We start from the raw sequence: 230,686 nt of genomic DNA on the forward strand, positions 1-230,686 counted from the left end.
CAGTGGCTATCACACTGCCGGTTTTACTGAGGACGATCAGTATCATCTGGCCTCTATTCTTGAGCGCCGTGCATCAGAAGGCCATCCGGTCATCGTTTCGAACAGCGACACTTTCCTGACTCGTTCCCTGTATCGCAATTTCACTCATAACCGCATTAACGTAAAACGCAGCATTGGTATTGCTGCAGGCGAAGGGAAAACCGCAGACGAACTGATTGCTGTACTCAAACCGAAAGTATGGGCTGGCTTTGATCCAGCCGGCGGCCCTGATTACTCGGTCGTGCATGAGGTGCGCGCGTGAGTCATCACGAAGTTGAAAAGCACGGCGGTGCAGAAGATTCCGCCGCTGCTTTTGCCTGGAATGTACCTACAAAGGCGATTAACCCCTACATGGACCCGGCGGAAGAAGCGCCGGTTTCTGCGCTTTCAAACCTGATTACTCTCTATGTTGCGGATAACGAGCAGGAGCAGCTGCGCCGCGAGGCCCTGAGTAATGAGGTCTGGGAACGCTATTTCTACAATGAATCCCGTGATCCTGTTCAGCGAGAAATGGAGCAGGATCAGCTGATAAGCCGCGCCAAAATGGCCCGCGAGCAGCAGAAATTCAACCCCGATCTGGTCATCGTTGCTGACGTGAGCGCCCAACCGGCGCATATCAGTAAGCCGCTGCTTGAACGGATTAAATATTTCGAGGGCCTGGGCAAGCCGAAGGCATATTCCCGCTATCTGCGTGAAACCATCAGGCCGTGCCTTGAACGCCTGGAGCGCGTGCGTACCAGCCAGGTTTCTGCCTCGTTCCGTTTTATGGCAAGCCACGACGGGCTGGAGGGCCTGCTGGTCCTGCCGGAAATGAACCAGGAGCAGGTCAAGCGGTTATCTACCCTGGTGGCGGCACACATGAGCATGTGTCTGGATGCTGCCTGCGGTGAGCTGTTTACGGATGAAAACGTTACGCCGGAAGAGATCCGCCGGTCATGGGAAAGGGTGGCCGCTGAGGCCATGCGCCTTGATGTTATCCCGCCTGCTTTCGAACAGCTGCGCCGTAAAAAGCACCGCCGTAAGCCGGTCCCATACGAGCTTATTCCGGGCTCGCTTGCCCGTATGCTTTGCGCGGACTGGTGGTATCGCAAGCTGTGGCAGATGCGGTGTGAATGGCGGGAAGAACAGCTGCGCGCTGTCTGCCTGGTCAACAAAAAAGCGTCCCCGTATGTCAGCTATGAAGCCGTGATCCACAAACGCGAGCAGCGCCGCAAATCGCTGGAGTTCTTCCGCTCGCATGAGCTGATCAATGAAGACGGCGATACGCTGGACATGGAAGACGTGGTAAACGCCAGCAACAGCAACCCGGCACACCGCCGTAATGAAATGATGGCCTGTGTTAAGGGGCTGGAGCTGATCGCGGAAATGCGCGGAGACTGTGCGGTGTTTTATACCATCACCTGCCCGTCACGCTTCCACGCAACCCTTAACAACGGCAGACCTAATCCGAAGTGGACCAGTGCCACTGTCAGGCAAAGCAGTGACTATCTGGTTGATACATTCGCCGCTTTCCGCAAGGCCATGCACAAGGCCGGGCTGCGCTGGTATGGCGTCCGCGTGGCAGAGCCGCACCATGACGGCACCGTGCACTGGCATCTTCTGTGCTTCATGCGCAAAAAAGACCGCCGTTCCATCACTGCGATGCTGCGCAAGTTTGCCATCCGTGAAGACCGCGAGGAGCTGGGCACCAATACGGGGCCGCGCTTCAAGTCCGAGCTAATCAACCCGCGCAAGGGCACGCCGACCAGCTACATTGCCAAATACATCAGCAAGAACATTGACGGGCGGGGGCTGGCTAAAGAAATCAGCAAAGAAACCGGCAGATCACTGCGTGACAGCGCCGAGCATGTCAGCGCCTGGGCGTCACTGCATCGTGTCCAGCAGTTCCGTTTCTTTGGTATTCCGGGGCGTCAGGCATACCGAGAGCTGCGCTTGCTGGCTTGTCAGGCGGCGAGAGTGCAGGGTGAACGCAAAGCGGGCGCACCAGTACTGGATAACCCGCGTCTGGATGCGGTGCTGGCGGCAGCTGATGCGGGCTGCTTTGCCACCTACATCATGAAGCAGGGCGGTGTGCTGGTTCCCCGCAAACATCACCTTGTCCGCACAGCTTATGAGCTTAACGACGAACCGAGCGCCTACGGCGATCACGGTATCCGTATCTATGGTATCTGGTCCCCGATTGCAGAGGGCAAGATTTGCACGCACGCGGTGAAGTGGAAAAAGGTTCGCAAGGCCGTTGACGTTCAGGAGGCGGAAGCCGACCAGGGCGCTTGCGCCCCTTGGACTCGTGGCAATAACTGTCCCCCTGTTGAAAATTTGAACCAGACAGGGGGCGAAGTACCGGATATTACGTCCATGGATGAAAAGGTGCTGCAGAACTATCTGCACGGCATGGGCAAAAAGGAACGGCGTGAGCTGGTCGCCCGGCTCAGGCTGGTAAAACCGAAACGGAAAAAGGCTTACAGGCAGGATATTTCTGAGCAGCAGCGCCTGCAACTGGAGTATGAGCTGCAGTCCAGAGGGTTCGATAGCAGTGAGTACGAGGTGAGTTTACTTTTACACGGCGGCAGCCTTCCGTCAGGGGGAGGACTGCGGATATTTTACCAGAACGGGCGGCTGCGTGAGGATGACAAATGGCGCCAGTATTACTGACACATCGGATATTTTTTCTGTTTTTGACTCATATCAGGTCTTTCTTATTGAAGGACAAAAAAGCGTTTTACATTTAGAAATCGGTACTATACTGTATATATAAACAGTGTATATACATACAGTTATGTTGTGTAAGTGGTCGTAAAAGGAGGGAAAATGCAGGATTATCTTTTGGAGTCATTGAAACTTCAGCGCATTGATTTTTTCTTAAAGCTGGTAGCGGCAAGCGATTGCAGCGACGAAGAAAAGCGGCTGGCTATCCAGTGGGTTTCTGAGCTGACTGACGAGCTGATGGCCAAAATACGCAACCATGAATATAGCCGCACAATGGACGCTACCAGTTAGGGGGAATCTATGCGCATTGAAATAATGATCGATAAAGAGCAGAAGATAAGCCAGGCAACACTGGAAGCCCTTGAATCTGAGCTTTACCGAAATTTGCGCCCTCTCTATCCAAAAACGGCAATCCGCATACGTAAGGGAAGCGCTAACGGTCTGGAGCTGAGCGGTTTAAAACTGGACGAAGATAAAAAGCGGGTAATGGAGATTTTGCAGCAGGTCTGGGAGGACGACAGTTGGTTACACTGAAACATTGCCCTCGAAAGAACTCATTATGGGGGTAAGGTTGAACAACGAGCGCAACGAGATGTGAGATGTGGCGGTCATTTGGATGAGTGATCGCCCGCTTTGTATCAGGCATGGGTGTTTCTGGCTTTGCAAGGAATGGTATACGGTGAATAGGCAAAGGAGAACGGGTGTGTTGGACAAAATTGTATTGTAATTTTTATTGCTATCCGTACCCCTATAAGTTAACGTAAATAATGAAACATGGCAGGCTCGAAAGGTTTGTCTCTTGTGGTGATACACATAAATTTGAGGTTAAAATTATGACTATGCCTAGTTATTCCCCTTTTTTTAAAACTGTATATGATGAACAATCCCCAGTTGGACATCTTGGTCGTGGGACGCACTACTCTATTTTGAGTGCTGTCCAGTGGAAGTCTTCTCTTTATACAAATCATCCCAGCCCAAAAATCCATACATTCGCCATTTTATGGGATGAAGACCATGATGAAAGGGTTTTAAATGTCCTTGAAGTTGCTTACATGTCTAACCTTATGCCTGCCGTTAAATTTGTAGGTGAACGCAAAGGTTCGCTTTTTGTAGTCTTCGATAGCAACTTGAAAAGCTTAGGTAAAACCATTCTTGAACCTATGTTTAAAGAGTGGTATCGCATCTGCCAAGCTGGATATGCTGACGATGTGTGGAGTTTTGAGTACGGATTTGATGACGATCCTGCATTAACAGGAATTATCAATGATAGGAATGAGAAAGTTAATTTGTACTTAGCCAATATTGCTAATTTATGGCCTCTTGGCCAGAGTGATTATATTCCTGTTAATTTGTTGGATAGCAATAAACCAGTGTCGCCTCCTTTTTTGCCAAATAGTGGTAAATCACTGTTTAACAAATCTTAGTCTGAGATAAAAAGGAGCCCTTGGCTCCTTTTCACGTTTTGTCACAACATATTCTTCACTTCTCATATAAGAATTTGGGCAAAACAAGTCGTTTATTCTTGAGCACATTCTGAATGTAAGAGTTCAACTTAAACAAACTCCTACCTTTCGTTTACGGCTGACCTTCAACTTTCATTGCACGTCTGCTCCATTTTACAAACGGTCATTCGGATGCAGATTTAAACCTCCCTGGCAAGTGCATGTCTATGCTGCATGAGTGTGCATGAACGTTTGAGGATCGTTTTAGCTCAATCCCGCTAGTTCTGACAGGCTTTGGCTTATGTCATGCACCTGCATGAAAACCGCTACAAGAAGCGGCCAGGCGTGGCGGGGCTACGAGCGCGCGGTTTTGGGTGAGGCGATCAGAAATGAGCGGTTTTAACCTTAGTTCCAGAGTTGGCTTTGCTCTGAAAACCCCTAAGTTATATGATGAGCAAAAATCGACAAAAAAGGCTCGGCTAATGGGTTTAGGATTAAAAGACGCTATTGTTCACACAGCTGCATTTCATCAGAAAGATGAGAACAAGTTACTTTTGCCAAACAACCACTGGCACCCCGGATTTATTACCGTATTAGCCGCTTATGTGAACCATCATCGGATTGCTGAGGAAAACTGTCCCTTATCTAGCCCTGACTACATGAGAGCCATAAATTTGCAGGGAGCGTTATGGGGACAGGACCAGTATCAGCAAGAGCGTGTTAATGTTGGGAAAAATTACAGTTTAGTTACTGCTCTAACGAATGTTGAGGCTGTGGATATCGCAACCAGTAGCATTAACAGTTGCGTAAGGCAGTTAACTTTCCCTGACCGTGACCCGCGCGATTATCCAAAGGGGCTTACGGACCTGACCCATGTTATAGGTGAGCTTCATGATAACGTCTGGTCACATGGTAAATCGACGGGCTTCTCCTTTGCACAGCGCTCGGCAGTTCCTTACACGCAAAGACAAGAGCATTATTTAGAGTTTTCTTTAGCTGATTGCGGGTTGGGCTTTCTGAGAGAGCTACGGCGAGCAGGCATTCCGGGTATCGAAACTCATCGTGATGCTATCGCATGGTGTATCCAGGAAGGGCATTCCTCTAAACATGCCGATTTGCAGGATGATTGGGCACAACAACTTCCTCAGGATTTTATGGGAGGGAGTATGTTTGGTAATGGGGTTGCTGTAAAAGAAAAAGACAATAACCATCAAGGGCTTGGATTGTACCACTTGATGGAATTGGTAAAAACATACAATGGGGAATTGCAACTGGCTACAGGAAATGTATGCTTAGAGGCAATTGGTGATGAAGTGAGCTACACTGAGTTACGTAATGATTGGCCGGGTGTTGCAATTTCATGCCGCTTTAAGATTCATCAACTGGCAGTAGATAACGATAACGAAGAAAATGACCCTCAGCTTATGGAAATCATGCGGGCGTTAGGAGGAGAGTAATGAACAAAATCGCATACAAGTTACCCGAGGGTGACCTGGCTTCGCGCAATCAGGCTATCCCCCAGCGACACAAGATTGAAGTTTTTATTAAAGAGGGGAACTCAGTAGATTTGGATTTGAGCGGTGTTTATTCAATTTCCGAATCCTACTCTGATGAAATTTTTGGTGTGCTGGTTGTAAAATTCGGTGCTACCAAAGTCCTGAATCAGGTAAAGCTTAGAAACGCATCCCCTTCAATTCTAAAAAGTATTGCAAAGGTAATCCAACGTCGTAGTAATGAAGTTGCATCAAAGAAGGTGCATTCTGTTGGATTTGATGGCGCATATGCTGTTTGCTAACGCAAAGATGTAAAAAGGCGCTCTTAAGAGCGCCTTTTTTTGTTCTAATCCCGAGCATCTAAGATATATGGTTCGAAGCTAATCACTTCATCATCCAGCCAGTCGTTAACTTCCATCATCCGCTTCTGTAAAGACATCAGCTCATTACGTACGAACACCCGCGCAGCTTTTTCGACATCACCGAACCCGCCGGTATTCGTTGGAATAATCCCCATCAGTTGCGGCGGCACGCGATGAGCTGCCAGCATGTCATCACGGCTCACATTCTTGATGTTAAGAAACTCATCTTTCGCGGCGACTTCTGACAGCGGGATGATCTGAATGCCGTCTTTCTTGCCGTTCGGGCTGTACATAAACAGGTTGCGGAAGTTGCCTGGCCCTTTCGATTTTTTCAGCGCTTCGCGTATGTTGTCCACGTCTTTCTGATCGGCGGCGGGGTCGCTCATGTACATGATAAAACCAGCATGGCTACCGTTTAGGTAATACTTACGGCGAAACAGCGTGGCCGATTCATTCAGCAGGGCGGAGGGAATGGCGGAGAGGTATTCCGGCATCCCGTAAAGCTCCTGGTTAACGTCGGGTTCCATCAGATGAAACACGCTTCCCTCATCGAACTGATAGGGCTGCGAGTTGTAGCCATACTGTGCAAACCAGTAGGTGTCCTGGTCAATGCCACGACGGGTATATTTGGCAAGCGAGGCGCGCAGCTCCATGATCTGCCCTAACCGGTTCATGCGTTTTTCAAGGTAGGCATTACCGAATACCAGAAAGTCCTGGGCGAACCGGGAAAAGGCTTGTTTAGACAGCCAGCGATGAGGGATGAAGGTACTGGTAAGAATATTGCGTTTTACCTGAATAGCGCTGGAGTGATGCACGGCAGCGCGGTAAGTCCGCGCCAGGCCATCCATGCTGATCGGTGGTTCGTACCAGCGGTCTACCTGCACGCACTCCAGGTAATCAAATAACTCCCGGCGGTCCATCACGGGGATCGGATCGCCAAACGTAAACGCCTCCGCATGTGCATTACTGACCATGTTGGCCGTATCGGTGGCGGTCTGGCCGCGCGGTGCCTTGCTGCGGTTTTTGCGGTTAGCCATTAAAAAATCTCCACGATGTTGCTGGTACTGGCGGAAGCTCCTGCCAGTGGTTCGTTATAAAGTGCGTGCATGGTTGCCCAGGCTAAATCCGCATGGCTGGCTTCCTCTGTGCGGGCTGCTTCGTAGGTTGGCCGGTTGCCGCTGGCGGTGGTTGAGCGGCGAATGGACATAAAGGACTGCGCGATATCCAGCATCCCCGCGTCAAACTCCAGACGGCGCCCGCTGATGATGTCGTAGGCTTTAAGCACCAGGGCATTTTTTACGGTCGGGTTGTAGACAAACTCACGCGCGGCAGGGAAGAACTGCTTAACCGTTTTGTAAACGCCATCGCCAACGCCGGTCGAGTCAATGCCTATGTAGGTCACGTTGTAGCGTCTGGTGATTTCCTCAATCGCTGAGGCCTGGGCGCGAAAGTCCATTCCGCGCCACTGGTGACGCTCAAGGATGCGGAATTTACCGCCGGGGACGACGGGAGGCGCAATGACCACGCAACCGGCGCTGTCACCATTCTGCGTTCCTTTTGCCGGGTCATAGCCGATCCAGACAGGGTGGTATGCAAACGGACGCAGTAAAAGCGGTTCGAAATCGTCCCACACGTCCCAGCTGTCAACCATGCAGGACTGCAGCAACGCCAGCGGGAACACGGACGCCAGGTCGTCAACAAACTGACACATCAGCAGGTTGTTGTATTCGTCCGGGCTGTACTCCAGGCGCAGCTGGTCCAGGTCGAAAAGGTTACACCCACCGTTTACTGCATCTTCGATGGTGACTATCTGGCGGTACTGGCCGTCAGGACATAAAACGCCGTGCGCCAGGCTACTGTGAGAAAGGTCAAATTCTACCCTGTCGGCTTTCGGGCGCCCTTTATTGAACAGGGCACCAGACCAGAACGGGTAGGCGCTGTGCGTCAGGCTGGAAGGCGTTGAGAAATAGGTCTGGCGCCACTTTTTGTGCAGCGCCATACCGGAGGCCACCTTGCGCAGTTCCTGGAATTTCGGTATCCAGAAATACTCATCAAGATACAGATTGCCGTGATAGCTCTGCGCGGTACGGGCATTTGTACCGAGGAAGTAAAGACAGGCACCGTTAGGCAGCACCATCGGATCGCCTTTCAGCTCAACGTCCACCTCTTTTGCGAAGTCGATGATGTACTGTTTAAAAACGTGCGCCTGCGCCTTACTCGCTGACAGAAAGATTTGATTTCGGCCCGTGGTGAGCGCATCTATCAACGCTTCCCGGGCGAAATAGTAGGTTGCACCGATCTGGCGTGACTTTAAGAGGTTGCGAATACGGTGCTTAATGCCAGCGTCCCACCAGTGGCGCTGGTACTTGAACATACCGGCGCGGAAAATCTCTTCCAGCTTTTCGATCTGCTCGTCGGTAAACAGGTTTTTTTCCGGCGGCTTGCGCGGGCCTTTATTACGGTTCGCCACGTTCGGATTCAGGTCTGCTTCATTCCCGCCATTGTTAAATTTGCCGATCCTGGCCTGTCGTTCTGACTGACGCGCCAGCAGGTCAATTTCTTTAAAGTCCTTTCCTTCCTTCTGCTCCTTCATGACGAGCTGGCAGTAACGTGCGGCGGTGGTGAGCTGCATCTGATCCAGTGGGCCATATTCGCCCCACTTATCGCGTTTTTTCCAGCTGTGAACGGTTGCAACTTTCTCGCCCAGCATTTCAGCAATGCGGGCTACGCGGTATCCCTGAAAGTACATCAGCATTGCCTGACGACGGGGATCGAGGTCTGCGGGGGTCAGTGTTGTCATGGCACAAACATACGGCCTCAAATCAGCACTTTCCCCGGCTTCGCATTGTGTGGGAGTTCGCACAAGCCCAACGCGTTGTTTACACGCGCCCATCACCGCAAACATAAGGCTCTGAACGTGTTACGAACTAACTAACCGGAGCCGGACCGATGGCAAAAAAATCTAAGCGTTTTCGTATTGGGGTCGAAGGGGCCACTACTGACGGGCGCATTATTGAGCGTGAATGGCTCACCCAGATGGCAGCGAGCTATAACCCGCAGGTATACACCGCGCTGATCAATATGGAGCACATCAAGGGCTTTACTCCTGATGGGCCCTTCCGTCGTTTTGGCATGGTGGAAAAGCTGGAAGCGGAAGAAATCACCGAAGGGGCATTATCCGGGAAAATGGCGCTGTATGGCTGGATTGCCCCGACTGACGATCTGGTCACGATGACCAGCAACTGGCAGAAGCTTTTCACCTCAATGGAAGTTAACACCAGCTTTGCCGATACCGGCTCCGCTTATCTGGTTGGCCTGGCGATTACTGACGATCCGGCAAGCCTCGGCACTGAAATGCTGCAGTTCAGCGCCAGCGCAGAACATAACCCCCTGGCGCGCCGCAAGCTGGACAAAGACAACCTGTTTACCGCTGCTGTTGAAACGCTGATCGAGTTTGAGGACGTGCCGGAAAAAACCAGCCTGTTTACCCGCGTGAAAGAGCTGTTGTCCCGCAAAGGCGCCGATGATAACGCCCGCTTTGCTGATGTGAATCAGGCTGTTGAAACCATCGCGCGTGAGCATCAGACGCTGGCGGAGCAGGTCAGCACCCATCAATCCGATTTCAGCAACAAGCTGAGCAATATGCAAAAGGTTGTTGATGAGACAACCAGCGCACTCTCCACCCTGCGTGAGCAGCTTTCCACTCAGGACAGCCGCAGCGAGCGCCGCCCTAATGCGACCGGCAATAACGGCGCAGAACAAACCACCGATTGCTGACGGAGCAAATGCACAATGAAAAAAGAGACACGTTTTAAATTCAACGGCTATCTATCGCAGCTCGCCAAACTCAACGGCGTATCTGTGATCGATATCACTTCGAAATATACGGCTGAGCCGTCAGTAGCGCAGACGCTGGAAACGAAAATCCAGGAGTCTTCCTCGTTCCTGCAGAAAATCAACATTGTCCCGGTTGATGAGCAGTCCGGCGAGCGTCTGGGGCTGGGTATTGGTTCCAGTATTGCCGGAAATACTGATACCACCCAGAAAGACCGTGAACCCGTTGATCCGACTTACATCGACGGTGAAGGGTACAAGTGTACCCAGACCAACTCTGATACGGCGCTGCCCTATGCGAAGCTGGATTTATGGGCCAAATTCCAGGACTTCCAGACGCGTATCCGTGACGCCATCATTACCCGCCAGGCGCTTGACCGCATCATGATCGGCTTCAACGGCGTGAAGCGTGAGAAAACGTCAGACCGCGCGACCTATCCACTGCTGCAGGATGTGAATATCGGCTGGCTGGAAAAAATCCGCCAGGAGAAACCCGTTCAGGTGATGGATAAGATCGTGTCCGAAGGCGAGGTGATTTCTCAGACTATCCGTGTCGGTAAAGGCGGTGATTTCCTGAATCTGGACGCACTGGTTATGGGCGCCGTGAATGAGAAAATCGCGCCGTGGTATCAGGAAGATACGGAGCTTGTGGTTATCGTCGGGCGCCAGTTACTGGCGGATAAATATTTCCCGATCGTCAACCGTGACCAGCCAAACAGCGAAGCGCTGGCGGCAGATCTCATCGTCAGCCAGAAGCGTATCGGCAACCTCCCGGCCGTTCGTGCGCCGTTCTTCCCGGCGAATGCCATGCTGATCACCCGCCTGGATAACCTGTCTATTTACTGGCAATCAGGCTCCCGCCGCCGTTCGGTCATCGACAATCCTAAGCGTGACCGCGTGGAGAACTTCGAGTCCGTTAACGAGGCGTATGTTGTCGAAGATTACGACGGCGTTTGCCTGGTTGAGAACATCGAACTGTTGCCCGTGCAGGCAGATGGCAATGCCAGCCCAGCGCTGACAACTGAAACCATCCAGGAAATCGTCACGGCAGCGGTGAAAGGCGCGCTTGATGCGCAGGCAGCTGGCGGTGCTGGCGCCGGAGCGTGATAAATGAATCCGTTCCGTGCTCACACTCAGTATGTACAGGCACAGGATGCCGCCCGGCAGGGCGGCAGTAATGCCAGCCTGACGGGCTACAACCAGATGCTGTTACAGCTGACAGAACACCGCAGGCGCCTTAAAACCGTCCAGTCAAATGAGCGCAAGGCTCAGCTCAAACGTGAGTTTCTTCCCGCTTATGCCTCATGGATTGCCGGTTTACTGGATGCTGACGCGTCAGGCCAGGACGACGTGGCGATGTACGTCATGATCTGGCGCATTGATGCCGGAGACTATACCGGCGCGCTGGACATTGCCCGTCATGCCATTAAACACGGCTGGGTCCTGCCGCAGCGATTCAACCGGACCTGCGGGACCGCTGTTGCGGAAGAGTTTGCCGACGCGGCAATGCGCGCTTTTTCTGCCGGTGAATCATTCAGTGCCGCCATTCTTACCCAGGTGCTCGATATCGTTGAAGGTCAGGATATGCCGGATCAGTCCCGCGCCCGACTTCATAAGGCGATGGGCTACGCGCTGCGGGATAACGATCAGGCAGTGGCGGCACTTAACCATCTGAAGCGTGCCCTGCAGCTGGATAACAGTTCTGGCGTCAAAACCGAAATCAACAAGCTTGAAAGCCGATTGCGACAGGCAATGTCGGCTTAACGAATCGTGCCAACGCGCGGGGCGGCACGGGGTGGCGACAGGCTTTATGCCGCGTCAAAACCCCGTCCACCGCCCAACTATTTGGGAGTGCCAGAAATATGCAATTCGTTTCGCCGGAACAGGCCGGGGAAAGTACCCAGGACGTTATTAAAAACACCAGTTTCTGGCCTGATGTCAGGGTTTCAGAGTTCCGCCGTGATATGCGCATGGATGGGAGTGTCACCGATCCGCGCCTGCGTCTGGCGTTGCTGACAGCGATTGCTGAAGTTAACGCCGATCTTTATGAGTTCCGCGAGAAACAACGGGCGCAGGGGTATGCGCGCCTGGCCGACGTCCCTGCAGATGTGATCGACGGCGAAAGCCAGCGGCTCATGCTGTATCGCCGTGCGGTGTTTTGCTGGGCAAAAGCAAACCTGGTTGAGCGCTATCGCGATTTTGACGCAACCGGCGACGGAAGCAAGAAAGCTGAAGATATCGAAACAACCTTAGGCGAGCTGTGGCGCGATGTGCGCTGGGCTGAGTCCCGCCTGCGCGATATGCCGCATATGACGGTGGAGCTGATTTGATGAAAGTGCGTGCGCATCAGTATGACACGGTGGACGCACTCTGCTGGCGCTATTACGGGCGCACGCAGGGAGTCACTGAACAGGTGCTGCAGGCGAATCCGGGGCTGGCTGAATATGGCCCCTTTTTACCGCACGGGCTGCAGGTGGAGCTGCCGGACATTACGGCGTCAACCACTGCGCAGACTGTCCAGTTATGGGACTGAACTATGACGCTTGAACGAATCAGCGCCTTTATCACTTACTGCGTTGCCCTGCTTCTGGCATGGCTCGGCGATTTGTCTCTTAAAGATGTGTCGACCATCACCGGTCTTGCGCTGGGGATTATTACTGCAGCGGTGACCTGTTATTTACGCTGGAAAGCCTACCAGCTGCTGCGGGACGGCAGAATATCCAGGGGGGAATATGAGTCCTTCAATCGTTAAGCGTTGCCTGGTCGGCGCGGTGCTGGCGATTGCCGCCACGCTGCCGGGCTTTCAGTCGCTTCATACCTCCGTCGAGGGGCTGAAACTGATTGCTGATTTCGAAGGGTGTCGCCTCCAGCCATACCAGTGCAGCGCCGGGGTATGGACTGACGGGATTGGCAATACGTCCGGGGTAGTACCGGGCAAAACCATAACGGAGCGACAGGCCGCGCAGGGGCTGATTAATAACGTGTTGCTGACGGAAAAAAGGATTGAAGCCTGCCTGCAGGTTAAGCCACCTCAGCATGTTTACGATGCCCTGATCAGTATCGGTTTTAATGTCGGAACGGGGGCCATCTGCCGGTCAACAATGGTTTCTTACATCAATCGCCAGCAATGGTGGCAGGCGTGCAACCAGCTCCCCCGCTGGATTTATGTAAATGGTCAACGGAATAAAGGGCTGGAAAACAGGCGCGCCCGTGAGCTTGCCTGGTGTCTTAAAGGGGCAGGGGCATGACGCGCGCGCTGGCGGTGATCCTGGCTCTGGTGCTGGCATTGCTGGGCTGGCAGTCATGGCGGCTTAACAATGCCGGTCACACCATCGGGACGCAGGCTGAGGCGCTTAAAAAGAACAAGCAGGAGCTGGCGAAGAAAAACAGCCAGCTCATCAGCCTGTCCATTCTTACCGAAACCAACAGCCGGGCGCAGATGCAACTTTATGCTGCAGCGGAGGAGACTTCCTCGCTGTTGCGGAGTCGCCAGCGCCGGATCGAGGAGCTAAAACGTGAAAACGAGGATTTACGCCGCTGGGCTGACACTCCTTTGCCTGCTGACATTATCCGGCTGCGGGAGCGCCCGGCCCTCGCCGGAGGTGCAGCTTACCGTGAGTGGTTGTCCAAAAGTGACGCAATGCCGCCTGGACAGGTCAGCGCCGCGCAGTAATGGGGATTTGAACCAGGTGCTGGATGAGACTGAGGCCGCCTGGGCAGTATGTGCCGACAAAGTGGACACGATCATAGCGTGTCAGGAGCGAGACAGTGAACAAGCCGCAGTCCTTACGCAACGCCCTGAATAAATCGGTGGCGTATGTCCGTGACAATCCGGACAAACTGCACCTTTTTGTTGATAACGGTTCGCTGGTCGCAACCGGCGCCCGTTCAATGTCATGGGAATATCGCTACACCCTGAATGTGGTGATTGAAGACTTTAGCGGCAACCAGAATTTAGTGATGGCGCCCGTATTGCTCTGGTTAATGACCAATCAACCGGACGCTATCAACAACCCGGAGCTGCGCGAAAAACTTTTTACCTTTGACGTCGATATCCTGAGCAACGATCTGTGTGATATCAGCCTCAATCTGCAGCTCACGGAGCGCGTGATTGTCAGCACAGACGGCACCGTATCGAGCGTTGAAGCGGTGCCGGAACCCGACGTACCCGAAGAAATGTGGACGGTGAAACGTGGATGACCTGCAGAGGGTGGATGACTGGCTGGCGGCCCTGCTGGCGAATCTGGAACCGGCAGCCCGCAACCGTATGATGCGACAGCTGGCGCAGGAGCTGCGCCGGTCGCAACAGCAAAATATCAGGCTGCAGCGCAATCCAGACGGCACCACCTTTGAGCCGCGCCGGGTGACGGCCAGAAGTAAAAAGGGGCGCATCAAGCGCCAGATGTTCGCCAAATTGCGCACCACTAAATACCTGAAAACCGCAGCCACTGCGAACTCTGCCAGCGTGCAGTTTGATGGGAAAGTCCAGCGCATCGCCCGTGTTCACCATTATGGTCTGCGTGATCGAGTCAGACGCAACGGCCCGGAGGCCCGGTACCCGGCACGCCGTCTTTTGGGCGTGAATGATGAGGTAGAAACCATCACCCGTGACACGCTGTTGCGCTGGCTGTCGGAGTGAAATTTGTGTCACGGACGGCACAAAACCCAACGCTGCCTCCCTTTTCCCTCTGATGGCAACCTTTCGTTATGAACGCACAACTAACCGAAATCATGCGCCTTATCACCAACCTGATCCGCACCGGCACCGTAACTGAAGTGGACCGGGAAAACTGGCTATGCCGGGTGAAAGTGGGCGAGCTTGAAACCAACTGGATTAACTGGCTGACACTGCGCGCAGGTGGTGCCCGTACATGGTGGTGCCCGTCGCCGGATGAGCAGGTGGTGGTGCTGAGTATGGGCGGCAATCTGGAAACCGCTTTTGCCTTACCTGCGATCTATTCCAACCAGTTCGCCCCGCCGTCGGACTCTGTGGACGGCTGCGTAACGGAATACCCGGACGGTGGCTGGTTTGAATATGAACCCGCGACCGGCCGCTGGCATGTGCGGGGCATCAAATCCATGGTGATCGAAGCTGCAGATAACGTAACCCTGAAAACGGGGGAATTTGTGGTGGAAGCAAGCAACACGCGCATAAACAGCGAAGTGGTGATCAATGGTGGCGTCACCCAGGGCGGCGGCGCCATGAGTTCTAACGGGATCGTAGTCGATAAACACGGTCATACCGGCGTTAAATCCGGCGGTGATACATCGGGAGGTCCGGTATGACGCTGTATATCGGCATGAGTCAGGGCAACGGCAGGGCCATTACCGACACTGACCACCTGCGCCAGTCGGTCCGGGATATTCTGCTGACCCCGCAGGGGAGCCGCATTGCCCGGCGGGAATACGGCTCGCTTCTGTCTGAACTGATAGACCAGCCGCAGAACCCGGCGCTGCGCCTGCAGGTTATGTCTGCGGTCTATGTGGCTCTGAGTCGCTGGGAGCCACGGCTTACCCTGGATTCCATCACCATAAACAGCAGTTTTGATGGTTCGATGGTGGTTGAGCTTACCGGGCAGCGTGATAACGGCGCGCCTGTTTCTCTTTCGGTATCAACAGGAGCAGACAATGGCAGTCATTGACCTTTCCCAGCTGCCCGCCCCGCAGATAGTGGATGTGCCGGATTTTGAAATGCTGCTAAACGAACGGAAAGCCGCGTTTATGGCCCTTTATCCGGCAGACGAGCAGGACGCGGTAAGGCGCACGCTTGAGCTGGAGTCTGAACCCGTGACCAAGCTCCTGCAGGAAAATGCGTATCGTGAAATCCTTCTGCGCAAGCGCATTAACGAGGCGGCGCAGGCGGTCATGGTGGCTTATGCCATTGGCGGCGATCTCGATCAGATGGCAGCCAACTACAACGTGAAGCGGCTGACGGTTACACCTGCGGATAACGACGCGGTGCCGCCGGTCGCAGCGGTAATGGAAAGTGATGAGGCGCTGCGCCTGCGTGTTCCAGCAGCATTTGAGGGGCTGTCCGTGGCGGGGCCGACGGCGGCCTACGAGTTTCACGCTAAAAGCGCTGACGGGCGAGTGGCTGACGCCAGCGCAACCAGCCCGTCACCGGCGGAGGTGGTGCTTACCGTGCTGAGCCGTGAGGGCGACGGAACGGCAGCGGCGGATCTGCTGGCAGTGGTTGAACAGGCGCTTAACAGTGAGAACGTGCGGCCGGTTGCTGACCGTCTGACGGTGCGCAGCGCTGAAATTATTCCGTACAGCGTGGATGCGACGATCTTTCTTTACCCGGGGCCAGAAGCTGAGCCGGTGATGGAGGCGGCAAAAGCCAGCCTGCAGAAATATATCGCCAGCCAGACGAGGCTGGGGCGTGATATTCGCCGCAGTGCTATTTATGCCGCGCTGCATGTTGAAGGTGTGCAGCGTGTTGAGCTGGCCTCGCCGCTCGCTGATGTGGTGCTGGATAAGACACAAGCCGCTTCATGTACGGAATGGAGCGTAACCAACGGGGGAACGGATGAATAGCCTGCTTCCTCCTGGTTCATCGGCGCTGGAGCGCCGACTTGCTCAGACCTGCAGCGGAATTTCCGATCTGCAGGTGCCGCTGCGGGATTTATGGAACCCGGCAACATGCCCGGTCAAGTTTCTGCCGTATCTGGCGTGGGCCTTTTCGGTTGATCGCTGGGACGAAGGATGGGCGGAGAGCGTGAAGCGCCGTGTGGTGCAGGATGCGTTCTATATCCATCAGCACAAAGGCACAACCAGCGCTGTGCGGCGTGTGGTGGAGCCGTTCGGCTTTCTGATCCGCATCATTGAATGGTGGCAGACCGGCGAGGCGCCGGGCACGTTTCGCCTGGATATCGGGGTGCAGGACCAGGGCATAACAGAGGAAACCTATCTGGAGCTGGAGCGCCTGATTGGTGACGCCAAACCCTGCAGTCGGCATCTGATCGGCATGTCCATAAATCTGCAGACGAGCGGGCCATATTTTGTGGGAGCTGCCACTTACACCGGCGAAGAAATCACGATTTACCCGTATATCAACGAAACAATCATTTCCGGTGGCACTGCCTACGAGGGCGGCGCCGTCCATGTTATCGACACAATGAGAGTGAACCCATGAGCGCAAAATTTTATACCCTGCTGACGGATATTGGCGCGGCGAAACTGGCAAGCGCTGCCGCGCTCGGTGTGCCGCTGAAAATTACCCAGATGGCGGTGGGGGATGGCGGCGGCGTGCTTCCAACTCCCAGCGCACAACAGACGAAGCTGGTTTCCGAAAAGCGGCGCGCTGACCTGAACATGCTTTACATCGATCCGCAGAACAGCAGCCAGATTATTGCTGAGCAGGTGATTCCTGAAACTGAGGGCGGTTGGTGGATTCGTGAAGTTGGGCTGTTCGATGAAACGGGCGCGCTGATCGCAGTGGGGAACTGCCCGGAGAGCTACAAGCCGCAGCTGGCAGAGGGAAGCGGCCGCACGCAGACAGTGCGCATGGTACTGATTACCAGCAGCACCGATAACATTACGCTGAAAATTGATCCGTCCGTAGTGCTGGCTACCCGAAAATATGTGGATGACAAGGTGCTGGAACTGAAGGTGTATGTGGATGAGCTGATGGCGGCGCATCTTGCTGCAGCTGATCCGCATACGCAGTATGCGCCAAAAGCCAGCCCGACGTTTACCGGCACCCCAAAAGCCCCGACTGCAGCTGCAGGTAACAATACTACTCAGCTTGCCACAACTGCGTTTGTGCAGGCGGCTCTGATCGCCCTGGTAAATGGTGCCCCGGCTACGCTGGACACGCTGAAAGAAATTGCTGCGGCTATCAACAACGATCCTAATTTCAGCACCACCATTAATAACGCGCTTGCACTCAAAGCCCCACTGGCAAGCCCGGCCCTGACCGGAACGCCGACAGCCCCCACGGCTGCGCAGACTGTCAACAATACGCAAATTGCCACTACTGCTTTCGTAAAATCAGCTCTGGCTGCGCTTGTTGGCTCATCACCTGCGGCGCTTGATACCCTGAACGAGCTGGCGGCGGCGTTAGGAAACGATCCTAACTTTGCAACCACCATGACAAATGCGCTGGCAGGAAAGCAGCCGCTGGATAGCACGCTAACAACTTTGTCTGGAAAAACCGTTGATGGGATTATCGAATACCTTCGTTTAGGGGAAGCTGCTAAACGTGATGTTGGGGCTGGAGCAAATCAGATTCCTGATATGGCGGAATTTACTCTCGAAAATAATGTTCCAACAGGGAGCGCTACAGGTTATATAAAGGTCAGTATTGCGGGGATAAAAATAATTGCAGGAACTGTCAGTATACCGTTCACTAATCCAAATACCGCCCCAGCAGGAACGGCTGTAACAGGCGTTTTCACATTACCTTCGTCCTTCCCTAATCGTTTGCTCACAGTTGTGGGATGTGGCGGGGACATGGCAAGTCTGAATTCTGGATATTTCTCGTGTGCTACCAATGGAAATGGCGCTGATGGTCGCTCGAAATTCGCATGGACCTATAGAGCGATTGGTAACAATTTATCCAGCGGTGCTACTTTCGCAAATTTCCTCGCAATAGGTATTTAATCATGAAAATTTGGTTCAGCGCTGAATTAGACGCGTTCTTTCAAAGTGACTGGTTTACAGAACAGCCAGGCGGCACTATCGAAATTACACCGGAAAGATTTGAAGAATTGATGCAACTACAATCATCAGGATTGAAAATTTCTCACGATGAAAATGGTAATCCTATTGCAGTGGAGCCACCGCCACCGACTAAAGAAGAAGCTGTTGGTTACGCTGAACAACAAAAAGCTGCATTTCTGGCTGTGGCGCAGGAAACGATCAGCCTGTGGCAGACTGAATTGCAGTTAGACATCATCAGCGATGAAGATAAAGCCAGCTTGATAGAGTGGCTGGATTATATTAAGAAACTACAGGCTATCGATACATCTAAAGCCCCTGGTATTAACTGGCCGCCAGTTCCGGGTCATAAATAATCTCAGACCATGCGGGTAGACCGTCACTACCCGCGACCCTCATCATTCCTTCTGGTGGTTCGCCAGCGAACTCGTTAAAAACCGCTTCCGGTACATCTACTGCATCATCGGGTAATGTTCCAGCTTGCTCATATCCGCGCGGGCGTATTGTGTGATTAAGGGAACAATGCCGCGTAGCTGTCTGCGCGGCCCATTCAATTCACCATAGGGCGAAACCTAAACACCGGAGGGTTCGCCGTATGGCTCAGGATTATCATCACGGTGTGCGCGTCGTTGAGGTCAACGATGGCACCCGCCCCATTTCAACAGTAAGCACGGCAATTGTCGGTATGGTCTGTACCGGCGATGATGCAGATGCGTCCGTGTTTCCCCTCAATAAACCGGTCCTGCTCACCGACGTGCTGACAGCCAGCGGTAAAGCAGGCGAGTCCGGCACGCTGGCCCGCTCGCTGGATGCAATTGCCGACCAGGCTAAACCCGTGACCGTCGTTGTGCGCGTGGCTCAGGGTGAAACCGAAGCGGAGACAACCTCCAACATTATCGGCGGCGTGACAGCTGACGGTAAAAAAACGGGCATGAAAGCGCTGTTATCTGCGCAGTCTCAGCTCGGCGTTAAGCCGCGCATTCTGGGCGTGCCGGGGCATGACACGCAGGCGGTTGCCACTGAGCTGCTGAGCGTGGCGCAGAGTCTGCGCGGGTTCGCCTATCTGTCAGCCTACGGCTGCAAAACGGTAGAGGAGGCCATTGCCTACCGCGCTAATTTCAGCCAGCGCGAGGGAATGCTGATCTGGCCTGATTTCATCAGTTTTGACACCGTGCTGAATGCTGACGCAACGGCTTATGCCTCAGCCCGTGCGCTTGGCCTGCGTGCCAAAATTGACGAACAGACCGGCTGGCACAAATCCCTGTCCAACGTGGGCGTGAATGGCGTCACCGGCATTTCTGCTGATGTGTTCTGGGATTTGCAAGACCCGGCAACCGATGCGGGGCTGCTGAACCAGAACGATGTCACCACGCTGATCCGCAAAGACGGCTTCCGCTTCTGGGGTTCCCGTTGCCTCAGTGACGATCCACTGTTTGCCTTTGAAAATTACACCCGCACCGCGCAGGTACTGGCTGACACCATCGCCGAAGCGCACATGTGGGCGGTGGATGGCGTGCTTAACCCGTCGCTGGCCCGCGACATTATCGAAGGTATTCGCGCCAAACTGCGCAACCTGAAAACGCAGGGCTACATCATCGGCGCCGACTGCTGGCTGGATGAGTCCGTAAACGATAAAGATTCCCTGAAAGCCGGGAAGCTCACTATCGATTACGACTATACGCCGGTACCGCCTCTGGAAAACCTGATGCTGCGCCAGCGCATCACCGATCAGTATCTGCTGGATTTCTCCAGCCAGGTCAGCGCGTAAGGGGACAATATGGCTTTACCACGCAAGTTAAAACACCTGAACCTGTTTAACGACGGGAATAACTATCAGGGGATCGTTGAGTCCCTGACCCTGCCTAAATTCGGCCGCAAGTTTGAAAAGTATCGCGGCGGCGGTATGCCCGGTTCGGCTGATGTTGATCTGGGGCTGGATGATGGCGCGCTGGACACGGAATTTTCAATCGGTGGCACCGAACTGCTGTTATTCAAACAGATGGGTAAAGCCACCGTTGACGGTATCCAGCTGCGTTTCACCGGCTCCATTCAGCGTGACGATACCGGCGAAGTGCAGGCCGTTGAGCTGGTTGTGCGCGGGCGACATAAAGAAGTCGATTCCGGCGAATGGAAAACCGGGGAGAGCAACACCACAAAAGTCAGCAGCACCAACAGCTACGCGAAGCTGACCATTAACGGCGAGGTGCTCTATGAGGTTGATGTGATCAACATGATTGAAATCGTTGATGGCGTGGACCTGATGGAAGAACACCGCAACGCCCTGGGCCTCTGATCTACGTTGAAGGCGCGGGCAGCCGCGCCAGTACCTTATTAACAGGAAATGACAATGAGCGAACAACTGACTGAAAAAACCGTACAGCTGGACACCCCAATCAAACGCGGTAAAACCGAAATTGCCGAAATTGTGCTGCGCAAGCCGCAGTCCGGCGCGCTGCGTGGCACCCGTCTGCAGGCGATCATGGATATGGACGTCGGCGCGATGATGACGATTATTCCCCGCATCTCCACGCCCGCGCTGACCGCTCAGGAAATGGCTGAAATGGACCCCGCCGATCTCACCGCGCTGTCGGTTGAGGTGGTCACTTTTTTGTTGAAGAAATCGGTGCTTGCCGGTTTGCTGACAGCCTGACGGTAGAAGACCTGGTGGCTGATATCGCCACCATTTTTCACTGGCCGCCGTCCGTCACTGACGTTATGCCGCTGACCGAAGTGCTGGAGTGGCGGCATAAAGCGATTCAGAGAAGCGGGGCCAGCGATGAGTGACACTAACCTGCGTTTGCAGGTAATTCTAAATGCGGTTGATAAACTCACCCGCCCATTCCGATCAGCGCAGGCCAGTTCTAAAGAGCTGGCTACCGCCATTCAGCAAAGCCGCGCAAGATTAAAAGAACTGGACGCCCAGGCGGGCCGTATTGACGGTTTCCGCAAGGCAAGCGCGCAGCTGGCCGTCACCGGCAACAGTCTTAAAGCCGCACGCGAAGAAGCGGCGAAGCTTGCCACGCAGTTCTCGGCCACTAACCGGCCGACGGCGGCGCAGGCGCGTCTGCTGGAGCAGGCAAAAAACCGCGTTAACGAGCTGCAGAGCAAATATAACGGCCTGCGTCAGTCGGTGCAGCGTCAGCGTCTTGCGCTCAATGAGGCCGGGCTGGACACCAAAAAGCTGAGCAGTGCGCAGCGGGAGCTGCGGCAGAATGCCGACGAAACCCGGCAGGCGCTGGACCGACAGCAGAAATCCCTTAAGCGCCTGGGCGAGCAGCAGGCCCGTATGAACGCCGTCCGCGATCAGTATTCGCGGCGCCTTGAGGTGCGGGATCGTATTGCGGGCGCCGGAGCAACGACGACTGCCGCCGGGCTGGCGATGGGCGCGCCGGTGATGGCTGCCGTTAAAAGCTATGCCAGCATGGAAGATGCGATGAAAGGCGTGGCAAAGCAGGTTAACGGGCTGCGGGACGACAACGGCAACCGCACAAAACAGTTTTATGACATGCAGGATGCCATCAAGGCCGCCAGTGAACAGCTGCCGATGGAGAATGGCGCCATCGACTATGCCGCGCTGGTTGAAGGTGGCGCCCGCATGGGCGTGACAAACCAGAACGATTCTTACGAAGACCAGAAGCGTGACCTGCTGGCCTTTGCATCCACTGCTGCAAAGGCCGCAACGGCATTCGAGCTGCCCGCTGATGAGCTGGCGGAGGGGCTGGGGAAAATCGCGCAGCTCTATAAAGTGCCGACTCGAAATATTGAACAGCTTGGCGATGCCCTGAACTACCTGGACGATAACGCCATGTCTAAGGGCGGCGATATCATCAATGTGCTGCAGCGTATGGGCGGCGTGGCTGACCGGCTTGATTTCCGCAAGGCGGCCGCGCTGGGTTCCACCTTCCTGTCTCTGGGCGCCGCGCCTGAAATTGCCGCCAGCGCATCAAATGCGATGGTGCGCGAACTGTCGATTGCAACCATGCAGAGCAAGCGGTTCATGGAAGGTATGGATCTGCTGAAACTCAATCCAGAAGAGATTGAAAAGCAGATGACAAAGGACGCAATGGGGACCATTCAGCGTGTGCTGGAGAAGGTCAACAAACTGCCGCAGGACAAGCGCCTGTCCGCCATGACGATGATATTTGGCAAGGAGTTTGGCGACGATGCGGCGAAGCTGGCAAATAACCTGCCGGAGCTGCAGCGACAGCTGAAACTTACCTCAGGCACTGAGGCTAACGGCTCCATGCAGAAAGAATCCGATATCAATAAGGATTCACTTTCCGCGCAGTGGTTGCTTGTTAAAACGGGCGCGCAGAACGCTTTCAGTAGCCTGGGTGAAACCCTGCGCCAGCCGCTGATGGATATCATGGGGTACGTCAAAAGCGTTACCGGGGCAATGCGTCGATGGGTTGAGGCTAACCCGCAGCTGGCGGGCACGCTGATGAAAGTGGCGGCTGCCACTGCTGCGATAACCGTTGTACTCGGCACGCTGGCGGTGGCCGTGGCTGCCGTGCTGGGGCCGCTGGCGGTGATCCGTTTAGGCCTGTCCGTGCTGGGTGTAAAAACACTCCCCTCCGTTATGTCTGCAGTGACCCGCACCGGAGGTGCGCTGTCCTGGCTGGCAAATGCGCCGCTTTCCCTGTTGCGCCGTGGCCTGGCGGCATCCGGCAGCAGCGTCGGATTGCTGACGTCTCCCCTTAACTCCCTGCGCCGTTCTGCCGGGCTGGCTGGCAATGCGCTGAAAGCGCTGGCCGGTGCGCCGCTTGCTGTCCTTCGCGGCGGAATGTCTGGTATTCGCAACATTATCGGCATGGTAATGAATCCGCTGGCCGCGTTGCGCGGGGGATTATCCGCAGCCGGTGGCGTGCTGCGTTTTCTGGCGTCCGGCCCGCTGGCCCTCCTTCGCGTTGCGCTGTACGGGATTTCTGGATTGCTGGGCGCCCTGCTTAGTCCGATAGGTCTGGTCGTGGCGGCGCTGGCTGGCGTGGCGCTGGTTGTCTGGAAATACTGGCAGCCGATAAGCGCATTTTTAGGCGGAGTGGTTGAAGGATTCAAAGCTGCAGCTGCGCCTATCAGTGCGGCGTTTGAGCCACTGCAGCCTGTTTTCCAGTGGATAGGTGACAAGGTCCAGGCGTTATGGGGCTGGTTTACTGATCTGCTGACGCCGGTTAAATCCACCTCTGCAGAACTGCAAAGCGCGGCGTCGATGGGGCGGCAGTTTGGCGAAGCGCTGGCGGCAGGGCTGAACATGGTCATGCACCCGCTGGATTCGCTTAAATCGGGCGTGTCCTGGCTGCTTGAAAAACTCGGCATTGTCAGCAAGGAGGCGGCCAAAGCGAAGCTTCCTGAACAGGTCACGCGGCAGCAGCCAGCTACGGTCAACAGAGATGGTAAAGTGGTGCTGCCGCCTGGCGGATTCCCGACGATGGGTTTTGCTGGAATGTACGACAGCGGCGGTACCATTCCGCGCGGCCAGTTCGGCATCGTGGGCGAGAATGGCCCAGAGATTGTTAACGGACCCGCCAATGTCACCGGCAGGAAACGGACTGCTGATCTGGCGAGGGTGGCGGCAACGCTCAATCCTTCCCGGACGGAACCGGCCAGCGCTAAACAACGTCCTGAACGCGGGATAGTTTTCCCGCCTGATAGTGTGAACGGTCCGGCAAATATTCCGGTAATCAATCGCACTACTGAACTGGTGAAACTGGCGGCAACAGCAAGCCCCGTTCGTGATGTAACAGCCAGCCCGGAGCAACGGCCTGAAAGCAGGTTAATACTGCCTCCTGAGATTGTTAACGCCCCGGTAAAACTTCCTAGTCGGGATCGTGCTGCGGAGCTGGCAGATATCGCTGCTGCCGTCATGCCAGCACCGGCCATTATGGAAATCACGGATAACAGGGCTGACCCGATGGCTATGCGCCAGAAGGTGTTCGCTTCCGTGGTCGCTGGCGTAATGGGCCTGGCGGCTGCCCCGGCAGAAGCCGCACCACTTCATCCGTACAGTGTGCCTGTCAGGACGCAACCGGCGCCGTCGCCGAAGGAAGAGAGACAGCCGCAGGTCATTAAGTACGAGATAAGCGCGCCAATTCATATTGTCGCGCAGCCAGGGCAAAGCGCGCAGGATATCGCCCGCGAGGTGGCCCGGCAGCTTGATGAGCGTGAGCGCAGGGCCAGGGCAAAAACACGCAGTAATTTCAGTGATCGAGGGGGTTACGAATAATGATGATGGTGCTGGGGTTGTACGTATTCATGCTGCGAACAGTGCCCTATCAGGAGCTGCAGTATCAGCGCAGCTGGCGGCACGCAGCCAACAGCCGGGTTAACCGGCGCCCGTCAACGCAGTTTCTTGGACCGGATAACGATACGCTTACTCTGTCCGGTGTCCTGCTGCCGGAGATTACCGGCGGCAGGTTGTCTTTGCTGGCGCTGGAGCAGATGGCGGAGCTGGGAAAGGCCTGGCCTCTGATTGAGGGGAGCGGGACGATTTACGGCATGTTTGTGATCGAGAGTCTGAGCCAGACAAAAACAGAATTTTTTGAGAGTGGTATGCCCCGGCGCATCGAATTTTCGCTGAGCCTGAAAAGGGTGGATGAATCGCTGTCTGATATGTTTGGCAGCCTCAGCGATCAGCTCAGTAATTTGCAGGACTCCGCCACCTCTGCGATAGGCAGTATGAAAAATAAGGTTGGGGGGTTACTGCAGTGAATTTCAGCTCTGATCTCCTGAACCTGAACAGCAAAACCTCCGGTTTCAGCATCATCATTGAAGGTAAAGATGTGACTACCGTGCTGGATGCGCGCCTGATGAGTCTGACGCTGACCGATAACCGGGGTTTTGAAGCGGACCAGCTTGATCTGGAACTGGACGACTCGGACGGGCAAATCGTTCTGCCGCGTCGGGGGGCCATTATTCAGTTTGCGCTGGGGTGGAAAGGTCAGCCACTTTTTCCGAAAGGGGCCTTTACTGTCGATGAGATTGAGCACAGCGGCGCGCCTGACCGTCTCACAATTCGCGCGCGTAGTGCAGATTTCCGTGAAACCCTGAATACGCGGCGTGAAAAGTCCTGGCACCAGACAACGGTGGGCGAAGTCGTGAAGGAAATCGCGGGCAGGCATAAATTAAAGATGGCGCTGGGAAAGGACCTGTTGGACAAGCCTGTCGATCATCTTGACCAGACTAATGAAAGCGACGCCAGCTTTTTGATGAAGCTGGCGCGGCAGTATGGGGCGATAGCCTCAGTTAAGGACGGCAATCTGTTGTTTATCCGCCAGGGGCAGGGCAGAACGGCAAGCGGTAAGCCGCTGCCGGTTATCACCATCACCCGCCAGGCCGGTGACGGTCATCGTTTTACTCTGGCTGATCGCGATGCCTATACGGGGGTAATTGCCAGCTGGCTCCATACCCGTGAGCCAAAGAAAAAAGAGACGGCAAAGGTTAAGCGCCGTCGAAAAAAAACCACTGCGGCAAAGGAGCCGGAAGCAAAACAGGGAGATTACCTGGTTGGAACGGATGAAAACGTGCTGGTACTCAACAGAACTTATGCAAACCGCAGCAATGCAGAGCGAGCGGCAAAGATGCAGTGGGAGCGCCTGCAGCGCGGGGTGGCAACATTCTCCCTGCAACTCGCAGAGGGAAGGGCTGATCTGTATACCGAAATGCCGGTGAAGGTGAGCGGCTTTAAACAGCCCATTGATGATGCCGAATGGACCATTACCACCCTGACGCATAGTGTCAATGCAGATAATGGTTTCACTACGACTCTGGAGCTTGAGGTAAAGATAGATGATTTAGAAATGGAATGATAATGTTCACAAAATGGATGTTCGTGTATCATTATGGGGTTGCGGGTAATGACTTGGGGAGAAACGGATATGATGAATTGTCCGAAATGCGGACACGCGGCACATACTCGCAGTAGCTTTCGTGTATCAGATAATACGAAAGAGCGTTATTGCCAGTGCCAAAACATAAACTGTGGAACCACTTTTGTTACTCATGAAACCGTAGTGCGCTTTATCGTAACACCCGGACAGGTCGATCATGTGCCTCCGCACCCTTTAAACAGTGGTCAGGGACACATGAATTTTTGACAAACTAACCCGCTTCGGCGGGTTTTTTATTGGTGGCAGCTTATTTCCTGCTGCCATTTTGCTGCCAATGATGAAACTATAAACAAAAAAGCCACTCGCGAGAGTGGCTTAATTATATGATTCTAAAGCTAAAATTTGGTGGCCCCTGCTGGACTTGAACCAGCGACCAAGCGATTATGAGTCGCCTGCTCTAACCACTGAGCTAAGGGGCCGTGGCGCAGGATTATAATGTAACTCTGGGATGCAATCCAGCGATTGTGTGACATGTGCTGGTTTTATAATCAACGCCTAATCAATCCCTTATACTTACTCCAATATCTATAACGACAGGAAAGGTCATGATTAGCGATATTCTTCAACCAGGACTGCGAGTTGTGTTTTGCGGGATAAATCCAGGCAAGTCTTCGGCGCATACAGGCTTTCATTTTGCGCACCCTGGCAATCGTTTCTGGAAGGTCATTCACCTTGCCGGGTTTACAGAGCGCCAGCTAAAGCCTGAAGAGGAGCAGCATCTGCTTGATACCCGCTGCGGTATTACGATGCTGGTTGAGCGGCCTACGGTTCAGGCGAGCGAGGTAGCGCTACACGAACTGCGTGCCGGTGGGCGTGAGCTGATGACGAAGATGCAGGATTATCAGCCTATGGCGCTTGCTGTGCTCGGCAAACAGGCTTTTGAACAGGCATTTAACCAGCGAGGTGCAAAGTGGGGGAAGCAGGATATTACTCTTGGCGACACTGAAGTTTGGATTTTGCCAAATCCCAGCGGTTTGAACCGTGCTACGGTGGAGCAGCTTGCGGATTCTTATCGTGAGTTAGAGGTGTCTTTGACGGCACGTGGCCGATAGTATACGAACAGGCGGAAGAGAATGCCCTCACCCCGACCCTCTCCCTCAGGCGAGGGAGAAAGACGGAGGAGGGTGTGGACGAATTAATCGTCCAGGAAGCTACGCAGTACTTCAGAGCGGCTTGGGTGGCGCAGTTTGCGCAGAGCCTTCGCTTCGATCTGACGGATACGTTCGCGGGTAACGTCGAACTGTTTACCCACTTCTTCCAGCGTGTGGTCAGTATTCATGTCGATACCGAAACGCATACGCAGTACTTTCGCTTCACGAGCGGTCAGGCCTGCCAGCACGTCGTGCGTGGCATTACGCAGGCTCTCGGAAGTAGCAGAATCCAGCGGCAGCTCGAGGGTAGTATCCTCGATGAAATCACCCAGATGCGAATCTTCATCGTCGCCGATAGGCGTTTCCATGGAGATTGGCTCTTTGGCAATTTTCAACACCTTACGGATTTTGTCTTCCGGCATCAGCATGCGTTCAGCCAGCTCTTCCGGCGTTGGCTCACGGCCCATCTCTTGCAGCATCTGGCGCGAAATACGGTTGAGTTTGTTGATCGTCTCAATCATATGCACCGGAATACGGATGGTACGCGCCTGGTCGGCGATAGAGCGTGTGATAGCCTGACGGATCCACCATGTTGCATAAGTTGAGAACTTATAACCACGGCGGTATTCAAACTTATCAACTGCTTTCATCAGGCCGATGTTACCTTCCTGAATCAGGTCAAGGAATTGCAGACCACGGTTGGTGTATTTCTTAGCGATAGAAATAACCAGACGTAAGTTTGCTTCAACCATCTCTTTCTTCGCACGGCGCGCTTTCGCTTCACCGATCGACATACGACGGTTGATATCTTTAACCTGCTCGATGGTCAGGCCGGTCTCTTCTTCGATCTGCTGCAGTTTTTGCAGGCTGCGATGCACGTCGTCAGAAACGTCATGCAATTTTTCAGACCACGGTTTGTTCATAGCAATAGCTGCGTTGAACCAGGTTTCGCTGGTTTCATTGCCGGTGAACAGTGTGATGAAGTTTTTCTTCGGCATTTTGCACTGTTCAACACACAGCTTCATGATGATACGTTCTTGCGTACGAACGCGGTCCATCATGACGCGCATGCTGTTTACCAGGTAGTCGAATTGCTTCGGCACCAGGCGGAACTGTTTGAAAACTTCAGACAGTTGCAGGATTTCAGCTGCGGAATCAGCGTGAGAACGACCTTTCGCTTTGATGGTATCGCGAGTTCTTTCGTACTGCGTGCGCAGTTCGCTAAATTTCTCACGAGCAAGTTCAGGGTCGATGCTGTTGTCATCGTCCGCGTCGTCCTCATCTTCTTCCTCATCGTCATCATCACTATTTTCTTCGCTAGTCAGCTCAGAACCAATGTGAGTGGCGGTAGGTGCCAGATCTTCTTCAGCATTCGGGTCAACAAAGCCGGTGATCAAATCAGACAGACGGGCTTCTTCTGCTTCAACACGATCGTACTGTTCAAGCAGATAGGTGATGGCTTCCGGGTATTCAGCAACGGAGCATTGCACCTGGTTGATACCGTCTTCGATACGCTTCGCGATATCGATTTCACCCTCACGGGTTAACAGCTCGACGGTACCCATTTCACGCATGTACATGCGAACCGGGTCAGTGGTGCGTCCGATTTCAGATTCTACGCTGGACAGTACCTGAGCGGCTGCTTCTTCCGCATCTTCGTCTGTGTTGTTTGAGTTTTCAGCAAGCAACAGGTCATCGGCGTCAGGTGCTTCTTCCATCACCTGAATGCCCATGTCATTGATCATTTGGATGATGTCTTCGATCTGATCGGAGTCGACGATATCTTCCGGCAGATGGTCATTGACCTCAGCATAGGTCAGATAGCCTTGCTCCTTACCACGTTGGACAAGAAGTTTAAGCTGTGACTGCGGGTTTTGCTCCATAAGACGGTATCCACACTTCAGTATTAGGGTTGTGTCGGTAGGCGTTGCCGCCAACAATAACGTACGGGGGCTGATTTATTTTAATGCCGCTGCCCGTCCACGCGGCGTTCGGGTTTGACCCGATCAATGTTCGGCAGTTAAGCCGCGAATATTTACTTTTTCGCGCGTGATTGCGTAATCACACGGACTTCCTCGCGCTCCGCAGGCGTTAGCCCGGATGTTCTGGAACGCGCCATCAATTCTTCAAACCTCAACTCCAGCACGGAATCAAACATATGTTCCAGCGCATCGGTGAACGTTTTTTCTGCAATATCCTTATCTGCTATATCGTCCCACGAAGAGAGTTTTTCAAGGGTGGCGGCTTCATTTGTGCCGCGATATAGCTCTAAAAGCTGCCCGGTGGTTAAACCCGGTTGCGCCAGACAGGTATTTACCAGGTCGATAAAGAGTTTCAACCCTGGCAACTTCGCCTGCTCCAGGCCGTTAAGCGGTGGCACACTCGGTGCCAACTCTGGATTCTGGACCAGTAGTCCTATCAGTATACGCATGGTTGTGCGTTTTAGCTGTGGGGCCGGGCGCGGCGTATTGTTTTCCGCAAGCTTTGGCATCAGCTTTTCAAGCTGGCTATCGTCCAGAATACCCAGTTTATTACCCAGTTCCTGACGTAGATAAATACGTAGGGTTTCACCAGGTACCTGACTAATCAGGGGTAATGCAAGGGTACTCAGTCGCGCACGGCCATCAGGAGAACTCAAATCGACCTGTGGCATCAGGCTGTTAAAAAGAAACGTAGATAGCGGTTGAGCATGTTCCATACGCGCTTCAAATGCTTCTTTACCTTCTTTACGCACCAGCGTGTCGGGGTCTTCACCGTCAGGCAGGAACATAAAGCGCAACTGGCGCCCGTCTGTCATATAAGGTAGCGCAGTTTCCAGAGCTCGCCATGCAGCGTCTCGGCCTGCGCGATCCCCGTCATAACAACAGACCACGGTATCCGTTACCCGGAACAGCAGTTGGATATGGTCGGCGGTAGTTGAAGTGCCCAGTGAGGCAACGGCGTAAGAGATGCCGTACTGCGCCAATGCCACCACATCCATGTAGCCTTCTACGACCAACAAACGCGCCGGTTCTGGCTGACTTTGTTGGGCTTCATACAGGCCATACAGCTGGCGGCCTTTATGGAAAATATCGGTTTCCGGGGAGTTCAGGTACTTCGGCTGGCCATCGCCCAGCACACGGCCACCAAAACCAATTACCCGGCCTCGCTTATCGCGGATGGGGAACATCACCCGTTCGCGGAAGCGGTCGTAACTGCGTCCCTGATCGTTGGTTACTAACATGCCTGCATCCGTCAGCGCCTGACGGTTTTCGCTATTGCCACCAAAACGCTTTAAGACGTTATCCCAACCGGGAGGGGCGTAGCCGATGGCAAAGTGTTGAATAACCTCTGCACTCAAACCGCGCTTTGCCAGATACTGGCGAGCAGTTTCAGCGGATTGTTGAGCCAGGGATTGCTGATAAAAGGCGTTCAGGCCATCCATCAGTTGATAAAGACTTTGCCGTTGATGACGCTCAATCTGGCTTGGTCCGTTACCTGCTTCGTATGGCACCTCAAGGTTATGCATGGCCGCCATTTCTTCAACGCTTTCGACAAACTCAAGCTTGTCGTAGTTCATTAAAAAATCGAGCGCGTTGCCGTGCGCACCACAGCCGAAGCAATGGTAAAACTGTTTTTCACCGTTTACGGTGAAAGAAGGGGTTTTTTCGTTATGGAACGGACAGCACGCATGATAGTTCTTGCCCTGCTTTTTGAGCTTAACACGCGCATCGATCAGATCGATGATGTCGGTGCGAGCCAGCAAGTCATTGATGAAAACACGTGGAATTCGTCCAGCCATAGGCCCCGTTTGGTACTTGCTCGCTTTCTTTCAGTTATGCGCTAAAACAGCAGGTTGAAAGAGCAGAAGTATGTCAGTTCATGAACGAAAATAAGCCGCGCATTCCTTTCGGAAGCACGGCCTTTATAACTACTACAAGTCTGTTCCGGAGGTTAAAACCTCCAGGAAATTAGTACAGACGAGTGCGGCGTGCGTTTTCGCGAGCCAGTTTCTTCGCGTGACGTTTCACAGCAGAAGCTTTAGCGCGTTTACGTTCAGTAGTCGGTTTTTCATAGAACTCACGACGACGAACTTCCGCCAGAACACCTGCTTTCTCACAAGAACGCTTGAAGCGACGCAGTGCTACGTCGAATGGCTCGTTTTCACGTACTTTAATTACCGGCATTAACTCTCACCTTTGATAAATTCGGTTTGCCGCTGACTGATGCGTCAGCTATTTCAAAATGGTGCGGAATTTTACTGCAACTACTGCTGCTTTGTAAAGCACCGGACAACCAGAAACCTGGCTTTTAAGGCCGGAATCTTCCAGGGGTGCGGATTATACACCACCTGGGCTGAATAGTTGAGCATCATTTTACAATGATGGCCTGGGAGCTTAAACTTCGCCGCAAGACTGAGAGGTAGAGAAAGCCATGCGCGTATTGGGTATAGAGACATCCTGTGATGAAACCGGCATCGCCATTTATGACGATGAGAAGGGGTTGTTAGCCAACCAATTGTATAGTCAGGTGAAGTTGCACGCTGACTACGGCGGCGTGGTGCCGGAGCTTGCCTCTCGTGACCATGTGCGCAAAACCGTGCCATTGATTCAGGCGGCGCTTAAAGAAGCCGGGTTAACCGCAAAAGATATTGATGGCGTTGCTTATACCGCAGGGCCGGGCCTGGTTGGCGCGCTGTTGGTCGGCGCAACAATTGGTCGCTCATTGGCATTTGCCTGGGATGTTCCTGCCGTGCCGGTCCATCATATGGAAGGGCATTTATTAGCGCCGATGCTGGAAGATAATCCTCCAGCGTTTCCGTTTGTTGCGCTGCTGGTTTCTGGCGGTCATACGCAGCTAATCAGCGTAACGGGAATCGGGCAGTATGAGCTTCTCGGGGAATCCATTGATGACGCCGCAGGCGAAGCCTTTGATAAAACAGCCAAACTACTGGGGCTGGATTATCCAGGTGGGCCGATGCTGTCAAAAATGGCCGCAGAAGGCACCGAAGGGCGCTTTACTTTCCCACGCCCGATGACGGACCGCCCAGGTCTGGACTTCAGCTTCTCCGGCCTGAAAACTTTTGCTGCCAACACAATTCGCGGCAATGAAGACGATCCGCAAACGCGGGCAGACATCGCACGAGCTTTTGAAGATGCGGTCGTCGATACGCTTGCCATTAAGTGCAAACGCGCATTGGATCAAACCGGCTTTAAACGCCTGGTGATGGCGGGTGGCGTTAGCGCGAACCGCACGCTGCGCACGCGCATGGAAGAGATCATGACGAAACGTCGTGGAGAAGTGTTCTACGCGCGCCCAGAATTCTGTACAGATAACGGCGCGATGATAGCGTATGCGGGCATGATTCGTTTGAAAGCGGGTACGGCGGGCGAATTGAGCGTCACCGTGCGCCCACGCTGGCCTCTGGCGGAGTTGCCTGCGGCCTGATAGTTGTTTATTGCAGCCTGATATTCCTGTTGGGCTGCATTCTCCCTTCTGCTCTTAATTCTGAAAACTTCATTTTTTATCTAACCCAATATTTCACCTTCCAGATTCTATACTCAGAACGTTAGCTTTGTGAGCGCCTTCCAAACGGCCTTTATCAACGCATCACTGTAGTGAATTGTGGAGGTTTAATGTTTGCTTCAGATGAGAGCCACGCCTGGTCCAAAGCATTACTGATTCTTGCTATGTGCCTGAGTAATGAGGCTTTCGCCGCCACAACGATCCCTTCTTCGACAACCACCGTTAACCTGCAAACACTTTCATCCACCGATACATCCTTTGTGCTACCTGCCACGGGGACGATTAGAACCTTGCAGGGCGATGGAATTGATGCTGATGCCTCGCGTAGTTGGGAATTGCTTATTCAGGGGGTTGTTAATGCCGCGGATATTGGGGTGAATCTGGCGGGCAATAATAATTCGCTGGTGAACAGTGGAACGATAGGCAGCAATGGCGGAATTGCGATCTTACTGAATGGGGCCGGGAATTTAATTACGCTGAATTCCGGTTCAGTGATTAATGGCAGTATCTTCAGCTCCGGTTACAAAAATGCGTTGGTGCTCCAGGGCAAAGGGAGTATCGGCGGTAGTATTGGCGGCTCAAATGGTTTCGATACCATTGACGTAGTCAATGATAGCTGGGTGCTTGAGGATAGCGTGTTACTCAGCGATGCATCTGATGCTCTGCTGACAATTGGTAAGGGAAGTGCATTGACGCTTCCGGGGACGTTAAGCAGCAAAAATAACCAGACGGCGACGGCGCTGATTGAAAGTGGCGGCCTGCTACAGATAGGCAACGGGGGGACAAGTGGCGAGATTCACTTCCCTATTATTAACGAAGGCGTACTCGCCTTTTTCCGCTCCGATACCGTCTATGAATTATCTACCCCGATTTCAGGCAACGGAATCTTGTTACTTAAAGGTACTGAAGTCAGCGGAGAGTCCTCATACCTGTTGAACAGTGATAATCCCGCATTTACCGGCAATGTCATTATTGCTAAAGGTGCGCGTTTACACGTTAATAATACAAACCCGGCCCCCAAAGCGCATGTTCTGGTACTGAATGGCGGCACCCTCTGGTTAGGGAGTACCGCGAATTTTACTACACCCATTTTGCTTGAAGGTAATGGTTGGGATGAGAGCGGTGGCCCGTACGGCTCATTGCGACTTGATAGCAGCGCGATTCAGGCAGGCTCCGTGGAACTTACCGGAAACGCGCGAATTACGGCGATTTTCGACAACTACTCAGGAACCATTTCCGGCCAGATTAGCGATGGGGGAAAGGGTTATCAGATTGAAAAATACGGCAACGGTTTAATCACGCTTTCCGGAGATAACACCTGGAGCGGAGGAATGTTGCTCTCCCAGGGGCGTCTTTCCGTTTCCGCAGACAGCAACCTCGGGGCTTCTTCCGGCACATTAATATTCAACGGTGGCTTGCTGGAAATGACGGGCGATTTTGTTAGTCAGCGAGCGCTAGCGGTAAACGCACCGGGCGGCGCCATTTTTTCAACCGGAACAAACACTTTTGTCGGAGGGAGCAGTGGCAGCGGCCCACTAACGTTAGGTAGCGGCACGCTAGTCCTGGCGGGTAACGACACCCGAACCGGGAATACTATCGTCTACGCAGATTCTCACCTGCAAATTGGCTCAAATGATGTGAACAACGCCGTGCAAGGCACGTTAAGCGGAAATGTCCTCAATAACGGGACTTTAACGTTTAACCGCTCGGGGGAGTCATCTTATAGCGGTGTGCTGGAGGGAAGCGGAGCACTGATCAAACAAAACAGTGGGCTAGTTGACCTCACCGGCGCGGGCTCTTCGCAGGGTAGCGTGGCGGTGAATGGCGGTACGCTGAGGTTTTCTCCTGCGGGTCCGTTTAACGTTGCTGGAACGCTCATAACCGCTGCGGGGGCGCAAACCTCGGTATCGACGGGTTCTCAACTGAACATTCAGGGCGCGATGACGCAGCAGGCAGGCGCGGCGCTGGAAACCTCCGTGGATGCTTCGCAGCCCGCGGCTATCGCTCCCACTATTGCGCTTAATGGCGCGTTAAAGGTGAGTGGCGCACCCGTTTCAGCCAGCAGTATTACCGCTAAAACATTGACCATTTTGCACAGTACCAACGCTTCAGGAATAAGCGGTGACTTCTCTTCATTGGGATTCAGTAATCCTGCCGATTATCTCATTGTGAACGGCAGCAAAGTTAACAACGATCAGGACTACAACCTGGGATTTGGTTTGACGTGGTTTGCTGGCCCCGCGCAGGGTAACGGGAACTTTACCCTGATCAACCCCAGCGATACGTTTGATATGGATATAGCCCTGACCAACCAAACGCCGCCATTTTCCAGCGGGTGGGACGGGCAAACTCTCACGAAGGCAGGTGCCGGGACGCTGATTTTATCGCAACCCAATACTTATACCGGCAGCACTCTGGTTAACGGTGGGACGTTGCAAACGAATGTGCAAGACGCGTTTGCCAGTTCAGGGAACGTCGTTGTTAATTCAGGCGCGACGCTCAATCTGAACAATTTTAACCAGCAAGCCAATAATCTCAGCGGCGGAGGTGCCGTCAGTCTCGGCAACGCGGCACTGACGGTGACAAATAACAGTGACAGCCAGTTTGCCGGGAATATTTCTGGAAACGGCTCGCTGGTTAAAAACGGCGCTCAAACCCTGACTCTTGCGGGCAATAATACCTTTGCTGGTGGCCTGGCGATTAATGCCGGCACATTAATCGCCACGTCGGGAGCCGCTCTGGGGGCCGGTGCGGTGGTAAACAATACGGTTCTGACGCTGGCGTTTACGACCAGGAGCCTGGTGAAAAACTTGCTTTCTGGCAGCGGTACGCTCAACAAAGAGGGCAGCGGCTGGGCGCAATTACTGAAAACGGGATCTTCTGCCGGGCGGGTTAACGTCAACAGTGGAGTGCTGAATTTCGGCGAAGGCGTCACTTTCACCAGTAATGACGATTTCAATACTGCCGCTGGAGCGGTTACCCGCATTGATAATGGTGGTGCGCTAAATGTAGTGAATAGATTTGATCTCAAAGGTGAACTGGCCGTTGTACCTGGTGAAATGGAGCCAGTTGTCACGGCAAATACCGTGCTGCTTGATAGCCAGTCGATGCTAAACATTGCAGGTCTGACGACCGATGATGAATTGCCAGAAGCGCAGCGTTTTTTGCAATCCTTTAAAGTCATCAGCACAGCTGCACCCGGCGGGATTAGCGGGGATTTTTCGGAGCTACATATTGGCGGCTCGGCGTCTCCCGTCGATTATGCGACGCTCACCGGATATAAAGATCTTCTCAGCCAACACTACAATGTGGATATTCGCCTTAACTGGTATGCGCAACATTCCAGCACGCCAGAGATTGCGAATGGCGTATTTACGCTAGCCGATGCAGGTGAATCATTCCGCCTTGGAAGCCTGCTGATTGACCAAAAGCCTAACCCTGCCACCGCCTGGGATGGCAAAACACTCACCAAAGCTGGGCAGGGGACGCTCATCCTTGCAAAGCATAATCAGTTTACTGGCCCGACGCTGATTAACGGCGGCACTCTGCAGACAGCTATTGATAACGCGCTGGCGTTAAGTAGTGAAGTGAACATTGCCAGTGGCGCAACCTTTGCGCTGGACGGTTTCGATCAGAACGTGAATCGCATTTCTGGTAACGGCGATATCACGCTCGGAGATGCGCAACTCAGCGTGAATAACAACAGCGGTGCGGTGTTTGGCGGCACGATCAGCGGCAGCGGTGGGCTGATTAAAAACGGCGCGGGGGATTTGCAATTTCTGGCCAATCAGGCGTGGACAGGCTCCACCGCTATTAATAGCGGGAGCCTGACTCTGGGTGCCAGTCCCGCCGCTGAGGTAAATCTTTCCAGTTCCCAGGTAAACATTGCCTCAGGCTCAATGCTCGGCGGCTATGGCAGCATCGCCGGAAATGTTTCAAACCAGGGAACCATCGCTGTAGCGGATGCGGCACCGCAATTTTCTGAAGGTGCCGCCGGGAATCTGGTCATCGGCGGTGATTTGATTAACGCAGGCCAAATTATTATGGCAAGCCCCGTTCCGGCCAGCTCGCTTATTATTAACGGCAATTACCAAGGAAATGATGGGCTGTTAACGTTAAGCACGGTACTGGGCGATGACAATTCAGCCACGGATAAATTGATTATTCTCGGCAACAGCAGCGGCAGCACGCAGGTGAAAATTAATAACGCTGGTGGGGCGGGCGCGGCGACTGTTAACGGCATTGAAATTATTCACGTCGCGGGCCAGTCCAACGGCATTTTTACTCTGAACGGGCGCGTGGTGGCCGGGGCTTACGACTACTTTTTGCACCAGGGGTTACCAGGCACGCCAAACGGTAACTGGTACTTGCGCAGCCAGCTTCCCGAGCCTCCACCAAATCCTCCCGTTCCTCCGGCGCCACAGCCTGAAATTGTTCGCCCTGAAGCCGGGAGCTATCTGGCGAACAAATCCGCGGCGAGTAACATGTTTACGCAGCGGCTGGAAGACAGAGCTGGCCGGGCAGAAAACTCAACCCTGTGGCTGCGTCAAATTGGCACGCATACCGGCGCCTACGATGGCAGCGGTCAGCTAAAAACCACCGCTAATAGCTATATGATTCAGGGCGGCGGTGAACTGGCGCAAGGGAGTTTCTTCCAGGACGACAGGCTTGGCGTGGGCGTTATGTTTGGCTACGGCAACGCACATAGTCATACAGACTCGAATCGTAGCGGCTATAGCTCAAAAGGTTCTGTGGATGGCTACAGCAGCGGGGTTTATGGAACCTGGTATCAGAACGCTAAAAGTCTGGAAGGAACGTACGTCGATAGCTGGCTGCAATACAGTTGGTTTAAAGCGCAAGTGAAAGGCGACGATCTGGAAACGGAAAACTATCACCTCAACGGCTTTAGCGGCTCGCTGGAAACAGGGTACCGAATGGGGATTTATCAGGGCGAGAACAGTCGCGTTTTCCTGACGCCGCAGGCACAGATCATCTGGGACGGATTACAGGCTGATTCTCATACGGAAAACAATGGCACCCATGTGACGTACCCGGATGGCAACAACCTGCAAAGTCGGCTTGGGCTGAAACTTTCCCGCGACGGTGTATCCACCAAAGATAAGCCCAGCGGCAAGCTCTTCACCACTTATGTGGAAGCCAACTGGCTACACAACAGTGACCCGGCTACGGTGGCGCTCGATAATGAAAAAGTGGGGCTTTCCGGAACGCGTAATGTTGGGGAACTGAAATTGGGCATTGAAGGGAAATTATCCGCGCGCCTGAACGTGTGGGGCAATGTGGCGCAGCAAATGGGAGGCAGCGGCTACAGTGCAACCTCCGGCGTAATCGGTGTGGATTATCGCTTTTAAACGCCCCCTACAAATGCAGAAAATAACGGTTTTCGTAGGTCGGATTAGCGTCGCGACATCCGACATTCAACCGGATACGTTCACCTACCTTTGTCGGTGAACTTACTGCTCAGTTTTCTTTTTTCTGCGCAGCTTCTTCCAGATCTTGGTTTCCTGGCCGCGCCACAAACGCTGAATATTATCGTGATGGCGCATCAAAATGAGGCAGGAAAGCATCGCTACCGGAAAGGTGAATTGCGGTTTGAACCACCAGACATAGAAAGGGGCAATCAGCGCGCTGATAATCGCACCTAATGACGAATAACCGCTCAGGAGTACGCTCAGCAGCCAGGTTCCCGCCATTACGCCGGTTAAGTCCCAGCCAATGGGGGCGATGGCACCAAAGGCCGTTGCAACACCTTTACCGCCGTGGAATTTAAAGAAAACCGGCCATATATGGCCCACACAGGCTGCGATGGCGATAAGCCCCAGCCAGAAAGGTGTCACGCCGAGCGCGTAAGCCGCCCAAACGGGCAACATCCCTTTGAGAATGTCAAAAATCAGTACCGCTACGGCTGCCCCTTTCCCGCCAAGTCTCAAGACGTTGGTAGCACCTGGATTACCAGAGCCGTTCTCTCGTGGATCAGGAAGACCGGCAACGCGGCAGACCAGAATGGCGCTAGAGATTGAGCCGCAAAGATACGCAAGCAGGATCATGCCTGGCGCGATTACACTCATAACGCTGTTCCATTTTGAAAGTGTCGTTGTATTCTCTGCATCTGTGGATAATACGCATATTTCGCCAGAAGTGGTATCTGGCGTGACTAAAAACCGGGCAGGGCGTGATGGACATTGTATTTATAGAGCAACTGACTGTAATCACCACTATTGGTGTTTATGACTGGGAACAGACTATCTCCCAGAAACTGATATTCGATATCGAAATGGCGTGGGACAACCGCCAGGCCGCCAGCAGCGACGATGTAAACGACTGTTTAAGTTATGCTGATGTCAGCGAAGCGGTAATCGGCCATGTCGCTGGTGGCCGTTTTGCTCTGGTGGAACGCGTGGCTGAAGAGGTCGCACAGCTCTTGTTGACTCGCTTTAACTCGCCGTGGGTGCGTTTAAAAGTCAGCAAACCGGGTGCTGTTGCTCAGGCCGCAAATGTAGGGGTTATTATCGAGCGTGGCAGTAATCTGAAAAGCTAAAAAATAAATTCATATTTGTTAAACCAAAGGCGCGTAACCTGGTCATAACTGTCATCTTTTCGCGGCAGCCGCCGCTTTTTTTATGTTTGTTTTAGGGGTATGAGGGTTAAAAATGGGCGATTTACACTCGTTAGTGATTGCTGCGATTCTTGGCGTTGTAGAAGGGCTAACAGAGTTTTTACCTGTTTCGTCTACCGGCCATATGATTATTGTCGGCCACCTGCTTGGATTCGAAGGTGATACGGCGAAAACGTTTGAAGTGGTTATCCAGCTAGGTTCTATTCTCGCGGTAGTCGTCATGTTCTGGCGTCGCCTGTTCGGGCTTATTGGTATTCACTTCGGCCGCCAGCCGCATGAAGGCGAAGGGAAAGGGCGCTTGACGCTGATCCACATCCTGCTGGGTATGGTGCCGGCAGTGGTGCTTGGGCTAATTTTTCACGATGCCATCAAATCGTTGTTTAACCCGATAAACGTCATGTATGCGCTGGTGGTTGGTGGTGTGCTGCTGATCGCGGCTGAACTGTTGAAGCCAAAAGAGCCGCGTGCGGTTGGCATTGATGACATGACCTATCGCCAGGCCTTTGTCATCGGTTGCTTCCAGTGTTTAGCGTTATGGCCGGGCTTTTCGCGCTCTGGAGCGACGATTTCAGGCGGGATGTTAATGGGCGTTAGCCGTTACGCGGCCTCTGAGTTCTCATTCCTGCTGGCGGTTCCGATGATGATGGGCGCCACGGTGCTGGATGTTTATAAGAGCATTGGCTTCCTGACCCTCGCAGATCTTCCTATGTTTGCCGTTGGCTTTATTACCGCATTTATTGTTGCGTTAATTGCCATTAAAACATTCCTGCAAATCATCAAACGCATCTCCTTTATTCCGTTTGCCATTTATCGTTTTGCGGTTGCGGCAGTGGTTTATTTCGTCTTCTTTTAACAGTAACGTTTATTAATAAAAGCCACTCATATTGAGTGGCTTTTTTATTGTCTGATTGTTGATGCGTGCAAAGTAATAAATTGTGGCGATAATCACATTCCTGCTTTTCATTCCTGACTATTATCATCTGCTCGTTTCTGGAGGAAATATGTCAGCCATCGTCCATCGATTTATCAGTTATTGCTTTTATTGCCTGCTGGGGAAATTCAGCAGCGTGAAGACATTGCTGTGCGGACTTTGCTGTTTCAATTCCATTCAGTCATTGAGCGCTGCGGAAGAGTCTGCCCAGGAAAATAATGAAGATGAATTTTCTGGCGGCTGGTCGCGTTTATGGGGCTGTGCCAGCCAAAGTTTGTTTGCATCAACAAAACATCTCCCCATTCCGCAATCTTCTGGCCGCGTAAATACCACTATTCAGGCTCGTCTGGTGGCGCAGCATCGCCATGAACTGGGGTTTAGCTTCACTACCCGCAGTGTTCACCAATTACTGGTTTGCCATCGTTTGAGCGGCGAGTCAGACGGCCCTTTAGATTCCCATAACATGCTGTTTTATTGCTTAAAAAGCACAATGCGCCACGCGGCCATTGTGCTTTTTTTATTGTCCAAATCCGACCTGAGAGAGAAATCATTATGTATATCGTTTGTGTAGCTGCATGTCCGACCGGCGTTGCCCACACCTTTATGGCCGCCGAAGCGCTGGAAATCACAGGCAAAAATCGCGGGCATGAAATTAAAGTCGAAACCCAGGGCAGCATGGGGGCGGAAAACGAAATAACCGCTGAAGACCTGGCGCGAGCAGATGGTGTGATCATCGCCGCCGACGTCGCTATCAACAACAAAGAGCGTTTCGATGGCATGCTAAAGCTGGAATGCAGCGTGGCAGACCCGATCAAATTCGCTGATGCGGTGTTTGAAGCCATTGAGCAGGAGATAAATCATGGCTAAATTTCAGGGCGGCGGGGTGAAATCCTCCGCGGGTACGGAAGTGAAAAACGCCATTATGACCGGCGTGTCATACATGCTGCCGTTTGTCATTGCCGGAGCGGTGATTATGGGTATCGCCCGTATCGGCGCTTCGATGTATGGCATTGATAACATTTGGGATGCCAGCCACGAACAGGCCGCAAGCGTGGTCGTGCAGATGCTGCATAAATTCGACGGCTTTGGCGGGCTCGCACTCTCTTTGATGCTGCCGATTGTCGCGGGCTACATCAGTTTTGCCATTGCCAATAAGCCTGGGATTGCGCCGGGAATGGTGGGCGGCCTGCTGGCAAGTAACCTGGGAACCGGCTTTCTGGGCGCGCTGGCTGCGGGTTTTGTGGCAGGTTACATCGTCCGTCTACTGACGGCAAAAGTAAAACTGCCGCGCTCGCTGGCCTCCGCAGGGCCGATTTTCATCCTGCCCGTTGGCGGTACGTTGCTGACCTGCATCATCATGGCGTTTGTGATTGGTACGCCGCTGGCGGCGCTAAATCGCGGTATGGAAGCGTGGCTGCTGGCGATGTCCGGCACCAACAAAATCATTCTGGCGGCGGTGGTTGGCGGTATGGTCGGCTTTGACCTTGGCGGCCCGGTCAACAAAGCGGCAGTCACGACGGCGATGGCGCTGCTGGCGTCCGGCATTTATGACCCGAACACGGCGGCACAGGTCGCGATTATCATCCCGCCAATTGGCCTCGGCGTCGCTTCGCTTATCTGGAAACATCGTTTCCCTGAATCGCTGCAAGAAGCGGGTAAGGCCTCAACGTTGATGGGCCTGATTGGGGTTTCAGAAGGGGCCATTCCTTTTGCGCTGGCAAATCCAAAAATCATTATTATTAACGTCATCGGTACCGCGACCGGGTCTGCAATGGCGGTCGGTTTAGGTGCGGTAAACCATGCCCCTATTTCTGGTTTTTACGGCTGGTTAGCCGTTGATGGCTGGCCGGTATATATCCTGTCTATCGCCGTTGGCTCCGCGATTGTCGCAGTGGGTTCTCTGCTGGTTTTCCGCCAGTCTACGCCCTCTGGCAATAAAGAAGAAAAAGTGGCAGCGCCTGCGCCTAAATTTAAAGTGAGCCGCTAACGGTTTATTTTATGATGCGGTGATTGGAAAGCGATAAATATCTATGGGGCTTGTTAGCTTCAGGGGTTTTCACATTTTAAATAAATCCATGATGACGTGATAAATATTATCTGGATCGTCGTGGTAAGGCTGAAAAATGAAAACGGTTCATCTGATACAACATACTCATTGGGATCGTGAATGGTATTTTACCGAGAATGATTCTAAAGCAGTGCTTTATTATTTTATGGAAGATTTATTGCAGCGTCTGGAAGATGACCCCACTCTTGGGCCATTTGTTCTTGATGGGCAAACGGTGGTCATTGAAGATTATTTAAGTGTGGCCCCGCATCAGGAAAATCGGCTACGAAAATTAATTGCACAAGGGCGAATCACGATTGGCCCGTGGTACACACAAAGCGATTTTCTGGTGGTCGGCGCGGAGTCGATTACGCGTAATTTGCTGCTGGGCCACGCGGATTGCCAGCGTTTTGGTGACGCAATGCCGATTGGTTATGTCCCTGATTCCTTTGGTCAAAGCGCCCAGCTTCCGATGTTTCTGCAACAGTTTGCTATCGACCATGCCGTTATCTGGCGCGGCTGGAGTGAGCACAACGTCCCGCACAGCGAGTTTAGCTGGCAGAGCGCTGACGGTAGCAAAGTGACCACCGCCGTGCTGCCGTGGGGGTATGGCTGCGCGAAATGGCTGCCGGATGATCCTCAACACGCCCAAAAAACGCTGGAACCGATTCTGGCGAAACAGACGCGATTTTCACTGACCGACCAGGTTTTGCTGCCCAACGGCAACGACCAGTCGCCGTTTGAATATCGGGTTCCGGCCATGCTCGACCAGCTAAATCAGCAACAAGATCAGTATCACTTTGTGCGCAGCAGTTTCAGCCAGTTTTTCCAGGCGCTGGAAAACAGCAACGTGGCGCTGCCGGAATATCAGGGTGAGCTGATTAGCCCGAAATACATGCGTATCCATCGCGGGATTTTCTCAACGCGCGTTGATATTAAGCAACTGAATGCCCGTCTCGAACAGACATTAAGCCAACACCTGGAACCATTGCTGGCGCTGAACTGGCGTCTTGGCTTGCCGTATCCGCAGTATGCGGTTGATAGCATCTGGCGCGAAGCGATGAAATCCCACGCCCATGACAGTATCGGCGGGTGCAACTCCGACCGCGTGAATGCGATGGTCAAAAACCGCCTCGAATCAGGCCTGGAAATGGCGCACCAGCTTATCGACCTGAACATGAAAATGCTGGCGGAAGGCATTTCAGCCCGACAGGACGGCAAGAAAATCATTATTTTTAATGCCCGCCCGCAGGCCAGTACCGGCCTGGTCGAGCTGACGATTTTTACCCCGGAGCAAGATTTCCGCGTCATCGACGGCGAGGGCAACGAATGCCGCTGGCAGATCGTCGAGGAAGGTCGCCAGGACATGTCGATCATCGTCCAGGAGCTTTCAAACAGCACCGAAACTACCTGGTATCGCAAATGTAAATTACTGCTGGAAGTACGTGATATTCCGGCGTGCGGCTATCAAACGTTATATCTGCAAGAGGGCGTCAGCGCGGGCTTTAATTCTGAGACGGAACTCGCCGTGAAACTGGAAAACGAATGGCTGCGCCTGGAAACGGATGAACGGGGCGTTCTGACGTTAACCGACAAACGCAATCAGCAGATTTATCACAACATCTTGCAACTGGTGGACGGCGGAGATGCGGGTGATAACTACAACTATTCGCCGCCGTTTGATGACTGGCTGGTCAGTAATGAGGGCTTTCTGGTGTCGGTCAGCGGGACACAGGGCTCGTTGCAAAGCAGCCTGACGCTGAACTGGAAGATGGCTGTTCCGCAGGATTTAGCGGCACGCAACGAGCGCCGCGCCGATGCCCAACTTGATGTTTCCATGACCATCACGCTTGCGCACAGCAACGCCTGGCTTGATGTAAACATCAGCGTCAATAACACGGTTCGCGATCACCGTTTGCAGGTTCTGCTGCCGACGAATGTTCAACAACATATTCACTTTGCCGACCAGCCGTTTGGCCTGATTGAGCGTCACAACCAGCCGCCGGAAATGGCCCTCTGGCAGGACGAACAATGGACGGAAGCGCCGGTTGCGCTCTATCCGATGCAAAGCCAGGTGATGATGTTTGATACGCAACGCGGGCTGTGCGCGGTGACCGAAGGGCTGCGCGAATACCAAATAAATGAAAACAGCCAGGACACCCTCGCGGTGACGTTACTGCGTAGCGTCGGCTGGCTCGGCCAGGCAAACATGCCTTACCGCCCAGGGCGTGCATCCGGCATGGTTCTGCCATCGCCGGATTCGCAAATTCAGGGGATGCACCATTTCAAACTCAGCGTGCTGCCGATGAATAACGGCGCGGATAAATCCTTCTGGCGTGACGTCGAACGCGCTCGCGGGCACCTGCATGCCTGGCTTGCTACCGGCTGGTCGCGCTTTCGCACCAATCCTCATGGTCGCGTTTTCCCGCCGCATTACAGCGTTTTAAGCTGGGACAGCGAGCTTCACTTCAGCGTGCTGAAAAAAGCCCAACACAGCGACGCCCTGGTCGTGCGTGGCTGGAACCCAACGGCACAGCCTTTGCCGTACGGAACCGTCAAGGCGAACGGGAAAATCACGCCGGTGACGCTTGCTGAAACTGCGTTGCAAACTCATCACGAAGCGGTGCCAACGTGTGCGCCAGCGACGTTTGCTATCACTTTTTAAGGGCGAGAGAACCATGTTAACACTCGACTTTATCTGTACCTTGCCCAACGGCATTCATGCGCGTCCGGCAAGTGAAATTGAACAGCGCACGCAGGTTTTCACTTCTTCTGTCACGCTGATCAATATCAGCAAGAAAACGCAGGCCGATGCTAAAAGCGTGCTGGGAATGATCGGCGCGGATATTACCCATGGCGATAAGTGCCAGTTCCTGATTGAAGGTGACGATCGGCAGGCGGCGTATGAATATCTCCTGGCGTTTATGCGCGATGAATTTGAAGAGTGCGATGAGCCGCTGCCACAAACGCCGGACAATCACGCGCAACCGCTGCCGGTATTTATTGAACATGCAGAGGCAAAATATCTGCGCGGCAACGGCGTCAGTAAGGGGATCGGGCGTGGCGTTCCGGTTCATATCGATTCCGTCGATCTTTATGAGTTATCGCGCCAGGAACCTGCGGCTGAGGCTGCCCGCCAGCGGCAGCAATTAAGTGACGCCTGGGCTTTAACCCAAAAAACACTGGCGGAAGGGGATGCGGGGGCCGCGCAAGTGCTGGCGGCACAGCTTAAATTATTGAGCGATCCGGCCTTTAAAACGTGTTTGCTCTCACACCCGACTGCACGAAATGCGTTGCAGGCCATTGCGCTGACGGCGCAGCAACTCAGCCAGCCATTACTTAACAGCAGCAGCCAGTATCTGCGTGAGCGGGTGATCGACATCCGCGATCTTTGCCAGGCAATTGCAGCAAACTTACTGGGCAGGCCGCTTGAGACACAACTGACGCTCACCCAGGACAGCATCGTTATCTGTAGCGGTACGCTCACGCCCGGCCAGTTTTTGCGCCTGCGTAACGCACATTTGAAAGGCATCGTGATGGGCGACGGCGGGGAAACCTCACACACCGTGATTCTTGCACGATCATTTGGCATTCCGTTGCTGTGTGGCGTGACGCAAAGTGAGGGGCTGACCCGCGAGGCCAGCATGTTGCTGCTCGACAGTCGCTACGGTTTGCTGGTGGCAAATCCCGATACCACCATGGAAAGCTGGTATCGGCTGGAAACCGAAAAGCAGCGGGCAATTGCTGCCCGCAGTGCCCCGCTGCGCGGGCAACAGGTTGCAACAAGGGATGGCACCAGGGTTAGCGTACTGGCGAATATCGCGCTTGCGGTGGAAGCGCAGGGCGCATTTGCCCAGGGCGCTGATGGTTTCGGGTTGTTCCGCACCGAAATGCTGTTTTGCGAACGCAGAGAGGCACCGGGCGAAGAGGAACAATATCAGGCGTATAGCGAGGTGTTAAGAAGCGCCGCGGGTAAAAAAATCACTATCCGCACGCTGGATATTGGCGGCGATAAGCCCTGCGAGTTTCTTGATTTACCGAAAGAGGAAAACCCGTTCCTTGGTTATCGGGCAGTGCGTATGTACCCGCAATTCCAGGAGATTTTCACCACTCAGGCGCGTGCTTTGCTGCGGGCAAGCGTTGTGGGGCCGATAAATATTATGGTGCCGATGGTGGCAACGCTTCAGGAAATTCAGTGGCTGCACGGCCAGTTCCATCACATCGCACAAACTCTGCAACAAGAAGGTATCGCCGTGGGTGAATGGCATTTGGGCATTATGGTCGAAGTGCCTTCGACGCTTTATCTTCTGGAAAAAGCGGCAAACTATCTCGATTTTGTTTCGATCGGCAGTAATGACCTGGCGCAGTACTTCCTGGCGTGCGATCGCGGTAACCCTTACGTGCGTCATCTTTACAACTACCGTAATCCGACGTTTTTAGCGCTGATGCGTGATATTACCCATCGTGCGCAGGCGGCAGGGCTCAAGATCAGCCTGTGTGGAGAAATGGCCGCTGATAAACAGATGCTGCCGTTGTTAGTGGGCATGGGATTAACGCAGCTAAGCATGGCGGCGGGAATGATCACGGCCTGTAAGGACGCTCTCACCACTCTGAATACCGCACATTGCCAGGCGCTTCTTGAGTCAGCTATTGCCTGCGAGAGCGGTGAACAGGTTCTGGAACTCGTTGAACAATTCTTGCGTGCGCAGTCGCAAAAACCGGTTCTGGCGCCGGAACTGTTGCTGCTGGATAAAACCGTTAGCAGCAAAGAAGAGGCCATTAAGTTGCTGACGGATAACCTGGAAGTGCAGCAGCGCGTGGTATCTGGGCCGCTGGCAGAAAGGGCGATTTGGGAGCGTGAAGCTGTGTTCTCCACCGCGCTGGGATTCTCCGTGGCTATTCCGCACTGTAAATCACCTCATGTTTTACACAGTAGTATTTCACTCTTGCGGCTGAATACGCCGCTTGCCTGGGGTGAAGATGTTGAAGTGCAACTGGTGATTATGCTGACGGTTAACGAGCAGGAGCAGGATAGCCATATGAAAATATTCTCACGCCTCGCCCGCAAGCTCATGCATAGCGATTTCCGCGAGCAGCTACTGACGCTGTCGGACGCGTCGGCGATTGCCGCTCTGTTGTCCACCGAACTGGCGCTTTAGCAAAATGACTTTAACGACGGCGTTACCGAATGATGCCAAAAGCATTCGCAAACCCCTGGCGGTGCTGACATGCGCCTTTTTCCTGTGGGGCTGCCTGACCAGCATCAACAGCGTGTTGATTCCTTTTTTCTATCACTATTTTTCGCTGACTTACCGGGATGCCATGCTGGTTAATGTCGCATTTTATCTGGCTCCTTTTGTCGCCTGCTTGCCCTGTTCGGCACTGATGGCACGCTTAGGGTACCGGACGACGCTGATGTTGGCGGTAGGGTTTGCGGTCATGGGCTGCCTGTTAATGGCGCTGGCGATGTGGCTGGTTGCGTTTTCGCTGGTGCTGGTGGCGATCTTTATTCTGGCAATTGGCGTTGCGGCGATGCAGGTGGTCGCCAATCCTTATGTCACGCGCCTGGGGCCAGAAGCCACGGCGGCGGGGCGGTTGAGTTTGGCTTCTGCAATAAACTCCACCGGCACCACCGCAGCGCCTTTGTTGGTTGCCGGGCTGCTGGTTCTCTTCCCGGTGAGCCTTGCAACTCATCAGGAGCCGATACGCTGGCTTTATGTGGTGCTTGCAGGTCTGGCGTGCGGGTTGATTGGCTTGTTGTCGCTTTGCCGGTTGCCCGACTTTCGCCAACAGCAGATGCAGCGTTTGACTCATAGCGCGAAAGCGCTGTTTCGTGAATCTCATTTTGTCATCGGGTTGCTGGCGATTTTTACCTATGTCGGCGTGGAAGTGGCGATTGGCACCACGGCACTGAGCTATCTCAGCGATGCTTCGCTGGGCAATTTGGATCTGCAGCAGGCGACCTCGCTGATTGCAATTTACTGGGGCGGTTCACTCGTAGGACGAATGCTCTACGGTGCAGTAGCGCATCGCGTTAACGCGGTAAGTGTATTTCGCATAGCCACCCTCAGCGCGGGGCTATTGGTGATCCTGGCGATTTTTTTGGGTAACCGCTGGGGCGGATTCTGTTTGCTGTTAATTGGCTTGATGAATTCGCTGATGTATCCGGTGATTTTCTCGCAAAGCGTACGTAATTTGGGGGATAAAACCAGCCTGGCTTCTGCTTTTTTGATTATGGCGGGGATTGGCGGGGCGGTGCTGCCCTTCCTGCAAGGGTGGATGATGGATGCGGTTGGTTTACGGCTGAGTTTTTTGCTGCCGTGTGCTGCGTATGGCGTGTTGATGTGGGTTGGCCTGAAAATGCGCCAACCCCTGTCCGTCAGACCGCAGGCGGCGTGATAAGTCCTGCCTCTTTTTTCCAGGCTTCAACGGCGGCAATCCGGCGGCGCGTGAGTTCTTCGCGAATCGCCGGGCCGCTAAATCCATCATCAATTACTTCTTTGTTGGTCACGCTTTGTGCCGCAACCCAGGCGGCGCGTAGCAGCCTGCCCTGAGGATAATCGCTGGCTTCAAAACCGGTGCGCCCACGGGCGTCAGCTTCGCTGGTTAAGGCGACTTGTTCAACGCGCTGCGGCTTGCGCCAGGCATCAATGGCATCGAATAATTTAATGATGGTTTTTGGCTGCAAGATTGGCAGCGTATGAATCAGGTCGTGATATTCAGCCACCAGTTTAGCAAGGTCGCGGATTTCGTTAGGCACGCGCATGCGCTGGCATAACTTCTCAACAAGTTTCACGCCTGCCGGGCCGTGCCCATGATGGCGCGGCCAGAACTCTTTAGGCGTCAAACCTTTGCCCAAATCGTGGCACAGCGTGGCGAAGCGTACATCCACCTCCGGGCTGAGCTGCGCGGCAATCGCCAGCGTCATCAGAACGTGAATACCGGTGTCGATTTCCGGGTGCCATTTCTCAGGCGCAGGGACGCCAAATAGCGCGTCGATCTCCGGGAATAACACGGCTAATGCACCGCATTTGCGCAGCACATCGAAATACACATGAGGATTTCGGCTGGTGAGCGCATTTTCTGTCTCTTTCCAGACGCGCTCGGGCGTCAGATGCTCAAGTTCACCGTTGGCGGCCATCGAGGCCATCAGCGCTAGTGTTTCAGGGGCAATCTGGAAATTGAGATGGGCATAACGTGCAGCAAAACGCGCTACGCGTAAAACACGTAACGGGTCTTCATTGAAAGCGGGGGAGACATGGCGTAGCAGACGTTTTTCTATATCGGCACGCCCGTTATAAGGGTCGATAAACTCGCCGTGTTCGTCCTGGGCAATGGCGTTGATCGTCAGATCGCGGCGCAGCAAATCCTGCTCAAGCGTGACATCAGGCGCGGCATAACAGGTAAAACCTGTATAACCATGGCCTGATTTACGCTCGGTACGCGCTAACGCGTACTCTTCACGCGATTTAGGATGCAGAAAAACGGGGAAGTCTTTCCCCACCTGCTGATAGCCTGCATCCAGCATCTCTTGTGGCGTTGCACCCACTACCACCCAATCTTTATCTTTGACCGGTATTCCCAACACGCCATCACGAACTGCACCACCGACCAGATAAATCTTCACGCTTTGCCCCAGATTTCGCTCAAATTAATTCAATACCATGCAATTTATTATGCAATTGTAGATGGTTTGAGACGAATCAGTTCATCCAGCGATCTTTCTTCTTACGGCTTGGGATCATGTGTGGCAGCAACAGGCCAAGCAGCAGGCCGAATCCGGCAACACCGCCGCCGTACATAAACCATTGCATAATAATGGCGCGTTGTTTGTCATCAAGCTGAACGTTCGCGGCGTCGACTTTCTTCTTCGCAACGATCAACTGGTTTTTAAGTTGTTGATTTTCTTCTTTCAGACCGGTAATCACGCTGTCGCTTTGCGACACTTTCTGCTGCATATCAGCGGTGCGCTGATTCCAGGTTGTGTCGATATTGGTGAGTTTGTCGGTCAGGGTTTTCACTTGGTTTTCAAGATCTGGCACACGAGTACGCAGGCTTGGCGTGGCGCTCAATTGCGCAAGAGGAATCCATGAGGTACGGCCGTTGCTATCCCGCACCTGGCCATATTTTGTTTCTTCATTGCTTTGCAGCAGGGTGACTTCTTCGCCGGCGTTCACAGTGCCAAGCAGACGGTAATTATCCCCGGGACCACTACGCACCCAAGTATTCAATTCATCAGATACATAACGTTTTTCATCGGCATGAGCCACAACAGAAACGCTAAGAGAGAGCAAAGTAAGGCAAATTAGGCGGAATTTGTGCATGATTTCGTCGTTATTGTCATAAATAGTGGAACGATAGTAGTGGCATCAGTCTGACGGTGCAATCCGTAAACCTGAATGAGAATCATCCTGGTGTGAATTTGACCAAATGCACACGCTCAATGGCCCGTCAAAATGCGCGCCACTCATGGTAATTTAGTGAAAAATATTATCTACTGACCGCTATTAAACGATTAAGTTCGCCGAGTATACCCGGCGTAACACAACGAAAAGTAAAAATACGATGACTCAGGAAATCGAACTCAAATTTATTGTTAATCCAGCTGAACTGGATTCTTTGCGTAACACATTAAACGCGCTGGAAAGCCAGCACAGTGAACCTCGTCAACTGCTCAACATCTATTATGAGACGGCTGATAATCAGTTGCGTCGTCATGATATGGGGCTTCGCATCCGTGGCGATAACGGCCGCTATGAAATGACGATGAAAATTGCAGGGCGTGTGACGGGTGGGTTACACCAGCGCCCGGAATACAATGTGGAATTGAACGGGCCGGAATTGGATTTGTCCCTGTTCCCACAAGAAGTTTGGCCGGAAGGGCTTTCCCCAAATGAGTTGCAGGCGCAGCTTAACCCGCTTTTCAGCACCGATTTTGCGCGCGAGAAATGGGTGGTGACCCACGGCAAAAGCCGTATCGAACTGGCGCTGGATTTAGGCGAAGTCAAAGCGGGCGAGCTGGCTGAACCCCTGTGCGAGCTGGAGCTTGAACTGCTGGAAGGCGAAACGGCCGATATTCTTGCGTTTGCAAAACAACTGGTCGCTCAACCGGGGTTGCGTCAGGGAAGCCTGAGTAAAGCCGCGCGCGGTTACCATCTGGCGCAGGGAAATACGGAACGCGAAATTAAACCGTTAACCGTGCTGCGCGTTCCGCCGAAAGCCACGATTGAACAAGGCCTGGAAGGTTCGCTGGAACTGGCTTTATCCCACTGGCAATACCATGAAGAACTCTGGCTGCGCGGTAACGGCAAGGCGAAAGCTCAGGTTCTGGAAGCGGTTGGCCTGGTGCGCCATGCGCTGGCGCTGTTTGGCGGCATTATTCCGCGTAAGGCAAGCACACAATTACGTGAGCTGCTGGCAACCTATGAAACGATGCTGACCGAAGAGCTGAAAGCGCCTGAGCTGGCGTTCAGCACGCAAAGCAGCGCTGCCAAACTCGCACTTACCGAATGGCTGGTGGGGCGTCAATGGCAGAAATTCACCGACGAAAAAGCCAATGTCAAACTGGCGGGGTCGTTTAAGCGTTTTGCAGACACCCATCTTTCGCGCCATGCCGCAGAACTGAAAGAAACTTTCCAGCGCCCGTTAGGCGATAGCTATGCTGATCAACTCCCGCGTCTGGCGCGTGAAACCGGCTCTATCCGCCTGCTGGCGGGCGTTTATGACGATGCAAAAACGCAACCCTGGCTGGATAACTGGCAAGGGCTGCGCCACGCCATTGTGACGCGTCAACAGGTTGAAATTGAGCATTATCGTAATGAAGCTATTTCGCAGGCACCTTTCTGGCTGCATAGCGGGAAATAACCATCGTTTGTAAGGGATACGACCATGATGTCGCAAGCGCCACTTTTACAGCAGCATTTGCAGGCGGCGCTGGCGCGTCTGCCACAAGAGATTGACCGTCAGGCGCTAAGCCCAAAGGCTCAGGCAGTGCTGGCGTTTAGTGATTTTGTTTGTGACAGCATAGCGGCTCATCCCGCATGGCTTGCGGAACTGGAGCAATCTTCCCCGCAGGCAGACGAATGGCAACACTACGCGGGCTGGTTACAGCAGGAATTGCAGGGGATTGATAGTGAACCCGCGTTAATGACCGCTCTGCGTCTGTTCCGTCGCCGCATGATGGTGAGAATTGCCTGGGCGCAGGCTTTGCAGCAGGTGCCGACCGAAAGCACCCTCCAGCAACTTAGCGTGTTGGCGGAAACGCTGATTATTGCCGCCCGCGACTGGCTCTATGCCGCATGTTGCCGCGAGTGGGGAAAGCCGTGTAATCAAGCTGGCGTCGCGCAACCCCTGATGATTCTCGGCATGGGCAAACTTGGCGGCGGTGAGCTGAATTTCTCCTCTGATATCGATCTGATTTTTGCCTGGCCCGAAAACGGTTCAACCCAGGGAGGGCGGCGCGAACTGGATAACGCACAATTCTTTACCCGCCTCGGCCAGCGCTTAATTAAAGTCCTCGACCAGCCGACACAAGACGGCTTTGTTTATCGTGTCGACATGCGTCTGCGCCCGTTCGGCGACAGCGGCCCGCTGGTGTTAAGTTACGCTGCCCTGGAAGATTATTATCAGGAGCAAGGGCGCGACTGGGAACGTTACGCGATGGTCAAAGCCCGCGTCATGGGTGACACCGATGACGCCTGGAGCCAGGAGTTACGCAACATGCTGCGGCCTTTTGTTTTCCGCCGCTATATCGACTTCAGCGTGATTCAGTCACTACGTAATATGAAAGGGATGATTGCCCGGGAAGTGCGCCGCAGGGGACTGACGGATAACATTAAGCTCGGCGCAGGCGGCATCCGTGAAACCGAGTTTATCGTCCAGGTTTTCCAGTTGATTCGCGGGGGACGCGAACCGGCTTTGCAGTCTCGTTCTTTGCTGCCAACCCTTGCGTCTATCCAACAATTACACCTGTTGCCAGAAGATGATGCCGCAAAATTACACGCGGCTTACCTCTATCTGCGGCGCCTCGAAAACTTGCTGCAAAGCATCAATGATGAACAGACTCAAACCCTGCCTGGCGATGAGCTAAACCGCGCGCGTCTCGCGTGGGGTATGAATGCGCAAAGCTGGGAAGAGCTACAAGAAAGTCTGCAACAGCATATGAATGCGGTGCGGCAGGTCTTTAACGAATTAATTGGCGATGATGAACCGGAGCCAGGGGAAGATAAGCTCGCGGAAACCTGGCGTGAGCTGTGGCAGGACGCGCTGGACGCTGATGAAAACACCCCTGTCCTTGAGCATTTAACCTCGCAAGCACGCGCTGAAGTGTTACGTCTGGTGAGCGATTTCCGCCAGGATACCGACAAACGCACCATCGGCCCGCGCGGTCGCCAGGTGCTGGATCAACTGATGCCACGTTTGTTATGCGAAGCCTGTTCCCGCAACGACGCGCCATTGCCGTTATCGCGTTTAACGCCATTGTTGCTCGGCATTGTCACGCGCACCACTTATCTCGAACTGCTGACGGAATATCCTGGCGCATTGAAGCACCTGATTACGCTGTGCGCGGCATCGCCAATGATTGCCAGCCAGTTAGCGCGTTATCCGCTTTTGCTCGATGAACTGCTTGATCCGAATACGCTTTACCAGCCAACCGCTACCGATGCCTATCGGGACGAACTCCGCCAGTATCTGCTGCGTGTGCCGGACGACGACGAAGAGCAGCAGCTCGAAGCCTTGCGCCAGTTTAAGCAGGCCCAACTGTTGCGTGTTGCGGCGGCTGACATCACCGGAACGTTACCGGTGATGAAAGTGAGCGACCATTTGACCTGGCTTGCCGAAGCGATGATTGACGCGGTTGTCCAGCAGGCCTGGGCGCAGATGGTGCAGCGCTACGGCCAGCCAAAACATTTACAGAATCGGGAAGGGCGCGGTTTTGCTGTCGTCGGTTATGGGAAATTAGGCGGTTGGGAACTGGGCTACAGCTCAGATTTGGATCTTGTATTCCTGCATGATTGCCCGTCTGACGTGATGACTGATGGCGAGCGCGAAATCGACGGCCGTCAGTTTTACCTGCGCCTCGCGCAACGCATTATGCACTTGTTCAGCACCCGCACTTCGTCAGGTATTTTGTATGAAGTGGATGCGCGTTTGCGTCCATCCGGTGCGGCGGGAATGCTGGTGACTACCGCTGAAGCTTTTGCCGATTATCAACAAAATGAAGCCTGGACCTGGGAGCATCAAGCCTTGGTGCGCGCGCGTATCGTCTATGGCGATCCGCAGTTGAAGCAGGAATTTGATGCTATTCGGCGTCAGATTTTATGCATCCCTCGTGAAGGTGAAAAACTTCAGACTGAAGTGCGTGAAATGCGCGAAAAAATGCGCGCACACCTGGGCGGGAAAAAACGGGATCGCTTTGATATTAAAGCCGATGAAGGCGGTATCACCGATATTGAATTTATCACTCAATACCTGGTTTTACGTTATGCGGCACAGGCCCCAAAACTGACACGTTGGTCGGACAATGTGCGCATTCTGGAATTAATGGCGCAAAACGACATCATGAGTGATGACGAAGCAAAAGCCCTGACGCATGCTTATGTCACTTTGCGTGATGAACTTCATCATCTTGCCTTACAAGAGCTGCCCGGAAACGTGGCGCTTGATGCCTTTACGGCCGAACGTGAGCAAGTTAAACGTAGCTGGAAAGTGTGGTTGGGCGAGGCGCAAACGCGCATGGAGAATGAATTGTGATATTATCCGCGACAAAATTTTATCCCTCTCTGGAGAGTCAGGAATGAAAGTAACGCTGCCCGAATACAGCCGTGCAGGCGTCATGGTAGTTGGTGATGTGATGCTGGATCGCTACTGGTATGGCCCTACGAGCCGCATCTCCCCGGAAGCTCCGGTGCCAGTGGTGAAAGTTGATAACATTGAAGAGCGTCCTGGCGGTGCCGCGAACGTGGCAATGAACATCGCTTCGTTAGGTGCCAATTCACGCCTGGTGGGTCTGACGGGTATTGATGATGCTGCACGAGCACTCAGCCAGACGCTGGCTGGCGTTAACGTTAAGTGCGATTTCGTTTCGGTACCGACTCATCCGACAATCACCAAACTGCGTGTACTTTCCCGCAACCAGCAGCTGATCCGCCTCGACTTCGAAGAAGGTTTTGAAGGCGTAGACCCGGAACCGCTGCACGAACGAATTAGCCAGGCTCTGCCGCATATCGGCGCTCTGGTGCTTTCGGACTACGCGAAAGGTGCGTTGGCGAGCGTTCAGCACATGATTAGCCTTGCGCGTGCGGCTAAAGTGCCGGTGCTGATTGATCCAAAAGGAACCGACTTTAATCGCTATCGCGGTGCGACCTTGCTGACGCCAAATCTTTCTGAATTTGAAGCGGTCGTCGGCAAGTGTAAGAACGACGAAGAGCTGGTGGAACGCGGAATGAAGCTGATTGCTGAATATGAGCTTTCCGCTTTGCTGATCACCCGTTCAGAACACGGTATGACGCTGCTACAGCCTGGTATTGAGCCGTTCCATCTGCCGACGCAGGCGCAGGAAGTTTACGATGTGACCGGTGCGGGCGATACGGTGATTGGTGTGCTGGCGGCAACGCTTGCTGCGGGCAACAGCCTTGAAGAAGCGTGCTACTTTGCTAATGCAGCAGCGGGTGTTGTGGTCGGTAAACTGGGTACGTCCACCGTTTCTCCTATCGAGCTGGAAAATGCCGTTCGTGGCCGTGCCGACGCAGGTTTTGGTGTAATGACCGAAGCGGAGTTAAAAGTTGCGGTAGCGGCTGCGCGTAAGCGCGGTGAGAAAGTCGTTATGACTAACGGCGTGTTTGACATTCTGCACGCAGGCCACGTTTCGTATCTGGCGAATGCGCGCAAGCTGGGTGACCGCTTAATTGTGGCTGCAAACAGCGATGCCTCCACCAAACGCCTGAAAGGCGAAACTCGCCCGGTGAACCCGCAGGATCAACGCATGATCGTGCTGGCAGCGCTGGAAGCCGTGGACTGGGTGGTGCTGTTTGAAGAAGATACGCCGCAACGCTTGATCGGTGAAATCTTGCCTGATCTGCTGGTGAAAGGTGGCGATTACAAACCGGATGATATTGCCGGGAGTAAAGAAGTCTGGGCCAACGGCGGTGAAGTGATGGTTCTGAACTTTGAAGATGGTTGCTCCACCACCAATATCATTAAGAAGATTCAAAGCCAGGACGCATAAGTTATTGTGAATAATAAAGAACGCCCCACACTTGGGGCGTTTTTTTACATCTGTGGTTCAGTCGGTGGCGTCACTTCTGGCGCTTGAACACTACGATTCTCAAGCTCAGTCAAACGCTGTTCAAGCAAAGCGAGTTTCTCACGAGTGCGCAGCAGCACTTGAGTTTGTACATCAAACTCTTCACGGCTGACCAGATCCAAACGGGTTAACTGCGACTGTAAAACCTGGCGAACTTTCTTTTCAACATCATCCCCGAATTCACGAATCCCTTTCGGCATTGACTCGTGAACCTGGCGAGCGATCTGTTCAATTTTTTTCGGGTCAATCATAGCGGCTTCCATAATGTTACGGGATTGGTATGCCCTAATTGTAATGCCTGAGTGACGCCTTAGAAACCCGAAATGTTCTAAGGTTTGGCGTTGCCAGAGAAAATCATCGGCGTTATAGTAAGTCTGCTTATTCTCAGGGCGGGGTGTAACTCCCCACCGGCGGTAAATCAGCGAACGCTGAAAGCCCGCGAGCGCTCCAGAGCAATCTGGAGGTCAGCAGATCCGGTGTAATTCCGGGGCCGACGGTTATAGTCCGGATGGGAGAGAGTAACGACTAAGCTCAAGCTTTTATCAGCCTGCTCACGTTATTTTTATAGCTCCTAAGACTGCCCTGATTCTGGTAACCATAATTTTAATGAGGTTTTTTTACCATGAATCAGACGCTCCTTTCTGCATTTGGCACCCCTACACAGCGCGTAGAACTGGCTCTTGAAGCCCTACGTGAAGGACGCGGGGTTATGGTTCTTGACGATGAAGATCGCGAGAACGAAGGCGACATGATTTTCCCGGCCGAAACCATGACCGTTGAGCAAATGGCTCTGACCATTCGTCACGGTAGCGGTATTGTTTGCCTGTGCCTGACCGAAGAACGCCGTAAACAACTTGAATTGCCAATGATGGTTGAGAACAACACCAGTGCTTATGGCACCGGGTTTACTGTAACTATCGAAGCGGCAAGTGGTGTAACCACCGGTGTTTCTGCGGCTGACCGTATTACTACCGTGCGTGCAGCGATTGCTGATGGCGCAAAACCAAGCGACCTGAACCGTCCGGGCCATGTATTCCCGCTCCGTGCTCAGCCGGGCGGCGTGTTAACTCGTGGCGGTCATACTGAAGCGACTATCGATTTGGTGACGCTTGCTGGGTTTAAACCTGCCGGCGTGCTGTGCGAACTGACCAACGACGATGGCTCAATGGCGCGTGCACCAGAGTGCATCACCTTTGCCCGCCTGCACAACATGGCTGTCGTAACGATTGAAGACCTGGTCGAATATCGCCAGACTCACGAACGTAAAGCCAGCTAACCCGCTCAATGCAAAAAGCCCGGTTTTGACACCGGGCTTTTCTATTTGTGAAGTATGACGAGTATTAGCCAATTCCGCTGGTTTGCAGCAACGTCAAACTAAATCCCATCACTGCCATCCCACAAAGCACACCGTAACTTGGATTGTTGTGGGGATCGATCTCTTTAGCGAGCGGCATCAGTTCATCGACCGACAGCGCCACCATAATGCCCGCAACAGCGGCCATTATTGCCGCCATGACAACCGGCGACACCATTGTGCCCAGAATCAGCCAGGCCAGTACGCCGCCCAGAATTTCCGCCAGGCCTGAAATCCCTGCCCAGAAGATCGCTTTGCGCTTAGAACCGGTTGCCGCATACACCGGCCCTGCAACGGCTAACCCTTCAGGAATGTTATGCAGTGCCACTGCAAGGGCAATACCCATCCCTAATTCCAGATTGCTGCTGGCGGTGACGAACGTCGCCACGCCTTCGGGGAAGTTATGCAAGCTAATGCCAAGAGTGAGTAATAGCGCGGTGCGGCGCAGATTACGCGGCTGCGGTTTGCTGTCCATTAGATCTTGCGGATGAGCATGGGGCAGGGCGCGATCAAGGGCAAAGTAGCCCAACAGGCCGACCATAAACATGCCATAGCCCAGCACCGGTGACATTCCTTCGGTATGAAGCGCTGCGGGCAACATCTCCATCAACGAGATAAGCAGCATAATGCCCGCTGCAAAACCGAGAGAAAATGCCAGCACACGGTTTGATGGCTTCTGGCCAATTACGCCAAGCAAGGCACCAATGAAAGTGGCTCCCCCTGCTAACAGGGTCAGAATCAAGGGTACTGACATTTATCGCTCCTTATGATAATGATTCTCATTCATATTAACGGGCAATGTGCCAAAAATCGAGAGCTCGTTGAGAAGCTTTACACATCGCTTACATTCAAATTTCCTGAAGATCTTCATCATGGTTATCTGAGTTCTTCATGACGCAAAAACGCGTACTGTGGTGTTTATAAACTGAATGACCTGACAAAGGACACCACCATGACTACCCAACGAATGCCTGCGCTGTTCCTGGGACACGGCAGCCCAATGAACGTGCTGGAAGATAATCACTATACCCAAGCCTGGCGTCATTTGGGAGAGACCTTACCGCGTCCTAAAGCTATTGTGGTGGTATCTGCGCACTGGTTCACGAAAGGCACCGGCGTTACGGCGATGGAAACGCCAAAAACCATTCACGATTTCGGTGGTTTCCCGCAGGCGCTCTACGATACGCATTATCCCGCTCCGGGCTCGCCGGAACTGGCTCAGCAGTTAGTGGATTTGCTGGCTCCTGTTCCGGTAATGCAGGATAAAGAAGCCTGGGGGTTTGACCACGGCTCCTGGGGTGTGCTGATCAAGATGTACCCGAATGCTGATATTCCAATGGTGCAGCTCAGCATCGACAGTACCAAACCGGCGGCCTGGCATTTTGAGATTGGTCGCAAACTGGCAACGCTGCGCGAACAGGGAATTATGCTGATTGCCAGCGGTAACGTTGTTCATAACCTCAGAACCGTACGCTGGCACGGTGAAAACACGCCTTATCCATGGGCTGAGTCGTTTAACCAATATGTGAAAGATAACCTTACCTGGCAGGGGCCAGTTGCCGAGCATCCGTTAGTGAATTATTTACAACACGAAGGCGGATCGTTATCTAACCCAACGCCGGATCACTATTTACCGTTGCTCTATGTTCTGGGGGCGTGGGACGGCAAAGAGCCGATAACGCTGCCAGTCGATGGCATTGAGATGGGGTCGCTGAGTATGCTTTCGGTGCAGATTGGGTGATATTTTCCCCGTATCCATAAGCTGCCTCTTAGTCACATCTTTGAACACAAGTGCTGGTGACTCTGGCTGTATCTGGAACGAATGATCCCCACCCAGCCTCCCCCTTGCCAGGTGGAGGAGCAAAAGACATGAGGCGTTAGCTGCTCCCTCCCCTGGAAAGGTGTACAGTCCGGGGAGGGTTGGGGTGGGGTCAGAACCTAAGAGGAGGGAAATAATTACTCTACAAAAACATGCGGATAAAAACGTGAAAGATCCTGGGTGATCAAGTCCCGATCTTCACGAATACCAATTCCCGCAGGTTGATCGTTGATAAGCCAGCTCCCGATCAGCACATAGCTGTCACCAAATTTTGGTAATTGATAGAACTGTTGGACGATCATCCCTTCTTCACCGTAAGGCCCATCGACACGGGCGATTTCCTGGCCGTTTTCGATGATCTTCACGTTTGCACCTTCGCGGGAGAAGATTGGCTTCATCACGTACTTATCCATCTCTGGATAGCTATCTTCGGCGAAATAAGCGGGCAGCAAGTTTGGGTGATCCGGGAACATTTCCCATAGCATCGGCAGCAATGCTTTGTTGGAGATAATGCTCTTCCAGGCAGGTTCCAGCCAGCGCACGCCAGCGTCTTCCAGCTTGGTAGAGAACATCTCACGCAGCATGAATTCCCACGGATAGAGCTTAAAAAGATTGCTGATCACTTGATCCTGCAAATCGGTAAACTGGCCTTTTTCGCCCAGGCCGATCTCTTCCATGTACACAAACTCGCTGGCTACGTCTGCTTCTGCGGCACAATCTTGCAGATACTGAACCGTACCGCGATCTTCTACCGTGTCCTGGCAGCAAGCGAAATGCAGCAAGTTGAAACCGTGTTGCTGTTTCAATTCGGCAAAACGTTCGATGAGCTTTTCTTGCAGGCTGTTGAATTGATCGCTTTCGGCAGGCAGATTACCGGCCTGAATCTGATCTTCAAGCCAGATCCACTGGAAAAATGCTGCTTCGTATAAAGAAGTGGGAGTGTCGGCATTGTTTTCCAGAAGCTTAGGTTCACCTACGCCATCCCACGCCAGATCGAGGCGGGAATAGAGCGAGGGCTGCTGAGTACGCCAGGCCTGGCGCACAAACTCCCAGGTGTGTTTAGGAATGCGAAATTTAGCCAACAGCTCATCGCTGCTTACCACTTTTTCGACAACCTTCAGGCACATCTGATGCAGTTCAGCCGTCACTTCTTCGAGGCGTTCAACCTGTGGGAGCGTCAGTTTGTAATAAGCATCTTCACACCAGTATGGTTCGCCATACATAGTGTGAAAATTGAAACCGTATTCTGTGGCTTTCTCGCACCAGTCCGGGCGCTCTGTAATCGCAATTCTTTCCATAATTTCTTAGCCACCCATAGAGCGAGAAGAACCTGTTGCGCTGTTGCTGCGCTGCATTGTTGATTGTTTAGCGACGGAATCACCAAAGCCACCGCGCGTAACGGTACTCGTCGTTGCAGGTTTAGGTGCCATGGCGGTTTTTGGAACGGTGGTGGTACGGCCCGGAGTGGCTGCGCCGTAACTTTTGCCGCTGGCGTCGGCATATTTACCGTAAGCCGGGCTTGCCGGGTTTTTTGAGGTAAACAGCGGTTGCTGAGCAAAGCCCGCACCGCCGCCCATCAGACGACCCATCATGTAGCCAGCCATCAGTGGCATCCAGAAGCTGCCGCTTTGCTGAGGCTGCGCCTGAGCTTGTTCACCCGCCATGCTCGCTTGAGCAGGTGCTTGCTGACATTGGCCTTCGCCAAATTCAGCGATACATTCTTCGCGCGAGGCATATTTAGGCGCAGTACGTTCCGCTTCCTTCAACGCATTGTTGTAGGAAGTCGTACATTCGGCACTTTTGCCTGGGTTGGCCTGCGCGCAGTCATCCGCGTTCTGATACATGGAGACCGTTTCGTCATTCTGTTCGCAACCGGCAAGCATAAACACGGCTGTAACCGCCAATGCGACCGGTGTCAAATGGCGAGCGTTCCAGCTTTTGCGGAACGATGCGTGATTTATGATTTTTGTCCGTTTCATTTACCTGTCCTGAGCCCAAAGGAAGCAATTTACTATTACGCTTAGGATAGGGGATGAATGGTTGAAATTAAAGCGATGACGGGCGTTGAGGGGTGGATCTTTACGTTGCCTTACGTTAAAAGGCGCAAGTTGTGACGGGGGCATGTTGCCACGCCCCCGCAAACAGGATCAGTTACCGAATGGGTTAGCTGATTTAGTGCTTGTTGCTGAAGCTGGAGTCGCTCTTGCAGGCGTCGCCGTTGCCGTTGTTGCAGCGGTATCGTCTGAATAACCATCTGCACGCGCATTCTGGTCAGGCGTTTCTGGTGCAACGCTTTCAGCCGTTGTCGGGACTGGTTTACCAAGAGTCGCATTAAGCGCAGTCAAATCTTGTTCGTTAAGCGTACCCAACGCTGATTTAATTCTCAGTTGGTTGATCAGGTAGTTATAACGTGCACTGGAGAGCTGTTGTTTTGCGTTGTACAGCGTAGTGGTCGCATCCAACACATCAACGATGGTACGTGTACCCACGGAATAGCCCGCTTCCATTGCATCCAAAGAGCTTTGTGCAGAGACAACCGCTTGTTTGTAAGCATCAATAGTACTGATTGATGCATTGACGTTGTTAAACGAAGAGCGAACAGTTTGCACGACGCTACGGTGCGCGCTTTCCAGTTGCTCACTCGCGCCAACAAAGTTGTATTGCGCTTGTTTTACCTGAGAAGTGACAGAACCGCCGCTGTACAATGGCAGGGAGAAGTTCAGGCCGATTTTGTTCTGGCCCATATTGCTGTCATCGTACTGTGCGCTATTGGTTTTAGAACCGCTATAAGTGGTATCGGAAACGCCCGTCGACGCCGTTAAGCCAACGGTAGGCATGTGCCCGGTTTCTGCGTAACGAATTTGCTCACGCGCTAAGTCTTGAGACAGACGTGCTTGCAGCAACGCCAGGTTGCGCTTTTCAGCTTCTTTCAGCAGATTATTAACGCCGTCAGGTTTGTTAGTTTTAAAACCATCCACGTTCAGTGACGCAAGCGTTGGGTAGTAATTACCGGTCACCTGGCGCAGCGTTTCTACCGCGTTATCCAGATCGTTGCGTGCCGTCACTTCGTTCGCGAGTACGTTATCGTACTGTGAACGGGCGTTTTGCACGTCGGTAATGGCAACTAGGCCTACGTTAAAGCGCTGAGTGGTTTGATCCAACTGGCGATAAATAGCCTGTTTCTGTGCTTCGGTGTAGGAGAGTGCATCGATGGCACTCAGCACATTAAAATAGGCTGTGGCTGTATTCAGGATGAGCGTCTGTTGGTCAGTTTGATAGGTGACGTCCTGGATACCGGCAGATTTTTCCTGCAACGTCAGTGCACGCCATTTCGACATATCAAAAATGGTTTGTGTTAATGACAAAGAGGCACTGGTTGAATTGGAGTTGACGCCATTCGCATCACGGTAGCCACTGCTGTAACCGTAATCTGCGCCAAGGCCTAGCTGTGGCAGCAACGGGCTGCGTGCTTCGTTAATTTTTTCGAATGCGGCATCACGGTCAGCAGCGGATTTACGCAAGTCCGGGTTGCTTAAACGTGCCTGCTGATAAACCTGCATCAGGTTTTCTGCCTGGCTCATGGCACTGAAACCCGTTAGGCTCAGACCGATAAGAATGGGGAGCAGTTTCTTCATTTGCATTCCTTGTTGTGAAGCAGAAATTATTTGTTAGCGCTGACAAGAGCCGAAAATGATCGTCGATTCTAGCAGAGTCTGCCAGCAGGGGAGCTTGGCGTAATGTGCCATCTACCCTTAATTTTCATCAATCTACCACATAGCAAATGAAACGACAGTCAAACGGGTTTGAAATTACGCATTTCATGGCCATAACACATCAGGAAACCACAATGACTAAACAAAACGATCCGCTCGTCACATTAGCCAAAAACGATGTTGAAATTATTGCACGGGAAACGCTTTATCGCGGTTTTTTTTCGCTGGATCTTTATCGTTTTCGCCATCGCCTGTTTAATGGCGAAATGAGCGGTGAAGTGCGGCGTGAAATTTTAGAACGCGGGCACGCCGCAGTGCTGCTACCCTATGACCCTGTGCGAGACGAAGTTGTGCTCATCGAGCAGATTCGGATCGCTGCGTACGACACCAGTGAAAGCCCGTGGTTGCTTGAGTTGGTGGCCGGAATGATTGAAGAAGGCGAAAGCGTGGAAGAGGTTGCACGCCGCGAAGCCGTCGAAGAAGCAGGGCTAGTAGTTGGTCGTACAAAACCGGTTATCAATTACCTCGCAAGCCCAGGTGGAACCAGCGAACGTCTGCATATTTTGGTGGGTGAAGTGGATGCGACAACCGCGACGGGCATACATGGTCTGGCAGATGAAAACGAAGATATTCGTGTTCATGTCGTGAGCCGGGAAAAGGCTTATCAGTTAGTAGAAGAAGGGAAAATCGACAACGCAGCTTCAGTCATCGCGCTACTTTGGCTGCAATTGCATCACGAGAAATTAAGAGCAGAGTGGAACCCTTAAACATGAAGCGCTATACCCCTGACTTCCCTGAAATGATGCGCCTGTGCGAAACCAACTTCGCACAACTACGACGCCTGCTGCCTCGTAATGACGAGGTGGGTGAAAAAGTGACATACCAGGTGAATAGCGCCCAATATCGACTCACGATTCTTGAATCAACCCGTTACACTACGCTTGTACAAATTGAGCAAACCGTTCCCGCTGTGAGCTACTGGAGCCTGCCGTCAATGTCGGTCAGGCTTTATCATGACGCCATGGTCGCGGAAGTGTGTTCAAGTCAGCAGATCTTTCGTTTCAAAGCACGTTATGATTATCCTAATAAAAAGTTGCATCAACGCGACGAAAAGCATCAAATTAATCAGTTTCTGGCCGATTGGCTGCGTTATTGTTTAGCGCATGGAGCGATGGCGGTTCCGGTTTGTTAGTGAGGGTGAAACCTAAGGACACCATTTGGAAAGCCTGTTAAATCTTCCTGTGGCCGGTGGGGGCCAGATCAGGATCTTGCAAATTACAGATACCCACCTGTTCTCTGGAAAGAACGAAACGCTGCTTGGCATCAATACGTGGATGAGCTATCAGGCTGTCATTGATGCCATCCTCGCTGAGCAGCGTCAGTACGACCTAATCGTTGCAACTGGGGACTTAGCCCAGGATCACAGCGCGCAGGCCTATCAGCACTTTGTTGAAGGCATCGCGGAGATTCCTGCGCCCTGCGTATGGCTGCCGGGCAATCACGATTTCCAACCCGCGATGTTTAGCTCATTGCTGGAAGCGGGCATCTCCCCGGCAAAGCAGGTTTTTCTCGGCGACCACTGGCAGATTTTGCTGCTGGATAGCCAGGTGTTTGGTGTCCCGCACGGTGAACTAAGCGATTACCAGCTTGAATGGCTGGAACGCAAACTTGCCGATGCGCCTGAACGCCATACTCTTTTGCTGCTGCATCATCATCCCGTTCCCGCCGGTTGTAGCTGGCTGGATCAACATAGCCTGCGAAACGCCGCAGAGCTCGATAACGTCCTGCAAAATTTCCCGAAAGTGAAAACATTGGTCTGCGGGCATATTCACCAGGAGTTAGATCTCGACTGGAATGGCCGCCGTATGCTGGCGACGCCATCTACCTGTGTGCAATTCAAACCCCATTGCGCCAACTTTACTCTCGACACCATTGAGCCAGGCTGGCGTTGGCTGGAACTCCATCCAAATGGCGAAGTCACCACAGAGGTTTGCCGCCTGAAAGGTGCGGTGTTTAACCCTGATACCGCGTCAGAAGGCTATTGATGTCAACGCTACTTTATTTACACGGCTTCAATAGTTCGCCACGTTCCGCCAAGGCTACCGGCCTGCAAGCGTGGCTTGCGCAGAACCATCCGCACATCACTATGATTGTGCCGGAACTGCCGCCGTATCCCGCAGAGGCTGCCGAGTTGCTGGAGTCGCTGGTGCTGGAACACGGCGGTGAACCCTTAGGCGTTGTGGGCTCGTCCTTAGGCGGCTATTACGCCACCTGGCTGTCGCAATGTTTTATGCTGCCAGCGGTAGTGGTAAACCCAGCGGTACGGCCTTTCGAACTGCTGGTGGATTATCTGGGCGCCAATGAGAACCCCTACACCGGGCAGCAATATGTGCTAGAGTCTCGCCATATTTACGATCTTAAAGTCATGCAAGTTGACCCGTTAGAATCACCAGATCTCATCTGGCTATTGCAACAAACGGGTGACGAAGTGCTTGATTACCGCCAGGCAGTGGCGTACTACACCCCCTGTCGCCAGACGGTAGAATCCGGTGGCAATCACGCCTTTGTAGGCTTCGAAGATTATTTCACACAGATCGTCGACTTCCTTGGCCTGCATTAAGGCCGGTTGTCGAATTCCTGTTTCGCTATCTGAACGAATAAACCATGACGCAATCCAGTTATAACGCCGATGCCATTGAGGTACTCACCGGGCTTGAGCCTGTTCGCCGCCGCCCGGGAATGTACACCGACACCACCCGTCCAAACCATTTGGGCCAGGAAGTCATTGATAACAGCGTGGATGAAGCGCTGGCAGGCCATGCGAAGCGTGTTGATGTTATTCTCCATGCCGATCAGTCGTTAGAAGTCATTGATGACGGCCGCGGCATGCCGGTTGATATCCACCCGGAAGAGGGCGTTCCGGCTGTCGAACTCATTCTTTGTCGCCTGCATGCGGGCGGTAAATTCTCCAACAAAAATTACCAGTTCTCCGGCGGCTTGCATGGCGTGGGGATTTCCGTCGTCAACGCCTTATCAAAACGCGTTGAAGTCACGGTGCGCCGTGATGCGCAGGTTTATAGCATCGCGTTTGAAAACGGCGACAAAGTGCAGGAACTGGCGGTTGTCGGAACCTGCGGGAAACGTAACACTGGCACCAGCGTGCACTTCTGGCCAGACGCCTCCTTCTTTGACAGCCCGCGTTTTTCCGTTTCGCGTTTAAGCCATCTGCTGAAAGCCAAAGCCGTACTTTGCCCGGGCGTGGAAATCACTTTCACCGACAAAGTGAACAATACCGAGCAGCGCTGGTGTTATCAGGATGGTCTGAAAGACTATCTGTGCGAAGCGGTAAACGGCCTGCCTACGCTTCCGGAAACGCCGTTTGTCGGCAACTTTGCCGGTGACGTTGAGCAAGTTGACTGGGCGCTGCTATGGCTTCCAGAAGGCGGCGAACTGCTGACTGAAAGCTACGTTAACTTGATCCCAACGATGCAGGGCGGGACGCACGTTAACGGTCTGCGTCAGGGTCTGCTCGATGCGATGCGCGAATTTTGCGAATACCGCAATATTCTGCCGCGCGGCGTGAAACTCTCCGCTGAAGATATCTGGGAACGTTGCGCCTACGTGCTCTCTGTGAAAATGCAGGACCCGCAGTTTGCCGGCCAAACCAAAGAGCGTCTGTCATCACGTCAGTGCGCGGCATTTGTTTCCGGCGTGGTAAAAGATGCCTTTAGCCTGTGGCTGAATCAGAACATCCAGATTGCAGAGCAACTGGCGGAACTGGCGATTTCCAGCGCCCAGCGTCGTATGCGTGCTGCTAAAAAAGTGGTGCGTAAGAAACTGACCAGCGGCCCGGCGTTGCCTGGCAAACTCGCTGACTGTTCCGCCCAGGATTTGAGCCGTACCGAGTTGTTCCTGGTAGAAGGGGACTCAGCAGGCGGTTCTGCTAAACAGGCGCGCGACCGTGAATATCAGGCGATCATGCCGCTAAAAGGTAAGATCCTGAATACCTGGGAAGTCTCTTCCGACGAAGTCCTGGCATCACAAGAAGTGCACGATATCTCTGTGGCGATCGGCATCGATCCTGACAGCGAAGATCTCAGCCAACTGCGTTACGGCAAGATCTGTATCCTCGCGGATGCGGACTCCGATGGTTTACACATCGCCACGCTGCTGTGTGCTCTGTTCGTGCGCCACTTCCGTACGCTTGTGAGAAATGGACACGTGTATGTTGCGATGCCGCCGTTGTACCGTATCGACCTTGGGAAAGAGGTCTACTACGCGCTCGACGAAGAAGAGAAAGCGGGCGTGCTTGAGCAGCTTAAACGTAAGAAAGGCAAACCAAACGTTCAGCGCTTTAAAGGGCTGGGTGAAATGAACCCGCTGCAATTACGTGAAACCACGCTTGATCCCAATACCCGCCGCCTGGTGCAACTCACCATTGACGAAGAAGACAACGACAAAACCATGGCCATCATGGATATGTTGCTCGCTAAAAAGCGTTCTGAAGATCGTCGCAATTGGCTGCAAGATAAAGGCGATATGGCGGATCTCGAAGTCTAATATCACCTTCCAGAAAAGGTGTTCAACGGCAGGATCATGTTGATCATCTTTTCTGGCCTCATTGACCCCTCTCACACTTTTCCCCTTTGCCGCTTGAAATAGTAATACTCCATACTCTATTCTTTTTTGGAGTTAAACTTCAATTGAGCGAGCAAGGCGGAGCAAAATGTCACTTTTAGCAAAGTTAGACCAAAGCGTGCGTGATTTCGGCGGGCTGATTGTCTCCTGCCAGCCTGTTCCTGGTAGTCCGATGGACCGGCCAGAAATTGTGGCGGCAATGGCTCAGGCCGCTGTTTCTGCCGGAGCCGTAGCTGTTCGCATAGAAGGTATTGCCAACCTGGAAGCGGTTCGTCCGCTTATTTCGGAACCGATTATTGGCATCATGAAGCGTGACCTCGAAGACTCTCCCGTGCGTATCACACCGTTTTTGCATGATGTCGATGCGCTGGCGAAAGCGGGGGCCGACATCATTGCTTTTGATGCCACATTCCGCCCGCGTCCAGTCGCCATTGATGAACTGATTGCTCGCATTCGCTATCACGGTTTGCTCGCAATGGCCGATAGCGCCACGGTAGAAGAGGGGCTTAACAGCCATCGCCAGGGCGTTGAGTTTATCGGCACGACCTTGTCTGGCTACACCACGGCGGTAACGCCCGACGAACCGGATCTCATGATGGTATCTGAGCTAAGTGGAGCAGGCTGCCGTGTCATTGCCGAGGGGCGTTACCACTCTCCAGAGCTGGCCGCACAGGCGATGGCCCACGGTGCCTGGGCCGTGACGGTGGGTTCGGCTATCACGCGTATTGAACATATTTGCCAGTGGTTCAGCCATGCCGTTCAACGCTAAGCGGAGAAAACCATGACCACGCTTGCTATTGATATCGGCGGTACCAAACTGGCCGCCGCGCTTATCAGCGCAGAACATGAAATTTCGCAACGCAGGGAAATCCCTACTCCAGCTAATGCAGATCCGGAAGGGTTGAAGCAGGCTCTGGGACATCTGCTGGAACCTTATCAAGGGAAAGCGCGGCGAGTGGCGATTGCGTCTACCGGCATTATTGATAACGGTATCCTGACTGCGCTTAACCCCGATAATCTTGGCGGGCTGAATCATTTTCCATTGCAGGCCACCGTTGAAAAACTGACGGGATTACCCTGCATCGTGCTCAATGATGCGCAGGCTGCTGCATGGGCGGAATACTGCCATCTCTCTTCCCGATTTAAACACGTCACATTTATCACGGTTTCTACAGGCGTCGGGGGCGGCATTGTGGTGAATGGCGAGTTGTTAACCGGACCGCATGCTTTCGCAGGCCACATCGGGCACATCCAGGCCGATCCTAATGGCCCAATCTGTGGTTGTGGGCGCGTGGGCTGCGTTGAAGCGATTGCCTCAGGCCGCGCCATTGCCGCCGCTGCGCGCCACGATCTTCAGGGCAAAAATGCCCGCGAAATTTTTTCGCTGGCATATTCAGGTAACCTGCAGGCTCAACAATTAGTCACGCGTTCAGCGCAGGCGATTTGTCAGTTGATTGCTAATCTCAAAGCGTTGCTGGATACCGAATGCATCGTATTAGGCGGTAGCGTCGGGCTGGCTCAGGGTTATCGCCAACAGGTGCAACAGCAGCTCGCACAGCTCCCCGCAGCATTTCAGGTACCGATTTATTCCGCTCATTATCAACATGATGCCGGGTTAATTGGGGCCACTCTCTGGTCTGAATATCACAAGGTGAAATCATGATTTTAGGAAGAATTTCAGAACTTAGCGCCCAGAGCGGCATGGCTCCTCAACTACTTTCCATCATCAAGCAGGCGTTGGCGCTACACCCGGAAACATTAAGCGCGGGGCGGCATGAAATTGAAGGCGACAATATCTTTATGAATGTCATGTCCTTTGAAACCGCAGAACCTCAGAGCAAGCGCTACGAGCAGCATCGTGAATATCTGGATGTTCAACTGTTGCTCAGCGGATTTGAGCGCATTGATTTTGGCCCGCAAGGCGCGGCTATCGAACCCGATATTTATCATGAAGACGATGATTATCAGCTTTGCGAGATGATTTCACCCTGCCAGACATTGCACATGCAGCCTGGCATGTTTGCAATATTTCTTCCGGGCGAACCCCACAAGCCGGGCTGTATTAGCGACGTTGCCCAAACAATCAGCAAAGTAGTGATAAAAGTGCACTACTGCTGCCTGTAAGATTCTGTCCATCCTCTTGAAGTATGGCGGGCAGAGATTTGATACGCTTTAAACTCACGAACATGCATTAACGATCAGGAAATCTATGGAGCCTCAAGCCCTACGCCTTAAACCCGGAAAAATTCTCGACACGCTGGGTGCCATGCAAAATAGCCTGACGCGTGTTTCCCAGCGTATCGCGCACTATGTTTTGAGCTCTCCGCAGAAGGTGACACAGTTATCTATCTCTGAGCTGTCGCGGGAAACGCAGGCGGGCGAAGCGACCCTTATCCGGTTCTGCCGCGCTTTGGGCTATAAAGGCTTCCAGGATTTTAAAATGGATTTGGCTATCGAATTAGCCACGACGGAAACAGATAACAGCAGCCCGCTATTGGAGGGTGAAATAAGTGAGTCAGACGATGCGCACACCATCGGTTTGAAGCTGCAAAGCACCATTAATAACGTGTTGTCTGAAACCCTGAACTTACTCGATATGAATCAAGTCAATCAGGTGGTTAACGCTTTGCGTACCAGCAGTGCCGTCTATATTTTTGGCGTGGGCTCCTCCGGGATTACTGCGGAAGATATGAAGCATAAGCTGATGCGTATTGGTTTGCGTGTCGATGCGGTAACCAATAATCACTTTATGTATATGCAGGCTACGTTGTTAAAAGCGGGGGATGTAGCCATCGCGATTAGCCACACCGGCACATCTCCAGAAACGGTTCACGCACTTGAGCTTGCTAAAGAGGCGGGGGCAACGACGGTGGCGCTTACCCATCATTTGGGCTCACCGCTGTGTGACGTTGCGGACTTTAGTCTGATCAACGGCAACCGCCAGGGCATGCTGCAAGGTGACTCGATAGGCACGAAAACGGCTCAGCTCTTCGTGCTGGATTTGCTCTATACCTTGTTGGTTCAGGCCGCTCCAGAAAAGGCTCGCGAAAGCAAACTGCGCACCATGGATGCGCTTAACCTGGCAAAATAATAGTTCCGGCTTAACCCAGGCGTCATAGAGGAAGGCTCCACCACGGCAGAGCCTTCCTCCTGTGGCTACAAACTCATCGTCAGAACTTGATTTTTAACCCAACAATTCCGCCGTAATTTACGCTATTACCTTCAAACGATTTCTCGACGTTTAATGAGCCGGTCAAAGAAACGGATTTGTTGATTTGATGATCAATGCCTGCGTTTAACTGCCCCCAGGTTCCTGCGCTGTTCGTGACGAAGGGAATGTCCCCGTCCTGTGAAGAAAACGCAGTTTTAGTCTCACCTCTGAATTCATGCATAATCCCAGGCCGAATCCAGGCCGTCGTTCGGGTGCGTTCTTCCTTTTTCTTTTGCGAGTCATCATGATTCCAGGTCTGGTGGAAGCGCAGGCTGACGCGCCCGGTGAGTGAATCAGCGCCGCTAAATTTCACATCTGAAGCGCTATCGTGAGTTTTATCGAGTTTCGCCGTCGAGTAAATCACCTGTACCTGAGGTTCGATAAAGCGCTGCACGTCAGCATCGGGCTGCCAGGGATAACCAGCCTCCAGAGAAGCACTGATCCCATAACCTTTGGTTTTCATTGGGCTGAGATCGGTAGGGTTGGATTCCACATATAGCCGATTGTATTGAGCGACAACATCCAGGTAACTCCCAGCGGGTGTAAAGTGAGTCCAGTAGCCGCCGATGCCCCATGATTTCAGCGTATTGCGGCCTGCATTTTCGCCGTCGGTATGGGTAACTTTGCTCTTCATTTTGCCGATGTTGCCTAATACCCCCGCAAAATTTGAGCTCCCGTCATCTTTGCTTTTTCGATACAAATCGATACCTAACTGAATAGCATTCAGCGAAAAGCGCGACTGCGGCCCGTCGAAATCAGATTTCCCATTTTTAAATATCACGCGCCCCCAACTCATAGAGGGAGATTCGGTGGCTTCGGTGATTTTTTCCGGGTTGAAAAACTGCTCCCCGGTACGCTCGTGTAAGCTATCAACAAGCATCCGGCCATAGAGCAACGCTAGCTGTGGGATATCCTGATACAGCGATGTTTCAGCCCGATAATCAGGTTCGGCGACAGTTTGCTGAGGAGGCAACGGTACGACCGGGTTTTTATTTCCGTCTTCATTTTCGTGAGCAATTGGCGGATCCGTTTCCTTTGGTTCATCAGGAGCAGGAGTCACAGGCTCAGGGGACGGATCGATCTCCTCTATCGGTTTTTGAATTTCTTTGTGTGAACGTAAGTACCAGGCTTCTAGATTACTGTCATCTACGCTTGAGCGATAAAGTGAGTATTCATAGGGACCCGCTTTAACTTTACTCAGTAAACTAAACGCTTGCGCAGCGGTTGTTGCGCCGCTAATGGCATCGACAACCTTAATGCCATTTCCGTGCGTAAGCGCGCCACTGCCGCCTGTATTGTTGATTTTCAGGCTGGTAGAGCCCTCGGCGTGCCCACCATTAATAACCAACCGGTCTGTAGATGAATCATCGTCATATAAGTGAGTGTTGAGCGCAATGGTTCCGTTATCGCCGTGATAGTCATTTACCGTCAGAGTTTTGTACTGATGATTGTCGGGAGCGCTAAAATTGATAAGGCTCTGATTATTCACTAAGTCACTGAGCACAGAATTTCCGGTCAGGTACCACAGAGTGGTGTTGTTTAAGGCCACCTCCGACCTGGCGTTCTCTTCCGTTAGTGCCGCGCCGGTGACAAGACTTCCTGACATCACAACACTGGCATGACCTTGTAAGCCTCCGGCGCCGTTTTGCACCTCTAGCCACTGATTTTCACCGCTAACCCGGCTGTTGTGCATTTCAATGTCCGCATAACCTGTTGTTTCAATGCCATGGCCGTGCTCGCTGGTGAGAAGGGTATTATTGATATCAACTGTGGCTGGGAATACAGGTGAGCCTTGAACAGCAAGGGCTGCTGCTTGCTCCCCAAGTGCCGTGACAACAGTATGATCCGCCTGCACATGTGCTCCATTACTGGCGAGAATACCGTGTGATAACTTCCCGGCTGTTTGTATTACCGAATTTTTAGCGCTCAGTTCTGCCCCGGCTTCGGCCCACAATCCGCGTGAGTTATCGCCTTTTGTCGTCAGGGTGACGTTATTAAGCGTCATCTCTGCGGTTTCAGGTTTATATTTACGCCCTACAAAAGCGCCGGTCGCATTATTGCCCAGCGTCTCGACGGTGGTATTGCTTGCGGTTAGAGTGACATTTCCAGGTTTTGCAGTGCCTATCCCTGCATACAAACCGATTGAATTATCCCCCTGTGTTTTAACCGAGACATTTTTCAGGGTGATATTTCCCCCGTCATCCGCGGTGGCACCGTAGGCCTGAGTGCCTTTTGTAAGAAGGCTGGTTCCTTCGACCGTGAGCTGCGATCCTGCATTACGTGAAGCCAGCGCGTGTGGGAAGGTAAGGTTCGATTGCACAGGAGAGCCATTACCCGATGTGACCACGCTTCCGCCAGTTACCGAAACCGTCGCTCCTGCGTCAGCAACAATCCCCATCGCGTTATCATTACCGGAGGTATTGACGTGTGTATTGACGATCGTGGTCGTTCCATTGGCGGTAGAGATTCCTGCCGAGTAATTACCGCCAGTGTTAATCTGAGAAGCATTAACATTTAGACTCGCGCCGTTTGTGGCACTGATTCCATAGCTGGAGTTTTGCGTTGTAGAGACCTCACTCTCGCTAAGATTGAGCGAAGATCCTGCCCCTTGTAGCAAAATCCCTGGCCCCCAAGGGCCAACAATATTATCCGCTGACGTCGTCGTAATTTTGCTTGCACTAATATCTGCCGTTGCGCCGCCTGTAATATTGACGCCAGAACTTCTTGCCCCTTTGGTTTCAACAGATGTGCGGCTAAGAGTGACATAAGACCCTTTTTCTTCGACGGAAATCCCGTGGCTCTGCATCCCGGATGTTGCCAATTGGGAGTTTGAAATTGAGAGTGAACCACCCGACATGGCTCGCCCCGCCGCACTGCTGTTTGCGGCATTTCCCCCTCCGCTAACCACGATACGGCTGTTATCGAGTGAGAGAGAACTCTGATTTCCTTCGGCTCGACTTCCCCCCTGGTTTGCTCCAGATACGTTAACATCCAGACCTGAACCACTCATCGTCCCGCCATCCAGCGCATGCAGTGCCGCGGTTGTCGAGGTAGTGGTCGCTGCTCCCGTACTTTCAATAACGGTATCCTGCAAATTAATCTGCGCGTTTTGCTCAGCGCGGGCGGCGCTGGCACTCCCGGCTGAAGTCGTCAGATGCAAGTTGCGGCCATTGATAACAGAATTCACATCGCTTGCCAGCAGGGTATGGCTTAGGCTCAATGTTTTCTCATTATCCACGGGAGCCGATGCGGAAAGTGCAGCGCCTGAAGTACTGATAGAGGTGCCATCTTGCAAGGATACGCTTGCGCCATTACGCGCCCATACTCCGGTTGCTCCTTTACCGGATATCAAAATCGAGCCGCCTGCTATTTTTCCTTGTGTCAGAGGGCCATCGAGCAATACGCCGTGTCCGTTACCGCCAGTTGTTTCAACTGCGGTATCTTTTAAATCTACTTTGCCTCCGCTCTCCGCTTTGATGCCATATGCGGAAGCCCCCATCGTTTTAATTGTGGCGTTATCAGAATTAACAACGCTGTTTTCTCCGCTAACATAAACTCCATGGCTTCCTCCGGCGGTGCTTCTGGCTCCGCTTGTTTCGACGATGCTTTTATTGGAAAGAGCAACTTTTCCTCCTTGCAAGGCAGAAATACCAGCCGCTCCCCAGGAAGAGGTTTGTACGTGGGAATTATCCAGTATTGCCTGAGAGTTATTACCTGAGACTATGAGCCCGAAGTTATTGTTGCCCTTAGCTCCGCCACCTACAGTGACGCTGGAATTATTCAGATTCAGCTTCCCACCGGACTCAATATTTATCCCCGTCAGATTACCGGCAGTAATAAGGGCATTGGCCGTCGTTTTAGGAACGAGGGAGACTTCAGCATCCGAGAGAGTGACACTCCCGCCGGAAAAAACGTGTGCTCCGGTCTGGCCGGCGGCACCTGCTGCAGTAGTCGCATTGTTTTTTATACTGCCGCGGGTAAGGTTTACCGTCTGACCGCTGCCAATATTGATACCTGTGGTATTTGTTGCATTCAGCTTTATATTTTCATCTTCTACTATAACGGAAGTGGTAATTCCTGAAGAACCTGCCGTATTTACCAGCGTCTCCGCATTAACATCAATGCTACCAAAACTTATTACTCCTGCGACTAACCCAACTGAAGTTTTCAGTAGAATATTATGGCGTCTGTACTGAATGTGTGGGGATAATATCTTAATAACTTTCATCTGAATGCCTCCATGACACCCGATCGCGAATAGGTCTATTCATCGCACGGTGTATAAAGAGCGTCACCCACGAAAAATTCGACACGAATTCATAACAATGACAATTTATTTCCCAGGGAAAATAAATAATAGAAATCAGCTAATACCTTGATTAAAAGCGGGTAGGTATAGGAATCAGAAAATATCTTGGAGCAAGAATGTTAATTAGTATTTATAGTTATCTAGAAGTGATGGTCAATTTTTGTGCTTGCAGTGAATTATACGCGGTGTATAAATAGAGCCTATCAATTGATGTTAAATGCGGATTTAGTTTTATTTATGCGCAGGGGTTCTTTCGGGAAAGGGTTAATCGTCGAGAATGGTATGCAGCAGTTGCATAAAATTTTCCTTATGCTCCATCTCTTTTCGATAAGTGATATACACGCTCATTTTTGGCACCGAAAACTGCGTTTGAATGACCCGTAGTTTAAAGATATGTCTATACCTGTCAAAAGCTTGCTGGGTAATGAAACCAATGCATTCTGTTTCTGATAACACTGTAAGAAGCATAATTAATGAGTTAGTTTCAAATGTGATTCGAGTGGTTTTCAGGGTGGCCAGTAGAGCCTGTTTACGCTGGTAAATCATATTGTCAGCCGTTAAATGGCTGACTAAATCCAGATTTTTTAACTCCTCAATGCTGATGGAGTTTTTCTGAAATGGGTGGTCGATTCGCGAGACGAGTACGGGTGTTAATTCGCGAATCAACACGCAGGTCAGTGTTGAACTCATCACGGGGGAGGCAGAGAACACAATATCCGCTTTGCGTAAATTTAGCAGTTCAACGCTATCGAGGATGCCGATATTAGTTTCGATATATTTGATTTTATAATTTAATTTTCGCGCTTTAATTTCTAATAACGCGATGGCAAGATTATGCACTGCGGCAGAAAAGGGAGAATAGATAACTATCGTCTCGCGCTTATTACTCTGCTGGCTTCGGTCAACTGAATCACTCATGATTTCAAGTGTTTTTCTTAACTGCGCGTAAAGGTCATCGGCAAAGACGGTTGGAGAGATAGTATTACCGTGGCGGGTGAATAATGGGTCTTGAAAATGCAGGCGCAATTTACGCAATGAATGGCTTATTGATGGCGGGGTAACTTCTAATATTTCAGCTGTTTCTGTTAAGCTACGAGTGGAATAGATCAAACAAAATGTCGTTAAAAGGTTAAGATTAAAAGTGGCAAGTTTTAGAATTTTATCGGAAACAGTATTCGTTTTCATACTCTGGCCGCTGTCGCAAAATTTGATTAAAAACTAGCTTAGCAGCGATTACGGGAGCCGAATGGGCAGTAGCCTAAAAATAAAAAAGGGAGCCAGTGCAAATAAACACCGCTCCCTTTTAAAATTTCGCGATTCAATTACTTAATCGCGTCTTCCAGAATATGGATATGCACATCCAGTACGTCGTCTTTTACTGCGGCGCTATGAGCTTTCATATGCTGTGTTTGCAGATGGGCTTCAAGGTGAGCAACGGTTTCCCATTTTTCCACCATAAACACGGAATCAGGCGCTGTCGTCTGGAACGCGACCTGAGCATTATGATCGACCAGCGGCGCATACCCGAAGCAGCCTTCTTCTTCGAGAACAGTTGGAATAATTTTCGCGAAGGCATCTACCACAGCCTGGCGATGGTGAGCTCCCGGACGAGTACGAATTTCAGCGATGACTGTTAGCATGTTTAACTCCTTATTTAAGCACGACAACAGTTAAGCAAAAATATGGCCCAGATGCTCGCGGTATTCTGCAATAAAGCGCGGGACATCAGGGACTTTCATCACGTCATTGGCGATAAAGGTCGGCAGACCTTCCATACCCAGGAACTGGTTTGCTTTGTGGAATGGCAGATACACACCATCTACACCTACGCCGTGGAAGAACTGTTCTTTATCTTCAAAGGCTTGCAGCGGAGCATTCCAGGTCAAGGAAAGCATATAGGTTTTGCCCTGAATCAGGCCGCCGGACCCGTACTTTTTCTCAGCGTCTGAACGGGTACGGCCATCGCTGGCATACAGTGAACCGTGACCTTCTGTGAAGACATCATCAATGTACTTTTTCATGGTCCATGGCGCGCCCATCCACCAACCCGGCATCTGGTAAATCACCGTATCGGCCCACAGGTATTTTGCGACTTCTTCTTTTACGTCGTACTCGCTGTCGGTGCGAGTGACCTGAACATCATGCCCGAGGTCGCGCAAAAAGCTTTCCGCGACGTCGGTCAGGGTGTCGTTAAGTTGGCCGTTGGAATGGGCGAATTTTTTCGCTCCATTGATGATTAAAATGTTGCTCATAGTGAGTCCTTGAATAATTGCGTTTGGCGCGAAGTCTAACGTGAGCTCTCTCACGGTTAAATAGCTAAACCAGCCAAAGACTTTTGCTAAAAACGCAATAATCGAGCGGAAATGTTAAATTACCAACGTATCCGTACCTGGAAACCGCCGCTGCTTATATTCAGAAATGAAGCCTGCATTCCGTGTAACGCCGCGATGCGCCGAACGATGGATAATCCCAGCCCGCTGCCGGTTTTTTCCTGGCCTGGCGGGCGGAAGAAGCGCTCGCCGAGCGAGGCTAAAAACTCCGGGCTGACTCCGGGGCCATTATCGGTAATCGTTATCTCATGGCTTTGCAAAACCACATCCACCACGCTGCCGCGTGGGCTGTAGCGTATGGCATTATCCAGCACGTTTCTGACCATTAAACTCAGCAGCAGCGGCTGGCCCTGGCGCTTAACCCCCGCGTCCTGAATATCCAGGCGTATATCAATGCCTTCGCGCAGCGCCTCGTGGTATGCGTCCATTACCGCATTTTGCAGCAATGGCTGAAAAGCGACGCTCTGCACATCGTCCAGACCTTCTAAAGAATCCAGGCGCGATAACGTCAATAGCTGATCCACCAGACGGGTTGCGCGCTCGATTCCTGCATTGAGATTATTAAGCGCATGATCTCGTACCGGCTCGTCGTTTTGCGCCAGTTGCGCGACTTCTGCCTGAACTTTTAATGCGGCAAGGGGGCTGCGAAGTTCGTGGGCTGCGTCAGATGTAAAGCGCCGCTCGCGCTGCATAAATTCTCCGGTACGAGTAAACAACTGATTAAGCGCCATAACGAGCGGGCGCACTTCTTGCGGCAGCGTTTGTGTCGGCAGTTCACTTGCGTCGTCAGGTTTGCGGCTACGCAGTTGCCAGGCCAGTTTGTGGAGCGGGGCGAGCGCACGGCTTACAAGCCACACCAGCATCAGCAGTATGACCGGCAGGGCAATCAGCCACGGCGTGAGCTGCGATAAAACAATATTCAGCGCCAGATCTTCCCGATATTCCCACTCCTGGCCCACCACGATTCGGTACTTTCCATCAGGGGTTGTGACCCAGACCAGGCGCCACATGTCGTCATCACCGGGCAGTTTGCCATCAATAAACCCATCGCGCGCATAGCGATAAGTGAGGTTCCGGCCATTGTCGCCATCGTTAAGTAGTAGTTGCCCCTGCGCGGTATAAATTGCAAACGCCAGGGTGTCGTCATCTTGTTTGCCGCGATGATGTGAAATCATGCTTTTAGTGCGCGGGAGTTCTGTGTCAGCACGTACGCCATTAAGCTCTAAAGCGCTGAGTCGTTTGGCAAACAGTACTTGCTGGGTATCGAACAGTTTGTTTAGCGTTTTACTGGTTTGGTGCCAGGCGGCGATGCTCGCGCCAATCCATGCGACTAGCGTAATCAGAATAAATCCCGCAATTAACCTTGCGCGTAAACTTTGGGTCAGGGTTTTTATCATTCTCCACCCAACGTATAACCAATACCGTGTACGGTACGAATAAATCCGCTGCCAAGTTTACGGCGTAAATGGTGGATATGAACTTCCAGAGCGTTTCTGGAAACGTCGTTATCCCAGCTATACAATTTTTCTTCGATAAGCGCGCGCGGCAATACGCGCCCCGCGTTGCGTATAAGTAATTCCAGCAAGGCAAATTCTTTTGGTTTAAGGGCTAATGGCTCGCCATTCAGAGTCACGGTTAATTTAATGGGATCAAGCTCAACACCTGCATGGCTAAGCGTCGATTGAACCTGCCCATGGTTACGGCGAATTAAAACCTGCAGCCGGGTGGCAACTTCTATTAACGCAAAGGGTTTACACAAATAGTCATCGGCACCGAGCTGCAATCCTTCCACCCGTTGTTCCAGCGCGTCACGAGCGGTTAGAATTAATACCGGTTCGGTTTGCTCATTACGACGCCAAGTTTTTAAGATATCCAGCCCGTCGATCCCCGGCAGGCTTAAATCCAGCACAACTGCGTCGTACGGTGCCAGGCTTAACGCCGATTGACCCTGAAGACCATCGGTAAACCAGTCGACGATAAAGCCCATTTTTGTGAGTCCCGCTTTTAACCCATCGCCAATGAGCTTATCGTCCTCAATAAGTAAGATGCGCATGGTTGTTCCTTGTTAACCATTTTCAGTCAGTAAATAACGTACAACGGGGCGTTGTACAGAGTAAAAATGTGATGATTCGTCGATGGCCGCAATTTATTAAAAAAATCGTTTTTACTCAGAAAAATTAAGATCGCGTTAAGATCTACAGCGTTAAATAGCACTCAGAAAACATTCATTCATATAAGGAAAATAAACAATGAAAAAAATAGCCGCTATTCTGACTATTCTTGCCATCACCGCTGCTCCTGCTATCGCTGCACAGCAGGGTGGATTCTCTGATCCAAACGCGCCAGCCACCCAAACCACAACGCAAAACCAGACCGCGGGCGGCTTTGTTGGCCCGAGCGGCAGCAACACCACCGCGGCGCAGGCGAAATCACTGTCTGACGATACCTGGGTTACATTGCGCGGTAAGATTGAATCCCGCATCGGCGGCGATCACTACATCTTCCGTGATGCGTCCGGCACCATTAACGTTGATGTTGACCATAAACGCTGGAACGGCCAAACCATCACCCCGAAAGATACGGTAGAAATCCAGGGTGAAGTCGATAAAGACTGGAACTCCGTCGAAATCGATGTGAAGCAAATCACCAAAGTAAACTAATTCCCCTATGAGCCGCGTTTTGCGGCTCATTTCTTCGCTCGCCACTTCCCCTAAAGATAATCACTCCTCTGTGACTACGACTGCCAGATAGGGTACTATCGGCAGCAATTACGCCGTTTATACCCGCCATACTTCAAGCTGTGGGGTGTTGGCTGCACTTACTTAACCCAGTCTCTTACCTAAGTAAGCTTCTGGGGATAAGCTCCCTTGCCGCCTACCCACAACTGAATTATCCAGGTATATGGCCACATTCGGTTCGTCAGTTTGAGGATGAAGAATTAATGAGTGATTTAACTCATGACGGTGCAGAACGCCTTGCGCTGCACGAATTCACGGAAAATGCGTATCTCAACTATTCCATGTACGTCATTATGGACCGCGCGCTGCCGTTCATTGGTGATGGGTTAAAGCCCGTACAGCGTCGTATTGTCTATGCGATGTCGGAGTTGGGATTAAGCGCCAGCGCTAAATTCAAAAAATCTGCCCGTACGGTGGGTGATGTGCTGGGTAAATACCATCCGCATGGCGACAGCGCGTGCTATGAAGCAATGGTATTAATGGCGCAGCCGTTCTCTTATCGCTACCCGTTGGTTGACGGGCAGGGGAACTGGGGGGCACCGGACGATCCGAAATCCTTCGCCGCGATGCGTTATACCGAATCGCGTCTGTCGAAATATGCTGAAGTTCTGCTGGGTGAATTAGGGCAGGGGACGGTTGATTATGTGCCGAACTTTGACGGTACTCTGCAAGAGCCGAAAACGTTGCCTGCACGCCTGCCGAATATTTTGCTCAACGGCACCACCGGTATCGCCGTGGGTATGGCAACGGATATTCCTCCGCATAACCTGCGCGAAGTGGCGAAAGCGGCAATCACTTTAATCGATCAGCCGAAAACCACGCTTGATGAACTGTTAGATATCGTTCAAGGCCCGGATTACCCGACTGAAGCTGAAATCATCACCCCACGTGATGAAATTCGTAAGATTTACCAGAACGGCCGTGGCTCCGTGCGTATGCGTGCCGTGTGGAAAAAAGAAGATGGCGATGTGGTGATTACCGCACTGCCTCACCAGGTTTCCGGCGCGCGCGTGCTTGAGCAAATCGCCAACCAAATGCGCGCCAAAAAGCTGCCAATGGTGGAAGACTTGCGCGATGAGTCGAACCACGAAAACCCAACGCGTCTGGTGATTGTTCCACGTTCCAACCGCATCGACGTAGAGCAGGTAATGAACCATCTGTTTGCCACCACCGATCTTGAGAAAAGCTACCGTATTAACCTCAATATGATCGGCCTGGATAACCGTCCGTCGGTGAAAAACCTGCTGGAAATCCTGACTGAATGGCTGGTTTACCGCCGTGAAACGGTGCGCCGTCGCCTTAGCTATCGCCTCGAAAAAGTGCTCAAACGCCTGCATATTCTTGAAGGTTTGCTGGTGGCGTTCCTCAACATTGACGAAGTGATTCACATCATTCGTACTGAGGATGAGCCGAAGCCGGTGCTGATGTCGCGTTTTGAATTAAGCGAAACTCAGGCAGAATCCATCCTTGAGCTGAAATTGCGTCACCTCGCAAAACTCGAAGAGATGAAAATTCGTGGCGAACAGGGCGAGCTGGAAAAAGAACGTGACCAACTGCAGGGGATTCTCGCGTCTGAACGCAAGATGAATACCTTGCTGAAGAAAGAATTGCAGGCCGATTCTGATGCGTTTGGTGACGACCGCCGTTCACCGTTGCGCGAGCGTGGCGAAGCAAAAGCCATGAGCGAGCACGATATGACGCCGTCTGAGCCGGTAACTATTGTTCTGTCGCAAATGGGCTGGGTGCGTAGCGCTAAAGGCCATGATATCGACGCGCAGGGCCTTAACTACAAAGCGGGCGATAGCTTCCTGGCTTCTGCGAAAGGAAAGAGCAATCAGCCCGTGGCGTTTATTGACTCCACCGGGCGCAGCTATGCGCTTGACCCTATTACCCTCCCGTCGGCACGTGGGCAGGGTGAACCGTTAACCGGTAAACTGACACCGCCGCCGGGTGCCGTTGTCGAACACGTGTTAATGGCGCCGGATGACCAAAAACTGCTGATGGCTTCTGACGCGGGCTACGGTTTCGTCTGTACCTTCAATGATTTAGTGGCGCGCAATCGTGCGGGTAAAACGCTGATTTCCTTGCCGGAAAACGCGAAAGTGATGCCGCCGATGGAGATCTCAAGCGTCGAGGACATGCTGCTGGCGATTACCGCCGCAGGCCGAATGCTGATGTTCCCGGTCGGAGATTTGCCGCAGCTTTCGAAAGGCAAAGGGAATAAAATTATCTCTATCCCTTCCGCGGAAGCGGCGAAAGGTGAAGATAAACTGGCTCATCTCTTTGTGTTACCACCACAAAGTACTGTTACTCTGCACGTTGGCAAGCGCAAAATAAAACTCCGCCCGGAAGAACTGCAAAAAATCACGGGTGAGCGTGGTCGTCGCGGGACGTTGATGCGTGGTTTGCAGCGCATTGATCGTGTTGAAGTGGATTCCCCGCTTCGCGCCAGTGCCGGTGACAGCGAAGAGTAAGTGAAATCTGGCGGTTTTGAGGCCGCCATTTAAGCTAAAGCAAGTGAGACTTGTCAGCTATTTGGGCTTTTGAGGGTGTTATGCTATCCATCGTACGTTTTATCATCGTTATCATTTATTGCCTGCTGGTGTGCATTTTTGGCTGTATTTATTGCCTGTTCAGCCCACGTAATCCACGCCACGTAGCGACATTTGGCCATCTTTTTGGCCGTATGGCTCCGGTCTTTGGTTTGAAAGTCGAAACGCGTTTACCGGCGGGGGCTGAGAATCACCCCACGGCTATTTATATCTGCAACCACCAAAATAATTTCGATATGGTAACGGCGGCGAATATTGTGCAGCCGCCTACGGTTACCGTTGGGAAAAAAAGCCTGCTGTGGATTCCGTTCTTTGGTCAAATCTATTGGTTAACCGGGAATATGCTTATCGACCGCGATAACCGCGCCAAAGCCCTTAGCACCATTTCCCAGGTGGTCGCGCAAATCAAGAAGCGTAATGTTTCAGTCTGGATGTTCCCGGAAGGGACTCGAAGCCGTGGCCGTGGCCTGCTGCCGTTCAAAACCGGCGCATTCCATGCCGCAATTGCTGCGGGTGTTCCCATTATTCCGGTGTGTGTTTCTAACACCAGCAATAAAATTAAACTGAACCGCTGGAATAACGGTTTGGTGATCGTCGAAATGCTGCCGCCGATCGATATCAGCCATTACGGCAAAGATCAGGTGCGTAAGTTGGCTACTGATTGCCGTGAAATCATGATGTTAAAGATCGCCGAATTAGATAAAGAAGTGGCGGAGCGTGAAGCCTCCGGTCGAGTAGAAAATAAGCAGGCGAACTGATCGCTTTTATTTTGGCGGTACGTTTTGTACCGCCCCACGTTAGTCAGTATCACATGGAGTTATTATGTCACTCAGTCGGCGTCAGTTTTTACAGGCATCAGGAGTCGCACTTTGTGCAGGCTCGGTGCCACTGAGGGCAAACGCGGCAGGACTGCAGCAACCTTTACCCGTGCCTCCTTTATTGGAATCTCGTCGTGGCCAGCCTCTATTCCTGACGTTACAGCGGGCGCACTGGTCATTTACCGGCGGGGCTAAAGCGCAAGTCTGGGGGCTTAACGGGCGTTATCTTGGGCCGACCATCCGCGTATGGAGCGGCGATGACGTAAAGATGATTTACAGCAACCGCCTGCAAGAAAATATCGCGATGACGATTGCGGGCTTGCAAGTGCCAGGCCCGTTGATGGGCGGCGCGGCGCGGATGATGCAGCCAAACGTTGATTGGGCACCCGTGCTGCCAATTCGCCAGCAGGCCGCGACGCTGTGGTACCACGCTAACACCCCGAACCGCACGGCAAAACAGGTCTATAACGGCCTGGCAGGGATGTGGCTTATCGAAGACGAAGTCAGCAAATCATTGCCCATTCCTAACCACTACGGCGTTGATGACTTCCCGGTGATTATTCAGGATAAGCGCCTTGATAACTTTGGCGCGCCTGAGTACGAAGAGCCGGGTAGCGGCGGTTTTGTTGGCGATACTTTACTGGTGAATGGCGTGCAGGGGCCGTATGTCGAAGTGTCCCGTGGCTGGGTGCGTTTACGTTTGCTGAACGCGTCGAACTCACGTCGTTATTTGCTGCAAATGAGCGATGGTCGCGCAATGCACGTGATTTCAAGCGATCAGGGTTTCCTCCCGGCTCCGGTTTCCGTGAAGCAACTTTCAATGGCTCCGGGTGAGCGCCGGGAAATCCTGGTAGATATGTCAGACGGAAAAGAAGTGTCGATTACCTGCGGCGAAGCGGCGGGCATTATGGATCGTATTCGTGGCTTCTTTGAGCCATCGAGCATTCTGATCTCGACGCTGGTATTAACGTTGCGTGCCACGGGGTTGCTGCCGCTGGTGACCGATTCGCTGCCAATGCGCCTGCTCCCGGACGAGATTATCAATGGTAATCCGGCACGCAGCCGCGAAATCACCCTTGGTGACGATCCTGGTATTAATGGCCAGCTTTGGGATATGAAACGTATTGATATCCAGACTCAGCAAGGCACCTGGGAGCGCTGGACTGTGCGTTCCGATATGCCGCAATCTTTCCATATCGAAGGGGTGAGTTTCCTGATTAAAAACGTCAATGGAGCGGCACCGTTTGGCGAAGACCGCGGCTGGAAAGATACCGTTTGGATTGATGGTCAGGTCGAGTTACTGGTCTACTTCGGGCAGCCTTCATGGGAACATTTCCCATTCCTCTATACCAGTCAGACGCTGGAAATGGCAGACCGCGGCTCCATTGGGCAACTGTTGGTACAGCCTGCGCCGTAAACTATTCTCACCGGAAACAACTCCCACCCGCCCTTCTCCCTGAGTGAGAGGGGCGAGGGGGATTTAACATGGTAATCACCCTTCATTTTTGACCCCATACCAGCGTATAATCGCCGGCTTTGGTTATTTTTAAATCATTTTTTATTCATTTTTCGGAAGCATTATGAGCTCTATAAGCTTGATCCAGCCCGATCGCGAACTCTTTTCGTGGCCACAATACTGGGCCGCCTGTTTTGGCCCGGCACCATTTTTACCCATGTCACGCAAGGAAATGGACGAGTTAGGCTGGGACAGCTGCGACATCATTCTGGTTACCGGAGATGCTTACGTTGACCATCCGAGTTTTGGGATGGCGATTTGTGGCCGCATGCTGGAGGCTCAAGGCTTCCGCGTGGGTATCATTGCCCAGCCAGACTGGAACTCTAAAGAAGATTTTATGCGCCTGGGCAAACCGAACCTGTTCTTCGGGGTAACGGCTGGCAACATGGACTCAATGATCAACCGCTACACGGCCGACCGTAAGCTGCGTCATGACGATGCCTACACGCCAGATAACGTGGCGGGGAAACGCCCGGATCGTGCATCTCTTGCTTATACCCAACGCTGCAAAGAAGCCTGGCGCGATGTGCCGGTTATTATCGGTGGCATCGAAGCGAGCCTGCGTCGTACCGCGCATTACGATTATTGGTCTGACACCGTTCGTCGTTCCATTCTGGTGGATTCCAAAGCCGATATGCTGATTTTCGGCAACGGCGAGCGCCCGCTGGTGGAAGTGGCTCACCGCCTGGCGGCAGGTGAAACGATCGATAAAATTTGCGATGTCCGTAATACCGCAATGATGCGTAAAGAAGCGATGCCGGGCTGGTCTGGCGTAGATTCTACTCGTCTGGACACGCCAGGCCGCATCGACCCGATTCCACATCCATACGGTGAAGATTTACCGTGCGCTGACACCGGCAAACCGTCCAAGCCTGAAGACGCGCAAGCTATCGTGGTGAAACCTGCGCCGATGAAACCGTGGGAAAAAACCTACGTGTTGCTGCCGTCATTCGAAAAAGTAAAAAACGATAAAGTTCTCTACGCGCACGCTTCCCGTATTTTGCACCATGAAACCAACCCAGGCTGTGCGCGTGCGCTGATGCAAAAACACGGCGACCGTTATGTCTGGATTAACCCGCCAGCCATTCCGCTTTCCACCGAAGAGATGGATAGCGTTTTTGCCTTGCCTTACAAGCGCGTGCCGCATCCTGCTTACGGCAAAGCGCGTATTCCGGCGTACGAAATGATTCGCTTCTCAGTGAACATCATGCGCGGCTGTTTTGGCGGCTGTTCTTTCTGTTCTATCACTGAACACGAAGGGCGCATTATTCAGAGCCGTTCAGAAGATTCGATCATCAGTGAAATCGAAGCGATGCGTGATACCGTTCCAGGCTTTACCGGCGTGGTTTCGGATCTCGGCGGCCCAACTGCCAACATGTATATGCTGCGTTGTAAGTCGCCGCGTGCGGAACAAACCTGTCGCCGTTTGTCCTGTGTCTACCCGGATATTTGTTCGCACATGGACACTAACCATGAGCCAACCATTAATTTGTACCGCCGCGCGCGCGATCTTAAAGGCATCAAAAAGATCCTGATTGCTTCCGGTGTGCGTTACGACATTGCCGTGGAAGATCCGCGTTATATCAAAGAGCTGGCAACGCACCACGTTGGTGGCTACCTGAAAATTGCCCCGGAACACACTGAAGAAGGGCCGCTGTCTAAGATGATGAAGCCTGGGATGGGCAGCTATCATCGCTTCAAAGAGCTGTTTGATACCTATTCGAAACAGGCTGGCAAAGAGCAGTACCTGATCCCTTACTTTATCTCCGCGCACCCTGGCACGCGTGATGAAGATATGGTGAATCTGGCGCTGTGGCTGAAGAAGAATCGCTTCCGTTTGGATCAGGTGCAGAACTTCTATCCGTCACCGCTCGCGAACTCCACGACCATGTATTACACCGGTAAGAACCCCCTAAGCAAGATTAGCTACAAGAGTGAAGATGTGGTGGTGCCGAAAGGTGATCGCCAGCGCCGCCTGCATAAAGCGCTGCTCCGTTATCACGATCCTGCTAACTGGCCATTGATTCGTGAAGCGCTGGAAGCGATGGGTAAAAAACATCTGATCGGTGGCCGCCGTGAATGTCTGGTACCTTCGCCAACGCTTGAAGAAATGCGCGAAGCACGCCGCCACAATCGTGGTGCACGCCCGGCATTGACCAAGCATACGGCTATGACGCATCAGCGCCGCCCAGCGGCAACGGGTGCAAAACCGGCTGCGGGTGCGAAGGTTGCGCCTAAGGCGGCGGTAGCAGCGAAGGCTGCGCAGAAGGGAACGGGAAAGCCAGCGGCTAAGAAGCGCCCGGCTTAACGGTTTTTGTAAGACGAGCGGCTCTCAGCCTAACCCTCTCCGCCAGGAGAGGGCAGGGGTGAGAGTTGTTCTAACTCCCAAACACATCCGGGTCTGGCCCCAGACGCGTATTACTATCCAGCTTCGCAATCTCGCTCAGCTCGTCTTTATCGAGACGGAAATCAAACACATCAAAGTTTTCTGCGATACGTGCAGGCGTAACGGATTTTGGAATCACGACCAGGCCGCTATCCAGGTGCCAACGGATCACAACTTGCGCTGGCGTTTTACCGTATTTATCCGCCAGATCGCGAATGATTTTCTGATCGAACACCCCTTTACCGCCCTGAGCAAGCGGGCTCCAGGATTCGGTCTGGATCTTATGGGTCGCATTCCAGGCATGAAGCTGGCGTTGCTGCAGTAGCGGATGCAATTCAATCTGATTGATCACCGGCGAAACACCTGTTTCATCAATCAAACGTTGCAGATGGTTGAGCTGGAAATTACACACGCCGATGCTTTTCACCAGCCCCTGTTTTTGCAGCTCTATCATGCCTTTCCAGGCTTCAACATAATGATCTTTGCTGGGCACCGGCCAGTGCATGAGATACAGATCGACATAGTCTAGCTGAAGTTTTTCGAGACTCTCTTCCAGCGCCTGACGTGGGCGCTGCTGATCGTCATTCCAGAGTTTGGTGGTGATAAACAGTTCATCACGCGGGACGCCCGCATTTTTAAGCGCGCTACCTACGCCGTCTTCATTTTTGTAAGCGGCTGCGGTATCAATGGAACGATAGCCGACCTCCAGCGCTTTATCGATGGCAATCAGAACCTGGTCGTTGCTGGCTTGCCAAACGCCGAGGCCTAATTGCGGCATTACATTCCCGTCCTGGAGCTTGATTATGGTTGGATTTGCCATGCATTCCTCCTTAATGAGCGATACACCGGGGCGATGCCCCAGTGTAACAATTGCATTTAAGTCTGGACCAAATACTCAAAAACGAAAACAAATGAGCCAAATTACTTAGCGTGCTGCTTCGTAAATACGGCGGCTCACGTCCAGCGTAATATCTTGATGCTCACCCAGTTTAGTCATGCCTTTTTCTTCCAGTTTCACCAGCAGAGCCGGGATGGTACTGCCATCCAGACCGTAGGCAGACAAGCGAGTTGGAGCACCCATTTGCTCGAAGAAATTACGCGTTGCGTCAATCGCTGCATCAATGCGTTCTTCTTCGCTACCTTCGGTGATATTCCACACGCGCTCAGCATATTGCAGCAGCTTGCCGCGTTTCTCGTTGCGCTTTTCATTCAGCAGAGAAGGCAGAACGACAGCCAGAGTTTGCGCGTGATCCAGACCGTGCATTGCAGTCAGTTCGTGGCCCAGCATATGCGTTGCCCAATCCTGTGGCACGCCAGCGCCGATCAGGCCGTTTAACGCCATGGTTGCTGCCCACATGACGTTTGCACGCACGTCGTAGTTTTCTGGCTCTTTCAGTGCCTTCGGGCCGTCTTCAACCAGCGTTAACAGAATGCCTTCCGCGAAGCGATCCTGCACTTTAGCGTTCACCGGGTAAGTGATGTATTGCTCAACGGTATGAACAAAGGCATCGACGACGCCATTTGCAACCTGACGTGGTGGCAGGGTGTAGGTATAAACCGGATCAAGTACGGCAAATACGGGTTGGACGAATTCAGACATAAATGCCTGTTTGTCGCCGGTTGAACGGCGGGAAACAACGGCACCTTTGTTAGATTCAGACCCGGTTGCAGGCAGCGTCAGAACAGAGCCCATAGGAATTGCGCTCTTAACATCGCTACCGCGCGTCAGCAGAATATTCCACGGGTCCTGATCTAACGGGTAGTTTGCCGCCGCAGCAATAAACTTGGTGCCGTCGAGAACAGAGCCACCGCCAACCGCCAGCAGGAAAGTGATATTCTCTTTGCGCACCACTTCCACCGCTTTCATCAGTGTTTCGTAAGTCGGGTTGGGTTCGATGCCGCTAAATTCCAGCACGTCCAGCCCTTCAAGCTGGGCGTAAACCTGATCCAAAACGCCATTTTTCTTTACGCTGCCGCCGCCGTAGGTAATCAGTACGCGTGCATCCGCTGGAATTTGTGCGCGCAGTTCAGAAACAGCGCCTTTGCCAAACAGGATGCGGGTTGGGGTATGGAGGTCGAAGTTGTTCATTATTGAATTCTCATCTTGTGGGTGATTAGAGACATTGCTATTCGAATTTGATGGTAGCCATTGTCGGCTTGCGAGGGGGATCTCTCAATGCATATTCCTGCCTTTGTCTTGCCTATTCCTACAGCTCGCTGGAGAAATGACAAAATTAGAGGCACACTGTCATCGTCAGAAAAACCTTGCAGAGCGTGGGAAAAATGAAGCGGAAAGCGATTTGCCAGCAGTTAACCAGTAAAATTAATCATTTGATACAAAAAGAAAAGAGTGGGCTTGGCTCGCTGCCAAACGTCACTTTACTGTATGGCACTCAACCCTATGCTCGTACGCCGGTAATGTATGAGCCTGGCATCATTATTCTCTTCTCAGGCCATAAAACGGGTTATCTGAACGATCGCGTTTTTCGCTACGATGCTAATGAATATCTATTGCTGACCGTTCCGCTGCCGTTTGAGTGCGAAACCTTTGCCACACCTGAAGTCCCGCTCGCAGGCGTGCGCATCAATATTGATATTTTGCAGCTTCAGGACTTGTTGATGGACATCGGCGAGGATGATTTATCGCACCCGCAAACCTGCTCAACCGGCATTAATTCCGCTGAACTTTCCGAAGAGATTCTCTGCGCCGCCGAGCGTTTACTTGATGTGCTGGAACACCCGCTCGACGCGCGTATTTTGGGCAAACAGATTATCCGCGAGATTCTCTATCACATTCTGGTGGGGTCATGCGGGGCAGCACTGCTGGCGCTGGTGAGCCGCCAGACGCATTTCAGCCTGATTAGCCGCGTTCTGCGCCGCATAGAAACTCAGTACACCGAGAATTTGTCGGTGGACCAACTGGCTGCGGAAGCGAATATGAGCGTCTCGGCGTTTCACCATAACTTTAAGTCTGTGACCAGTACATCGCCGCTGCAATATCTCAAGAGCTATCGCCTGCATAAAGCGCGCATGCTGATTTTGCATGATGGAATGAAAGCCAGTACCGCCGCCATTCGCGTCGGCTATGAAAGCGCATCGCAGTTTAGCCGCGAATTTAAACGCTATTTTGGTGTGACACCGGGGGAAGATGCTGCGCGGATGCGCGTGATTTGATAGCGCTGAAAGGGTGGATAAGCCAGGCTTTTCCACCCTGTAAATTTTTATGCGGGGTTAAATCTTTTTTTGAGAACGACAAACAGCGTTCCCACCAGGCCTGCAACCAGCAGCACCATTGGCAGAATCATCAGACAGGTCATCACCTGATCTTCATGGCGTTTCACAAACGGAATCATGCTCAGGGCATAACCCAGGCTGGTCACGCTTCCTACCCACAGCAGCCCGCTTAACCAGTTAAACACCTGAAAACGACGATTGCTGAGGCCAGAAATCCCCGCCATCGTTGGCAATAGCGTGCGAACAAATGCCAGAAAACGCCCGGCCAACAGCGCGAATAAACCGTGTCGGTCGAACATCACGGTCGCACGTTGATGATATTGCGGCGGTAGCTGTTTGAGCCAGCCTTTCACGATGTGGGTATTACCGAGCCAGCGGCCCTGGGCGTAGCTCAGCCAGCAACCCAGGCTTGCCGCAGAGGTTAAAATAATCATTGTCGGGACAAAATCCATGACCCCTTTTGCTACCAGCGCGCCTGCGAGCAAGAGCAAACTGTCGCCAGGCAGAAACGAGGCGGGCAGTAATCCGTTTTCAAGAAACAGCGTCGCAAACATGACGCAATAAACCACGCCAACAACATGAGGGTCCGCGAGTGCAGCAAAGTCATGTTGCCAGAGCGCCTGAACGATATTATGTATAACAGCCATGGCAAATCCTGTGGAACCGCAAAATTGGGCATGCCCGAATCTAAAGATGCACGCTTAGGCGCACCTTAGTTCTGGAGACATACTTTTTGAAAACATGCTTTTTTTAAAACACACTTATTAAGAATACAGTGTAACGCCAAACAACCTGCGACAACTTGATCGCAGGCTCAACAAATCATCATGAAATCGCAAAAATTGTCCTTTCAGGTGTCCACTTCTGGCAATTTTAGGCGATCCTCTGGAAACCTGCGTCGAGATCGGCAATCAAATCGTCCACATTTTCCAGGCCAATGTGTACGCGGACCAGCGTTCCGGTGAAGTCGATTCCGCCTGCCGGGCGGATTTCAGCGAGCTCTTCCGGCTGGTTGGCTAGGATAAGCGATTCATAGCCTCCCCAGGAATAGGCCATACTGAAATAGTGGAAATGATCCAGATAGTTTTTGTATTGCTCACTATCTAAACGTTTTTTCAGCACAAATGAGAACAGACCGCTGCTACCTGTAAAGTCTCGTTTCCAGAATTCATGGCCCTTGCTGCCCGGCAACGCGGGATGGTTCACGCGTTCTACCTGCGGGTGCTGCGCCAGCCATTCGGCAACTTTCAGACTGCTTTCATGATGTTGACGTAAACGCACACCTAATGTCCGCAATCCTCTGCTGGTCATATAGGCGGTATCGGCATCAAGCATTTGCCCCATCAAATATGAATTTTCACGTAACTGATCCCAGCAACGGGCATTCGACACCGCCGTGCCGACCATCGCATCTGAATGACCAATCAGGTATTTAGTGCCTGCCTGAATGGAAATATCGATGCCGAAATCTAGCGCTTTAAATAAAATGCCCGCCGCCCAGGTGTTATCAATCATGATGATGGCTTCTGGGGCAACGCGGCGTACCGCCTGAACAATGGCTGGAACGTCATGTACTTCCATTGTGATTGAGCCAGGCGATTCCAGAAATACGACTTTAGTATTGGGTTTCACGAGCTCGGCGATTCCCGTGCCAATCATGGGATCAAACCAGGTTGTGGTGACACCGAGTTTAGCGAGGATTTTTGTGCAGAAATCCTGGGTGGGTTCGTACGCGCTGCCGGTTACTAGCACGTTATCGCCCTGTTCGACAAACGCCAGGATCGTATTGGCAACCGCTGCGGCGCCGCAAGGATAAAGTGCGCAGCCCGCACCGCCTTCCAGCTCGCACATCGCTTCCTGTAAGGCGAAATGGGTGAGGGTGCCGCGGCGGCCATAAAACAGTTCGCCTTTAGCCCGGTTCGCCGTCGCCTGTTTTTTGGCTTCGACGGTTTCGAAAACCAGTGAAGATGCGCGTTGAATCACGCTGTTAACCGAACCCTGGGTGAATTTTTTATCGCGCCCGGCATTAACCAGCGCTGTTTCAATGTGCTTTGTACTCATCTTCACTTTACCCTGTTTAACCATCTGGATGTCTAAATCTAACTTATCATGCTTTTGCTGCGTAAGCGCAAGGAATGCATAGACAATTTCAGGCACTCTTTAAATACTAATGAGAACTACTATCAATTCGATGTCGTTTTGATATTATTGCGCACAGTTTTTGTATTATTTCGTGGTGGAGAGTAAGAGTGACGAATAATTTGATGCAGACAGACCTCTCTGTCTGGGGCATGTATCACCATGCCGACATCGTGGTAAAAATTGTGATGATCGGCCTGATGCTGGCCTCTGTCGTCACATGGGCAATCTTCTTTAGCAAAAGCGTTGAGCTGATGTCGCAAAAGCGTCGTCTCAAGCGCGAACAGCAGCAACTGGCTAATGCCCGCTCTCTGAATGAAGCCAGTGAAATGGCCGAAGCGTTTGATGCGAAAAGCCTTAGCTCAATGCTTATTAACGAAGCACAAAACGAGCTGGAGCTTTCCACCGGCAGCGAAGATAACGAAGGTATTAAAGAGCGTACCGGTTTCCGCCTTGAGCGTCGCGTTGCGGCGATAGGCCGTCACATGGGACGCGGTAACGGTTTTCTTGCCACAATCGGGGCAATTTCACCGTTTGTCGGTCTGTTTGGTACCGTCTGGGGCATCATGAACAGCTTTATTGGTATTGCGCAGTCGCAAACCACTAACCTTGCTGTAGTGGCACCGGGTATTGCAGAAGCCTTGCTGGCAACGGCTATCGGCCTGGTTGCGGCGATTCCTGCTGTGGTTATCTACAACGTGTTTGCCCGCGTGATTGGCGGCTACAAAGCCTCTTTAGGTGACGTTGCGGCTCAGGTTCTGTTGCTGCAAAGCCGTGACCTGGATTTAGAAGCCAGCTCCCAGGCTCGCCCGGTTCGTACGGCTCAGAAACTGCGTGTAGGTTGATCCCATGGCTTTGCGTCTAAACGAAAATCTCGATGATAACGGTGAAATGCATGAAATTAACGTGACACCGTTTATCGATGTCATGTTGGTTCTGCTGATTATCTTTATGGTCGCCGCGCCGCTTGCCACCGTAGACGTGAAGGTTAATCTGCCTGCGTCTTCAAGCCAGCCGCAGCCGCGTCCGGAAAAACCGATCTATCTTTCTGTCAAAGCCGATCACACCATGTTTATTGGCAATGATGAAGTCACTAAAGAGAGCATGATCAACGCTCTGATGGCCGCGACCGAAGGCAAGAAAGACACCACGATTTTCTTCCGCGCTGATAAATCCGTTGATTATGAAACGATGATGAGTGTGATGGATACGCTGCATCAGGCAGGGTATTTGAAGATTGGTCTGGTGGGGCAGGAAGTCACCAAAACTCAGTAATTGATTGATTCATCTGTAGGTCGGACCCACCCGACATTAACCTGAATACTTTCATACTCATTCCGAAGCGGCCTGTTAGTTTACCTGACGGGCCGTTTTTCATTTCTGCGTCTGGCCGTACTCCATCCTGTGTATCACCCCCGAAGTCATGGAACCGCTAAGTTCCGCGATCGTTATCACAAGAGAGCAGGCAAAACACGTTAACAACTTGTTAACCATGCTTATCACCGCCTACTATCCGAGCAATGCCGGGAGACGAGACAATGAAAAATGTACGCCATGAGGAACTGGTTAAACTGGTCGAGCAGTACAATTATCTGACGACACAGCACCTGGCTCACTTGTTAGAGGTGAGTCAGGAAACGGTGCGACGCGATCTGCGCGTGCTGCAAAAGCAGGGAAAAATTGTTCGTCAGCATGGGCGGGCAAAGCGCATTAATCGGGATGCCAATGAGAGCGGCGATCCCTTTACTGCGCGCCTCAAAAGCCATCTCAATAGCAAAGCGGATATCGCTCACCGTGCGCTCGCCTGGATTGTACCGGAAATGGTTATCGCCCTTGATGCCAGTTCGACCTGCTGGTATCTGGCGCGTTTACTGCCCGATATTCCTCTCACCGTTTTTACCAATAGCGAACGTGTTTGCCATGAATTAGCGAAGCGTGAACATATCCAGTTGATTAGCACCGGCGGTTTTCTTGAGCGTAAATATGCTTGTTATATCAATGCGCCACTGGCCGCGCATCTCAGGACACTGGAGATCGATCTATTCCTGTTTTCCTGCGAGGGAGTAGATAGCAACGGGACGTTATGGGATACCCGTAGCTGGAATGCCGAATATAAAACGCAGTTGCTCAAGCGAGCGGCGCAGTCATTGCTGTTGATCGATAAGAGCAAGTTCGATCGCGTGAGCGAGGTGCGGATCGGCGAGCGAACGGATGTGACTGAAATTATTACTGAAGGCGAGGGTTGCCCGCTTATGACGGGCAAACTTGAGCGTACTATTTAGCATCATTACAAATGAGGTGTTTTATAGCTATTTTCCAGCAACGCCCGCGTGCGTGACAGCGTCTGCGCTTCATCGTTTTTGAGGTTTTGATAAACCGCTTCCAGGCGTGCGAGCATTTCATTTTTTATCTGGGGCTGCTGAGAAAGTATTTCGCTGAGCACGACACCATAAATTTCTTCTTTTACGCGATAAGGGTAAATTTGGTGGCGGTTATGCCATTTTTGTTCGACTACCGCTGAGGTAATGTTGATTTGCCCTTGCGTGCAGCGGGAAATATTTTCATGTTTAATCTGTACTAATGCCGCAATGTTTTCGCGTAATAGTGTATTTTCATTATCGGGTTGATGGGTATCTGTCATAACAATGGCTCATGTAGAGAATAAAATAGTGGCCAGCTTTTTTCCTGAGTTAACTGGTTAATCCAAATCTGCTGGGAATGTTCACTTATCATAAATTTTTTATCTTCGATGAGCATTTGCATATCGGCAGGCGAGACCTTTTCTTTCTCGATCAACTCGTTTAATACCGTCACTAATGCCTCGATTTTTACCACACAAAACAGACGTTCTTTTAAATGCCAATCGTTTTCTTCAAGAAGGGTATTTTTTGCCTGCCCGGCATAGTGGTTGGTGCTCAGAATCGTTTTCTCCAGAACTAACAGATTATCCTGAATATCCCGCGTTAAGGCGCTATGTTCTTCTGGGCTATCAATATCAGGCTGTGAGAAAGCGAAGGGAACTGGCACCAGAGTGTTGGGCAGCATGAGAGATATCCTTTTATATCAAAACAATAAATTAGATGGACGGCAGGCAATGCGTTGACAATATTTTGCCTCAAAATTACTATAAAAAAAACAGGAGTTCCCATGCAAAGCGTCTTTTATTCTATCGTATTAATACTGTTATTACTGTGCGTCGTATTGATATTGATGCGCGAAATGTCGCGTCCCAAAGTGAAATTAGCCGCTTTAGTTTCCCCTAAATTAAATTTATCTGAAAGTGACGAACGTGAAGATTATTTTGCAAAGTTAATGTCGAAGGTTACCCCAGGTTATTATTGGCGGGTTAGCCATGAATATGTAGATTTTAATCATGCCACGATTAAACGTATGCGTATTGAAGAACTCAGTGCCGACCCTGCGCTGTTTAACGCTCAGCGGCGGTGCAGTGATTTGCACTCTGCTATTTATCGCTATTACGATAATCTCAGAAAGCGCTGTGCCGACGGGGAAAAAGTCCCGTTTGCTGACATTGAAGTGCTGAATTTGCGCCAGTGCTATGACGAGTTCAGTCACGATGCTTATCCTGCGCTGGTCGCGCTGGTATGGCCGCATTATCAACGCCCAGAAGTCGATATCGCCAACGTATAAATCCTTGCTTCTCACTGATCGATCCAGTAGCAGGCTGTTTTTTAACTTAAAAAAATCAAAGTCTAAAAATGGATCGATTAACTGCTGGCTAAAAAGCATCCAAAGCATATTATTTGCTCACCCAAAAGGAGTTGATTGTCCCATTGCTGAAGGTTCAGTAATGATGTTTCGCCTGCAAATGAAAGAAATTACTTATGCCTCGTTTTAAAAAAATGATTACCCTGTCATGCCTTATTGTTCCCTTAGTTATTAGTGCCAATTCCTTTGCTTTTAATTTACCAAAGGAATTTGCATCATTAGGAACACAATCTCTTGCTAAAAAAGATGTGTTCGCCGAAAAAGCAAAATATATCCCTGCTGAAAAAAGCAATAAATCAAATGATGTCAGATCTGCCATATTAACGCAGTTTTCTAGCTGGAAAGGAACGCGCTATCACTGGGGCGGAACGACGCACGCTGGTGTGGATTGCTCTGCGCTGATGCAGCATATTTTTAGCGACTCATTCCACAAAGATTTACCAAGAACCACTTCCCAGCAAATAGAGAATGGGAAACAAGTTAGCAAAGATGAACTCAGGCCGGGTGATTTAGTCTTCTTTAAGACATCGCCAGGTAAACGTCACGTCGGGGTTTATATCGGAGATAATAAGTTTATCCATGCGTCCACCAGCATGGGGGTGACGATGTCATCCCTGGCGAATAACTATTGGGTGGAGCACTATGAAACGGCGCGTCGTGTAAAGGTATTGGGCTGAAAACGACTCGAGTCTTTGACATCTCTCACAAGTTTTTTGACATGAGAATTTTATCCATACCGTGTGGAATTATATCTATCACGGTATTTCGCAATGGGTTCTACAGTAACTTATCGCCGTGAGGGATGGGTTACGGTGCCGGGATAAATTATAAAAGCTTATGGAAATACAACGTGCTGAGAGGAAGGTAAAATGTCTGATAAAGTCGCCCCCACACCCACGAAAAATTATGATTCCGTAGACACCGATAGCCTAAATAAAAAAGGCTACATAAAATTTCTTGTCTCGTTGTCGACAAATTTTATGTTTTTGCTGGCTCTCTATAATGCTGTTATATCAGTATTTTTACCCAATCAGGTACAACAAATAACAGATGCCACTGGCGGAGATAAAGTTGCTGCGCTGGCGATCATTATGACCCTGGTATCAGTGTTTACCTTCTTTGATCAGCCTTTAGCTGGCGCACTTTCTGATAGAACACGTTCGCGGTTTGGCCGCCGAACGCCCTGGATTATCGGAGGGACGTTTATCGGCGGTATGGCGCTTGCCATGGTGGCGCACCAAACCACAATTATAGGGCTCACAATCTTTTGGGTTATCGCAGCTGTAGCTTTAAATATGGCGCAGGGGCCGCTTTCAGCATCGTTGCCGGATAGAGTTGAAGAAAAACGCCGTGGGGTTGCATCCGGATTTATCGGTGCAGCCCAAACAGGAGGGGGCACATTAGGGATTATATTTGGCGGCTGGATTGCGAATCGCGATTTAGCTTCTGGATTCTATTTCTTTGCCATCGGGATCTTTATCGTTTCACTCGCTTCTTGTTTAATGAACCGTGAGCAAAGCAGTGAAGACATGCCTCGCGAACCCTTGGTATGGAAAAAATTCTTTACCCAATTCTGGGTCAGCCCAAAAAAATACCCTGATTTTGGCTGGGCATTTGCGGGGCGGTTTGTCATGTTTTTGGGCTACCAACTGATAGTCAATTATCAGCTCTATATTCTGCGTGATTATATTAATTTGTCGAAAACCGATTCCAATGTACTCATTGGGGTTATGGCGAGTATTCAGTTAGTGTCACTTATAATTTCAGCCGTTGTGTCGGGCTACCTCTCTGATAAATTCCAGGTGAGAAAGCCGTTTGTTATTATTTCCTCAATTATAATGGCTTCCGCTTATCTCTTCCCACTGCTAATGCAAAATGAAATATCCATGCTGATTATGGCGGGCATCATAGGTTTGGGATACGGATGCTATATGTCGATAGATATGGCATTGATGACGCAAGTGTTACCTGAAAAGGGTGCAAACGCAGGAAAAGATATGGGCGTATTAAATATCGCTAATAAATGCCCGCAAATGATCGTTACGCCATTAGGTGCTTTTATTTTAAGTGTTACGACCAGCTATAGTGCAGTGTTTATTTTCGCGATTGTGATGGTGATATTATCGGCCTGCTTAATTGCGCCGATAAAATCGGTTAAGTGATGAACACCTCATGGATGAGGTCAGTTTCAAGACTAATCCTCAGTAACTTCCTCACCGCTTTTGCCTCTCTCCCACGCGACACGGCGTTTAAACATCTTTTTCAACGCCCGCCTGCTGGTATTGAACCACCCGGTGGGGCGTGGATCGGCCAGCATGCTCAGCGCGCGGGCATAATCCAACACCAGGCCTGGTGTCCAGGCCATGGTTTCCGCTCGCTTGCGGATCTGTAAAGCGACCCATAATTCTGGCGTCGACATTAATTTTCCCATCGCCATCCAGAATCCACGTTTGCGCCATAATCTGCCTACCGAACCCTCAAGTGCCGCTTCTAACGCGCGTGCGACGCTGCTCGAACAGTTTCTGTAGGTCAAATTATAAGATTCATTTTGTCGATACTTCTCCCAGAAAGCTTTGAGACGAGCTTCACTGTAATTACGGATACGAACTTTTCTTGTGGATGGGCACCATTTTGCCGACTCGGTCGCATAATCGTGCTGAAATATTCCAGGAACATTATTTTCTGGCGTGGCGCGTAATAGGCGAGCAAATTCATCTGGCGACTGATCAATGAGCTCAGCGGGATAAAGGCTGATGTAAACGCCTCCGGGCGATTCGAGCGCGGCATGGCCGGTTGAGATAACGCCGTTACTATCAACGGCGGCGATATAACGGCTAATGACCGGGCGGGGAATGGCTTCGCCGGGCGCTGAGCCGACGGGAGTCCAGACGTGAACCGTCAGCGCTTGTTCATCATCGGCGGGTGGGCCGTCCCACTCCACAACCTCAGGCGGCTCGATATCGACTTCTTCCATAAAGACCGCGCCTTTAAGCCCAGGGTTTTCAGCGGCTCGTTTAATACGATTAGCGAGAATAAACATGTTCCAGCCCGCAAATGCGAGGCCTAATCCAAGACAATATGGAACGGTGCCTGCATAGTTCGAAGGCCATGGCTGGAAGAAGAATATTGCCAGCGCAATTTCAACGATTCCGCCCCATAGTGCAGGCCGCCAGCGGCGATAACGCACTACCACCGCAGAAGCAATTTGCAGTGAACCATCGAATAAAAACAACATGCCGAAGATCATTGCCAGCACAAAGTCACCGTCCTGATGACCGAACAGAATCAGTAACGCGGCGAGGGTGAAAGCGCTACCTTTTACGTAACGCAGCACACGCTGGCCGCCCATGCCGCTATGCGCGACCATAAGCGTTGCGCTGCCTTCAAGCATCAGCAAGCAGGCGAAAGGTTCGATTGGAAAGAACAGTGAGCCATCTAACGCATCAATAAAAATAACTACACCAGCAATCAGCGTCACCCAGCCGAAACGGCGCAGCCCGCGCCAGTGAGAACGCAGAAAATCAACGCCAAGCAGGATCATCGTTAGCCGCATCATGAAGGAAATTCCTGAAATGAACCCTTCAAATATATAGCCCACAAGAGTGTTAAATGCGTGGAGCGGTAAAATACATCGGTTTTAAAAATGTAGAGTCCGTATCTCAGAAAGCAAAAAACCAGCCCGTAGGCTGGTTTCTTTAAATAGTGGTGCCGGACTCGGAATCATATCCACGCCTAATGCTCTGTTTATCATTGGTTTTGTTGGTATTTCTTATAAACAGCGCCCCCACGAAGGCCCCCAGAAATAATCGCTTTGTTTTTGTGATAGTTATCACGAGAAATCGGTGTTTAGTGAATAGGGCTTCGTTATGTGTGGAGTCAGGTCCACATATAATGACCAGAGGTCCACACATAGCGGCGCTAAAAAATCCATGCTGCGCTATGCAGGCAAAGCCCCATTCCCCTTCGCGCTGAACATCTTTCGGACATACATTTGATATGCCTGAACAACGATTTTTGAGATAATATGAAACGGTGACATTTCTAATTTATAGATTCTATTAGTATTTTTGCTATAATTTTGAGATACCGTCATGCACCAGTTGAGATAACTAAACATCATGGCTCAATTTAATCACTTTGAACTTTCGCTTTTGAACCCCAGCTTTGACTCCCCTTTGGTCGACGCGCTGACGGAGCTGGAGTTGCTCCGACACTTGCGGCTCGAAACTGACGTTCACCCTATCCTGTTTGCGCAACTGAAGGCTGTTTTCCACATGCTGGAGAGTCTTGGTTCTGCAAGGATTGAGGGAAACCACACCACGCTTGCCGACTATGTTGAAAGCAAGGTTGAAGGAACGCAAAGTTCGACGGACCAGCTCAAAGAAATCAACAATATTGAAGCCGCGATGGAGTTCATCGATGAATATCTGAACAATGGCGATGACATAACGGAATACTTCATCCGCGAGTTGCATAGTCTGGCGGTAGCCGGGCTGCAACAGGAGGGCGACAGAACGCCCGGTGCATATCGACAACATAACGTCAGCATTGCTCAGTCAGACCATTTACCGCCGGACCACATTCACGTTGCTGATTATATGGCGGAACTGACCACCTTTATTAACCGTGCCGATAAGCCAAAGTACGATCTGATGAAGATTGCACTGGTGCATCATCGCTTTGGCTGGATACACCCCTTTGGCAACGGTAATGGCAGAACGGTCAGATTGCTGACCTATGCGTTGCTTATCAAGTATGGTTTTAATGTTCAGGCAGGTGGCCGGGTTCTCAATCCAACAGCTGTATTCTGTAACGATCGTGAACGCTATTACGCCATGCTGTCGTTAGCTGATAAGGGAACGGAGCAGGGGCTGGAAGAATGGTGCTTATATGTGCTTTCGGGGATCTCATCTGAGCTGAAGAAAGTCGATCAACTGACAAACCACTATTTCCTGAGTGAGAAGATCCTGTATCCGGCGATCGATTTTTCGTCGGAGAGAGGGCTGATAAACCCGCTGGAATCGAAGGTGCTGAAACGTTCTGTTGAGTTGGGTACGATAAAAGCAGGCGATCTACGTGCTGTTTTGCCCGATCTGAAACCGACGCAGGTGACTTATCAGCTTGGTAAGCTGATTGAGCGCGGGCTGCTTCAGCCAGTAGAAGAGGGGGCTCGTAGCTATACGGCGAAGTTTTCTAATTCGTATCTGATTCGTGGAGTGATTAAGGTTCTACGGGAGGAGGGGTTTATTCCTGATTTGTGATGTTGGCAAGGTAGGTTGACATCAGATTCGCTTTTAAGATCTTTAGTCATTAGCAACATAAGATCGCCGAAGCCCATTGATTGGATGCCTTTGTCTTTTTCAGCAATGGCACCCTATGTTTATACCTAAACAAGCTTAAATTAAAATATTATTGAGCTTTTAAAAAGGCTTTTTCTCTATAGGCCTTGAAAAGGACTCTGGATATATTATTCATTATTCCTAGTGTACATGAATAATACTCTTCATAATCACTAGTCTGAATTACCGATCTATCAACACCATGAGAAATATCATTTCTTTTATTTTTTAGTTTAGACAGTGGGCCGATCACTTCACCTAAAGCCTTATGAGGTAAACCGACTTGATATAGCAGTTTTTCAATTATCTCTCTACCTACATTACTATCTGTATTAAGATATCCATCTTCGATAACTATTTTTTCTTTATAAAAATCTTCTATTTTTTCAAAAAACTCTTCATGTCTGAATATTCGGTGGAGATGTGAATCCTCTGGTAATGATTTCTTGAAAAAACGACTTTTGTGGTCAGGGTTAATTAATTGCTTAAAATCTTTATAAAAAACTGCAGCAGCTAGTATTGGTTTCACTTGGTTACATTGCAGTTCCATTTTATTTAATGCATTGATATATAAACAAAAAGTGAATTTAACAAAACCTTCAATATGTGCATATAGCATGCAAATAGTTGCACGTCTTAATTCGTTTTCTCCGGCTTTGTTCTCTAATGTCTTTATCAAATTATTTAACTTGCGAATTTCCTCCTCTCTAATTAATCTTTCAACTTCCACCTCAGATAAAAATTCATCAACTGTCATTGTATGACTCCTAAAAAGAATTGTTGAGCTAGCTCAATTCTTTTTCTTAATAAACCTGTAGAGTTTTTACCACCACCTGTAGTTTCCGCTTTAAAGTTTTCATCATTTTTTAATTTAATTACTGAATCTTTAACCTTTTGAATATTTCCATCTTCTTTTATATCAATCAAATCAATTATGTCTTGTATTCCCATAGTAATTGATTCAAAGTGGTATATATTGAAATTATTTTGTAAGTTATTCTCTTTGCCTATCCGGGCAAAGATTTTATTTTTATGTGCTTTGTTAAGAATGAAAAATACTTTTTCGAAATTAATTTTATTGCTCTCATAATCAAAATAGAGAGAGCCATCTGACACTCCTTCCATATATTCAGTCATGAAGTCAGCTACATCATGTTTAAATTCTGATCTGTAATTTTTTAGCGCAAAATATCGTAAAACCAATTCAATATCATATGAGCCATATCTCTGAACATCAGAGATGTTTTTTATACAGTTTTGAAAATCTGCATTCTGAGACATTTGGCTTATAAAATCGTTAAATTGAGGGTTTAACATACGTATAGTACAATTTCTAATTTGTTGTTCTGTTAATGGCTCACCTCCAGTGTTGAGCCGTTTAAACATATGATATTTAAGTTTATTATCACTTCCCTTCCTTACAACTTCAACACGAACAAATGCCCTTTTTAACTTTATTTTTAATGCCATCGGCAATGATTCAAATGTTAATCCATTTAAACCTTTTACGATATCGCAATCTGCTAACTCTAAAGCATCACCTTTTTTTATTGGCGGGTTCATATGTTCTGCGACCAACTCTCCCCTAAGGTGTAAATATGATGAGAAGCGTTGAAGACCATCGATTAATTGATATACACCGTCATCGGTCTCTACAACATATATAGGAGGGACGGGCATTTCTAAGATTAATGACTCGATAAATCTCGACCTTGCACCAACAGTCCATCTAAATAACCGTTGATAATCTGGGCTGATATCTAGCTCATGATTTTTAAACATATCTAATAACTCATTAAAAGATAAATCTAAACTCTGAGTGTGCACTTTATCTATTTTTGTTTCAATTTCTTCTAAAATATTTTCAATCGTCATTCTATTTATCCTTTGTAAAGACTAAAACTGACTCCGTCGCATGTGTATTTTTTCTGTAGTTTTTAGAAATGGTATTTATATTTGCCATATTAGTCCTGGACTCAAAGTGAATCTGTGAGTTTAAACTAAATCCATAATATTCAGCCAGAGAAATCATCATTTTAGGTAAATCGCAGTAAATATCTTTATAAAATGAATCTTGAACAACACATATAAAAAAACCGGTTTTTTTTACTACCCTAGATATCTCATTTAATGAGATTTTAATATCATTAAAATATTGTAATAAATTTTTGTAATAATAAGTGTCTGAGGCTCTGGAACTATGTGCCTTAACACTTTTCAAAAAATCCAATATTACTTTTGGGAAAAAAATTTCCGATGTGTCTAAATTCCGATCTATTGTAGTTCGGCCAGTCAATGCACGCCTAATCATATCTATCTCAATAGTATCACCTAATAAGACAGCTAGTTCTGGGGATGTAGCGATACCATAGTCAAGTCGGGTACAATAAGGTGGAGATGTAATAACATAATCAATGCTATTATCATCAATCATCATTTTTTTTGAATTACCGTGTAATAGAATAGGTTCTATTTCATTTTTACGTACATTACAATGATTGTAGAATTCTTTAATATTATGTATAAAAATACTTTTTAAAGAAGCATTTAATACATCGACTCTTCCGAGATCATTTTTTTTCTTTATCCATGTTGGATTAGAGCTCTTAAATGAATGTAATAGCCCTCGTACAGTTTTGAATAATGCTAAATATGAGATACATTGATGAACACTTAGCTCATTAATTTTGTCTGAAATTAATTTGCTTTGTCTTCCGTAAATGTAGTTTGCTAAATAGCGAATATAGCTAGCAACGGGGTATTCAAACCAATTGAGCAGGTAATCATCATTAGTTAGTGTATTTTTGAAAGATGTCACTCTAGCATATTTTACTTTCTTTTCAGCCGTATTAATGTCGAAGTGAGTTGCTATTCGTGATTTTGCAACCACACACATAGCAGGATTAAGGTCTATACCTATCGACGATATTCCTCTTAAGGAAGCTGCTAATGTGGTTGTCCCTGACCCATTCCATGGGTCTAGAATTATGCTAGTACAAGGCATTTGCAAACCATCAATTATGGAGTTTACAAAATCACTGGAAAATCCAGCATAATAGCTATACCAAGCAATGTTATCCCCACCAGTTGTCTTCTGTTTAGGGTTACGAATATTCACTTTTTCCACATTACACCAATAGCAACAATACAAAGATCATTTTTCATGACTAACTATAACATACCCCCGATCTTTGGCATCCCCTTCTAGCTGGGGATCTGGCCTTCATATCAAATCAACAGAATGAGGTTAGTACACTTTCTTCGTCTCACTATCTGCATCATTTTGATGGTGAAGCGATATGACGTACATTTGAAAAAGCTAAATGATACGCCATTTTTTATTCTTTGATATCTCTGCGTATCTGTTTCCTTGCTAGTTCTTTAACGGCAATGGTTGGATCAAGAGATAACAAGCATGCGATATGCACAAATTCCACCACATCCAGTCTTCTTTCGCCGTTTTCAAACTTGGCAACGAATGACTGCGGGCGATCCAATGCCTTAGCCAGACTTTCCTGTGTGATCCCTTTGTTTATACGCGCTTCACGAAGTGCCTTTATAACTGACTGATATTCGGCTGAATAAATAGAGGCCATTTTTCTAACCATGATTAATATCCCAAAATCGAATATCAACTATGTACAAAAATATCCCAAAATAGGATTATTGATGGATGTCATTACAAGGAGATCTAAATATGGAAGATAATAAAGACTGGCATTCCGCCGACATTATCGCGGCGCTGAAAAAGCACGGAACATCGCTTTCCGCTGTCTCACGCAACTCAGGGCTGGCGTCCTCCACGCTGGGAAACGCCCTGTATCGCCACTGGCCCAAAGGTGAAAGGCTGATTGCCGACGCGCTGGGCGTTACGCCAGAGCAAATCTGGCCTTCCCGCTACCGCAAGCCTGAATTCCGCTAAAGCAAAACAGACTCTCCCGATCTTTTGCCAGCATTTGCTGGCGGAAGATCGGGAGAAAGCAAGCGAAGCGCGGCAGTCCGGCATCCATAACATTGCGAAAAAATCCACAAACAACTCAATTTGCAGAAAAAAGGCTTCCCCTTTTCATCCGTGGCAACCGGGTGTAATCTCCTCCCTGCCCTACGCTGTCGTCGACAGCACCCAAAGCTTCATGACCTGAAAGAAGCGCCTGACTCATCAGGAGATGGTTGCCATTTTACCGGCAGGGCCTCTGCAAAAATGCCGGGCCGCAGATACTGCGGCAGAGGTTGAGAGTTATACACGCTACATCTTTTCACTGCGCCAGTTAACTGGCTATGTTTCCATTCGACCGGAAATCTCACGATTTTCCGGCTCATCTATACGTGCTGATTGTCTGTGTTTTTTATCTGCGCCAGATCTCTGGTCAATGCTGCCCTGCGCCGGAAACATTCCGGTACCCACTGCACCTGCTGCCACATCGGCGCCTTTTACTTTGCGGGCTGCGGCTGCATTTGCCGTCAGGCATTTGCTGCCGCGTGACCGTAAATCTGCACCAGAATCCACGATCTTTTGAGCACTGCACCCGACCAGTGCGTCACTTTCGTTGCGTAAAGCGACAAAGTGACGCACAACCATCACACCGCGCCATGCCTTTGTTTTCAGGACTCTGGTGCTCATTCCCGGATCTGACACGCCTTTTGAGGGCCGCTGTCAGCAAGAAAGAGGAGAAAAAGATCGATACCGAGGGGGGCAGGATGCCCCGGAGAATTCCTGCCCGCGCAGGCAGTCCGTACAGCGTACTGGCTGAAACTCCCTATACCTCAACAAGCGGCCACTTCGGCGTGAAGGTATCGTTCTGGCGCAGCCAAAAAGCATACGCCGGAGACTGTTTGTGTTCGCAAATCGTGAGAGAAGAATATGGGCAAGTTAGGCAATGAAATGAAGGTGCTGGCGAAGCACTGCGGCGGCAGCCACAAAACGGTGAACGACCGTATCCACATCGTGCAGCGTTTCGACCACCATTTACGGGCGCTGAACGTCCAGATCCAGCGGGTAACGCAGATTAAGGTTCGTCACATTGAAAGCTACATTTATGAAAGACTGGCGCAGGGGATCGGCAAACGCACGCTACAGAATGAAATGGCGGCGTTACGTGCCGTACTGCAACAGGCCGGACGTAAACAGATTGCGGAGCATGAGCGGCTGACCAATAAATCGCTAGGGCTTTCCGGCGCATCCCGCAACGGTACACGGCAGGCCATCATACCGGATCACTACCGCCATGTGCTGGAAACGGCCCGGGCGAAAGATCCGGGACTGGCGGCAGTACTGGAACTGGCGCGGCTGATGGGGCTACATTCTCAGGAAGCAGTGCAAAGCGTGCAATCACTGAAAACGTGGCAACAGGCCGTTGAGCGTGGCGATACGCGCCTAACCGTGATTTTCGGCACCAAAGGCGGACGGCCCCGCGAAACGGTAATTCTGGATACTGGCGCAGTCAGAAAAGCGCTGGATAACGCGTTAGCTGTCGCAGAAAGCCATAATAACCGGTTAATTAATAAGCCGGATCTGAAAAGCGCGATGGACTACTGGCACAATCAGGCGGCGCGAATGGGCTTAACTGGCGCATATTCCCCGCACTCGCTGCGTTATGCGTGGGCGCAGGATGCCATTCGTCACTATCTGGCGCAGGGATTCAGCAGGAAAGAAGCGTTGGCGATGGTGGCGATGGATCTGGGACATGGTGACGGGCGTGGACGGTATGTGGCGCAGGTGTATGGCGTGGGGGGATGAACAATCTTCTGTTCTGGTGCAATCGTGAAAAGCAAAAGGCGGAAGGGCAAAGGAATATTAAGGGTAACAGCGCCAGACCGGAAAGGGCCATAGGGTGTAGACGCTGGAACTGGCGCAGTTAAACGGATTCGGCACTGGTGCAAATAAAAAAGCAGATCCGCTGAGATCTGCTTTCCGGCTGACTTGCTGAATGGCTCAGGCCACCTGAACCTGCCTGTCATACCGATATGGCGCAACAAATTTCTGCCGACAGGCGTCGAGATAGTCCGACCACCACTGCATCATTTGTGTGCGCTCGTCAAGGTGCTCCGCCTTGTGGATATACGCAGCGCGCACGTTGTTACGCTCCTGATGGCTCATTTGCCGCTCCACGGCATCTTTTGACCAGCGCCCGGACTCGATCAGCGCACTACAGGCCATCGTGCGGAAACCGTGGCCGCAGACATCCACCTTCGTATCATAGCCCATCACTCGCAGCGCTTTATTGATGGTGTTTTCGCTCATTGGCTTGCGCGGGTCGTGGTCGCCGGGAAACAACAACTCGCTGTTACCGGACAGCAGTTTTAGCTGTTTCAGCACAGTTACTGCTTGCTTTGACAATGGCACCAGATGCGGCGTTTTCATCTTCGCGCCACGCTCTGAATAACGCACGCCCGGGATGGGGTCACGCTCGGCGGGGATAGTCCACATTGCTCCATTCAGATCGATCTCCGTCCAGCGGGCAAAGCGTAGTTCGCTGGAGCGGATAAAGATTAGCAAATTAAGTTGTACTGCCAGACGGGTTAACAGCCTGCCAGAATAGCCTTCCAGCCGTTCCTGTAACTCCGGTATTTTTTCCAGCGGCAGGGCGGGATAGTGGTTTTTCGATGGCGGCGCGATGGCTCCGGCAAGATCATTGGCCGGGTTGCTGGCGATCAGGCTCTCCTGCACTGCGTAGCGCATGATTGCTGTAGTACGCTGCTGAATTCGTGCAGCTGTCTCCAGATTACCTTTTCTCTCTGTCACCCGTAGCGGAATTAGCAGATCGGCGGTTTTCAGGTCGGCAACGGGGATCCTGCCAATCAGCGGGAATACATGGAGCTCCAGCGAGCGCAGGATCTTCGCCGCGTGATGCTCCGTCCATCGGATATTACCTGCCAGCCACTTGCGGGCAACCTCTTCAAACGTATTGCCGCTTTTCTTTGCCTGCTTCTCCTGCTGCTTTTTCACCCCCGGATCGTTCCGCACTGAGTATAGCGCGAGCTTCTTCACGCAGCTTACGCGCATTTGCCAGCGTTAACGGTCGGGTATGCGCCAAACGCCAGCTTCTTCTCTTTACCGCCAAAGCGGTACTTGAGTTGCCAGAGTTTAGATCCATTGGGCTTAATCAACAGGTATAGACCCTGTGCATCGCTGAGTTTATAGGGCTTATTAAGCGGTTTGGCATTACGGATGGCGGTATCGGTGAGTGGCATGGCGGGGGCTCCAGAGTTTATCGAACCAACAGGCCCCCAATTAAGCCCCCAAAAACTCTGGATGTCAAAAAGCCCGTTGATATTCGGTGATATCATCGGGCATCTTTAACTTACTGATTTTTATATGTCTTCGGACTTATTGAGAAATCCCAAGACAAAAATATGGTGCCCGGACTCGGAATCGAACCAAGGACACGGGGATTTTCAATCCCCTGCTCTACCGACTGAGCTATCCGGGCAACGGGGCGCATTAAACCGTAAAGGCTGTTTGGCGTCAACGGTTTTGTATTAATAAGCAGTGCGTTTGCACGAATAATGTGCTCTGTGTGGCAACCCTGGCTTGAACCCTCGGTCATTCGGTGCCATGATTGCGCGAAATTTCGTACATCCGCAACGGGGCGCTTATTGATGTTTACAGTCAATTTTCACCAACATCTCTCGATGGCGCTCGTTCACCTTTCAGCCGTATCCCGAAGCCTCTTGCCCACCATGCGGTGAGGGCAACGCACGCTCACTGCAGGACAACAGTAAAATCAGGTGATGCCTGGTTTTACTGATGTCTGGCGGTCGGAGTGGGAATTATCCTTCAGACCATCAAGACACATTCGCCGGGGAATGCTCCCTTTGCTGTGCCACATGGCACTCACTCATCCTTGAACTCTGGGATTTGTGCTTATGAAATCTTTGAAAATTGCCGCAAGCCTTGATGTGGTTGCCAACCTTGAAACCCATCGCGAAGTGGTCGCGCTTGATAGCACGGACTTCACCGACATCGCCGCCGTCGTTCTTTCCGTGGCAGATAGCCGCAGCGGTATCCTGGCGTTGCTTAAACGCACCGGGTTTTCTATTCCGGTATTTTTGGCGGCTGATGACTGGTCAGACGAGCAAGAAGGCATCACGGGGCTGATAACGGGTAAAGCGCAGGATTATCTGGAGCTGGAAACCGCAGCGAATCTTTACGAAGAACAGTTGCTGCCACCGTTTTTTGACACCCTGACAAAATATGTCGCGATGGAAAACAGCACGTTTGCCTGCCCTGGTCATCAACACGGTGAGTTTTTCAAAAAACATCCGGCAGGCCGCCAGTTCTATGATTTCTTCGGTGAGAATGTTTTTCGCGCCGACATGTGCAATGCGGACGTTAAACTCGGTGATTTGTTGATCCATGAAGGTTCAGCAAAGCATGCGCAAAAATTCGCAGCCAAAGTCTTTAACGCGGATAAAACCTACTTCGTATTAAATGGCACATCGGCGGCGAATAAAGTGGTGACCAATGCGTTGCTGACTCGCGGCGATTTGGTGCTGTTTGACCGTAACAACCATAAATCAAACCATCATGGCGCGTTGATTCAGGCGGGGGCGACGCCGGTGTATCTCGAAGCTGCTCGCAATCCGTTTGGCTTTATCGGCGGGATTGATGCGCATTGCTTCGATGAAAAGTATCTGCGCGAGTTGATTGCAGAAGTGGCCCCGGAACGTGCTGAGGAAAAACGCCCCTTCCGTCTGGCCATTATCCAGCTTGGTACCTACGACGGCACGGTTTATAACGCCCGTCAGGTGGTGGATAACATCGGCCATCTTTGCGATTACATTTTGTTTGATTCCGCTTGGGTCGGTTATGAGCAGTTTATTCCGATGATGGCCGACTGTTCGCCGTTGCTGCTGGATCTTAATGAAAACGATCCGGGGATTTTTGTCACCCAATCGGTGCACAAGCAGCAGGCGGGGTTCTCGCAGACTTCTCAGATCCACAAAAAAGATAATCATATTCGCGGCCAGGCACGTTTCTGCCCACACAAGCGCCTGAACAATGCGTTTATGCTGCATGCGTCTACCAGCCCGTTCTACCCGCTGTTTGCCGCCCTTGATGTGAATGCGAAAATCCATGAAGGAGAGAGTGGCCGCCGTTTATGGGCCGAGTGCGTGGCGGAAGGGATCGAAGCGCGCAAAGCGATCATCGCCAACTGTAAGATGATCAAACCGTTTATTCCCCCTGTGATTGCGGGCAGGCCGTGGCAGGATCATCCGACAACGGCAATCGCGCAGGAGCGCCGTTTCTTTAGTTTTGAGCCGGGCGAAAAATGGCATGGTTTTGATGGCTATGCGCAGGATGAATACTTTGTGGATCCCTGCAAACTTCTGCTGACTACGCCGGGGATCGATCCGCAAACCGGTAAGTACACCGAATTTGGCGTGCCTGCGGCGATCCTCGCAAATTACCTGCGTGAAAACGGGATTGTTCCGGAGAAAGCGGATCTTAACTCGATTCTGTTCCTGCTCACGCCTGCTGAAAGCACCGATAAAATGGCGCATCTGGTCGCGATGCTGGCGCAATTTGAGCAGCATATTGAAGACGATACGCCGCTGGCAAACGTGCTGCCGACGATCTATCAGAAATATTCGCAACGTTACAAAGGCTACACGCTGCGTCAGCTTTGCCAGGAAATGCACGATCTTTACGTCAGTTTTGAAATTAAGGATCTGCAAAAAGCGATGTTCCGCAAATCCAGCTTGCCTGCGGTTGCGATGAACCCACAGGATGCCCACAGCGAGTTTATTCGCGGCAATGTGGAACTGGTGCGCCTGAGCGAATCAGAAGGGCGTATCGCGGCTGAAGGGGCGCTGCCGTATCCACCAGGCGTGCTGTGCGTGGTTCCCGGCGAAGTGTGGGGAAGTGCCGCGCTGCGTTATTTCCTTGCGCTGGAAGAGGGCGTGAATATGCTGCCGGGCTTCTCGCCAGAATTACAGGGTGTTTATAGCGAAACGGATGCGGATGGGATTAAGCGGCTTTACGGTTACATGGTTAAAGCGTGATAAAAAATTCCCCGTATCATTCTGATACGGGGAATAGAGGCTATCAGGCCACCGGCTGAGCAGAGGCTGGTGTTCTGACGTGTTTATATTTGAAGAGTGCAACGAAGGCGAAGGCCAGCACCAGTGAGTAACCCGCGAAAATTAGCCATACGGTCTGCCAGTCGGTGATACCTGCCGTGGTGTAGTGCTCAACCACCTTACCGCTAACAATCCCGCCCAGAATGCAACCAAAGCCGTTAGTCATCATCAGGAACATGCCCTGTGCGCTGGCGCGGATTTCTGGTTTCACCTCTTTTTCAACAAACACTGAACCAGAAATATTGAAGAAGTCGAAGGCGCAGCCGTAGACGATCATCGACAGAACCAGTAACACGGTGCCCATTGGCGTTGGGTCGCCAAAGGCAAACAGGCCGAAACGCAGCATCCACGCCACGATACTGATAAGCATCACGTTCTTGATGCCGTAGCGGATTAGGAAGAATGGAATCGTCAGGATAAATACCGTTTCAGAGATCTGCGAAATGGACATCAGTACCGAAGCATGTTCAACAATAAAGCTGCTTGCGAACATCGGATCTTTATCGAAGCTGTGCAGGAAGGTGTTGCCAAACATATTGGTGATTTGCAGCTCGGCACCTAACAGCATGGAGAAGATAAAGAAAATCGCCATACGCTTATTTTTGAACAGTGCAAAGGCATCCAGCCCTAACATCGAACTCCAGCTTTGATTTTTCTGAGTATTGGCAACCGGAATCGGGGCCAGGGTCAACGTGAACAACGCTAATACCAACGACAGCGTTGCGCCGATATAAAGTTGCATGTGGCTTAATTCGAAACCTGAGAAGCTCACTCCCCACATGGCGAAGATAAAACCAATGGTTCCCCAGATACGAATTGGTGGGAAATCGCTAACAATATCCATCCCTGCTGACTGCAAGCGATAGTAAGAGATGGTATTTACCAGCCCAAGGGTTGGCATGTAGGCCAGTGAGTTGAGGAGAATCACGATGAACATCGCGCTTGGTGTCGTCACCTGGGCTGCGAAATATAAAGTGATAGCACCGACCAGATGACAAGCCGCATATAACCAACGCGCACTAATCCATTTGTCCGCAATGATGCCCAGTAGCGTGGGCATAAATACCGCAGCAATACCTAATGAACTGTACACCGCGCCAATGGCTGCGCCATCAAACTTGAGGGTGACGAACATATAGGAGCCGAGTGTGGTTAACCAACTTCCCCATAGGCAGAACTGCAGAAACGACAGTATTTTCAGCTGCAGCTTTAGGTTCATGGAAATTTCCTCGCAGGAATTAATATCGAATGTTAGTTTTTTAACATATCTGCTTGGATATGTTGTTATCGTAACATTAGCAGTGCTGCAGGCTAAATTTTGTTACATTCAACAAATAAATGAAAACATCTTCAAATTGCATTCGAAAATAGTGATGGGTCTTGCATTTTTTGCGTGCCGGGCGAGAAAAGCGGAAGGGATGTTGTATCTCCAGAGCTGCCCGGAGATACAACAAACAGATGATTAGCGGCGACGATAACTCTTCTGCGCAGTATTCACTTTGTAGAGATAGTGGCGCGATTCCGCAGAAGGGTGACGAGTGGTCAGCGTTTGGTACACATCCCCTGGCGTCATACTGTTAATAATGCTGTAGGCGCGGTTCTTATCGTTGTTGAACACGCGTAGCACGCTGCCCGCCCCGCCGTTATAGGCCGTGATCACCGCATAGCGACGTGAGGTTGGGTTATCAATACCGCTCAGATAACTGTCTTGCAAGATGGCCAGATAAGCGGTACCGGTATCGATATTACTTTCTGGATCAAACAGATAGCTGCGGCTTGGTTTGCCCCATTTTCCTTGCGATTTAAAGACATCGACGCCTGCACTGTGCTGCACAACCTGCATCAGGCCGAGCGCGTCGGCATGGCTGACGGCGTAAGGGTTGAAGCTCGATTCTGTCTGCATAATTGCCAGAATCAATGATTCATCAACACCGTATTTCTTCGAGGCTTTACGTACCATGCCGATATATTTATGCGCACGCTTATCAAGGTGGTTTGGCACCAGGTTAATCGTCACGCTATAAACAATTTTAAGCCCGGTGCTGCGGCTTTTCAGGCGCGTTTGCAGCAGGTAATCAGCAAATTTTGCGGCGCGGCCCTGCCAGCGAATGGGCTGGCCGGTGTTATCCACCACCTGGCCATACAGGAACGGCTCTTTTGAAATCAGCACATCGTTGGCATCGGAATAAAGATCGATGGAGCCCGGATCGTCGCCCATCAAAAGCGTGGTGATGATCGCCTGACGTAAATGCGCTGCAGGATCGGTGCCGGCAATGGTTTCAATGGTTATCGTACCGTCGTCAAAGTTGATATGGCTACGGGTCAGATATTGGTCAGTATATTTTACGTAATCTTTAGGACCCGCAATTAATACCTCCTTCATACCCCAGATATTTTCGATGTTATGGGCAAATTGCCCCATCAAAATATCGAAACCATTGGTGTCCTTAACAAAAGCTTCGTTATAGGAATCATCTTTTTTGCTCGAACAAGAGATGAGCAATGGGACAACCAGAGCTAGCGCGAGAAATTTTTTCATCGTTCCGTGTATGCGTTGTGCTTGTTGTTATTTGCAAAAGGGCCGATGGCCCTTGTGTTTTTATTTTTCTGGCGGCGTGTAGCCTTCGATGTGGACTTCTTTACCTTCGAACAGGAAATTGACCATTTCAACTTCCAGTTCTTTGCGGTGTTCCGGGTTCATCATGCTCATTTTGCGTTCGTTGATCAGCATGGTTTGTTTGGTCTGCCACAACGCCCATGCTTCTTTCGAGATCTCGTTATAAATACGTTTGCCGAGTTCCCCTGGATAGAGTTGGAAATCCTGGCCTTCTGCGTCACGTTGCAGGTAAGTACAAAAAATAGTTCTGCTCATTATTAATCCTCTTCAACAGCTCGGGCGGGTTTTATTACCACCGGCTCGGCGTGTAATTGTTGTAACAAACGCTCTACAGGGGCGGCCAGTCCTACGGATGGTGGCTGCGCTAAGTTATACCAGAGAGCGGTTCCTTCATCCATGCACCCGCTAAACGAAAGCACCGGCAGCCAAATGGGAACAATATCCAGATGGAAATGGCTGAATGTATGGCGGAAGGCGGTTAATTGCGTCAGATTATCGGTTGGAATCTGACGTTCTGCCAACCAGTCACGCAGTTCGGTTTCGGTTGAGAACTGTGGGAAACAGTATAAACCGCCCCAAAGACCAACGGCGGGGCGCTGGGCAAGCTGGACACTTTGCTGGTGCTGCATCATCAGGAAATAGCCGGTGCGCTCTGGTAATGTCACTTTCGGTTTTTTACCCGGATAGCTGGCCCAGCTATTGTTGGCATAAGCCAGGCAAATATTATTGACCGGGCAAAGCTCACATTTCGGTTTCGAACGCGTACACACCATCGCGCCCAAATCCATGATTGCCTGGTTGAATTGGCTCACACCCTGTGCGGGTGTGACTTGTTCGGCTATATCCCACAGTTTCTTCTCAACGTCTTTTTTCCCCGGCCAGCCGGAAACAGCGTAGCAGCGGGCCAGCACGCGTTTTACGTTGCCATCCAGAATAGGGAAGTGTTTGCCAAGAGAGAGCGAGAGAACTGCGCCAGCCGTTGAGCGGCCAATGCCGGGGAGTGCGGCGACTTCTTCAAACGTTACCGGGAATACGCCACCGTGCTGATTAGCAACTATCTGTGCCGCTTTATGCAGGTTACGAGCGCGGGCGTAATAACCCAGGCCGGTCCAAAGATGAAGGACTTCATCAAGCGGTGCGTTAGCGAGATCGGTGACCGTCGGGAAGCGCGACATAAAGCGCTCAAAATAAGGAATCACGGTCGCAACCTGCGTTTGTTGCAACATCACCTCAGACAGCCATACTTTATAAGGCGTTTTTTCGATTTGCCACGGCAGGGTTTTGCGCCCGTATTTTTGGTACCAGTCCAGAACCTGGCTTGCGAATTGCGGCGCTTGTATCATTGTTGCCAGGCCATCCGATAAATGTGTGATTTAGGGCGCTGATTCCAGCACAGACGACTCCGTGCTGTAAACCGGAACTTTCTGGTGCTTGCTTCTCATCATTAACTTTGGATAATGCCCGTTTCCCGAACACTAACTCAAAGCCTGAACACCATGAAAAATGACGTCATCTCACCGGAATTTAATGAAGAAGGCCGCGCAATGCGCCGGATTCGTAGTTTTGTGCGCCGCCAGGGCCGCCTGACTAAAGGGCAAGAGCACGCACTGGAAAACTATTGGCCGGTGATGGGCGTTGAATATGAAGCCGCGCCTGTTGATTTTGCCGCTCTGTTTGGCCGCGAAGCACCGGTCACGCTGGAAATTGGTTTCGGCATGGGGACGTCGCTTGTCGCGATGGCGAAGGCAAATCCACAGCAAAACTTTTTAGGCATTGAAGTTCACTCGCCAGGCGTAGGCGCATGCCTTGCGACCGCTCATGAAGAGGGCGTTGAGAACCTGCGTGTGATGTGTCACGACGCGGTAGAAGTGCTGCAAATAATGATTCCTGACAATTCTTTATCCATGGTTCAGCTCTTTTTCCCAGACCCGTGGCACAAAGCACGTCATAATAAACGCCGTATCGTTCAGGTACCTTTTGCAGAGCTTGTAAAAAGCAAACTGAAACTGGGTGGTGTGTTCCATATGGCAACCGACTGGGAACCTTATGCAGAACACATGCTCGAAGTGATGAGCTCTATTGATGGTTATAAGAACCAGTCAGAGAGTAACGACTACGTACCACGCCCGGATTCACGTCCGGTGACCAAATTTGAACAACGTGGCCATCGTCTTGGTCACGGCGTATGGGACTTAATGTTCGAGAGGGTAAAGTAATGGCAATTAATCGTAGCCGTCGTTTGCGTAAGAAAATGCATATCGACGAATTCCAGGAGTTGGGGTTCTCAGTTGCATGGCGTTTCCCGGAAGGCACCTCAGAAGAACAAATCGATAAAATCGTTGATGCGTTTATTGTTGAAGCTATCGACGCTAACGGTCTGGCCTTTGATGGCGGCGGTCACCTTTCCTGGGAAGGCTTAATCTGCATGCAGGAAATCGGCAAATGCACCGAAGAGCATCAGGCTCTGGTGCGTAAATGGCTTGAAGATCACAAGGCTGAAGACATTCGCACCAGCGATTTGTTTGACGTTTGGTGGGACTGATATTTGCAGCATAATTAGGTCGGTGAAAACCGGCCTTTTTTTTAGGAGTAACTATGATTCGTAAGGCTATGATGGGAGTACTGCTGCTTACCGCGATGCAAGCGCAGGCCGACTATAAATGCAGCGTCACGCCTCGCGATGACGTGGTGATCAGCCCGCAAACCGTTCAGGTGGTGGGTGAAAATGGCAATCTGGTTATTGCCCCAGATGGCAGCCTGCAATTCAACGGCAAGCCACACACTTTAAACGCTACGCAGCGCCAATTGGCGGTGAACTATCAGAAAGCGTTGCGTACCGATCTCCCATGGATTGACACTGGCGCGCGTAATCGCGTTGAAAAAGGCCGCATTGCGCTTGATAAAATAATCGCCAAAGAAGTGGGCGAGAGCAGCAATATGCGTGGCCGCCTGACCAAGCTGGATGCGCAGCTTAAAGATCAGATGAACCGTATCATTGAACATCGTCAGGACGGTTTAACCTTCCATTATAAAGCGATCGATCAAGTGCGCGCCGACGGGCAGAACCTGGTGAATCAGGCGATGGGCGGTATTTTGCAGGACAGCATCAATGAAATGGGTGCGAAAGCGGTTCTGAAAGGTGGCGGAAATCCGCTGCAAGGCGTGCTGGGTAGCCTCGGTGGGCTACAAACCGCAATTCAGAATGAGTGGAAAAATCAGGAACAGGATTTCGAGCAGTTTGGTCGCGACGTTTGCAGTAAAGTCGTGACGCTGGAAGGGCAGCGAAAGGGGCTGGCTGAAACGCTAAAGTAATTTTTTAGCCTTTGTAGGGTGGATAAGCGTCGCGTCATCCACCAATTTGTCGGGTGACGCTGCGCTTACCCGACCTACAAAAGCCTTGTCATCAATCTAATGGCGAGAGAAATACCCGCCATTATTTTTAACGCATAAACGCGGGTTGTTTTTGCTCGTAAGCTGAAATTGAGCCTTCGTGTTGCAGCGTCAGGCCGATGCTATCCAGCCCCTCTAACATGCAGTGGCGGCGGAAGGTATCGATATTAAACGCATAGCTTTTCTCGCCCGCAATCACGGTTTGCGCTTCCAGGTCGACAACGAATTTAATCCCCGGATTTGCCGCTACCAGTTTAAACAGCTCATCCACTTCTTCTTCGCTTAACGTCACCGGCAACAGTTGGTTGTTAAACGAGTTTCCGTAGAAAATATCTGCAAAACTTGGCGCGATAACCACTTTGAAACCGTAATCGGTTAATGCCCAGGGCGCATGTTCACGCGAAGAACCGCAGCCAAAGTTTTCACGCGCCAGCAAAATAGAAGCGCCTTTGAACTCCGGGAAGTTCAGCACAAATTCCGGGTTTGGCTGCTGACCCGCATCATCCAGAAAACGCCAGTCGTTAAACAAATGCGCACCAAAACCGGTACGCGTGACCTTCTGCAAAAACTGCTTGGGAATGATTGCATCGGTATCAACGTTTGCGGCATCCAGCGGAACGACCAGGCCGGTGTGTTGGATAAATTTCTCTGCCATGGTGTTTTCCCTTATTTCAACGTGCGGATGTCAGCAAAATGACCGGAAACAGCGGCAGCGGCTGCCATTGCCGGACTAACCAAGTGGGTGCGGCCACCGCGGCCCTGACGGCCTTCGAAGTTACGGTTGCTGGTGGAGGCACAGCGCTCACCCGGTTCCAGGCGGTCGTTATTCATCGCAAGGCACATAGAACAGCCAGGCAAGCGCCATTCGAAGCCCGCTTCGATGAAAATCTTATCCAGGCCTTCAGCTTCTGCCTGCGCTTTGACCGGACCAGAGCCTGGAACGACTAACGCCTGCACGCCTGGCGCGACTTTACGACCTTTGGCAATTTCTGCCGCCGCGCGTAAATCTTCAATACGCGAGTTGGTACATGACCCGATGAACACTTTATCGATAGCGACCTCGGTTAACGGAATGCCTGGTTTCAGGCCCATATACGCCAGTGCTTTTTCGGCGGATGCCCGCTCTACCGGGTCGGCGAAGGATTCTGGATTCGGGATATTTTCGGTAACGGAAATCACCTGGCCTGGATTTGTGCCCCAGGTCACCTGCGGGGCGATCTCTGCTGCATCCAGCGTTACAACGGTATCGAATTTAGCGCCTTCATCGGTGGTGAAGGTTTTCCAGTAGGCAACCGCATCGTCCCAGTCAGCGGCTTTCGGCGCGTGCAGACGGCCTTTCACGTAGTTGAACGTGGTTTCGTCCGGCGCCACAATGCCTGCTTTAGCGCCCATTTCGATTGCCATGTTGCACAGCGTCATACGGCCTTCCATCGAGAGTGCCTGAATCGCGCTCCCGCAGAATTCCACAACATGGCCCGTACCGCCCGCGCTACCGGTTTTGCCGATAATTGCCAGCACGATATCTTTTGCCGTGATGCCCGCAGCAGCGTTGCCGGTCACTTCAATTTTCATGGTTTTGGCGCGGCCCTGTTTCAGGGTTTGCGTCGCCAGTACATGCTCCACTTCGGAGGTGCCGATACCAAATGCCAGAGCGCCAAACGCGCCGTGCGTTGCGGTGTGGGAATCGCCACAAACGATGGTCATGCCAGGCAAAGTAATGCCTTGCTCCGGCCCCATGACGTGAACGATGCCCTGGTATGGGTGGTTTAAATCGTACAGTTCAACGCCGAATTCTTTGCAGTTTTTCATCAACTCCTGCATCTGAATACGGGCCATTTCGCCTGAGGCGTTGATGTCTTTAGTCTGAGTAGAAACGTTGTGGTCCATAGTGGCAAAGGTTTTGCCTGGCTGGCGTACCGGACGATTGTGCGCACGCAAACCGTCAAACGCCTGCGGGGAGGTGACTTCATGAACCAAATGACGATCGATATACAGCAGCGGCGTTTCATCCACGGCTTCGTACACGACGTGGGCATCGTACAATTTCTGATATAACGTTTTCGCCATGATTATTTCCCCTCTGCCACAAAACGAGCGATGGTATCGCCCATTTCATTAGTGCCGATTGCGTTGCCATCACGCGCTAAATCACCGGTACGGAAACCTTCTTCCAGCGCAATATTGATGGCGTTTTCGATGGCCTGAGCGGCCTCTTCAGCATCCAGGCTATAGCGCAGCAGCAAAGCCAGAGACAGGATCTGCGCAATAGGGTTGGCGATGTTTTTGCCTGCGATATCCGGCGCGGAGCCGCCAGCAGGTTCATACAGGCCAAAACCTTGTTCGTTCAGGCTGGCGGAAGGCAGCATTCCCATCGAACCGGTGATCATTGCGCATTCGTCAGACAGAATGTCGCCGAACAGGTTAGAGCACAGCAGCACGTCGAACTGAGAAGGATCTTTAATCAGCTGCATGGTGGCGTTGTCGATGTACATGTGTGCCAGCTCAACATCCGGGTATTCTTTAGCGATTTCGTTGACAATTTCACGCCACATCACTGACGTTTGCAGCACGTTTGCTTTATCAATTGATGTCACTTTATTACGACGTTTACGCGCGGATTCAAAAGCAATGCGGGCAATACGTTCGATCTCGAAGCGGTAATAGACTTCGGTATCAAAGGCTTTTTCATGCATGCCAGAGCCTTCGCGGCCTTTCGGTTGACCGAAGTAAATCCCGCCGGTTAATTCGCGAACGCACAGGATGTCGAAACCATTAGCGGCAATGTCTGCACGCAGCGGACAAAACTCTTCCAGACCTTGATACAGGCGAGCAGGGCGCAAGTTGCTGAACAGCTTAAAGTGTTTACGCAGCGGCAATAACGCGCCACGTTCAGGTTGCTGTGCCGGAGGCAGATGCTCCCATTTTGGGCCACCTACAGAACCGAACAGAATGGCATCAGCTTGCTCACAGCCTTCAACGGTAACCGGCGGCAGCGGGTTGCCGTGGCGGTCAATGGCAATGCCGCCCACGTCATATTGACTGGTGGTAATCCGCATATCGAAGCGCGTACGAACTGCATCCAGCACTTTCAGCGCCTGAGCCATAACTTCTGGGCCAATGCCGTCACCCGGCAATACTGCTATATGATGAGTTTTTGACATGTCACACGGTTTCCTGATTATTTTCTTTATTATGAGCTTTGCGTTGCAATTCTTTCTCGACGATACCGGCGCGCCAGATGTTGTTCAGCACGTTAATCATCGCTTTAGCTGAAGATTCAACGATGTCGGTCGCCAGACCTACGCCATGGAAGCGGCGGCCTTTGTGAGTGACAACAATATCCACCTGACCCAGCGCATCTTTACCCTGACCTTTCGCAGACAGTTGATATTTCACCAGTTCGACATCGTAATGGGTGATGCGGTTAATTGCCTGGTAGACGGCATCGACAGGGCCGTTACCGGTCGCGGCTTCAGAGTGTGTCTCTTCGCCGCACTGTAACTGAACGGAAGCGGTGGAAATTACGCTTGAGCCAGACTGCACGTTGAAGTATTCCATGCGGAAATGTTCTGGTTCTTCCTGCTGCTTACCGATGAAGGCCAGCGCTTCCAAATCGTAATCAAAGACCTGACCTTTTTTGTCGGCCAGTTTCAGGAAGGCGTCGTACAAAGAGTCCAGATTGTAATCGGCTTCTTTATAGCCCATCTCTTCCATACGATGTTTCACTGCCGCGCGGCCGGAGCGAGAAGTCAGGTTCAATTGCACCTGATTCAAGCCGATGGTTTCCGGGGTCATGATTTCGTAGTTTTCGCGATTTTTCAGCACGCCGTCCTGGTGGATACCGGAGGAGTGGGCAAAAGCATTGGAGCCGACCACGGCTTTATTCGCTGGAATTGGCATGTTGCACAGTTGGCTGACAATCTGGCTGGTGCGATAGATTTCATGGTGATTGATATTGGTATGGACGCCCAACATTTGGCTGCGCACTTTAATCGCCATGATGACTTCTTCCAGTGCGGTATTCCCGGCGCGTTCACCGATACCGTTAAGCGTGCCTTCAACCTGCCGTGCGCCAGCCTGAATTGCCGCGATGGAGTTGCCGGTCGCCATGCCCAAATCGTCGTGGCAGTGAACGGAGATAATCGCTTTATCAATATTTGGCACGCGGTTGTACAGGGTCTGGATAATGCCGCCGAACTGAACCGGCGTGGTGTAGCCCACGGTGTCAGGAATATTGATAGTCGTAGCACCTGCACCAATCGCGGCTTCAACAATACGGCACAGGTTGTCGATTGGGGTGCGGCCGGCATCTTCGCAGGAGAATTCTACGTCGTCAGTGTAGTTACGGGCACGTTTAACGGAATTGACTGCGCGAGCCAGGACATCATCAAAGGTGCTGCGTAATTTGGTTTCGATGTGCATGGTCGACGTGGCCAGGAACACATGAATACGGAATGCTTCGGCAATTTTTAATGCTTCAGCAGCAACATCGATATCTTTATCAACACAACGGGCGAGGCCACATACACGGCTATTTTTGATATTACGAGCGATGGTTTGTACAGATTCAAAGTCGCCTGGAGAGGAAACCGGGAAACCCACTTCCATCACGTCAACACCCATACGCTCCAGTGCCATCGCGATTTGCAGCTTCTCTTTTACACTCAGACTCGCCTGTAATGCCTGTTCACCGTCACGCAGAGTGGTATCGAAAATAATGACTTGTTGGCTCATGTTGTGGTCCTTTCCTGTCTTAGGGGCCGTTGCTACGAGCATAAAAAAACCCGCGCAGTGGCGCGGGTTTTTTCTGTCTGGTGGCTTGAATCAACGCTTGATGTCGCCCACCAGTCTACCGCGCAATGAAGATGCGATTAGTAGTAGACCTAGTAGGCGATGGGTGCGAATCATGTTTCAAGCCTCAGTGAATTTCGTTATGCATTTATTGGTACTTGATCTGTCTTGCTGTGTCAACACTCGTTTCTCTTATGCACGAGTTTGGGGCGACGAAGGTGATACTGCTCGTTAGCTAATTGTGCTGGTATACGAAGTTTTCATAATATATCCAGAAGGTATGAAAAAGGATTATTTACCATTGTGATAAAAATAGAAATCATCAGAAACAATTAAAAATAATATGTTTATTATGTGTTTCATTCATGGTGATTATGCTTTGGGGTGAATAATCATCAACTTGCCTGTATTTTAGGAATTTATCATCTTTCTTTATGAGTGAATTATTAGTAGGGCGATTGTTTCCGGCGGTGAGATGTAATTTATGCTTAATATATAATTCACTGGGTGAATCATTGTGTGTTAAGTCATTTTGTGATTTGATTAGCTCGATCCAGAAATCAACTGACGCAGAATAAAATCATATAGATTTTTATAGTTTTACCCGGCATGTCAGTAGCTGAAGTCGTGTTGGTACGTTAGGGGACGTTAATTTATAAAATATCTATTTAGATATTTTAAAGAACGTTTTGATTACATTGATCAGCATGTTCTGCTTAGCAAATGATAATAGGGGAAGATCGCAGCCTTAATCTGCGAAGAAGGAATTTCAATCTTAGTGGAGTTAATCATGTCTGATAATTATGTAGAACAACCGACGGCTCACGATGGGTTCAAACCTCAACTCCGTTCAGTTGATTTAAATTTATTAACGGTATTTGATGCCGTTATGCAAGTGCAGAATATTACTCGTGCGGCTCAGTCTTTGGGAATGTCTCAACCTGCTGTGAGTAATGCTGTAGCCCGGTTAAAAATCATGTTCAATGATGAACTGTTCGTTCGCTATGGTCGAGGCATACAGCCTACAGCCCGCGCGTTCCAGCTGTTTGGATCGATTCGTCAGGCATTGCAATTGGTTCAGAATGAACTGCCAGGGGCAGGCTTTGAGCCGGGTAGCAGCGAAAGAGTATTTAACATCTGTGTCAGTAGCCCGTTAGACAATATGTTAACTTCTGTCATCTTCAATAATATGAAGCGCTTTGCTCCGGGGATTCAATTACTTTTTAAATCTGCTTTAAATAAAGATATTGAACATCAGTTACGTTATCAGGAAACCGAGTTCGTTATTAGCTATACGGAATTTCGTCGTCCTGAGTTTACTTGTGTTTCATTGTTTGAAGATGAAATGGTATTGGTGGCTAATAAAAAACATCCACGCTTAATCAAACCGTTAACAGAAGAGGATGTGTATAACGAAAAGCATGCGGTTGTGTCTTTGGATCGTTTTGCTTCATTTAGCGCACCCTGGTATCAAACGGCAGAAAAGCTGGCTTCTATTGCTTATCAAGGAATGGCGATGACCAGCGTTTTAAATGTCGTATCACAAACGCAATTGGTGGCCATTGCACCACGCTGGTTAGCCGAAGAGTTTGCTGATTCACTTCAGTTACAAACATTCCCGTTGCCGATGAAAGATAATACAGCAACGTGCTATTTATCCTGGCACGAAGCGGCTGGGCGCGATAAAGGCCATCAGTGGATGGAAAAGCTCCTGACGACGGTATGCAGTAAATAGTTTTATAAAGCTAACAGGTTTCAGCCGGATGGTGAAAACTATCCGGTTATTCTTCATTTCTTCTTTTTTTTGGTTTTTTTTGCTGAAAACGATTTTATACTTTTGCTCCGCAGTACCCATTAAATTCCGCACTAATTAGATTTAACCTGCAAAGTCCGTTTCTATAACATTTTCAATCATCATTTTTGCTTATGATCAGAGCTTAACTCCGCCGCAATTGAATTTTGCAGTATTGGCCCGTAAATCGGCTTTCCGCGCCCGCAGATTGGCAATTGCCTGCCTGATTTTCAACGGTTATGTTAGATGGACTCTCAAAATTAAAAAAACATATGCAGGGCGCAACAACCTGCCTCAACGACTCAGCAGAAATGATTTCTGCGGTCGGTCAAACACGTAAGCCTGGAGGCAAACCATGGAGATGTTGTCAGGAGCCGAGATGGTCGTTCGATCGCTTATCGATCAGGGCGTTAAACATATATTCGGCTATCCCGGAGGCGCAGTACTCGATATTTACGATGCGCTTCATACTATTGGCGGCATTGATCATGTGCTTGTGCGCCATGAACAAGCGGCAGTGCATATGGCTGATGGCCTGGCTCGCGCAACGGGTGAGGTCGGCGTAGTGTTGGTCACATCCGGGCCCGGTGCGACAAACGCGATCACCGGTATTGCGACGGCTTATATGGATTCCATCCCAATGGTGGTGCTATCCGGTCAGGTTGCAACGTCATTAATTGGCTATGATGCATTCCAGGAATGCGACATGGTCGGGATCTCTCGTCCGGTTGTGAAACACAGCTTCTTAGTCAAACAGGCAGAAGATATTCCTGCCGTTATTAAAAAAGCCTTCTGGCTTGCGGCAAGCGGCCGCCCGGGACCGGTAGTGGTTGATTTGCCGAAAGACATTATGAGCCCGGCAAACAAGTTCCCTTATCAGTACCCTGAATCTGTCAGCATGCGCTCTTACAACCCGACCACTCAGGGCCATAAAGGGCAGATAAAACGAGCTCTGCAAACATTATTGGCGGCAAAAAAGCCGGTGATGTATGTCGGCGGCGGGGCGATTACCTCTGCCTGCCATGAGGAATTGCGCGAATTAGCGCAGAAACTGAATATTCCCGTCGTCTCTTCCTTAATGGGGCTGGGTGCTTTTCCGGGCACACATCGTCAGGCATTAGGTATGTTGGGGATGCACGGAACGTATGAAGCCAATATGGTGATGCATAACTCCGATGTTATTTTCGGCGTCGGCGTGCGCTTTGATGACCGCACCACCAACAATCTGGCGAAGTACTGCCCGAATGCGACCGTACTGCATATTGATATCGACCCGACATCCATCTCCAAAACCGTGGGTGCAGACATTCCCATTGTTGGTGACGCGCGGCAGGTTTTACAGCAAATGCTGGAACTGTTAGCGCAAGAAGATACTCCGCAGTCTTGCGATGATATTCGCGACTGGTGGCAACAAATCGATCAGTGGCGCGCGCGCCAGTGCCTGGAGTTTGATCGCACCAGCAATAAAATTAAGCCGCAGGCGGTTATCGAAACCATTTACCGCCTGACTAAGGGAGAGGCTTACGTCACTTCTGATGTCGGCCAGCACCAAATGTTTGCCGCTCTTTATTACACCTTTGATAAGCCACGCCGTTGGATTAACTCAGGCGGCCTCGGCACCATGGGCTTTGGCCTGCCAGCAGCACTTGGCGTGAAGCTGGCGCTGCCGGAAGAAACCGTAATTTGCGTTACAGGCGATGGCAGTATTCAGATGAATATTCAGGAGCTGTCTACTGCGCTGCAATACGGCTTGCCGGTGTTGGTGCTGAATCTCAATAACCGTTATCTGGGCATGGTGAAGCAGTGGCAGGATATGATTTATTCTGGCCGCCATTCCCAATCATATATGGAATCCTTACCTGATTTTGTGCGTGTAGCTGAAGCTTACGGGCACGTGGGGATTAGTATTAATTCACCGCAAGAGTTGGAAAGCAAACTGACCGAAGCGCTGGAAGCGGTGCGTAATCAGCGTCTGGTATTCGTAGATGTTAATGTCGATGGCACTGAGCATGTGTACCCAATGCAGATCCGTGGCGGCGGTATGGATGAGATGTGGTTAAGCAAAACGGAGAGAACCTAATTATGCGCCGGATATTATCTGTATTACTCGAAAATGAGTCCGGGGCGCTGTCCCGCGTTATTGGTTTGTTCGCTCAACGCGGCTACAACATTGAAAGCCTGACTGTCGCACCCACTGACGACCCTACGCTGTCTCGTATGACGATCCAAACGGTCGGCGATGAGAAGGTGCTTGAGCAAATTGAAAAGCAACTTCACAAACTGGTGGACGTTTTGCGGGTCAGCGAGCTTGGGCAGGGCGCGTACGTTGAACGTGAAATCATGCTGGTGAAAGTGCAGGCAAGCGGTTATGGGCGTGAAGAAGTGAAGCGCAATGCGGAAATCTTCCGCGGGCAAATCATTGATGTCACGCCAACGCTCTATACGGTTCAACTGGCGGGCACCAGCGATAAGCTGGATGCTTTCCTGAATACCATTCGTGAAGTGGCAAAAATTGTTGAAGTGGCACGCTCAGGTATTGTAGGCGTTTCACGTGGCGATAAAATCATGCGCTAGCCCGTTAAGGGCGACCGAAAAGTAACCCGGTGACCGATGCCGGGTTTTTTTTTTGCAATTTACGCAACAACTGCCAGCAAAAGCGGTTGCCCGAGTTATTATTCTGCGCTTAGATGATAAAAATGAAACCATGACCAGGGTATGGTTATGGCAATCCTAAATAAGGGGCTACTGTGAAATTGGATGAAATCGCGCGCCTGGCTGGAGTTTCGCGCACCACGGCGAGCTACGTCATCAACGGGAAAGCAAAGCAATATCGCGTCAGCGATAAAACCGTTGATAAAGTTATGGCGGTTGTACGCGAGCATAACTATCACCCGAATGCGGTGGCCGCGGGATTACGTGCCGGGCGTACGCGTTCTATCGGATTAGTTATTCCAGACCTTGAGAACACCAGTTATACCCGTATTGCCAACTACCTTGAGCGTCAGGCTCGCCAGCGCGGATACCAATTGCTGATTGCCTGTTCTGAAGATCAGCCAGATAACGAAATGCGCTGCATCGAACATCTGTTACAGCGCCAGGTCGATGCCATCATTGTCTCAACGTCATTGCCCCCGGAACACCCTTTCTATCAGCGTTGGGCTAACGATCCATTCCCTATTATCGCCCTAGACCGTGCGTTAGATCGTGAAAACTTTATCAGCGTTGTTGGGGCAGACCAGGAAGACGCGGAAATGCTGGCCAGCGAGCTTCGCACTTTCCCGGCAGAAACCATTCTCTATCTTGGCGCACTGCCGGAGCTTTCCGTCAGCTATTTGCGTGAACAAGGTTTCCGCACCGCCTGGAAAGACGATCCTCGTGAAGTGCACTTCTTATATGCCAACAGCTACGAGCGGGAAGCCGCAGCACAGTTGTTTGAGAAGTGGCTGGAAACGCACCCGATGCCGCAGGCTTTGTTCACCACCTCATTTGCTCTGTTACAAGGTGTTATGGATGTGACTTTGCGCCGCGAAGGCCAACTGCCGTCTGAGCTGGCGATCGCCACATTTGGGGATAACGAACTGTTGGATTTCCTGCAATGTCCAGTATTGGCTGTTGCCCAGCGCCATCGTGACGTTGCGGAGCGCGTGCTGGAACTGGTGCTTGCCAGTCTCGATGAACCTCGCAAACCTAAGGCGGGTTTAACGCGTATTCGCCGGAATCTCTACCGTCGCGGCAGTTTAAGTCGCCACTAACAAGAGATGGCAGTTTCGGCTGCCATTCTTAAATAAGATTATTCCAGTTTTATTTCACAATGTTATTCAGGTAATTATTTTTCATTAAAAGTAGACGATCAATTAATTCCCGAATGGATATTGCTCTCCCTCTGAATTATTTTGTTACATAGCAATCTATAAAAATGCCGGATAATTAAACAATAGCGAACTGATACTCATCAAACTTACCGCCAGCCCGCGTTTCGCCTGCATCTGCCGCTGTTATCCTTCCGAGAAATACCTTAAAATGCCGACCGCGTCGCAAACTGAACACTTCATATTTTACCGGTCAGGTTTTCAGTCGATTTAACGATATTTATGCTTATTGATCTTTTTTCTTTCAAATATTCATAACGTTAATTTTGCATCGCAGATGTAGCGCCTTTTCACGCCAGTCATTAATCAATCGCTTAGGAGATGAAAATTATTTCCATCCGCGTTGTAGCTTGCTTGACAAGGTTTTCCTCCGCTCCGTAAACTCCTTTGGGTGGGATTTTGTGGGTGAAAGTGGTGGAAAGGGGAATTTAAGGGTGAGGCTGGTATGTTCCGTGGAGCAACATTAGTCAATCTCGACAGCAAAGGGCGGCTTGCCGTACCTACCCGTTACCGGGATGCGCTAGTCGAAACCTCTGAAGGTCAGATGGTTTGTACCATCGACATCCACCACCCATGCCTGCTGCTTTATACCCTCCCCGAGTGGGAAATTATTGAACAAAAGCTAGCTCGTCTGTCGAGCATGAATCCTGCAGAACGTCGCGTCCAGCGACTGTTATTGGGGCATGCCAGTGAATGTCAGATGGATAGCGCCGGGCGATTGTTGCTGGCTCCTGTTTTACGCCAACACGCCGGGCTAACCAAAGAAGTGATGCTGGTTGGGCAGTTCAATAAGTTTGAACTGTGGGATGAAACGACCTGGCATCAACAGGTCAAGGAAGACATCGACGCTGAGCAGGCCACGACGACAACGTTGTCGGATAGGCTGCAGGACTTGTCACTATAAATAATGATGGAAAATTTTAAACATACTTCGGTGCTACTTGATGAGGCCGTAAACGGTCTCAACATTCGTCAGGATGGCATCTACATTGATGGCACGTTTGGGCGTGGTGGTCATTCTCGATTGATTCTTTCCCAACTGGGACCAGAAGGACGCCTGCTGGCGATTGACCGCGATCCGCAGGCCATCGCCGCTGCACAAGCCATTGATGACCCGCGCTTCTCCATCATTCATGGACCTTTCTCTGAATTAGCTGAATACGCTCGCGAACGTAATTTGCTGGGCAAAATTGACGGCATTCTTTTGGATCTTGGCGTTTCCTCCCCTCAGCTTGATGATGCCGAACGCGGTTTCTCATTTATGCGCGACGGCCCGTTGGATATGCGTATGGATCCCACTCGCGGGCAATCTGCCGCAGAGTGGCTGCTTAGCGCTGAAGAAGCTGACATCGCGTGGGTGATTAAAACCTTCGGCGAAGAAAAGTTCGGCAAACGTATTGCGCGCGCCATTATCGAGCGTAACCGCGAACAGCCAATGACCCGTACCAAAGAACTGGCGACGGTTGTTGCGGCGGCAATGCCGGTAAAAGACAAATTCAAACACCCGGCAACGCGTACCTTCCAGGCGATCCGTATCTGGATCAACAGCGAACTCGAAGAAATTGAACAAGCTCTTAAAGGTTCAATTGAAACCCTGTCACCGGGTGGCCGTTTGTCGATTATCAGTTTCCACTCACTGGAAGACCGAATTGTTAAACGCTTTATGCGTGAGAACACCCGTGGGCCGCAGGTTCCGGCGGGCATTCCAATGACTGAAGCCCAGTTGAATAAGCTCGGCGGGCGGTACTTAAAATCCATTGGCAAAATGATGCCGGGCGACGAAGAAGTGGCGGAAAACCCGCGAGCGCGCAGTTCGGTGCTGCGCATCGCTGAAAGGACGAATGCATGATCAATAAAGTGGCAGAAACCCTTAGCAAAATGACGGGCCAACTCAGCAGTGGCGAACGTCATGCACTCCCGGCGGTAATCGGTGGTGATTTGTTACGTCATGGGAAACTGCCGCTGATCTTGTTCATATCCATTATCTTCACCGCCATTTCTGTTGTGACAACTGCGCACCACACCCGTCTGCTTACCGCACAGCGTGAGCAAATGGTGGTTGAGCGTGACGCACTGGATATTGAATGGCGCAACCTGATTCTGGAAGAAAACGCACTCGGCGACCATAGCCGAGTGGAGCGGGTCGCGACGGAAAAGCTGCAATTGCAGCATGTCGACCCATCGCAGGAAAACATCGTAGTTCAGCAATAAGGAATCGCGTGACAGATGAGAGCAGCGGCAAAAACGCTTAAACCGAAACGCCAGGAAGAACAGGCCAACTTTGTAAGTTGGCGTTTTGCGTTGCTTTGCGGTTGCATTTTGCTGGCGCTGGTATTCCTTTTGGGGCGCGTTGCCTGGTTGCAAATCATCGCGCCGGACATGTTAGTTCGTCAGGGTGATATGCGCTCTTTACGTGTGCAGGAGGTTTCAACTTCCCGCGGCATGATTAGCGATAGAGCAGGGCGTCCGCTGGCGGTTAGTGTGCCGGTGAATGCGATTTGGGCTGACCCTAAAGAGCTTCACGATGCAGGCGGTATCACGCTTGATAACCGCTGGAAAGCGCTGGCCGATGCGCTGAAAATTCCACTCGATCAACTGGCTTCCCGCGTTAACAGCAACCCGAAAGGTCGCTTTATCTATCTGGCTCGCCAGGTCAACCCTGATATTGGCGACTACATCAAAAAACTCAAACTTCCTGGGATTCACTTACGCCAGGAGTCACGTCGTTACTATCCGTCTGGCGAAGTAACCGCTCACCTTATTGGTTTCACTAACGTGGATAGCCAGGGTATTGAGGGCGTTGAAAAGAGCTTCGACAAATGGCTTACCGGCCAGCCAGGTGAGCGTATCGTGCGTAAAGACCGCTTCGGGCGCGTCATTGAAGATATCTCTTCAACCGACAGTCAGGCGGCGCATAACCTGGCGCTGAGTATTGATGAACGTTTGCAGGCGCTGGTTTATCGCGAGCTAAACAACGCCGTCGCCTTCAACAAAGCCGAATCGGGCAGTGCGGTGCTGGTGGATGTGAGCACCGGCGAAGTCTTAGCGATGGCAAATAGCCCATCCTACAACCCAAATAATCTGAACGGCACGGCAAAAGATGTGATGCGTAACCGTACCATCACGGACGTTTTCGAGCCGGGTTCGACTGTTAAACCGATGGTTGTTATGACCGCGCTGCAACGTGGCGTGGTACGTGAAAATACCGTTCTGAATACCGTGCCGTACCGCATTAATGGTCATGAGATCAAAGATGTGGCGCGCTACAGCGAATTGACCCTTACCGGGGTGCTACAGAAGTCGAGTAACGTCGGGGTTTCTAAACTGGCGTTAGCGATGCCCTCCTCAGCGTTAGTAGATACTTACTCACGTTTTGGATTGGGAAAAGCGACCAACTTGGGGCTGGTCGGAGAACGCAGTGGCTTATATCCGCAAAAACAACGGTGGTCTGACATAGAGAGGGCCACCTTCTCTTTCGGCTACGGGCTAATGGTAACCCCGTTACAGTTAGCGCGAGTCTACGCAACAATTGGCAGCTACGGCGTCTATCGCCCGCTGTCGATAACGAAGGTTGATCCGCCGGTTCCAGGTGAGCGTATTTTCCCTGAGCAGTTGGTTCGTACCGTCGTTCATATGATGGAAAGTGTGGCATTGCCTGGTGGTGGTGGCGTTAAAGCAGCCATCAAAGGCTACCGTATTGCAATCAAGACTGGTACGGCTAAAAAAGTCGGGCCGGACGGAAAATACGTTAACAAATACATTGCTTACACCGCAGGCGTTGCACCTGCCAGTAATCCTCGATTTGCACTGGTTGTGGTCATTAACGACCCACAAGCAGGGAAATATTACGGTGGTGCCGTCTCTGCACCTGTGTTCGGAGCCATCATGGGCGGCGTTCTGCGCACCATGAATATCGAACCAGATGCGCTGGCGACAGGTGAAAAAAGTGAATTTGTAATCAATCAAAATGAGGGATCAGGTGGCAGATCGTAATTTGCGCGACCTTCTCGCTCCGTGGGTGCCAAACGTACCCGCGCGGGCTCTGCGAGAAATGACACTCGATAGTCGCGTGGCGGCATCGGGTGACCTTTTTGTAGCTATAGTCGGTCATCAGGCGGACGGGCGTCGATATATCCCGCAGGCAATAGCGCAAGGCGTAGCCGCTGTCGTTGCTGAAGCTGAAGGCGAAGCAGCAGATGGCGAAATCCGTGAAATGCACGGCGTGCCAGTTATTTATCTTAGCCAACTGCATCAACGTCTTTCTGCACTGGCAGGGCGTTTTTATCATGAACCCTCCAGTGCATTACGCCTGGTTGGCGTGACCGGCACTAACGGTAAAACGACTACCGCTCAATTGTTGGCGCAATGGAGCCAATTATTAGGTGAAACCAGTGCCGTAATGGGCACGGTAGGGAACGGTCTGCTCGGAAACGTCAAACCAACTGAAAACACCACCGGTTCTGCCGTCGACGTACAGCAAGTGCTTGCTAACCTCGCTGAGCAGGGCGCGAGCTTTGCTGCGATGGAAGTCTCTTCGCATGGTCTGGTTCAGCATCGCGTTTCTGCTCTGAAATTTGCAGCCAGCGTGTTTACCAACCTCAGCCGCGATCACCTTGATTATCACGGTGATATGGCGGGCTACGAGGCCGCGAAATGGTTGCTATTCTCCGAACATGATTACGGCCATGCCATCATCAATGCTGATGATGAGGTGGGGCGTAACTGGTTAGCGCGTTTACCTGACGCCGTTGCCGTAACGATGGAAGATAATTTACAGCCTGGTTGTCGTGGCCGTTGGTTGAAAGCAACCAGCGTGCATTATCACGATGGCGGGGCAACCGTTCGCTTCAGCTCTTCCTGGGGCGATGGTGAAATAGAAAGCCGCCTGATGGGCGCCTTTAACGTCAGCAACTTGCTGCTCGCGTTAGCGACCTTGTTGGTGCTGGATTATCCGCTTGAAGAGCTGCTGAAAACTGCACCAAGCCTGCAACCAGTTTGCGGTCGCATGGAAGTTTTCACAGCGCTGGGCAAACCGACGGTGGTGGTGGATTATGCCCACACGCCTGATGCTCTGGAAAAAGCGTTGCAAGCTGCTCGTCTACATTGCAGCGGCAAACTGTGGTGCGTCTTTGGCTGCGGCGGCGACCGTGATAAAGGCAAGCGCCCAATCATGGGCGGCATCGCAGAACAATACGCAGATGTGGTCGTCGTCACTGATGACAACCCACGTACCGAAGAGCCGAAAGCCATTGTGGCCGATATTTTGGTTGGCATGCTGGATGCTGGCCGCGCCTATGTGGTATCTGGCCGGGCCGAAGCCGTGACCAACGCGATTATGCAGGCGAAAGAGAATGATGTCGTTCTGGTGGCGGGTAAAGGCCACGAGGATTATCAAATTGTTGGTGTGCGCCGTCTGGATTACTCCGACCGCGTAACCGCCGCACGTCTGTTAGGAGTTGTGGCATGATTCGCGTCTCGTTAAGCCAGCTTGCCACTATCCTGCAAGGCGAACTGCACGGTGCGGATGCCGATATTATTGATGTCACCACCGATACTCGCAAACTTACGCCAGGCTGCCTGTTCGTTGCATTGAAAGGTGAGCGTTTCGACGCTCACGATTTTGCACAAGATGCGGTGAACGGTGGGGCAGGGGCGTTATTGGTAAACCGTAAGCTGGACGTTAATGTCCCGCAATTGGTCGTGGCAGATACGCACCAGGCATTCGGTGAGCTCGCAGCCTGGGTTCGCCAGCAAGTGCCAACGCGCATTGTCGCGCTCACCGGCTCTTCCGGCAAAACCTCCGTAAAAGAGATGACGGCGGCGATTTTGCGTGAGTGCGGTAACACCTTATACACCGCTGGAAATCTCAATAACGACATTGGCGTGCCGATGACGTTGCTGCGTCTGACGCCAGAATATGAATATGCGGTCATCGAGCTTGGTGCGAACCATCAAGGCGAAATCGCCTGGACGGTTAATCTGACTCGTCCAGAAGCTGCGCTGGTGAATAACCTGGCGGCAGCACACCTTGAAGGCTTCGGCTCTCTTGCGGGGGTGGCGAAAGCAAAAGGTGAGATTTTCGCGGGGCTGCCTGCTAACGGTATCGCGATTATGAATGCCGACAATAATGACTGGCTAAACTGGCAGGACGTTATTGGCAACCGCAAAACCTGGCGCTTCTCCCCGAATGCAACCGGGAGTGATTTTACAGCGACCAACGTGCATATCACCGTGCATGGCACCGAGTTCACCATCAAAACGCCAGTCGGCGACATTGATGTGACTTTGCCACTGCCTGGCCGCCATAACATTGCTAATGCGCTGGCGGCAACGTCGCTTGCAATGGCCGTGGGTGCTTCCCTGGAAGCAGTGAAAGCAGGTCTTGCCGATCTTAAAGCTGTGCCTGGCCGTCTGTTCCCGATTCAACTTTCCGAAAATCAACTTCTGCTGGATGACAGCTACAACGCAAATGTGGGGTCGATGACCGCCGCAGCGCAGGTGCTGTCTGAAATGCCTGGTTTCCGTGTGATGGTGGTTGGGGATATGGCTGAGTTGGGGGCGGAGTCTGTTGAATGCCATCGCCAGGTTGGTGAGGCAGCAAAAGCGTCTGGCATTGATTGCGTATTAAGCGTAGGCACGCTGAGCGAAACAATCAGTCAGGCCTCTGAAGTGGGCGAACATTTTACCGATAAGCCTTCTTTGATCGTGCGCCTGAAGGCGCTGCTCGCTGAGCATTCAATGATTACTATTTTAGTGAAGGGTTCACGTAGTGCCGCCATGGAACAGGTAGTACGCGCATTACAGGAGAATGGAACATGTTAGTTTGGCTGGCCGAGCACTTGGTCAAATATTATTCCGGCTTTAACGTCTTTTCTTATCTGACGTTTCGCGCCATCGTCAGCCTGCTGACAGCTCTGTTCATTTCCCTGTGGATGGGGCCGCGGATGATTGCTCGTTTGCAGCAACTCTCTTTCGGCCAGGTTGTGCGTAACGATGGTCCGGAATCTCACTTTAGCAAACGCGGAACCCCAACGATGGGCGGGATTATGATCCTGACGTCTATCGTCATTTCTGTGTTGATGTGGGCTTATCCCTCTAACCCTTATGTCTGGTGCGTTTTGTTCGTGCTGGTCGGTTATGGGGCGATTGGTTTTGTTGATGATTATCGTAAAGTCGTTCGCAAAGACACTAAGGGCCTGATTGCTCGCTGGAAATATTTCTGGATGTCCGTCATCGCGTTGGCGGTTGCCTTCACGATGTACAGCGCAGGGAAAGGAACACCAGCTACCGAGCTGGTTGTGCCGTTCTTTAAAGACGTAATGCCTCAGCTTGGCTTGTTCTACGTACTGCTGGCGTACTTTGTTATCGTCGGTACCGGCAACGCAGTAAACCTGACGGATGGCCTCGACGGCCTGGCGATTATGCCAACCGTGCTGGTGGCGTCTGGTTTTGCGCTGGTGGCCTGGGCTACAGGTAACATTAAATTTGCGGAATACCTGCATATTCCTTATCTGCGTCACGCCGGGGAACTGGTGATCGTCTGTACGGCGATTGTTGGCGCAGGGCTGGGGTTCTTGTGGTTCAACACCTATCCAGCACAAGTCTTTATGGGCGATGTGGGCTCTTTGGCTTTGGGCGGCGCGCTTGGCACGATCGCCGTGCTGCTGCGTCAGGAATTCCTGCTAGTGATTATGGGCGGTGTGTTTGTGGTTGAAACCCTGTCTGTCATTTTGCAAGTTGGCTCCTTCAAACTGCGCGGACAGCGTATTTTCCGTATGGCCCCAATTCATCACCATTATGAATTGAAAGGTTGGCCGGAGCCGCGAGTCATCGTGCGCTTCTGGATTATTTCGCTGATGCTGGTCCTGATTGGCCTGGCAACCCTGAAGGTGCGCTAACTATGACCGATTACCAGGGTAAAAAAGTCGTTATTATCGGATTAGGCCTTACCGGCCTGTCCTGCGTGGATTTCTTTATAGCGCGCGGTGTCACTCCGCGTGTTATGGACACCCGCATTTCGCCACCGGGTCTGGATAAACTGCCAGAAGCGGTGGAGCGACATACTGGCTCACTCAATGAAGACTGGTTGTTAGAGGCTGACTTGATTATTGCCAGCCCTGGTATCGCCGTCGCCCATCCCGCACTGAATCGTGCGGCAGAGGCTGGCGTTGAAATTATTGGCGATATCGAACTCTTTTGTCGCGAAGCGCAAGCGCCAATCGTGGCGATTACCGGCTCGAATGGTAAAAGTACCGTAACCACGCTAGTGGGTGAAATGGCGAAAGCGGCCGGTGTGAATGTGGGCGTGGGTGGAAACATCGGCTTGCCTGCCTTGATGCTGCTTGAGCAAAACTGCGAGCTTTACGTGCTTGAGTTATCCAGCTTCCAACTGGAAACCACGTTTAGCCTTAAAGCCGCGGCGGCGACTATTCTCAACGTCACTGAAGACCATATGGATCGTTATCCGTTTGGTCTGCAGCAGTATCGCGCGGCTAAACTTCGCGTCTATGAAAACGCGGCGATGTGTGTAGTGAATGCCGATGATGCGCTGACCATGCCGGTGCGTGGAGCGGACGAGCGTTGCATCAGCTTTGGCGTGGATGTAGGCGACTACCACCTTAATCGCCAACAGGGTGAAACCTGGCTGCGCGTGAAGGGCGAGAAAGTGCTGAACACCAAAGAGATGAAGGTGGTGGGGCGTCATAACTACACCAATGCGCTTGCGGCACTCGCTTTAGCCGATGCCGTGAAACTTCCTCGCTCCAGCAGCCTGAAAGCACTCACAACCTTTACTGGCCTTGCGCATCGCTTCCAGCTTGCTCTGGAACGCAATGGCGTACGCTGGATTAATGATTCTAAAGCCACGAACGTTGGCAGCACCGAAGCGGCGCTAAATGGCTTGCAGGTTGATGGTACCTTGCATCTATTGCTGGGCGGCGACGGAAAATCTGCTGATTTCTCAGCGCTCGCACAATATCTGCAAGGGGATGCGATTCGTCTTTATTGCTTTGGCCGTGATGGCGCTGAACTTGCAGCGTTGCGCCCCGAAATTGCCGAGCAAACGGAAACCATGGCTGAGGCGATGACGTTAATCGCGGCTCGCGTTCAACCGGGCGACATGGTTCTGCTTTCACCAGCCTGCGCAAGTCTGGATCAGTTTAAAAACTTCGAACAGCGTGGCGATCAATTCACATTACTCGCGAAGGAGCTTGGCTGATGCGCTTATCTCTCCCTCGCCTGCGTATGCCTCGAATCCCTGGATTTGCCATCCTGAGCTGGTTGGCATCGGCGTTAAAAGGCTGGGTGATGGGCTCCCGGGAAGCGGATTCCAATAACATCGTCATGTACGACCGCACCATGTTATGGCTAACCTTTGGCCTGGCTGCGGTAGGCTTTATTATGGTGACATCCGCATCAATGCCCGTTGGGCAGCGCCTTGCTAATGACCCATTCCTGTTTGCGAAACGTGACGGGCTATACATCGTTCTGGCGTTCGCATTAGCCATGGTGACATTACGTCTGCCAATGGAGTTCTGGCAGCGCCACAGTACCGCTATGCTCTTGCTCTCTATTGTGATGCTGCTAGTCGTGTTGGTGGTGGGGAGTTCGGTTAACGGTGCGTCGCGTTGGATTGCTTTTGGTCCATTGCGTATTCAGCCTGCTGAGTTCACCAAGCTGTCGCTGTTCTGTTATCTCGCCAACTACCTGGTTCGTAAGGTTGATGAGGTGCGTAATAACCTGCGTGGCTTCCTCAAACCGATGGGCGTGATTCTGGTGCTGGCCGTGTTATTGCTGGCCCAGCCTGACCTCGGTACGGTTGTTGTGCTGTTTGTGACCACGCTTGCGATGCTGTTCCTTGCGGGCGCTAAACTCTGGCAGTTCCTCGCAATTATCGGCATGGGGATTTCGGCGGTTATTCTGCTTATCCTCGCCGAACCGTATCGTATTCGCCGCGTAACGTCTTTCTGGAATCCGTGGGATGACCCGTTCGGCAGCGGCTACCAGCTGACACAATCTCTGATGGCATTTGGCCGCGGTGAATTGTGGGGGCAGGGTTTAGGTAACTCGGTTCAAAAGCTCGAATATTTACCGGAAGCCCATACCGACTTCATCTTCTCAATTATCGGAGAAGAGCTCGGATATATCGGTGTGGTGCTGGCATTATTGATGGTATTCTTCGTGGCTTTTCGTGCTATGTCCATCGGTAAACGTGCATTAGAAATGGACCAGCGTTTTGCAGGCTTTTTGGGCTGCTCAATCGGAGTCTGGTTTAGTTTCCAGGCGCTGGTGAACGTGGGTGCAGCAGCGGGGATGTTACCGACCAAAGGTCTGACATTACCGCTGATCAGTTACGGTGGTTCAAGCCTGTTGATTATGTCCACAGCAATCATGTTATTGCTGCGTATTGATTATGAAACACGTCTGGCTAAAGCCCAGGCGTTTACGAAGGGTGCGAAATGAGTAATCAAACCCGGCGGTTAATGGTGATGGCAGGTGGGACCGGCGGGCATGTGTTTCCGGGTCTGGCAGTAGCGCATCACTTAATGGCTCAGGGCTGGCAAGTACGCTGGCTGGGAACCGCCGACCGTATGGAAGCAGACTTAGTTCCTAAGCATGGGATTGAAATCGATTTTATTCGTATTTCAGGCTTACGTGGAAAAGGCCTGAAAGCAATGCTCATGGCACCGGTGCGTATTTTCAATGCCTGGCGTCAGGCGCGGGCCATCATGAAAGCTTATCGCCCGGATGTCGTTCTGGGCATGGGCGGTTATGTTTCAGGCCCTGGCGGTCTGGCGGCCTGGTCACTGGGTATTCCCGTGGTGTTGCATGAGCAGAATGGTATTGCCGGTCTGACCAATAAATGGCTGTCAAAGATTGCCAAAAAAGTTATGCAGGCATTTCCTGGGGCATTCCCCAATGCTGATGTAGTGGGCAATCCGGTGCGAACTGATGTGCTGGCTCTACCGCTGCCGCAGGAGCGTTTTGCAGGGCGTGAAGGCCCGGTGCGGATTTTAGTGGTGGGTGGCTCTCAAGGCGCACGCGTGCTGAACCAGACGATGCCACAAGTGGCTGGTCGCCTGGGCGATAGCGTCACTATTTGGCACCAGTGTGGTAAAGGTGCCGAGGCGGTTGTGCGTCAGGCCTATGCCGAAGCCGCTCAGCCTCAGCATAAAGTGACCGAATTTATTGATGATATGGCTGCCGCGTATGCGTGGGCTGATGTCGTGGTTTGTCGCTCCGGTGCATTAACCGTCAGTGAAGTCGCGGCCGCAGGATTACCTGCACTGTTTGTTCCCTTCCAGCATAAAGACCGGCAGCAATACTGGAATGCGCTGCCTTTGGAAAAAGCTGGAGCGGCAAAAATACTGGAGCAACCACAATTTACTGTGGATGCCGTTACCCAAACTCTCGCCGGATGGGACCGCGCGACGTTACTGGCAATGGCCGAGCGTGCGCGTGCTGTATCCATTCCTGATGCCACAGAGCGGGTAGCAAATGAAGTGAGCGCCGCAGCACTGGCGTAATCATTGTGGGTGGCTGTGTTGCCCATGCATATTTGAAGTAATGGCGTTTGACGCCGCAGGTTAGAGAATGAATACACAACAACTGGCGAAACTGCGTTCTATCGTGCCCGAGATGCGTCGCGTCCGGCACATTCACTTTGTTGGCATCGGCGGCGCCGGTATGGGCGGTATTGCCGAAGTTTTAGCTAACGAAGGTTACCAGATCAGTGGGTCTGATCTGGCTCCGAACCCGGTCACGCAACAGTTGTCGGCGCTGGGCGCCACGATTTATTTCAACCATCGTCCGGAAAACGTACTTGATGCAAGCGTCGTCGTGGTTTCTACCGCGATCTCTATGGATAACCCGGAAATTGTTGCCGCTCACGAAGCGCGTATTCCGGTTATTCGCCGTGCGGAAATGCTTGCTGAGCTGATGCGTTTCCGTCATGGCATCGCGATTGCCGGGACGCATGGCAAAACAACGACCACGGCGATGGTTTCCAGCATTTATGCCGAAGCGGGTCTTGATCCGACTTTTGTTAACGGCGGTCTGGTTAAAGCCGCAGGCACGCATGCGCGTTTGGGGCACAGCCGTTACCTGATTGCTGAAGCTGATGAGAGTGACGCGTCATTCCTACACCTCCAGCCGATGGTGTCCGTGGTGACAAATATCGAAGCTGACCATATGGATACCTACCAGGGCGACTTCGAAAATTTAAAGCAGACGTTCATTAACTTCCTGCACAACTTACCGTTTTATGGCCTGGCCGTAATGTGTGTGGACGATCCGGTTATCCGTGAGTTGCTGCCGCGCGTAGGTCGCAAAATTACTACTTATGGCTTTAGCGAAGACGCAGATGTGCGCGTCGAAAACTATCAGCAGAAAGGTCCGCAAGGGCATTTCACCATTGTTCGTCAGGACAAACCTGCTTTGCATGTCACGCTGAATGCACCGGGTCGCCACAATGCGTTAAACGCAGCGGCAGCGGTATCTGTTGCGACAGAAGAAGGCATTGATGACGCTGATATTTTGCGTGCGCTGGAAAGCTTCCAGGGAACAGGGCGTCGCTTTGATTTCCTGGGCGAGTACTCACTCGCGCCGGTAAATGGAAAAGAAGGCAGCGCCATGCTGGTGGATGACTACGGTCACCATCCGACTGAGGTTGATGCCACTATTAAAGCTGCGCGTGCAGGTTGGCCAGATAAAAATTTGGTCATGATTTTCCAGCCGCACCGTTTCACGCGAACTCGTGATTTATATGATGATTTCGCTAATGTATTGTCGCAGGTCGATTCATTGTTGATGCTGGACGTATATTCTGCTGGCGAAGCGGCGATTCCAGGGGCTGATAGCCGCTCACTGTGCCGTACCATTCGCGGTCGTGGAAAGGTTGACCCTATTCTGGTCCCTGATGCGAGCCAAATTGCGGATATTTTAGCGCCAGTGTTGACGGGAAATGACCTCATCCTGGTGCAGGGCGCAGGGAATGTAGGCAAAGTTGCCAGAACCCTGGCTGAATTTAAGTTGCAGTCCAACACTAAGGAAGGAGACCACCATGGCTGATAAAATTGCGGTCCTGCTGGGCGGAACTTCTGCTGAACGTGAGGTGTCACTGCAATCTGGTGCTGCGGTGATCGCAGGCCTCAGGGAAGCGGGCATTGATGCGCATGAAGTCGACCCGAAAAATACGCCAGTGACTGAACTGAAAGCTCAGGGTTTTGACAAAGTATTTATTGCCCTACACGGTCGCGGTGGTGAAGACGGGACTCTGCAAGGTTTGCTGGATTTCCTGAAATTGCCTTACACCGGCAGTGGCGTGATGGCATCGGCTATCTCCATGGATAAGTTGCGCACTAAATTGCTGTGGCAGGGAGCCGGTTTACCTGTCGCACCATGGGTGGCGTTAACGCGCCGTGACGTTGAGGCGGGTATCTCCGCAACCACGGTGGAACGCATCGCAAGCTTAGGTTTGCCGGTTATCGTTAAGCCAAGCCGTGAAGGCTCAAGCGTTGGTATGTCGAAGGTTGATAACGTTGCAGCGCTGCCTGCCGCGCTTGAACTGGCCTTCGAACATGACGAAGAAGTACTGATCGAGAAATGGTTAAGTGGTCCTGAGTACACTGTTGCGATGCTAGGTAAAGAAATATTACCGTCAATTCGCATACAACCCGCCGGAATTTTCTATGATTATGAGGCGAAGTATCTCTCTGATGAAACAGAGTATTTCTGTCCGAGCGGTTTAGTTGAGCAGCGCGAGCAGGAATTGCAGGCGTTAGTGCTTAAGGCCTGGCAAATATTAGGCTGCAGTGGTTGGGGACGCGTTGACGTCATGTTGGATAGCGACGGGCAGTTTTATCTACTGGAAGTTAATACTTCCCCAGGTATGACCAGCCACAGCCTGGTGCCAATGGCGGCTCGTCAGGCCGGGATGACATTTTCTCAACTGGTAGTGCGTATTCTGGAGTTGGCAGACTGATATGTCGCAAGCAGCTCTGAATACGCGTAATCGCCAGGAAGAAGAAGAAACCAGTTCTCGTCGCAGTAACGGTGGGCGACTGGCCGGGATAATTTTCCTGAGCGCGGTGCTGTTTACGGTATTTATCGGCGGCTGGATTGTGGTCGGTTGGATGGAAGATGCACAGCGTCTGCCGCTATCTAAGTTAGTGGTGACAGGTGAACGTCATTACACCCGTAACGATGATATTCGCCAGTCAATTCTGGCACTTGGGCCACCAGGCACCTTTATGACCCAAGATGTGAATATCATCCAGCAGCAAATTGAACGTCTGCCCTGGATTAAACAGGCGAGTGTCAGAAAGCAGTGGCCTGACGAATTGAAGATTCATCTGGTTGAATATGTACCCATCGCGCGCTGGAATGATCAGCATATGATTGATGCGCAAGGAAATTCGTTTAGCGTTCCAGCAGAGCGTGCTGCAAAGCAGACTTTACCTATGTTATCTGGGCCAGAAGGCAGTGAAGGTGAAGTATTGCAGGGCTATCGCGCAATGGGCGATGTGCTGGCAAAGGATAAATTTACGTTGAAAGAAGCGGCTATGACCGCTCGTCGTTCCTGGCAATTAACGTTGAATAACGGCATTAAGCTTAACTTGGGTCGGGGCGATACGATGAAACGCTTGAGTCGCTTTGTAGAACTGTACCCCGTTCTGCAACAGCAAGAACAGGCCGACAATAAAATGATTAGCTATGTCGACCTGCGTTATGACTCAGGCGCGGCAGTGGGGTGGAAACCTGCTCCCGTAGAGGAACCTAATCCTAATCAGCAACAGAATCAGGCACAGGCAGAATAACAATGATCAAGGCGACGGACAGAAAACTGGTAGTAGGACTGGAGATCGGTACCGCAAAGGTTGCCGCTTTAGTAGGGGAAGTTCTGCCTGACGGTATGGTCAATATTATTGGCGTGGGCAGTTGCCCATCGCGTGGTATGGACAAAGGTGGCGTAAACGATCTCGAGTCAGTCGTGAAATGCGTTCAGCGCGCGATTGACCAGGCCGAATTGATGGCTGATTGCCAGATCTCTTCGGTCTACCTTGCGCTGTCAGGTAAGCATATTAGCTGTCAAAACGAGATTGGCATGGTGCCAATTTCTGAAGAAGAAGTGACGCAGGAAGACGTCGAGAACGTTGTTCATACCGCGAAATCAGTACGCGTACGTGACGAACATCGTGTTTTGCACGTTATCCCGCAAGAATATGCAATTGACTACCAGGAAGGCATCAAAAATCCTGTAGGTTTATCGGGTGTGCGCATGCAGGCTAAGGTGCACTTGATTACTTGCCACAACGATATGGCTAAAAACATCGTCAAAGCAGTTGAACGATGTGGCCTCAAAGTTGACCAACTGATCTTTGCAGGGCTTGCGGCAAGCTACGCAGTGTTGACCGAAGATGAGCGTGAATTAGGGGTCTGCGTGGTTGATGTTGGTGGTGGTACTATGGATATCGCGGTTTACACTGGCGGCGCGCTGCGCCACACCAAAGTTATCCCTTATGCAGGGAACGTGGTGACCAGTGATATCGCCTATGCCTTCGGCACACCGCCAAGTGACGCAGAAGCTATTAAAGTGCGTCACGGTTGTGCGTTGGGTTCGATTGTTGGTAAAGACGAAAACGTTGAGGTGCCAAGCGTAGGTGGACGTCCGCCACGCAGCCTGCAGCGCCAGACACTCGCTGAAGTTATCGAGCCGCGTTATACCGAACTGTTGAACCTGGTAAACGAAGAGATTTTGCAGTTACAAGAGCAACTTCGCCAGCAGGGTGTGAAGCACCACCTTGCGGCGGGGATTGTACTAACGGGCGGGGCGGCGCAAATCGAAGGGCTGGCAGCCTGTGCGCAACGCGTGTTCCATACGCAAGTGCGTATCGGGCAACCGTTAAATATTACTGGCCTGACTGATTATGCCCAGGAGTCTTATTACTCCACCGCAGTCGGGCTGCTGCACTACGGGAAGGAAACGCATCTCAGTGGTGAAGCAGAAGTGGAAAAACGAACCTCTGTCGGCTCATGGATTAAGCGATTCAATAGCTGGCTGAGAAAAGAGTTTTAATTTTTATAAGAGACCAGACAAAATTAGCGGTCTCAGGCGACAGGCACAAAACGGAGAGAAACTATGTTTGAACCTATGGAACTGACCAACGACGCGGTGATTAAAGTCATCGGCGTCGGTGGCGGCGGCGGTAATGCCGTTGAACACATGGTGCGCGAGCGCATCGAAGGCGTTGAATTCTTTGCAGTGAATACCGACGCTCAGGCGTTGCGTAAAACTGCTGTAGGCCAGACTATCCAGATTGGTAATGGTATTACCAAAGGTCTGGGTGCTGGGGCTAACCCTGAAGTGGGGCGTACCGCTGCGGAAGAAGACCGCGATGCGTTACGTGCGGCCCTTGAAGGCGCAGACATGGTATTTATCGCCGCGGGTATGGGTGGCGGTACAGGTACAGGTGCAGCACCCGTCGTTGCAGAAGTTGCAAAAGATCTGGGTATTCTGACCGTCGCTGTTGTGACTAAGCCTTTCAACTTCGAAGGCAAGAAGCGCATGGCATTTGCGGAGCAGGGTATTGCCGAACTGTCTAAGCATGTTGACTCGCTGATCACTATCCCTAACGACAAACTGTTGAAAGTGCTGGGCCGTGGTATTTCTTTGTTGGACGCTTTTGGCGCGGCAAACGATGTACTGAAAGGCGCAGTACAGGGTATCGCAGAGCTGATTACCCGTCCGGGTCTGATGAACGTCGACTTCGCTGACGTACGCACCGTAATGTCCGAAATGGGTTATGCCATGATGGGCTCTGGTGTGGCAAGTGGTGAAGACCGTGCAGAAGAAGCAGCAGAAATGGCGATCTCCAGCCCACTGTTGGAAGATATCGATCTGTCTGGCGCACGTGGCGTTCTGGTTAACATCACCGCTGGCTTTGATCTCCGTCTGGATGAGTTCGAAACCGTCGGTAACACCATTCGTGCGTTCGCATCTGATAACGCTACTGTCGTTATCGGTACTTCTCTGGATCCAGAGATGAACGACGAACTGCGTGTGACCGTTGTTGCAACCGGTATTGGCATGGACAAACGTCCAGAAATTACCCTGGTGACCAACAAGCAAACTCAGCAGCCAGTTATGGATCGTTACCAGCAGCACGGCATGGCTCCGCTTCAGCAAGAGCAAAAACCGGCCGCTAAAGTTGTGAATGACAATACGCCACAAACAACGAAAGAGCCTGATTATCTGGATATTCCAGCATTTTTGCGTAAGCAAGCTGATTAAGAATAAACCGGAAGTTGGGGATATTCGCTCTTTGTGCTAAACTGGTCCACCGATTGTGATATACACTTCGGTTGGATAGGTAATTTGGCGAGATTATACGATGATCAAACAAAGGACACTTAAACGTATCGTTCAGGCGACTGGCGTCGGTTTACATACCGGCAAGAAAGTCACACTGACGCTACGCCCTGCGCCGGCAAATACCGGGGTCATCTATCGTCGCACCGACTTGAATCCTCCGGTAGATTTTCCGGCAGATGCCAAATCTGTGCGTGATACCATGCTCTGTACTTGCCTGGTGAACGAGCACGATGTGCGGATTTCTACCGTTGAGCATTTAAACGCCGCCCTTGCGGGATTAGGTATTGATAACATTATTGTTGAAGTCAATGCCCCTGAAATCCCAATCATGGACGGTAGCGCAGCGCCGTTCGTCTACCTGCTGCTTGATGCCGGCATTGACGAATTAAACTGTGCGAAGAAATTTGTGCGCGTCAAAGAAACAGTTCGCGTCGAAGACGGCGATAAATGGGCTGAATTTAAGCCGTACAATGGTTTCTCGTTGGATTTCACCATCGACTTTAACCATCCGGCGATCGATTCTAGCACCCAACGCTACAGCATGAACTTCTCTGCTGACGCGTTTATGCGCCAGATTAGTCGTGCTCGTACCTTCGGTTTTATGCGTGATATCGAATATCTGCAGTCCCGTGGTTTGTGCCTGGGCGGCAGCTTCGATTGTGCCATCGTTGTTGACGATTATCGCGTACTGAACGAAGACGGTCTGCGTTTTGAAGATGAATTCGTTCGTCACAAAATGCTCGACGCGATTGGCGACTTGTTCATGTGCGGCCATAACATTATCGGCGCGTTTACCGCCTATAAATCAGGTCATGCACTGAATAACAAATTGCTTCAAGCGGTTCTGGCGAAGCAGGAAGCCTGGGAATGGGCAACCTTCCAGGACGACGCAGAACTTCCGCTCGCGTTCAAAGCACCGAAAATGGTTCTGGCGTAACACCAGAACTATTTATTGCGACTGGTTTCATTGGTACTCTCTCCGGCCAATGACGCCAGTCGTTCTATTATTGCCTTTAATTTTTCTGGGCTCCGTGCAGCCACCATTCTTAATGCTTCAGCGCTTTGCTGGCTCAACACTCTGTTGACCCCTTCACTTTTACTTTTCCCTGTTTGAATGCTGCTTTCTTGTACTGAATCTTGGCCAATTGCTGCCAGTGAAGGATTAATCCTGATGTCGATTGATGTCAATGATGGTAATATTTGTGCTCGCAATGCACTCAGTAGCGTGGCTTGTTCATAGCGTAAACGCATCAGCCAGCTCGCATTTGCAGTTTCAAGTACGAGAATGCCTTGTCGGAAATTTGCTACCCGGCACCAGGGATGCAGTTGAGCGGATAATATTCCTTTCACTGCCCTGTTAAGCCTCAGTAGTGCAGTTGCGCGCTGTTGCACGTTTTGCAGCACGCTTTCGGCTCCAGCATCATCGAACAAATGATCTAAAGATTGTGGGCGACTATCACGCATACATAATGCTCCGGCGGATAAAGTGATTGGTATTCTAAATCGTTGGCGACAGTTTGGCAGACGTTATTTCTGGCCGCATCTCCTGTTGGGGATGGTTGCGGCGAGTTTTGGCATGCCTGCGCTCAGCCAAAATACCGACTCAACCGCCCCTGCGGAAACCTCCGCCAGCAGTCACGATTATCTCAATAAGGTCAGCTTCAATAGTCTGGCATTATTGCAGGAAAGTAACCGCCGACCATCATTTAGTGTCGATTACTGGCATCAGCATGCAATTCGTACAGTAATTCGTCACCTCTCTTTTGCCATGGCTCCTCAAACGTTGCCAGCTGCACAAGAGAGCTTGCCACTCCAGGCCCATAAACTCGCTTTACTGGATACGCTTACCGCGCTTCTTACCCAGGAAAGTAAACCCCCTGTTATCGTGCGCCATATCGCGCTCTGGCAATCTCCAGCCGTCGAGGCTTTTAGCCCTGCTATCTGGGTTAGCCAGGTTCACGGTATCCGCGCCGGTCCGCAACGCCTCAGCTAAAACCATTTCCTTTAATTATAACGTTATTATTAGCTCTGCCCTTACGGTAGGCGTTTGAGAATTTATTATGCTAATCAAATTATTAACTAAAGTTTTCGGTAGCCGTAACGACCGCACCCTGCGTCGTATGCGTAAAGTTGTAAGCCTTATCAACAGCATGGAGCCGGAAATTGAAAAACTTTCCGATGATGAATTAAAAGCAAAAACTGACGAGTTCCGTGCGCGTCTTGCTAAAGGCGAAGTGTTGGAAAACCTGATTCCAGAAGCGTTCGCCGTGGTTCGCGAAGCGAGTAAGCGTGTATTTGGTATGCGCCATTTCGACGTACAGCTGCTCGGCGGTATGGTCCTGAACGACCGTTGTATTGCAGAGATGCGTACCGGTGAAGGGAAAACGCTGACTGCAACTTTGCCTGCGTATTTGAACGCCTTGAGCGGCCGCGGTGTTCACGTTGTTACCGTGAACGACTACCTGGCCCAGCGTGATGCGGAAAACAACCGTCCGTTATTCGAATACCTGGGTTTAAGCGTAGGTATCAACTTGCCTAACATGCCAGCGCCTGCGAAACGTGAAGCTTACGCGGCTGACATCACCTACGGCACCAACAATGAATACGGCTTTGACTACCTGCGTGACAACATGGCATTTAGCCCGGAAGAACGCGTGCAGCGTAAACTTCACTACGCGTTGGTGGATGAGGTTGACTCAATTCTTATCGATGAAGCGCGTACGCCGCTTATCATCTCCGGCCCGGCTGAAGACAGCTCTGAGCTGTACAAAAAAGTAAACAAAATCATCCCAAGCCTGATTCGTCAGGAAAAAGAAGATTCTGACACCTTCCAAGGCGAAGGCCACTTCTCCGTTGATGAGAAATCTCGTCAGGTAAACATTACCGAGCGCGGTCTGGTACTGGTTGAAGAACTTCTGGTCCGTGAAGGTATCATGGAAGAAGGCGAGTCTCTGTACTCTCCAACCAACATTATGCTGATGCACCATGTGACGGCTGCGCTGCGCGCGCATGTGCTGTTCACCCGTGACGTTGACTACATCGTGAAAGATGGCGAAGTTATCATTGTGGATGAACACACCGGCCGTACCATGCAAGGTCGCCGCTGGTCTGATGGCCTGCACCAGGCTGTTGAAGCCAAAGAAGGCGTCGACATTCAAAACGAAAACCAAACTCTGGCATCCATCACCTTCCAGAACTACTTCCGCCTGTACGAAAAACTGGCCGGTATGACGGGTACTGCGGATACCGAGGCGTTTGAATTCAGCTCAATCTATAAGCTCGATACCATCGTTGTGCCGACTAACCGTCCAATGATTCGTAAAGACATGCCTGATTTGGTCTACATGACCGAACTGGACAAGATCGGCGCGATTATTGAAGACATTAAAGAGCGTACAACCAATGGCCAGCCGGTGCTGGTGGGGACCATTTCCATCGAGAAATCCGAAGTGGTTTCTGCGGAATTGACCAAAGCGGGTATCAAGCACAACGTTCTGAACGCCAAGTTCCACGCTAACGAAGCAGGGATTGTTGCGCAGGCGGGCTATCCTGCTGCTGTAACCATTGCAACAAACATGGCGGGTCGTGGTACGGATATCGTATTGGGCGGTAGCTGGCAGGCTGAAGTAGCCGAGCTTGAAGACCCAACCCCTGAGCAAATTGCGCAGATTAAAGCTGACTGGCAAGTTCGCCATGACGCGGTTCTGGCGTCTGGCGGCCTGCACATTATCGGTACCGAGCGTCACGAATCTCGCCGTATCGATAACCAGCTACGCGGTCGTTCTGGTCGTCAGGGTGATGCGGGTTCATCTCGTTTCTACCTCTCTATGGAAGACTCCCTGATGCGTATTTTCGCATCGGATCGCGTTTCAGGCATGATGCGTAAGCTGGGTATGAAACCTGGGGAGGCCATTGAGCACCCATGGGTGACCAAAGCCATTGCTAACGCGCAGCGTAAAGTTGAAAGCCGTAACTTTGATATTCGTAAACAGCTTCTTGAATATGATGATGTGGCGAACGACCAACGTCGTGCGATCTACAGCCAGCGTAATGAACTGCTGGATGTGAGCGACGTTAGCGAAACCATCAACAGCATCCGCGAAGATGTCTTTAAAGTGACTATCGACGCGCACATTCCACCGCAGTCGCTGGAAGAAATGTGGGATGTAGAAGGCCTGGAAGAACGTCTGAAAAATGACTTCGACCTTGAGCTGCCAATTAAAGAGTGGCTGGATAAAGAACCTGAACTGCACGAAGAAACACTGCGTGAGCGCATTCTGCAAAACGCGGTTGAAGTGTATAAGCGTAAGGAAGAAGTGGTTGGCGTTGAAATGATGCGTCATTTCGAAAAAGGCGTCATGCTGCAGACTCTGGATTCACTCTGGAAAGAGCACCTGGCAGCGATGGATTATCTGCGTCAGGGTATCCACTTACGTGGTTACGCGCAGAAAGATCCTAAGCAAGAATATAAGCGCGAATCTTTCGCGATGTTTGCCTCTATGCTTGAAGCTCTGAAATATGAAGTGATCAGCACGCTCAGCAAAGTGCAGGTTCGTATGCCTGAAGAAGTCGAAGCCATGGAACAGCAGCGTCGTGAAGAGGCCGAGCGCCTGGCACAAATGCAACAGCTAAGCCACCAGGATGACGATACTTTAGCGGCGGAAGCACTGGCTGCAGAAACGGGTGAGCGCAAAGTGGGTCGTAACGATCCGTGCCCATGCGGTTCTGGCAAAAAATACAAACAGTGTCATGGCCGTTTGAGCTAAGAACATCATTATCGATAAAGGCGCAGCTTGCTGCGCCTTTTTTCTGTGGAGTACCTGCACAAAAATGAAACAGTTAGAGATCGCCGTTGGCATTATTCGCAATCAGCAGGGTGAGATTTTTATCACTCAACGGGCGGCAGATGCCCATATGGCAAATAAACTTGAATTTCCCGGTGGGAAAATTGAAGTTGGCGAAACGCCGGAGCAAGCATTAGTTCGTGAACTGCAAGAAGAGACGGGCATTACCCCAACTACGTTTTCGTTATTTCATCAGTTAGCTTATGAGTTCCCGGACAGGCACGTGACGCTGTGGTTCTTTATGGTAGAAAAATGGGAAGGCGAACCGTGGGGTAAAGAGGGGCAGCCGGGTCAATGGGTTGCACAAAATTCGCTGGTGGCTGCAGATTTTCCACCAGCAAATGAACCCGTTATCAGCAAATTACAGCAGCGTTAACGCAGATCTTCTTCACTCCAGTCGTCGCTTTCAGATAAATCGCCGCTGCTAGGAATACGTTTTTCCTCGGCGGCCCATTCACCTAAATCAATCAACTGGCAACGCTTGCTGCAAAATGGGCGGTAGGGACTGGTTTCATTCCAGATAACAACTTTACCGCAGCCGGGGCAGTTTACTTTGGTTGGTTCAGACACGTTAACTCCTTAGCAGCACGCCAGTTCAAAATCGAGACGCTCTGGAATGATTCCATTTTCGCTATCAAGCGGCAGGAAGCGAATCGCAAAACGGCTTTTATGGCCAGAAACCTGCGGATACAGCTGAGAGGAAAGATCTAACTGCAAACGCAGTAAATCGGCATCATCGCCGTTATCCTGATAAAAACCGTTGAGACTGGTTTGCTTACGGAACGGCGCAGAATTACGAATGATCTCCAGTAGCAGATCCAATGCCTGTTTCAGAGGCTGCAACGTCGCAAGCCAGGTATTAATTTGCGCGTCACGCTGTGCTTGTGGGGAATATAGCCAGATATGCAGCGTCGGCAAATCAAAGCTACAACATCCTCCAGGAATACTCAGACGCTGGCGAACCAATGCGATCAGGCGATCTTCTCGCAGCGCTTGCCCCAGTCGTGGAGCGGCCATTAAGACACTGCCGCGCTCTTTAAGCTGGCTGCGTAGAGAATCAATCAACTGCATATCTACGCCCGGAACTTCAGACCAGTTCAATAATTTACGCTGCTGGCGTTCCAGTTCTTTTAGAATATCAGTGCGAATCTCGCCGCGTTCAAAGACATCAAGCAGGTCACCCACATTGCGGAAAAAATGAAGGGCTTTGGAGGTTTCATCTACCGGTAACGAACTTTCGAGTTGTTGAATTAAAAACTCGATACGCAACCAGGTACGCATTTTTTCATTCAGTGGGTGCTCAAAGAGGATCTGGGTACTCATTATTCAATTTCCTGCTGTGCGGCCTGGGACGCCAGATCCAGATACTGGCGGTGCAGGCGGTCAACATGTGCAGCCACCTGTTCGGCGCCACCATCATTATTAATTACATCGTCGGCTGCGCTCAAACGCGCCTCGCGTGTCGCCTGTGCGGCAAGGATTTGTTGCACATGTTCGCGACTGACTTTATCTCGCGCAATAGTACGTGCGATTTGCACCTCTGGCGAGACATCAACGACCAACACGCGATCGGCCTTTTGTTGCAGGTTATTCTCAATTAACAATGGAACAACCCACAAAACGTAAGGGGAAAGAGCTTGATTAATTTCGGTTTGGGTTCGCTGATGAATCAATGGGTGTAACAGCGCATTGAGCCATTGCTTCTCCGCAGGGGAAGAAAAAATTTTTTCGCGCAGAACCCGGCGATTAAGCGTGCCGTCCTGAAGAAGTATTTCATTACCAAAATGTTCTGTAATAGTGCTCAGTGCGGGCTGACCTGGCTCAACAACCTGACGAGCAATGACGTCAGCGTCTACAACGGTAATACCTAATCGGGAAAAGCTATCGGCGACAGTACTTTTGCCACTGCCAATACCACCCGTTAATGCCACCGTATAAACCATAAAAGCCAGACCTTAAATCGACGTTTCTTCAAGGAGATAGAAAACTTATTTGTACCTGACACACGTCTGGAAAGGGCCATGGAACGGGGAAAAAACGCACCCGCCTGGCGATTTCCTGTTACTCAGGTAAATTTTAACGATTGTAGCGCAAAAAAGAGTAATTTCGCAGTCTTGCGGCGGCATTAATAGTGCGTATGATAGCGTCACTGGAATTGGTGCCTAAATCGCCAATTGCGTTTTCGCGTCCTTCGCCATTCGACCCAGGAATCTGCACATGCGTATTGAAGAAGATTTGAAGTTAGGTTTTAAAGACGTTCTTATTCGCCCAAAACGTTCCACTCTGAAAAGCCGCTCTGATGTAGAGCTTGAGCGCCAGTTCACTTTCAAACACTCCGGTATTGCATGGTCAGGTGTTCCGATCATTGCTGCTAACATGGACACCGTTGGTACATTCGGCATGGCTCAGGCGTTGGCCTCGTTTGATATCCTCACCGCCGTTCATAAGCACTACTCTGTTGAAGAGTGGAGCCACTTCGTTAAGTCTGTTTCCGATGACATCCTGAAATTCGTTATGGTTTCGACAGGAACATCAGATGCTGATTTCCAGAAAACCAAACAGATTCTTTCTCTTAATCCGGCACTGAAATTTATCTGTATCGATGTGGCTAATGGCTACTCTGAACACTTCACTCAGTTTGTGTCTAAAGCGCGTGAAGCCTGGCCGGATAAAGTTATCTGCGCAGGCAACGTCGTTACCGGTGAAATGTGTGAAGAGCTAATTCTTTCTGGTGCAGACATCGTTAAAGTCGGTATCGGCCCTGGTTCAGTATGCACCACGCGTGTGAAAACTGGCGTTGGCTATCCGCAGTTGTCTGCTGTTATTGAATGTGCTGATGCTGCACACGGTCTCGGTGGCCAGATTGTTAGCGATGGCGGATGTACTATGCCAGGCGATGTTGCTAAAGCCTTCGGCGGCGGCGCAGATTTCGTGATGCTGGGCGGTATGCTTGCTGGGCACGATGAAAGCGGCGGCACCATCGTTGAAGAAAATGGCGAGAAATTCATGCTGTTCTACGGCATGAGCTCTGAATCAGCCATGACCCGACACGTCGGCGGGGTTGCACAATATCGCGCAGCCGAAGGCAAAACCGTTAAGCTGCCATTGCGCGGCCCCGTAGAAAACACCACCCGTGACATTCTGGGCGGATTGCGTTCTGCGTGTACCTATGTTGGTGCTTCTCGCCTGAAAGAGTTGACCAAGCGCACCACGTTCATTCGTGTGAATGAACAGGAAAACCGCGTTTTCAATAGCCTCTAATTTATAGACGCATACGGCGTGGCATTCGTCACGCCGCTTTATCCCGCGCTCATCGCATCTCCAAGCTGGAAAATAGGCAGATACATCGCTATGACCAGCGTCCCAATTATCCCCCCTACGACTAACATCATTATCGGCTCCAGCGCTGCGGCAAGGTTATCTGCCAGCTCCTCCGTATTGTTATGATGCCAGGTTGATAGTTTCTCCAGCATCAGATCCAAAGCGCCTGACTCTTCTCCAATCCGCACCAGTTGGCAACACAACGGCGTGAAGCGCCCGCTTTTAGAAAGCGTCTGCCAAAACGGTATTCCTTGTGTCACATCGACGCTGATTTGCGAAATCACTTTCTTCCACAGCAATTGTGTAAGCGTTGCTTCGACCGCCTCAAGCCCTTGCAATAAAGGGATCCCCGCCTGCTGAGAAAGTGACAACGTGGTATAGATTTGACTGAGAATTTGCCCTCGCCACAGCGGAGCAATCAGAGGAATGCGTAGCAGCAGATTCTGCTCGTACTCCTGCCAGTGAGGTTTTTTTTGCCGGAGAAAATAGCCGCAGGCGCAGGCGAGAAGAATAGCCAGAAAGTAGACAGGTCCTTGTGATGTGACCCAGTTTGAAACGGCCATTATAGCCACGGTAATCGTAGGTAATGGCGCGTTAAAAGAGCGATAAATATTGGCAAATTCTGGCAGCACAAACCCCATCATCCCAATCGTCACAAGTAGGGCTACGACCATAATAAATAGCGGGTAACGTAGCGCTTTTACGACCTTTTTTCGTAACCGGTAGAGTTTTTCTTGTTGTTCTGCGAGCCTTTTACAGCACTCATCCAGCTTTCCTGTTAACTCACCGATATGAATCAGAGCAATAAACAGCGCAGGAAAAATCTTTGGCCATTTTTTTAAAGCACTGGAGAAAGGCGTGCCGTTAGAAACCTGTTTTTCGATCTCTTTTAGCAGGGCGCGCCATTCATCAAACGGATGTTGCTGTGCAATAAGCAACAGCCCGTCTGATAATGAAATTCCCGCCTGAAGTAGCGTGGCGAGCTGGCGGAATACATCTATTTTTTGCTGAATATGCCAGCAGCCCCGACGCGTATGGGAGGTTTTTCGCAGATTCAAAAGTTGTAGATCGGCATGGAATAATTGCTCGCTGGCAGAGGGTGCATCGTCTGCCAGCAACATTCCTTGCTGTATTTGCCCACGTGCATCAATAGCTTTCCAGTGCCAGAGTAAAAACTTAGCCATGCGGTACCCCAAGCACTCGATACAGCTCTTCCTGTGTCGTGAGTCCTTGTTCAACGGCCCGGCAGCCGCTTTCAAATAACGTCACCATTCCATTTTGACGCGCCAGGGCTTCAATTTCGTGAGCGGGTAGGCCTTGGGTAATGGCTGATTGCAACGCTGGCCCAATTAGCAAAATTTCAAATAAGGCGCTTCGCCCATAGAAACCACCGTAACAGCGTTCGCAGCCGACGGCCTGCCAGCGGGGAAGTGCGTTAGCCCACATTGTTTTGGGAAGGATAATGTCATCCGCGAGTTGCTGTTTGCAGTGTGGGCAGAGCTTACGAACCAGACGTTGAGCAACGACCATGTTTAAGGCCGATGCTAACATCCACCGTTCTACGCCCATTTGTTCTAATCGGACGACGGTTTCGGCCGTTGAGTTCGTATGCAATGTTGAAAGCACGAGATGCCCGGTTTGCGCAGCTTTGATGGCGATTTCTGCTGTATCGCCGTCGCGAATTTCACCGACCATGATGATGTCCGGATCCTGGCGCAGTAACGCACGAAGCACATTCTGAAAACTCAGCCCGGCTTTGGTATTTATTTGCGTTTGATTAAGCCCATGCATGGGAATTTCAATGGGATCTTCGACACTACAAAGATTGCTGGAAACCTGGTTGAGAATCTTGAGTGCGCTATAAAGCGTGATAGTTTTTCCGCTACCGGTAGGGCCTGTGACCAGAATCATGCCTTGTGGATTCGTCAGAGCGCTTTGGAAGTGGGCGCAATCGTCTGCTGACATCCCTAATTCTGATAGCTCAAATGTTTGTGCCGTCTGGGTCATCAAGCGTAGGACGACCTTTTCTCCGTGATACACCGGTAAAGTTGAGATGCGAAATGAGCAGGTCTGCTTTTCGACTTCAATTTCTATTTGCCCGTCCTGCGGCAGGCGGCGCTCAGCAATATCCAAATTCCCCAATACTTTCAGGCGGGCGGTTAACGGAGCAGCCAGAGGAGCGGGCAGCAGGGGTTGAAGTTGCAGCACGCCATCAACGCGAAAACGAATCTGGTAGCCTTGCTCTACGGGTTCGAAGTGAATGTCTGACGCACGCAGTTGGATCGCTTTGCGAAGGGTTTCTTGCAGGAGTTGAACCACCGGCGCGAGGTGCAGATCTTGCGGTTCATCTTTACCTGTAGATCCCTGAGAGTGCCGTGCTTTTTCCAACTGTTCGGCTGGCCAGTATTCAACATTGACGGTTTTATCAGAGAGAAAACGCAATGCTTCAAAGAATTGTGCGGGTGGATTTGGCGCGATGGCAATGTGCAGGACGGGCTCTTCAGATAGCAATATCGCCTGATACTGGTTGCACAGTGCGAGGATCTGCTGATTGACCATGGCTTAGTTTCCCGTCTGGCTATTTTCAAAACGGAAGACTTCTTCGCAGGATTGTTTAAGCGAACTATTAGCTGAGGCGGCGCACGTCCGAGACCAGCCTTCAACGCCTTCGGCATCACTCCACTGCGGGGACAGAGAGACGGTGAGCCCATTGAGACTTTCTTGCCCAGTGAGCGTAACAACACCTTGTTCGATGCTCATTCCGCTGACGTAGCGAGTCGTTTTGGGGGAAGGAATACCATTGCTTCCCGCATCGCATGCGCTAATGCCTCCGCGTTCAATGGCACAAAGTTCAATGGCTGTACGGTAAGGGATAAAGGTTTGTAGCATGTCGGTAAGTGCCGCTTTACGCAGATAATTTTGATAAGCCGGAATACCAATCGCGCTAAGAATTGCAATAATGCCGATGACCACCATCAGCTCAATAAGTGTGAATCCTTGTTGTTTGTTCATATGCCGCTCCTGATTAAGATGGCGGCACTTTGCGCCGGAAAAATTTCTCAGGCGAGAGTGAATGAATACATCAGGAAGGAGCCTTCCAGGATATTTTGGCGGTTTGCAGGAGTCGACGGAAAAAGTGCGAGCGGTAACGTAAAGCGAAGAAAAGGGCAGATGAGTTTTGCCTCATCTGCCGGGCAGGAATTAGCGGAAGCGCATGGAGAGATCGAGGGCGCGAATGTGTTTTGTCAGCGCGCCAACGGAAATAAAGTCAACGCCGGTTTCGGCAAATTCACGCAGGGTTTCTTTCGTGACGTTACCTGAAACTTCTAGCTGTGCTTTACCGTTGGTGGTGGCTACGGCCTGACGCATATCTTCGACGTTAAAATTATCGAGCATGATTATGTCTGCGCCAGCGTGTAGCGCCTGTTCCAACTCATCAAGTGATTCCACTTCAACTTCAACCGGCACATCCGGATGAAACCAAAAGGCTTTTTCTACCGCCTGGCGAATTGAGCCGGAAGAAATGATGTGGTTTTCTTTAATCAGGAAAGCGTCTGAAAGACCTAAACGGTGGTTACTGCCGCCGCCGCACAAAACTGCATATTTCAGTGCCGTACGCAGACCCGGCAGCGTTTTACGCGTGTCCAGCAGTTGCGTTCTGGTCCCTGTGAGCAGATCAACATAAGTACGCACTTCGCTGGCAACGCCTGATAGCGTTTGCACGAAGTTAAGCGCTGTGCGTTCGCCAGTGAGCAGCACTCGTGAAGGGCCCTGGAGTTCAAACAACGGTTGGTCAGCGACGACGGTTTGACCGTCTTCTACATGCCAGGTGACGTTAACGTCCCCACCCAGTTGGATAAAGACCTCTTCAACCCAACGTTTTCCGCAGAACACGCCATCTTCGCGAGTGATTACAACGGCATGCGAACGATGCCCTTCAGGCAGTAACTGCGCGGTAATATCGTTATTAGGATCGACATCGCCACCGAGATCTTCGCGTAAAGCCTGAGAAACTGACTGGGGAATATCAAGGTTGATGCGTTCGAGAAGTTCGTCACGTCGGCGGTCTGGGTTATAACGGCGAGGTGGCATGATAAAACTCCGAAATGGCTTAGTTAATGTCGAAACATGCTACATTGATGCGACGTTAAGTACCACTCTAAGGAGACCGCAGATGCAGCTTAAAAACGGCTGGCTGGTGGGTGTTAAGCATGTTCCTTCCCCCCATTTTGATTGCCGACCGGAGGATGAAACCCCTTCGCTGCTGGTGGTGCATAACATCAGTCTGCCACCGGGTGAGTTCGGTGGCCCATGGATTGATGCGCTATTTACCGGAGCGCTTGATGCACAGGCGCATCCCTATTTTGCAGACATTGCCCATTTGCGCGTTTCGGCACATTGCCTGGTTCGCCGTGATGGTGAAATCGTTCAGTATGTTCCTTTTGATAAACGCGCCTGGCATGCCGGCGTTTCGTTGTATCAGGGGCGTGAACGTTGCAACGATTTTTCGATCGGCATCGAGTTGGAGGGCACCGATACGCTGCCGTACACAGATGCGCAATATCAACAACTTGCTGCCATTACAGACGTTCTGATTCAGGTTTATCCAGCCATTGCCGAGCATATGACGGGGCACTGTGATATTGCACCGGAGCGTAAAACGGACCCTGGCCCTGCTTTTGACTGGTCGCGTTTTCGCCACTCGGTTGAGGTTACGTCAAATAAGGAGATGAAATGACGCTGTTTACTTTGCTGTTGGTGATGATTTGGGAACGCCTCTTCAAACTGGGCGAGCACTGGCAGTTAGATCACCGCCTTGAAGCACTCTTTCGGCGGGTAAAAAGCTTCTCGTTGTTGCGCACAATTTTGATGACCGCCGTGTGTATGCTGGTGGTTTTTCTCTGTATCCGCGCGCTGCAAGGCCTGTTCTTTAATGTGCCCTTGTTAGTGTTCTGGATTGCGCTGGGTGTATTGTGTATCGGCGCGGGGCAGGTTCGTTTGCATTACCACGCTTATCTGCAAGCGGCGAGCCATGATGATAGCCATGCCCGCGATGCGATGGCGAATGAGCTGACGCTGATCCACGGTGTGCCACCTGATTGCGACGAACGGGAATATCTCAAAGAGCTGCAAAATGCGCTGCTGTGGATTAACTTCCGTTTTTATATGGCACCGCTTTTTTGGTTTATCGTCGGCGGCGTTTGGGGGCCGGTAACCCTGGCAGGTTATGCTTTCTTGCGAGCCTGGCAGAGCTGGCTTGCCCGCCATCACACGCCTCAGCAGCGTTTGCATTCAGGTATTGATGTCATTTTACATGTGCTGGATTGGGTGCCGGTTCGTCTGGTTGGCGTAGCGTATGCGTTACTGGGACACGGTGAAAGGGCGCTTCCTGCGTGGTTTGCGTCGTTGGCCGACCGCCACACTTCTCAGTACCAGGTGTTGACTCAACTGGCGCAGTACTCCCTGGCGCGCGAGCCGCATCTCGATAAAATCAAAACGCCAAAAGCTGCCGTGTCGATGGCGAAGAAAACGTCCCTGGTTATCATCGTTGTGGTGGCGTTGCTAACAATTTACGGGACGTTGGTTTAAGTCATATTGTTGGCCGGAAGTTACCCGGCCAACAAGCTCTTATAGATCAACAGTAAAATGTGAATAAACGCCCTTTCCTGGTTGGGCTACAGCCTGCCGGGATGCCGCAAAAATCCCTAGTTTTGCTCCTACCCACTTGCCTTTTCCTGCGGCAAAGCTGGGGGAAACGTGCTGCCAGTCAATATTGTTTTCACCATAGCTGAAATGACAAATCCCACCGTCCGCTACGTTGACTTTGAGCCAGAGCGGTTTGTTTGACGGCCAGTCGGCGATATCGCGTTGCTGTTGATGTAATACGCCGGTGTCACTCATCCAGGCGGCAAGCAGAATAATTTTGAGTTTCCCTTCGCGCTGTTCAAGTGCAAGTGCCGCATACCGTTCACCGTAAATAATCAGGCCGCTAAGTTCACCTGCGTGCTGGAATTCTGCATGCAGTTCAGTGGTTGCGCTGAAGTTGCGCGCCGGGAATTTTTGCAACAGCAGATTCGGCTGAGCATACAGTGCCTGTTCGCCCTGGTATTCCGGCATTATCTGGCAGGCCAGCGCCAGCGCATTTTTGGCGGGTTGTAGCCAGCTTTCCTGCGGATGTGCCTGCCACTGCCATTGCAAACCGGGTTTTCCGTTCGCGAAATCATCGCTGGTCTGCGGGGTTTCACAGCCTTGTGGATATTGAGCAATCGACGGTAGCGGATGCTCTATTACAGGCTGCCCTGGCCCATTCGAAAGCTGTTTTTCACCGATCAGCGGCCAGTCATCTTGTTGCCAGTTCATAGGTTGGAGATGCACGATCCGCCCGTACAAATCGGCATCCTGAAAATGTATAAACCAGCACTCATCGTTTTCCAGCTCAACAAATCCGCCCTGATGCGGGCCGTTAATGTGAGTTTGCCCCTGCTGTAATACCACTCTTGCTTCCCACGGCCCGCTTAGCTGACGAGCGCGTAATACAGACTGCCAACCCGTTTCGACACCCCCAGCCGGGGCGAAGATATAATACCAGCCGTTGCGTTTATAAAACTTTGGCCCTTCAAGTGTGGGTTGATCCAGCGCACCGTCGTAGATAATTTTCCCTTCACCCAGTAGCGAGCGGCCATCAGGCGACATTTCAATGAGTTGCAGCTGATGTTTTCTACCACTGCGGCTGTGAGCAAAGGCGTGAACCAGCCATGCGCGCCCGTCGTCGTCCCACAACGGGCAAGGATCAATCCAGCCTTTTGCGGCTTTAACACAGTGCGGTGCACTCCATTTACCGCGTGGGTCGGCGGTGAATGACATAAAAATGCCTTCATCCGGCGTGCTGAAAAAGACCCAGAATTTACCGTCGTGGTAGCGAATAGAGGGAGCCCATACTCCCTTTCCCGGCTGCATCGTGTCGTAGGTCTTATCTTTAAAAGCAGAAAAGACGTGATTGATAATTTTCCAGTTAACTAAATCACGGGAGTGCAACACCGGTAGCGCAGGGAAATGGTTAAAGCTGGATGACACCATATAAAAATCACCTCCCACGCGAATAATATCCGGATCAGAATAATCTGCGTGCAGAATGGGATTTTTATAATAGCCTGGCTGCGCCTCGTGATTAGCCATGATGCTTAGCCTCTGTAGTGATTAATGGATTTATTAATGCAGGAGATTCGCCTGCAATATTTTTTTCTTCAACTTGCTGACGTTGAGCCAGGTCGTGCTGGATTTTATTCATCATTTTGTCATCGAGCGTATAAAAATGGGTTAGCCAGTAGAGAATAAAATAGGAAATAGAAGGGCCGACGGTTAATAGTCCAATAATACCGTGAGTGGCGAGAGGCGTTTGTGTAGGGATACCGGCCTGATAACCAAACCAACCTAATGAGAATCCAACAAATGCACCCGCAACAGCCATACCCATTTTTAGAGCAAATAAGTTACCGGAAAAAGACAATCCGGTAATGCGTCGGCCAAATTTCCACTCGCCATAATCGGCGGCGTTGGCCATCATATTCCATTTGAAAGGTTGATACATTTGATGGAAGAAGCCGACGAGGAAATAGAGTGGGAATACCACAACAAGCCATGTTGGAGGAATAAAGAACATCACCACGCCAATTACGACCAGCACCAGGTTAATATTTTTAAACAGGGAGACTGCACGATAGCGCTGTGCCAAATAACCCGCGACGATACTGCCTATGATGGTGCCGACTACGCTTGTAGAAACAAAGGCAGATTTCATAGCGGTACCCGCTGCGCTTTCGATGCCTCCGAGCATCAGATAAGTGGCATAGTACAATGTTGCCGCACTTCGCATTACCCCAGCCATACTGGAAAAGAAGGTGATTATTGCCACAATGCGCCACTGATCGTTCGCCAATAAAATGCGCAAGTCGCTCATCATACTGTGGTTGGTTTCGACTGCCGGTCGAATGCGTTCTGAGGTACTAAAGAAGCAGAAAAATAGCATGATGACGGCGAGCGTTCCCATAATCGCCATCGTTGCCTGAAAGCCAAATTGTTTATTATCTTTCCCAAGCCAGTCGACCAAAAATAATGTTGCGACTGAAACAACCAGCCCGGCGATAGATGAAATGGTAAATCGATACGATTGTGCAGATAAACGGTCTTTTTCATCACTGGTAATGACGCCGCCAAGCGCACAATAAGGGATATTAATAAAGGTGTAGCAGAGCATTAATAATGTGTAGCTAATATAGGCGTAAAGTAATTTACCGGATTCGCCAAAATCAGGAGTGGTAAACGTTAATACCGCTAAGACCGCGTAAGGAATGGCAAACCAAATTAACCACGGGCGAAAATGCCCCCAGCGTGTGCGAATCCGGTCGGCGATAAGCCCGGTAAGCGGATCGGTAACCGCATCGAGAATTCGTGTTACCAGAAACATTATTCCGACTGCGGCGGCGGAAAGACCGTAAATATCAGTATAAAAATAAGTTAAGAACATGGTAACGGAAGAATAAACGATGCCACATGCGGCATCGCCCATGCCGAAACCAATTTTCTCAGCAATGGATAATTTCCTTGATGTACTCACTTTTATCTCCAGACATTGAGTGTGTATTTTTTACTCTATTGGCTGGTTATTTATTATGCCATTGTGATATTTGTTCTGGTCGTTATGTTTTTTACCGAATGAGAAAGTTGTCACATAACAGGAATAAATTGGTCTGACAGAATGTCGCGGGGTTTGAGGACTTATTACACCAGAACGTCAGCGCTCCCTTCGTGATGAAGGAAGCGCAACACTATGTTTTAAATACTGATATTTTAAATTGTGTCTTTCGCCGGCACGCCAAACACTGGCATACCGTTTACATCCCATTCGATTGTTTTAAGGCGCGTATGGCGATTGGGGTCATACAGCGGGTCACCTTCGATTTCAGTATAGTTTCGAGCGTGATACACCAGAATATCTTGTCCGTCCTGGGTTTTGGTAAAGCTGTTATGACCCGGCCCGAACTGCTTGTTCTCATAGCTGGTAGTGAAAATGGGCCGTGGAGATTTGTGCCAGTTCTCGGCCTTAGTCGGATCGGCATTCACATCTATCCATAACAACCCAATGCAGTAATTTTCATCGGTGGCGCTGGCTGAATAGCTGATAAATAGCTTATCCCCATGCATGATGACCGCAGGCCCTTCATTGACCAAAAAGCCTCTACATTCCCAGTCCAGTTCGGGTTTGCTTAACATTACCGGGTTACCTTTTATCGCCCAGGGCGTTTCCAGTTCGGTGAGGTAGATATTCGAATTACCGGCAATGTTCGGGTCTTTTTGCGCCCACAAATACCACTGTTTTCCTTGATGTTTAAAGGTAGTGGCATCCAGGCAAAAACTATCAAACTGCGTTTTTACCTGGCCTTTTTCGACCCATTTACCGGAGAGCGGATCTGCGTCGGCACATTCGAGGGCAAACATCCGGTGCTGGAACATATTTAGCTGATCCAGCTCCTGGGTGTGCGTGGCCGCGAAGTAGATGTACCATTTACCGTCAATATGATGCAGTTCCGGCGCCCAGATAAGTTCGCTCATCGGGCCATGAGCAGGCTTGCGCCATACCACGACAGGCTCAGCATTTGGCAGCTCGTTCAGCTTCGCCGCGCGGCGGATCTCCAGCCGGTCATACTCTGGCACCGAGGCAATAAAGTAGTAGCCATCATCATGCTGCAAAATAAACGGATCGGCTCGCTGCTCGATAAATGGATTAGGCCATTGCTCCTGATTCATAACGCTTTCCTTACAGTTTGGCTTCAACAGCTTTGCTGTCGTGATATTCATTCAGTTCGCGGTAGTTGATACGGCGCTTTTCCAGGTCGAGTTGAATGCGCTGCATTAATTCACGGTCAACTTTCAGCAGGCGCACAACACCGGCAGTAATCAGGTATCCGACGCCAGGAATAACGGTAAACAGCATCACGATACCGTTAATTGAATCTGCGCTTTGTTGTTTAGCTCCGGCATCGTAACCGTACCAGGAAAGCAGGAAACCAACCATGGCACCAGCAATCGCCAGCCCTAATTTCAGGAAGAATAGGTTGCCGGAGAAGCTGATACCGGTGATGCGCTTGCCGGTTTTCCACTCGCCATAATCGTCTACGTCTGCCATTAGTGACCAGTGCAGCGGCGAGGGGATCTGGTGCAGGATGTTAAGCAGGAAGTACATCACCACAATCAGCATGGTGGCATGTGGGTCGAGGAAATAGAAACCGCAGGAGAAAATCGCCAGCGCGATGTTGGTCCAGAAAAAGACTTTCAGTTTGCATATACGATCGGTCAGCACTTTTGCGAGCATACTGCCGCCCATCATGCCCACCACGCCGAGGCTAATAAACAGTGTGGCAAAGCTTGTGCTTTGGCCCATCACCCAGGTGACGTAATACATCGTCGCAGCCATGCGGATAAAACCGGGGCAGACGTTGCACAGTGTCAGAAGGAGGATGCGTACCCACTGGTCGTTTTTCCAGACATCTTTCAGATCGGCTTTTAGATCGTCGTTGCTTGGCACCGCAGGGCGAACGCGTTCTCTGACGGTGGAGAAGCAAAACAGGAACATGCACATGCCGAGCACGGCGAGGACGCCCATTGCCATTTGGTAGCCTTTCGCTTTGTCACCGCCGCCAAACCAGTCAACCATCGGCAGCAGGGAAAGTGAAAGAATCAGGGTGGCAATGCCGACCATCACGAAGCGATACGCCTGGCAGGCCACGCGCTCTTTCGGGTCATTTGTAATTACGCTTCCCAGGGAACAGTAGGGAATGTTGATCGCGGTATAAGTTAAAGAGAGCAGAAAGTAGGTGACGAAAGCATAGATAACTTTGCTGCTATAAGCCCAGTCAGGTGTGGTAAACATCAGGTAACTGAAGAAGGCAAATGGGGCTGCCATCCATAAAATCCATGGACGAAAACGCCCCCAACGGCTCTGCGTTCTGTCAGCAATCGCCCCCATAATGGGGTCGGTAATTGCGTCAATCACCCTGATAGAAAGCAGCATAACCCCCACCAGTGCGGGGGCGAGACCAAAAATGTCCGTATAAAAATAGTTAACAAACAACATAATAGCGCCGAAGATGATATTGCACCCGGCGTCGCCCATTCCGTAGCCAATCTTTTCTTTAATCGATAATTTGCTGCTTTCCATAGGAAATGCTCCAGACCAGAATATGGACAAGAGTATTGGGCTAATGGCGATTATTTGCGTGTCGGGAAACCGTCGCAGAGATGGACAATACTGTCATTGTTAAAAAACTGTGAAGCAGATAACTAATTCGCTGTTTGAATTTGTAGGGTGGATAAGCGCGAGCCCCATCCACCCTTGTCGCCGATAATGTCGGGGGCGCTACGCTTGCCCGACCTACGGGTTCGGTGTTGTAGGGTGGATAAGCGTGAGCGTCATCCACCATCGTTCCGAGCCTTAGTACATTAAGCTTTAACGCTTTTCAGGTTCTTCTGTTTGATGAAGTAACCGATGCCGAGAATAACCACCCAGACTGGAATCAACCATACGGAGATGGCCATGCCAGGTGTCATCAACATGATGACCAGCACCGCTGCCATAAACAGCAGGCAGAGGTAGTTACCCATCGGATAGAACAGAGCAGGGAAGCGAGTTTTCACCCCTTGCTGCTGTTTTGCGCGACGGAATTTCATGTGCGCAAGGCTAATCATTGCCCAGTTGATAACCAGGGCGGAAACCACCAGCGCCATCAGCAGGCCAAAGGCTTCTGCCGGGGCTAAGTAGTTAATCAGTACGCACAGCGCGGTGAAGACAGCGGAGACCAGAATGGTATTCACCGGCACGCCACGTTTATCGACTTTTTGCAGGGCTTTTGGAGCATTGCCTTGCTGAGCCAGACCAAACAGCATGCGGCTGTTGCAGTAAACACAGCTGTTATAAACAGACAGTGCAGCGGTCAGAACCACAACGTTAAGCGCGTTGGCAACAAAGGTGTCACCCAATTCGTGGAAGATCAGTACGAACGGGCTGGTATCAGCGGTCACGCGCGTCCACGGCATCAGAGACAACAGAACTGCCAGTGAGCCCACATAGAAAATCAGAATACGGTAGATAACCTGGTTTGTTGCTTTAGGGATGCTGACTTCTGGGTTATCTGCTTCCGCAGCCGTAATCCCAACCAGCTCCAGGCCGCCGAAGGAGAACATGATAATAGCCATCATCATGACTAAGCCGGTCCAGCCATGCGGCAGGAATCCGCCTTGTTCCCACAGGTTGCGTACCGTTGCTTGCGGGCCTGCATGATCGCTAAACAGCAACCAGGCACCGAACACAATCATGGCAACCACGGCAATAACTTTGATAATGGCGAACCAAAACTCCATTTCACCGAACACTTTTACGTTTGTCAGGTTAATGGCGTTGATGACCACAAAGAACACCGCAGCCGAGGCCCAGGTTGGGATCTCCGGGTACCAGAACTGAATGTATTTACCGACGGCGGTCAATTCTGCCATGGCCACCAGGACATACAGCACCCAGTAGTTCCAGCCAGAAGCGAAGCCTGCGAATCCACCCCAGTATTTGTAAGCGAAGTGGCTAAATGAACCTGCTACAGGCTCTTCCACAACCATCTCGCCTAGCTGGCGCATGATCAAAAATGCGATAAAGCCTGCAATCGCGTAACCAAGAATAATCCCCGGCCCGGCGGATTGGATAACAGACGCACTGCCCAGAAACAGACCTGTCCCAATTGCGCCACCCAGCGCGATGAGCTGGATATGGCGGTTTTTAAGGCCGCGTTTAAGCGTAGCGCCTTGTACTTGACCATCCATCGTTTAACCTCGTGATTATGGTTTTTTCAGGGCGTTGACTGCGCCTCTGTAAGTTTGTAATTCCGTAATGTGTAGTCTTTATTTTACGGTTTTGAATCCAGTATTTCGCGCAAGAGACTTCCGCAGCGCAAAGAATAGTGGTAAGCGCGATTGTTTGCACCTGCTTTCTATTCTTGTCGTGACGAGTTGAATAAAAAGAAACCAGTTGTCATCTCCGCCCCGTTATTAACGCCGTTTATTCTTTATCCAGAATAAGCGCTGCCGCTGAATTAATATTCATATTTTAAAGTGATGAATCGGTTCAAGTTGCTCAAAATTGCGAATTTGCTGACTTATATAAAGTTAAATCTACTTCTTTGGTGGTAACCATGAGGTTTGTAAGGGGTTGCATTTTTGAAACGTCATTCCTTTATTGTTGTTAAAATAACCCCAATTTAATGATTCTGATCAAAACCAGGATGGACAGAAGGTGAATACTTTGTTACTTTAGCGTCAACAATGTGAAATTGGTCATACCAATTGACTACATGAAGGCTAATGGCAGAGACAGGGAATAAATGGCCTACAGCAAAATCCGCCAACCAAAATTATCCGATGTGATTGAGCAGCAGTTGGAGTTTCTCATCCTTGAGGGAACCTTGCGTCCCGGCGAAAAACTTCCACCAGAGCGCGAATTGGCAAAACAGTTCGACGTTTCTCGTCCTTCTCTGCGCGAGGCCATACAGCGCCTTGAAGCGAAAGGTCTCCTGCTTCGTCGTCAGGGCGGCGGTACTTTTGTCCAGAACAGTCTTTGGCAAAGTTTAAGCGACCCGCTGGTCGAACTGCTGTCTGACCATCCTGAATCCCAGTTTGATCTGCTTGAAACTCGCCACGCACTTGAAGGTATCGCGGCGTATTACGCTGCATTGCGTGGTACGGACGAAGATCTCAAACGTATTGGCGACTGCCATTTAGCCATTCAACAAGCGCAAGAATCCGGTGACCTGGATGCGGAATCCGATGCTGTTATGCAGTATCAAATCGCCGTCACGGAAGCTGCCCACAACGTGGTGCTACTACACTTATTGCGCTGTATGTCACCGATGCTCGAACAAAACGTTCGTCAGAATTTTGAATTGCTCTATGCGCGCCGTGAAATGCTGGCGCAAGTGAGCAGCCATCGCGCCAGCATTTTTGCGGCGATTATGGCTCGTCAGCCGGAGCAGGCGCGCGAAGCGTCGCACCGTCACCTGGCATTTATCGAAGAAATATTGCTGGATCGCAGCCGCGAACAGAGCCGTCGAGAACGCTCTCTGCGGCGCTTACAGCAACGTAAGGAATGAGAGTCCGAAATTTCTGGCTCTTTTAAGCGCCACTATTTAGAGCGCGGCAACTAAACGCAGAACCTGTCTTATTGTGTTTTTCACGGAAAATACAATGCGACAGGTTCCAGATAATCAACGTATTAGACACAGATAAGGAATACCACCCATGTCAGAACGTTTCCCAAATGACGTGGATCCGATCGAAACTCGCGACTGGCAACAGGCGATCGAATCGGTCATCCGTGAAGAAGGTGTTGAGCGCGCACAGTATTTGATCGATCAATTACTGAGCGAAGCCCGTAAAGGTGGAGTAAAAGTTGCAGAAGGTTCTGCTGCTCGCCAGTACGTAAACTCCATCGCCGTTGAAGATGAACCGGAATACCCGGGGAATCTGGAGCTGGAACGCCGTATTCGTTCTGCTATCCGTTGGAACGCCATCATGACCGTCCTGCGTGCGTCTAAAAAAGACCTCGACCTGGGCGGCCATATGTCCTCTTTCCAGTCTTCTGCAACCGTGTATGACGTGTGTTTCAACCACTTCTTCCGCGCGCGCAATGCGAAAGATGGCGGCGATCTGGTGTACTTCCAGGGCCACATTTCTCCGGGCGTTTATGCTCGTGCTTTCCTTGAAGGCCGCCTGACTGAAGACCAGATGAACAATTTCCGTCAGGAAGTTCACGGTAATGGTCTGTCCTCTTATCCGCACCCGAAACTGATGCCAGAATTCTGGCAGTTCCCGACCGTATCTATGGGTCTGGGCCCAATCGGTGCAATCTATCAGGCTAAATTCCAAAAATACCTGGAACACCGTGGTCTGAAAGACACCTCCGCGCAGCGCGTTTATGCGTTCCTGGGCGACGGTGAAATGGACGAACCAGAATCCAAAGGTGCGATCACCATCGCAACCCGTGAGAAACTGGACAACCTGTGCTTCATCATCAACTGTAACCTGCAGCGTCTTGATGGCCCGGTAACCGGTAACGGCAAAATCATTAACGAACTGGAAGGTATCTTCGCGGGTGCTGGCTGGAACGTTGTCAAAGTGATTTGGGGCTCTCGTTGGGACGAACTGCTGCGTAAAGACACCAGCGGCAAACTGCTTCAGTTGATGGGCGAAACCGTTGACGGTGACTACCAGACCTTCAAATCCAAAAACGGGGCATACGTGCGTGAGCACTTCTTCGGCAAATATCCAGAAACCGCTGCGCTGGTTAAAGATATGTCCGACGACGATATTTGGGCTCTGAACCGTGGCGGCCACGATCCGAAGAAAATCTACGCTGCACTGCGCAACGCGCAAGAAACCAAAGGCAAAGCAACCGTAATCCTTGCGCATACCGTTAAAGGTTATGGCATGGGTGAAACTGCCGAAGGTAAAAACATCGCGCACCAGGTTAAGAAAATGAACATGGACGGCGTGCGTTATGTCCGCGACCGTTTCAATGTGCCGGTGACCGATGCTGAAATCGAAAAACTGCCATACATTAAGTTTGAAGAAGGCAGCGAAGAGTACAAATATCTGCATGGCCAGCGTGAAAAACTGAACGGCTACCTGCCGACTCGCCTGCCAAAATTCACCGAGAAGCTGGAACTGCCTACCCTGGCTGACTTCAACTCTCTGTTAGAAGAGCAGAACAAAGAAATCTCCACCACTATCGCTTTCGTTCGTGCTCTGAACGTGATGCTGAAGAACCCGTCTATTAAAGATCGTCTGGTTCCAATCATTGCCGATGAAGCGCGTACTTTCGGTATGGAAGGTCTGTTCCGTCAGATCGGTATTTACAGCCCGAACGGCCAGCAGTACACCCCGCAGGACCGTGAGCAGGTTGCATACTACAAAGAAGACGAGAAAGGTCAGATTCTGCAAGAAGGTATCAACGAGCTGGGCGCAGGTTCTTCCTGGCTGGCCGCTGCAACCTCTTACAGCACCAACGATCTGCCAATGATCCCGTTCTACATCTACTACTCCATGTTCGGTTTCCAGCGTATTGGCGACCTGTGCTGGGCTGCGGGTGACCAACAGGCGCGTGGCTTCCTGGTCGGCGGGACTTCTGGTCGTACTACGCTTAACGGCGAAGGTCTACAGCACGAAGATGGTCATAGCCATATTCAGTCTCTGACTATCCCGAACTGTATCTCTTACGATCCTTCTTATGCGTACGAAGTTGCTGTGATCATGCACGATGGTCTGGAGCGTATGTACGGTGAGAAACAAGAGAACATCTACTACTACATCACTACGCTGAACGAAAACTACCACATGCCAGCCATGCCGGAAGGCGCGGAAGAAGGTATCCGTAAAGGTATCTACAAACTGGAAACCATTGAAGGTAGCAAAGGTAAAGTTCAGCTGATGGGCTCCGGTTCTATCCTGCGTCACGTACGTGAAGCGGCTCAGATCCTGGCTAAAGACTACGGCGTTGGCTCTGACGTGTTCAGCGTAACGTCCTTCACCGAACTGGCTCGTGATGGTCAGGACTGTGAGCGTTGGAACATGCTGCACCCAACTGAAGAACCACGCGTACCGTACGTTGCTCAGGTAATGAGCGATGCACCAGCAGTGGCATCAACTGACTATATGAAACTGTTCGCTGAGCAGATCCGTAACTTCATCCCGGCAAGCGATTACCGCGTACTGGGTACTGATGGCTTCGGTCGTTCAGACAGCCGCGAAAATCTGCGTCACCACTTCGAAGTGGACGCATCTTATGTGGTTGTTGCGGCACTTGGCGAACTGGCTAAACGTGGCGAAATCGATAAGAAAGTGGTAGCTGACGCTATCACCAAATTCAACATCGATGCAGATAAAGTCAACCCGCGTCTGGCATAAGAGGTAAAGAATAAAATGGCTATCGAAATCAAAGTACCAGACATTGGTGCAGACGAAGTTGAAGTCACCGAAATCATGGTGAAAGTGGGCGACAAAGTTGAAGCTGAACAGTCCATTATCTCTGTGGAAGGTGACAAGGCTTCAATGGAAGTGCCTTCTCCGCAAGCAGGCGTGGTCAAAGAGATCAAGGTTGCGGTGGGTGACAAAGTTGAAACCGGTAAACTGATTATGATTTTCGAATCCGCCGAAGGTGCAGCGCAAGCTGCACCAGCTCCGGCTGAAGAGAAGAAAGAAGCAGCGCCTGCAGCAGCCCCAGCGGCAGCGGCGGCGAAAGAAGTGAACGTGCCAGACATCGGTGGTGACGAAGTAGAAGTTACCGAGATCATGGTTAAAGTTGGCGACAAAGTAGAAGCAGAGCAATCTCTGATCACCGTTGAAGGTGACAAAGCTTCTATGGAAGTCCCGGCACCGTTCGCAGGCGTTGTAAAAGAGATCAAAATTAACACCGGCGACAAAGTGTCTACCGGCTCGCTGATTATGGTCTTTGAAGTCGCGGGTGCTGCACCGGCTGCTTCTGAAGCGAAAGCTGAAGCTGCTCCGGCTCAAGCCGCGCCAGCCGCTTCCGGCTCTAAAGAAGTGAACGTGCCAGACATCGGCGGTGATGAAGTTGAAGTGACTGAAGTGATGGTTAAAGTGGGCGATAAAGTGGCCGCTGAACAATCACTGATCACCGTAGAAGGCGACAAAGCCTCTATGGAAGTCCCGGCTCCGTTCGCGGGCGTGGTTAAAGAAATCAAAATCAATACTGGCGATAAAGTGTCTACCGGTTCCCTGATTATGGTCTTCGAAGTGGAAGGCGCAGCACCTGCGGCTCCAGCAGCTAAGCAAGAAGCTGCCGCCCCGGCCCCTGCGGCGAAAGCTGAAAAACCTGCTGCGGCACCTGCGAAAGCCGAAGGTAAATCTAAATTCGCTGAAAACGATGCTTACGTTCACGCAACCCCACTGATTCGCCGTCTGGCGCGTGAGTTCGGTGTGAACCTGGCAAAAGTGAAAGGGACGGGCCGCAAAGGTCGTATCCTGCGCGAAGACGTTCAGGCTTACGTGAAAGACGCGGTTAAACGCGCTGAAACTGCACCTGCTGCTGCAACCGGCGGCGGTCTACCAGGCATGCTGCCATGGCCGAAAGTCGACTTCAGCAAGTTTGGCGAAATCGAAGAAGTTGAACTGGGTCGTATCCAGAAAATCTCTGGTGCGAACCTGAGCCGTAACTGGGTGATGATCCCGCACGTTACGCACTTCGACAAAACCGACATCACCGATCTGGAAGCGTTCCGCAAGCAGCAGAACGACGAAGCTGCTAAGCGCAAGCTGGACGTGAAGTTCACACCGGTTGTGTTCATCATGAAAGCCGTTGCTGCCGCTCTTGAGCAAATGCCACGCTTCAACAGCTCTCTGTCCGAAGATGGTCAGAAGCTGACGCTGAAAAAATACATCAACATTGGTGTTGCGGTTGATACCCCGAACGGTCTGGTTGTTCCAGTGTTCAAAGATGTGAACAAGAAGAGCATCACTGAACTGTCTCGCGAACTGATGGCTATCTCTAAGAAAGCTCGCGATGGCAAGCTGACCGCAGGCGAAATGCAGGGCGGTTGCTTCACTATTTCAAGCCTTGGCGGTATCGGGACAACTCACTTCGCGCCAATCGTTAACGCGCCAGAAGTGGCTATCCTGGGTGTCTCTAAGTCTGCAATAGAGCCAGTCTGGAACGGTAAAGAGTTCACGCCGCGTCTGATGATGCCGATGTCTCTTTCCTTCGACCACCGTGTGATTGACGGTGCTGATGGTGCGCGCTTTATCACCATCATCAACAACATGCTGGCCGATATTCGCCGCCTGGTGATGTAAGCCAAAAAGCCGGCCTTTCGGTCGGCTTTTTTCTGGTAATCTCATGATGCTGTTTGAGATTCTCAGGTGCAAAAATACAAATCGTTTGCCGTTTGTTGTTTCAAATTTGTTAACAATTTTGTAAACTGCGGGCGGATAGAACGTCCCGGTGGATGATGGGCGTTAAGACATAAAAATGACGTCAGACCCGCCGGAAATAAATTAAGAGGTCATGATGAGTACTGAAATCAAAACTCAGGTCGTCGTACTTGGGGCAGGCCCGGCAGGTTACTCTGCTGCATTCCGTTGCGCTGATTTAGGTCTGGAAACCGTAATTGTTGAACGTTACAGCACCCTCGGTGGTGTTTGCCTCAACGTTGGCTGTATCCCTTCTAAAGCCCTGCTGCACGTTGCTAAAGTTATCGAAGAAGCGAAAGCTTTGGCCGAGCACGGTATTGTTTTCGGCGAGCCGAAAACTGACATCGACAAAATCCGTACCTGGAAAGAAAAGGTTATCAACCAGTTGACTGGTGGCCTGTCCGGTATGGCAAAAGGTCGTAAAGTTAAAGTGGTGAATGGCCTGGGTAAATTTACCGGCGCTAACACCCTGGTTGTTGAAGGTGAAAATGGTCCAACGACTATCACTTTTGATAACGCAATTATCGCAGCGGGCTCGCGTCCGATTCAGTTGCCATTCATTCCGCATGAAGATCCACGCGTATGGGATTCTACCGACGCACTGGAACTGAAATCCGTACCAAAACGCATGCTGGTTATGGGCGGCGGTATCATCGGTCTGGAAATGGGTACCGTGTACCATGCGCTGGGTTCAGAGATTGACGTGGTTGAGATGTTCGACCAGGTTATCCCTGCTGCCGACAAAGACGTGGTGAAAGTCTTCACCAAGCGTATCAGCAAGCAATTCAACCTGATGCTGGAAACTAAAGTGACTGCGGTTGAAGCCAAAGAAGATGGCATCTACGTCACAATGGAAGGCAAAAAAGCACCGGCAGAACCACAGCGTTACGACGCGGTTCTGGTAGCAATCGGCCGCGTACCTAACGGTAAGCTGCTGGATGCGGGCGCTGCTGGCGTTGAAGTTGACGACCGCGGTTTCATTCGTACCGATAAGCAAATGCGCACTAACGTGCCGCACATCTATGCTATCGGCGACATCGTTGGCCAGCCAATGCTTGCGCACAAAGGTGTTCACGAAGGTCACGTTGCGGCTGAAGTTATCGCGGGCATGAAGCATTACTTCGACCCGAAAGTGATTCCTTCTATCGCGTACACCGAACCAGAAGTTGCATGGGTAGGTCTGACCGAGAAAGAAGCGAAAGAAAAAGGCATCAGCTACGAAACCGCCACTTTCCCGTGGGCTGCTTCTGGCCGTGCTATCGCTTCCGATTGCGCAGACGGTATGACCAAACTGATTTTCGACAAAGAAACTCACCGTGTTATCGGCGGGGCAATTGTCGGGACTAACGGCGGCGAGCTGTTGGGCGAAATCGGTCTGGCTATCGAAATGGGTTGTGACGCTGAAGACATCGCGCTCACCATCCATGCGCACCCGACTCTGCACGAGTCTGTGGGCCTTGCTGCTGAGATCTTCGAAGGTAGCATCACCGACCTGCCAAACCCAAAAGCGAAGAAGAAGTAATCGCCTGATGGGTAAGAAAAAAGCGGCTTAGGCCGCTTTTTTTATGGCTTATTGCTGCTCTTCCTGCCAACTTTTGTCCGGGTTAAACTGCTTTATCTCAGGCACTTTTTCAGCCGTCTGCTCGCCTAAATCTTTCTGATAAACAATCCCCTGATTATTCACCATAAAGGTGGCGATCCCGGTCTGCCCGTATTCCACAGGCCAGGCGATTAACGCATAGCCATCCGCCATTTTCCCGTCAGCGATATAGTTTTTTTCGCCGCCCGGTGCCTCCGCACCCTGCGCCGTAAGAATACGGAAGTGATAGCCGTGATAACCCATTCCAGGCTGAACCGGGCTGAAACCTGGGCCGAGTGGGCTAGGGGCTTCACCAGGTGAGACCGGCCAGTACAAGCCGTCTTTTTTACCTTCACTGCTGACAAATTTCTGGGCATATTGTTTAGCCAACTGATAATAATCCTGCTGCGCCGCCACAAAAGCGTGGATCGCCTGAATCGCAGAAAGCTCGTTCAGACCGATAGTGCGCGTAAGTATCTCATCTGCGGCGCGTTGCATATCGAAATGCCAGCCCGCTTGTGTTTTCACCATCGGAATCGGCAGTTGCCAGTTTTCTTGCCCGACGTTCAGATGCGCAGTATCGCCTTTTTCTTCAATGTTATGGCTGACTTTCCAGTCACGAATAAATCGCGCGACGGCTTCCGGATCGGCCTTATCATCAGGAAGATACTGCTGCCAGTTATCGCCTAGCACCTCCGTGAGCGCGGTTTTATCCTGATTGATAACCGCGTTAGCAAATGAGGTGGCAGCCTGTTCTGGTGTAGTGAATTGCTGCTGGGCCTGCGCTAAGGCAGGCAACATCAACATGACAAGTGCACATAACTTCATACGATTTTTCATGATGCCTCCCCGTTAACGACGATGAAATTCACGATGTTCAGCCGCACGCTCTCTGGCAGGCGCTCGATTTTCGTGGCTAAACGAGGAACGATTAAGACTCTGCTGCCCTCGCTGGCTTTGTGCCTGCCAGGAAGGAGAGCGGCTGTCATTCCCACTTAGCGCATTAGATCGTGATGATGCTGCGCGTTGCAGACGCTGTTCCTGGCTGAGAGAGTTGTTACTGCTACGATGCTGCTGTGCAGTCTCCCGGTGCTGTTGTTGCTGTGCGGTTGGATGGTTGACCTGGTTTTTGACGTTGTCCCTACGCTGCTGCTGCTGAGGCGTTGTGGAGTGGTTGAACTGCTCTTTCGCCGCGTTTCGGCGAGCGTCAGTGCTTTGCGAATCATAACCACGATAATTATTACGCTGGGCAATTTGGTCCAGTTGTTGTGATGAAGCCTTACGCTGGATATCACGCGAAGCCAGTTGCGGCGCTGCTGCGTCAATTTTCCCTTTGCTCTGCTGCAACTGCGTGGCTGCCGCCTGACGCTGGGCATCACGGTTGGCTGGCGTATTTTGCGTAGCACTCAGCCCACCAGGGACATTGGTCTGGTGATAACGCTGAGCGACTGCACTGTTCTGATACGGAACGCCATCACGGAACGCCGGGTTATGCTGCCAGTTTAGATTGTTATTCTGGAGGTTTTGCCCAGAAATATGGTTGAAATTATTAACGTTATTAATATTGATGTTATTGCCGCCGCCTCCACGATAGCCGTCATCATGATGGTGGTAATCGTCATCGTGGTGGTGATCATCATCCCAGTCGATGTTACTGAACAGCGCATAAGTGGTGGCAACACCCAGGCTAAAACCGAAACCACGCACCAGGCTGTCGGTGAACTGCTGCCCTGGAGGGGGCGGGAGATACACTGGCGGGTAGGCGGTATTTGGCCAGGTACCGTATACCGTTGTGGGATTGTAGTTTGGGACATACACCACCTGGGGGTCGGCTGGCTCGATTTTAATGACTGTTGTTGCAGGTGCAGGCGCAACGGTTTTTGATGACGAGGAGCTGGTGCTGGCGGGCGCATTTACCGTAGTGTTCTGATTTACCGTTACGGGCGTTGTGGTTACGGTTTGCTGCGGCGTCGATTTCAGTGAGCCGGTTTGCTGCGCGAGCGTACGCAATTTCTGAACCGCATCCATTACCTCTTTCGGCTGCGCTAAAAACGCATCCCCCAGATTTTGCACCCATTCCGGATTTTCTCCCATTAACGCCATTAACTGTGGGAAGGCAACGAGGGATTTTACACTCGGATCCCACGGCTGGTTCGACACGGCTTTAATTGCCGCATCCCCTTGCAACGTCGGGTTATCCCGTGACCATTGTACCGCCTGAACGACATTGGCCGGATAAGTTGACGCCATTAACACCTGCGATAACAGTGAGTCAGGGTACAGCGCAACCGGGGCAACCCACTGGTCGAGCTGCGCGGTAGTAAAGGACGGAGCAACGGCTGAAGTAGGGACAGGTACTGCGGCTTGTGGAGTTGCCGGTGCTGGCTGAGCGGTTGGCGCGGGTTGCGATGCAGGTGTAGGTTCGGCGGTCTGGCTTTTCACAAACAGAATGCCAGACAGCGCTAAAATTCCGGCGCTACACACGAGGGTGAGAATATGAGGCTTGAATGGCAACTTCATTTAACTTCTCCTGGTATTCAGAAGTGGAGAGCTGTGCCGGGAGGCGGTGTTTGCGGCGAGTATAGAGAGCTGACAGTTTAATTTTTGACTTAAACGGTGATTCTTGCCGGAAATGTTATTCGGATAGGGGAAATTATGTGTGCAATGATTACAGGGCAGCGATGCAGAGCTTCGGCAATCTTAAAAGGCCACTCTTGCGAGCGGCCAGTAGCTTAATTGCCCAAATTCAGCACGAACAGAACCGTGATATCAGAAATATTCCAGCCACCATGATTCAGCGCTATTGCCGAACCGAACACAAGGATAAGCGTGTAGAGCAGACGCATTTCCATTGCGTAATTCCATAGCAACTACGGAGGTTCCTTCTCCACCGGGAAAGGCAGAACCAGGCAAGTGTTTTGGAGCTTGCCACGTAGCGTTAAGGAACTGCTTCCAGGTCCGGTGACTGGTTGCTACACCAGCGAAACAGACCGGTACCGAATCTAAAGTAAAGTTAACCGCCTGGAAATCAGTATTTAGATTTTGCAGCGCGTTACATCAGTTTTTCGATAGCAGTACGCAAAATCTACAGTTGCTATTGCACTCAAACTTTTTTGTGGGCAATATTTCTCTCGTTTGGGGCTTGCCACATACTTTTCCTCATCTTGTGCTACCATTTTGAGGAGACAAACTAACCGCCGGAAGGCGGTTTTTTTGTGCCTGAAAGTCATATCGAAACGTAATATTTTGCCCTTAACGATTCAGCAAGTATTTAATGTTGCTTTTTTGTAAACACATTCACCCTCCCTGAAAATCCTGCTATGCTGCCCGTCGCGGAACCGGGCATTGACCCTACAAACTGCTGTCTCACAGGAGCGTGAAGAGAATAGCCGGAACCGAAATGACAATGAGAGCGAGGAGAACCGTCGTGCTAGAAGAATACCGTAAGCACGTAGCCGAACGTGCTGCAGATGGGATTGTTCCAAAACCTTTAGAAGCATCCCAAATGGCCGCACTGGTCGAGCTGCTGAAAGCCCCACCAGCGGGTGAAGAAGAATTCCTTTTAGATCTTATTACCAATCGTGTTCCGCCAGGCGTTGATGAAGCCGCCTACGTTAAAGCCGGTTTCCTGGCAGCCCTTGCTAAAGGTGAAGTCACTTCCCCGTTAATCTCCCCTGAGAAAGCTGTAGAACTGCTGGGCACCATGCAGGGCGGTTACAACATTCATCCGCTGATTGACGCGCTGGATAGCCAGAAACTTGCACCGATTGCCGCGAAAGCGCTTTCCCATACGCTGCTGATGTTCGACAACTTCTATGATGTAGAAGAGAAAGCCAAAGCCGGGAATATCCACGCGCAGCAGGTTCTGAAATCCTGGGCCGACGCGGAGTGGTTCCTGTCGCGTCCGAAACTTGCCGAAAAAATCACCGTTACCGTTTTCAAAGTTACCGGTGAAACTAACACCGATGACCTGTCTCCGGCGCCTGACGCCTGGTCCCGCCCGGATATCCCTCTGCACGCGTTGGCGATGCTGAAAAACGCCCGCGAAGGTATCGAGCCGGATCAAGCTGGCAGCGTGGGTCCGATCAAACAGATCGAAGCTTTAAACAAGAAAGGTTTCCCGCTGGCCTACGTTGGCGATGTTGTGGGGACCGGTTCTTCACGCAAATCCGCCACCAACTCCGTGCTGTGGTTTATGGGTGACGACATCCCTAATGTGCCGAATAAGCGCGGCGGCGGTGTGGTTCTGGGCGGTAAAATTGCGCCAATCTTCTTTAACACTATGGAAGATGCCGGCGCGCTGCCAATCGAAGTGGACGTGAATAACCTGAATATGGGCGATGTGATCGACATCTATCCGTATAAAGGCGAAGTGCGTCACCACGAAACCAACGAATTAATCGCGAACTTTGAGCTGAAAACCGATGTGTTGCTGGATGAAGTTCGTGCGGGTGGTCGTATTCCGCTGATCATCGGTCGCGGTTTGACGACCAAAGCGCGTGAAGCGCTGAGTCTGCCGCACAGCGAGGTATTCGTTAAGGCGAAAGATGTGGCTGCCAGCACGCGTGGCTTCTCGCTTGCACAGAAAATGGTTGGCCGCGCCTGCGGCGTAGCAGGTATTCGCCCGAACCAGTACTGCGAACCGAAAATGACGTCTGTGGGTTCACAGGACACCACCGGTCCAATGACCCGTGATGAACTGAAAGACCTGGCCTGCCTGGGCTTCTCGGCTGATTTGGTGATGCAGTCCTTCTGCCACACAGCGGCGTATCCTAAGCCGGTCGATGTGACCACTCACCACACGCTGCCAGACTTCATTATGAACCGCGGCGGCGTGTCGCTGCGTCCTGGCGACGGTGTTATCCACTCCTGGCTGAACCGCATGCTGCTGCCTGATACCGTGGGCACCGGTGGCGATTCCCATACCCGTTTCCCAATCGGGATTTCCTTCCCGGCGGGTTCTGGTCTGGTGGCGTTTGCGGCGGCAACCGGCGTTATGCCGCTGGATATGCCTGAGTCGGTACTGGTGCGCTTCAAAGGTAAAATGCAGCCGGGTATCACCCTGCGCGACCTGGTTCACGCCATCCCGCTTTATGCGATCAAACAAGGTCTGCTGACCGTTGAGAAGAAGGGTAAGAAAAACATCTTCTCGGGTCGTATCCTGGAAATCGAAGGTCTACCAACGCTGAAAGTTGAGCAGGCGTTTGAACTGACCGATGCTTCTGCAGAGCGTTCTGCGGCGGGCTGTACCATCAAATTAGATCGTGAGCCGATCGAAGAGTATCTGAACTCCAACATCGTGCTGCTGAAGTGGATGATCGCAGAAGGTTATGGCGATCGTCGCACCCTTGAGCGCCGTATTCAGGGCATGGAAAAATGGCTGGCCGATCCGCAACTGATGGAAGCCGATGCCGATGCGGAATACGCTGAGATCATTGAAATCGATCTGAACGATATCAAAGAGCCAATTCTGTGCGCACCAAACGATCCGGACGATGCGCGTCTGCTGTCTGATGTGGCTGGCGAGAAAATCGATGAAGTGTTTATCGGTTCCTGCATGACCAACATCGGCCACTTCCGCGCGGCGGGTAAACTGCTCGATAGCCACAAAGGCCAACTGCCAACTCGCCTGTGGGTGGCTCCGCCAACGCGTATGGATGCCGCTCAGTTGACTGAGGAAGGTTACTACAGCGTGTTTGGTAAGAGCGGGGCGCGTATCGAAATCCCAGGCTGTTCACTGTGCATGGGTAACCAGGCGCGTGTGGCTGACGGCGCAACCGTGGTTTCAACGTCTACGCGTAACTTCCCGAACCGTTTAGGTACCGGGGCTAACGTCTTCCTGGCTTCCGCAGAGCTGGCCGCAGTGGCTTCCCTGCTGGGCAAACTGCCAACGCCTGACGAATACCAGACCTTTATGGCACAGGTCGATAAGACCGCGGTAGACACCTACCGTTACCTGAACTTCGACCAGCTTTCCCAGTACACCGAGAAAGCAGACGGCGTGATTTTCCAGACTGCCGTTTAAAATCCAGATACCCTCACTCTCTTTTCGCCCTCTCTCTGTGGGAGAGGGCCGGAGTGAGGGCTTCATACGACTCACACCCTCATATCCTTTTATTTCCCAATCCTTCTCTTTACCACGCTGTTTTTCGCGCACTTTGCTGCGATAATTACTCTATACGCTAAGGGGCACTGAGCTTCCCAAGGCAAGGTAGAGGAAAACACCATGGAATATGAATTTTTACGCGACGTCACAGGACTTGTGAAAGTGCGTATGTCGATGGGTCACGAAGTTGTGGGCCATTGGTTTAACGAAGAAGTAAAAGATAATCTTGCCCTGCTCGATGAAGTCGAAGAGGCAGCAAATTCAGTGAAGGGTAGCGAGCGCCAGTGGCAGCGTACCGGGCATGAATATACGCTGTGGCTCGACGGGGAAGAGGTGATGATCCGCGCTAATCAACTGGAAATTTCAGGTGATGAAATGGAAGAGGGGATGAACTACTACGACGAAGAGAGTTTATCTTTTTGCGGGGTTGAAGATTTTATGCAGGTCATTAACGCCTATCGCGAATTTGTTGCGCAGCACCGATAATCTTTTTCCAGTGCGTGTCCCAAAAGCCTGGTTGGGAACTTTTGGGACGTCGCCATAACACTCAAAAACGCTTACTTCACGTAGGCAAGTAAGCTGAGCGAGTCTCTTGCGAGGGACTTACATTTGTTCGCCGTCGGAATCCCAATCCCGCTTAGATCGCGGTAACTGTCTTCACCCAGCGCTTTCATATTAAAACTATCGTAATTGCTCAAATCCCACTGGTTTTGTTGGGCAAAAAAGACCAGGGCGCGACGAATTTGTCCGTTAGGCAGGTTTTGGTAGCCACAATCATTTTTCAGGAACACAAACACCGCAGTAAGATCGGCCATATCTTCTGCTTCGGATTCGCTAAGTGCCTGACTGCTGGTGGAAAAAGCCAGCAACAACCCCAGCAATAATGCCCTCACTCCCATCTTCATCACATCTACCACTTTTTATCAGATACGAAACGTTATCACAGTTAAATGAGACGCGACGAGATTTATTCATCGCTCTAAACCCTTTAGCATTTGAGTGCAGCCAACACCCCTGCCGCTTGAAGGATGATGGGTAAAACTTGACCTTCCCGTAAGGGGAGGGTTTATGCTCATTAGCACGCCTGCTAATGAAAGGAACTGAATATGCATCGCCGTGATTTTCTAAAATATTCTGCTGCTATTGGCGCATTTAGCGCGCTGCCGCTCTGGAGCCGAGCGGCATTGGCCGCCGATAGACCCACATTACCGATCCCCGGACTTCTCTCCCCAGATGCAAAGAATAGCATCCGTTTAACGGTGCAAGCGGGCAAAAGCACCTTCAATGGAAAAACTGCCACGACCTGGGGCTATAACGGCAACTTATTGGGGCCAGCTTTGCAACTGACACAGGGCGAAGCGGTGACCGTTGAGATTAATAATAGCCTGGCAGAAGAAACCACGGTGCACTGGCACGGTTTAGAAATTCCCGGTGATGTTGACGGTGGGCCGCAGGGGGTGATTGCCTCAGGCGGCAAGCGCACCGTGAAATTTACCCCGCAACAACAGGCGGCAACCTGCTGGTTCCACCCGCACCAGCACGGTAAAACCGGCCATCAGGTCGCGATGGGTCTTGCAGGCCTGGTATTAATTGAAGATAACGAAAGCCGTGCGCTGCGCCTGCCGAAACAGTGGGGCATCGATGATGTACCGCTGATTATCCAGGACAAGCGTTTTGGCGCTGACGGGCAAATTGATTACCAGTTGGATATGATGAGCGCCGCCGTAGGCTGGTTTGGCGACACCCTGTTGTGCAATGGGGTGACTTATCCGCAACATGCGAATCCGCGTGGCTGGTTGCGTCTGCGTCTGCTGAACGGTTGTAACGCCCGTTCGCTGAATATTGCCGCGAGCGATAACCGCCCGCTGTATGTCATCGCCAGCGACGGCGGTTTACTGGCAGAGCCGGTTAAAGTCACCGAACTACCGATGCTGATGGGCGAGCGCTTCGAAGTGCTGGTGGATACCCGCGATGGAAAAGCGTTTGATATCGTCACGCTGCCGGTGAAACAAATGGGAATGACGGTTGCGCCTTTCGACAAACCGCAGCCAGTGGCGCGCATCCAGCCGCTGAGGATTCAGGGCTCAGGCGAACTGCCGGATAAACTGGTTAACATCCCTGCGCTCCCTAATCTTGATGGAATGACCGAACGCTGGCTGCAACTGATGATGGATCCCATGCTGGATATGATGGGCATGCAGGCGCTGATGGAAAAATATGGCCCGCAGGCGATGGCGGGCATGAACATGGCCGGGCATGGCAATATGGGGAATATGGGGCACGGAAATATGAACCATGGCGGCATGAATCACGGCAAAATGGGGGCAGGTTTTGATTTCCTCCATGCCAACAAAATTAATGGCAAAGCGTTTGATATGAATACCCCGGCGTTTGCTGCTGAGAAAGGCAAATACGAGAAATGGACGATTTCTGGTGAAGGCGACATGATGCTGCATCCGTTCCATATTCACGGTACGCAGTTCCGTATTCTGAGTGAAAACGGCCAGCCGGTTGCGGCTCATCGCCAGGGCTGGAAAGATACGGTTCGAGTAGAAGGCGGGCGCAGTGAAGTGTTAGTGCGTTTTGATCATGCTGCTTCGAAGGATCAGGCGTATATGGCGCACTGCCATCTACTGGAACATGAAGATACCGGCATGATGCTTGGGTTTACGGTGGCGTAAAAAAGGCGGATGAACAGAAGTCTGTTCATCCGCCAGTTTCGTAGGTCGGATGGCGCTGCGCCATCCGACTGTTTTTTACTTCGCGCCGTCCGGCAAAGCATAAGCGACAATATAATCGCCCATCTTCGTACCGAATGAACCGTGACCCCCTGCGGAAATCACCACGTATTGCTTACCGTTTACTTCATACGTCATCGGCGTTGCTTGCCCACCGGCTGGCAGACGCGCTTCCCAAAGTTTGTCACCATTGCTCATGTTATAGGCGCGCAGATAGTTGTCTGCGGTTGCGCCAATAAACAGCACGTTACCCGCCGTAGAAATCGGACCGCCCAGCATCGGCATCCCCATTTTAAACGGCAGTGGAAGCGGTGAGCTGTCGCGCACGGTGCCGATACGTTTTTTCCATACCACTTCGTTGGTTTTCAAATCTACCGCAGAAATGTAGCCCCACGCCGGTTGCTTACACGGTAAGCCAAACGGAGAGAGGAACGGATTAAGTGTTACGCCATATGGCACGCCGTACTGCGGCTGAATGCCTGATTCAGACCCGGTACCTTTTGCATCTTTCGGCGGCTCCATCGGGTTGCCAGGGCCGCGCGGCATCAGCTTAGAAACAAACGGCAGCGCCATTGGGTTAGCAATCGCGACCTGGCGGTTTGGATCGACAGAAATCCCGCCCCACTCAAACATGCCCAGGTTACCCGGGAACACCAGCGTGCCTTGCTCAGACGGCGGTGTGAAGATGCCTTCATAACGCAGTTTGTGGAAGATAATGCGGCAGACCATCTGGTCGTAAAGGGTCGCACCCCACATATCCGCCCCGCTGAGATCTTTCTTCGGACGGAAGCTCAGGTCGGAGAACGGCTGAGTGGGAGTCACATAATCGCCTTTAGCAGCACCTTGCGGCACCGGTTTTTCCGGAGCCGGAACCACCAGTTTGCCGTCACGACGATCCAGCACAAAGATGTTGCCGGTTTTCGCTGGGGCATAGATGACCGGAATCACGTTACCGTTCTTATCGCTGATATCCGCAAGCGTGGGCTGGGAAGGCATGTCCATATCCCACAGGTCATGGTGAACCGTTTGATATGACCAGGCCAGTTTCCCGGTTGTGGCATTCAGCGCCACAATGCTGCTGGCGTAACGCTCTTGCTCCGGCGTACGGTTACCGCCCCAGATATCTGGCGTGGTGACGCCCATCGGCAGATACACCAAATCCAGCTTCGCATCATAGGCCGCAGGTGCCCATGAGTTAGGTGAGTTCACGGTAAAATGATGCTCGTCCCCTGGAATGGTATTCGGATCTTTCGCGCCCGGGTCGAAGGCCCACAGCAGTTTGCCGCTGTTCACATCAAAGCCACGGATCACGCCAGATGGCTCGCGCGTTGAGTAGTTGTCCGTTACGGCACCGGCAATCACAATCACTTTATCGGTGATAATTGGCGGCGAGGTAGGCTCGTACATACCCGGCGTAGTCACCGGCATATTGGTTTGCAGATTCAGAATGCCTTTGTTAGCGAAGCTTTCGCAAAGCTGGCCGTTATCGGCGTTAATGGCAAACAGGCGGCCATCATTCACCGGAAGAATGATTCGGCGTGGGCAGTCTGAAACTCCATCCGGAGTTGCGTTATCCGCTGTCGCTTCGTGGTAAGAAACGCCACGGCAGGTAACGTGCTGGAACGATGGGTTGGTATCCAGACGCGGATCGAATTTCCACTTCTGCTTACCGGTTGCCGCATCCAGCGCAAACAGTTGCTGGTGCGCGGTACACAGGTAAAGCGTGTCGCGAATTTTAATCGGCGTGACTTCGTTGGTGATTTCACCCGGATCGGTTGGGCGTTTTACATCACCAGTCTGGAAAGTCCACGCTTCTTTAAGCTGACCGACGTTTTTATCGTTGATCTGTTTTAAAGGAGAGTAGCGTTGCCCTTCTTGATTACGACCATACGCCGGCCAGTCGGCGTCAGGAATGGTGGAAGAGGAGGCCGCTGAAATTTCATTGCTGCTCAGCGTGCCATTGATTTCCTGCGGATCGTTAAATACCGCCCATGCCAGTGCAACCACGGTAATCGCAAGTACGGCACCCAGCGCTGGAGCCGCACCCGCAGACGGTAGAATCAGATGACGATAAACAAACGGCAGCAGAAGCCATACGCCGAAGAAGAACAGCACGTCTAAACGTGGCGTTAATGCCCAGAAATCGAAACCGACTTCCCACACGCTCCACGCCACGGTGCAAAGCAATAATGCGGCGTAGAGCCAAAGTGCCAGAGCTTTGCGTTGCCAAAGTAACCATGCGGTGATGAGCATCACCACGCCTGCAATTGGGTAGTACCATGACCCACCAATTGCCACTAACCATATCCCGCCAATAAATAAATACAGCCCCGTCAATACCGCAAAAAGGGCTGTTAAGGTCGCGATTACCCGCGAACCTGAGTTAGTTGTTTTCACAATTATCACGCTCTTAAAAGTTTGATAGCAATTCATTATAGTTATTAACAACTGTGATATTCATCACATAAATGGCTTTTTTACCAATTGGGCACGGGAATGGGTTTTGCTGTTATACTGCTGGCCTGAATATTTTGTGTTGGCTTAAAATTAACCAACATTAAATGATTTATTTTTAAATCATATGGTTATAACTATGAAACATACTGTTGAAGTGATGATCCCCGAAGCGGAGATCAAAGCCCGTATCGCTGAGTTGGGTCGTGAGATCACTGAACATTATCGTGATAGCGGTAGTGATATGGTGCTGGTTGGCCTGCTGCGTGGCTCATTTATGTTCATGGCGGATCTGTGCCGTGAAGTGCAAGTGCCTCACGAAGTCGATTTTATGACCGCTTCCAGCTACGGCAGCGGCATGTCCACCACCCGCGATGTGAAAATCCTCAAAGACCTCGATGAAGATATTCGCGGCAAAGACGTGCTGATCGTCGAAGATATTATCGATTCCGGTAATACCCTGAGCAAAGTGCGTGAAATTCTTAGCCTGCGCGAGCCTAAGTCGCTGGCTATCTGTACGCTGCTTGATAAACCTGAACGCCGTGAAGTGGACGTAAACGTTGAGTGGGTAGGTTTCGCCATTCCTGACGAGTTTGTGGTGGGTTATGGTATTGATTACGCTCAGCGTTATCGCCATCTGCCTTACGTCGGCAAAGTAGTGCTGTTGGACGAGTAATTTGTCGGGTGCCGTAAGCTTACGCGACCAATGAAAAAGGGCCATTAAGGCCCTTTTTGCTATCTGTCTTACTGGGAAGGTGTTCTATTCTTGTGGCTGCGATGGGAGTTCTGAAGGTTCGAAATCCCGCTGCGATAACGCTGCTCGAGTGATTCGCGGGTGGTGGCGGTCACTTCCAGGTCACGCAGGCGGCCATCGTGAATACCATAAGCCCAGCCGTGAATGGTGACTTTCTGGCCGCGTTTCCACGCTGATTGCATGATGGTGGAGTGGCCGAGGTTATAAACCTGCTCCATCACATTCAGCTCGCAAAGCGTATCAAGGCGTTGTTCCGGCGGGAGTTCTCCCAACAGGGAACTATGCTTGAACCAGATATCGCGGATGTGCAGCAGCCAGTTGTTGATAAGCCCTAAATCAGGATTCTCAACCGCCGCTTGTACACCACCGCATCCGTAGTGGCCGCAGATAATAATGTGTTCGACTTCAAGAACATCTACCGCGTACTGCACGACAGAAAGGCAATTCAAATCCGTATGAATGACCAGGTTTGCCACATTACGGTGAACAAACAACTCGCCAGGCTCAAGGCCGGTCAATCGTTCAGCGGGTACACGACTATCAGAACAGCCAATCCACAAGAAGCGAGGTTTTTGGGCTTGAGACAAACGTTCAAAAAAGCCCGGGTCTTCGTCCTCCATCAGTTTTGACCAGACCTGGTTATTGCTGATGAGGGTATCAATGTCTTTCATGGAGGTTAACAACCTGTAACAGAAGAAGTGCGTTGAGGTAATATAGGGGAACTGGATAAATTTTAAAACTGCTATCCCCGTCATACTTCAAGATGTTGAGGTATTGGCTGTCATTCGAATTACTCAGGTTTAACTTTTTGTACCGGACAAGGTAACTGCAAATAATGACCATTGCATTAGAACTGGAACAGTTAACGAAAACCTATCCCGGCGGTGTTCAGGCGCTGCGCGGCATAGATCTTCGTGTTGAGGCAGGGGATTTTTACGCCCTCTTAGGGCCTAACGGCGCGGGCAAATCCACCACAATCGGTATTATCAGTTCGCTGGTAAATAAAACGTCGGGTCGCGTGCGTGTGTTTGGCTATGACCTGCAAAAAGATATTGTGAATGCCAAACGCCAGCTTGGCCTGGTGCCGCAGGAATTTAATTTCAATCCGTTTGAAACGGTACAACAAATTGTTGTTCATCAGGCGGGCTATTACGGTGTGGAACGTGGCGAAGCCATCGCTCGTAGCGAAAAGTATTTAAAACAGCTCGATTTGTGGGAAAAACGCAACGAACGTGCACGCATGCTCTCCGGTGGCATGAAACGTCGTTTGATGATCGCCCGCGCTTTGATGCATGAGCCGAAACTGCTGATCCTTGATGAACCGACCGCAGGCGTCGACATCGAACTGCGCCGTTCGATGTGGGGCTTCCTAAAAGATCTGAACGACAAAGGCACCACTATTATTTTGACCACTCACTACCTGGAAGAAGCCGAAATGCTGTGCCGCAATATCGGGATTATTCAGAACGGCGAGTTAGTCGAAAATACTTCAATGAAATCATTACTTTCTAAGCTGAAGTCTGAAACTTTTATCCTCGATTTAGCGCCAAAAAGTCCGCTGCCAAAGCTCGATGGCTACCAGTATCGCCTGGTAGACACTTCAACGCTTGAAGTGGAAGTGCTACGCGAGCAGGGAATCAATAGCGTATTCAGTCAGTTAAGTTCACAAGGTGTTCAGGTAATCAGTATGCGTAACAAAGCTAACCGCCTTGAGGAGTTGTTTGTCACGCTGGTTAACGGTCCAAAAGGAGACCAGGCATGATGCATCTCTACTGGGTGGCGTTAAAAAGTATCTGGACCAAAGAAATTCACCGTTTCACGCGTATCTGGATTCAAACCCTGGTTCCGCCGGTCATCACCATGACCCTCTATTTTATTATTTTTGGCAACCTGATTGGCTCGCAAATCGGCTCAATGCATGGATTTACCTACATGCAATTTATCGTGCCGGGGCTGATCATGATGGCGGTGATCACCAACTCTTATGCCAACGTCGCCTCTTCATTCTTTAGTGCGAAATTCCAGCGCAACATTGAAGAGCTGCTGGTCGCGCCGGTTCCGACGCACATTATCATCGCGGGTTATGTTGGCGGTGGCGTGGCGCGTGGCCTGTGCGTTGGGGTGTTAGTGACGGCGGTTTCCCTGTTCTTTGTTCCCTTCCACGTTCACTCCTGGCTGTTTGTGGCGTTAACGCTCTTGCTGACGGCAATTCTGTTTTCGCTCGCGGGGCTACTGAATGCGGTGTTTGCCAAAACCTTTGACGACATCAGCCTGATTCCTACTTTCGTGCTGACGCCGCTGACCTATCTGGGTGGTGTGTTCTACTCCCTGACGCTACTCCCGCCGTTCTGGCAGGCGCTGTCCCACCTCAACCCGGTGGTATATATGATTAGTGGTTTCCGCTATGGCTTCCTGGGGATTAACGATGTGCCGCTACTGTTCACCGTCTGCGTGCTGGTGGGCTTTATCGCAGCCTTCTACATTCTGTGCTGGTATCTGATTCAACGTGGGCGCGGCCTGCGGAGTTAATGTGACGTACCTCCCCGAAAGGGGAGGTCAAACCGCAGTTTTCTTGCCCAGTTTTGATTAGCATCACGCCGCCAACTTTCTCCTCTGGCACACTTGCCGTCTGCGAAAAGGAGAACGCCATGTTAGGTTGGGTTATTGCCGGTCATGACTACTACGCTCAGGATATGCTGGATGCAATTGAGCGCCGTTTTGGGCCGCAACCGCAGTGCCGTGCGGTAAATTTCTGGAAAGGGCTGAGCACCAACATGCTGAGCCGAATGATGTGTGATGCGCTCTACAGTTGTGATTCCGGCGACGGGGTCATTTTTCTGACGGATACCAACGGGGCGGCGCCTTATCGTACCGCGGCGTTGATGAGCCACCAGCATTCCCATTGTGAAGTCATTTCTGGCGTCACGCTGCCGGTGTTGTTTGCGATGCGTGCGCACCGCGAAACGCTAACCAGTGAAGCGTTCCGCAATCTGATTGTTGAGCAGGGCGGCGATGAACTCACCAGCCTTTGGCATCAACAGCAAAAAAATCCCCCGTTTGTGCTACTCCACCAATATTAATTTGAAAGATTGGTATTGGGTGGGCTTTTGCTAGAATGAGCCCTTCTTCTCATCACTGAGATACTGAGAACTATCAAACTCTTTATGCTAAATCGCCTTATCTTTGCCGCATTAATGTTGCTCGTTGGCATCAGCGCCAATGCCAGCCTGCTCAGCAGCCATCACACTCCCGCGCAGTATATGCAAACCACAGAAGATGCCGATATTTGGGCACAGGTGGGGGATAAAGTCATCTCAGTCGGCACCATTCAGGAAGGGCAAATTCTGGCGGTGGTGCCTACTGCGGCTGACTATTACGAGTTTAACTTTGGCTTCGGCACAGGTTTTATTGATAAAGCCCATCTTGAACCGGTAGCAGGTAAGCAGCGCGTGGAAGACCGTCTGGGGGATCTGAACAAGCCGCTGAGTAACCAAAACCTGGTGACCTTCCGGGATGTTGCCGTGTATAACGCACCCGATAACGGCAGCGCGCCGTTTGGTACGCTGGCCGACAATATTCGTTATCCTATTCTTGCCAGCCTGAAAGACCGCTTAAACCAAACCTGGTATCAAATCCGTATTGGCAATCGCCTTGGGTATGTCAGCAGCCTGGATGCACAGCAGGATAATGGCATTCCGGTGCTAACCTATCACCACATTTTGCGTGATGAAGAGAACACCCGTTTCCGTCATACCTCAACCACGACATCGGTTGTGGCATTCAGCAACCAAATGACCTGGCTGCGTGATATGGGCTACACCACGCTAACCATGTACCAGCTCGAAGGCTATGTGCGTAATCGCATGAACCTGCCCGCGCGTTCGGTGGTGATCACCTTTGATGACGGCCTGAAATCGGTTTATCGCTATGCCTACCCGATTCTTAAAGAATATGGTTTTAAAGCCACCTCTTTTATTATTTCATCGCGCATAAAAGCCCACCCGCAAACCTGGAACCCGAAGTCTCTGCAATTTATGAGTATTTCAGAATTACAGGCAAGCCAGGATGTGTTTGATATTCAGTCACACACGCACTTTTTGCATCGGGTAGGCGCTAACCGCCAGCCGATACTTTTAAGCCGCAGCTACCGCAATATCCTGCTCGATTTTGAGCACTCAAGAAGGGCGTTGTCGCAGTTCAATCCACACGTTTTATATCTTTCTTATCCGTTTGGCGGATATAACGATAACGCGTTGAAAGCGGCGAACGATGCAGGGTTCCATATGGCGGTCACGACGGTGCGCGGGAAGGTGAAGCCGGGAGATAATCCGTATTTGCTTAAACGGCTCTATATTTTGCGTACGGATTCGCTGGAAACGATGTCGCGGCTTATTACCAATCAACCAAAATCGTGAAATAATAATTGCTAAAGAAAGCTCATACTTTACAAGTGCTCTAATAGATAATTTTATCAAGCCTGAAAATATCACATGCCGTATTTTCAGGCTTTTTAATGTCTGAAAGAAAACATACTATTTTGACCACAAAAAGGAACAAGGCTGTCACAAGCTGTACATTAAACAAACGATTGATTTTGTTTTTATCTACAATATATCTGTGTATATAACAAGTGCAGTAAAAAAATCCATTTTTATGAAATTAGATTCATAATATAATAGGGAGGATTAGTATTCTAAGAGCGGTGTTATGTGTTCTGGTACAGAAAATAGATATATCCTTGATGGTATTTATATTTTTAATCCTTCAAGTCTGACTATCCTTAATAACGAGACAAACGAACTCGTTAAGATACACAACACTTCAGCAAAGTGTCTTTTGCTTCTGATAGAAAAACACGCCACAATTGTTACGCAAAAACAATTACTCCAGTATGCATGGGAAGAAAAGTCCAATACGGTTACACATAATGCACTGTATCAATGCATTTTAAATCTACGTAAAAATTTTATGCAGTTAGGTTGTACTAAAAACATTATTACTACTGTTCCTCGAAAAGGTTTGATGATCGCTGAAGATATATCGATTCTTATTCAGGATGAACTCGATAAGAAAGTTACTACTCCGCTCAGCCAACCCCAGAAAAAGAAGCGTCTCTCTATGATGCTAATGTTCGTTTGTATAGTATTAACTATACTCAGTATCTGTTTGGCCTTGGTTTATAAAAATAAAACCACCGATTTTCGTGAGCTATATACCCAAGTGAAATTGGATGAGAAGTCATGCAAATATTTTATCAATCGTGACAATGGTTTTGAGAAAAAAGAGATTGAGATGTTATTGCAGCATAATACTTTATGTAAAGATAATAAGTTTTTATTTGTTACCGCATATAGTGAAATGAAAAGTAAATCTGTTCTTATTTGCGATAATATCCCTGGTGAGAGCCGGAAAACAAAATGCATCTCTCTTTATTTACCGTGAGATGAAAATGAAGATTTTTACATCTATTAATTACAGAGTTTTACTTACTATTTTAGTGGTAATCATTTGCATTATTACTGTTGGTGTTTACAAATATAATGTTAAAGAGCGAGAGGTGAATTTTATGGATAACTTCACCTGTAAATCGAAACTAAAAATTGAACGAGATGCGCTGAAATTTACAGGGATTATTGATATCAATGTAGTGCGTGGGAAGGGAAGTCTCAGAATTGATGGTGTTTCTGATAGCAGTGATGGGCAACATTATACTATACAACGTACAGTATTATTCTATGCAGGTAAGGAAAACAGCAACCCTACATGGAAAAGTAAAGAAGTGATCACCACGCATCTTGATAATATACCCGATGAGATCACATTCCATTTGCTACCAACATTCTATATAGAGCCTGCAACAGTGACTAATATTGACCTTGAAACACTTAATGACGGTACGCTACTCATTACTAAGTCACATATCCCTTACCTTTATTGCTCCGGTTTTTAATAAGTCATTGTTTCGCAAGTGTTAATATTATGGAGTATTGGTTCACAATGCGCCCTGAGATAAGTTCATATAAAACAAATGGTTAAAGTTAATCTTCTTCTTATGTGGCCTTGATGTTTAACATTTGCCAGGTTCAAGTATTAACTAAGAGCAAAATTGTTTTAAAGGGAGAATCTCCCCGCTAGTTTATGCCTCCAGAGAGTGAGTGACATACGGAAATGTATGAACAGCTCAATCAATTCTGAATATTTTAAATTCATTGTTGTTTATCAAGGATGGCTATAAACATGGACAAGGTTACTATTTACTCTGATAATGTGTTTTTTCTTTCTGGAATCAAAAATATATTACATAAGCTATCTGTAAATTTCCCTTCATATTTTTCAGATAATGTGATTATTACTGACTCAATGGAATATTTGAATCAACTTAATAGTGAAGTTCTCAAGTCAACGACTATTGTGTTATTTGTGAAAAATCTTCAGCATTTATCAATTATAAATCATTTTAGTTTTCAACAGCGCTTTGCCATGCTTACTTTGGAAGATTCTGTAGAAGCCACTGAAGCTGCGCTTAAAAATATCTTCTGTACAATCCAGAGAAGGGGCCATGCAACCTTTATTTCATCATTTACAGCTAATCAAGTTTGGCTGACTGAAAGAGAGCTGGATGTATTAATGCTGAGTTGTACTGCGGGCGGAGTTGATAACATTGCCAATATAATCAATGTGTCTCCTAAATCCGTACTAAATTATAGAGCTGCGGCGCTTAAAAAAATGGGTGTGAATTTTAGTGTCTCACTAGTGAGCTTTATACGATCTATTAATAAATGGCACAAAACCTCTGTTACCGCCTGCCTGAACAATCAACTATAGAAGATGACCGGTTGCTGTCGATAATTCAATGATGCAGGGCATTCTGCTTTAATAACCTTTTTTTCAAGGTAATGTTGATAGGTGGTTACCACCTCAATAAAATCGAAGAAAAAATGTATTTTATTGTCAATATTATAATTTGATTTTAATCTTAACTTGTTAAGTGCACCCTTACGGTAATTTTGCGCTGTTTTATAAGTGACATTATATTTAACAGATACATATTGATCGCACATTCCTCTAAATACGTCGGATATAATTGAGAACTCTTTAGGTGTAAGCCATTCATCCGGAGGTGAGTTTATATGTGCGAGGCAATGCCTCATCTTCGAGATGGAAAAACAGGCATCGACCAGGACGGCTTTGACATAGTCCATACTTGATTTGTTATTGATACAGTATACTTTAAATGGCGAATTCACATACCTTATTAGATTTTCATGCCCCGGACTGTCTATAAATACAATCATTCCACATATTGGGTGGTTATACTGATAGCCTGAGGATAATAAAGTCGTTCCATCACTAATGATCAATGTTGCCGCACATTTTTTCGCCTGAAAATAAACGCACTCTTTCAATAAGCTTTTAATCGCCAGTATAAATAATTCGTTATCGCTGATAATACGGATATCACACATAAAGCACCTGACTAAATGAATATATCCATTATCTCTTTGGTAACCTAAATTAACAACCAATTGCATTGGATTACATTTATTTTACGGACAAGGCACAATCTGTATTAACTAAACCTCCGCTCTCTCTAGACACTGATTTTTTATTTATAATTGCCGGGAAAAATCTTATTTAAATTCAGTATTGTGCTTGATGTGTTTTCCGCCGCGTTTACATTTTAACTATGTCATATAATTGATAAAACATTATTTAGACTTCTGGTTTAAATAAAAGGGACGACCTGGTTCAGAGATCGCCCCTTTAAATAATGCGTATTTCGAACACTGATTTTTAAAACTAATGCAAATCTATATGGCTATTTTTAAAATTAGCCATTGAGTACACAAATTGCATCAGGGCGTACCCCTTCTGAAGTAAGCATTTGTCTCTCAAACTGGTCGTTACTTAAAACTGTATTGCTGTTGGGGGAGTTAACATTCAAAAAGAAAAAATCATTGCTTGTACCATCGCTCTTAACCATCCTTACATATTTTGATGTTGTATATATATTTCTCAGCAATACTGTAAAACCAGTCGTATTTGAGTAGTTGTGTAAGGGCCCATGTGCTGAATCAAATCCAGTAGCAATCGGGGCTAATAGCCCATCCCACCCGTTGTTCACACATGTTTCTAACAACGTAGCTCCTACTGCAGCGGGCGCCGTCCCAACAAATCGCGCAACATAATGGCTAATATTTTTTTGGGCTACCCCCAACGCCTGCAATTGTGCCGATGGCGTTACGGAGACAGTAAAGTTGCCGCGCCCTCTGCTAGAAACAAGTTGGTATACACCAGCGGTAGTACTTGTCCATCCTGTTGAATTTGCTGAGGTCATCACCCAATTGTTCCACTGGCTGGCCAGCAGTGTCTGTCCATCGGAATCCACAAATCGAATTGTTGCGCCCATTGTGTGGATAGGTGGCACACTTGATACAGGAAGTAATGAACCTCCTGTCTCACCCGGCAAGTAATGTGTTGGCATCGGTACGTCAAATTCTGTATCCGTTGTTGCGAGAATTGCAAGGCCTGAGTCTGCTTCGACTTCTGATACTCCCGGCACCGTGGAGCGGATTTGCGTACTGACCGTTCCGTCTGCACCGGTTGTTTTTGCACCCGTCACCACTTCGTTTAACCCTGCCGGCAGGTTAAAGGTGACCGAAACACCCTGTACGGGTTCATCGTTCAGGTCAGTAACTGTTGCTCTGATCTCATTTCTGCCAAAGTCATTTGCCAGGCGTTCATTCGTGGTGACGTCAAGAATAATCGCCCCCCCGAATTCAATATTAAGGGTACGGCTGGTTCCGTTAATTTCGGCCGTTACGGTACTTATTCCCTCTGTTGTACTGGTCAGCAATACCGTCACTTCGCCACTCGCATCCGTTAGCCCCACTGTTCCTACAGTCGCGCCGTTGTCCGCTGTCAGCGTAATCTGCCCGTTTTCCAGTGCATTCCCGTTCGCATCCGTGACTTTCACCTTCACGCTGTTGGTGGCCGTGCCGTTCGGATAAGCACCATTATCCACCACTGTCAGGTTGCCTGCCGCAATCGTGGCCGTCGACGCATCTGCAGTGAAGTTAATATCCACCGTCTGGCTGCCACCACCAGTGGAAGCGCCCACTGTCACACCGCCTGCCTGGGTGCTGTCAACATCCACGGTTGCATTGCCGTTGCTGTCCGTCACCACCGTCTGGGTTTCTGTGCTGCCGTCCGGGAAGGTAATGGTGATGTCCACCGTCTGACCCGGTACCGGGTTACCGTTCGCATCCTGCACCGGGAAGACCACGTTGATGGTGTCGGTTCCGTTCGCCACCGCACCGTCACCGGTCACGGTGCCCGCTCCTGGTGTACCAGTTCCTGCCGTGAAGTTAACATCCACGGTCTGGCTGGCACCACCAGTGGAAGCGCCCACTGTCACACCGCCTGCCTGGGTGCTGTCAACATCTATGGTTGCATTGCCGTCGTCGTCCGTCACCACCGTCTGGGTTTCTGTGCTGCCGTCCGGGAAGGTAATGGTGATGTCCACCGTCTGACCCGGTACCGGGTTACCGTTAGCATCCTGCACCGGGAAGACCACGTTGATGATGTCGGTTCCGTTCGCCACCGCACCGTCACCGGTCACGGTGCCCGCTCCTGGTGTACCAGTTCCTGCCGTGAAGTTAACATCCACCGTCTGGCTGGCACCGTTGATGCTCGCAGTGACCGTGCTGATTCCTGCTTTGGTGCTGCTCAGCGTCACGACCACTTCACCGTTAATGTCGGTGTGCCCGGAATCAGCAATATTTGCACTGTTATTCGCAGTAAAGTTTACCCTTACATTGGTTAGTCGGTTACCGCTAGAATCGGTCACAATGGCACGTACGCTGTTGGTTGCCACACCGTTTGCCAGGGCTCCGTCAGTCACCACCGTCAGATTTCCTGCCGCAATGGTGGCCGTCGATGCATCTGCCGTAAAGTTAACATCCACCGTCTGGCTGGCACCATTGATGCCCGCGCTGACCGTGCTGCTGCCTGCTGTTTTACTGGTCAGCGTTACGGTTACTTCACCGTTTGCATCAGTCAGCGAAATGTTACCCACCACGGCACCGTTATCTGCCGATACTGCCACCTGCTGATTTTGCAGCGGGTTGCCGTGCGCATCCGTGACTTTCACCTTCACGCTGTTGGTGGCTGTGCCGTCTGCCAGCGCATTATCAGTCACTATCGTCAGATTTCCTGCCGCAATGGTGGCCGTCGACGCATCTGCCGTGAAGTTAACATCCACGGTCTGGCTGCCACCACCAGTGGAAGCGCCCACTGTCACACCGCCTGCCTGGGTGCTGTCAACATCTATGGTTGCATTGCCGTCGTCGTCCGTCACCACCGTCTGGGTTTCTGTGCTGCCGTCCGGGAAGGTAATGGTGATGTCCACCGTCTGACCCGGTACCGGGTTACCGTTCGCATCCTGCACCGGGAAGACCACGTTGATGATGTCGGTTCCGTTCGCCACCGCGCCGTCACCTGTCACGGTGCCCGCTCCTGGAGTACCAGTTCCCTTCCTGAAGTTAACATCCACCGTCTGGCTGGCACCATTGATGCCCGCGGTGACCGTGCTGCTGCCTGCTGTTTTACTGGTCAGCGTCACCGTTACTTCACCGTTCACATCGGTCAGCGAAACGTTACCCACCACGGCACCGTTATCTGCCGATACTGCCACCTGCTGATTTTGCAGCGGGTTGCCGTGCGCATCCGTGACTTTCACCTTCACGCTGTTGGTGGCTGTGCCGTCTGCCAGCGCATTATCAGTCACTATCGTCAGATTTCCTGCCGCAATGGTGGCCGTCGACGCATCTGCCGTGAAGTCAACCGTCACGGTCTGGCTGGCGCCACCAGTGGAAGCGCCCACTGTCACACCGCCTGCCTGGGTGCTGTCAACATCCACGGTTGCATTGCCGTTGCTGTCCGTCACCACCGTCTGGGTTTCTGTGCTACCGTCCGGGAAGGTAATGGTGATGTCCACCGTCTGACCCGGCACCGGGTTACCGTTCGCATCCTGCACCGGGAAGACCACGGTGATGGTGTCGGTTCCGTTCGCCACCGCGCCGTTACCGGTCACGGTACCCGCTCCTGGTGTACCTTGACTGACGCTGTCAGGGGTCACCAGGCTCACGAGCGCGGTTTTCAACATGGTGTCATTAAAGTGAGTAATGACACTCAGCTCAACGGGCTGTGTACCCGCGGTCAGCAACGCTTCATAGACACCCGGGGAGATTTCCTTATAAGCGGAAATGGAAGGAGAAGCCTGTGGGGCATCTTTTAGTTTTGCAGCCATTGCCCGGTAAGATTTCATCGCAAGATTATTTTGCTCGACCGCTACGCGGAGCTGTTCTGACTGTCCGGTGACTGGCTCACTGGCCGCATTGCGCAATGCGAGCCTCACAACCGCAGTGGAGCGACCATCTGCGGGCAGCACCGCTGGCGTAACAGTTTTTTCACTGAGTGTTGTACTTACAGGCGCTTCTGTCACCGTAATATGCGTGACGGCCCGGTTAGAGACATGGCCGCGGCTGTCGCGGGCCACGCCACTGAGCACATATGGCAGCGCGGCGGCTTTGGAGGGCAGCGTAATGGCGAGCGTATCCGCGCCAGTCACCTTCAGCGTTCCGCCATCTGCGACCAGTTGGGGTGCCTGCCAGTCGATATTTTGCAGACCGTGTCTTGATTGCACGCTGGCCTGCACCGTCAGCACAGAGGTGGCCGGGCCTGAGAGCTGGGCAGGCAGGGCCAACTTGAGTGATTCCTGCTTGCGGTAATCCAGAACAATATGGTTGTTACGCTCCACCAGATCGGTACGGGAGCCTACCAGTGTGCGGGACAGACCCACCGCATCCGGGTCGAAATGTTTTGCCAGCGAGTCTGACGGACGAACCGTCAGGGCCATGTTCACCTGACTGTCGCTTTTGCCGCCACTCACCATTCGGTGCTCTGCACCTACTGTCAGCAGCGGGAAGGGGGTGTAGTTAAGCCCTGTTGTCAGCGCTTTCGGGTTCTTCTGGCGATCGTTTTTACCGGTGAGCGCCACTTCGTTGCCAAAGTACTGCTCGTACATCAGCTTCCCGCCCAGTTGAGGGTATTGTGGCAGATAGGCTTCGGCCCGCAGGTCATAGCCATTTGCCGGGCGTTCATCGTAGTCTGCAAAGTCGCGGGACTGATGCCAGTCGGTTAGACCCAGGTAATAGTTACCGGAAAGTTTCAGGTAATCGCCCCAGGCTTCGGCACCCAGCCCGAGACGGCGGTTATTACCGGTCAGGTCGTTATCGAGGAAGACGTTGCCCCCGAACATCCAGTTGGTGTGGAAGGTACGTACGCCGGCACCGAGGTTGACAGTGTTACGCTCGTCCTTGTTACGTATACCAAACTGGGTAAACAGCATCGCCTGCTTATTGTCATACAGCGGGAGCAGCATATCGAATGAGGAGCCGCTGAGCTTCATGTCCTGGTCAACGGCGAGCCCGACGCGTGCCGTGCCGAACTGGCTGAGCCATTCACCGGCGGCACCGGAAATCGCTCCTGTGGCGAGCCCTGTGGCAAGGGATTTTGCGGCCTGGCTGTTATCTGCTTTTGCTAACCCGGCGGCTATGGCCAGGTGTGAGGCGAGCTGGTTGTCGCGCGGATCGGCGGCTTGCGCACGGGGTGCAGGCTGTGCGCGTGTCGACGCACTTGCCGGAACAAAAACGGTATCCCCTGCACCCAGCTTATCCAGCGTCCGTCCTGTATTGAGATGACGTAAACCGTCCGGCGTCAGCCCGTAGCGGGCCGCGACATCCCAGACAGTTTCACCTTGTTTAAGAACATAACTAGTAGCGCTTTCCCTTAGCAGGGACTCCGGCGCGGTGTTAACCCGGGCCACCGAGGCTGCGGATAATGCAACCGGAGTGAATGCCTGCAATCCTGCAAGGATCCAGGCCACCGGGCGTATATAACGGCTATCCGTGAACAAATGTGTTCTCTCTATTTTTCTTAATGAGGACATTTATATTCCTTCCCTGAGTGGTAATGCGGTAAAACACTGGCGGAAGTTTAATTTAAAAATTAAGGAAAGATCTTATTTATTGAATGCGGAGGACATATTTCAGAATGGCTAATTAGATATATTAGTAATGGATTTGTTTTTTTAAATAAAAGATGATTCACTTATTTTGGTCGGGATAAATCCTAATGCTATGAAAAATTAAAAAATATGGAATAATGGTTAATAATGGCAGGGAGAATTCCGACTAATGAGTTGATGTGAGTTAAATCACTTGTTTTGCTTGTTCGTGGATATACACTTATTGCCGTGAGCGCAGTCATATCGCAATGGGCTCCATCTTATTATAAATAAGCGCCATTTAACTTTTGACCACTGCTGTGTGCCGCAGTGGTTTTTTTAGCGTTACGTAAGGTAATCACCAGGGGAACTATCAGGTAAATCAAAGGTGATACATCGGAAAATACAATAGATTAATACCCTGTGTAATTTGTAGTAAATAAAATTGCGTTGGAATTATTTCACGGTATTTAATTCACTTAGTAAACAAAACATAATTAAAGGAATATTAAAATGCGTTTAGCCCATAAGGCCATGGCTGTTACTTTATTTTGTTTAAGCAGTGCTGCAATAGCTTCGCCAGCGATCTGTCACAAAGCGGAAAAGCAAGACATTGAAAATCTTTTTGAGCGCTGGAATAAATCATTGCAGACCGGAGATGCTCATAAAGTTGCCGCTAATTATCTTTCCGATAGTGTCTTGTTACCTACCGTTTCCAACAAGGTAAGATTAACAGAAGCAGAGCGCGTTGATTATTTTGAGCACTTCCTGGAGAAAAAACCACAGGGTAAAATTGATAGCCGTACTATCCATATTGATTGCAATACTGCTATGGATAACGGTACCTATACATTTACCTTCGCAGACAAAACACAAGTTTCTGCGCGCTACTCCTTTACCTATCGCTGGGATGGAAATGAGTGGCTGATTTCCAGCCACCACTCTTCGGCGATGCCTGAAAAAGTATAAGGCTCAGAAGTCTATTGACGTTCCCTGATTGAATAGAGCTATGTTCGCTTGGGTGACGCTTTTGGTTATAACCTTTCCAAAAAAAAGCACCGAAGATTTTATCTCTCGGTGCTTTTTATTCCGCCAAAAGGCGGGCTTTAAGCCACCTGAACCGGTACGGCTTTTGCCAGGCGCTTCATTTCGTTGTCACCATCGAAATAAGCGACTTTAGGCTGCCAGCTACGTGCTTGCTCATCGGGCATCGTAACGTAAGTTGCGATAATCAGGATGTCGCCGACGTCGGCACAATGCGCTGCGGCACCGTTAACCGAAATGATTTTAGAACTGCGCTCGCCAGCGATAGCGTAGGTTGAAAAACGCTTACCGTTGGTGACGTTGTAAATATCAATGGCTTCATATTCCAGAATGCCTGCCGCCTCAAGGAAGTCCTGATCGATGGCGCAGGAGCCTTCATAATGCAAATCCGCCTGGGTCACTTTGACACGGTGAAGTTTGCCTTGCAGCATGGTGCGTATCATAAAATTAAACCTTTCTTACGGGGTCCAAATAGAATCGATTTCATCAATTCTATGAATAATTGTGGACAGGCAGTATTGCCCGATTTCTCAGCGCTGTCTACTGCGCCAGCTCAACCTGAATATTATCAATTAAGCGCGCCTGCCCAAGCCAGGCGGCCATCAATACCACGGCGCGTTTGCTCTCGACATTCAGCTCCAGCAGGGTATCCGCATCACGGATTTGCAGGTCGTCTGAGCGGAAGCCTTTTTCATTCAGCTCGGTTGCGGCAATCGCCAGCATCTCTTCCGTGTCTCGTTCACCGGCTCGCAGTTTATCCGCCAGAGTTTGCATGACTTTGTGCAAGCCCGGCGCGATTTTGCGCTGATCTGCCGTCAGATAACCATTGCGTGAACTTAGCGCTAAACCGTCTTTGGCACGCACGGTTGGTACGCCAATGATTTCAATGTCGTAGCCCATATCTGCCACCATCTTGCGAATCACGGCGACTTGCTGGAAATCTTTTTCACCGAAACAGGCGATGTCAGGCTGCACCAGGTTGAACAATTTGCTGACAATGGTGGAAACGCCACGGAAATGCCCGGGACGGCTGGCACCTTCAAGCATGGTAGAAAGCCCCGGAACTTCCACAAACGTCTGTGAATCCAGGCCTTTCGGATAAATGTCTGCTGGGGCAGGGGCAAAAACCAAATCCACTTTGCGGCGATTGAGTTTTTCGCAATCTTCCTGCAAGGTGCGCGGATAACGGGTTAAATCATCCGGGCGGTCAAACTGCATCGGGTTAACAAAAATAGTGGTGACCACTACATCCGCGAGGCTTTTTGCATCATCGACCAGCTTCATATGCCCGTCGTGCAAATTCCCCATGGTAGGCACCAGCGCGATGCGTTTACCTTCCTGGCGCCAACGGCGGATCTGCTGACGTAACAGCGGTATCGTTTCGATAATCAACACAACCCTTCTCCTGTCAGTGGAAACTGTGTTCTTCACCTGGATAGGTGCTGGATTCAACTTCGGCAACATATTGGCGAACCGCAGCACGCATATCACCGGTGCCGGTGAGGAAGTTCTTGGCAAATTTTGGAATATGGCCGCCGGTAATGCCGAAAGCATCGTGCATCACCAGAATCTGCCCGTCCGTCACGTTGCCCGCGCCGATACCGATAACCGGAATCGTCAGCGCCTCGGTAATACGTTTTGCCAGCGCAACGGGAACGCATTCCAGCACTAATAGCTGGGCGCCTGCTGCTTCGAGTGCTAAGGCATCGTCAAACAGCGTTTGGGCAGCAAGTTCGTCACGGCCCTGGACTTTATAGCCACCGAAAATATTTACCGACTGCGGCGTCAGGCCCAGATGCCCGCAGACCGGCACCGCGCGTTCAGTCAGCATTTTGACGGTATCGACCAGCCAGCGGCCACCTTCGATTTTGACCATGTTCGCACCGGCACGCATAACCTCGGCGGCGTTGGCAAACGCCTGCTCGGGTGTGGCGTACGCCATAAACGGCAGGTCGGCCAGCAACAGGCAGTTTGGCGCACCACGACGTACCGCACGCGTGTGGTAAGCGATATCTTCTACGGTGACGGGCAGAGTTGAGTCGTGCCCCTGAACGGTCATCCCTAATGAATCGCCAACCAGCATCACACCAATGCCTTCATCGGCAAACAGTTTTGCAAAGCTGAAATCATAAGCAGTGATGGTTGCGAATTTGCGTTGAGCCTGTTTCCATTGGCGCAACTGAGACATGGTGATTGGTTTCATGGTAAGCCCTGGATTTAAAGGGTAAGAAAACGATTGCTACTTTAACAAAGGAATGGATTGGTCGTTACCAAAACGTAATCCCTTCCTGGGAGAGATTCTTTAAAACGTCAGCCACCAGCAGGCCATCAGGAAACGCACAGTTCGGGGCAATTTCCACAAGAGGAACCAGCATAAATGCACGATTTTTCATATCGTAATGCGGCACGGTAAGCGTGGGAGTAGCGAGCGTCTGATTCCCGAAAAGCATAATATCGAGATCCAGCGTGCGCGGCCCCCAACGTTCTGCTTTACGCACTCGCCCGTGCTCAAGTTCAATACGTTGAGTATGGGCCAACAATGCTTCTGGAGACAATTCAGTTTCCAGCGCGACAGCGGCATTCAGGTAATCGGGTTGGTCTTGCGGGCCGAGCGGTGGCGTGCGGTAATACGAAGAAGTGGCAACCACCCGGCTGTGCGGAATGGTTGCAATGGCGTCGAGCGCATGAGTCACTTGCTCAAGCGGCGACGCCTGGTTGCTGCCAAGGGCGATGTACGCCAGTGTCATGCACTTCCCCCGCTACGCGGTGCACGTTTACGTGGGCGGCGATGACGACGGCGTACCGCAGGCTCATCACCTAAATCATCCAGCATCCCTTTCTGTGCCGGTGGCGCGGCCACCTGGAACTCGCCCCACCATTTGGTCAGACGCAGCAATTCCTGGTTGTTTTCCACTTCAGCACGCAGGGCCAGCAGATCGTAAGCCGCACGGAATTTAGGATGCTCCATCAGCTTCCACGCGCGTTTGCCCTGGCGGCGAGACAGACGAAGCTGTAAGCCCCAGATGTCACGAACCAGCGTCGTAATACGTTTTGGAATCGCCAGCGCACGGCAGGCTTCATCCAGCACTTCGTTCATCGCCAGCGCGAAGGCGTCCATGTAGGCAAGGCCGCTTTCCTGGGTCAGTTTCTGTGCCATCTCCAGTTGCGGGTACCAGAACATGGCGGAGAACAAGAAGGCGGGATTAACTCGCATATCGTTTTGAATGCGGTTATCGGTATTCTTCAGCACCTGAGCGATGATGCGCTCCATTGGGCTGTCACCCTGCTCGGTAAAGTAGCGGGTGATGGTCGGGAATAACGGCTGGAACAGCTGGTATTCACGCAGTAATTCATACGTGGTGTAACCGTTGCCCGCTTGCAGAAGCTTCAGGGACTCTTCAAACAAACGTGCAGGGGGCACGTCGTTAATCAAGGTGGCTAAACGCGGAATCGGTTCGCCGGTTTCCGGGCTAATCGTCATATCCAGCTTGGCGGCGAAGCGCACCGCGCGCAGCATGCGCACCGGGTCTTCACGGTAGCGCGTTTCAGGATCGCCAATTAAGCGGATAACGCCATTGCGTAAGTCACGCAGGCCGCCGACATAATCGCGAACCGAGAAATCAGCCACGCTGTAATAGAGGCTATTGATGGTGAAGTCGCGGCGCTGAGCATCTTCTTCGATGGAACCAAAGATGTTGTCGCGCAGCAGCATGCCGTTCTGGCCTGTTTGAGAGGTCTGTTTATCAGACTTCTGCTCTTCGTGGTGACCACGGAAAGTGGCGACTTCAATGATTTCCGGCCCAAACATGACGTGAGCCAGACGGAAGCGGCGGCCTACCAGGCGGCAGTTGCGGAACAGTTTACGCACCTGATCCGGCGTGGCGCTGGTGGTGACATCAAAGTCTTTCGGCTGTTTGCCAAGCAACAGGTCACGGACACCGCCACCCACGAGGTAAGCCTCGTAGCCTGCTTTATTCAGACGATAGAGCACCTTGAGGGCATTTTCACTGATATCTTTGCGGGACAGAGCGTGCTGATCACGCGGAATTACCGTGATTTGCGGGAGATCTTCATTCTCCTCGGCCACGACGTCATCGCGGTTAAGCACCTTGCGGCAAAAATTAGCGACTCGGGTAAAAATAGTACACCTCGGCAGTGTCAATCATAGGGACAAAAAAAACAGCGGCTAATCATAGCTCAGTGTGTGGCATTTGAGAATCTCGTATTCACGACGACTCTGGAACAACAGCCTCCAATGACCAGGTTTGCACCGCCTGGCTGAGTAGCTCACTGAGCGTCAAATCTTGCCAGTGGGCTATTTCTGGCTGATTCAAAAATGCCAGCGCGGCATGAATCACTGGGCGTGGATCGCCTTGCGGTAGGGCTGGCGCATGATTCTGCTTAGATAACTTGGCACCCTTTTCATTTAGCACCAACGGCAAATGCACATAATCCGGCACCGTCCAGCCAAACTGTTGATACAACGAAATTTGCCGAACGGTTGGCTCAATTAAATCTGCCCCACGCACAATTTCGCTCACGCCCTGGAAGTTATCGTCCACGACTACAGCAAGATTATAGGCAAATAACCCATCACGGCGGTGAATGATAAAATCTTCACGGGCCAGTTGTTCGTCGGCGATTAAGGTTCCGTGCAGCTTATCTTCAAAACGTAATACCGGATGGTGTTGCACAAACCGCAATGCGGCATTTTCAGGGCCGTGGTTTAAGGTGCGGCAATGCCCATCATAGAAACCGCCAATTTGTTGGATGCGGCTGCGGGTACAGGTGCAGTAATAACTCAGGCCTTGCTGCTGCAAAAATGCGAGGGCTTCACGGTAGGCTTCATGCCGCTGGGACTGCCATAAAACATCGCCATCCCAATGTAATCCATAATGATCTAACTGCTGCAATATCGTGGTCGCCGCGCCCGGCACTTCACGTGGGGGGTCGATATCTTCAATACGAACCAGCCAGCGCCCTTGTTGCGAGCGAGCCTGCAGGTAGCTGCCGAGGGCGGCAATAAGCGAACCAAAATGGAGTTCACCCGAAGGCGAGGGGGCAAAGCGCCCAATGTAGTGAGGAGCAGTCATTGTTCCGGGAGTTTCTGGAAGTCAGAAATGAATAAGGCGGGAGAGACTCCCGCCTTTAAAAGTGATGACATCGCGAGCCGTTAGCCGGCCATCTGTTTTTCGCGAATTTCTGCCAACGTTTTACAGTCAATGCACAAATCAGCTGTCGGGCGAGCTTCGAGACGGCGAATGCCGATTTCAACGCCACAAGATTCGCAGAAACCGAAATCTTCGTCTTCTACCTTCTTGAGGGTTTTCTCGATCTTCTTGATCAGTTTACGTTCCCTGTCACGGTTACGCAGTTCGAGGCTGAACTCTTCTTCCTGGGCTGCACGGTCTACCGGGTCCGGGAAGTTTGCTGCTTCATCCTGCATATGCGTTACCGTGCGATCAACTTCATCCATAAGTTGGCTACGCCAGGCTTCAAGAATACGCTTGAAGTGCGACAGCTGGGCTTCGTTCATATACTCTTCGCCCGTTTTCTCCTGATATGGCTCCACCCCAGCGATGGCGAGGATACTCAGGGACGATGTTTTACGCTTTTGCCCTTCTTGCATGTTGTTTCTCCTTAACACGCACTATCGGTCCCCTGGTCGGGGGAAAATCAGGCCGCTATAAATAGCAGATGCTTTTCAGGATGGCAATTATATAAATTCCTCTCTTGACAAGCCTGTGAAGAAAAGCGTATTTACGCGAGCCGCCAGCACACAAAACACTCAAACGTTAACTGCTCTTTATTAAGAAATTATAAACAGACAGGCAACGGCGAAGTTAGAGTGAGCCCTGCGGCAGAAAGTTCGGCCTTATAAGCAATAATTTCTACTCCGCACTGTTGCGCCTCACATAGCAATTGCGCGTACTTCGCGTCGATGTGGCGTGCGGGGGAAACCTGAGTGATTGCAGAATGCAAGACTGCAAACAGCAGCACAGCACGTTCGCCCTGCAAAACCACGTTCATCAACTCCCTCAGATGCTTCTGCCCTCGAAGGCTTACGGCATCCGGGAAATACCCACATCCTTGTTGTGATAACGTGACTGATTTCACTTCAATATAGCAGTTAACCTTGCAATCTGCCTGTAACATAAAGTCGATGCGGCTGCGTTCTGCGCCGTATTTTACTTCGCTTAAAATAGTGTTATAGCCGCTTAATTCTGGAAAGAGATTTTCCCTAAGACCTTCCTTAACCACGTTATTTGCCTGAAGAGTATTCACACAAATAAAATCGCCATTTTGTGTTTCAGTTAATTCCCAGGTATGAGCATATTTGCGCTTTTGATTTGCTGATGTGGAATACCAGACGGTATCGCCCGGCGTGGCACAGCCGGTCATCGCGCCGGTGTTAGGGCAGTGGAGCGTCAACTCCTCTCCGGAAGGCGTAACCACATCGGCCAGAAAGCGTTTGTAGCGTTTGATAAGCGTGGCCTGCTGTAGCTGCGGGTGAAATTCCATTTACTCTTCCTTATTACTTAATGACCAGCGTTGCAGTTCCAGGTAACGCGTGCGCCCTTGTTTATATACGGATTCATACAAAGCAAACTCTTCAACTTTGAATTGCCAGCGAAAATTGGGCGGCGGAATGGCAACCGCGCGCGAAGTGTTGCGGTACAGCGTGATATGTGGATGAAACGGCTGCGGACTCTGGTAACAACCGCTGCGGGCCGCCTGGGCGCGTAGCATATTCGCTAGCTGAATCAGGCCCAGGGGCGCATGGCGTGGGCCAATCCACACGACGTTTGAGCGCAACCACTGCCCGGCATCATCAATCGTCAGCGTAAAACCGTTCTGGCGGATCCTTCCGGCTAACTGGCTGAGGGCTTTTTGTTTTTCCGCGCTGATGTCGCCCAAAAAGGCCAGCGTCAGATGCAGGTTCGCGGCCGCAACCGGGCGCCCGGTGTCCTCCGGAAACTGTGTGGCGCGCCACTGAATAATCTGTTTTTGTACCTGCGCGGGCAATTCGAGGGCAAAAAACAGGCGGCGAGTTTCAGCCATGGTCGGGTCTCTCGGTTATAGATTCACGTGATGCTACACTAGCGAACTTTGCATAATACCTTTTTGGAGCCGTTCGTGCCGTCATTACCGGTCGCCGCAGTGCTACCCGATATTCTCAACGCCTTGCAAAATGCCCCGCAGGTTTTACTGAGCGCGCCAACCGGTGCGGGTAAATCGACCTGGCTGCCGCTACAGATTTTACAGCAGGCAAACTTAGGCGGCCGTATTCTGCTGCTGGAGCCGCGTCGCCTGGCGGCACGCAACGTTGCGCAGCGCCTCGCAGAATTACTCGGTGAAAAGCCGGGTGAAACGGTCGGTTACCGGATGCGGGCGGAAACCTGTGTCGGGCCAAAAACGCAGTTGGAAGTGGTGACCGAAGGGATTCTGACGCGCATGATTCAGCACGACCCTGAGCTTTCAGGCGTGGCGCTGGTGATCCTTGATGAATTCCATGAACGTAGCCTGCAGGCCGATTTGGCGCTGGCTTTGCTGCTCGATGTGCAGCAGGGTCTACGGGAAGATCTGAAATTACTGATTATGTCGGCAACCCTTGATAATTCACGGCTTCAGCAGTGTTTGCCTGACGCACCGGTGATCAGCTCGCAAGGGCGAGCGTTCCCCGTCGAGCGCCGTTACAGTCCGCTTTCCACCCATCAACGTTTTGATGAAGCCGTGGCGATTGCGGTGGCGAACTTGCTGCGCGAAGAGTCCGGCTCGCTGCTGCTGTTTTTGCCAGGCGTAGGGGAAATTCAGCGCGTTCAGCAGCAACTGCAAGAACGTGTTGCCAACGATGTGCAGCTTTGCCCGCTATACGGTGCGCTGCCTTTAAGCGAACAGCGTAAGGCGATTCTTCCGGCGGAGAAGGGGATGCGCAAAGTCGTGCTGGCGACCAATATCGCCGAAACCAGTTTGACTATCGAGGGCATCCGCCTGGTCGTTGATTGTGCTCAGGAACGTGTCGCCCGCTTTGATGTTCGTACCGGATTAACGCGGCTTATTACGCAAAGAATTAGCCAGGCGTCGATGATTCAACGGGCGGGGCGTGCCGGGCGTCTGGAGCCCGGTATCTGTTTGCATTTAACCAGCGCCGAACAGGCAGAACGCGCGAGTGCGCAAAGCGAGCCAGAAATATTGCAAAGCGATCTCGCGGGTTTGCTGCTCGATTTACGGCAATGGGGCTGCCAGGATCCGCATCAGCTTACCTGGCTTGATGCGCCGCCCGCCGTAAATCTCGCCGCTGCAAGCGCTTTGTTACGCCAGCTCAATGCGTTAGATGAGCAAAACCGGCTAACGGCTGTTGGTCAGAAAATGGCGAATCTGGGGAACGAACCGCGTTTTGCCGCGCTGTTAGTGAATGCTAAAACTGCTGACGAACAGGCAACGGCGGCGCGGCTTGTCGCCATTCTTGAAGAGCCGCCGCGCGGCCAGGATAGCGATTTACGAAACGCGTTTAGCCGTCGTCAGGATAACTGGCAGCAGCGTAGTGCCCAATTGTTGAAACGGCTCAATAGCCGCGGTGGCGAAGTGGATTTTTCGCTTGTCGCACCGCTGCTGGCGCATGCTTTCCCCGATCGTATTGCCCGGCGCAGAGGGCAGGATGGCCGGTATCAACTCGCCAACGGGATGGGGGCGATGCTCAACCAGGACGACCCGCTAACCCGTTACGAATGGTTATTAGCGCCTTTATTATTGCAGGGCAGTAACACGCCGGATGCGCGTATTTTGCAGGCGATTCCTCTGGAAATTGACGTCCTGACGGCGCAGTGCCCTGCATTGTTGACCCAGAGCGATTCCGTGGAATGGGATGAAACCCAGGGCACGCTAAAAGCATTTCGCCGCGTGCAGATTGGCAAACTGGTGTTAAAAGTCCAGCCGCTGGCAAAACCTTCAGAAGACGAGCTGCATCAGGCGATGCTCAACGGCATTCGCGAGAAAGGTCTGACTGTGTTGAACTGGTCTGCGCAGGCGCAGCAGTTGCGTCTTCGCCTGGCCTGCGCGGCAAAATGGCTGCCGGAGCTTGCCTGGCCTGATGTTTCAGACGACGCTTTGTTGCGCGACTTAGACAACTGGTTATTACCCGAGCTGCATGGTGTACACTCCCTGCGCGCCCTTAAAAACATAGATGTCACACGCGCGTTACAGAACCTGCTCGACTGGAACGCACGTGTTCGTCTGGATAGTGCGCTGCCAACTCATTACACTGTGCCGACCGGGAGCCAGATAGCCATTCGCTATGATGATGAAAACCCGCCAGTTCTTGCTGTTCGTATGCAGGAAATGTTTGGTGAGGCACAAACGCCCGTCATCGCCGAAGGCCGAATGCCATTGGTTCTGGAGCTGCTCTCCCCGGCACATCGCCCTTTACAGATAACACGTGATTTAACCGCTTTCTGGAATGGTGCGTATCGGGAAGTGCAAAAAGAGATGAAAGGACGTTATCCCAAACACGTCTGGCCGGATTCGCCAGCAGATGCGCTGCCCACGCGGCGAACTAAAAAGTACCAATAACTTTGAGAGATTTCTTGTTCTGCTCACTAAGCAGGACAAAGGAGAATCAGGCCGTGCGCCTTATTTTTGGTGGAGAAAGCAATGGCGGGGAATGACCGCGAACCAATTGGCCGTAAAGGAAAACCTTCACGTCCTGTAAAAGAGAAAGTAAGCCGCCGTCGTGTCCGGGATGAGGAGTACGACGAGGATTACGATGATGATTATGATGACGAGGAGCCGATGCCGCCACGTACGCCACGTAAAGGAAAAGGCAGTGGTAACGGCCGTCCGCCGCGTAAAAAACGCCGCTGGTTCTGGTTCCTGGTAAAACTGTTTGTCATTTTTGTGGTGCTGTTTGTGATTTACGGCGTCTATCTGGACCAGAAAATCCGCACCCGCATTGATGGCAAAGTCTGGCAGTTACCCGCGGCCGTGTATGGCCGAATGGTGAACCTTGAGCCAGACATGCCGTACAGCAAAAAAGAGATGGTTAACCTTCTGGAAGCCACTCAGTATCGTCAGGTCACGAAGATGACGCGTCCTGGTGAGTTTACGGTGCAGGGCAACAGCATCGAAATGATCCGCCGTCCGTTTGATTTCCCTGACAGTAAAGAAGGGCAGATCCGCGCACGTCTGATTTTTGATGGCGATCATCTGGAATCCATCCAGAACATGGATAACAACCGCAGCTTCGGTTTCTTCCGTCTGGATCCGCGCCTGATAACTATGTTGTCATCGCCAAATGGTGAACAGCGCCTGTTTGTGCCGCGTACCGGTTTCCCGGATCTGCTGGTCGATACGCTAATCGCGACCGAAGACCGTCATTTCTATGAGCATGATGGGATTAGTTTCTTCTCCATTGGCCGTGCGGTGCTGGCAAACTTGACTGCCGGTCGCACCGTACAAGGCGCAAGTACGCTGACGCAGCAGCTGGTGAAAAACCTGTTCTTGTCCAGCCAGCGTACCTACTGGCGTAAAGCGAACGAAGCGTACATGGCGCTGATCATGGACGCGCGTTACGGTAAAGATCGCATCCTTGAGCTGTATCTGAACGAGGTCTATCTCGGCCAGAGCGGGGATAACGAAATTCGCGGTTTCCCGCTGGCGAGCCTTTATTACTTTGGCCGCCCGGTGGAAGAGCTGAGCCTCGACCAGCAAGCCTTGCTGGTGGGTATGGTGAAAGGCGCGTCGATCTACAACCCGTGGCGTAATCCGAAGCTGGCGCTGGAGCGTCGTAACCTGGTGTTGCGCCTGCTGCAAGAGCAGAAGGTGATCGACCAGGAGCTTTACGACATGCTGAGCGCGCGTCCGTTAGGCGTGCAACCGCGTGGTGGGGTGATTTCGCCGCAGCCTGCATTTATGCAGATGGTGCGTAACGAACTTCAGACCAAACTTGGCGATAAAGTTAAAGACCTCTCCGGCGTTAAGATTTTCACCACCTTTGATTCCGTTTCTCAGGATGCGGCAGAAAAAGCGGTGAGCGAAGGTGTTCCGGTTCTGCGCGCCTCGCGTAAGCTGAAAGATCTTGAAGCGGCAATGGTCATTGTTGACCGTTCAACCGGTGAAGTTCGTGCGATGGTTGGCGGTGCAGAGACGCAGTTTGCTGGCTTTAACCGTGCGATGCAGGCGCGTCGTTCTATTGGTTCTCTGGCAAAACCTGCGACCTATCTGACGGCATTAAGCCAGCCGGATGCTTATCGCCTGAATACCTGGATTGCCGATGCGCCAATCGCGCTCAAGCAGCCGAATGGTCAGGTTTGGTCCCCGCAAAACGATGATCGTCGCTATAGCGGTCAGGTGATGTTGGTGGATGCGCTGACCCGTTCGATGAACGTGCCAACCGTTAATTTGGGTATGGCGCTCGGCTTGCCTGCGGTAACGGACACCTGGATTAAACTTGGCGTGCCGAAAGAGCAGTTGCATCCGGTTCCGGCAATGTTACTGGGTGCGCTCAACCTGACGCCAATTGAGGTCGCGCAGGCGTTCCAGACTATCGCCAGCGGCGGTAATCGCGCAACGCTATCGGCCTTACGTTCGGTGATTGCGGAAGACGGTACCGTTCTGTATCAAAGTTTCCCGCAGGCTGAACAGGCCGTGCCACCACAGGCGGCCTACATGACGCTCTTTACCATGCAGCAGGTTATCGCTCGCGGTACCGGGCGTGCGCTGGGAGGCAAATACCCGAATCTGCATCTGGCAGGTAAAACGGGTACCACCAACGATAATGTCGATACCTGGTTTGCCGGGATTGATGGCAAAGAAGTTGCCATTACCTGGGTTGGGCGCGACAACAACCAGCCGACGAAATTGTATGGTGCGAGCGGGGCGATGTCGCTCTACCAGCGCTACCTGGCTAACCAGACGCCAATTCCACTGGTGCTCAATCCACCGGAAGATATCGTGGATATGGGCGTTGATAGCGCGGGTTACTTCCAGTGTGGCGGCGGTGGCGATCGCGTGCTGCCGGTGTGGACGACGAATCCAGATGGATTGTGCCAGCAAAGCCAGCAGGCCGAGCAGAATAACAATCCGTTTAGTCAGTCACAGCAGCCGCAAACTCAGCAGCCTCAACAGCAGCAGCAACCGCAACAGCAGCAGCCAGAGCAAAGTGATGGCGTTGCCGGTTGGATTAAAGACATGTTCGGCAGTAAATAATCCTCGCTGTTTTCTGACAAAGCCTCCGTTTGTAACGGGGGCTTTTCTTTTTTGTTAAATCCCTGCATTTACTCTGGTTAATTATTATTCCCTCAGTCTTTGAAGGGATGTGATCCACTTGCTATGGGCTTTCCGTTTCGTCTATTATTCTGCGGGCATAATAATAATTATCGTTTACGTTATCATTCGTCACTTCATCAGAGAAATCAAAATGGCGCGTTCAACCACTGGACAACCAGTCAATACCTCAGTCCGTAAACTTGCATTTTTTGTTGCTGCCGCTGTGAGCGGTGTGAGTGCATCAGCATTTGCAGCAGACAGCACCACGACTAAAGAAGATACCATTACTGTTTCGGCATCAGCTCCGCAAGAAAGTGCATGGGGACCTGCAGCCACGATCGCGGCGCGTCAGTCTGCGACCGGGACCAAAACCGACACACCTATTGAAAAGGTACCTCAGTCGATTTCTGTGGTGACCGCCGAAGAGATGGCGTTGCATCAGCCAAGATCGGTGAAAGAAGCATTAAGCTATACCCCAGGCGTTGCAGTAGGAACCCGCGGTGCTTCAAACACTTATGACTATCTTGTAATTCGCGGTTTTGCGGCCGATGGTCAAAGTCAAAATAACTACCTCGACGGTATGAAGATGCAGGGCAACTTCTATAACGACGCGGTGATTGATCCTTATATGCTTGAGCGCGCTGAAATCATGCGTGGTCCGGTTTCTGTGCTGTACGGAAAAAGCAGCCCTGGCGGTTTGCTGAACATGGTGAGTAAGCGTCCGACCACGGAACCGCTGAAAGAGATCCAGTTCAAAATTGGCACCGACAGCCTGTTCCAGACTGGCTTTGACTTCAGCGATGCGCTGGATGATGACGGCGTATATTCTTATCGCTTGACCGGTGTGGCGCGTTCGAACAATGCGCAGCAGGAGCGTGCGGAAGAGCAGCGTTACGCCATCGCGCCATCTTTCTCCTGGCGTCCGGATGATAAAACCAACTTCACCTTCCTCTCTTACTTCCAGAATGAGCCGGAAACCGGTTACTACGGCTGGTTGCCAAAAGAGGGAACGGTCGAGCCGCTGCCAAATGGCGATCGTCTGCCGACCGACTTCAATGAAGGTGCGAAGAACAATACTTATTCTCGTAATGAGAAAATGGTCGGCTACAGCTTCGACCACGAATTCAACGATACCTTTACCGTGCGTCAGAACCTGCGCTTTGCTGAGAACAAAACTTCGCAAAACAGCGTCTACGGTTACGGCGTCTGTTCCGATCCAGCTAACGGCTTTAGCAAGCAATGTGCGGCGTTAGCGCCAGCGGACAAAGGTCATTATCTGGCACGTAAATACGTGGTTGATGATGAGAAGCTGCAAAACTTCACAGTTGATACCCAATTGCAGAGCAAATTTGCCACCGGCGAAGTGGACCACACTCTGCTGACGGGTGTTGATTTTATGCGTATGCGTAACGACATCAACTCCTGGTTTGGTTACGACGACTCCGTACCGCTGCTAGACCTCTACAATCCGGTGTACACCGATTTTGATTTCAATTCGAAAGATCCGGCTAACTCCGGTCCGTATCAGATCCTGAACCGCCAGAAGCAAACGGGCCTGTATGTTCAGGACCAGGCGCAGTGGGATAAAGTACTGGTCACTCTGGGCGGTCGATACGACTGGGCCGATCAGGAATCCTATAATCGTGTTCTCAATACCACGTCCACACGTGACGATACCCAGTTCACCTGGCGTGGTGGCGTTAACTACCTGTTTGATAATGGTGTAACCCCGTACTTCAGCTACAGCGAATCCTTCGAACCGGCTTCTCAGACCGATGCGCAGGGTAAACTATTCTCACCTTCTAAAGGTAAGCAGTACGAAGCGGGCCTGAAATACGTGCCGAGCGATCGTCCAATTGTATTGACCGGTGCGGTCTACCAATTGACCAAAACCAACAACCTGATGGCTGACCCTGCAGGTTCATTCTTCTCGGTTGAAGGTGGTGAGATTCGTTCACGTGGCGTTGAAGTTGAAGCGAAAGCGGCACTGTCTGCGAGCGTCAACGTAGTAGGTTCTTACACTTACACCGAGGCTGAGTACACCACGGATACCAACTATAAAGGCAATACTCCAGCGCAGGTGCCAAAACATATGGCGTCTGTTTGGGGAGATTACACCTTCTTTGATGGTGCTCTTTCAGGCCTTACTTTGGGGACCGGTGGTCGCTTCACAGGCTCAAGCTTTGGCGATCCGGCGAACTCCTTCAAGGTTGGTAGTGCGACCGTTGTGGATGCACTCGTCAGATACGATCTCGCACGTGTGGGCATGGCGGGTTCCAACGTCGCTGTTCACGTGAACAACCTGTTCGATCGTGAGTATGTTGCAAGCTGCTTCAATACCTACGGTTGCTTCTGGGGCGCTGAGCGTCAGGTTGTTGCGACGGCAACATTCCGCTTCTAAGTGTATTCGGGCACGGTTCGCCGTGCCCATCAACAAAGATGGCTACCATGCAGGACAAACAGCTTCATCCCGATACCACGTTTAGCCTCACTGATGTTACCTTCCGTGTTCCTGGCCGTACGCTCCTTCATCCTTTGTCGATGACCTTTCCCGTTGGAAAAGTGACTGGCCTGATTGGGCACAACGGTTCTGGCAAATCGACATTGCTGAAAATGCTTGGCCGCCATCAGAAGCCTTCTGATGGTGAAATTAATCTTAACGATCAATCTCTGGATAGCTGGAGCAGCAAAGAGTTTGCGCGCAAAGTTGCCTATTTACCGCAGCAACTTCCGGCGGCAGAAGGCATGACGGTACGTGAGCTGGTGGCGATTGGCCGTTACCCGTGGCACGGTGCGCTCGGTCGTTTTGGCGTGGCGGATAGAGAACGGGTTGAAGAGGCCATTACCCTGGTTGGGCTGAAGCCTTTCGCGCATCGCCTGGTTGATAGCCTTTCCGGTGGTGAACGCCAGCGCGCGTGGATAGCCATGCTGGTGGCGCAAGATACTCGTTGCCTGCTGTTGGATGAACCCACCTCGGCGTTAGATATTGCCCATCAGGTTGACGTTCTTGCGCTGATCCACCGACTGAGCCAGCAGCGCGGCCTGACGGTGATTGCGGTTTTGCACGATATCAACATGGCGGCCCGCTACTGCGATAATCTCGTTGCATTGCGCGGGGGCGAAATGATTGCGCAGGGAACGCCTGCTGAATTAATGCAAAGCGCAACGCTTGAACAAATTTATGGCATTCCGATGGGCATTCTGCCTCATCCTGCGGGTGCGGCACCGGTGAGCTTCGTTTACTGATGCCTGAATTGATTAATCCTTTATTGAGTCGTCGCCAGTTGCTAGCCGCCCTGGCGCTCTCTCCGCTACTGCTCAAAATGGGCACTGCACACGCAGCTTCAATTGATCCTCGTCGCATTGTGGCGCTGGAATGGTTACCGGTTGAGTTGATGCTGGCGCTAGGCATCACGCCTTATGCGATGGCGGATATCGCCAATTACCAGTCCTGGGTCGGCGAGCCGAAATTGCCGGATGGTATTATCGATGTCGGTTTGCGTACCGAACCTAATCTCGAACTTCTCACCCAATTAAAACCGTCGCTGATTCTCTATTCCGCAGGCTATGGTCCTTCGCCTGAAAAAATGGCGCGTATCGCACCGGGCATGGGTTTTAACTTCAATGATGGTTCAGGCAAACCGCTGACCGTTGCCCGCCAGTCAATTACAGAACTTGGCGAGAAACTGGGAATGCAGCAGGCGGCCCGCGAGCACCTGCTGAAATTCGACCAGTTTATCGAGCAGATGAAACCCCGCTTTGCCGCACGCGGCGACAAGCCGGTATTACTGATGACGCTCCTGGATTCTCGCCACGCGCTGATCATTGGTAAGAACAGCCTGTTCCAGCAGGTGATGGATTTGCTGGACGTGAAAAACGCCTGGTCTGGCGAAACGAATTTCTGGGGAAGTGCGGTAGTGGGACTCGAGCGTTTAGCCGAAGTCAAAGACGCCGATGTGATCTGCTTTGATCATAATAACGATGCTGAAATGGCGCGCGTAACCGCGACGCCACTGTGGAACGCCATGCCATTTGTTCGTCAAAACCGCTTCCAGCGAGTTCCTCCGGTTTGGCTTTACGGCGCGACCCTTTCCGCTATGAACTTCACCACTACGCTTGCGAAAGCGATAGGGAGTAAAGCGTGAGAAATCGTCATGCATTGTTCCCATCAATACTTTTAGCGCTGCTGTTTATTATTGCCTGCGCGCTGACGCTCCATAACCTGAATGCGCAATTGCCTTCAGCGCAGTGGGCAGCCGCCTGGTGGCAACCCGATATGGATAACATCAACCAGATGTTATTCCACTACAGCTTGTTGCCGCGCCTGGCTATCTCTTTGCTGGTCGGGGCAGGGCTTGGACTGGTGGGTGTGCTGTTCCAGCAGGTCTTACGTAACCCACTTGCCGAACCAACAACGCTTGGCGTGGCGAGCGGCGCTCAGTTAGGCGTTACCGTTGCCACGCTATGGGCATTGCCCGGTGGCTTTGCGACCCAACAGTTTGCGGCATTAGCCGGTGCGGGCGTAATTGGCTTATTGGTGTTTGGTGTGGCATGGGGCAAGCGTTTATCCCCGGTTACGCTGATTCTTGCAGGCCTGGTACTGAGCCTGTATTGCGGTGCGGTAAATCAACTGCTCGCCATTTTCCACCATGACCAATTGCAGAATATGTTCCTGTGGAGCACCGGTTCGCTCAATCAGCAGGACTGGGATATCGTCAACGGCCTGTGGCCGCGCTTGGTCGGCGGTTTGTTATTAACGCTGCTGTTATTGCGCCCGCTAACGTTGATGGGGCTGGACGACGGTGTAGCGCGTAATCTTGGCCTGGCGCTTTCGATGGTGCGTCTGGCTACGCTGGTGCTGGCCATTGCTATCAGCGCGCTGCTGGTGAATGCGGTTGGGATTATCGGTTTTATCGGCCTGTTTGCGCCACTGCTGGCAAAAATGCTCGGCGCAAGGCGTCTGGTTGCACGCCTGTTCCTCGCGCCGGTGATTGGGGCGTTGATTCTCTGGCTGTCGGATCAGTCTGTTATCTGGCTGACGAATGCCTGGCGTGAAATTTCCACCGGTACGGTGACGGCTCTGATTGGTGCGCCTCTACTGCTTTGGCTGCTGCCTCGCCTGCGTACCGTTGGCACACCAGCCATGAATCAGGGCGATAACGTGCCTTCTGAGCGCCAGCATTTAGTCTGGTGGGTGTTAATTGGCAGCGGCGTGCTGGCTCTGGTGATCGTAACTGCTCTGACGCTGGGGCGTGATGCATACGGCTGGAATTGGGTTAGCGGTTCGATGTTCCACGACCTGTTGCAGTGGCGCTGGCCACGTGTGTTAGCCGCGCTAACGGCGGGCATGATGCTGGCGGTTGCGGGGAGTGTCATTCAGCGTCTGACCGGCAACGCGATGGCAAGCCCGGAAGTTTTAGGTATCAGTTCCGGCGCGGCATTCGGCGTAGTTGTGATGCTGTTTATCGTGCCGGGTAATGCGTTCGGATGGTTGTTCCCGGCGGGCAGCCTGGGGGCTGCAGTGACTCTGATGGTGATTATGGTCACCGCCAGCCGCGGCGGATTTTCCCCACAGCGTATGCTGCTGGCAGGGATGGCGCTCAGTACCGCGTTTACCATGCTATTAATGCTGCTGATGGCGAGTGGCGATCCGCGTATGGCGGGGATCCTGACCTGGATTTCCGGCTCGACGTATAACGTCACCGGCGATCAGGCCGTCAGAACGCTTATCCTGATGGTGATTTTATTTGCCCTTACGCCGCTGTGCCGCCGTTGGCTAATGATTCTGCCGCTGGGTGGCGCAACCGCGCGAGCCATCGGTATGGCTCTGACACCTTCACGCTTTGCTCTGCTTTTGCTGGCCGCAACGTTAACCGCAGCCGCAACGATGACCGTTGGGCCGCTGAGTTTTGTTGGATTAATGGCACCGCATATCGCACGCATGCTTGGTTTTAGACGTGCGATGCCGCAGTTGATTATGTCGGCGTTATTAGGTGGGATGCTGATGGTGGCGGCTGACTGGTGTGGAAGAATGATCCTGTTCCCGGATCAAGTACCTGCTGGCCTGCTGGCGACGTTTATTGGTGCGCCGTACTTTATCTATCTGCTTCGTAAGCAGAGTCGTTGATTTTTCTCAGGCATTCGGCAAGAACCCGGTTTGGCCCCCACCCCAACCCTCCCCTTTCCAGGGGAGGGAGCAGTTAACTCCTCCACCTGGTAAGGGGGAGGTTGGGAGGGGGTCATTTGTTTCCGACACGCAAAATGCTTAAAGCTTCGCGAACACCCGACGCGCGGCGTCGATAGTCTTCTGAATATCTTCTTTCGAATGCGCAACTGACATAAAGCCCGCCTCAAACGCAGACGGTGCCAGGTAAACGCCTTCTTCCAGCATCAAATGGAAGAACTTCTTGAAGCGTTCAACGTCACATGCCATCACATCCTGGTAGCAAGTTACTGAATCCGCATCGGTGAAGAACAGGCCAAACATTCCACCCACGTTATTTACAACCAACGGAATGTTTTCGGCTTGCGCGGCGTTCAACAATCCATCGGCCAGCATTTCTGTCAGCTCGGTCAACGTCTGGTGCACGCCTGGCTGGGCGACTTCAGTCAGGCAGGCATAACCCGCGGCCATGGCGATTGGGTTACCTGAAAGGGTACCCGCCTGATAAACCGGGCCAGTCGGTGCCAGCGCATCCATGATTTCACGACGGCCACCAAATGCGCCGACCGGCATACCGCCGCCGATGATTTTACCCAGGCAGGTTAAATCAGGCTCCACGCCGTAGTAAGACTGCGCGCCCGCCAGAGCAACACGGAAACCTGTCATCACTTCATCGATAATAAACAGTGCGCCAAACTCGTCGCACAGGGCGCGCAGCCCAGGCAGGAAATCATCGTTTGGCGGAATGCAGTTCATGTTGCCTGCGACCGGCTCAACAATAATGCAGGCAATCTCTTGCGGATACTGCTCAAATGCTTCGCGCACGGATGCCAGATCGTTGTAGGTGCAGGTGAGGGTATGTTTGGCAAAATCTGCCGGAACGCCCGGGGAGTTTGGCTGGCCGAGGGTCAATGCGCCAGAGCCGGCTTTCACCAGCAGGCAGTCAGCATGGCCGTGGTAGCAACCTTCGAATTTAATGATTTTATCGCGGCCGGTGAAGCCACGCGCCAGACGAATGGCGCTCATGGTGGCTTCGGTGCCGGAGTTCACCATGCGCACCATATCCATAGTCGGAACCAGTTCTGTCACCAGTTCCGCCATTTTCACTTCCATCTCGGTCGGTGCGCCAAAGCTCAGGCCGCGTTCAACCGCTTCAATCACGGCGTTGCGAATCGCCGGGTGGTTGTGCCCGAGAACCATCGGGCCCCATGAGCCCACATAGTCGATATAGGCTTTGCCGTCAGCGTCATACAGGTAAGCCCCGTCAGCGCGTTCGATAAACAGCGGCACACCGCCGACTCCGGTAAAAGCACGAACCGGTGAGTTCACCCCGCCTGGGATGACTTTGCGTGCGGCAGCGTACAGGTTTTCTGACTTGCTCATGAATCGGCTCCTGGATTCGTGGAAAGAGTGGCAACGGACTATTCTAAGGGAAACTCGCGAAGTTATGAAAGTATTGCCCAAACGCATCGAGAGAGTAGAATGCCCGCTCGATTTGTATTACCAATAAATGATTAGCCTAATGAATCACTCCCACCCCTCTTTTGAAGCACAGCAGGTTGTGCGCTTACGCAGGGGCGACATGGTGCGTCGCCTGATCCGACAGGATAAAACGCCTGTCGCTATTCTTTTCATGGCCGCAATAGTAGGGACATTAGCCGGTTTAATGGGCGTTGCTTTTGAAAAAGCAGTGACGTGGGTGCAGCAAAATCGCCTGGCAATGCTGGCAGGTGTGGCCGATCACAGTCTGATCGTTTGGCCGTTGGCATTCATCAGCTCAATGGTTTTGGCGATGGTTGGCTACTATTTAGTGCGCCGTTATGCGCCAGAAGCGGGCGGTTCGGGTATCCCGGAAATTGAAGGGGCGCTTGAAGAGTTGCGCCCGGTGCGCTGGTGGCGCGTCATTCCGGTTAAATTTATTGGCGGTATGGGGACGCTCGGCGCAGGCATGGTTCTCGGGCGTGAAGGCCCAACGGTGCAACTGGGCGGGAATATTGGCCGCATGGTGCTGGATATTTTCCGCGTGCGTGGTGCCGAAGCTCGCCATTCCCTATTAGCGACCGGTGCGGCGGCGGGTTTATCTGCGGCGTTTAACGCGCCGCTGGCGGGGATCCTGTTCATTATTGAAGAGATGCGTCCGCAGTTTCGCTACAACCTGATTTCAATAAAAGCCGTGTTTATCGGCGTGATTATGTCGAGCGTGGTTTTCCGTATTTTTAACGGGGAAAACGCGGTTATTGAAGTCGGCAAACTCTCTAACGCCCCGGTAAATACGCTGTGGTTGTATCTGGTTTTGGGAATGGTATTTGGCATTGTTGGCGTGTTCTTTAACGCGATGGTGTTTCGTACTCAGGATATGTTCCAGCGTATCCACGGCGGCAATCTCAAAAAATGGGTGCTCATTGGCGGGCTGTTAGGCGGTATTTGTGGCGTGTTGGGGCTTATTCAGCCCGAAGCGGCAGGTGGGGGTTTTAACCTGATTCCTATTGCGGCTGCCGGAAATTACACCATTGGCATGCTGTTGTTTATCTTCGTCGCTCGCGTGATTACCACGCTGCTGTGTTTTTCTTCCGGCGCACCGGGTGGGATTTTTGCCCCGATGCTTGCGTTAGGTACGTTACTGGGTACCGCGTTTGGTATGGCGAGTGCGGCCTGGTTCCCGGCTTATCATCTTGATGCCGGTACGTTTGCGATTGCGGGAATGGGGGCGCTATTTGCCGCATCCGTGCGGGCGCCATTAACAGGAATCGTGCTGGTTCTGGAAATGACTGACAATTATCAGCTTATTTTGCCGATGATCATTACCTGCCTTGGCGCGACACTATTGGCACAATTCCTCGGTGGACAACCGCTATACTCCTCGATCCTTGCGCGCACGCTTGCGAAGCAAGAAGCGGAGAAGCAGGCAAAAGCACAACAGACCCCTGGCGGGGAGAATACTTGAACGATTTACTCGGGTATTAGATAATGGCCCTAAATTTTGGGTTAAATTTCACCCGATTTCTTATTTCGTTGGGAGCAAAAAATGAGTGATGACGTAGTAGCGCTGCCGTTGCAGTTTACCGAAGCAGCCGCCAGTAAAGTAAAAAGCCTGATCGCAGATGAAGAAAACCCGAATCTGAAACTACGCGTCTATATCACCGGTGGTGGTTGCAGCGGCTTCCAGTATGGTTTTACTTTTGACGATCAGATCAACGACGGCGATATGACTATCGAGAAGCAAGGCGTTGCCTTAGTTGTTGACCCGATGAGCCTGCAATATCTGGTGGGTGGCGCGGTAGATTACACCGAAGGACTGGAAGGTTCTCGCTTTGTGGTGACGAACCCGAATGCGAAAAGCACCTGTGGGTGTGGTTCTTCCTTCAGCGTTTAATGGCTGATTGAAAAGAAAAAGCCGTGTTTTTTAACACGGCTTTTTAATGTCTATTGCCGGTCATCCAGAGCAAACGTCGGCAGTTTAAGGTGCCAACGAATGGCGGCCAGACGAATGGCCAGAGTGACGACCATGCCAATCATACTGGCTTGTTCTAACGGCACGTGGAATGTGTAGTAGGCGGTGGCGTGTACAATTCCGCCTGCAATACACGCTGTAGCGTAGATTTCTGTGCGTAGGATCATCGGGATTTCGCGGGCTAAAACATCACGAATAATCCCGCCGCCAACGCCGGTCAACACGCCCATGCAGATAGCAATCAGCGGGCTGGTGCCTGCCAGAAAGGCTTTGTTCACCCCGATACCCACAAACACCGCAAGACCCACGGCATCCAGCACGGGAAGAATCCATTTCGGCAGGCGTCGCGGTTGGCGCACCAGCAGAATGGTCAGCAAGCATGTCACCATCGCAACGACCAGGTCAGTGGGATCTTTAACCCAAAATACCGGGCCGTTATCCAGCGCCATATCGCGGATTGTTCCGCCGCCGACGGCTGTCACCACGCCTAACACCAGAACGCCAAACGGGTCCATACGAAGTTTTCCAGCCAGTAGTACGCCGGAGATGGCAAAGACGGCTGTGCCAATGATGTCCAGCCAATAAACGAGCATCAAGCTATCCTCATCAAATATACCCGTCCCACAACTCGAGATATGAAGGGTATGAATATTATTTTTCTGCCAGCTCCTCACAGAGCTGTTTTGCGGCGAGGATAATACGCGGGCCCGAGCGGCTAAACCAGTCATCATTTACTGCAATAACCGGAATTTTTAGCTGGGTATTCCAAAATTGCTCAACGGGAAGAATTTGGGTTTCATCGCCGGTGATAACAATCGCCTGTGGATGCCGGCTTATCACCTGTTCACGGCTCACTTGCGGCCAGGGAACGCGGCTATCAGCGAAGATATTTTGCCCGCCACACACTTCCAAAATTTCGTTCTGAATCGAACCACGGCCCGATGTAAACAGCGGTTGCTGGCCGAATTGCAAAAACACTTTTTTCGGCGTGCGGTGCGCGTACTGTTTTTTTAGCGCTGAAAAATCGTTGGCGAGTTTATCGGCGGCCTGATTTGCCATTTCAGGTGTTGGGCTGTATTGACCTAATTGGCGCAAGGCCGCAACTACTCCATCGACCGTTATGGGATCGAGCCAGATAACGTTGATGCCCAGAGCCTGAAGTTGATTGATCTGGCGCTCTGCATTGCCACCGCGCCAGGCAAGCACGATATCGGGTTTCAGCGCCACGATGCGCTCAAGGTTCATCCCTTGCCAGTTTGCCACTTGCTCAATTTTTTTGGCCGCTTCCGGGTAATTCGACCAGGCGCTAACTGCCACCGGCGTAATACCGGCTGCGAAGGCGAGTTCAGTATTACTCGGCGAAAGCGAGATAACCCGCGGCGCGGCTATAAGCAGCGCCGGTAGGCTAAACAGTAGCGCAGCAAAAGTGCGCCAGAGGGTCTTATTAACCACGAGCCAGTTTCTGCACCAGGTTTTCCACCATCAGTGTGGACTGCTTAGCCGCAACGGCCAGGAACTCTTCAAAGCTCAGGTGAGATTGTTGATCGGCGACGTCAGAGATGGCGCGAACCACCACAAACGGTGTGCCGAAGTTGTGGCAAACGTGCGCCACGGCTGTCGCTTCCATTTCAACGGCAACCGCCTGCGGGAAGTTATGACGGATTTTTGCCAGCGCAACAGAACCGTTGATAAACGCATCGCCACTCACAACCAGGCCGCGCACGGCATTCAGGTTCAGCTCGGCAATGCACGCTTCAGCGGCGGCAATCAGTTTGGCATCGGCTGCAAAACCCGCCGGGCAGCCAGGCAGTTGGCCAAACTCATAACCAAAAGCGGTAACGTCTGCATCGTGATAACGTACTTCATCAGACACAACTATATCGCCAACTTTGAGTGTCGTTGCGAGGCCGCCTGCAGAACCGGTGTTGATGATGAAATCAGGTTTGCAATGCTCAAGCAGAAGGGTTGCGCCCATTGCCGCGGCAACTTTACCGATGCCTGATTTCAGCAACGCCACTTCAACGCCATTGAGCGTACCTGTGTAAATTTCACACCCGGCCAGAGTCAGCGTTTGACGGTTTTCAATTTTGTCACGCAGCAGCGTAACTTCTTCTTCCATTGCACCAATAATGCCTGCTTTCATAGTGATACTCGCTAAAGTGTTAGATCAGTTGCATAGTCTATCATGGCATACCCGTCCTCCTCCAAGTTGCAGGGCTGTTGGCTGCTCTCGTTCACCCGAATCACTTACTTGAGTAAGCGCATCGGGACTCATTCGATTGCCGCTTACCTGCATCTTGAAGTAGCTTGGGTATGAGTTTAAGAAAAAACGGCGAAGGAGAGGGCATGAGTGAGATAGATTTCCGTAAAAAAATTAACTGGCACCGCCGTTTCCGTTCGCCCGAAGGCCAGAAGAACGAGCATGAGATCCTGCGCATATTTGAAAGCGATCGTGGGCGAATTGTTAACTCTCCGGCAATCCGGCGTTTGCAGCAAAAAACTCAGGTCTTTCCGTTAGAGCGCAACGCCTCGGTTCGTACTCGTTTGACGCATTCGATGGAAGTTCAGCAAGTTGGGCGCTATATCGCAAAAGAGGTGTTGAGCCGCCTGAAGGAGCAGCAAGATCTCGAGCGTTATGGATTGCATGAACTGACGGGCCCGTTTGAAAGCATCGTCGAAATGGCGTGTCTGATGCACGACATCGGTAATCCGCCGTTCGGTCATTTTGGTGAATCCGCGATTAATGACTGGTTCCGCCAACGCCTGTTTCCCGGCGATGCCGGAAGCCAGCCGCGCAGCGACGATCGTTGCAAAGTCACGGCGTTACGTCTGAATGAAGGTGAGGATCACCTCAACGGTTTGCGGCGAAAAGTGCGCCAGGATCTCTGCCATTTTGAAGGCAACGCGCAGGGGATCCGCCTGGTGCACAGCTTGTTACGCATGAATCTGACCTGGGCGCAGGTCGGCTGCATTCTGAAATATACCCGCCCCGCCTGGTTTGTTGGTGAACCGCCAAAAAGTCATGCTTATCTGATGAAGAAGCCCGGTTTCTATCTTTCTGAAGAGACTTATATCGAGCGTTTACGCGTGGAGCTTGAACTGGGCGAGTACAGCCGCTTCCCGCTAACGTGGATTATGGAAGCCGCGGACGACATCTCTTACTGTGTAGCCGATCTGGAAGATGCCGTTGAAAAACGTATTTTCAGCGTCGAGCAGCTTTATCAGCACTTATGCGATGCCTGGGGCGAGCGTCGCGAAGGCGATCTGTTTGAACGAGTGGTTAACGAGGCGTGGGAGAAATCCCGATCCAATCAAATGCGCCGCAGTACAGAAGATCAGTTCTTTATGTACTTGCGAGTCAATACGTTAAACCAGTTGGTGCCGTACGCCGCACAGCGTTTCATCGACAATCTCGATGAGATATTCAGCGGTGAGTTTAATCATGCGCTGCTTGAAGATGACAGCCATTTTGCTCGCCTGCTCGAACTGTACAAACTTGTTGCCTTTAAGCATGTCTTTAGTCACCCGGATGTTGAGCAACTTGAGTTACAAGGTTATCGCGTAATCAGTGGCTTACTTGATATTTACAGTCCCTTACTCAATATATCAGGTGAGGATTTTGCTGAACTGGTGGAGAAAGAAAGTTTACGCCGTCTGCCCATCGAGACGCGTTTATTCCACAAACTGTCGACAAAACATAGGCTTGCTTATATTGAGGCAGTGAATGATTTAACGCCGTCAGCCAGTGATTTTCCGGTGTGGGAATATTATTACCGATGCCGCCTGATTCAGGATTATATCAGTGGAATGACGGACTTATTCGCCTGGGACGAGTATCGCCGCCTGATGGCCGTGGAATGATTGAGTCGTTGAGTTTTGTAAAGACGGACAATAAATTTTTACTTTTTCCAGTGACTTAACGGCGGAACTTAGCGCCTCAATTGTCACTCTATATTGGCCTACACAGCAATTTTGCGTGACTTATTAACTTGAGACTGAAATCGATGAAAAAAACAACTTTAGCAATGAGCGCGCTGGCTCTGAGTCTGGGTTTGGCGCTGAGCCCGGTATCTGCAATTGCTGCAGAGACTGCTTCTTCCGCACCTGCATCAGCGGCGCAACCGCTGCCAAGCCTTGCGCCGATGCTGGAAAAAGTAATGCCTTCCGTGGTGAGTATTAACGTTGAGGGCAGCACTACCGTCAATACACCGCGTATGGGGCGTAATTTCCAACAATTCTTTGGTGATAATTCACCGTTCTGCCAGGAAGGTTCTCCGTTCCAAAGCTCCCCGTTCTGCCAGGGCGGCGCGGCAGATGATGGCTCCCAGGGCGGCGGCCAGCAGCAGAAGTTTGCGGCTCTTGGTTCCGGCGTTATTATTGATGCAGCAAAAGGCTATGTGGTGACCAACAACCACGTGGTTGATAACGCAACAAAAATTCAGGTTTCATTAAGCGATGGCCGTAAGTTTGATGCCAAAGTGGTGGGGAAAGATCCTCGCTCTGATATCGCACTACTGCAGTTACAGGATCCGAAAAACCTGACCGCCATTAAAATGGCTGATTCCGATGCCCTGCGTGTGGGTGACTACACCGTGGCAATCGGTAACCCATATGGCCTGGGTGAAACCGTGACCTCCGGTATTGTTTCGGCGCTGGGCCGTAGTGGGTTGAACATCGAAAACTATGAAAACTTTATCCAGACCGATGCGGCGATCAACCGCGGTAATTCGGGTGGTGCATTGGTTAACCTGAACGGCGAGCTGATCGGGATTAACACCGCCATTCTCGCACCGGACGGCGGCAACATCGGTATCGGTTTTGCTATTCCAAGCAATATGGTGAAAAACCTGACGGCGCAAATGGTGCAGTACGGCCAGGTTAAACGCGGTGAACTGGGAATCATGGGTACCGAGCTGAATTCTGAGCTGGCGAAAGCCATGAAAGTTGACGCGCAGCGTGGGGCGTTTGTCAGCCAGGTTATGCCGAACTCCTCTGCGGCTAAAGCCGGTGTGAAAGCGGGTGACGTTGTGGTTTCCATGAACGGGAAGCCAATTAGCAGCTTTGCCGCACTGCGTGCTGAAGTCGGTTCAATGCCGGTTGGCAGCAAACTGACTCTCGGCCTGCTGCGCGACGGTAAACCTGTTTCAGTGAACCTGGAGCTACAACAAAGCAGCCAGACTCAGGTTGACTCCGCAACTATCTTTACCGGTATTGAAGGGGCTGAAATGAGCAACCGCAGCGGTAAAGATGAGAAGGGCGTGATTGTTAACGCCGTGAAAGGTAATACCCCAGCGGCGCGTATTGGCCTGAAAAAAGGTGACATCATTATTGGTGTGAACCAACAGCCGGTGAACAACATTGCTGAATTACGTAAAATTCTCGACACCAAGCCGACAGTAATGGCGCTGAACATTCAGCGCGGCGACACCACTATCTACTTGCTGATGCAGTAATCATCACTGAGTAAATTGCAAAATGATCAGGGCCGCTATTTGCGGCCCTTTTTTTGTGAGCCTTTCCACAACTCCATATTCTTCATCTGTGCTTTGTGCATTCGCCCAATGCTGAGGGGCATCATCTCGCCTATGCTAGTCCATTAGCACGATTCAGGAGGGAGCACATGGCTGGCTGGCATCTTGATACCAAAATGGCGCAGGATATTGTGGCCCGTACCATGACTATTATCGATACTAATATCAACGTCATGGATGCGCGTGGGCGGATTATTGGTAGTGGCGATAAAGAGCGTATTGGTGAATTGCACGAAGGTGCGTTGCTGGTGCTCTCTCAGGGACGGGTTGTTGATATTGATGATGCGGTTGCGCGTCATCTTCACGGTGTGCGCCAGGGGATTAACCTGCCGTTACGCATCGAAGGTGAAATCGTCGGTGTTATTGGTTTAACGGGTGAACCCGGATCGCTGCGCAAATACGGTGAGCTGGTCTGTATGACCGCTGAGATGATGCTTGAGCAATCGCGTCTGATGCATTTGCTTGCCCAGGATACCCGCCTGCGCGAAGAATTAGTGATGAACCTGATTCAGGCGGAGGAACACACGCCAGCGTTGAGTGAGTGGGCGCAGCGTTTGGGCATCGATTTAAACCAGCCGCGTGTTGTTGCGGTGGTGGAAGTGGATAGCGGCCAGCTTGGCGTTGACAGCGCGATGGAAGAGTTGCAGCAGCTACAAACTGCGCTGACGACGCCGGAGCGTAATAACCTGATTGCCATCGTTTCGTTAACCGAAATGGTGGTGCTTAAACCGGCACTTAATCAGTTTGGCCGCTGGGATGCAGAAGATCATCGCAAACGTGTGGAACAACTGATTAGCCGTATGAAAGAAAACGGCCAGTTGCGCTTTCGCGTGGCGCTTGGCAACTATTTTACCGGCCCCGGTAGTATTGCGCGTTCCTATCGAACGGCTCGCACAACTATGATGGTTGGTAAGCAGCGCATGCCGGAAAGCCGTGGCTATTTTTACCAGGATTTGATGCTGCCGGTGCTGCTGGATAGTTTGCGTGGGGGCTGGCAGGCGAATGAACTGGCTCGCCCGTTAGCGCGGCTGAAAGCAATGGATAACAATGGGCTGTTACGCCGAACGCTTAGCGCCTGGTTCCGTCATAACGTGCAACCGCTGGCAACGTCCAAAGCGTTGTTTATTCATCGCAACACGCTTGAATACCGGCTTAACAGGATTTCGGAGCTGACAGGATTGGATCTGGGGAATTTTGACGATCGATTGCTGTTGTATGTGGCTTTGCAACTGGACGAGCAGAGATAAAAGAAGGCGGATGTCGCTTGCGCTTATCCGCCCTACGTTGTATCCGCCATCCGCCGGGAAACTTATTTATTGCGGGTAAGCTTTTCCAGATCGGATTCGATCTCGGCAATTTTGTTTGTTACTACAGATTCCAGATGACGCAGATCGTCGAGGATTTTGCGTTTCAGATCGACTTCAGTGCGATCGCGCTGGCAGAGCTGATCTAATTCATCAATTACGTAGCGCAGGTTAGGGCTGATTTCCTGCACTTCTTTGTAACCCTGACCGACGCCATCGGCAACGACAGTTTTGCGCTGGCGTGGGTATTTAAACTTCACGCTTTTAGCAAAAAACTCGCCCTTATCCTTCTGGAAATAGATTTTCAGGATATCGTTGTTGGCTTCCTGCCGGAGGCTGTAACGATCGATTTCATCAGGATTGGTAATACCCA

General features: G+C 51.3%; 200 protein-coding genes, 2 tRNA genes, 3 pseudogenes and 1 riboswitch (2 of these 206 running past the window's edge). Of the genes and pseudogenes, 129 read left to right on the forward strand and 76 right to left on the reverse strand.

Annotated features, from left to right (window positions below; translation table 11 throughout):
- The 7 genes from AB1E22_RS12395 to AB1E22_RS12425 form a co-directional block, all read left to right on the forward strand.
- Positions 1–301 carry the 3' portion of a DNA adenine methylase gene (locus AB1E22_RS12395; protein ID WP_367595579.1) on the forward strand. It extends 551 nt beyond the left edge of the window, so only the last 301 of its 852 coding nucleotides appear in the window; the start codon falls outside the window, past its left edge; it ends in the stop codon at positions 299–301.
- Positions 298–2,691, forward strand: a complete 2,394-nt coding sequence (locus AB1E22_RS12400; RefSeq protein WP_367595580.1) for a replication endonuclease — start codon at positions 298–300, stop codon at positions 2,689–2,691. The genes AB1E22_RS12395 and AB1E22_RS12400 overlap by 4 nt, the downstream gene beginning before the upstream one ends.
- Positions 2,692–2,847: 156 nt before the next feature.
- Entirely contained in the window at positions 2,848–3,036 is a 189-nt protein-coding gene (locus tag AB1E22_RS12405) for a hypothetical protein (protein ID WP_063849403.1), read from the forward strand.
- 9 nt (positions 3,037–3,045) lie between these two features.
- The gene (locus tag AB1E22_RS12410; protein WP_017382383.1) at positions 3,046–3,279 is read left to right on the forward strand and encodes a DinI family protein; all 234 of its coding nucleotides are present in this window, start codon (positions 3,046–3,048) and stop codon (positions 3,277–3,279) included.
- 299 nt (positions 3,280–3,578) lie between these two features.
- Positions 3,579–4,169 carry a hypothetical protein gene (locus AB1E22_RS12415; protein ID WP_139154173.1) on the forward strand — a complete coding sequence of 197 codons (591 nt, stop codon included), beginning with the start codon at positions 3,579–3,581 and terminating at the stop codon, positions 4,167–4,169.
- A 407-nt stretch (positions 4,170–4,576) separates the two neighbouring features.
- Entirely contained in the window at positions 4,577–5,644 is a 1,068-nt protein-coding gene (locus AB1E22_RS12420) for a hypothetical protein (protein WP_367595581.1), read from the forward strand.
- A complete protein-coding gene (locus AB1E22_RS12425; RefSeq protein WP_063928827.1) occupies positions 5,644–5,982 on the forward strand; it encodes an STAS-like domain-containing protein in 339 nt (112 codons plus the stop codon). Before AB1E22_RS12420 ends, AB1E22_RS12425 begins: the two co-directional genes overlap by 1 nt.
- A 44-nt stretch (positions 5,983–6,026) precedes the next feature.
- On the opposite strand, the gene AB1E22_RS12430 is transcribed toward AB1E22_RS12425, so the two are convergent.
- Together AB1E22_RS12430 and AB1E22_RS12435 are read right to left on the reverse strand one after the other, a co-directional pair.
- Positions 6,027–7,079 (reverse strand): phage portal protein, encoded by a 1,053-nt coding sequence (locus AB1E22_RS12430; RefSeq protein ID WP_367595582.1) that lies wholly within the window; start codon positions 7,077–7,079, stop codon positions 6,027–6,029.
- Complete coding sequence (locus tag AB1E22_RS12435; RefSeq protein WP_367595583.1) at positions 7,079–8,842, reverse strand: terminase ATPase subunit family protein; 1,764 nt, start codon at positions 8,840–8,842, stop codon at positions 7,079–7,081. Before AB1E22_RS12435 ends, AB1E22_RS12430 begins: the two co-directional genes overlap by 1 nt.
- A gap of 149 nt (positions 8,843–8,991) precedes the next feature.
- Here AB1E22_RS12435 and AB1E22_RS12440 point away from each other — a divergent pair, with 149 nt between their 5' ends.
- The 25 genes and pseudogenes from AB1E22_RS12440 to AB1E22_RS12560 all read left to right on the forward strand — a co-directional run bounded on the left by AB1E22_RS12440 (position 8,992) and on the right by AB1E22_RS12560 (position 26,627).
- A complete protein-coding gene (locus AB1E22_RS12440; protein ID WP_367595584.1) occupies positions 8,992–9,819 on the forward strand; it encodes a GPO family capsid scaffolding protein in 828 nt (275 codons plus the stop codon).
- A 15-nt stretch (positions 9,820–9,834) separates the two neighbouring features.
- Positions 9,835–10,983 carry a phage major capsid protein, P2 family gene (locus AB1E22_RS12445; RefSeq protein WP_045261387.1) on the forward strand — a complete coding sequence of 383 codons (1,149 nt, stop codon included), beginning with the start codon at positions 9,835–9,837 and terminating at the stop codon, positions 10,981–10,983.
- 3 nt (positions 10,984–10,986) lie between these two features.
- The gene (gene gpM, locus AB1E22_RS12450; RefSeq protein ID WP_006777754.1) at positions 10,987–11,640 is read left to right on the forward strand and encodes a phage terminase small subunit; all 654 of its coding nucleotides are present in this window, start codon (positions 10,987–10,989) and stop codon (positions 11,638–11,640) included.
- 98 nt (positions 11,641–11,738) lie between these two features.
- Positions 11,739–12,206 carry a head completion/stabilization protein gene (locus tag AB1E22_RS12455; RefSeq protein ID WP_367595585.1) on the forward strand — a complete coding sequence of 156 codons (468 nt, stop codon included), beginning with the start codon at positions 11,739–11,741 and terminating at the stop codon, positions 12,204–12,206.
- Positions 12,206–12,409, forward strand: a complete 204-nt coding sequence (locus tag AB1E22_RS12460; protein ID WP_012440325.1) for a tail protein X — start codon at positions 12,206–12,208, stop codon at positions 12,407–12,409. The genes AB1E22_RS12455 and AB1E22_RS12460 overlap by 1 nt, the downstream gene beginning before the upstream one ends.
- A 3-nt stretch (positions 12,410–12,412) precedes the next feature.
- A complete protein-coding gene (locus tag AB1E22_RS12465; RefSeq protein ID WP_014884902.1) occupies positions 12,413–12,628 on the forward strand; it encodes a hypothetical protein in 216 nt (71 codons plus the stop codon).
- The gene (locus AB1E22_RS12470) at positions 12,609–13,124 is read left to right on the forward strand and encodes a lysozyme (RefSeq protein ID WP_023306997.1); all 516 of its coding nucleotides are present in this window, start codon (positions 12,609–12,611) and stop codon (positions 13,122–13,124) included. Before AB1E22_RS12465 ends, AB1E22_RS12470 begins: the two co-directional genes overlap by 20 nt.
- The gene (gene lysB / locus AB1E22_RS12475) at positions 13,121–13,549 is read left to right on the forward strand and encodes an Rz-like lysis system protein LysB (RefSeq protein WP_023306996.1); all 429 of its coding nucleotides are present in this window, start codon (positions 13,121–13,123) and stop codon (positions 13,547–13,549) included. Before AB1E22_RS12470 ends, lysB begins: the two co-directional genes overlap by 4 nt.
- Positions 13,434–13,682 carry an Rz1-like lysis system protein LysC gene (gene lysC / locus AB1E22_RS12480; RefSeq protein ID WP_223195361.1) on the forward strand — a complete coding sequence of 83 codons (249 nt, stop codon included), beginning with the start codon at positions 13,434–13,436 and terminating at the stop codon, positions 13,680–13,682. The genes lysB and lysC overlap by 116 nt, the downstream gene beginning before the upstream one ends.
- A complete protein-coding gene (locus tag AB1E22_RS12485) occupies positions 13,645–14,076 on the forward strand; it encodes a phage tail protein (protein WP_014884898.1) in 432 nt (143 codons plus the stop codon). The genes lysC and AB1E22_RS12485 overlap by 38 nt, the downstream gene beginning before the upstream one ends.
- Positions 14,069–14,515 carry a phage virion morphogenesis protein gene (locus AB1E22_RS12490; protein WP_367595586.1) on the forward strand — a complete coding sequence of 149 codons (447 nt, stop codon included), beginning with the start codon at positions 14,069–14,071 and terminating at the stop codon, positions 14,513–14,515. Before AB1E22_RS12485 ends, AB1E22_RS12490 begins: the two co-directional genes overlap by 8 nt.
- Before the next feature lie 68 nt (positions 14,516–14,583).
- Positions 14,584–15,162, forward strand: a complete 579-nt coding sequence (locus tag AB1E22_RS12495; protein ID WP_367595587.1) for a phage baseplate assembly protein V — start codon at positions 14,584–14,586, stop codon at positions 15,160–15,162.
- Positions 15,159–15,518, forward strand: coding sequence for a GPW/gp25 family protein (locus AB1E22_RS12500; protein ID WP_032665788.1), 360 nt, complete (start codon positions 15,159–15,161; stop codon positions 15,516–15,518). Before AB1E22_RS12495 ends, AB1E22_RS12500 begins: the two co-directional genes overlap by 4 nt.
- Positions 15,505–16,413 (forward strand): baseplate assembly protein, encoded by a 909-nt coding sequence (locus tag AB1E22_RS12505; protein ID WP_367595588.1) that lies wholly within the window; start codon positions 15,505–15,507, stop codon positions 16,411–16,413. Before AB1E22_RS12500 ends, AB1E22_RS12505 begins: the two co-directional genes overlap by 14 nt.
- On the forward strand, positions 16,406–17,011 hold the full coding sequence (locus AB1E22_RS12510; protein WP_044704139.1) for a phage tail protein I: 606 nt from the start codon (positions 16,406–16,408) through the stop codon (positions 17,009–17,011). The genes AB1E22_RS12505 and AB1E22_RS12510 overlap by 8 nt, the downstream gene beginning before the upstream one ends.
- On the forward strand, positions 17,008–18,480 hold the full coding sequence (locus AB1E22_RS12515; protein WP_280596318.1) for a phage tail protein: 1,473 nt from the start codon (positions 17,008–17,010) through the stop codon (positions 18,478–18,480). Before AB1E22_RS12510 ends, AB1E22_RS12515 begins: the two co-directional genes overlap by 4 nt.
- A 2-nt stretch (positions 18,481–18,482) precedes the next feature.
- Positions 18,483–18,893 (forward strand): tail fiber assembly protein, encoded by a 411-nt coding sequence (locus AB1E22_RS12520; protein ID WP_280596316.1) that lies wholly within the window; start codon positions 18,483–18,485, stop codon positions 18,891–18,893.
- 239 nt (positions 18,894–19,132) lie between these two features.
- Entirely contained in the window at positions 19,133–20,305 is a 1,173-nt protein-coding gene (locus AB1E22_RS12525) for a phage tail sheath protein (RefSeq protein ID WP_007848866.1), read from the forward strand.
- A gap of 9 nt (positions 20,306–20,314) precedes the next feature.
- Complete coding sequence (locus AB1E22_RS12530; protein WP_007848874.1) at positions 20,315–20,830, forward strand: phage major tail tube protein; 516 nt, start codon at positions 20,315–20,317, stop codon at positions 20,828–20,830.
- A 54-nt stretch (positions 20,831–20,884) separates the two neighbouring features.
- Positions 20,885–21,187 (forward strand): phage tail assembly protein, encoded by a 303-nt coding sequence (locus tag AB1E22_RS12535; RefSeq protein WP_367595589.1) that lies wholly within the window; start codon positions 20,885–20,887, stop codon positions 21,185–21,187.
- Between the two features lie 14 nt (positions 21,188–21,201).
- The gene (locus tag AB1E22_RS12540; RefSeq protein ID WP_007848878.1) at positions 21,202–21,321 is read left to right on the forward strand and encodes a GpE family phage tail protein; all 120 of its coding nucleotides are present in this window, start codon (positions 21,202–21,204) and stop codon (positions 21,319–21,321) included.
- Positions 21,314–24,107: pseudogene (locus tag AB1E22_RS12545) on the forward strand (phage tail tape measure protein); the annotation flags it as partial. The gene AB1E22_RS12540 and the pseudogene AB1E22_RS12545, both read left to right, overlap by 8 nt.
- A gap of 649 nt (positions 24,108–24,756) precedes the next feature.
- Positions 24,757–25,242 (forward strand): phage tail protein, encoded by a 486-nt coding sequence (locus AB1E22_RS12550; RefSeq protein ID WP_367595591.1) that lies wholly within the window; start codon positions 24,757–24,759, stop codon positions 25,240–25,242.
- Positions 25,239–26,339, forward strand: a complete 1,101-nt coding sequence (locus tag AB1E22_RS12555) for a phage late control D family protein (protein WP_367595592.1) — start codon at positions 25,239–25,241, stop codon at positions 26,337–26,339. Before AB1E22_RS12550 ends, AB1E22_RS12555 begins: the two co-directional genes overlap by 4 nt.
- A 69-nt stretch (positions 26,340–26,408) precedes the next feature.
- Positions 26,409–26,627 carry a DNA-binding transcriptional regulator gene (locus AB1E22_RS12560; RefSeq protein ID WP_015386379.1) on the forward strand — a complete coding sequence of 73 codons (219 nt, stop codon included), beginning with the start codon at positions 26,409–26,411 and terminating at the stop codon, positions 26,625–26,627.
- A gap of 136 nt (positions 26,628–26,763) precedes the next feature.
- On the opposite strand, the gene AB1E22_RS12565 is transcribed toward AB1E22_RS12560, so the two are convergent.
- Positions 26,764–26,839: transfer RNA gene (locus AB1E22_RS12565), tRNA-Ile, on the reverse strand.
- A 126-nt stretch (positions 26,840–26,965) separates the two neighbouring features.
- Here AB1E22_RS12565 and mug point away from each other — a divergent pair.
- A complete protein-coding gene (mug, locus tag AB1E22_RS12570) occupies positions 26,966–27,472 on the forward strand; it encodes a G/U mismatch-specific DNA glycosylase (RefSeq protein WP_367595593.1) in 507 nt (168 codons plus the stop codon).
- Between the two features lie 83 nt (positions 27,473–27,555).
- On the opposite strand, the gene rpoD is transcribed toward mug, so the two are convergent.
- The 3 genes from rpoD to rpsU all read right to left on the reverse strand — a co-directional run bounded on the left by rpoD (position 27,556) and on the right by rpsU (position 31,677).
- A complete protein-coding gene (gene rpoD / locus AB1E22_RS12575; protein ID WP_367595594.1) occupies positions 27,556–29,394 on the reverse strand; it encodes an RNA polymerase sigma factor RpoD in 1,839 nt (612 codons plus the stop codon).
- Positions 29,395–29,546: 152 nt separating this feature from the next.
- Positions 29,547–31,292 (reverse strand): DNA primase, encoded by a 1,746-nt coding sequence (gene dnaG / locus AB1E22_RS12580; protein ID WP_367595595.1) that lies wholly within the window; start codon positions 31,290–31,292, stop codon positions 29,547–29,549.
- A 169-nt stretch (positions 31,293–31,461) separates the two neighbouring features.
- On the reverse strand, positions 31,462–31,677 hold the full coding sequence (gene rpsU / locus AB1E22_RS12585) for a 30S ribosomal protein S21 (protein WP_001144069.1): 216 nt from the start codon (positions 31,675–31,677) through the stop codon (positions 31,462–31,464).
- Between the two features lie 247 nt (positions 31,678–31,924).
- Here rpsU and tsaD point away from each other — a divergent pair, with 247 nt between their 5' ends.
- Both tsaD and AB1E22_RS12595 read left to right on the forward strand, forming a co-directional pair.
- Positions 31,925–32,938: a tRNA (adenosine(37)-N6)-threonylcarbamoyltransferase complex transferase subunit TsaD gene (tsaD, locus tag AB1E22_RS12590; RefSeq protein ID WP_367595596.1), complete on the forward strand. Its 1,014-nt coding sequence runs from the start codon at positions 31,925–31,927 to the stop codon at positions 32,936–32,938.
- Between the two features lie 188 nt (positions 32,939–33,126).
- Positions 33,127–38,385 (forward strand): autotransporter outer membrane beta-barrel domain-containing protein, encoded by a 5,259-nt coding sequence (locus AB1E22_RS12595; protein WP_367595597.1) that lies wholly within the window; start codon positions 33,127–33,129, stop codon positions 38,383–38,385.
- Between the two features lie 102 nt (positions 38,386–38,487).
- Here AB1E22_RS12595 and plsY read toward each other — a convergent pair whose 3' ends face one another.
- Positions 38,488–39,102 (reverse strand): glycerol-3-phosphate 1-O-acyltransferase PlsY, encoded by a 615-nt coding sequence (gene plsY, locus AB1E22_RS12600; RefSeq protein WP_367595598.1) that lies wholly within the window; start codon positions 39,100–39,102, stop codon positions 38,488–38,490.
- A 107-nt stretch (positions 39,103–39,209) separates the two neighbouring features.
- Between plsY and folB the strand changes: the two genes are divergently transcribed.
- The 8 genes from folB to AB1E22_RS12640 all read left to right on the forward strand — a co-directional run bounded on the left by folB (position 39,210) and on the right by AB1E22_RS12640 (position 49,027).
- Positions 39,210–39,572, forward strand: coding sequence for a bifunctional dihydroneopterin aldolase/7,8-dihydroneopterin epimerase (gene folB, locus AB1E22_RS12605; RefSeq protein ID WP_367595599.1), 363 nt, complete (start codon positions 39,210–39,212; stop codon positions 39,570–39,572).
- Positions 39,573–39,684: 112 nt separating this feature from the next.
- On the forward strand, positions 39,685–40,503 hold the full coding sequence (bacA, locus tag AB1E22_RS12610) for an undecaprenyl-diphosphate phosphatase (protein WP_367595600.1): 819 nt from the start codon (positions 39,685–39,687) through the stop codon (positions 40,501–40,503).
- Between the two features lie 148 nt (positions 40,504–40,651).
- The gene (locus AB1E22_RS12615) at positions 40,652–41,152 is read left to right on the forward strand and encodes a hypothetical protein (protein WP_367595601.1); all 501 of its coding nucleotides are present in this window, start codon (positions 40,652–40,654) and stop codon (positions 41,150–41,152) included.
- On the forward strand, positions 41,134–41,448 hold the full coding sequence (locus AB1E22_RS12620; RefSeq protein ID WP_367595602.1) for a PTS fructose transporter subunit IIB: 315 nt from the start codon (positions 41,134–41,136) through the stop codon (positions 41,446–41,448). Before AB1E22_RS12615 ends, AB1E22_RS12620 begins: the two co-directional genes overlap by 19 nt.
- The gene (locus tag AB1E22_RS12625; protein ID WP_367595603.1) at positions 41,441–42,568 is read left to right on the forward strand and encodes a PTS fructose transporter subunit IIC; all 1,128 of its coding nucleotides are present in this window, start codon (positions 41,441–41,443) and stop codon (positions 42,566–42,568) included. The genes AB1E22_RS12620 and AB1E22_RS12625 overlap by 8 nt, the downstream gene beginning before the upstream one ends.
- Positions 42,569–42,704: 136 nt before the next feature.
- Positions 42,705–45,293 (forward strand): glycoside hydrolase family 38 C-terminal domain-containing protein, encoded by a 2,589-nt coding sequence (locus tag AB1E22_RS12630; protein ID WP_367595604.1) that lies wholly within the window; start codon positions 42,705–42,707, stop codon positions 45,291–45,293.
- Between the two features lie 13 nt (positions 45,294–45,306).
- Complete coding sequence (gene ptsP / locus AB1E22_RS12635; RefSeq protein ID WP_367595605.1) at positions 45,307–47,787, forward strand: phosphoenolpyruvate--protein phosphotransferase; 2,481 nt, start codon at positions 45,307–45,309, stop codon at positions 47,785–47,787.
- 4 nt (positions 47,788–47,791) lie between these two features.
- Complete coding sequence (locus AB1E22_RS12640) at positions 47,792–49,027, forward strand: MFS transporter (RefSeq protein WP_367595606.1); 1,236 nt, start codon at positions 47,792–47,794, stop codon at positions 49,025–49,027.
- Here the strand turns inward: AB1E22_RS12640 and AB1E22_RS12645 are convergent.
- Positions 49,008–50,255 (reverse strand): multifunctional CCA addition/repair protein, encoded by a 1,248-nt coding sequence (locus AB1E22_RS12645; protein ID WP_367595607.1) that lies wholly within the window; start codon positions 50,253–50,255, stop codon positions 49,008–49,010. The two genes, AB1E22_RS12640 and AB1E22_RS12645, sit on opposite strands and share 20 nt — an antisense overlap.
- A gap of 76 nt (positions 50,256–50,331) precedes the next feature.
- On the reverse strand, positions 50,332–50,952 hold the full coding sequence (locus AB1E22_RS12650; RefSeq protein WP_367595608.1) for a TIGR04211 family SH3 domain-containing protein: 621 nt from the start codon (positions 50,950–50,952) through the stop codon (positions 50,332–50,334).
- A gap of 241 nt (positions 50,953–51,193) precedes the next feature.
- On the opposite strand from AB1E22_RS12650, the gene AB1E22_RS12655 reads away from it, so the two are divergent.
- The 3 genes from AB1E22_RS12655 to hldE are packed head-to-tail and all read left to right on the forward strand — an operon-like array spanning position 51,194 to position 56,855.
- Positions 51,194–52,492, forward strand: a complete 1,299-nt coding sequence (locus AB1E22_RS12655) for a CYTH domain-containing protein (RefSeq protein WP_367595609.1) — start codon at positions 51,194–51,196, stop codon at positions 52,490–52,492.
- A gap of 27 nt (positions 52,493–52,519) precedes the next feature.
- On the forward strand, positions 52,520–55,381 hold the full coding sequence (glnE, locus tag AB1E22_RS12660; protein ID WP_367597370.1) for a bifunctional [glutamate--ammonia ligase]-adenylyl-L-tyrosine phosphorylase/[glutamate--ammonia-ligase] adenylyltransferase: 2,862 nt from the start codon (positions 52,520–52,522) through the stop codon (positions 55,379–55,381).
- Between the two features lie 43 nt (positions 55,382–55,424).
- A complete protein-coding gene (gene hldE / locus AB1E22_RS12665; RefSeq protein WP_367595610.1) occupies positions 55,425–56,855 on the forward strand; it encodes a bifunctional D-glycero-beta-D-manno-heptose-7-phosphate kinase/D-glycero-beta-D-manno-heptose 1-phosphate adenylyltransferase HldE in 1,431 nt (476 codons plus the stop codon).
- A 44-nt stretch (positions 56,856–56,899) separates the two neighbouring features.
- Here hldE and ubiK read toward each other — a convergent pair whose 3' ends face one another.
- Positions 56,900–57,184, reverse strand: a complete 285-nt coding sequence (gene ubiK, locus AB1E22_RS12670; protein WP_232866253.1) for a ubiquinone biosynthesis accessory factor UbiK — start codon at positions 57,182–57,184, stop codon at positions 56,900–56,902.
- A 125-nt stretch (positions 57,185–57,309) separates the two neighbouring features.
- Positions 57,310–57,457, forward strand: a riboswitch (FMN riboswitch).
- Between the two features lie 98 nt (positions 57,458–57,555).
- On the opposite strand from ubiK, the gene ribB reads away from it, so the two are divergent.
- Positions 57,556–58,209: a 3,4-dihydroxy-2-butanone-4-phosphate synthase gene (gene ribB, locus AB1E22_RS12675; protein WP_367595611.1), complete on the forward strand. Its 654-nt coding sequence runs from the start codon at positions 57,556–57,558 to the stop codon at positions 58,207–58,209.
- 64 nt (positions 58,210–58,273) lie between these two features.
- Here the strand turns inward: ribB and zupT are convergent, their stop codons facing one another.
- The gene (gene zupT, locus AB1E22_RS12680) at positions 58,274–59,041 is read right to left on the reverse strand and encodes a zinc transporter ZupT (protein WP_367595613.1); all 768 of its coding nucleotides are present in this window, start codon (positions 59,039–59,041) and stop codon (positions 58,274–58,276) included.
- 198 nt (positions 59,042–59,239) lie between these two features.
- On the opposite strand from zupT, the gene ygiD reads away from it, so the two are divergent.
- Entirely contained in the window at positions 59,240–60,028 is a 789-nt protein-coding gene (gene ygiD / locus AB1E22_RS12685) for a 4,5-DOPA dioxygenase extradiol (RefSeq protein WP_367595614.1), read from the forward strand.
- 215 nt (positions 60,029–60,243) lie between these two features.
- On the opposite strand, the gene AB1E22_RS12690 is transcribed toward ygiD, so the two are convergent.
- The 3 genes from AB1E22_RS12690 to tolC form a co-directional block, all read right to left on the reverse strand.
- Entirely contained in the window at positions 60,244–61,404 is a 1,161-nt protein-coding gene (locus tag AB1E22_RS12690; RefSeq protein ID WP_367595615.1) for a glutathionylspermidine synthase family protein, read from the reverse strand.
- Between the two features lie 6 nt (positions 61,405–61,410).
- Positions 61,411–62,085, reverse strand: a complete 675-nt coding sequence (locus AB1E22_RS12695) for a DUF1190 family protein (protein ID WP_367595616.1) — start codon at positions 62,083–62,085, stop codon at positions 61,411–61,413.
- Between the two features lie 168 nt (positions 62,086–62,253).
- Entirely contained in the window at positions 62,254–63,741 is a 1,488-nt protein-coding gene (tolC, locus tag AB1E22_RS12700) for an outer membrane channel protein TolC (RefSeq protein WP_367595618.1), read from the reverse strand.
- Between the two features lie 212 nt (positions 63,742–63,953).
- Between tolC and nudF the strand changes: the two genes are divergently transcribed.
- From nudF to AB1E22_RS12745, 9 genes are all read left to right on the forward strand, one after another.
- Complete coding sequence (nudF, locus tag AB1E22_RS12705) at positions 63,954–64,586, forward strand: ADP-ribose diphosphatase (RefSeq protein WP_367595619.1); 633 nt, start codon at positions 63,954–63,956, stop codon at positions 64,584–64,586.
- A gap of 2 nt (positions 64,587–64,588) precedes the next feature.
- Positions 64,589–65,011 carry a DUF1249 family protein gene (locus AB1E22_RS12710; protein ID WP_367595620.1) on the forward strand — a complete coding sequence of 141 codons (423 nt, stop codon included), beginning with the start codon at positions 64,589–64,591 and terminating at the stop codon, positions 65,009–65,011.
- Positions 65,012–65,036: 25 nt separating this feature from the next.
- Positions 65,037–65,864, forward strand: coding sequence for a 3',5'-cyclic-AMP phosphodiesterase (cpdA, locus tag AB1E22_RS12715; RefSeq protein ID WP_367595621.1), 828 nt, complete (start codon positions 65,037–65,039; stop codon positions 65,862–65,864).
- Entirely contained in the window at positions 65,864–66,439 is a 576-nt protein-coding gene (yqiA, locus tag AB1E22_RS12720; protein WP_367595622.1) for an esterase YqiA, read from the forward strand. Before cpdA ends, yqiA begins: the two co-directional genes overlap by 1 nt.
- A 44-nt stretch (positions 66,440–66,483) precedes the next feature.
- Entirely contained in the window at positions 66,484–68,379 is a 1,896-nt protein-coding gene (gene parE / locus AB1E22_RS12725; protein ID WP_367595623.1) for a DNA topoisomerase IV subunit B, read from the forward strand.
- A gap of 166 nt (positions 68,380–68,545) precedes the next feature.
- Complete coding sequence (locus tag AB1E22_RS12730) at positions 68,546–69,226, forward strand: N-acetylmannosamine-6-phosphate 2-epimerase (protein ID WP_367595624.1); 681 nt, start codon at positions 68,546–68,548, stop codon at positions 69,224–69,226.
- A 12-nt stretch (positions 69,227–69,238) separates the two neighbouring features.
- The gene (nanK, locus tag AB1E22_RS12735) at positions 69,239–70,120 is read left to right on the forward strand and encodes an N-acetylmannosamine kinase (RefSeq protein WP_367595625.1); all 882 of its coding nucleotides are present in this window, start codon (positions 69,239–69,241) and stop codon (positions 70,118–70,120) included.
- Positions 70,117–70,581 (forward strand): N-acetylneuraminate anomerase, encoded by a 465-nt coding sequence (gene nanQ / locus AB1E22_RS12740; RefSeq protein ID WP_367595626.1) that lies wholly within the window; start codon positions 70,117–70,119, stop codon positions 70,579–70,581. Before nanK ends, nanQ begins: the two co-directional genes overlap by 4 nt.
- Positions 70,582–70,666: 85 nt before the next feature.
- On the forward strand, positions 70,667–71,548 hold the full coding sequence (locus tag AB1E22_RS12745) for a MurR/RpiR family transcriptional regulator (protein WP_367595627.1): 882 nt from the start codon (positions 70,667–70,669) through the stop codon (positions 71,546–71,548).
- Between the two features lie 79 nt (positions 71,549–71,627).
- Here the strand turns inward: AB1E22_RS12745 and AB1E22_RS12750 are convergent, their stop codons facing one another.
- The 6 genes from AB1E22_RS12750 to qseB form a co-directional block, all read right to left on the reverse strand.
- A complete protein-coding gene (locus AB1E22_RS12750; RefSeq protein WP_367595628.1) occupies positions 71,628–75,896 on the reverse strand; it encodes an autotransporter outer membrane beta-barrel domain-containing protein in 4,269 nt (1,422 codons plus the stop codon).
- A gap of 345 nt (positions 75,897–76,241) precedes the next feature.
- Entirely contained in the window at positions 76,242–77,162 is a 921-nt protein-coding gene (locus AB1E22_RS12755; protein ID WP_367595629.1) for a LysR family transcriptional regulator, read from the reverse strand.
- A 137-nt stretch (positions 77,163–77,299) separates the two neighbouring features.
- Entirely contained in the window at positions 77,300–77,617 is a 318-nt protein-coding gene (locus tag AB1E22_RS12760; protein WP_367595630.1) for a putative quinol monooxygenase, read from the reverse strand.
- Positions 77,618–77,647: 30 nt separating this feature from the next.
- The gene (locus tag AB1E22_RS12765) at positions 77,648–78,229 is read right to left on the reverse strand and encodes an NAD(P)H-dependent oxidoreductase (protein WP_367595631.1); all 582 of its coding nucleotides are present in this window, start codon (positions 78,227–78,229) and stop codon (positions 77,648–77,650) included.
- A 119-nt stretch (positions 78,230–78,348) separates the two neighbouring features.
- Positions 78,349–79,704: a quorum sensing histidine kinase QseC gene (qseC, locus tag AB1E22_RS12770; RefSeq protein WP_367595632.1), complete on the reverse strand. Its 1,356-nt coding sequence runs from the start codon at positions 79,702–79,704 to the stop codon at positions 78,349–78,351.
- Positions 79,701–80,360 (reverse strand): quorum sensing response regulator transcription factor QseB, encoded by a 660-nt coding sequence (gene qseB / locus AB1E22_RS12775; protein ID WP_367595633.1) that lies wholly within the window; start codon positions 80,358–80,360, stop codon positions 79,701–79,703. Before qseB ends, qseC begins: the two co-directional genes overlap by 4 nt.
- A gap of 196 nt (positions 80,361–80,556) precedes the next feature.
- Here qseB and AB1E22_RS12780 point away from each other — a divergent pair, with 196 nt between their 5' ends.
- The 5 genes from AB1E22_RS12780 to AB1E22_RS12800 all read left to right on the forward strand — a co-directional run bounded on the left by AB1E22_RS12780 (position 80,557) and on the right by AB1E22_RS12800 (position 88,239).
- Entirely contained in the window at positions 80,557–80,967 is a 411-nt protein-coding gene (locus tag AB1E22_RS12780) for a YgiW/YdeI family stress tolerance OB fold protein (RefSeq protein WP_367595634.1), read from the forward strand.
- A 281-nt stretch (positions 80,968–81,248) separates the two neighbouring features.
- Positions 81,249–83,519 carry a DNA topoisomerase IV subunit A gene (gene parC, locus AB1E22_RS12785; protein WP_367595635.1) on the forward strand — a complete coding sequence of 757 codons (2,271 nt, stop codon included), beginning with the start codon at positions 81,249–81,251 and terminating at the stop codon, positions 83,517–83,519.
- A gap of 80 nt (positions 83,520–83,599) precedes the next feature.
- Positions 83,600–84,355, forward strand: coding sequence for a 1-acylglycerol-3-phosphate O-acyltransferase (locus AB1E22_RS12790; RefSeq protein ID WP_367595636.1), 756 nt, complete (start codon positions 83,600–83,602; stop codon positions 84,353–84,355).
- 64 nt (positions 84,356–84,419) lie between these two features.
- Complete coding sequence (gene ftsP, locus AB1E22_RS12795; protein ID WP_367595637.1) at positions 84,420–85,832, forward strand: cell division protein FtsP; 1,413 nt, start codon at positions 84,420–84,422, stop codon at positions 85,830–85,832.
- Between the two features lie 163 nt (positions 85,833–85,995).
- Positions 85,996–88,239 carry a YgiQ family radical SAM protein gene (locus tag AB1E22_RS12800; protein ID WP_367595638.1) on the forward strand — a complete coding sequence of 748 codons (2,244 nt, stop codon included), beginning with the start codon at positions 85,996–85,998 and terminating at the stop codon, positions 88,237–88,239.
- A gap of 70 nt (positions 88,240–88,309) precedes the next feature.
- On the opposite strand, the gene dkgA is transcribed toward AB1E22_RS12800, so the two are convergent.
- Both dkgA and yqhD read right to left on the reverse strand, forming a co-directional pair.
- Entirely contained in the window at positions 88,310–89,137 is an 828-nt protein-coding gene (gene dkgA / locus AB1E22_RS12805; RefSeq protein ID WP_367595639.1) for a 2,5-didehydrogluconate reductase DkgA, read from the reverse strand.
- Positions 89,138–89,242: 105 nt separating this feature from the next.
- Positions 89,243–90,406 (reverse strand): alcohol dehydrogenase, encoded by a 1,164-nt coding sequence (gene yqhD, locus AB1E22_RS12810; RefSeq protein WP_367595640.1) that lies wholly within the window; start codon positions 90,404–90,406, stop codon positions 89,243–89,245.
- 194 nt (positions 90,407–90,600) lie between these two features.
- Between yqhD and AB1E22_RS12815 the strand changes: the two genes are divergently transcribed.
- Positions 90,601–91,491 (forward strand): AraC family transcriptional regulator, encoded by an 891-nt coding sequence (locus tag AB1E22_RS12815; RefSeq protein WP_367595641.1) that lies wholly within the window; start codon positions 90,601–90,603, stop codon positions 91,489–91,491.
- A gap of 47 nt (positions 91,492–91,538) precedes the next feature.
- Here the strand turns inward: AB1E22_RS12815 and AB1E22_RS12820 are convergent, their stop codons facing one another.
- Together AB1E22_RS12820 and metC are read right to left on the reverse strand one after the other, a co-directional pair.
- Positions 91,539–92,198 carry a DedA family protein gene (locus tag AB1E22_RS12820; protein WP_367595642.1) on the reverse strand — a complete coding sequence of 220 codons (660 nt, stop codon included), beginning with the start codon at positions 92,196–92,198 and terminating at the stop codon, positions 91,539–91,541.
- Between the two features lie 226 nt (positions 92,199–92,424).
- Positions 92,425–93,636: a cystathionine beta-lyase gene (gene metC / locus AB1E22_RS12825; RefSeq protein ID WP_437178416.1), complete on the reverse strand. Its 1,212-nt coding sequence runs from the start codon at positions 93,634–93,636 to the stop codon at positions 92,425–92,427.
- A gap of 164 nt (positions 93,637–93,800) precedes the next feature.
- Here metC and exbB point away from each other — a divergent pair, with 164 nt between their 5' ends.
- The 3 genes from exbB to fucR all read left to right on the forward strand — a co-directional run bounded on the left by exbB (position 93,801) and on the right by fucR (position 95,972).
- Positions 93,801–94,535, forward strand: coding sequence for a tol-pal system-associated acyl-CoA thioesterase (gene exbB, locus AB1E22_RS12830; protein ID WP_367595644.1), 735 nt, complete (start codon positions 93,801–93,803; stop codon positions 94,533–94,535).
- Between the two features lie 4 nt (positions 94,536–94,539).
- Complete coding sequence (exbD, locus tag AB1E22_RS12835) at positions 94,540–94,965, forward strand: TonB system transport protein ExbD (RefSeq protein ID WP_367595645.1); 426 nt, start codon at positions 94,540–94,542, stop codon at positions 94,963–94,965.
- A 263-nt stretch (positions 94,966–95,228) separates the two neighbouring features.
- Positions 95,229–95,972 carry an L-fucose operon activator gene (gene fucR, locus AB1E22_RS12840; RefSeq protein ID WP_367595646.1) on the forward strand — a complete coding sequence of 248 codons (744 nt, stop codon included), beginning with the start codon at positions 95,229–95,231 and terminating at the stop codon, positions 95,970–95,972.
- Between the two features lie 5 nt (positions 95,973–95,977).
- Here fucR and AB1E22_RS12845 read toward each other — a convergent pair whose 3' ends face one another.
- Positions 95,978–96,331: a cytoplasmic protein gene (locus AB1E22_RS12845; RefSeq protein ID WP_367595647.1), complete on the reverse strand. Its 354-nt coding sequence runs from the start codon at positions 96,329–96,331 to the stop codon at positions 95,978–95,980.
- Positions 96,328–96,735, reverse strand: a complete 408-nt coding sequence (locus AB1E22_RS12850; RefSeq protein ID WP_367595648.1) for a hypothetical protein — start codon at positions 96,733–96,735, stop codon at positions 96,328–96,330. Before AB1E22_RS12850 ends, AB1E22_RS12845 begins: the two co-directional genes overlap by 4 nt.
- 102 nt (positions 96,736–96,837) lie before the next feature.
- On the opposite strand from AB1E22_RS12850, the gene AB1E22_RS12855 reads away from it, so the two are divergent.
- From AB1E22_RS12855 to AB1E22_RS12865, 3 genes are all read left to right on the forward strand, one after another.
- Positions 96,838–97,341, forward strand: coding sequence for an ESA_00282 family adhesion-associated protein (locus AB1E22_RS12855; RefSeq protein ID WP_367595649.1), 504 nt, complete (start codon positions 96,838–96,840; stop codon positions 97,339–97,341).
- 194 nt (positions 97,342–97,535) lie between these two features.
- Positions 97,536–98,096: an NlpC/P60 family protein gene (locus AB1E22_RS12860; protein WP_367595650.1), complete on the forward strand. Its 561-nt coding sequence runs from the start codon at positions 97,536–97,538 to the stop codon at positions 98,094–98,096.
- Positions 98,097–98,288: 192 nt separating this feature from the next.
- The gene (locus AB1E22_RS12865) at positions 98,289–99,581 is read left to right on the forward strand and encodes an MFS transporter (RefSeq protein WP_367595651.1); all 1,293 of its coding nucleotides are present in this window, start codon (positions 98,289–98,291) and stop codon (positions 99,579–99,581) included.
- Between the two features lie 32 nt (positions 99,582–99,613).
- Here the strand turns inward: AB1E22_RS12865 and AB1E22_RS12870 are convergent, their stop codons facing one another.
- Positions 99,614–100,975 (reverse strand): HdeD family acid-resistance protein, encoded by a 1,362-nt coding sequence (locus AB1E22_RS12870; RefSeq protein ID WP_367595652.1) that lies wholly within the window; start codon positions 100,973–100,975, stop codon positions 99,614–99,616.
- 562 nt (positions 100,976–101,537) lie between these two features.
- Between AB1E22_RS12870 and AB1E22_RS12875 the strand changes: the two genes are divergently transcribed.
- Positions 101,538–102,680, forward strand: a complete 1,143-nt coding sequence (locus tag AB1E22_RS12875; protein ID WP_367595653.1) for a Fic family protein — start codon at positions 101,538–101,540, stop codon at positions 102,678–102,680.
- Positions 102,681–102,828: 148 nt separating this feature from the next.
- Here AB1E22_RS12875 and AB1E22_RS12880 read toward each other — a convergent pair whose 3' ends face one another.
- The 4 genes from AB1E22_RS12880 to AB1E22_RS12895 all read right to left on the reverse strand — a co-directional run bounded on the left by AB1E22_RS12880 (position 102,829) and on the right by AB1E22_RS12895 (position 106,354).
- A complete protein-coding gene (locus AB1E22_RS12880; protein WP_367595654.1) occupies positions 102,829–103,515 on the reverse strand; it encodes an MAE_28990/MAE_18760 family HEPN-like nuclease in 687 nt (228 codons plus the stop codon).
- The gene (locus AB1E22_RS12885; RefSeq protein WP_367595655.1) at positions 103,512–104,633 is read right to left on the reverse strand and encodes a DUF262 domain-containing protein; all 1,122 of its coding nucleotides are present in this window, start codon (positions 104,631–104,633) and stop codon (positions 103,512–103,514) included. Before AB1E22_RS12885 ends, AB1E22_RS12880 begins: the two co-directional genes overlap by 4 nt.
- Position 104,634: 1 nt before the next feature.
- A complete protein-coding gene (locus AB1E22_RS12890; protein WP_367595656.1) occupies positions 104,635–105,876 on the reverse strand; it encodes a DNA methyltransferase in 1,242 nt (413 codons plus the stop codon).
- A 220-nt stretch (positions 105,877–106,096) separates the two neighbouring features.
- Positions 106,097–106,354: a helix-turn-helix domain-containing protein gene (locus AB1E22_RS12895; protein WP_367597371.1), complete on the reverse strand. Its 258-nt coding sequence runs from the start codon at positions 106,352–106,354 to the stop codon at positions 106,097–106,099.
- 101 nt (positions 106,355–106,455) lie between these two features.
- On the opposite strand from AB1E22_RS12895, the gene AB1E22_RS12900 reads away from it, so the two are divergent.
- Positions 106,456–106,680: a helix-turn-helix domain-containing protein gene (locus AB1E22_RS12900; protein WP_367595657.1), complete on the forward strand. Its 225-nt coding sequence runs from the start codon at positions 106,456–106,458 to the stop codon at positions 106,678–106,680.
- A gap of 354 nt (positions 106,681–107,034) precedes the next feature.
- Here the strand turns inward: AB1E22_RS12900 and AB1E22_RS12905 are convergent, their stop codons facing one another.
- Positions 107,035–107,379, reverse strand: a complete 345-nt coding sequence (locus AB1E22_RS12905) for a hypothetical protein (RefSeq protein WP_367595658.1) — start codon at positions 107,377–107,379, stop codon at positions 107,035–107,037.
- Positions 107,380–107,619: 240 nt separating this feature from the next.
- Here AB1E22_RS12905 and AB1E22_RS12910 point away from each other — a divergent pair, with 240 nt between their 5' ends.
- A complete protein-coding gene (locus AB1E22_RS12910; protein WP_367595659.1) occupies positions 107,620–108,495 on the forward strand; it encodes an integrase domain-containing protein in 876 nt (291 codons plus the stop codon).
- Positions 108,496–108,690: 195 nt separating this feature from the next.
- Here AB1E22_RS12910 and AB1E22_RS12915 read toward each other — a convergent pair.
- Together AB1E22_RS12915 and AB1E22_RS12920 are read right to left on the reverse strand one after the other, a co-directional pair.
- Positions 108,691–109,949 (reverse strand): annotated as a pseudogene (locus tag AB1E22_RS12915) (tyrosine-type recombinase/integrase).
- 163 nt (positions 109,950–110,112) lie between these two features.
- A tRNA-Phe gene (locus tag AB1E22_RS12920) sits at positions 110,113–110,188 on the reverse strand.
- Positions 110,189–110,624: 436 nt separating this feature from the next.
- Here AB1E22_RS12920 and AB1E22_RS12925 point away from each other — a divergent pair.
- On the forward strand, positions 110,625–112,763 hold the full coding sequence (locus AB1E22_RS12925) for an ornithine decarboxylase (RefSeq protein ID WP_367595660.1): 2,139 nt from the start codon (positions 110,625–110,627) through the stop codon (positions 112,761–112,763).
- A gap of 43 nt (positions 112,764–112,806) precedes the next feature.
- Here the strand turns inward: AB1E22_RS12925 and AB1E22_RS12930 are convergent, their stop codons facing one another.
- The 4 genes from AB1E22_RS12930 to mutY all read right to left on the reverse strand — a co-directional run bounded on the left by AB1E22_RS12930 (position 112,807) and on the right by mutY (position 116,798).
- Positions 112,807–114,060 carry a nucleoside permease gene (locus tag AB1E22_RS12930; RefSeq protein WP_367595661.1) on the reverse strand — a complete coding sequence of 418 codons (1,254 nt, stop codon included), beginning with the start codon at positions 114,058–114,060 and terminating at the stop codon, positions 112,807–112,809.
- Positions 114,061–114,303: 243 nt separating this feature from the next.
- Positions 114,304–115,380 carry a membrane-bound lytic murein transglycosylase MltC gene (gene mltC / locus AB1E22_RS12935; protein ID WP_367595662.1) on the reverse strand — a complete coding sequence of 359 codons (1,077 nt, stop codon included), beginning with the start codon at positions 115,378–115,380 and terminating at the stop codon, positions 114,304–114,306.
- 60 nt (positions 115,381–115,440) lie between these two features.
- Positions 115,441–115,713 carry an oxidative damage protection protein gene (locus AB1E22_RS12940; RefSeq protein WP_367595663.1) on the reverse strand — a complete coding sequence of 91 codons (273 nt, stop codon included), beginning with the start codon at positions 115,711–115,713 and terminating at the stop codon, positions 115,441–115,443.
- Positions 115,714–115,715: 2 nt separating this feature from the next.
- The gene (gene mutY / locus AB1E22_RS12945; protein WP_367597372.1) at positions 115,716–116,798 is read right to left on the reverse strand and encodes an A/G-specific adenine glycosylase; all 1,083 of its coding nucleotides are present in this window, start codon (positions 116,796–116,798) and stop codon (positions 115,716–115,718) included.
- Positions 116,799–116,954: 156 nt separating this feature from the next.
- Here mutY and trmB point away from each other — a divergent pair, with 156 nt between their 5' ends.
- The 3 genes from trmB to AB1E22_RS12960 are packed head-to-tail and all read left to right on the forward strand — an operon-like array spanning position 116,955 to position 118,770.
- On the forward strand, positions 116,955–117,674 hold the full coding sequence (gene trmB, locus AB1E22_RS12950) for a tRNA (guanosine(46)-N7)-methyltransferase TrmB (RefSeq protein ID WP_367595664.1): 720 nt from the start codon (positions 116,955–116,957) through the stop codon (positions 117,672–117,674).
- A complete protein-coding gene (locus AB1E22_RS12955) occupies positions 117,674–118,000 on the forward strand; it encodes a YggL family protein (RefSeq protein ID WP_367595665.1) in 327 nt (108 codons plus the stop codon). The genes trmB and AB1E22_RS12955 overlap by 1 nt, the downstream gene beginning before the upstream one ends.
- A 53-nt stretch (positions 118,001–118,053) precedes the next feature.
- The gene (locus tag AB1E22_RS12960) at positions 118,054–118,770 is read left to right on the forward strand and encodes a DUF2884 domain-containing protein (RefSeq protein ID WP_367595666.1); all 717 of its coding nucleotides are present in this window, start codon (positions 118,054–118,056) and stop codon (positions 118,768–118,770) included.
- Between the two features lie 127 nt (positions 118,771–118,897).
- Here AB1E22_RS12960 and leuD read toward each other — a convergent pair whose 3' ends face one another.
- From leuD to leuA, 4 genes are read right to left on the reverse strand one after another with little or no spacing between them, the layout of a single operon-like run.
- Positions 118,898–119,503, reverse strand: coding sequence for a 3-isopropylmalate dehydratase small subunit (gene leuD / locus AB1E22_RS12965; RefSeq protein ID WP_367595667.1), 606 nt, complete (start codon positions 119,501–119,503; stop codon positions 118,898–118,900).
- 11 nt (positions 119,504–119,514) lie between these two features.
- Entirely contained in the window at positions 119,515–120,915 is a 1,401-nt protein-coding gene (gene leuC, locus AB1E22_RS12970; protein WP_367595668.1) for a 3-isopropylmalate dehydratase large subunit, read from the reverse strand.
- 2 nt (positions 120,916–120,917) lie between these two features.
- Positions 120,918–122,009, reverse strand: a complete 1,092-nt coding sequence (leuB, locus tag AB1E22_RS12975) for a 3-isopropylmalate dehydrogenase (RefSeq protein WP_367595669.1) — start codon at positions 122,007–122,009, stop codon at positions 120,918–120,920.
- Between the two features lies 1 nt (position 122,010).
- Complete coding sequence (gene leuA, locus AB1E22_RS12980; protein ID WP_367595670.1) at positions 122,011–123,582, reverse strand: 2-isopropylmalate synthase; 1,572 nt, start codon at positions 123,580–123,582, stop codon at positions 122,011–122,013.
- 847 nt (positions 123,583–124,429) lie between these two features.
- Here leuA and leuO point away from each other — a divergent pair.
- The 20 genes from leuO to lpxC all read left to right on the forward strand — a co-directional run bounded on the left by leuO (position 124,430) and on the right by lpxC (position 147,608).
- The gene (gene leuO / locus AB1E22_RS12985; protein WP_367595671.1) at positions 124,430–125,374 is read left to right on the forward strand and encodes a transcriptional regulator LeuO; all 945 of its coding nucleotides are present in this window, start codon (positions 124,430–124,432) and stop codon (positions 125,372–125,374) included.
- Between the two features lie 412 nt (positions 125,375–125,786).
- Positions 125,787–127,511: an acetolactate synthase 3 large subunit gene (ilvI, locus tag AB1E22_RS12990; protein ID WP_367595672.1), complete on the forward strand. Its 1,725-nt coding sequence runs from the start codon at positions 125,787–125,789 to the stop codon at positions 127,509–127,511.
- Positions 127,512–127,513: 2 nt separating this feature from the next.
- Entirely contained in the window at positions 127,514–128,005 is a 492-nt protein-coding gene (gene ilvN, locus AB1E22_RS12995) for an acetolactate synthase small subunit (protein WP_367595673.1), read from the forward strand.
- Positions 128,006–128,178: 173 nt separating this feature from the next.
- Positions 128,179–129,183, forward strand: coding sequence for a catabolite repressor/activator (gene cra, locus AB1E22_RS13000; protein ID WP_367595674.1), 1,005 nt, complete (start codon positions 128,179–128,181; stop codon positions 129,181–129,183).
- Positions 129,184–129,745: 562 nt separating this feature from the next.
- The gene (gene mraZ, locus AB1E22_RS13005; protein WP_367595675.1) at positions 129,746–130,204 is read left to right on the forward strand and encodes a division/cell wall cluster transcriptional repressor MraZ; all 459 of its coding nucleotides are present in this window, start codon (positions 129,746–129,748) and stop codon (positions 130,202–130,204) included.
- Positions 130,205–130,207: 3 nt separating this feature from the next.
- The gene (rsmH, locus tag AB1E22_RS13010; protein WP_367595676.1) at positions 130,208–131,149 is read left to right on the forward strand and encodes a 16S rRNA (cytosine(1402)-N(4))-methyltransferase RsmH; all 942 of its coding nucleotides are present in this window, start codon (positions 130,208–130,210) and stop codon (positions 131,147–131,149) included.
- A complete protein-coding gene (ftsL, locus tag AB1E22_RS13015) occupies positions 131,146–131,511 on the forward strand; it encodes a cell division protein FtsL (protein ID WP_367595677.1) in 366 nt (121 codons plus the stop codon). The genes rsmH and ftsL overlap by 4 nt, the downstream gene beginning before the upstream one ends.
- Before the next feature lie 15 nt (positions 131,512–131,526).
- Positions 131,527–133,293 (forward strand): peptidoglycan glycosyltransferase FtsI, encoded by a 1,767-nt coding sequence (locus AB1E22_RS13020; protein WP_367595678.1) that lies wholly within the window; start codon positions 131,527–131,529, stop codon positions 133,291–133,293.
- Positions 133,280–134,767, forward strand: coding sequence for a UDP-N-acetylmuramoyl-L-alanyl-D-glutamate--2,6-diaminopimelate ligase (gene murE, locus AB1E22_RS13025; protein WP_367595679.1), 1,488 nt, complete (start codon positions 133,280–133,282; stop codon positions 134,765–134,767). The genes AB1E22_RS13020 and murE overlap by 14 nt, the downstream gene beginning before the upstream one ends.
- Entirely contained in the window at positions 134,764–136,122 is a 1,359-nt protein-coding gene (murF, locus tag AB1E22_RS13030; protein WP_367595680.1) for a UDP-N-acetylmuramoyl-tripeptide--D-alanyl-D-alanine ligase, read from the forward strand. The genes murE and murF overlap by 4 nt, the downstream gene beginning before the upstream one ends.
- Positions 136,116–137,198, forward strand: a complete 1,083-nt coding sequence (mraY, locus tag AB1E22_RS13035; protein WP_064556689.1) for a phospho-N-acetylmuramoyl-pentapeptide-transferase — start codon at positions 136,116–136,118, stop codon at positions 137,196–137,198. The genes murF and mraY overlap by 7 nt, the downstream gene beginning before the upstream one ends.
- A 2-nt stretch (positions 137,199–137,200) precedes the next feature.
- On the forward strand, positions 137,201–138,517 hold the full coding sequence (gene murD, locus AB1E22_RS13040; RefSeq protein ID WP_367595681.1) for a UDP-N-acetylmuramoyl-L-alanine--D-glutamate ligase: 1,317 nt from the start codon (positions 137,201–137,203) through the stop codon (positions 138,515–138,517).
- Complete coding sequence (ftsW, locus tag AB1E22_RS13045) at positions 138,517–139,761, forward strand: cell division protein FtsW (RefSeq protein ID WP_367595682.1); 1,245 nt, start codon at positions 138,517–138,519, stop codon at positions 139,759–139,761. The genes murD and ftsW overlap by 1 nt, the downstream gene beginning before the upstream one ends.
- Complete coding sequence (gene murG / locus AB1E22_RS13050; protein WP_367595683.1) at positions 139,758–140,825, forward strand: undecaprenyldiphospho-muramoylpentapeptide beta-N-acetylglucosaminyltransferase; 1,068 nt, start codon at positions 139,758–139,760, stop codon at positions 140,823–140,825. Before ftsW ends, murG begins: the two co-directional genes overlap by 4 nt.
- A 67-nt stretch (positions 140,826–140,892) precedes the next feature.
- A complete protein-coding gene (murC, locus tag AB1E22_RS13055) occupies positions 140,893–142,368 on the forward strand; it encodes a UDP-N-acetylmuramate--L-alanine ligase (protein WP_367595684.1) in 1,476 nt (491 codons plus the stop codon).
- Entirely contained in the window at positions 142,361–143,281 is a 921-nt protein-coding gene (locus AB1E22_RS13060) for a D-alanine--D-alanine ligase (protein ID WP_367595685.1), read from the forward strand. Before murC ends, AB1E22_RS13060 begins: the two co-directional genes overlap by 8 nt.
- A 1-nt stretch (position 143,282) precedes the next feature.
- A complete protein-coding gene (gene ftsQ / locus AB1E22_RS13065; RefSeq protein WP_367595687.1) occupies positions 143,283–144,116 on the forward strand; it encodes a cell division protein FtsQ in 834 nt (277 codons plus the stop codon).
- A 2-nt stretch (positions 144,117–144,118) separates the two neighbouring features.
- Positions 144,119–145,375 (forward strand): cell division protein FtsA, encoded by a 1,257-nt coding sequence (gene ftsA, locus AB1E22_RS13070; RefSeq protein WP_367595688.1) that lies wholly within the window; start codon positions 144,119–144,121, stop codon positions 145,373–145,375.
- 63 nt (positions 145,376–145,438) lie between these two features.
- Positions 145,439–146,590 carry a cell division protein FtsZ gene (gene ftsZ / locus AB1E22_RS13075; protein ID WP_034460939.1) on the forward strand — a complete coding sequence of 384 codons (1,152 nt, stop codon included), beginning with the start codon at positions 145,439–145,441 and terminating at the stop codon, positions 146,588–146,590.
- Between the two features lie 100 nt (positions 146,591–146,690).
- Positions 146,691–147,608 (forward strand): UDP-3-O-acyl-N-acetylglucosamine deacetylase, encoded by a 918-nt coding sequence (lpxC, locus tag AB1E22_RS13080; RefSeq protein WP_367595689.1) that lies wholly within the window; start codon positions 146,691–146,693, stop codon positions 147,606–147,608.
- An 8-nt stretch (positions 147,609–147,616) separates the two neighbouring features.
- Here lpxC and AB1E22_RS13085 read toward each other — a convergent pair whose 3' ends face one another.
- The gene (locus AB1E22_RS13085; RefSeq protein WP_367595690.1) at positions 147,617–148,135 is read right to left on the reverse strand and encodes a DUF721 domain-containing protein; all 519 of its coding nucleotides are present in this window, start codon (positions 148,133–148,135) and stop codon (positions 147,617–147,619) included.
- A gap of 22 nt (positions 148,136–148,157) precedes the next feature.
- Between AB1E22_RS13085 and secM the strand changes: the two genes are divergently transcribed.
- The 3 genes from secM (at position 148,158) to mutT (ending at position 151,891) form a co-directional block, all read left to right on the forward strand.
- Positions 148,158–148,664, forward strand: a complete 507-nt coding sequence (gene secM, locus AB1E22_RS13090) for a secA translation cis-regulator SecM (RefSeq protein WP_367595691.1) — start codon at positions 148,158–148,160, stop codon at positions 148,662–148,664.
- A gap of 67 nt (positions 148,665–148,731) precedes the next feature.
- Entirely contained in the window at positions 148,732–151,437 is a 2,706-nt protein-coding gene (gene secA / locus AB1E22_RS13095; protein ID WP_367595692.1) for a preprotein translocase subunit SecA, read from the forward strand.
- 64 nt (positions 151,438–151,501) lie between these two features.
- Positions 151,502–151,891 carry an 8-oxo-dGTP diphosphatase MutT gene (mutT, locus tag AB1E22_RS13100; protein ID WP_367595693.1) on the forward strand — a complete coding sequence of 130 codons (390 nt, stop codon included), beginning with the start codon at positions 151,502–151,504 and terminating at the stop codon, positions 151,889–151,891.
- Here mutT and yacG read toward each other — a convergent pair.
- The 3 genes from yacG to coaE are packed head-to-tail and all read right to left on the reverse strand — an operon-like array spanning position 151,888 to position 153,458.
- On the reverse strand, positions 151,888–152,085 hold the full coding sequence (yacG, locus tag AB1E22_RS13105; protein WP_183272781.1) for a DNA gyrase inhibitor YacG: 198 nt from the start codon (positions 152,083–152,085) through the stop codon (positions 151,888–151,890). The two genes, mutT and yacG, sit on opposite strands and share 4 nt — an antisense overlap.
- Before the next feature lie 9 nt (positions 152,086–152,094).
- Positions 152,095–152,838 carry a cell division protein ZapD gene (gene zapD, locus AB1E22_RS13110; protein ID WP_367595694.1) on the reverse strand — a complete coding sequence of 248 codons (744 nt, stop codon included), beginning with the start codon at positions 152,836–152,838 and terminating at the stop codon, positions 152,095–152,097.
- On the reverse strand, positions 152,838–153,458 hold the full coding sequence (gene coaE, locus AB1E22_RS13115; protein ID WP_367595695.1) for a dephospho-CoA kinase: 621 nt from the start codon (positions 153,456–153,458) through the stop codon (positions 152,838–152,840). The genes zapD and coaE overlap by 1 nt, the downstream gene beginning before the upstream one ends.
- 274 nt (positions 153,459–153,732) lie before the next feature.
- Between coaE and AB1E22_RS13120 the strand changes: the two genes are divergently transcribed.
- Positions 153,733–154,776 (forward strand): GMP reductase, encoded by a 1,044-nt coding sequence (locus AB1E22_RS13120; protein ID WP_367595696.1) that lies wholly within the window; start codon positions 153,733–153,735, stop codon positions 154,774–154,776.
- Between the two features lie 38 nt (positions 154,777–154,814).
- Here the strand turns inward: AB1E22_RS13120 and hofC are convergent, their stop codons facing one another.
- The 4 genes from hofC to nadC all read right to left on the reverse strand — a co-directional run bounded on the left by hofC (position 154,815) and on the right by nadC (position 158,928).
- On the reverse strand, positions 154,815–156,020 hold the full coding sequence (gene hofC, locus AB1E22_RS13125) for a protein transport protein HofC (protein ID WP_367595697.1): 1,206 nt from the start codon (positions 156,018–156,020) through the stop codon (positions 154,815–154,817).
- The gene (gene gspE / locus AB1E22_RS13130) at positions 156,013–157,395 is read right to left on the reverse strand and encodes a type II secretion system protein GspE (RefSeq protein WP_367595698.1); all 1,383 of its coding nucleotides are present in this window, start codon (positions 157,393–157,395) and stop codon (positions 156,013–156,015) included. Before gspE ends, hofC begins: the two co-directional genes overlap by 8 nt.
- Before the next feature lie 3 nt (positions 157,396–157,398).
- On the reverse strand, positions 157,399–157,848 hold the full coding sequence (ppdD, locus tag AB1E22_RS13135; protein WP_367595699.1) for a prepilin peptidase-dependent pilin: 450 nt from the start codon (positions 157,846–157,848) through the stop codon (positions 157,399–157,401).
- 189 nt (positions 157,849–158,037) lie between these two features.
- Positions 158,038–158,928, reverse strand: a complete 891-nt coding sequence (gene nadC, locus AB1E22_RS13140) for a carboxylating nicotinate-nucleotide diphosphorylase (RefSeq protein ID WP_367595700.1) — start codon at positions 158,926–158,928, stop codon at positions 158,038–158,040.
- Between the two features lie 82 nt (positions 158,929–159,010).
- Here nadC and ampD point away from each other — a divergent pair, with 82 nt between their 5' ends.
- Together ampD and ampE are read left to right on the forward strand one after the other, a co-directional pair.
- Positions 159,011–159,574: a 1,6-anhydro-N-acetylmuramyl-L-alanine amidase AmpD gene (gene ampD / locus AB1E22_RS13145; RefSeq protein ID WP_367595701.1), complete on the forward strand. Its 564-nt coding sequence runs from the start codon at positions 159,011–159,013 to the stop codon at positions 159,572–159,574.
- On the forward strand, positions 159,571–160,425 hold the full coding sequence (gene ampE, locus AB1E22_RS13150; protein WP_367595702.1) for a beta-lactamase regulator AmpE: 855 nt from the start codon (positions 159,571–159,573) through the stop codon (positions 160,423–160,425). The genes ampD and ampE overlap by 4 nt, the downstream gene beginning before the upstream one ends.
- A 39-nt stretch (positions 160,426–160,464) precedes the next feature.
- Here the strand turns inward: ampE and AB1E22_RS13155 are convergent, their stop codons facing one another.
- The 5 genes from AB1E22_RS13155 to aroP all read right to left on the reverse strand — a co-directional run bounded on the left by AB1E22_RS13155 (position 160,465) and on the right by aroP (position 167,700).
- Positions 160,465–162,012 (reverse strand): glycoside hydrolase family 43 protein, encoded by a 1,548-nt coding sequence (locus AB1E22_RS13155; RefSeq protein ID WP_367595703.1) that lies wholly within the window; start codon positions 162,010–162,012, stop codon positions 160,465–160,467.
- Positions 162,005–163,450, reverse strand: coding sequence for a glycoside-pentoside-hexuronide (GPH):cation symporter (locus AB1E22_RS13160; protein ID WP_367595704.1), 1,446 nt, complete (start codon positions 163,448–163,450; stop codon positions 162,005–162,007). Before AB1E22_RS13160 ends, AB1E22_RS13155 begins: the two co-directional genes overlap by 8 nt.
- A 233-nt stretch (positions 163,451–163,683) precedes the next feature.
- Positions 163,684–164,640, reverse strand: coding sequence for a glycoside hydrolase family 43 protein (locus tag AB1E22_RS13165; protein WP_367595705.1), 957 nt, complete (start codon positions 164,638–164,640; stop codon positions 163,684–163,686).
- 10 nt (positions 164,641–164,650) lie between these two features.
- Entirely contained in the window at positions 164,651–166,051 is a 1,401-nt protein-coding gene (locus AB1E22_RS13170; RefSeq protein ID WP_367595706.1) for a glycoside-pentoside-hexuronide (GPH):cation symporter, read from the reverse strand.
- 281 nt (positions 166,052–166,332) lie between these two features.
- Complete coding sequence (aroP, locus tag AB1E22_RS13175) at positions 166,333–167,700, reverse strand: aromatic amino acid transporter AroP (protein WP_367595707.1); 1,368 nt, start codon at positions 167,698–167,700, stop codon at positions 166,333–166,335.
- A gap of 557 nt (positions 167,701–168,257) precedes the next feature.
- On the opposite strand from aroP, the gene pdhR reads away from it, so the two are divergent.
- The 4 genes from pdhR to lpdA all read left to right on the forward strand — a co-directional run bounded on the left by pdhR (position 168,258) and on the right by lpdA (position 175,378).
- Positions 168,258–169,022, forward strand: a complete 765-nt coding sequence (gene pdhR / locus AB1E22_RS13180; RefSeq protein WP_367595708.1) for a pyruvate dehydrogenase complex transcriptional repressor PdhR — start codon at positions 168,258–168,260, stop codon at positions 169,020–169,022.
- Positions 169,023–169,170: 148 nt separating this feature from the next.
- Complete coding sequence (gene aceE, locus AB1E22_RS13185; RefSeq protein WP_367595709.1) at positions 169,171–171,834, forward strand: pyruvate dehydrogenase (acetyl-transferring), homodimeric type; 2,664 nt, start codon at positions 169,171–169,173, stop codon at positions 171,832–171,834.
- 15 nt (positions 171,835–171,849) lie between these two features.
- Positions 171,850–173,739, forward strand: a complete 1,890-nt coding sequence (gene aceF, locus AB1E22_RS13190; RefSeq protein WP_367595710.1) for a pyruvate dehydrogenase complex dihydrolipoyllysine-residue acetyltransferase — start codon at positions 171,850–171,852, stop codon at positions 173,737–173,739.
- Between the two features lie 214 nt (positions 173,740–173,953).
- Positions 173,954–175,378 carry a dihydrolipoyl dehydrogenase gene (gene lpdA / locus AB1E22_RS13195; protein WP_167455953.1) on the forward strand — a complete coding sequence of 475 codons (1,425 nt, stop codon included), beginning with the start codon at positions 173,954–173,956 and terminating at the stop codon, positions 175,376–175,378.
- Between the two features lie 48 nt (positions 175,379–175,426).
- Here the strand turns inward: lpdA and AB1E22_RS13200 are convergent, their stop codons facing one another.
- Both AB1E22_RS13200 and AB1E22_RS13205 read right to left on the reverse strand, forming a co-directional pair.
- Positions 175,427–176,275: a DUF2950 domain-containing protein gene (locus AB1E22_RS13200; protein WP_367595711.1), complete on the reverse strand. Its 849-nt coding sequence runs from the start codon at positions 176,273–176,275 to the stop codon at positions 175,427–175,429.
- Between the two features lie 12 nt (positions 176,276–176,287).
- A complete protein-coding gene (locus AB1E22_RS13205) occupies positions 176,288–177,955 on the reverse strand; it encodes a DUF3300 domain-containing protein (RefSeq protein WP_367595712.1) in 1,668 nt (555 codons plus the stop codon).
- A 907-nt stretch (positions 177,956–178,862) separates the two neighbouring features.
- On the opposite strand from AB1E22_RS13205, the gene acnB reads away from it, so the two are divergent.
- A complete protein-coding gene (gene acnB / locus AB1E22_RS13210) occupies positions 178,863–181,460 on the forward strand; it encodes a bifunctional aconitate hydratase 2/2-methylisocitrate dehydratase (protein WP_367595713.1) in 2,598 nt (865 codons plus the stop codon).
- A gap of 201 nt (positions 181,461–181,661) precedes the next feature.
- Positions 181,662–182,027, forward strand: coding sequence for a protein YacL (gene yacL, locus AB1E22_RS13215; RefSeq protein WP_367595714.1), 366 nt, complete (start codon positions 181,662–181,664; stop codon positions 182,025–182,027).
- A 71-nt stretch (positions 182,028–182,098) separates the two neighbouring features.
- Here yacL and AB1E22_RS13220 read toward each other — a convergent pair whose 3' ends face one another.
- Positions 182,099–182,446, reverse strand: a complete 348-nt coding sequence (locus tag AB1E22_RS13220) for a YacC family pilotin-like protein (RefSeq protein WP_367595715.1) — start codon at positions 182,444–182,446, stop codon at positions 182,099–182,101.
- Between the two features lie 201 nt (positions 182,447–182,647).
- On the opposite strand from AB1E22_RS13220, the gene cueO reads away from it, so the two are divergent.
- The gene (gene cueO, locus AB1E22_RS13225) at positions 182,648–184,222 is read left to right on the forward strand and encodes a multicopper oxidase CueO (protein WP_367595716.1); all 1,575 of its coding nucleotides are present in this window, start codon (positions 182,648–182,650) and stop codon (positions 184,220–184,222) included.
- A 75-nt stretch (positions 184,223–184,297) separates the two neighbouring features.
- On the opposite strand, the gene AB1E22_RS13230 is transcribed toward cueO, so the two are convergent.
- Positions 184,298–186,712, reverse strand: coding sequence for a glucose/quinate/shikimate family membrane-bound PQQ-dependent dehydrogenase (locus AB1E22_RS13230; RefSeq protein ID WP_437178385.1), 2,415 nt, complete (start codon positions 186,710–186,712; stop codon positions 184,298–184,300).
- A 160-nt stretch (positions 186,713–186,872) separates the two neighbouring features.
- On the opposite strand from AB1E22_RS13230, the gene hpt reads away from it, so the two are divergent.
- Positions 186,873–187,409, forward strand: coding sequence for a hypoxanthine phosphoribosyltransferase (gene hpt, locus AB1E22_RS13235; protein ID WP_034460899.1), 537 nt, complete (start codon positions 186,873–186,875; stop codon positions 187,407–187,409).
- A gap of 68 nt (positions 187,410–187,477) precedes the next feature.
- Here the strand turns inward: hpt and can are convergent, their stop codons facing one another.
- Positions 187,478–188,158 (reverse strand): carbonate dehydratase, encoded by a 681-nt coding sequence (gene can / locus AB1E22_RS13240; protein WP_367595717.1) that lies wholly within the window; start codon positions 188,156–188,158, stop codon positions 187,478–187,480.
- Between the two features lie 164 nt (positions 188,159–188,322).
- Here can and AB1E22_RS13245 point away from each other — a divergent pair, with 164 nt between their 5' ends.
- From AB1E22_RS13245 to AB1E22_RS13275, 7 genes are all read left to right on the forward strand, one after another.
- Entirely contained in the window at positions 188,323–189,249 is a 927-nt protein-coding gene (locus AB1E22_RS13245; protein ID WP_367595718.1) for an ABC transporter ATP-binding protein, read from the forward strand.
- Positions 189,246–190,016: an ABC transporter permease gene (locus tag AB1E22_RS13250; protein ID WP_367595719.1), complete on the forward strand. Its 771-nt coding sequence runs from the start codon at positions 189,246–189,248 to the stop codon at positions 190,014–190,016. The genes AB1E22_RS13245 and AB1E22_RS13250 overlap by 4 nt, the downstream gene beginning before the upstream one ends.
- 119 nt (positions 190,017–190,135) lie before the next feature.
- The gene (locus tag AB1E22_RS13255; protein WP_367595720.1) at positions 190,136–190,567 is read left to right on the forward strand and encodes a PTS sugar transporter subunit IIA; all 432 of its coding nucleotides are present in this window, start codon (positions 190,136–190,138) and stop codon (positions 190,565–190,567) included.
- 84 nt (positions 190,568–190,651) lie between these two features.
- Positions 190,652–191,902, forward strand: coding sequence for a polysaccharide deacetylase family protein (locus AB1E22_RS13260; RefSeq protein WP_367595721.1), 1,251 nt, complete (start codon positions 190,652–190,654; stop codon positions 191,900–191,902).
- Positions 191,903–192,194: 292 nt separating this feature from the next.
- Positions 192,195–192,929 (forward strand): winged helix-turn-helix domain-containing protein, encoded by a 735-nt coding sequence (locus tag AB1E22_RS13265; RefSeq protein WP_367595722.1) that lies wholly within the window; start codon positions 192,195–192,197, stop codon positions 192,927–192,929.
- A 7-nt stretch (positions 192,930–192,936) separates the two neighbouring features.
- Complete coding sequence (locus tag AB1E22_RS13270) at positions 192,937–193,437, forward strand: hypothetical protein (protein ID WP_367595723.1); 501 nt, start codon at positions 192,937–192,939, stop codon at positions 193,435–193,437.
- Positions 193,438–193,724: 287 nt separating this feature from the next.
- On the forward strand, positions 193,725–194,312 hold the full coding sequence (locus AB1E22_RS13275; RefSeq protein ID WP_367595724.1) for a helix-turn-helix transcriptional regulator: 588 nt from the start codon (positions 193,725–193,727) through the stop codon (positions 194,310–194,312).
- On the opposite strand, the gene AB1E22_RS13280 is transcribed toward AB1E22_RS13275, so the two are convergent.
- Positions 194,303–195,019 carry a hypothetical protein gene (locus AB1E22_RS13280; RefSeq protein ID WP_367595725.1) on the reverse strand — a complete coding sequence of 239 codons (717 nt, stop codon included), beginning with the start codon at positions 195,017–195,019 and terminating at the stop codon, positions 194,303–194,305. The two genes, AB1E22_RS13275 and AB1E22_RS13280, sit on opposite strands and share 10 nt — an antisense overlap.
- 299 nt (positions 195,020–195,318) lie before the next feature.
- Positions 195,319–200,499: an Ig-like domain-containing protein gene (locus AB1E22_RS13285; RefSeq protein ID WP_367595726.1), complete on the reverse strand. Its 5,181-nt coding sequence runs from the start codon at positions 200,497–200,499 to the stop codon at positions 195,319–195,321.
- A gap of 570 nt (positions 200,500–201,069) precedes the next feature.
- On the opposite strand from AB1E22_RS13285, the gene AB1E22_RS13290 reads away from it, so the two are divergent.
- Positions 201,070–201,525: an SgcJ/EcaC family oxidoreductase gene (locus AB1E22_RS13290; RefSeq protein WP_367595727.1), complete on the forward strand. Its 456-nt coding sequence runs from the start codon at positions 201,070–201,072 to the stop codon at positions 201,523–201,525.
- Positions 201,526–201,662: 137 nt separating this feature from the next.
- Here AB1E22_RS13290 and panD read toward each other — a convergent pair whose 3' ends face one another.
- From panD to thpR, 9 genes and pseudogenes are all read right to left on the reverse strand, one after another.
- Complete coding sequence (panD, locus tag AB1E22_RS13295) at positions 201,663–202,043, reverse strand: aspartate 1-decarboxylase (protein WP_367595728.1); 381 nt, start codon at positions 202,041–202,043, stop codon at positions 201,663–201,665.
- A gap of 97 nt (positions 202,044–202,140) precedes the next feature.
- Entirely contained in the window at positions 202,141–202,995 is an 855-nt protein-coding gene (panC, locus tag AB1E22_RS13300) for a pantoate--beta-alanine ligase (RefSeq protein WP_367595729.1), read from the reverse strand.
- Between the two features lie 13 nt (positions 202,996–203,008).
- Positions 203,009–203,803 carry a 3-methyl-2-oxobutanoate hydroxymethyltransferase gene (panB, locus tag AB1E22_RS13305; RefSeq protein WP_367595730.1) on the reverse strand — a complete coding sequence of 265 codons (795 nt, stop codon included), beginning with the start codon at positions 203,801–203,803 and terminating at the stop codon, positions 203,009–203,011.
- Positions 203,804–203,867: 64 nt separating this feature from the next.
- Positions 203,868–204,347 carry a 2-amino-4-hydroxy-6-hydroxymethyldihydropteridine diphosphokinase gene (gene folK, locus AB1E22_RS13310; RefSeq protein WP_367595731.1) on the reverse strand — a complete coding sequence of 160 codons (480 nt, stop codon included), beginning with the start codon at positions 204,345–204,347 and terminating at the stop codon, positions 203,868–203,870.
- Positions 204,344–205,741 (reverse strand): polynucleotide adenylyltransferase PcnB, encoded by a 1,398-nt coding sequence (gene pcnB, locus AB1E22_RS13315; protein ID WP_367597374.1) that lies wholly within the window; start codon positions 205,739–205,741, stop codon positions 204,344–204,346. Before pcnB ends, folK begins: the two co-directional genes overlap by 4 nt.
- Positions 205,742–205,797: 56 nt before the next feature.
- Positions 205,798–206,693, reverse strand: a pseudogene (gluQRS, locus tag AB1E22_RS13320) (tRNA glutamyl-Q(34) synthetase GluQRS).
- An 80-nt stretch (positions 206,694–206,773) separates the two neighbouring features.
- Entirely contained in the window at positions 206,774–207,229 is a 456-nt protein-coding gene (dksA, locus tag AB1E22_RS13325; protein WP_183272810.1) for an RNA polymerase-binding protein DksA, read from the reverse strand.
- A 188-nt stretch (positions 207,230–207,417) separates the two neighbouring features.
- Positions 207,418–208,122, reverse strand: a complete 705-nt coding sequence (gene sfsA, locus AB1E22_RS13330; RefSeq protein ID WP_367595733.1) for a DNA/RNA nuclease SfsA — start codon at positions 208,120–208,122, stop codon at positions 207,418–207,420.
- Positions 208,123–208,662 carry an RNA 2',3'-cyclic phosphodiesterase gene (thpR, locus tag AB1E22_RS13335; RefSeq protein ID WP_367595734.1) on the reverse strand — a complete coding sequence of 180 codons (540 nt, stop codon included), beginning with the start codon at positions 208,660–208,662 and terminating at the stop codon, positions 208,123–208,125.
- 75 nt (positions 208,663–208,737) lie between these two features.
- Between thpR and hrpB the strand changes: the two genes are divergently transcribed.
- From hrpB to fhuB, 6 genes are all read left to right on the forward strand, one after another.
- Complete coding sequence (hrpB, locus tag AB1E22_RS13340; protein ID WP_367595735.1) at positions 208,738–211,170, forward strand: ATP-dependent helicase HrpB; 2,433 nt, start codon at positions 208,738–208,740, stop codon at positions 211,168–211,170.
- An 81-nt stretch (positions 211,171–211,251) separates the two neighbouring features.
- Positions 211,252–213,804 carry a bifunctional glycosyl transferase/transpeptidase gene (gene mrcB, locus AB1E22_RS13345; RefSeq protein WP_367595736.1) on the forward strand — a complete coding sequence of 851 codons (2,553 nt, stop codon included), beginning with the start codon at positions 211,252–211,254 and terminating at the stop codon, positions 213,802–213,804.
- 211 nt (positions 213,805–214,015) lie between these two features.
- A complete protein-coding gene (fhuA, locus tag AB1E22_RS13350) occupies positions 214,016–216,265 on the forward strand; it encodes a ferrichrome porin FhuA (RefSeq protein WP_367595737.1) in 2,250 nt (749 codons plus the stop codon).
- A 47-nt stretch (positions 216,266–216,312) separates the two neighbouring features.
- Positions 216,313–217,110: a Fe3+-hydroxamate ABC transporter ATP-binding protein FhuC gene (gene fhuC, locus AB1E22_RS13355; RefSeq protein ID WP_367595738.1), complete on the forward strand. Its 798-nt coding sequence runs from the start codon at positions 216,313–216,315 to the stop codon at positions 217,108–217,110.
- Complete coding sequence (gene fhuD / locus AB1E22_RS13360) at positions 217,110–218,009, forward strand: Fe(3+)-hydroxamate ABC transporter substrate-binding protein FhuD (protein WP_367595739.1); 900 nt, start codon at positions 217,110–217,112, stop codon at positions 218,007–218,009. Before fhuC ends, fhuD begins: the two co-directional genes overlap by 1 nt.
- Positions 218,006–219,991 carry a Fe(3+)-hydroxamate ABC transporter permease FhuB gene (fhuB, locus tag AB1E22_RS13365; protein WP_367595740.1) on the forward strand — a complete coding sequence of 662 codons (1,986 nt, stop codon included), beginning with the start codon at positions 218,006–218,008 and terminating at the stop codon, positions 219,989–219,991. Before fhuD ends, fhuB begins: the two co-directional genes overlap by 4 nt.
- Before the next feature lie 138 nt (positions 219,992–220,129).
- Here the strand turns inward: fhuB and hemL are convergent, their stop codons facing one another.
- On the reverse strand, positions 220,130–221,410 hold the full coding sequence (hemL, locus tag AB1E22_RS13370; RefSeq protein WP_367595741.1) for a glutamate-1-semialdehyde 2,1-aminomutase: 1,281 nt from the start codon (positions 221,408–221,410) through the stop codon (positions 220,130–220,132).
- Between the two features lie 139 nt (positions 221,411–221,549).
- Between hemL and clcA the strand changes: the two genes are divergently transcribed.
- Together clcA and erpA are read left to right on the forward strand one after the other, a co-directional pair.
- Positions 221,550–222,971: a H(+)/Cl(-) exchange transporter ClcA gene (gene clcA / locus AB1E22_RS13375; RefSeq protein ID WP_367595742.1), complete on the forward strand. Its 1,422-nt coding sequence runs from the start codon at positions 221,550–221,552 to the stop codon at positions 222,969–222,971.
- An 81-nt stretch (positions 222,972–223,052) separates the two neighbouring features.
- Positions 223,053–223,400 (forward strand): iron-sulfur cluster insertion protein ErpA, encoded by a 348-nt coding sequence (gene erpA / locus AB1E22_RS13380; protein WP_367595743.1) that lies wholly within the window; start codon positions 223,053–223,055, stop codon positions 223,398–223,400.
- A 50-nt stretch (positions 223,401–223,450) separates the two neighbouring features.
- Here erpA and AB1E22_RS13385 read toward each other — a convergent pair whose 3' ends face one another.
- From AB1E22_RS13385 to mtnN, 3 genes are read right to left on the reverse strand one after another with little or no spacing between them, the layout of a single operon-like run.
- The gene (locus AB1E22_RS13385; RefSeq protein WP_367595744.1) at positions 223,451–224,071 is read right to left on the reverse strand and encodes a TRIC cation channel family protein; all 621 of its coding nucleotides are present in this window, start codon (positions 224,069–224,071) and stop codon (positions 223,451–223,453) included.
- Positions 224,072–224,129: 58 nt separating this feature from the next.
- Complete coding sequence (gene btuF, locus AB1E22_RS13390; RefSeq protein ID WP_367595745.1) at positions 224,130–224,930, reverse strand: vitamin B12 ABC transporter substrate-binding protein BtuF; 801 nt, start codon at positions 224,928–224,930, stop codon at positions 224,130–224,132.
- Positions 224,923–225,621, reverse strand: coding sequence for a 5'-methylthioadenosine/S-adenosylhomocysteine nucleosidase (gene mtnN / locus AB1E22_RS13395; protein WP_367595746.1), 699 nt, complete (start codon positions 225,619–225,621; stop codon positions 224,923–224,925). The genes btuF and mtnN overlap by 8 nt, the downstream gene beginning before the upstream one ends.
- Positions 225,622–225,824: 203 nt before the next feature.
- Here mtnN and dgt point away from each other — a divergent pair, with 203 nt between their 5' ends.
- The 3 genes from dgt to cdaR all read left to right on the forward strand — a co-directional run bounded on the left by dgt (position 225,825) and on the right by cdaR (position 230,256).
- Positions 225,825–227,339 carry a dGTPase gene (gene dgt, locus AB1E22_RS13400; protein WP_367595747.1) on the forward strand — a complete coding sequence of 505 codons (1,515 nt, stop codon included), beginning with the start codon at positions 225,825–225,827 and terminating at the stop codon, positions 227,337–227,339.
- A gap of 143 nt (positions 227,340–227,482) precedes the next feature.
- Positions 227,483–228,931: a serine endoprotease DegP gene (gene degP, locus AB1E22_RS13405; RefSeq protein WP_367595748.1), complete on the forward strand. Its 1,449-nt coding sequence runs from the start codon at positions 227,483–227,485 to the stop codon at positions 228,929–228,931.
- Positions 228,932–229,098: 167 nt separating this feature from the next.
- Complete coding sequence (cdaR, locus tag AB1E22_RS13410) at positions 229,099–230,256, forward strand: DNA-binding transcriptional regulator CdaR (protein WP_367595750.1); 1,158 nt, start codon at positions 229,099–229,101, stop codon at positions 230,254–230,256.
- A 62-nt stretch (positions 230,257–230,318) separates the two neighbouring features.
- Here cdaR and AB1E22_RS13415 read toward each other — a convergent pair whose 3' ends face one another.
- Positions 230,319–230,686, reverse strand: the 3' portion of a protein-coding gene (locus tag AB1E22_RS13415) for a DUF3461 family protein (protein ID WP_120063826.1). Its footprint extends 22 nt past the window's final position; only the last 368 of its 390 coding nucleotides appear in the window; the start codon falls outside the window, past its right edge; its stop codon occupies positions 230,319–230,321.

Origin of the sequence: Buttiauxella gaviniae (assembly GCF_040786275.1) — a bacterium.
Lineage (GTDB): Bacteria > Pseudomonadota > Gammaproteobacteria > Enterobacterales > Enterobacteriaceae > Buttiauxella > Buttiauxella gaviniae_A.

Coding starts and splice junctions, on each gene's coding strand:
- AB1E22_RS12405 (WP_063849403.1), top strand. CDS start 2,848: ATGCAGGATTATCTTTTGGAGTCATTGAAACTTCAGCGCATTGATTTT.
- AB1E22_RS12410 (WP_017382383.1), top strand. CDS start 3,046: ATGCGCATTGAAATAATGATCGATAAAGAGCAGAAGATAAGCCAGGCA.
- AB1E22_RS12415 (WP_139154173.1), top strand. CDS start 3,579: ATGACTATGCCTAGTTATTCCCCTTTTTTTAAAACTGTATATGATGAA.
- AB1E22_RS12420 (WP_367595581.1), top strand. CDS start 4,577: ATGAGCGGTTTTAACCTTAGTTCCAGAGTTGGCTTTGCTCTGAAAACC.
- AB1E22_RS12425 (WP_063928827.1), top strand. CDS start 5,644: ATGAACAAAATCGCATACAAGTTACCCGAGGGTGACCTGGCTTCGCGC.
- AB1E22_RS12430 (WP_367595582.1), bottom strand. CDS start 7,079: ATGGCTAACCGCAAAAACCGCAGCAAGGCACCGCGCGGCCAGACCGCC.
- AB1E22_RS12435 (WP_367595583.1), bottom strand. CDS start 8,842: ATGACAACACTGACCCCCGCAGACCTCGATCCCCGTCGTCAGGCAATG.
- AB1E22_RS12440 (WP_367595584.1), top strand. CDS start 8,992: ATGGCAAAAAAATCTAAGCGTTTTCGTATTGGGGTCGAAGGGGCCACT.
- AB1E22_RS12445 (WP_045261387.1), top strand. CDS start 9,835: ATGAAAAAAGAGACACGTTTTAAATTCAACGGCTATCTATCGCAGCTC.
- gpM (WP_006777754.1), top strand. CDS start 10,987: ATGAATCCGTTCCGTGCTCACACTCAGTATGTACAGGCACAGGATGCC.
- AB1E22_RS12455 (WP_367595585.1), top strand. CDS start 11,739: ATGCAATTCGTTTCGCCGGAACAGGCCGGGGAAAGTACCCAGGACGTT.
- AB1E22_RS12460 (WP_012440325.1), top strand. CDS start 12,206: ATGAAAGTGCGTGCGCATCAGTATGACACGGTGGACGCACTCTGCTGG.
- AB1E22_RS12465 (WP_014884902.1), top strand. CDS start 12,413: ATGACGCTTGAACGAATCAGCGCCTTTATCACTTACTGCGTTGCCCTG.
- AB1E22_RS12470 (WP_023306997.1), top strand. CDS start 12,609: ATGAGTCCTTCAATCGTTAAGCGTTGCCTGGTCGGCGCGGTGCTGGCG.
- lysB (WP_023306996.1), top strand. CDS start 13,121: ATGACGCGCGCGCTGGCGGTGATCCTGGCTCTGGTGCTGGCATTGCTG.
- AB1E22_RS12495 (WP_367595587.1), top strand. CDS start 14,584: ATGAACGCACAACTAACCGAAATCATGCGCCTTATCACCAACCTGATC.
- AB1E22_RS12500 (WP_032665788.1), top strand. CDS start 15,159: ATGACGCTGTATATCGGCATGAGTCAGGGCAACGGCAGGGCCATTACC.
- AB1E22_RS12505 (WP_367595588.1), top strand. CDS start 15,505: ATGGCAGTCATTGACCTTTCCCAGCTGCCCGCCCCGCAGATAGTGGAT.
- AB1E22_RS12510 (WP_044704139.1), top strand. CDS start 16,406: ATGAATAGCCTGCTTCCTCCTGGTTCATCGGCGCTGGAGCGCCGACTT.
- AB1E22_RS12515 (WP_280596318.1), top strand. CDS start 17,008: ATGAGCGCAAAATTTTATACCCTGCTGACGGATATTGGCGCGGCGAAA.
- AB1E22_RS12520 (WP_280596316.1), top strand. CDS start 18,483: ATGAAAATTTGGTTCAGCGCTGAATTAGACGCGTTCTTTCAAAGTGAC.
- AB1E22_RS12525 (WP_007848866.1), top strand. CDS start 19,133: ATGGCTCAGGATTATCATCACGGTGTGCGCGTCGTTGAGGTCAACGAT.
- AB1E22_RS12530 (WP_007848874.1), top strand. CDS start 20,315: ATGGCTTTACCACGCAAGTTAAAACACCTGAACCTGTTTAACGACGGG.
- AB1E22_RS12535 (WP_367595589.1), top strand. CDS start 20,885: ATGAGCGAACAACTGACTGAAAAAACCGTACAGCTGGACACCCCAATC.
- AB1E22_RS12550 (WP_367595591.1), top strand. CDS start 24,757: ATGATGATGGTGCTGGGGTTGTACGTATTCATGCTGCGAACAGTGCCC.
- AB1E22_RS12560 (WP_015386379.1), top strand. CDS start 26,409: ATGATGAATTGTCCGAAATGCGGACACGCGGCACATACTCGCAGTAGC.
- mug (WP_367595593.1), top strand. CDS start 26,966: ATGATTAGCGATATTCTTCAACCAGGACTGCGAGTTGTGTTTTGCGGG.
- rpoD (WP_367595594.1), bottom strand. CDS start 29,394: ATGGAGCAAAACCCGCAGTCACAGCTTAAACTTCTTGTCCAACGTGGT.
- dnaG (WP_367595595.1), bottom strand. CDS start 31,292: ATGGCTGGACGAATTCCACGTGTTTTCATCAATGACTTGCTGGCTCGC.
- rpsU (WP_001144069.1), bottom strand. CDS start 31,677: ATGCCGGTAATTAAAGTACGTGAAAACGAGCCATTCGACGTAGCACTG.
- tsaD (WP_367595596.1), top strand. CDS start 31,925: ATGCGCGTATTGGGTATAGAGACATCCTGTGATGAAACCGGCATCGCC.
- AB1E22_RS12595 (WP_367595597.1), top strand. CDS start 33,127: ATGTTTGCTTCAGATGAGAGCCACGCCTGGTCCAAAGCATTACTGATT.
- plsY (WP_367595598.1), bottom strand. CDS start 39,102: ATGAGTGTAATCGCGCCAGGCATGATCCTGCTTGCGTATCTTTGCGGC.
- folB (WP_367595599.1), top strand. CDS start 39,210: ATGGACATTGTATTTATAGAGCAACTGACTGTAATCACCACTATTGGT.
- bacA (WP_367595600.1), top strand. CDS start 39,685: ATGGGCGATTTACACTCGTTAGTGATTGCTGCGATTCTTGGCGTTGTA.
- AB1E22_RS12615 (WP_367595601.1), top strand. CDS start 40,652: ATGTCAGCCATCGTCCATCGATTTATCAGTTATTGCTTTTATTGCCTG.
- AB1E22_RS12620 (WP_367595602.1), top strand. CDS start 41,134: ATGTATATCGTTTGTGTAGCTGCATGTCCGACCGGCGTTGCCCACACC.
- AB1E22_RS12625 (WP_367595603.1), top strand. CDS start 41,441: ATGGCTAAATTTCAGGGCGGCGGGGTGAAATCCTCCGCGGGTACGGAA.
- AB1E22_RS12630 (WP_367595604.1), top strand. CDS start 42,705: ATGAAAACGGTTCATCTGATACAACATACTCATTGGGATCGTGAATGG.
- ptsP (WP_367595605.1), top strand. CDS start 45,307: ATGTTAACACTCGACTTTATCTGTACCTTGCCCAACGGCATTCATGCG.
- AB1E22_RS12640 (WP_367595606.1), top strand. CDS start 47,792: ATGACTTTAACGACGGCGTTACCGAATGATGCCAAAAGCATTCGCAAA.
- AB1E22_RS12650 (WP_367595608.1), bottom strand. CDS start 50,952: ATGCACAAATTCCGCCTAATTTGCCTTACTTTGCTCTCTCTTAGCGTT.
- AB1E22_RS12655 (WP_367595609.1), top strand. CDS start 51,194: ATGACTCAGGAAATCGAACTCAAATTTATTGTTAATCCAGCTGAACTG.
- glnE (WP_367597370.1), top strand. CDS start 52,520: ATGTCGCAAGCGCCACTTTTACAGCAGCATTTGCAGGCGGCGCTGGCG.
- hldE (WP_367595610.1), top strand. CDS start 55,425: ATGAAAGTAACGCTGCCCGAATACAGCCGTGCAGGCGTCATGGTAGTT.
- ubiK (WP_232866253.1), bottom strand. CDS start 57,184: ATGATTGACCCGAAAAAAATTGAACAGATCGCTCGCCAGGTTCACGAG.
- ribB (WP_367595611.1), top strand. CDS start 57,556: ATGAATCAGACGCTCCTTTCTGCATTTGGCACCCCTACACAGCGCGTA.
- zupT (WP_367595613.1), bottom strand. CDS start 59,041: ATGTCAGTACCCTTGATTCTGACCCTGTTAGCAGGGGGAGCCACTTTC.
- ygiD (WP_367595614.1), top strand. CDS start 59,240: ATGACTACCCAACGAATGCCTGCGCTGTTCCTGGGACACGGCAGCCCA.
- AB1E22_RS12690 (WP_367595615.1), bottom strand. CDS start 61,404: ATGGAAAGAATTGCGATTACAGAGCGCCCGGACTGGTGCGAGAAAGCC.
- AB1E22_RS12695 (WP_367595616.1), bottom strand. CDS start 62,085: ATGAAACGGACAAAAATCATAAATCACGCATCGTTCCGCAAAAGCTGG.
- tolC (WP_367595618.1), bottom strand. CDS start 63,741: ATGAAGAAACTGCTCCCCATTCTTATCGGTCTGAGCCTAACGGGTTTC.
- nudF (WP_367595619.1), top strand. CDS start 63,954: ATGACTAAACAAAACGATCCGCTCGTCACATTAGCCAAAAACGATGTT.
- AB1E22_RS12710 (WP_367595620.1), top strand. CDS start 64,589: ATGAAGCGCTATACCCCTGACTTCCCTGAAATGATGCGCCTGTGCGAA.
- yqiA (WP_367595622.1), top strand. CDS start 65,864: ATGTCAACGCTACTTTATTTACACGGCTTCAATAGTTCGCCACGTTCC.
- parE (WP_367595623.1), top strand. CDS start 66,484: ATGACGCAATCCAGTTATAACGCCGATGCCATTGAGGTACTCACCGGG.
- AB1E22_RS12730 (WP_367595624.1), top strand. CDS start 68,546: ATGTCACTTTTAGCAAAGTTAGACCAAAGCGTGCGTGATTTCGGCGGG.
- nanK (WP_367595625.1), top strand. CDS start 69,239: ATGACCACGCTTGCTATTGATATCGGCGGTACCAAACTGGCCGCCGCG.
- nanQ (WP_367595626.1), top strand. CDS start 70,117: ATGATTTTAGGAAGAATTTCAGAACTTAGCGCCCAGAGCGGCATGGCT.
- AB1E22_RS12745 (WP_367595627.1), top strand. CDS start 70,667: ATGGAGCCTCAAGCCCTACGCCTTAAACCCGGAAAAATTCTCGACACG.
- AB1E22_RS12750 (WP_367595628.1), bottom strand. CDS start 75,896: ATGAAAGTTATTAAGATATTATCCCCACACATTCAGTACAGACGCCAT.
- AB1E22_RS12755 (WP_367595629.1), bottom strand. CDS start 77,162: ATGAAAACGAATACTGTTTCCGATAAAATTCTAAAACTTGCCACTTTT.
- AB1E22_RS12760 (WP_367595630.1), bottom strand. CDS start 77,617: ATGCTAACAGTCATCGCTGAAATTCGTACTCGTCCGGGAGCTCACCAT.
- AB1E22_RS12765 (WP_367595631.1), bottom strand. CDS start 78,229: ATGAGCAACATTTTAATCATCAATGGAGCGAAAAAATTCGCCCATTCC.
- qseC (WP_367595632.1), bottom strand. CDS start 79,704: ATGATAAAAACCCTGACCCAAAGTTTACGCGCAAGGTTAATTGCGGGA.
- qseB (WP_367595633.1), bottom strand. CDS start 80,360: ATGCGCATCTTACTTATTGAGGACGATAAGCTCATTGGCGATGGGTTA.
- AB1E22_RS12780 (WP_367595634.1), top strand. CDS start 80,557: ATGAAAAAAATAGCCGCTATTCTGACTATTCTTGCCATCACCGCTGCT.
- parC (WP_367595635.1), top strand. CDS start 81,249: ATGAGTGATTTAACTCATGACGGTGCAGAACGCCTTGCGCTGCACGAA.
- AB1E22_RS12790 (WP_367595636.1), top strand. CDS start 83,600: ATGCTATCCATCGTACGTTTTATCATCGTTATCATTTATTGCCTGCTG.
- ftsP (WP_367595637.1), top strand. CDS start 84,420: ATGTCACTCAGTCGGCGTCAGTTTTTACAGGCATCAGGAGTCGCACTT.
- AB1E22_RS12800 (WP_367595638.1), top strand. CDS start 85,996: ATGAGCTCTATAAGCTTGATCCAGCCCGATCGCGAACTCTTTTCGTGG.
- dkgA (WP_367595639.1), bottom strand. CDS start 89,137: ATGGCAAATCCAACCATAATCAAGCTCCAGGACGGGAATGTAATGCCG.
- yqhD (WP_367595640.1), bottom strand. CDS start 90,406: ATGAACAACTTCGACCTCCATACCCCAACCCGCATCCTGTTTGGCAAA.
- AB1E22_RS12815 (WP_367595641.1), top strand. CDS start 90,601: ATGAAGCGGAAAGCGATTTGCCAGCAGTTAACCAGTAAAATTAATCAT.
- AB1E22_RS12820 (WP_367595642.1), bottom strand. CDS start 92,198: ATGGCTGTTATACATAATATCGTTCAGGCGCTCTGGCAACATGACTTT.
- metC (WP_437178416.1), bottom strand. CDS start 93,636: ATGGTTAAACAGGGTAAAGTGAAGATGAGTACAAAGCACATTGAAACA.
- exbD (WP_367595645.1), top strand. CDS start 94,540: ATGGCTTTGCGTCTAAACGAAAATCTCGATGATAACGGTGAAATGCAT.
- fucR (WP_367595646.1), top strand. CDS start 95,229: ATGAAAAATGTACGCCATGAGGAACTGGTTAAACTGGTCGAGCAGTAC.
- AB1E22_RS12845 (WP_367595647.1), bottom strand. CDS start 96,331: ATGACAGATACCCATCAACCCGATAATGAAAATACACTATTACGCGAA.
- AB1E22_RS12850 (WP_367595648.1), bottom strand. CDS start 96,735: ATGCTGCCCAACACTCTGGTGCCAGTTCCCTTCGCTTTCTCACAGCCT.
- AB1E22_RS12855 (WP_367595649.1), top strand. CDS start 96,838: ATGCAAAGCGTCTTTTATTCTATCGTATTAATACTGTTATTACTGTGC.
- AB1E22_RS12860 (WP_367595650.1), top strand. CDS start 97,536: ATGCCTCGTTTTAAAAAAATGATTACCCTGTCATGCCTTATTGTTCCC.
- AB1E22_RS12865 (WP_367595651.1), top strand. CDS start 98,289: ATGTCTGATAAAGTCGCCCCCACACCCACGAAAAATTATGATTCCGTA.
- AB1E22_RS12870 (WP_367595652.1), bottom strand. CDS start 100,975: ATGATGCGGCTAACGATGATCCTGCTTGGCGTTGATTTTCTGCGTTCT.
- AB1E22_RS12875 (WP_367595653.1), top strand. CDS start 101,538: ATGGCTCAATTTAATCACTTTGAACTTTCGCTTTTGAACCCCAGCTTT.
- AB1E22_RS12880 (WP_367595654.1), bottom strand. CDS start 103,515: ATGACAGTTGATGAATTTTTATCTGAGGTGGAAGTTGAAAGATTAATT.
- AB1E22_RS12885 (WP_367595655.1), bottom strand. CDS start 104,633: ATGACGATTGAAAATATTTTAGAAGAAATTGAAACAAAAATAGATAAA.
- AB1E22_RS12895 (WP_367597371.1), bottom strand. CDS start 106,354: ATGGCCTCTATTTATTCAGCCGAATATCAGTCAGTTATAAAGGCACTT.
- AB1E22_RS12900 (WP_367595657.1), top strand. CDS start 106,456: ATGGAAGATAATAAAGACTGGCATTCCGCCGACATTATCGCGGCGCTG.
- AB1E22_RS12905 (WP_367595658.1), bottom strand. CDS start 107,379: ATGAGCACCAGAGTCCTGAAAACAAAGGCATGGCGCGGTGTGATGGTT.
- AB1E22_RS12910 (WP_367595659.1), top strand. CDS start 107,620: ATGGGCAAGTTAGGCAATGAAATGAAGGTGCTGGCGAAGCACTGCGGC.
- AB1E22_RS12925 (WP_367595660.1), top strand. CDS start 110,625: ATGAAATCTTTGAAAATTGCCGCAAGCCTTGATGTGGTTGCCAACCTT.
- AB1E22_RS12930 (WP_367595661.1), bottom strand. CDS start 114,060: ATGAACCTAAAGCTGCAGCTGAAAATACTGTCGTTTCTGCAGTTCTGC.
- mltC (WP_367595662.1), bottom strand. CDS start 115,380: ATGAAAAAATTTCTCGCGCTAGCTCTGGTTGTCCCATTGCTCATCTCT.
- AB1E22_RS12940 (WP_367595663.1), bottom strand. CDS start 115,713: ATGAGCAGAACTATTTTTTGTACTTACCTGCAACGTGACGCAGAAGGC.
- trmB (WP_367595664.1), top strand. CDS start 116,955: ATGAAAAATGACGTCATCTCACCGGAATTTAATGAAGAAGGCCGCGCA.
- AB1E22_RS12955 (WP_367595665.1), top strand. CDS start 117,674: ATGGCAATTAATCGTAGCCGTCGTTTGCGTAAGAAAATGCATATCGAC.
- AB1E22_RS12960 (WP_367595666.1), top strand. CDS start 118,054: ATGATTCGTAAGGCTATGATGGGAGTACTGCTGCTTACCGCGATGCAA.
- leuD (WP_367595667.1), bottom strand. CDS start 119,503: ATGGCAGAGAAATTTATCCAACACACCGGCCTGGTCGTTCCGCTGGAT.
- leuC (WP_367595668.1), bottom strand. CDS start 120,915: ATGGCGAAAACGTTATATCAGAAATTGTACGATGCCCACGTCGTGTAC.
- leuB (WP_367595669.1), bottom strand. CDS start 122,009: ATGTCAAAAACTCATCATATAGCAGTATTGCCGGGTGACGGCATTGGC.
- leuA (WP_367595670.1), bottom strand. CDS start 123,582: ATGAGCCAACAAGTCATTATTTTCGATACCACTCTGCGTGACGGTGAA.
- leuO (WP_367595671.1), top strand. CDS start 124,430: ATGTCTGATAATTATGTAGAACAACCGACGGCTCACGATGGGTTCAAA.
- ilvI (WP_367595672.1), top strand. CDS start 125,787: ATGGAGATGTTGTCAGGAGCCGAGATGGTCGTTCGATCGCTTATCGAT.
- ilvN (WP_367595673.1), top strand. CDS start 127,514: ATGCGCCGGATATTATCTGTATTACTCGAAAATGAGTCCGGGGCGCTG.
- mraZ (WP_367595675.1), top strand. CDS start 129,746: ATGTTCCGTGGAGCAACATTAGTCAATCTCGACAGCAAAGGGCGGCTT.
- rsmH (WP_367595676.1), top strand. CDS start 130,208: ATGATGGAAAATTTTAAACATACTTCGGTGCTACTTGATGAGGCCGTA.
- ftsL (WP_367595677.1), top strand. CDS start 131,146: ATGATCAATAAAGTGGCAGAAACCCTTAGCAAAATGACGGGCCAACTC.
- AB1E22_RS13020 (WP_367595678.1), top strand. CDS start 131,527: ATGAGAGCAGCGGCAAAAACGCTTAAACCGAAACGCCAGGAAGAACAG.
- murF (WP_367595680.1), top strand. CDS start 134,764: ATGATTCGCGTCTCGTTAAGCCAGCTTGCCACTATCCTGCAAGGCGAA.
- mraY (WP_064556689.1), top strand. CDS start 136,116: ATGTTAGTTTGGCTGGCCGAGCACTTGGTCAAATATTATTCCGGCTTT.
- murD (WP_367595681.1), top strand. CDS start 137,201: ATGACCGATTACCAGGGTAAAAAAGTCGTTATTATCGGATTAGGCCTT.
- ftsW (WP_367595682.1), top strand. CDS start 138,517: ATGCGCTTATCTCTCCCTCGCCTGCGTATGCCTCGAATCCCTGGATTT.
- murG (WP_367595683.1), top strand. CDS start 139,758: ATGAGTAATCAAACCCGGCGGTTAATGGTGATGGCAGGTGGGACCGGC.
- murC (WP_367595684.1), top strand. CDS start 140,893: ATGAATACACAACAACTGGCGAAACTGCGTTCTATCGTGCCCGAGATG.
- AB1E22_RS13060 (WP_367595685.1), top strand. CDS start 142,361: ATGGCTGATAAAATTGCGGTCCTGCTGGGCGGAACTTCTGCTGAACGT.
- ftsQ (WP_367595687.1), top strand. CDS start 143,283: ATGTCGCAAGCAGCTCTGAATACGCGTAATCGCCAGGAAGAAGAAGAA.
- ftsA (WP_367595688.1), top strand. CDS start 144,119: ATGATCAAGGCGACGGACAGAAAACTGGTAGTAGGACTGGAGATCGGT.
- ftsZ (WP_034460939.1), top strand. CDS start 145,439: ATGTTTGAACCTATGGAACTGACCAACGACGCGGTGATTAAAGTCATC.
- lpxC (WP_367595689.1), top strand. CDS start 146,691: ATGATCAAACAAAGGACACTTAAACGTATCGTTCAGGCGACTGGCGTC.
- AB1E22_RS13085 (WP_367595690.1), bottom strand. CDS start 148,135: ATGCGTGATAGTCGCCCACAATCTTTAGATCATTTGTTCGATGATGCT.
- secA (WP_367595692.1), top strand. CDS start 148,732: ATGCTAATCAAATTATTAACTAAAGTTTTCGGTAGCCGTAACGACCGC.
- mutT (WP_367595693.1), top strand. CDS start 151,502: ATGAAACAGTTAGAGATCGCCGTTGGCATTATTCGCAATCAGCAGGGT.
- zapD (WP_367595694.1), bottom strand. CDS start 152,838: ATGAGTACCCAGATCCTCTTTGAGCACCCACTGAATGAAAAAATGCGT.
- coaE (WP_367595695.1), bottom strand. CDS start 153,458: ATGGTTTATACGGTGGCATTAACGGGTGGTATTGGCAGTGGCAAAAGT.
- AB1E22_RS13120 (WP_367595696.1), top strand. CDS start 153,733: ATGCGTATTGAAGAAGATTTGAAGTTAGGTTTTAAAGACGTTCTTATT.
- hofC (WP_367595697.1), bottom strand. CDS start 156,020: ATGGCTAAGTTTTTACTCTGGCACTGGAAAGCTATTGATGCACGTGGG.
- gspE (WP_367595698.1), bottom strand. CDS start 157,395: ATGGTCAATCAGCAGATCCTCGCACTGTGCAACCAGTATCAGGCGATA.
- ppdD (WP_367595699.1), bottom strand. CDS start 157,848: ATGAACAAACAACAAGGATTCACACTTATTGAGCTGATGGTGGTCATC.
- nadC (WP_367595700.1), bottom strand. CDS start 158,928: ATGCCACCTCGCCGTTATAACCCAGACCGCCGACGTGACGAACTTCTC.
- ampD (WP_367595701.1), top strand. CDS start 159,011: ATGCAGCTTAAAAACGGCTGGCTGGTGGGTGTTAAGCATGTTCCTTCC.
- ampE (WP_367595702.1), top strand. CDS start 159,571: ATGACGCTGTTTACTTTGCTGTTGGTGATGATTTGGGAACGCCTCTTC.
- AB1E22_RS13155 (WP_367595703.1), bottom strand. CDS start 162,012: ATGGCTAATCACGAGGCGCAGCCAGGCTATTATAAAAATCCCATTCTG.
- AB1E22_RS13165 (WP_367595705.1), bottom strand. CDS start 164,640: ATGAATCAGGAGCAATGGCCTAATCCATTTATCGAGCAGCGAGCCGAT.
- AB1E22_RS13170 (WP_367595706.1), bottom strand. CDS start 166,051: ATGGAAAGCAGCAAATTATCGATTAAAGAAAAGATTGGCTACGGAATG.
- aroP (WP_367595707.1), bottom strand. CDS start 167,700: ATGGATGGTCAAGTACAAGGCGCTACGCTTAAACGCGGCCTTAAAAAC.
- pdhR (WP_367595708.1), top strand. CDS start 168,258: ATGGCCTACAGCAAAATCCGCCAACCAAAATTATCCGATGTGATTGAG.
- aceE (WP_367595709.1), top strand. CDS start 169,171: ATGTCAGAACGTTTCCCAAATGACGTGGATCCGATCGAAACTCGCGAC.
- aceF (WP_367595710.1), top strand. CDS start 171,850: ATGGCTATCGAAATCAAAGTACCAGACATTGGTGCAGACGAAGTTGAA.
- lpdA (WP_167455953.1), top strand. CDS start 173,954: ATGAGTACTGAAATCAAAACTCAGGTCGTCGTACTTGGGGCAGGCCCG.
- AB1E22_RS13200 (WP_367595711.1), bottom strand. CDS start 176,275: ATGAAAAATCGTATGAAGTTATGTGCACTTGTCATGTTGATGTTGCCT.
- AB1E22_RS13205 (WP_367595712.1), bottom strand. CDS start 177,955: ATGAAGTTGCCATTCAAGCCTCATATTCTCACCCTCGTGTGTAGCGCC.
- yacL (WP_367595714.1), top strand. CDS start 181,662: ATGGAATATGAATTTTTACGCGACGTCACAGGACTTGTGAAAGTGCGT.
- AB1E22_RS13220 (WP_367595715.1), bottom strand. CDS start 182,446: ATGAAGATGGGAGTGAGGGCATTATTGCTGGGGTTGTTGCTGGCTTTT.
- cueO (WP_367595716.1), top strand. CDS start 182,648: ATGCATCGCCGTGATTTTCTAAAATATTCTGCTGCTATTGGCGCATTT.
- AB1E22_RS13230 (WP_437178385.1), bottom strand. CDS start 186,712: ATGAATTGCTATCAAACTTTTAAGAGCGTGATAATTGTGAAAACAACT.
- hpt (WP_034460899.1), top strand. CDS start 186,873: ATGAAACATACTGTTGAAGTGATGATCCCCGAAGCGGAGATCAAAGCC.
- can (WP_367595717.1), bottom strand. CDS start 188,158: ATGAAAGACATTGATACCCTCATCAGCAATAACCAGGTCTGGTCAAAA.
- AB1E22_RS13245 (WP_367595718.1), top strand. CDS start 188,323: ATGACCATTGCATTAGAACTGGAACAGTTAACGAAAACCTATCCCGGC.
- AB1E22_RS13250 (WP_367595719.1), top strand. CDS start 189,246: ATGATGCATCTCTACTGGGTGGCGTTAAAAAGTATCTGGACCAAAGAA.
- AB1E22_RS13255 (WP_367595720.1), top strand. CDS start 190,136: ATGTTAGGTTGGGTTATTGCCGGTCATGACTACTACGCTCAGGATATG.
- AB1E22_RS13260 (WP_367595721.1), top strand. CDS start 190,652: ATGCTAAATCGCCTTATCTTTGCCGCATTAATGTTGCTCGTTGGCATC.
- AB1E22_RS13265 (WP_367595722.1), top strand. CDS start 192,195: ATGTGTTCTGGTACAGAAAATAGATATATCCTTGATGGTATTTATATT.
- AB1E22_RS13270 (WP_367595723.1), top strand. CDS start 192,937: ATGAAGATTTTTACATCTATTAATTACAGAGTTTTACTTACTATTTTA.
- AB1E22_RS13275 (WP_367595724.1), top strand. CDS start 193,725: ATGGACAAGGTTACTATTTACTCTGATAATGTGTTTTTTCTTTCTGGA.
- AB1E22_RS13280 (WP_367595725.1), bottom strand. CDS start 195,019: ATGCAATTGGTTGTTAATTTAGGTTACCAAAGAGATAATGGATATATT.
- AB1E22_RS13285 (WP_367595726.1), bottom strand. CDS start 200,499: ATGTCCTCATTAAGAAAAATAGAGAGAACACATTTGTTCACGGATAGC.
- AB1E22_RS13290 (WP_367595727.1), top strand. CDS start 201,070: ATGCGTTTAGCCCATAAGGCCATGGCTGTTACTTTATTTTGTTTAAGC.
- panD (WP_367595728.1), bottom strand. CDS start 202,043: ATGATACGCACCATGCTGCAAGGCAAACTTCACCGTGTCAAAGTGACC.
- panB (WP_367595730.1), bottom strand. CDS start 203,803: ATGAAACCAATCACCATGTCTCAGTTGCGCCAATGGAAACAGGCTCAA.
- folK (WP_367595731.1), bottom strand. CDS start 204,347: ATGACACTGGCGTACATCGCCCTTGGCAGCAACCAGGCGTCGCCGCTT.
- dksA (WP_183272810.1), bottom strand. CDS start 207,229: ATGCAAGAAGGGCAAAAGCGTAAAACATCGTCCCTGAGTATCCTCGCC.
- sfsA (WP_367595733.1), bottom strand. CDS start 208,122: ATGGAATTTCACCCGCAGCTACAGCAGGCCACGCTTATCAAACGCTAC.
- thpR (WP_367595734.1), bottom strand. CDS start 208,662: ATGGCTGAAACTCGCCGCCTGTTTTTTGCCCTCGAATTGCCCGCGCAG.
- mrcB (WP_367595736.1), top strand. CDS start 211,252: ATGGCGGGGAATGACCGCGAACCAATTGGCCGTAAAGGAAAACCTTCA.
- fhuA (WP_367595737.1), top strand. CDS start 214,016: ATGGCGCGTTCAACCACTGGACAACCAGTCAATACCTCAGTCCGTAAA.
- fhuC (WP_367595738.1), top strand. CDS start 216,313: ATGCAGGACAAACAGCTTCATCCCGATACCACGTTTAGCCTCACTGAT.
- fhuD (WP_367595739.1), top strand. CDS start 217,110: ATGCCTGAATTGATTAATCCTTTATTGAGTCGTCGCCAGTTGCTAGCC.
- hemL (WP_367595741.1), bottom strand. CDS start 221,410: ATGAGCAAGTCAGAAAACCTGTACGCTGCCGCACGCAAAGTCATCCCA.
- clcA (WP_367595742.1), top strand. CDS start 221,550: ATGAATCACTCCCACCCCTCTTTTGAAGCACAGCAGGTTGTGCGCTTA.
- erpA (WP_367595743.1), top strand. CDS start 223,053: ATGAGTGATGACGTAGTAGCGCTGCCGTTGCAGTTTACCGAAGCAGCC.
- AB1E22_RS13385 (WP_367595744.1), bottom strand. CDS start 224,071: ATGCTCGTTTATTGGCTGGACATCATTGGCACAGCCGTCTTTGCCATC.
- mtnN (WP_367595746.1), bottom strand. CDS start 225,621: ATGAAAGCAGGCATTATTGGTGCAATGGAAGAAGAAGTTACGCTGCTG.
- dgt (WP_367595747.1), top strand. CDS start 225,825: ATGAGTGAGATAGATTTCCGTAAAAAAATTAACTGGCACCGCCGTTTC.
- degP (WP_367595748.1), top strand. CDS start 227,483: ATGAAAAAAACAACTTTAGCAATGAGCGCGCTGGCTCTGAGTCTGGGT.
- cdaR (WP_367595750.1), top strand. CDS start 229,099: ATGGCTGGCTGGCATCTTGATACCAAAATGGCGCAGGATATTGTGGCC.